211 protein-coding genes and 2 riboswitches (1 of these 213 cut by a window edge) are annotated in these 227619 nt (G+C 69.1%); of the genes, 111 read left to right on the forward strand and 100 right to left on the reverse strand.

Annotated elements, in window-relative coordinates:
- Both uvrA and IE302_RS36290 read right to left on the reverse strand, forming a co-directional pair.
- Window positions 1-1790: the 5' portion of an excinuclease ABC subunit UvrA gene (uvrA, locus tag IE302_RS36285; protein ID WP_191258981.1), read on the reverse strand. 1066 nt of this gene lie to the left of the window's left edge; the window shows 1790 of its 2856 coding nt (coding positions 1-1790); its start codon is at window positions 1788-1790; its stop codon lies beyond the left edge, outside the window.
- A gap of 77 nt (window positions 1791-1867) precedes the next feature.
- Complete coding sequence (locus IE302_RS36290; RefSeq protein ID WP_191258982.1) at window positions 1868-3091, reverse strand: acyltransferase family protein; 1224 nt, start codon at window positions 3089-3091, stop codon at window positions 1868-1870.
- Between the two features lie 107 nt (window positions 3092-3198).
- Between IE302_RS36290 and IE302_RS36295 the strand changes: the two genes are divergently transcribed.
- Both IE302_RS36295 and IE302_RS36300 read left to right on the forward strand, forming a co-directional pair.
- Window positions 3199-3876: an MBL fold metallo-hydrolase gene (locus tag IE302_RS36295; RefSeq protein WP_191258983.1), complete on the forward strand. Its 678-nt coding sequence runs from the start codon at window positions 3199-3201 to the stop codon at window positions 3874-3876.
- Window positions 3877-4303: 427 nt separating this feature from the next.
- Entirely contained in the window at window positions 4304-5149 is an 846-nt protein-coding gene (locus IE302_RS36300) for a hypothetical protein (protein ID WP_191258984.1), read from the forward strand.
- A 174-nt stretch (window positions 5150-5323) separates the two neighbouring features.
- On the opposite strand, the gene IE302_RS36305 is transcribed toward IE302_RS36300, so the two are convergent.
- Both IE302_RS36305 and IE302_RS36310 read right to left on the reverse strand, forming a co-directional pair.
- On the reverse strand, window positions 5324-5593 hold the full coding sequence (locus IE302_RS36305; RefSeq protein ID WP_229908158.1) for a PIN domain-containing protein: 270 nt from the start codon (window positions 5591-5593) through the stop codon (window positions 5324-5326).
- A gap of 127 nt (window positions 5594-5720) precedes the next feature.
- Window positions 5721-5999, reverse strand: coding sequence for a type II toxin-antitoxin system Phd/YefM family antitoxin (locus tag IE302_RS36310; RefSeq protein WP_191258986.1), 279 nt, complete (start codon window positions 5997-5999; stop codon window positions 5721-5723).
- A gap of 353 nt (window positions 6000-6352) precedes the next feature.
- Between IE302_RS36310 and IE302_RS36315 the strand changes: the two genes are divergently transcribed.
- Window positions 6353-7519 (forward strand): HAF repeat-containing protein, encoded by a 1167-nt coding sequence (locus IE302_RS36315; protein ID WP_229908159.1) that lies wholly within the window; start codon window positions 6353-6355, stop codon window positions 7517-7519.
- 236 nt (window positions 7520-7755) lie between these two features.
- On the opposite strand, the gene IE302_RS36320 is transcribed toward IE302_RS36315, so the two are convergent.
- The gene (locus tag IE302_RS36320) at window positions 7756-8937 is read right to left on the reverse strand and encodes a hypothetical protein (RefSeq protein WP_191258987.1); all 1182 of its coding nucleotides are present in this window, start codon (window positions 8935-8937) and stop codon (window positions 7756-7758) included.
- A gap of 188 nt (window positions 8938-9125) precedes the next feature.
- On the opposite strand from IE302_RS36320, the gene IE302_RS36325 reads away from it, so the two are divergent.
- The 8 genes from IE302_RS36325 to IE302_RS36360 all read left to right on the forward strand — a co-directional run bounded on the left by IE302_RS36325 (window position 9126) and on the right by IE302_RS36360 (window position 17473).
- Window positions 9126-9293 (forward strand): hypothetical protein, encoded by a 168-nt coding sequence (locus tag IE302_RS36325; protein WP_191258988.1) that lies wholly within the window; start codon window positions 9126-9128, stop codon window positions 9291-9293.
- Window positions 9294-9335: 42 nt separating this feature from the next.
- Complete coding sequence (locus IE302_RS36330; RefSeq protein WP_191258989.1) at window positions 9336-10364, forward strand: DUF6734 family protein; 1029 nt, start codon at window positions 9336-9338, stop codon at window positions 10362-10364.
- A 78-nt stretch (window positions 10365-10442) separates the two neighbouring features.
- Window positions 10443-10937, forward strand: coding sequence for an AMIN-like domain-containing (lipo)protein (locus IE302_RS36335; RefSeq protein ID WP_191258990.1), 495 nt, complete (start codon window positions 10443-10445; stop codon window positions 10935-10937).
- Window positions 10938-11124: 187 nt separating this feature from the next.
- Complete coding sequence (locus IE302_RS36340; protein WP_191258991.1) at window positions 11125-11850, forward strand: HEAT repeat domain-containing protein; 726 nt, start codon at window positions 11125-11127, stop codon at window positions 11848-11850.
- 36 nt (window positions 11851-11886) lie between these two features.
- Complete coding sequence (locus tag IE302_RS36345; protein ID WP_191258992.1) at window positions 11887-12573, forward strand: hypothetical protein; 687 nt, start codon at window positions 11887-11889, stop codon at window positions 12571-12573.
- A gap of 157 nt (window positions 12574-12730) precedes the next feature.
- Complete coding sequence (locus IE302_RS36350; protein WP_191258993.1) at window positions 12731-15631, forward strand: discoidin domain-containing protein; 2901 nt, start codon at window positions 12731-12733, stop codon at window positions 15629-15631.
- Between the two features lie 46 nt (window positions 15632-15677).
- Window positions 15678-16481: a MerR family transcriptional regulator gene (locus IE302_RS36355; protein WP_191258994.1), complete on the forward strand. Its 804-nt coding sequence runs from the start codon at window positions 15678-15680 to the stop codon at window positions 16479-16481.
- The gene (locus tag IE302_RS36360) at window positions 16478-17473 is read left to right on the forward strand and encodes a BtrH N-terminal domain-containing protein (RefSeq protein WP_191258995.1); all 996 of its coding nucleotides are present in this window, start codon (window positions 16478-16480) and stop codon (window positions 17471-17473) included. Before IE302_RS36355 ends, IE302_RS36360 begins: the two co-directional genes overlap by 4 nt.
- Here the strand turns inward: IE302_RS36360 and IE302_RS36365 are convergent.
- On the reverse strand, window positions 17455-18252 hold the full coding sequence (locus tag IE302_RS36365; RefSeq protein WP_191258996.1) for a DUF1684 domain-containing protein: 798 nt from the start codon (window positions 18250-18252) through the stop codon (window positions 17455-17457). The genes IE302_RS36360 and IE302_RS36365 overlap by 19 nt on opposite strands.
- 507 nt (window positions 18253-18759) lie before the next feature.
- Between IE302_RS36365 and IE302_RS36370 the strand changes: the two genes are divergently transcribed.
- The 9 genes from IE302_RS36370 (at window position 18760) to IE302_RS36410 (ending at window position 29013) form a co-directional block, all read left to right on the forward strand.
- Entirely contained in the window at window positions 18760-19395 is a 636-nt protein-coding gene (locus IE302_RS36370) for a hypothetical protein (protein WP_191258997.1), read from the forward strand.
- A gap of 22 nt (window positions 19396-19417) precedes the next feature.
- Window positions 19418-21379, forward strand: a complete 1962-nt coding sequence (locus IE302_RS36375; protein WP_191258998.1) for a UvrD-helicase domain-containing protein — start codon at window positions 19418-19420, stop codon at window positions 21377-21379.
- Window positions 21380-21448: 69 nt separating this feature from the next.
- Entirely contained in the window at window positions 21449-21826 is a 378-nt protein-coding gene (locus IE302_RS36380) for a DUF1801 domain-containing protein (protein ID WP_191258999.1), read from the forward strand.
- A 34-nt stretch (window positions 21827-21860) separates the two neighbouring features.
- Window positions 21861-22247 carry a YchJ family protein gene (locus IE302_RS36385; RefSeq protein ID WP_191259198.1) on the forward strand — a complete coding sequence of 129 codons (387 nt, stop codon included), beginning with the start codon at window positions 21861-21863 and terminating at the stop codon, window positions 22245-22247.
- Between the two features lie 132 nt (window positions 22248-22379).
- On the forward strand, window positions 22380-25478 hold the full coding sequence (locus IE302_RS36390) for a glycosyl hydrolase 2 galactose-binding domain-containing protein (protein WP_191259000.1): 3099 nt from the start codon (window positions 22380-22382) through the stop codon (window positions 25476-25478).
- Window positions 25479-25594: 116 nt separating this feature from the next.
- A complete protein-coding gene (locus IE302_RS36395; RefSeq protein ID WP_229908194.1) occupies window positions 25595-25999 on the forward strand; it encodes a helix-turn-helix transcriptional regulator in 405 nt (134 codons plus the stop codon).
- Between the two features lie 5 nt (window positions 26000-26004).
- Window positions 26005-26400 (forward strand): VOC family protein, encoded by a 396-nt coding sequence (locus tag IE302_RS36400; RefSeq protein ID WP_191259002.1) that lies wholly within the window; start codon window positions 26005-26007, stop codon window positions 26398-26400.
- Window positions 26401-26448: 48 nt separating this feature from the next.
- Window positions 26449-28308 (forward strand): Na+/H+ antiporter, encoded by a 1860-nt coding sequence (locus IE302_RS36405; protein ID WP_191259003.1) that lies wholly within the window; start codon window positions 26449-26451, stop codon window positions 28306-28308.
- 18 nt (window positions 28309-28326) lie between these two features.
- Window positions 28327-29013, forward strand: coding sequence for a histidine phosphatase family protein (locus IE302_RS36410; protein ID WP_191259004.1), 687 nt, complete (start codon window positions 28327-28329; stop codon window positions 29011-29013).
- Here the strand turns inward: IE302_RS36410 and IE302_RS36415 are convergent.
- Entirely contained in the window at window positions 28976-29743 is a 768-nt protein-coding gene (locus IE302_RS36415; protein ID WP_191259005.1) for an ABC transporter permease, read from the reverse strand. The genes IE302_RS36410 and IE302_RS36415 overlap by 38 nt on opposite strands.
- Window positions 29744-29762: 19 nt before the next feature.
- The gene (locus IE302_RS36420) at window positions 29763-30257 is read right to left on the reverse strand and encodes an MmpS family transport accessory protein (RefSeq protein ID WP_191259006.1); all 495 of its coding nucleotides are present in this window, start codon (window positions 30255-30257) and stop codon (window positions 29763-29765) included.
- A 227-nt stretch (window positions 30258-30484) separates the two neighbouring features.
- Here IE302_RS36420 and IE302_RS36425 point away from each other — a divergent pair, with 227 nt between their 5' ends.
- Complete coding sequence (locus IE302_RS36425) at window positions 30485-31204, forward strand: helix-turn-helix domain-containing protein (RefSeq protein WP_229908160.1); 720 nt, start codon at window positions 30485-30487, stop codon at window positions 31202-31204.
- On the opposite strand, the gene IE302_RS36430 is transcribed toward IE302_RS36425, so the two are convergent.
- On the reverse strand, window positions 31147-32634 hold the full coding sequence (locus IE302_RS36430) for an FGGY-family carbohydrate kinase (RefSeq protein ID WP_191259007.1): 1488 nt from the start codon (window positions 32632-32634) through the stop codon (window positions 31147-31149). The genes IE302_RS36425 and IE302_RS36430 overlap by 58 nt on opposite strands.
- Before the next feature lie 114 nt (window positions 32635-32748).
- On the opposite strand from IE302_RS36430, the gene IE302_RS36435 reads away from it, so the two are divergent.
- From IE302_RS36435 to IE302_RS36445, 3 genes are all read left to right on the forward strand, one after another.
- On the forward strand, window positions 32749-33729 hold the full coding sequence (locus IE302_RS36435) for a LacI family DNA-binding transcriptional regulator (protein ID WP_191259008.1): 981 nt from the start codon (window positions 32749-32751) through the stop codon (window positions 33727-33729).
- A gap of 334 nt (window positions 33730-34063) precedes the next feature.
- Complete coding sequence (locus tag IE302_RS36440; protein WP_191259009.1) at window positions 34064-34645, forward strand: DNA-binding protein; 582 nt, start codon at window positions 34064-34066, stop codon at window positions 34643-34645.
- Between the two features lie 98 nt (window positions 34646-34743).
- Complete coding sequence (locus IE302_RS36445; protein ID WP_007028108.1) at window positions 34744-35400, forward strand: RES family NAD+ phosphorylase; 657 nt, start codon at window positions 34744-34746, stop codon at window positions 35398-35400.
- A 79-nt stretch (window positions 35401-35479) separates the two neighbouring features.
- Here IE302_RS36445 and IE302_RS36450 read toward each other — a convergent pair whose 3' ends face one another.
- Together IE302_RS36450 and IE302_RS36455 are read right to left on the reverse strand one after the other, a co-directional pair.
- Window positions 35480-37441, reverse strand: a complete 1962-nt coding sequence (locus IE302_RS36450) for a S9 family peptidase (RefSeq protein WP_191259010.1) — start codon at window positions 37439-37441, stop codon at window positions 35480-35482.
- A gap of 30 nt (window positions 37442-37471) precedes the next feature.
- Entirely contained in the window at window positions 37472-38446 is a 975-nt protein-coding gene (locus IE302_RS36455) for a TerC family protein (protein WP_191259011.1), read from the reverse strand.
- A 318-nt stretch (window positions 38447-38764) separates the two neighbouring features.
- On the opposite strand from IE302_RS36455, the gene IE302_RS36460 reads away from it, so the two are divergent.
- The 5 genes from IE302_RS36460 to IE302_RS36480 all read left to right on the forward strand — a co-directional run bounded on the left by IE302_RS36460 (window position 38765) and on the right by IE302_RS36480 (window position 45632).
- Complete coding sequence (locus IE302_RS36460) at window positions 38765-41674, forward strand: alpha/beta fold hydrolase (protein ID WP_191259012.1); 2910 nt, start codon at window positions 38765-38767, stop codon at window positions 41672-41674.
- The gene (locus IE302_RS36465) at window positions 41667-42626 is read left to right on the forward strand and encodes an ABC transporter permease (protein WP_191259013.1); all 960 of its coding nucleotides are present in this window, start codon (window positions 41667-41669) and stop codon (window positions 42624-42626) included. The genes IE302_RS36460 and IE302_RS36465 overlap by 8 nt, the downstream gene beginning before the upstream one ends.
- Window positions 42627-42883: 257 nt before the next feature.
- Entirely contained in the window at window positions 42884-43306 is a 423-nt protein-coding gene (locus tag IE302_RS36470) for a hypothetical protein (protein WP_191259014.1), read from the forward strand.
- 43 nt (window positions 43307-43349) lie between these two features.
- Window positions 43350-44120, forward strand: a complete 771-nt coding sequence (locus tag IE302_RS36475; protein ID WP_191259015.1) for an enoyl-CoA hydratase/isomerase family protein — start codon at window positions 43350-43352, stop codon at window positions 44118-44120.
- Window positions 44121-44222: 102 nt separating this feature from the next.
- Window positions 44223-45632, forward strand: coding sequence for a S28 family serine protease (locus tag IE302_RS36480; protein ID WP_191259016.1), 1410 nt, complete (start codon window positions 44223-44225; stop codon window positions 45630-45632).
- Window positions 45633-45704: 72 nt separating this feature from the next.
- On the opposite strand, the gene uvrB is transcribed toward IE302_RS36480, so the two are convergent.
- The gene (gene uvrB / locus IE302_RS36485; RefSeq protein WP_308436940.1) at window positions 45705-47861 is read right to left on the reverse strand and encodes an excinuclease ABC subunit UvrB; all 2157 of its coding nucleotides are present in this window, start codon (window positions 47859-47861) and stop codon (window positions 45705-45707) included.
- A 54-nt stretch (window positions 47862-47915) separates the two neighbouring features.
- Complete coding sequence (locus IE302_RS36490; protein ID WP_191259017.1) at window positions 47916-49211, reverse strand: DUF5685 family protein; 1296 nt, start codon at window positions 49209-49211, stop codon at window positions 47916-47918.
- Between the two features lie 142 nt (window positions 49212-49353).
- Between IE302_RS36490 and IE302_RS36495 the strand changes: the two genes are divergently transcribed.
- From IE302_RS36495 to IE302_RS36515, 5 genes are all read left to right on the forward strand, one after another.
- Window positions 49354-49869 carry a ribonuclease FAU-1 family protein gene (locus tag IE302_RS36495; RefSeq protein ID WP_191259018.1) on the forward strand — a complete coding sequence of 172 codons (516 nt, stop codon included), beginning with the start codon at window positions 49354-49356 and terminating at the stop codon, window positions 49867-49869.
- Between the two features lie 134 nt (window positions 49870-50003).
- On the forward strand, window positions 50004-51536 hold the full coding sequence (locus tag IE302_RS36500; RefSeq protein ID WP_191259019.1) for an ArnT family glycosyltransferase: 1533 nt from the start codon (window positions 50004-50006) through the stop codon (window positions 51534-51536).
- An 89-nt stretch (window positions 51537-51625) separates the two neighbouring features.
- Window positions 51626-53146, forward strand: coding sequence for an ArnT family glycosyltransferase (locus IE302_RS36505; RefSeq protein ID WP_191259020.1), 1521 nt, complete (start codon window positions 51626-51628; stop codon window positions 53144-53146).
- Window positions 53143-54411 carry a sensor histidine kinase gene (locus IE302_RS36510; RefSeq protein WP_191259021.1) on the forward strand — a complete coding sequence of 423 codons (1269 nt, stop codon included), beginning with the start codon at window positions 53143-53145 and terminating at the stop codon, window positions 54409-54411. Before IE302_RS36505 ends, IE302_RS36510 begins: the two co-directional genes overlap by 4 nt.
- The gene (locus tag IE302_RS36515) at window positions 54408-55034 is read left to right on the forward strand and encodes a response regulator (RefSeq protein WP_191259022.1); all 627 of its coding nucleotides are present in this window, start codon (window positions 54408-54410) and stop codon (window positions 55032-55034) included. The genes IE302_RS36510 and IE302_RS36515 overlap by 4 nt, the downstream gene beginning before the upstream one ends.
- Before the next feature lie 3 nt (window positions 55035-55037).
- Here IE302_RS36515 and coaE read toward each other — a convergent pair whose 3' ends face one another.
- Window positions 55038-56222: a dephospho-CoA kinase gene (gene coaE / locus IE302_RS36520; protein ID WP_191259023.1), complete on the reverse strand. Its 1185-nt coding sequence runs from the start codon at window positions 56220-56222 to the stop codon at window positions 55038-55040.
- Window positions 56223-56419: 197 nt separating this feature from the next.
- Here coaE and IE302_RS36525 point away from each other — a divergent pair, with 197 nt between their 5' ends.
- Window positions 56420-56644: a hypothetical protein gene (locus tag IE302_RS36525; protein ID WP_191259024.1), complete on the forward strand. Its 225-nt coding sequence runs from the start codon at window positions 56420-56422 to the stop codon at window positions 56642-56644.
- Window positions 56645-56831: 187 nt separating this feature from the next.
- Here the strand turns inward: IE302_RS36525 and rpsA are convergent, their stop codons facing one another.
- Window positions 56832-58331 (reverse strand): 30S ribosomal protein S1, encoded by a 1500-nt coding sequence (gene rpsA, locus IE302_RS36530; RefSeq protein ID WP_005159322.1) that lies wholly within the window; start codon window positions 58329-58331, stop codon window positions 56832-56834.
- Window positions 58332-58635: 304 nt separating this feature from the next.
- On the opposite strand from rpsA, the gene IE302_RS36535 reads away from it, so the two are divergent.
- The 6 genes from IE302_RS36535 to IE302_RS36560 all read left to right on the forward strand — a co-directional run bounded on the left by IE302_RS36535 (window position 58636) and on the right by IE302_RS36560 (window position 64667).
- Window positions 58636-59487 carry a class I SAM-dependent methyltransferase gene (locus tag IE302_RS36535; RefSeq protein ID WP_191259025.1) on the forward strand — a complete coding sequence of 284 codons (852 nt, stop codon included), beginning with the start codon at window positions 58636-58638 and terminating at the stop codon, window positions 59485-59487.
- Window positions 59484-60386, forward strand: coding sequence for a GNAT family N-acetyltransferase (locus IE302_RS36540; protein WP_191259026.1), 903 nt, complete (start codon window positions 59484-59486; stop codon window positions 60384-60386). Before IE302_RS36535 ends, IE302_RS36540 begins: the two co-directional genes overlap by 4 nt.
- A gap of 32 nt (window positions 60387-60418) precedes the next feature.
- On the forward strand, window positions 60419-61348 hold the full coding sequence (locus IE302_RS36545; RefSeq protein ID WP_191259027.1) for a GNAT family N-acetyltransferase: 930 nt from the start codon (window positions 60419-60421) through the stop codon (window positions 61346-61348).
- A 144-nt stretch (window positions 61349-61492) separates the two neighbouring features.
- Entirely contained in the window at window positions 61493-62200 is a 708-nt protein-coding gene (locus tag IE302_RS36550; protein WP_191259028.1) for an ATP-binding cassette domain-containing protein, read from the forward strand.
- Complete coding sequence (locus IE302_RS36555; protein ID WP_191259029.1) at window positions 62197-64092, forward strand: YhgE/Pip domain-containing protein; 1896 nt, start codon at window positions 62197-62199, stop codon at window positions 64090-64092. Before IE302_RS36550 ends, IE302_RS36555 begins: the two co-directional genes overlap by 4 nt.
- On the forward strand, window positions 64089-64667 hold the full coding sequence (locus tag IE302_RS36560; RefSeq protein WP_191259030.1) for a TetR/AcrR family transcriptional regulator: 579 nt from the start codon (window positions 64089-64091) through the stop codon (window positions 64665-64667). The genes IE302_RS36555 and IE302_RS36560 overlap by 4 nt, the downstream gene beginning before the upstream one ends.
- A gap of 141 nt (window positions 64668-64808) precedes the next feature.
- Here IE302_RS36560 and IE302_RS36565 read toward each other — a convergent pair whose 3' ends face one another.
- From IE302_RS36565 to polA, 7 genes are all read right to left on the reverse strand, one after another.
- Window positions 64809-65135, reverse strand: a complete 327-nt coding sequence (locus tag IE302_RS36565) for a CU044_2847 family protein (protein ID WP_191259031.1) — start codon at window positions 65133-65135, stop codon at window positions 64809-64811.
- Window positions 65136-65145: 10 nt separating this feature from the next.
- Window positions 65146-66435, reverse strand: a complete 1290-nt coding sequence (locus tag IE302_RS36570; protein ID WP_191259032.1) for an ABC transporter substrate-binding protein — start codon at window positions 66433-66435, stop codon at window positions 65146-65148.
- Window positions 66432-67520 carry a GlnX family signal transduction membrane protein gene (locus IE302_RS36575; protein ID WP_191259033.1) on the reverse strand — a complete coding sequence of 363 codons (1089 nt, stop codon included), beginning with the start codon at window positions 67518-67520 and terminating at the stop codon, window positions 66432-66434. Before IE302_RS36575 ends, IE302_RS36570 begins: the two co-directional genes overlap by 4 nt.
- Complete coding sequence (locus IE302_RS36580; protein ID WP_191259034.1) at window positions 67517-68929, reverse strand: vWA domain-containing protein; 1413 nt, start codon at window positions 68927-68929, stop codon at window positions 67517-67519. The genes IE302_RS36575 and IE302_RS36580 overlap by 4 nt, the downstream gene beginning before the upstream one ends.
- Window positions 68930-68939: 10 nt before the next feature.
- Complete coding sequence (locus IE302_RS36585; protein WP_191259035.1) at window positions 68940-71162, reverse strand: serine/threonine-protein kinase; 2223 nt, start codon at window positions 71160-71162, stop codon at window positions 68940-68942.
- Window positions 71159-72763, reverse strand: coding sequence for a S1 family peptidase (locus tag IE302_RS36590; RefSeq protein ID WP_229908162.1), 1605 nt, complete (start codon window positions 72761-72763; stop codon window positions 71159-71161). The genes IE302_RS36585 and IE302_RS36590 overlap by 4 nt, the downstream gene beginning before the upstream one ends.
- 64 nt (window positions 72764-72827) lie before the next feature.
- Window positions 72828-75572: a DNA polymerase I gene (polA, locus tag IE302_RS36595; RefSeq protein WP_191259036.1), complete on the reverse strand. Its 2745-nt coding sequence runs from the start codon at window positions 75570-75572 to the stop codon at window positions 72828-72830.
- A 62-nt stretch (window positions 75573-75634) separates the two neighbouring features.
- Here polA and IE302_RS36600 point away from each other — a divergent pair, with 62 nt between their 5' ends.
- On the forward strand, window positions 75635-76063 hold the full coding sequence (locus IE302_RS36600; RefSeq protein ID WP_038511292.1) for a PaaI family thioesterase: 429 nt from the start codon (window positions 75635-75637) through the stop codon (window positions 76061-76063).
- 16 nt (window positions 76064-76079) lie between these two features.
- Window positions 76080-77048 carry a LysR family transcriptional regulator gene (locus IE302_RS36605; RefSeq protein ID WP_191259037.1) on the forward strand — a complete coding sequence of 323 codons (969 nt, stop codon included), beginning with the start codon at window positions 76080-76082 and terminating at the stop codon, window positions 77046-77048.
- Here the strand turns inward: IE302_RS36605 and IE302_RS36610 are convergent.
- The gene (locus IE302_RS36610) at window positions 77014-77835 is read right to left on the reverse strand and encodes an alpha/beta fold hydrolase (protein WP_191259038.1); all 822 of its coding nucleotides are present in this window, start codon (window positions 77833-77835) and stop codon (window positions 77014-77016) included. The genes IE302_RS36605 and IE302_RS36610 overlap by 35 nt on opposite strands.
- A 471-nt stretch (window positions 77836-78306) precedes the next feature.
- Here IE302_RS36610 and IE302_RS36615 point away from each other — a divergent pair, with 471 nt between their 5' ends.
- From IE302_RS36615 to IE302_RS36635, 5 genes are all read left to right on the forward strand, one after another.
- Complete coding sequence (locus tag IE302_RS36615; RefSeq protein WP_191259039.1) at window positions 78307-79458, forward strand: branched-chain amino acid ABC transporter substrate-binding protein; 1152 nt, start codon at window positions 78307-78309, stop codon at window positions 79456-79458.
- Between the two features lie 112 nt (window positions 79459-79570).
- Entirely contained in the window at window positions 79571-80542 is a 972-nt protein-coding gene (locus IE302_RS36620) for a branched-chain amino acid ABC transporter permease (protein WP_007028137.1), read from the forward strand.
- Window positions 80539-81669, forward strand: a complete 1131-nt coding sequence (locus tag IE302_RS36625) for a branched-chain amino acid ABC transporter permease (protein WP_191259040.1) — start codon at window positions 80539-80541, stop codon at window positions 81667-81669. Before IE302_RS36620 ends, IE302_RS36625 begins: the two co-directional genes overlap by 4 nt.
- Entirely contained in the window at window positions 81666-82439 is a 774-nt protein-coding gene (locus IE302_RS36630) for an ABC transporter ATP-binding protein (protein WP_191259041.1), read from the forward strand. The genes IE302_RS36625 and IE302_RS36630 overlap by 4 nt, the downstream gene beginning before the upstream one ends.
- Window positions 82429-83142, forward strand: a complete 714-nt coding sequence (locus IE302_RS36635) for an ABC transporter ATP-binding protein (RefSeq protein ID WP_191259042.1) — start codon at window positions 82429-82431, stop codon at window positions 83140-83142. The genes IE302_RS36630 and IE302_RS36635 overlap by 11 nt, the downstream gene beginning before the upstream one ends.
- A gap of 241 nt (window positions 83143-83383) precedes the next feature.
- Here the strand turns inward: IE302_RS36635 and IE302_RS36640 are convergent, their stop codons facing one another.
- Window positions 83384-83923: a DUF4352 domain-containing protein gene (locus tag IE302_RS36640; RefSeq protein ID WP_191259043.1), complete on the reverse strand. Its 540-nt coding sequence runs from the start codon at window positions 83921-83923 to the stop codon at window positions 83384-83386.
- A 37-nt stretch (window positions 83924-83960) separates the two neighbouring features.
- Here IE302_RS36640 and IE302_RS36645 point away from each other — a divergent pair, with 37 nt between their 5' ends.
- Window positions 83961-84839 (forward strand): LysR family transcriptional regulator, encoded by an 879-nt coding sequence (locus IE302_RS36645; protein WP_191259044.1) that lies wholly within the window; start codon window positions 83961-83963, stop codon window positions 84837-84839.
- An 88-nt stretch (window positions 84840-84927) separates the two neighbouring features.
- Window positions 84928-85230 carry a DUF6506 family protein gene (locus IE302_RS36650; protein WP_191259045.1) on the forward strand — a complete coding sequence of 101 codons (303 nt, stop codon included), beginning with the start codon at window positions 84928-84930 and terminating at the stop codon, window positions 85228-85230.
- Here IE302_RS36650 and IE302_RS36655 read toward each other — a convergent pair.
- A complete protein-coding gene (locus tag IE302_RS36655) occupies window positions 85227-85706 on the reverse strand; it encodes a MarR family winged helix-turn-helix transcriptional regulator (protein WP_191259046.1) in 480 nt (159 codons plus the stop codon). The two genes, IE302_RS36650 and IE302_RS36655, sit on opposite strands and share 4 nt — an antisense overlap.
- A gap of 83 nt (window positions 85707-85789) precedes the next feature.
- On the opposite strand from IE302_RS36655, the gene IE302_RS36660 reads away from it, so the two are divergent.
- Window positions 85790-86431 (forward strand): FMN-dependent NADH-azoreductase, encoded by a 642-nt coding sequence (locus IE302_RS36660; RefSeq protein ID WP_191259047.1) that lies wholly within the window; start codon window positions 85790-85792, stop codon window positions 86429-86431.
- Window positions 86432-86509: 78 nt separating this feature from the next.
- On the opposite strand, the gene IE302_RS36665 is transcribed toward IE302_RS36660, so the two are convergent.
- The 10 genes from IE302_RS36665 to IE302_RS36710 form a co-directional block, all read right to left on the reverse strand.
- The gene (locus IE302_RS36665; protein ID WP_191259048.1) at window positions 86510-89602 is read right to left on the reverse strand and encodes a TIM-barrel domain-containing protein; all 3093 of its coding nucleotides are present in this window, start codon (window positions 89600-89602) and stop codon (window positions 86510-86512) included.
- Between the two features lie 254 nt (window positions 89603-89856).
- Window positions 89857-90642: a DeoR/GlpR family DNA-binding transcription regulator gene (locus tag IE302_RS36670; RefSeq protein ID WP_005159412.1), complete on the reverse strand. Its 786-nt coding sequence runs from the start codon at window positions 90640-90642 to the stop codon at window positions 89857-89859.
- Between the two features lie 125 nt (window positions 90643-90767).
- A complete protein-coding gene (locus IE302_RS36675) occupies window positions 90768-92624 on the reverse strand; it encodes a DUF5107 domain-containing protein (RefSeq protein ID WP_191259049.1) in 1857 nt (618 codons plus the stop codon).
- A complete protein-coding gene (locus IE302_RS36680) occupies window positions 92621-93688 on the reverse strand; it encodes an ABC transporter ATP-binding protein (RefSeq protein ID WP_191259050.1) in 1068 nt (355 codons plus the stop codon). Before IE302_RS36680 ends, IE302_RS36675 begins: the two co-directional genes overlap by 4 nt.
- Window positions 93689-93694: 6 nt before the next feature.
- Window positions 93695-94624: a carbohydrate ABC transporter permease gene (locus IE302_RS36685; RefSeq protein ID WP_191259051.1), complete on the reverse strand. Its 930-nt coding sequence runs from the start codon at window positions 94622-94624 to the stop codon at window positions 93695-93697.
- Window positions 94625-94643: 19 nt separating this feature from the next.
- On the reverse strand, window positions 94644-95594 hold the full coding sequence (locus tag IE302_RS36690) for a carbohydrate ABC transporter permease (RefSeq protein ID WP_191259052.1): 951 nt from the start codon (window positions 95592-95594) through the stop codon (window positions 94644-94646).
- Window positions 95594-96985: an ABC transporter substrate-binding protein gene (locus tag IE302_RS36695; RefSeq protein ID WP_191259053.1), complete on the reverse strand. Its 1392-nt coding sequence runs from the start codon at window positions 96983-96985 to the stop codon at window positions 95594-95596. The genes IE302_RS36690 and IE302_RS36695 overlap by 1 nt, the downstream gene beginning before the upstream one ends.
- Window positions 96986-97066: 81 nt before the next feature.
- A complete protein-coding gene (locus tag IE302_RS36700; RefSeq protein ID WP_191259054.1) occupies window positions 97067-97948 on the reverse strand; it encodes a class II fructose-bisphosphate aldolase in 882 nt (293 codons plus the stop codon).
- A 10-nt stretch (window positions 97949-97958) separates the two neighbouring features.
- The gene (locus IE302_RS36705; protein ID WP_191259055.1) at window positions 97959-98864 is read right to left on the reverse strand and encodes a 1-phosphofructokinase family hexose kinase; all 906 of its coding nucleotides are present in this window, start codon (window positions 98862-98864) and stop codon (window positions 97959-97961) included.
- A gap of 7 nt (window positions 98865-98871) precedes the next feature.
- Complete coding sequence (locus IE302_RS36710) at window positions 98872-99753, reverse strand: SIS domain-containing protein (RefSeq protein ID WP_191259056.1); 882 nt, start codon at window positions 99751-99753, stop codon at window positions 98872-98874.
- Between the two features lie 142 nt (window positions 99754-99895).
- Between IE302_RS36710 and IE302_RS36715 the strand changes: the two genes are divergently transcribed.
- The 4 genes from IE302_RS36715 to IE302_RS42930 all read left to right on the forward strand — a co-directional run bounded on the left by IE302_RS36715 (window position 99896) and on the right by IE302_RS42930 (window position 101865).
- On the forward strand, window positions 99896-100267 hold the full coding sequence (locus tag IE302_RS36715) for a TroA family protein (RefSeq protein WP_229908165.1): 372 nt from the start codon (window positions 99896-99898) through the stop codon (window positions 100265-100267).
- 203 nt (window positions 100268-100470) lie between these two features.
- Window positions 100471-100944, forward strand: a complete 474-nt coding sequence (locus tag IE302_RS36720) for a carboxymuconolactone decarboxylase family protein (RefSeq protein ID WP_191259057.1) — start codon at window positions 100471-100473, stop codon at window positions 100942-100944.
- A 103-nt stretch (window positions 100945-101047) separates the two neighbouring features.
- Window positions 101048-101497, forward strand: coding sequence for a MoaF C-terminal domain-containing protein (locus tag IE302_RS36725; protein ID WP_191259058.1), 450 nt, complete (start codon window positions 101048-101050; stop codon window positions 101495-101497).
- Between the two features lie 104 nt (window positions 101498-101601).
- Window positions 101602-101865: a hypothetical protein gene (locus tag IE302_RS42930; RefSeq protein ID WP_229908167.1), complete on the forward strand. Its 264-nt coding sequence runs from the start codon at window positions 101602-101604 to the stop codon at window positions 101863-101865.
- Window positions 101866-101901: 36 nt separating this feature from the next.
- On the opposite strand, the gene IE302_RS36735 is transcribed toward IE302_RS42930, so the two are convergent.
- On the reverse strand, window positions 101902-103158 hold the full coding sequence (locus IE302_RS36735) for an HNH endonuclease signature motif containing protein (RefSeq protein ID WP_191259059.1): 1257 nt from the start codon (window positions 103156-103158) through the stop codon (window positions 101902-101904).
- 474 nt (window positions 103159-103632) lie between these two features.
- On the opposite strand from IE302_RS36735, the gene IE302_RS36740 reads away from it, so the two are divergent.
- Window positions 103633-105078 (forward strand): APC family permease, encoded by a 1446-nt coding sequence (locus tag IE302_RS36740; RefSeq protein WP_191259060.1) that lies wholly within the window; start codon window positions 103633-103635, stop codon window positions 105076-105078.
- On the opposite strand, the gene IE302_RS36745 is transcribed toward IE302_RS36740, so the two are convergent.
- Complete coding sequence (locus tag IE302_RS36745) at window positions 105058-105807, reverse strand: GntR family transcriptional regulator (RefSeq protein WP_191259061.1); 750 nt, start codon at window positions 105805-105807, stop codon at window positions 105058-105060. The genes IE302_RS36740 and IE302_RS36745 overlap by 21 nt on opposite strands.
- 110 nt (window positions 105808-105917) lie before the next feature.
- On the opposite strand from IE302_RS36745, the gene IE302_RS36750 reads away from it, so the two are divergent.
- Window positions 105918-106787, forward strand: coding sequence for a Cgl0159 family (beta/alpha)8-fold protein (locus tag IE302_RS36750; RefSeq protein WP_191259062.1), 870 nt, complete (start codon window positions 105918-105920; stop codon window positions 106785-106787).
- 20 nt (window positions 106788-106807) lie between these two features.
- The gene (locus IE302_RS36755) at window positions 106808-108304 is read left to right on the forward strand and encodes a CoA-acylating methylmalonate-semialdehyde dehydrogenase (RefSeq protein WP_191259063.1); all 1497 of its coding nucleotides are present in this window, start codon (window positions 106808-106810) and stop codon (window positions 108302-108304) included.
- A gap of 88 nt (window positions 108305-108392) precedes the next feature.
- On the opposite strand, the gene IE302_RS36760 is transcribed toward IE302_RS36755, so the two are convergent.
- On the reverse strand, window positions 108393-109784 hold the full coding sequence (locus IE302_RS36760; protein ID WP_191259064.1) for an amino acid permease: 1392 nt from the start codon (window positions 109782-109784) through the stop codon (window positions 108393-108395).
- A gap of 170 nt (window positions 109785-109954) precedes the next feature.
- Here IE302_RS36760 and IE302_RS36765 point away from each other — a divergent pair, with 170 nt between their 5' ends.
- The 4 genes from IE302_RS36765 (at window position 109955) to IE302_RS36780 (ending at window position 112089) form a co-directional block, all read left to right on the forward strand.
- Window positions 109955-110860, forward strand: coding sequence for a glutaminase (locus IE302_RS36765; RefSeq protein WP_191259065.1), 906 nt, complete (start codon window positions 109955-109957; stop codon window positions 110858-110860).
- A 208-nt stretch (window positions 110861-111068) separates the two neighbouring features.
- Window positions 111069-111554: an MSMEG_6728 family protein gene (locus tag IE302_RS36770; protein ID WP_191259066.1), complete on the forward strand. Its 486-nt coding sequence runs from the start codon at window positions 111069-111071 to the stop codon at window positions 111552-111554.
- A 2-nt stretch (window positions 111555-111556) separates the two neighbouring features.
- Window positions 111557-111766 (forward strand): hypervirulence associated TUDOR domain-containing protein, encoded by a 210-nt coding sequence (locus IE302_RS36775; protein WP_191259067.1) that lies wholly within the window; start codon window positions 111557-111559, stop codon window positions 111764-111766.
- Entirely contained in the window at window positions 111763-112089 is a 327-nt protein-coding gene (locus IE302_RS36780) for a DUF3140 domain-containing protein (RefSeq protein WP_191259068.1), read from the forward strand. Before IE302_RS36775 ends, IE302_RS36780 begins: the two co-directional genes overlap by 4 nt.
- A 1-nt stretch (window position 112090) precedes the next feature.
- Here IE302_RS36780 and IE302_RS36785 read toward each other — a convergent pair whose 3' ends face one another.
- Window positions 112091-112507: a hypothetical protein gene (locus tag IE302_RS36785; protein WP_191259069.1), complete on the reverse strand. Its 417-nt coding sequence runs from the start codon at window positions 112505-112507 to the stop codon at window positions 112091-112093.
- 29 nt (window positions 112508-112536) lie between these two features.
- Window positions 112537-113394, reverse strand: a complete 858-nt coding sequence (locus IE302_RS36790) for a LysR family transcriptional regulator (protein ID WP_191259070.1) — start codon at window positions 113392-113394, stop codon at window positions 112537-112539.
- A gap of 82 nt (window positions 113395-113476) precedes the next feature.
- On the opposite strand from IE302_RS36790, the gene IE302_RS36795 reads away from it, so the two are divergent.
- Window positions 113477-114418 carry an MBL fold metallo-hydrolase gene (locus IE302_RS36795; RefSeq protein ID WP_191259071.1) on the forward strand — a complete coding sequence of 314 codons (942 nt, stop codon included), beginning with the start codon at window positions 113477-113479 and terminating at the stop codon, window positions 114416-114418.
- On the opposite strand, the gene IE302_RS36800 is transcribed toward IE302_RS36795, so the two are convergent.
- From IE302_RS36800 to IE302_RS36815, 4 genes are all read right to left on the reverse strand, one after another.
- The gene (locus IE302_RS36800; RefSeq protein ID WP_191259072.1) at window positions 114365-114541 is read right to left on the reverse strand and encodes a hypothetical protein; all 177 of its coding nucleotides are present in this window, start codon (window positions 114539-114541) and stop codon (window positions 114365-114367) included. The two genes, IE302_RS36795 and IE302_RS36800, sit on opposite strands and share 54 nt — an antisense overlap.
- Before the next feature lie 157 nt (window positions 114542-114698).
- A complete protein-coding gene (locus IE302_RS36805) occupies window positions 114699-115472 on the reverse strand; it encodes a hypothetical protein (RefSeq protein WP_229908169.1) in 774 nt (257 codons plus the stop codon).
- Window positions 115459-116985 carry a substrate-binding domain-containing protein gene (locus IE302_RS36810; protein ID WP_191259073.1) on the reverse strand — a complete coding sequence of 509 codons (1527 nt, stop codon included), beginning with the start codon at window positions 116983-116985 and terminating at the stop codon, window positions 115459-115461. Before IE302_RS36810 ends, IE302_RS36805 begins: the two co-directional genes overlap by 14 nt.
- Window positions 116982-118208, reverse strand: coding sequence for a hypothetical protein (locus IE302_RS36815; protein WP_191259074.1), 1227 nt, complete (start codon window positions 118206-118208; stop codon window positions 116982-116984). Before IE302_RS36815 ends, IE302_RS36810 begins: the two co-directional genes overlap by 4 nt.
- Window positions 118209-118391: 183 nt before the next feature.
- On the opposite strand from IE302_RS36815, the gene IE302_RS36820 reads away from it, so the two are divergent.
- Window positions 118392-120047 carry a glutamate--tRNA ligase gene (locus IE302_RS36820; RefSeq protein WP_191259075.1) on the forward strand — a complete coding sequence of 552 codons (1656 nt, stop codon included), beginning with the start codon at window positions 118392-118394 and terminating at the stop codon, window positions 120045-120047.
- A 75-nt stretch (window positions 120048-120122) separates the two neighbouring features.
- Here IE302_RS36820 and IE302_RS36825 read toward each other — a convergent pair whose 3' ends face one another.
- Complete coding sequence (locus IE302_RS36825) at window positions 120123-120824, reverse strand: hypothetical protein (protein WP_191259076.1); 702 nt, start codon at window positions 120822-120824, stop codon at window positions 120123-120125.
- 86 nt (window positions 120825-120910) lie between these two features.
- Entirely contained in the window at window positions 120911-121144 is a 234-nt protein-coding gene (locus tag IE302_RS36830; protein ID WP_191259077.1) for a hypothetical protein, read from the reverse strand.
- A gap of 182 nt (window positions 121145-121326) precedes the next feature.
- Between IE302_RS36830 and IE302_RS36835 the strand changes: the two genes are divergently transcribed.
- Both IE302_RS36835 and IE302_RS36840 read left to right on the forward strand, forming a co-directional pair.
- Window positions 121327-122046 carry a sensor histidine kinase gene (locus IE302_RS36835; protein WP_191259078.1) on the forward strand — a complete coding sequence of 240 codons (720 nt, stop codon included), beginning with the start codon at window positions 121327-121329 and terminating at the stop codon, window positions 122044-122046.
- The gene (locus IE302_RS36840) at window positions 122043-122705 is read left to right on the forward strand and encodes a response regulator (protein WP_191259079.1); all 663 of its coding nucleotides are present in this window, start codon (window positions 122043-122045) and stop codon (window positions 122703-122705) included. The genes IE302_RS36835 and IE302_RS36840 overlap by 4 nt, the downstream gene beginning before the upstream one ends.
- On the opposite strand, the gene IE302_RS36845 is transcribed toward IE302_RS36840, so the two are convergent.
- The 5 genes from IE302_RS36845 to IE302_RS36865 all read right to left on the reverse strand — a co-directional run bounded on the left by IE302_RS36845 (window position 122669) and on the right by IE302_RS36865 (window position 127910).
- A complete protein-coding gene (locus IE302_RS36845; RefSeq protein WP_191259080.1) occupies window positions 122669-124225 on the reverse strand; it encodes an alpha/beta hydrolase in 1557 nt (518 codons plus the stop codon). The genes IE302_RS36840 and IE302_RS36845 overlap by 37 nt on opposite strands.
- Before the next feature lie 41 nt (window positions 124226-124266).
- Window positions 124267-125499 carry a calcium:cation antiporter family protein gene (locus IE302_RS36850; RefSeq protein WP_191259081.1) on the reverse strand — a complete coding sequence of 411 codons (1233 nt, stop codon included), beginning with the start codon at window positions 125497-125499 and terminating at the stop codon, window positions 124267-124269.
- Window positions 125500-125795: 296 nt separating this feature from the next.
- Window positions 125796-126092 carry a hypothetical protein gene (locus tag IE302_RS36855; protein ID WP_191259082.1) on the reverse strand — a complete coding sequence of 99 codons (297 nt, stop codon included), beginning with the start codon at window positions 126090-126092 and terminating at the stop codon, window positions 125796-125798.
- A gap of 115 nt (window positions 126093-126207) precedes the next feature.
- Window positions 126208-126789 carry a hypothetical protein gene (locus IE302_RS36860; RefSeq protein WP_191259083.1) on the reverse strand — a complete coding sequence of 194 codons (582 nt, stop codon included), beginning with the start codon at window positions 126787-126789 and terminating at the stop codon, window positions 126208-126210.
- A gap of 458 nt (window positions 126790-127247) precedes the next feature.
- Complete coding sequence (locus IE302_RS36865; RefSeq protein ID WP_191259084.1) at window positions 127248-127910, reverse strand: TetR/AcrR family transcriptional regulator; 663 nt, start codon at window positions 127908-127910, stop codon at window positions 127248-127250.
- A 113-nt stretch (window positions 127911-128023) separates the two neighbouring features.
- On the opposite strand from IE302_RS36865, the gene IE302_RS36870 reads away from it, so the two are divergent.
- Window positions 128024-128659: an SRPBCC family protein gene (locus IE302_RS36870; protein WP_191259085.1), complete on the forward strand. Its 636-nt coding sequence runs from the start codon at window positions 128024-128026 to the stop codon at window positions 128657-128659.
- Window positions 128660-128764: 105 nt separating this feature from the next.
- On the opposite strand, the gene IE302_RS36875 is transcribed toward IE302_RS36870, so the two are convergent.
- The 6 genes from IE302_RS36875 to IE302_RS36900 are packed head-to-tail and all read right to left on the reverse strand — an operon-like array spanning window position 128765 to window position 136544.
- Window positions 128765-129598 (reverse strand): ECF transporter S component family protein, encoded by an 834-nt coding sequence (locus IE302_RS36875; RefSeq protein WP_191259086.1) that lies wholly within the window; start codon window positions 129596-129598, stop codon window positions 128765-128767.
- Window positions 129595-131190: an ABC transporter ATP-binding protein gene (locus IE302_RS36880; RefSeq protein ID WP_191259087.1), complete on the reverse strand. Its 1596-nt coding sequence runs from the start codon at window positions 131188-131190 to the stop codon at window positions 129595-129597. Before IE302_RS36880 ends, IE302_RS36875 begins: the two co-directional genes overlap by 4 nt.
- Window positions 131187-132299: an energy-coupling factor transporter transmembrane component T gene (locus IE302_RS36885; protein ID WP_191259088.1), complete on the reverse strand. Its 1113-nt coding sequence runs from the start codon at window positions 132297-132299 to the stop codon at window positions 131187-131189. Before IE302_RS36885 ends, IE302_RS36880 begins: the two co-directional genes overlap by 4 nt.
- Window positions 132299-133231 carry an ABC transporter substrate-binding protein gene (locus tag IE302_RS36890; RefSeq protein WP_191259089.1) on the reverse strand — a complete coding sequence of 311 codons (933 nt, stop codon included), beginning with the start codon at window positions 133229-133231 and terminating at the stop codon, window positions 132299-132301. The genes IE302_RS36885 and IE302_RS36890 overlap by 1 nt, the downstream gene beginning before the upstream one ends.
- Window positions 133228-133806 (reverse strand): flagellar hook-length control protein FliK, encoded by a 579-nt coding sequence (locus IE302_RS36895; RefSeq protein ID WP_191259090.1) that lies wholly within the window; start codon window positions 133804-133806, stop codon window positions 133228-133230. The genes IE302_RS36890 and IE302_RS36895 overlap by 4 nt, the downstream gene beginning before the upstream one ends.
- A complete protein-coding gene (locus IE302_RS36900) occupies window positions 133803-136544 on the reverse strand; it encodes a hypothetical protein (RefSeq protein WP_191259091.1) in 2742 nt (913 codons plus the stop codon). Before IE302_RS36900 ends, IE302_RS36895 begins: the two co-directional genes overlap by 4 nt.
- An 80-nt stretch (window positions 136545-136624) precedes the next feature.
- Window positions 136625-136740: riboswitch (cobalamin riboswitch) on the reverse strand.
- A 110-nt stretch (window positions 136741-136850) separates the two neighbouring features.
- A riboswitch (cobalamin riboswitch) is annotated at window positions 136851-136976 on the forward strand.
- A gap of 32 nt (window positions 136977-137008) precedes the next feature.
- On the opposite strand from IE302_RS36900, the gene IE302_RS36905 reads away from it, so the two are divergent.
- A complete protein-coding gene (locus tag IE302_RS36905) occupies window positions 137009-138016 on the forward strand; it encodes a prenyltransferase/squalene oxidase repeat-containing protein (RefSeq protein ID WP_229908172.1) in 1008 nt (335 codons plus the stop codon).
- A gap of 198 nt (window positions 138017-138214) precedes the next feature.
- Here IE302_RS36905 and IE302_RS36910 read toward each other — a convergent pair whose 3' ends face one another.
- Window positions 138215-139045 carry an LLM class F420-dependent oxidoreductase gene (locus tag IE302_RS36910; RefSeq protein WP_191259092.1) on the reverse strand — a complete coding sequence of 277 codons (831 nt, stop codon included), beginning with the start codon at window positions 139043-139045 and terminating at the stop codon, window positions 138215-138217.
- Between the two features lie 115 nt (window positions 139046-139160).
- Window positions 139161-139286: a hypothetical protein gene (locus IE302_RS43125; RefSeq protein WP_268246795.1), complete on the reverse strand. Its 126-nt coding sequence runs from the start codon at window positions 139284-139286 to the stop codon at window positions 139161-139163.
- A 115-nt stretch (window positions 139287-139401) separates the two neighbouring features.
- Here IE302_RS43125 and IE302_RS36915 point away from each other — a divergent pair, with 115 nt between their 5' ends.
- A complete protein-coding gene (locus IE302_RS36915) occupies window positions 139402-142302 on the forward strand; it encodes an AfsR/SARP family transcriptional regulator (protein WP_191259093.1) in 2901 nt (966 codons plus the stop codon).
- A gap of 1 nt (window position 142303) precedes the next feature.
- Here the strand turns inward: IE302_RS36915 and fahA are convergent, their stop codons facing one another.
- The 3 genes from fahA to IE302_RS36930 all read right to left on the reverse strand — a co-directional run bounded on the left by fahA (window position 142304) and on the right by IE302_RS36930 (window position 144932).
- Window positions 142304-143479, reverse strand: coding sequence for a fumarylacetoacetase (gene fahA, locus IE302_RS36920; RefSeq protein WP_191259094.1), 1176 nt, complete (start codon window positions 143477-143479; stop codon window positions 142304-142306).
- A complete protein-coding gene (locus IE302_RS36925) occupies window positions 143476-144318 on the reverse strand; it encodes a hypothetical protein (RefSeq protein WP_191259095.1) in 843 nt (280 codons plus the stop codon). Before IE302_RS36925 ends, fahA begins: the two co-directional genes overlap by 4 nt.
- A gap of 80 nt (window positions 144319-144398) precedes the next feature.
- A complete protein-coding gene (locus IE302_RS36930) occupies window positions 144399-144932 on the reverse strand; it encodes a MarR family winged helix-turn-helix transcriptional regulator (protein ID WP_191259096.1) in 534 nt (177 codons plus the stop codon).
- Window positions 144933-145071: 139 nt separating this feature from the next.
- Here IE302_RS36930 and IE302_RS36935 point away from each other — a divergent pair, with 139 nt between their 5' ends.
- Genes IE302_RS36935 through IE302_RS36945 form a run of 3 tightly spaced genes read left to right on the forward strand, consistent with a single transcriptional unit; the run spans window position 145072 to window position 147676 of the window.
- Window positions 145072-145686 (forward strand): DUF1989 domain-containing protein, encoded by a 615-nt coding sequence (locus IE302_RS36935; protein ID WP_191259097.1) that lies wholly within the window; start codon window positions 145072-145074, stop codon window positions 145684-145686.
- Window positions 145683-146810 (forward strand): oxidoreductase, encoded by a 1128-nt coding sequence (locus IE302_RS36940; protein WP_191259098.1) that lies wholly within the window; start codon window positions 145683-145685, stop codon window positions 146808-146810. Before IE302_RS36935 ends, IE302_RS36940 begins: the two co-directional genes overlap by 4 nt.
- Window positions 146807-147676, forward strand: coding sequence for a polysaccharide deacetylase family protein (locus IE302_RS36945; RefSeq protein WP_191259099.1), 870 nt, complete (start codon window positions 146807-146809; stop codon window positions 147674-147676). Before IE302_RS36940 ends, IE302_RS36945 begins: the two co-directional genes overlap by 4 nt.
- Here IE302_RS36945 and IE302_RS36950 read toward each other — a convergent pair.
- Entirely contained in the window at window positions 147664-149226 is a 1563-nt protein-coding gene (locus IE302_RS36950) for a PucR family transcriptional regulator (RefSeq protein WP_191259100.1), read from the reverse strand. The two genes, IE302_RS36945 and IE302_RS36950, sit on opposite strands and share 13 nt — an antisense overlap.
- Window positions 149227-149357: 131 nt before the next feature.
- Here IE302_RS36950 and IE302_RS36955 point away from each other — a divergent pair, with 131 nt between their 5' ends.
- Both IE302_RS36955 and IE302_RS36960 read left to right on the forward strand, forming a co-directional pair.
- A complete protein-coding gene (locus IE302_RS36955) occupies window positions 149358-149984 on the forward strand; it encodes a ClpP family protease (protein WP_191259101.1) in 627 nt (208 codons plus the stop codon).
- Complete coding sequence (locus IE302_RS36960; protein WP_191259102.1) at window positions 149981-150571, forward strand: ClpP family protease; 591 nt, start codon at window positions 149981-149983, stop codon at window positions 150569-150571. Before IE302_RS36955 ends, IE302_RS36960 begins: the two co-directional genes overlap by 4 nt.
- Here the strand turns inward: IE302_RS36960 and IE302_RS36965 are convergent.
- Together IE302_RS36965 and IE302_RS36970 are read right to left on the reverse strand one after the other, a co-directional pair.
- Window positions 150568-150915 carry a helix-turn-helix domain-containing protein gene (locus tag IE302_RS36965; protein ID WP_191259103.1) on the reverse strand — a complete coding sequence of 116 codons (348 nt, stop codon included), beginning with the start codon at window positions 150913-150915 and terminating at the stop codon, window positions 150568-150570. The genes IE302_RS36960 and IE302_RS36965 overlap by 4 nt on opposite strands.
- A 67-nt stretch (window positions 150916-150982) precedes the next feature.
- On the reverse strand, window positions 150983-151918 hold the full coding sequence (locus IE302_RS36970; protein WP_191259104.1) for a helix-turn-helix domain-containing protein: 936 nt from the start codon (window positions 151916-151918) through the stop codon (window positions 150983-150985).
- A 71-nt stretch (window positions 151919-151989) separates the two neighbouring features.
- Between IE302_RS36970 and IE302_RS36975 the strand changes: the two genes are divergently transcribed.
- Window positions 151990-152325, forward strand: a complete 336-nt coding sequence (locus IE302_RS36975) for a cupin domain-containing protein (protein WP_191259105.1) — start codon at window positions 151990-151992, stop codon at window positions 152323-152325.
- Here IE302_RS36975 and IE302_RS42935 read toward each other — a convergent pair.
- The 3 genes from IE302_RS42935 to IE302_RS36990 all read right to left on the reverse strand — a co-directional run bounded on the left by IE302_RS42935 (window position 152310) and on the right by IE302_RS36990 (window position 154590).
- Complete coding sequence (locus tag IE302_RS42935; protein WP_229908174.1) at window positions 152310-152435, reverse strand: dienelactone hydrolase family protein; 126 nt, start codon at window positions 152433-152435, stop codon at window positions 152310-152312. The two genes, IE302_RS36975 and IE302_RS42935, sit on opposite strands and share 16 nt — an antisense overlap.
- A 237-nt stretch (window positions 152436-152672) precedes the next feature.
- Entirely contained in the window at window positions 152673-153347 is a 675-nt protein-coding gene (locus IE302_RS36985; protein WP_191259106.1) for a pentapeptide repeat-containing protein, read from the reverse strand.
- A gap of 319 nt (window positions 153348-153666) precedes the next feature.
- The gene (locus IE302_RS36990) at window positions 153667-154590 is read right to left on the reverse strand and encodes a GNAT family N-acetyltransferase (RefSeq protein WP_229908176.1); all 924 of its coding nucleotides are present in this window, start codon (window positions 154588-154590) and stop codon (window positions 153667-153669) included.
- Window positions 154591-154757: 167 nt separating this feature from the next.
- Between IE302_RS36990 and IE302_RS36995 the strand changes: the two genes are divergently transcribed.
- From IE302_RS36995 to IE302_RS37010, 4 genes are read left to right on the forward strand one after another with little or no spacing between them, the layout of a single operon-like run.
- Window positions 154758-155147 (forward strand): STAS domain-containing protein, encoded by a 390-nt coding sequence (locus IE302_RS36995; RefSeq protein WP_191259108.1) that lies wholly within the window; start codon window positions 154758-154760, stop codon window positions 155145-155147.
- The gene (locus IE302_RS37000) at window positions 155144-155554 is read left to right on the forward strand and encodes an ATP-binding protein (RefSeq protein ID WP_191259109.1); all 411 of its coding nucleotides are present in this window, start codon (window positions 155144-155146) and stop codon (window positions 155552-155554) included. Before IE302_RS36995 ends, IE302_RS37000 begins: the two co-directional genes overlap by 4 nt.
- On the forward strand, window positions 155547-157130 hold the full coding sequence (locus tag IE302_RS37005; protein WP_191259110.1) for a PP2C family protein-serine/threonine phosphatase: 1584 nt from the start codon (window positions 155547-155549) through the stop codon (window positions 157128-157130). Before IE302_RS37000 ends, IE302_RS37005 begins: the two co-directional genes overlap by 8 nt.
- Window positions 157127-158155, forward strand: coding sequence for a cobalamin B12-binding domain-containing protein (locus IE302_RS37010; protein ID WP_191259111.1), 1029 nt, complete (start codon window positions 157127-157129; stop codon window positions 158153-158155). The genes IE302_RS37005 and IE302_RS37010 overlap by 4 nt, the downstream gene beginning before the upstream one ends.
- Before the next feature lie 45 nt (window positions 158156-158200).
- Here IE302_RS37010 and IE302_RS37015 read toward each other — a convergent pair whose 3' ends face one another.
- From IE302_RS37015 to IE302_RS37025, 3 genes are all read right to left on the reverse strand, one after another.
- Window positions 158201-158377 (reverse strand): CsbD family protein, encoded by a 177-nt coding sequence (locus IE302_RS37015; protein ID WP_191259112.1) that lies wholly within the window; start codon window positions 158375-158377, stop codon window positions 158201-158203.
- A gap of 33 nt (window positions 158378-158410) precedes the next feature.
- Window positions 158411-158866, reverse strand: a complete 456-nt coding sequence (locus tag IE302_RS37020; RefSeq protein WP_191259113.1) for an ATP-binding protein — start codon at window positions 158864-158866, stop codon at window positions 158411-158413.
- A gap of 83 nt (window positions 158867-158949) precedes the next feature.
- Window positions 158950-159156: a hypothetical protein gene (locus IE302_RS37025; RefSeq protein WP_191259114.1), complete on the reverse strand. Its 207-nt coding sequence runs from the start codon at window positions 159154-159156 to the stop codon at window positions 158950-158952.
- A 326-nt stretch (window positions 159157-159482) separates the two neighbouring features.
- Here IE302_RS37025 and IE302_RS37030 point away from each other — a divergent pair, with 326 nt between their 5' ends.
- The 8 genes from IE302_RS37030 (at window position 159483) to IE302_RS37065 (ending at window position 169474) form a co-directional block, all read left to right on the forward strand.
- On the forward strand, window positions 159483-163181 hold the full coding sequence (locus tag IE302_RS37030; RefSeq protein ID WP_191259115.1) for a nitrate reductase subunit alpha: 3699 nt from the start codon (window positions 159483-159485) through the stop codon (window positions 163179-163181).
- Window positions 163181-164746, forward strand: a complete 1566-nt coding sequence (gene narH, locus IE302_RS37035) for a nitrate reductase subunit beta (RefSeq protein WP_191259116.1) — start codon at window positions 163181-163183, stop codon at window positions 164744-164746. The genes IE302_RS37030 and narH overlap by 1 nt, the downstream gene beginning before the upstream one ends.
- Window positions 164743-165360, forward strand: a complete 618-nt coding sequence (gene narJ, locus IE302_RS37040) for a nitrate reductase molybdenum cofactor assembly chaperone (RefSeq protein ID WP_191259117.1) — start codon at window positions 164743-164745, stop codon at window positions 165358-165360. The genes narH and narJ overlap by 4 nt, the downstream gene beginning before the upstream one ends.
- Window positions 165357-166082, forward strand: coding sequence for a respiratory nitrate reductase subunit gamma (narI, locus tag IE302_RS37045; RefSeq protein WP_191259118.1), 726 nt, complete (start codon window positions 165357-165359; stop codon window positions 166080-166082). Before narJ ends, narI begins: the two co-directional genes overlap by 4 nt.
- Window positions 166079-166633 (forward strand): HPP family protein, encoded by a 555-nt coding sequence (locus tag IE302_RS37050; RefSeq protein WP_191259119.1) that lies wholly within the window; start codon window positions 166079-166081, stop codon window positions 166631-166633. Before narI ends, IE302_RS37050 begins: the two co-directional genes overlap by 4 nt.
- 313 nt (window positions 166634-166946) lie before the next feature.
- Window positions 166947-167108 (forward strand): hypothetical protein, encoded by a 162-nt coding sequence (locus IE302_RS37055; protein WP_191259120.1) that lies wholly within the window; start codon window positions 166947-166949, stop codon window positions 167106-167108.
- 50 nt (window positions 167109-167158) lie between these two features.
- Window positions 167159-168844, forward strand: a complete 1686-nt coding sequence (locus IE302_RS37060) for an alpha/beta hydrolase (protein WP_191259121.1) — start codon at window positions 167159-167161, stop codon at window positions 168842-168844.
- A 15-nt stretch (window positions 168845-168859) separates the two neighbouring features.
- On the forward strand, window positions 168860-169474 hold the full coding sequence (locus tag IE302_RS37065; RefSeq protein ID WP_191259122.1) for an LppA family lipoprotein: 615 nt from the start codon (window positions 168860-168862) through the stop codon (window positions 169472-169474).
- Here IE302_RS37065 and IE302_RS37070 read toward each other — a convergent pair.
- Window positions 169471-169965 carry a GNAT family N-acetyltransferase gene (locus tag IE302_RS37070; protein WP_191259123.1) on the reverse strand — a complete coding sequence of 165 codons (495 nt, stop codon included), beginning with the start codon at window positions 169963-169965 and terminating at the stop codon, window positions 169471-169473. The genes IE302_RS37065 and IE302_RS37070 overlap by 4 nt on opposite strands.
- A gap of 130 nt (window positions 169966-170095) precedes the next feature.
- Here IE302_RS37070 and IE302_RS37075 point away from each other — a divergent pair, with 130 nt between their 5' ends.
- From IE302_RS37075 to IE302_RS37085, 3 genes are all read left to right on the forward strand, one after another.
- Window positions 170096-170623: an EF-hand domain-containing protein gene (locus IE302_RS37075; RefSeq protein WP_191259124.1), complete on the forward strand. Its 528-nt coding sequence runs from the start codon at window positions 170096-170098 to the stop codon at window positions 170621-170623.
- A 93-nt stretch (window positions 170624-170716) separates the two neighbouring features.
- Complete coding sequence (locus IE302_RS37080; protein WP_229908178.1) at window positions 170717-173245, forward strand: ATP-binding protein; 2529 nt, start codon at window positions 170717-170719, stop codon at window positions 173243-173245.
- The gene (locus IE302_RS37085; RefSeq protein ID WP_191259126.1) at window positions 173242-173841 is read left to right on the forward strand and encodes a helix-turn-helix transcriptional regulator; all 600 of its coding nucleotides are present in this window, start codon (window positions 173242-173244) and stop codon (window positions 173839-173841) included. Before IE302_RS37080 ends, IE302_RS37085 begins: the two co-directional genes overlap by 4 nt.
- Window positions 173842-174040: 199 nt before the next feature.
- On the opposite strand, the gene IE302_RS37090 is transcribed toward IE302_RS37085, so the two are convergent.
- Complete coding sequence (locus IE302_RS37090; protein WP_191259127.1) at window positions 174041-174676, reverse strand: helix-turn-helix transcriptional regulator; 636 nt, start codon at window positions 174674-174676, stop codon at window positions 174041-174043.
- Window positions 174677-174760: 84 nt separating this feature from the next.
- Window positions 174761-175012, reverse strand: a complete 252-nt coding sequence (locus IE302_RS37095; RefSeq protein WP_191259128.1) for a hypothetical protein — start codon at window positions 175010-175012, stop codon at window positions 174761-174763.
- A 315-nt stretch (window positions 175013-175327) separates the two neighbouring features.
- On the opposite strand from IE302_RS37095, the gene IE302_RS37100 reads away from it, so the two are divergent.
- The 4 genes from IE302_RS37100 (at window position 175328) to IE302_RS37115 (ending at window position 183927) form a co-directional block, all read left to right on the forward strand.
- Window positions 175328-177412, forward strand: coding sequence for an ATP-binding protein (locus IE302_RS37100; protein WP_191259129.1), 2085 nt, complete (start codon window positions 175328-175330; stop codon window positions 177410-177412).
- 101 nt (window positions 177413-177513) lie between these two features.
- Window positions 177514-181167 (forward strand): ATP-binding protein, encoded by a 3654-nt coding sequence (locus IE302_RS37105; protein WP_191259130.1) that lies wholly within the window; start codon window positions 177514-177516, stop codon window positions 181165-181167.
- 112 nt (window positions 181168-181279) lie between these two features.
- Window positions 181280-182551: an ABC transporter substrate-binding protein gene (locus IE302_RS37110; protein WP_191259131.1), complete on the forward strand. Its 1272-nt coding sequence runs from the start codon at window positions 181280-181282 to the stop codon at window positions 182549-182551.
- An 11-nt stretch (window positions 182552-182562) separates the two neighbouring features.
- On the forward strand, window positions 182563-183927 hold the full coding sequence (locus IE302_RS37115; protein ID WP_191259132.1) for a GH1 family beta-glucosidase: 1365 nt from the start codon (window positions 182563-182565) through the stop codon (window positions 183925-183927).
- 126 nt (window positions 183928-184053) lie between these two features.
- Here IE302_RS37115 and IE302_RS37120 read toward each other — a convergent pair whose 3' ends face one another.
- From IE302_RS37120 to IE302_RS37130, 3 genes are read right to left on the reverse strand one after another with little or no spacing between them, the layout of a single operon-like run.
- Window positions 184054-184881 carry a carbohydrate ABC transporter permease gene (locus tag IE302_RS37120; protein ID WP_191259133.1) on the reverse strand — a complete coding sequence of 276 codons (828 nt, stop codon included), beginning with the start codon at window positions 184879-184881 and terminating at the stop codon, window positions 184054-184056.
- Between the two features lie 2 nt (window positions 184882-184883).
- Window positions 184884-185777: a carbohydrate ABC transporter permease gene (locus IE302_RS37125; protein WP_229908180.1), complete on the reverse strand. Its 894-nt coding sequence runs from the start codon at window positions 185775-185777 to the stop codon at window positions 184884-184886.
- The gene (locus tag IE302_RS37130) at window positions 185774-186535 is read right to left on the reverse strand and encodes a DeoR/GlpR family DNA-binding transcription regulator (protein ID WP_191259134.1); all 762 of its coding nucleotides are present in this window, start codon (window positions 186533-186535) and stop codon (window positions 185774-185776) included. The genes IE302_RS37125 and IE302_RS37130 overlap by 4 nt, the downstream gene beginning before the upstream one ends.
- Before the next feature lie 287 nt (window positions 186536-186822).
- Between IE302_RS37130 and IE302_RS37135 the strand changes: the two genes are divergently transcribed.
- The gene (locus tag IE302_RS37135) at window positions 186823-189234 is read left to right on the forward strand and encodes a beta-L-arabinofuranosidase domain-containing protein (protein WP_191259135.1); all 2412 of its coding nucleotides are present in this window, start codon (window positions 186823-186825) and stop codon (window positions 189232-189234) included.
- Window positions 189235-189624: 390 nt separating this feature from the next.
- Here the strand turns inward: IE302_RS37135 and glmS are convergent, their stop codons facing one another.
- The 5 genes from glmS to IE302_RS37160 all read right to left on the reverse strand — a co-directional run bounded on the left by glmS (window position 189625) and on the right by IE302_RS37160 (window position 194441).
- Window positions 189625-191445 carry a glutamine--fructose-6-phosphate transaminase (isomerizing) gene (gene glmS / locus IE302_RS37140; RefSeq protein WP_191259136.1) on the reverse strand — a complete coding sequence of 607 codons (1821 nt, stop codon included), beginning with the start codon at window positions 191443-191445 and terminating at the stop codon, window positions 189625-189627.
- A 56-nt stretch (window positions 191446-191501) separates the two neighbouring features.
- Complete coding sequence (locus IE302_RS37145) at window positions 191502-191780, reverse strand: hypothetical protein (RefSeq protein ID WP_191259137.1); 279 nt, start codon at window positions 191778-191780, stop codon at window positions 191502-191504.
- Between the two features lie 91 nt (window positions 191781-191871).
- Window positions 191872-192948: a M20 family metallopeptidase gene (locus IE302_RS37150; RefSeq protein ID WP_229908181.1), complete on the reverse strand. Its 1077-nt coding sequence runs from the start codon at window positions 192946-192948 to the stop codon at window positions 191872-191874.
- 24 nt (window positions 192949-192972) lie between these two features.
- Complete coding sequence (locus IE302_RS37155; protein WP_191259138.1) at window positions 192973-194274, reverse strand: glycosyltransferase family 2 protein; 1302 nt, start codon at window positions 194272-194274, stop codon at window positions 192973-192975.
- Window positions 194275-194285: 11 nt separating this feature from the next.
- Window positions 194286-194441, reverse strand: a complete 156-nt coding sequence (locus IE302_RS37160; RefSeq protein WP_167406147.1) for a hypothetical protein — start codon at window positions 194439-194441, stop codon at window positions 194286-194288.
- Window positions 194442-194694: 253 nt separating this feature from the next.
- Here IE302_RS37160 and wecB point away from each other — a divergent pair, with 253 nt between their 5' ends.
- The 4 genes from wecB (at window position 194695) to IE302_RS37180 (ending at window position 200166) form a co-directional block, all read left to right on the forward strand.
- Window positions 194695-195909: a non-hydrolyzing UDP-N-acetylglucosamine 2-epimerase gene (gene wecB, locus IE302_RS37165; protein WP_191259139.1), complete on the forward strand. Its 1215-nt coding sequence runs from the start codon at window positions 194695-194697 to the stop codon at window positions 195907-195909.
- Window positions 195910-195913: 4 nt separating this feature from the next.
- On the forward strand, window positions 195914-197641 hold the full coding sequence (locus IE302_RS37170) for a DUF2334 domain-containing protein (protein WP_191259140.1): 1728 nt from the start codon (window positions 195914-195916) through the stop codon (window positions 197639-197641).
- Window positions 197642-197937: 296 nt separating this feature from the next.
- Window positions 197938-199125 (forward strand): cytochrome P450, encoded by a 1188-nt coding sequence (locus IE302_RS37175; RefSeq protein ID WP_191259141.1) that lies wholly within the window; start codon window positions 197938-197940, stop codon window positions 199123-199125.
- Between the two features lie 93 nt (window positions 199126-199218).
- Window positions 199219-200166 (forward strand): helix-turn-helix domain-containing protein, encoded by a 948-nt coding sequence (locus tag IE302_RS37180; protein ID WP_191259142.1) that lies wholly within the window; start codon window positions 199219-199221, stop codon window positions 200164-200166.
- Here the strand turns inward: IE302_RS37180 and IE302_RS37185 are convergent.
- The 4 genes from IE302_RS37185 to IE302_RS37200 form a co-directional block, all read right to left on the reverse strand.
- On the reverse strand, window positions 200153-200929 hold the full coding sequence (locus IE302_RS37185) for a hypothetical protein (RefSeq protein WP_191259143.1): 777 nt from the start codon (window positions 200927-200929) through the stop codon (window positions 200153-200155). The two genes, IE302_RS37180 and IE302_RS37185, sit on opposite strands and share 14 nt — an antisense overlap.
- Window positions 200930-200938: 9 nt before the next feature.
- A complete protein-coding gene (locus tag IE302_RS37190; RefSeq protein WP_191259144.1) occupies window positions 200939-201610 on the reverse strand; it encodes a papain-like cysteine protease family protein in 672 nt (223 codons plus the stop codon).
- A gap of 186 nt (window positions 201611-201796) precedes the next feature.
- The gene (locus IE302_RS37195; RefSeq protein ID WP_191259206.1) at window positions 201797-203389 is read right to left on the reverse strand and encodes an adenylate/guanylate cyclase domain-containing protein; all 1593 of its coding nucleotides are present in this window, start codon (window positions 203387-203389) and stop codon (window positions 201797-201799) included.
- 141 nt (window positions 203390-203530) lie between these two features.
- Window positions 203531-204334 (reverse strand): class I SAM-dependent methyltransferase, encoded by an 804-nt coding sequence (locus IE302_RS37200; RefSeq protein ID WP_191259145.1) that lies wholly within the window; start codon window positions 204332-204334, stop codon window positions 203531-203533.
- Between the two features lie 122 nt (window positions 204335-204456).
- Between IE302_RS37200 and IE302_RS37205 the strand changes: the two genes are divergently transcribed.
- On the forward strand, window positions 204457-204702 hold the full coding sequence (locus IE302_RS37205; RefSeq protein WP_191259146.1) for a hypothetical protein: 246 nt from the start codon (window positions 204457-204459) through the stop codon (window positions 204700-204702).
- 37 nt (window positions 204703-204739) lie between these two features.
- Window positions 204740-205219, forward strand: coding sequence for a peroxiredoxin (locus IE302_RS37210; protein WP_191259147.1), 480 nt, complete (start codon window positions 204740-204742; stop codon window positions 205217-205219).
- On the opposite strand, the gene IE302_RS37215 is transcribed toward IE302_RS37210, so the two are convergent.
- Window positions 205187-205942: a MerR family transcriptional regulator gene (locus IE302_RS37215; protein ID WP_229908183.1), complete on the reverse strand. Its 756-nt coding sequence runs from the start codon at window positions 205940-205942 to the stop codon at window positions 205187-205189. The two genes, IE302_RS37210 and IE302_RS37215, sit on opposite strands and share 33 nt — an antisense overlap.
- Before the next feature lie 61 nt (window positions 205943-206003).
- On the opposite strand from IE302_RS37215, the gene IE302_RS37220 reads away from it, so the two are divergent.
- The 3 genes from IE302_RS37220 (at window position 206004) to IE302_RS37230 (ending at window position 208602) form a co-directional block, all read left to right on the forward strand.
- Window positions 206004-206480, forward strand: a complete 477-nt coding sequence (locus IE302_RS37220) for a DUF6194 family protein (RefSeq protein WP_191259148.1) — start codon at window positions 206004-206006, stop codon at window positions 206478-206480.
- A gap of 29 nt (window positions 206481-206509) precedes the next feature.
- Entirely contained in the window at window positions 206510-207256 is a 747-nt protein-coding gene (locus IE302_RS37225) for a TioE family transcriptional regulator (protein WP_191259149.1), read from the forward strand.
- Between the two features lie 185 nt (window positions 207257-207441).
- The gene (locus IE302_RS37230; RefSeq protein ID WP_191259150.1) at window positions 207442-208602 is read left to right on the forward strand and encodes a S1 family peptidase; all 1161 of its coding nucleotides are present in this window, start codon (window positions 207442-207444) and stop codon (window positions 208600-208602) included.
- Between the two features lie 479 nt (window positions 208603-209081).
- Here the strand turns inward: IE302_RS37230 and IE302_RS37235 are convergent, their stop codons facing one another.
- The 4 genes from IE302_RS37235 to IE302_RS37250 are packed head-to-tail and all read right to left on the reverse strand — an operon-like array spanning window position 209082 to window position 211650.
- Complete coding sequence (locus IE302_RS37235; RefSeq protein ID WP_191259207.1) at window positions 209082-209561, reverse strand: DinB family protein; 480 nt, start codon at window positions 209559-209561, stop codon at window positions 209082-209084.
- Between the two features lie 52 nt (window positions 209562-209613).
- Window positions 209614-210582, reverse strand: a complete 969-nt coding sequence (locus tag IE302_RS37240) for an alpha/beta fold hydrolase (RefSeq protein ID WP_191259151.1) — start codon at window positions 210580-210582, stop codon at window positions 209614-209616.
- A gap of 13 nt (window positions 210583-210595) precedes the next feature.
- A complete protein-coding gene (locus tag IE302_RS37245) occupies window positions 210596-211060 on the reverse strand; it encodes a DinB family protein (RefSeq protein ID WP_191259152.1) in 465 nt (154 codons plus the stop codon).
- Window positions 211057-211650: a class I SAM-dependent methyltransferase gene (locus IE302_RS37250; RefSeq protein WP_191259153.1), complete on the reverse strand. Its 594-nt coding sequence runs from the start codon at window positions 211648-211650 to the stop codon at window positions 211057-211059. Before IE302_RS37250 ends, IE302_RS37245 begins: the two co-directional genes overlap by 4 nt.
- A 68-nt stretch (window positions 211651-211718) precedes the next feature.
- Here IE302_RS37250 and IE302_RS37255 point away from each other — a divergent pair, with 68 nt between their 5' ends.
- Window positions 211719-212288 carry a helix-turn-helix domain-containing protein gene (locus IE302_RS37255; protein ID WP_191259154.1) on the forward strand — a complete coding sequence of 190 codons (570 nt, stop codon included), beginning with the start codon at window positions 211719-211721 and terminating at the stop codon, window positions 212286-212288.
- On the opposite strand, the gene IE302_RS37260 is transcribed toward IE302_RS37255, so the two are convergent.
- Window positions 212285-212887 carry a response regulator transcription factor gene (locus IE302_RS37260; protein WP_191259155.1) on the reverse strand — a complete coding sequence of 201 codons (603 nt, stop codon included), beginning with the start codon at window positions 212885-212887 and terminating at the stop codon, window positions 212285-212287. The two genes, IE302_RS37255 and IE302_RS37260, sit on opposite strands and share 4 nt — an antisense overlap.
- Window positions 212884-214002: a sensor histidine kinase gene (locus tag IE302_RS37265; RefSeq protein WP_191259208.1), complete on the reverse strand. Its 1119-nt coding sequence runs from the start codon at window positions 214000-214002 to the stop codon at window positions 212884-212886. The genes IE302_RS37260 and IE302_RS37265 overlap by 4 nt, the downstream gene beginning before the upstream one ends.
- 119 nt (window positions 214003-214121) lie before the next feature.
- On the opposite strand from IE302_RS37265, the gene IE302_RS37270 reads away from it, so the two are divergent.
- Together IE302_RS37270 and IE302_RS37275 are read left to right on the forward strand one after the other, a co-directional pair.
- Window positions 214122-215006 carry an ABC transporter ATP-binding protein gene (locus IE302_RS37270; protein WP_191259156.1) on the forward strand — a complete coding sequence of 295 codons (885 nt, stop codon included), beginning with the start codon at window positions 214122-214124 and terminating at the stop codon, window positions 215004-215006.
- A gap of 31 nt (window positions 215007-215037) precedes the next feature.
- A complete protein-coding gene (locus IE302_RS37275) occupies window positions 215038-215757 on the forward strand; it encodes an ABC transporter permease (protein ID WP_191259157.1) in 720 nt (239 codons plus the stop codon).
- Between the two features lie 30 nt (window positions 215758-215787).
- Here IE302_RS37275 and IE302_RS37280 read toward each other — a convergent pair whose 3' ends face one another.
- A complete protein-coding gene (locus IE302_RS37280) occupies window positions 215788-216516 on the reverse strand; it encodes a DUF2306 domain-containing protein (protein ID WP_191259158.1) in 729 nt (242 codons plus the stop codon).
- Between the two features lie 84 nt (window positions 216517-216600).
- Here IE302_RS37280 and IE302_RS37285 point away from each other — a divergent pair, with 84 nt between their 5' ends.
- On the forward strand, window positions 216601-217365 hold the full coding sequence (locus IE302_RS37285) for a TetR/AcrR family transcriptional regulator (RefSeq protein ID WP_191259159.1): 765 nt from the start codon (window positions 216601-216603) through the stop codon (window positions 217363-217365).
- A 177-nt stretch (window positions 217366-217542) separates the two neighbouring features.
- Here IE302_RS37285 and IE302_RS37290 read toward each other — a convergent pair whose 3' ends face one another.
- Genes IE302_RS37290 through IE302_RS37305 form a run of 4 tightly spaced genes read right to left on the reverse strand, consistent with a single transcriptional unit; the run spans window position 217543 to window position 220744 of the window.
- A complete protein-coding gene (locus IE302_RS37290; protein WP_191259160.1) occupies window positions 217543-218331 on the reverse strand; it encodes an ABC transporter permease in 789 nt (262 codons plus the stop codon).
- Complete coding sequence (locus IE302_RS37295) at window positions 218328-219278, reverse strand: ATP-binding cassette domain-containing protein (RefSeq protein WP_191259162.1); 951 nt, start codon at window positions 219276-219278, stop codon at window positions 218328-218330. Before IE302_RS37295 ends, IE302_RS37290 begins: the two co-directional genes overlap by 4 nt.
- A 32-nt stretch (window positions 219279-219310) precedes the next feature.
- A complete protein-coding gene (locus IE302_RS37300; RefSeq protein ID WP_191259163.1) occupies window positions 219311-220156 on the reverse strand; it encodes a DUF4097 family beta strand repeat-containing protein in 846 nt (281 codons plus the stop codon).
- A gap of 51 nt (window positions 220157-220207) precedes the next feature.
- The gene (locus IE302_RS37305; protein ID WP_229908185.1) at window positions 220208-220744 is read right to left on the reverse strand and encodes a toxin-antitoxin system HicB family antitoxin; all 537 of its coding nucleotides are present in this window, start codon (window positions 220742-220744) and stop codon (window positions 220208-220210) included.
- A gap of 441 nt (window positions 220745-221185) precedes the next feature.
- Between IE302_RS37305 and IE302_RS37310 the strand changes: the two genes are divergently transcribed.
- The gene (locus IE302_RS37310) at window positions 221186-221755 is read left to right on the forward strand and encodes a helix-turn-helix transcriptional regulator (RefSeq protein WP_229908197.1); all 570 of its coding nucleotides are present in this window, start codon (window positions 221186-221188) and stop codon (window positions 221753-221755) included.
- A gap of 9 nt (window positions 221756-221764) precedes the next feature.
- On the opposite strand, the gene IE302_RS37315 is transcribed toward IE302_RS37310, so the two are convergent.
- A complete protein-coding gene (locus IE302_RS37315; RefSeq protein WP_191259165.1) occupies window positions 221765-222409 on the reverse strand; it encodes a helix-turn-helix transcriptional regulator in 645 nt (214 codons plus the stop codon).
- 93 nt (window positions 222410-222502) lie between these two features.
- Between IE302_RS37315 and IE302_RS37320 the strand changes: the two genes are divergently transcribed.
- Window positions 222503-224743, forward strand: coding sequence for an ATP-binding protein (locus IE302_RS37320; RefSeq protein ID WP_191259166.1), 2241 nt, complete (start codon window positions 222503-222505; stop codon window positions 224741-224743).
- A 440-nt stretch (window positions 224744-225183) separates the two neighbouring features.
- Here the strand turns inward: IE302_RS37320 and IE302_RS37325 are convergent, their stop codons facing one another.
- Complete coding sequence (locus tag IE302_RS37325) at window positions 225184-226638, reverse strand: amidase (RefSeq protein ID WP_229908188.1); 1455 nt, start codon at window positions 226636-226638, stop codon at window positions 225184-225186.
- Between the two features lie 139 nt (window positions 226639-226777).
- Here IE302_RS37325 and IE302_RS37330 point away from each other — a divergent pair, with 139 nt between their 5' ends.
- A complete protein-coding gene (locus IE302_RS37330; protein WP_191259168.1) occupies window positions 226778-227425 on the forward strand; it encodes a TetR/AcrR family transcriptional regulator in 648 nt (215 codons plus the stop codon).
- The last annotated feature ends 194 nt before the right edge of the window (window positions 227426-227619 follow it).

Raw genomic sequence — 227619 nt, forward strand, 5'->3', positions numbered from 1 at the left:
GATTCCTTGTTACGCAGGATCTTCTTGTACGGTCCACTGTGGACGATGTGGCCGCCGTGCTCACCGGCGCCGGGGCCGATGTCGACCACCCAGTCGCTGGAGCGGATGGTGTCCTCGTCGTGCTCGACGACGATCAGCGTGTTGCCGAGGTCGCGCAGCCGGACCAGCGTCTCGATCAGCCGGTGGTTGTCCCGCTGGTGCAGGCCGATCGACGGCTCGTCCAGCACGTACAGCACGCCGACCAGACCGGAACCGATCTGCGTGGCGAGCCGGATGCGCTGCGCCTCGCCGCCGGACAGCGTCCCGGAGGCACGGTCGAGCGAGAGGTAGTTGAGCCCGACATCGAGGAGGAAGCGCAGCCGCGCCTGGATCTCCTTGAGCACCGCGCCCGCGATGACCTGTTCGCGCTTGCCGAGCTCCAGCTCGTCGAGGAACTGCGACGCCTCCGCGATCGAGAGGTTGCAGACCTCGGCGATCGACCGGTCGCCCTGTGTCTTGTGCTCCAGAGTGACCGCGAGAATCTCCGGCTTGAGCCGCGTGCCCTGGCAGGCCGGGCACGGCACCTCGCGCATGTAGCCCTCGTACCGCTCGCGCATGTACTCGGACTCGGTCTGCTCCTGGCGCCGTTCGAGGAACGGGATGACGCCCTCGAAGCTCGCGTAGTACGACCGCTGGCGGCCGTAGCGGTTCTTGTAGCGGACGTGGACCTGCTCGTCGACGCCGTGCAGGACGGCTTTCTGGACCTTCGCCGGCAGCTTGCGCCACGGGGTGTCCATCCGGAAGCCGATGGTCTCCGAAAGCGATTCGAGGAGCCGGATGAAGTAGTCCGCGCTCTGGCCGCCCGCCCACGGGGCGATGGCGCCCTCGCCGAGGGACATCTCGTCGTCCGGGACCACGAGCTCCGGGTCGACCTCCTTGCGGACGCCGATACCGGTGCACTCCGGGCAGGCACCGTAGGGCGCGTTGAAGGAGAACGAGCGCGGCTCGAGGTCCTCGATCGCCAGCGGGTGGCCGTTGGGGCAGGCGAGGTTCTCGGAGAAGCCGCGCACGCGGTGCGGGTCGTTCTCCGGCAGGTCGACGAACTCCAGCTCGATCAGTCCGTCGGCCAGCCGCAGCGCCGTCTCGACCGAGTCGGTGAGGCGCTGCCGCGAGCTCGTCTTCACCGAAAGCCTGTCGATGATGACGGCGATCTGGTGCTTTTCCTGCTTCTTCAGCTTCGGCGGGTCGGTCAGTGGGTGGATCGTCCCGTCGACCACGACCCGCGCGTACCCCTGCTGCTGCAGGTTCTCGAAGAGGTCGAGGTACTCCCCCTTGCGCCCGCGCACGACCGGCGCGAGCACCTGGAAGCGGGTGCCCTCCTCCATGGCGAGAACCTGATCGACGATCTGCTGCGGGGTCTGCTTGCTGATCGCCTCGCCGCACTGCGGGCAGTGCGGCTTGCCGGCGCGGGCGTAGAGCAGGCGCAGGTAGTCGTAGACCTCGGTGATGGTGCCGACGGTCGAACGCGGGTTGCGCGAGGTGGACTTCTGGTCGATCGACACCGCGGGCGACAGGCCCTCGATGAAGTCGACGTCCGGCTTGTCCATCTGGCCGAGGAATTGGCGCGCGTACGCCGACAGCGACTCGACGTAACGACGCTGCCCTTCGGCGAAGATGGTGTCGAAGGCGAGGCTCGACTTCCCGGACCCGGACAGACCGGTGAACACGATCAGGCTGTCGCGGGGCAGGTCGAGATCCACGCCGCGGAGGTTGTGCTCGCGGGCGCCGCGAACAACGAGGCGATCAGCCACGCCAGGGTCCCTTCAGGTTTCATTCTCAGCTGCGGTCGCCGGCCCGGTCGATAGCTGCACGGGCGGCCACCTCCATGCTACGAGGGACCACCGACAGAAACTGGTTCCGAGTCTTTGAACTGCGGTTTTCCAGGCTTCTCGCGTCGATCCCGGCGAGCGGTGAGCCACCGATGGACCGGCCGCTCCACGCCCGCGGTGATCGCCCAGCCCCCGAGTACGGCGGCGGCCAGCACGATGGGGAGACGCAACCAGCCGGGGACGCCGACGTTCAGCAGGGCACGGGCCAGGATGTATCCGAGTTCCTGGTGCACCAGATAAAGACCATACGAGATGCCCGCGAGCCAGGTGACAGCCGGGGCGATCCGGGACAGCCCGGGGAACCGCCAGTCCGGTCCACGCGCGGCCAGGCACACCAGCAGCAGCATGATCGCGAACCCGATGAGCGACGGCCAGCGCTCGGGATCGTTGGGCAGGGCCTGGTGGAACGGGAAGACCTGCAGGTCCTGCGCGGCGCAGGCGGCGAGCACGAACAGCGCGAGGTGCCACTGCGCCAGCCGTCGTTTCGCCCACAGCCAGATCGCGATCCCGATGGCGAACACGTGCACGCGATGCAGGCCCAGGCCGTAATAGAAGGTCTCCACGAGCTTCGGCGTGGAAACCGGGTCGAAAACGACGAACCGGAGTAAGAGCGGGACCAGGATCAGCGCCCAGAGCAGCCCGACGGTGAGCCGGTGGGTGCGCCAGCGGCGTGGCCACAGCAGGGCCGCGGCGGTGAACGCGACGAGCTGGACCGGCAGCGTCCAGTAGGCGCCGTCGAGGTAGTAGAAGAGTTCGTACCGCCAGCCCCATTCCTGGACCATGCCCAGGTTGGCGAGCAGATCGGCGCCGGTGGGGATGTACCAGGGCGACGGGTCGGACGGCGGTCCCTGGGGGATGCCGAACAGGAATCCGGAGAGGCCCGGCGGGAACGGTAGGCCGCTGAACCGGATCGTCGCGTACCGGGCGACGACGTAGGTGACCGTGACCGCCACCAGGTACGCGGGCACCAGCCGCGCGACCCGGTTCCACAGCCACCGCCGCGGTTCACCCTTTCGAAGGCTCGCGCACACGAAGAAGGCGGAGATCACCAAAAGGATGGCCGCGCCGAACTGAGCGGTGACCCGGAAGGGGTACCCCACCAGTTCCGGGTGCAGGAGGGCACCCTGATGGGTGATGTGCCCGAGCATGACCGCGAAGACGGCGACAACGCGAAGGACGTCCCAGCTGATCTTGCGCGGGGCGCGCGGCGAGGCGTCGGGCACGGGTGTCCTGTGGTTCGTCTGGCGGGGCGACGCGAGCCTACGGCCTGTCCCTGTGCGGCGCCTGTGCGGGTGGAACCGATTGCAGGCGAACGACTACCGTGTGCGCTGTGAACATCGTCGAGACCTACACCGGGCACGTCGACCCCGGCGGCGACGCCGCCCGTCGCACCCTGGACGCGCTCACCATCACGAAGCTGTCGGTCGGCCCGATGGACAACAACGCGTATCTGCTCGTCTGCCGCGCCGAGAACGAGGCGCTGCTGATCGACGCCGCGAACGATCCGGAACGGATCTCCGATCTCGTCGGTCACGGCCCCGACCGTCCCGCGCTGAGGACCGTCGTGACCACCCACCAGCACCAGGATCACTGGCAGGCCCTCGGCGCCGTCGCCGGCGCGAACGGCTCGAACACCGCCGCCCACCCGCTGGACGCCGGGCCGCTGCCGATCCCACCGGACTTCCTCGTCGAGCACGGCGACACGGTCAAGGTCGGGCAGGTCGTCCTCGAGGTGATCCACCTGCGCGGCCACACCCCCGGCTCGATTGCGCTGCTGTACCGCGACCCGGCGGGGCACCCGCATCTGTTCACCGGCGACTCACTGTTCCCCGGCGGGGTCGGGAAGACCGGTTCACCTTCCGATTTCACGTCACTGCTGGACGATGTCTCGTCGCGGATCTTCGATCAGCTGCCGGACGAGACCTGGTTCTACCCAGGCCACGGGGACGACTCGACGCTGGGCGCCGAACGTCCGAAGCTCGAGGAGTGGCGCGAACGCGGCTGGTGACCTGACGACCTTGGACGACAGAGGGAGGACGCGAGCGCGATGACAACCTCCAGACCGTGCTCAAAGTGCGGACAGCGCCAAAGCGCGAACACCAAGGGAAAACCGGGACATTGCCACGAATGCATTGATGCCCATTTTCGCATGCTCGGAGTCGAACCCGACGGAAGACATGAGTCACCAAAGAGACCGCGAAATTTTCGCTGCCATACATGCCATCACATCGGCGCGAAGTCGTATGACGCAATAAGGGAGCATACCTATCCCATCTGCGATTGGTGCGCTTTTCGCAGTATTTACGAACGCAAAAAAAGAACAACCCCGACCGCTGGACCTTAATAAAGAGCAAGCGGTTGAGCTATTTTACGAAGCCGGGTTCGCCTTAGTAGATGAAATTGACGAACCGCACACCAGTGATAGCGCCATAGAATTGATCGAAGAAGTATGGCAGCCAGTCAGAGTACAATGCCTAACATGCGGCAGCAAAGACACCTGCGGCATCGTCCAAATCCTATCCTCTCGACAAAAGATCAAAACACACTGCTTCCAGTGCAGTGCATCCGAATTCGCTCGACAACAGCGAGACTTTTTTTCAGAACTAGGCCTCGTCAAAGAATCGCCAGGCTACACGAAAGCATCTGAACCGGTCTCCGCACTTTGCTCCACCTGTGGCGCAAAACGCAAGGTTTCCTTGTCGGATTTGAATAGCGGCGCTCCACCTTGTCTCAGCTGCCAGGACGGCATCGATCCCGCATTACCACACCTGGTCTACCTTGTTCACTTCCCTACTCTTGAAATTTTCAAAATCGGCATTACAAACACTGAAGATCGTCGTTACGACAGGCTGACGGCCCACCTCAAACGTGGCGCCATCTTGGTCGATCACCAAATTGTCTCCAATCGCGAAGCCGCATTGACGACGGAAAAATACATCCTCGACCTCATGAGCGACTATCGCCATACGGCACCGAGAAGCAGCTTCCCCCAAGGAGGCTGGACCGAAACGTGGCACGATTCCGCCCCAGAAGTGAGCCTGAGAGAAATAATTCGACACCTCGAAGAAAAACAAGAAGCCGGCTTCGATCGCATGCAAGAACTACAGAAATACTTCGACGACACACCGCCAACAATCGAAGAAATTAGACGCTTCGTAGCCATTAGGGACGTCATAGTCGACGATTCAGTAGTTCACGTCGTAGAGCTGTCGACTTCTCACGAGGACCTCCTTCGCAGGGTCCGCGCGAAGCGAGAACAGGAACCAACCGACAACGCCTAAGGCCCCGAACCGACAGTTCCCACGACGACATGGCAGTGCGCAAACTTTCAGGTTACCATTAAGACCGTCGCACCGCGCAACTTGCCGCTCCAGGCATGCAATGACGGCCACTCAGAGGCCACAGCCTGCCTTTCACACTGAAACTAAGAGAAACCAAACCCTGACGATACCCGTTCAAACAGCAACGACCTCGACCATGCTGCCCAGGCCCTTGAAGTCGTCTTCGTTCCGGGTATACAGCGGCAGCTCTCGCGAAGATGCGATGGCCGCGATCATCAGATCCATTCGCCGGGGTTTCGGGTCCCGGTTCGCCGCGAGGACCAGCGCGACCAACGTTCCATATCGAGCCGCTGCATCGCCGTCGAACGGAAGCGGAGCGAAGTCGACGATCGCGGCACCGAGCTTCTCAGTGCGCGCCGCGCGGACCGCGGGATCCTTCGCCATCGCCACCCCTTGATGGAGCTCAGCCATCGTGATCGCCGTGAGTTCCGGTATGCGAGGCAGAGCCGAGGGCTCAAGCAGACCAAGATCGATGTAAGTGCACGTGTCGAGGACCCCCGCCTCGTGACGCTCAGCCACGCCCTTGCCCCCACACGTCGTCAGAATCGACACGGTCCTCGGTGCCGAAGAACTCATCGGCTTCCTGCCGCATCTGAGCCGCCTCGACCGTGGGTAGCCCCCGGTGCCGCTGAACGAGCTCTTCAGCGGTCAGACGCCGCCTACGAGGTATCGGCCGCAGCTCAGCCACCTCGACGCCATTGCGAGTGACGTGGTAGATCTCGCCGGCCTCGACTGCGTCCATGACAGCAGCGGAGTTGTTGCGGAACTCGCGCTGGGTGATCACCTTCATGAGACAAGTGTAGCGAGGTGTAGCTCACTAAGCTACACCCACGCTTGTCTTCAACGATCAGGCACGCTTACGCAGTTTCCAATCGCCCAACACGACGCATCGAGAAGTTTCGAAGTTTGCACACCACGAACCTATCCTCACCTTTCCCGACAGCGTCCTTCACATTCACCTTTCCACCCACTGACCGAATACGCTTTCCTGCTTACAGCTCCTCTACCCGAGACGGAAACCCTTAGACAGCAAGGGAAGTACGTCGTCTGTTCGCATGGACCACCGTCGCGCGAGCGCAATTCACGAAGCGGTTGCGTTACCGTTCTCCGGACATGGATGACCATCCGACTCAGGGAGAAATCATGGTGAGAGATCGTGTGCACGGCCGCCGAAGACCGGTGTTGTCGCTGGTGGCGGCTCTCGTCGTATCCACTGGCGCGCTGACCGGGACCGCGCAGGCGGACACGGTCGGGCCGGTGGCGCTCGCTCCGCTGCCCGGCGACGACGACAGCTCGGTCACCGCGGTCAACGACGCCGGTGTGATGGTGGGGTTGTCGTCCAAGGGCCGCGATCCGCGGGTCAGTCATCCGGTGCGCTGGGACGCCGACGGCAGGATCACCGCGCTGCCGACGCAGGGCGACGGCCAAGGGATCGCGAGTCACATCAACCGGCACGGGGTTTCCGTGGGCATCGCGGCGACTCCGACCGGTTCCGCGCCTGCCCGCTGGGACGCCGAGGGCCGGGTGACCACGATGCAGCTACCGCCCGGCTATTACGGCGCCGGTCCATGGGCGATCAGCGACAACGGTGTCGTCGTCGGCACTTGGATCACGTCGGGCTACTGGATGGGCAGCTTCCGCTGGGACCCGGACGGCACGGTCACGGACCTGGGCACGCTACCCGGCGGCGACTGGACCTGGGCCAAGGCCATCTCCGATGACGGCCGCATCATCACGGGCGTGGCCGCCGGCCACGACAGGGTCCAACATGCCGTCCGCTGGGTGGACGGCCGGCCGATGACCCGGCTGGCGCCCGACTACCGGGCGAGCTCGGCGGACCGGACAAACGGGCACGGAGTCTCCGCGGGGTTTGTCAGCGAGAACCCCGGCGCCCGCGACGTGCCGGTGACCTGGGATCGCGACGGCACGATGCGCCGTCTGGAAGTGAGGGAAAGCCAGCTGCTCTGGATCAACGCCGTCGGCAGCACCGGCTATGTGATCGGGAGCAACAATCGCTATCCCCCGGCCGACCGTTGGCTGTTGCTGTGGGCCCCCGACGGCACCCTCACCGTCCTGCCGGACGACCAGCTGAGCGCCGTCGTCGAAGGGGTGGACGCGAAAGGCACCGTGGTCGGCAGCATCCAAGACGAGGCGACCGTCTGGTTCCGGAACGGCGAACGCAGGCGACTCGCCGGCATGCCCGGCGACAAGCAGAGCAAGGCCCGCTTCATCAACGACCGGGGCCGCGTCGTCGGGAGCGTCACCGACTCCCAGTGGAAGACCCGTGAGGTGTTCTGGGATCTCAAGTAGCTCTCCGGTCTGAATCCTTTCAGAATATCGCATGCCTTATCACTCAAGAGAGCCTACTGGCTACTTTATGTCATGATCACGGTGGGTAGTTTTCCCGCGACAACACCCACTGTGATCAGGGAGACTCTCGATGGTGATGCGCGGCGACGACGGCAAGGGCAGCGGCGGCGGGAACACGGGCAACTAGCCGGAGGCTGAAGCAGGCCACGTCGATCCAGGATGTGGCTTCGCTTCGATCAGGGTTGCGGCCAGCGGAAAGCGATTCCGTACCCCTCACGCGGATGGCAAGGCTCCAGAAAGGTGTGCTCGACAACGCCTCGCCGGATCTCGAGCAGATGCGGATCACCCGCGGGCGGCCGGACCAGGCGCTCGTAATCGGTCTGTTCCGCGTACCACCAGCAGGCCTCGGGCACGCAGTCGTCGAAAGTGATGCTGATACTCAGCCCTCCGGTCACCTTGCCTTCGCCGTCGACCTTGCCCGGCGCGATTCCGTGGTGGTCGACATCGACGTTGATCCAGTACCGCTCCTCGTCCGGATCGTCCTCGCACGCAAGGGAAATGAACTCGTGCCGCTCGCCTTTGCGCAGCGGCTTCGGGAAACGCAGGTCCACGACCAGCGGATCCCCGGGTTGCGCACCCGGCGAAGTCTCGACATGGCAACCGAAGATCGCTTTGACGGGAATGGGCGCCAGATCGTCGGTCCAGCCGGTCAGCGCCCACGCCCGGTAACCGTCGACGCCGTCCTCGCGGGCGACGACGTTCCTCACCGTCAGCCGGCGATGCGCCGTTCTGCGCCGCATTTCCACGGCCACCAGAAGACGTTCCAGGAAAACGGGTTGAGCTCCGTCCGAGGGTGTCCGACTCCCGGACGCACGAGGCGCCGAGAGCGAAGACCGAGCGATTTCCACAAAAGGCCGCCAAGCTTCGCCGTCGCGCGCGAGCAGCTCCAGATTCTCTGCCAGGCAAGGGGAAAGCTTGTCGCTCACGGCGCGCCGCCACGCCTTGTGCATCGGCGTCGTCGTGGTCGGCGGCGGATCCCCGAACACTCCGGGCAGCTCCCTCAGCTGGCCGAAACGGTCATCGAGGGTCGACTTCCACTCCACCGCCCCGTCCAACCGGAAAGCGGCGGCCAAAGCGTTGCGGCGCCGGGATTCGTTAGTCGAGCCGATCTTCCCGATCTCATCGAGGATCAGCCCCCAGACCGCGAGCGCCCGCACCTCCGCGGGCGCCGTGGTCATCGATTCCGCCGGCCGGACCAAGCAACCGAGGACGGCGGCCGATTCGCTCGCCGCGTCTTCGATCGCGTACCGCAGGAACCTGAGCGGCTTCCCGTCCTTGCGGACCGCGAGCCAGCGCAGAGCCGCTTCGACCGCGGCCACGGAACAGGAGACCCGCTCCCCCTCCACTTGGATTGTCACGACGCCCTCCACGATTCGTGGCGATGATCGACAACGCGCGACGCGGCGGGACAACGGTCGACCATCGGAGAGCCCGCCCTCGACGACAAGAAACTCCTCCTGACCGTGAAAGATCAGAACCGGCGAGGGTTTTCGCCGGTCGTCGCGCCCTACGGTGTACTAGTACACCACACACGAAGGGTTCGACAATGACCAAAGACGGCTCCGGCAAGGATCACGGCGGAATCGTGAAGCTGATCAAGACGACTTTGGCCGGCGTGGGAGGGCTCTATTTGCTCACCGGTTCCTTCCTGGTGACGACTCTCGGCACGGCAACCGCGGTCACTGTGCTCTATTTGAGCGGAATCCGCCGCTAGACGGCGTAACGTTCCCGCTCCGCGACTCGAAGAACCACCGCGATGCCGTATTACGGATACGCCCCTTTCACCGCGGCCGCCATCGGCGGCCGTCTCCTCGCGTCCGGGGTTCCGGCGCGCGGCGGATACGGCGAGATCGTCGAGCCTGAATGGCGTCCCCCGCGGGTTCGCGTAGTCCGTCCAGGCGATAGAGCCACGCGGCCGATCCGCCGGGCGGTCTGGTCCTTCTGGAGCGTCCCGTACCGGCGGCAGCACGGCAGACACTGGCCGAGCGATTTCTTCCACACACTTTCTTGGATCCTGTCGTTCCGTCTCGCGTCCCGCCTTTTCCCCACGACGGCACTGGTGACCGACGACTGGGGTCACGAACTGCTCGTCGAACGGCTTCGCCTGCCCTTCGACGACGTCTCACTCTCCTTGAACGAGCTCGCCGCGCAAGACCCGTCCTGGTGGGCGCTCGGGAAACTGCACGCCTACCGCGAGCAGGACGAACCGTTCCTGCACATCGACAACGACGTGTTCCTCTGGCCCGGATTCCCCGCGGAGGGACTCTCCGGGGAGGTCGTGGCGCAGAATCCGGAGCACGCGCCGCTTTCCGACGCCGGCTACTACCGGCCGTCGGCCGTCACCGCGGCGATCCGGAGCACCGGCGGGTTCCTGCCGGAGGAATTCAGCGGCTACACCGGAGAAGCCGCGTTGTGCACCGGAATCGTCGGCGGCACGGCGATTCCCCTTCTTCGCCGCTACGCCGACCTCGGTATCCGGATGGTGGAGTCGGCCGGTAATCAGGCGGCCTGGCGACGGCTCGCGCCGCTCGAGGACTACAACCTGGTCGTCGAGCAATATCTGCTCGGTGCGCTGTGCTGGGGCAGCGGGGTCACGGACGTGCAGTGCGTCTTCGGCTCACAGCACGACACCTTCCGCGAGGACGTCGCGATCGCGCAGCGCTTCACGCATCTCATCGCGTCGGCGAAAACCGATCTCCACTACATGCGGTTACTCGCACAGCGGGTGAAAAACCATTATCCCGCCGATTTCGAGATCGCTCGACGCCTGTCCGGCGATCAGTAACGATAAAGCGAAGAATACAACCTCCTCCGCATCCCGGGCGTCTTTCCGGAACCAACTTCCCGGCAGGAGGTCATCGTCATGACCCTCACCCTCCGGCGCGCGCTCGGGGCGCTCGCCGCCACCACCCTCATGCTGACCGGCGCCATCGCCGCGGCCGCGCCGGCTTCCGTCGCGGCCCAGGTGATCCCCACGATGACGGGGATCCGCACCGGCCAGAACCCCGGATTCGACCGAGTGGTGCTCGACCTGACCGTGGGGTCCGCGCCCGCCGTCCGGTACGACCTCGTCGACGAGTTGATCGCCGACGGCTCGGGCGAGATCGTATGGTTGACCGGCGAATACTTCATCGCGGTCACCGCGACCCCGGCGGCCGCGCACGACGACGCCGGGAACCCGACCTATCCCGGACCGCAGAAGTTCCGGACCCGGAATCTGCTCAACGTCATGGCCGTCGCGGTCACCGGCGACTACGAAGGCACCCTGTCCATCGGTCTCGGCGTCCGGTCCAGGACCCCGGTCACCGTGTTCACCCTGACTTCGCCGAACCGCGTCGTCATCGACGTCCGCCATTGATCACGAGCGGGAATCCGTGAAGGCTTTTCACCGGCCGCAGCGTTTCCGGTGATCAAAATCCTTTTCGGATTCCCGCGCTGAAAATCCCGATCTGCCCGATGGGGCGATTTTTCGGAAATCCAGGTATCTGCCGCCCGGTATCACGTTCCTTCCTTCAGTCAGCATCACCGCTGCGAAGGAGAACCTCATGCCGACCCCACGCAATCCCGACACCCCGTCCTTGGGCCCGGGTGGCGACAACCTCGAAGCGGGCCCGGGAAGTTCGGGCCTGGGAAGCTTCTCGAACAGCGAAATCGGCGAACTGGTGACCCAGGCCGCCGAAACCATGGCCGCGTCCGGCGAGGACGCCGAGCGCAATTACCAGCGGAGCCTCGACCGGCTTCGTGAGCGGGCGGACGACGTCGTCCCGGCACTCGGCGAACAGTACGACGCCCTGTCCGAGGAGCAGTACCTGGAGCGCTGGGGCCTGGTCCAGCTACTCACCGACCTGCGGCACACGGCCGCCGTCGCGGTGCTCGAAAACGTGCTGCGCCAGCCGATCCCACCGGAGCGTTCCGACGACCCGGCGCACGGGATCAGCACCGTCGGCGAAGAGGTGATCATCCGCACCACCGCCGTGGAAGCGTTGGCACGCCTGGCATCCGCCGGGGACGACGCGGCCAAGGAGCTGCTGCTTCGGCAGGTCCGGCACGAGGTGTTCACGGTGCGGCGCGCGGCGGTCCAGGCCGTCGCGGAGACCGGCGACACCGAGCTCACCGCCCGGGTGCGCGAGGAGCTGAGCGGCACCGAGGACGAGCGCCTGCTGAACATCCGGCGGGTCGACGTCCGCGGTGTCCCGCAGGCCGTCGGCGGCCGGTACGTGAAGGAAAAGCAGGCCGACGACGTGCCGCCGCCCGAACCCCCGCGCTCCTGAACCGAACGAATTCCTTCTACAGACAGGTGATCTCCGATGGCCACTTGCAGCTACACCGTGCCTGACAAGAATGTGACCGGGGACAATTTCTACGGCGCCTCGATCTGCAATCAGACCTACATCGACTATTTCTGGAACACCTACGGCTTCGCCGGCAACAAGGACTACTGGGACGACGGTTTCGGCTGGGAAGACGCGTGCAACACCGACAAGCCGCTCGCGCGGACGTTCAACGCGTGTTACCTGCTGACCTATTCGGCGCAGGACTACCAGAACGACGCCTATTCCGGGCCGATGCTGAACTGGGCGCGCCGCTACGTCCGCGACAACTGCGACGACCTCCGCTCGCTCTGCGGCGACGGCAGCGCGATCGCACGATCGTTCAAAGGGGCGTTCGTCGACGACCGGATCGAGTTGTACCTGGGTTTCTGGTACTCCAAGGACGTTCCCGGCCGCGCCGAGACGCTGATCCACGAATCGCGGCACCAGGGCGGGAAGCCGCACAACGCGAACTTCCCGGCCGGTTCGGTGTTCGGTGCCGGCAAGAGCGGCGCCGACTCCACGTGGGGTTACGAGGGTGCCTGGATGTACGGCGCGCTCTACCTGTGGTGGTTCTTCGCCCAGGGTGCCCGCACGACGTCGGCGCTGCGTGAACGAGCCCGCCAGCGCGGGAACCTCGTGATCGACAACGCCTTCGCGACCCACCCCGGTTTCAACATCTGAGGCACGACCGACGAAGCCCTCTCGTGCGACGACGAGAGGGCTTCGTCGCGCGATACCTCCGATGACTAGAGCCATGTCCCGCTCAATGGGGCTTGACCGTCGAGATATCTGCCGCAATCATCGGATCTCTCGGCAACCATGCCCTGGATGAGAGCGGATGGTCATGAGAGTTCACCGCACCGCCTGGCTCGCCCTGGTCCTCGCCCTGCTGGCAGGCCTGCTCACCACAACGCCGGCGAGCGCGGAGGTGCACCATCCCCGCCAGCAATGGCTGCGCGAAGCCACCGCGGGGCTCTTCCTCCACTGGGGCATGTTCACCGCGCCACGCCAGACCGACTGCGCCGCCTGGGAACGCGCCGTCACCGACGGCGGCTGGAGCGCCGACTACTGGGTGGACGAGGCCCGCAAACTCGGCGCCTCCTACATCGTGCTCGCCACCTTCCACAGCAGGCTGGGCTACGCGCGGCCATGGCCGTCGGCGATCCCGGGCAGCTGCTCCACGCGACGCGACCTCCTCGGCGAACTCGTCAAGGCAGGCAACGCCAAGGGTGTCCGGACGATCCTCTACATGACCGACGATCCCCAGTGGCACAAGGAAACCGGTGTCGATTCGCTGGACTCCGCGGCGTACTCCGCCTACAAGGGCAAGCAGGTCGACCTGACCACCCGCCCCGGTTTCGGCGAGTACAGCTACGACCTCTTCCAAGAGGTCATGGACCGCTACTCGGACCTCGCCGGGTTCTGGATCGACAACGACAACGAGTACTGGGAGAAGAACAGGCTCTACGAACAGATCCGGGAGAAACGGCCGTCCTGGTTGCTGAGCAACAACAACGAGGACACCCCGATCATGGACACCGTCAGCAACGAGCAGAAGACCGGCATCACCCCGCCGTACGACTATCCGCAGGCCGCGTTCACCCCGATGCCGCGCCTGACCGAGGCCGACTACAAACTGCCGACCAACGGTGGCTGGTGGTACGACGGCACCGACCAGGCCGTCGACTTCCGGCTGTCCACCGGCCGCTACGTCACCAACGCGGGTTCGTCGATGAAGTCGCTGATGGCCGAAACCCCGATGGTGAACGGGAAGTTCCCGCCTCAGCAGGAGGCGTACAACAACTTCATGGCGAGCTGGGTGCCGCCGATCAAATCCTCCTTGCAGGGCAAAGAGGGCGGCGGGTACCTGTACGGCGGGATGCAGCCCGGATTCTGGAACGACGGCGCGCACGGCGTCATCACCGTCGAACCGGGCGCCGGAACGCAGTACCTCCACGTAGTCACCCGCCCGAGCACCGATCTGCTCCGCCTGCGCGACAACGGTTACCAGGTGACCAGGGTGTCCGACGTGCGCACGGGGAAACCGCTGCGCTTCAGCCAGTCCGCCGGCTATCTGACCATTGTGGACATCAAGGACTGGGACACCTACGACACGGTGTTCAAGGTGGAAACGGCCGGGCAGCGGTACTTCCTCGACTCCCGCACGATCAAAGCGACCGCTTCGTCCTCACGTGAGGGGCATCCGGCATCGAATCTCGTCGACGGGAACTTCGAGAACTACTGGGACGCCGACGGCAAGCAGCCGGTCTCGCTGACCTTGGACCTCGGCAGGCGGCGGACGGCGGCCTACCTCGCGGTGAACCAGCGTGAGATGTCACCGACGCACGCGCGCGAATCGTTCGGCAGGCCGGAGGACTCGTCCCGGATCCAGGACTACCGCGTCTACGTCAGCGACGACGGCCGGAACTGGGGCAAGCCGGTGCGCACCGGCGCGATGCCGAGCGCTCGCGGCGTCCAGTTCATCGACTTCGGCGAACGGCAGACCCGCTTCGTCAAGCTGGAGGTGCTGAACACCTGGTCCGGACCGCAGGCGAAACCCTTCTACCGGCAACTGGCGATCGACGAGATCAAGGTCGCGTCCGGCTACCCGAATTCGATCCTGGGCGCGCGGGTCCCGCTGGAGGCCGAGTCCTTCCGCAACGACCACGACGGCCGCGCCCGCCTCGGCCGGTGCTCGGCCTGCTCCGGATCGTTCCAGGTCACCGGGCTCGGCGGCGGCCCGCGCAACTCGGTCACCTATCCGGGTGTGACGGTCGCGGAAGCCGGGACGTACCGGCTCCAGCTCGACACCGCGGGCGGGCCCGCGACGTCGGTCGCGGTGAGTGTCGGCGGCGGCGCTCCGGTCGAAACCACGATCGACGCCGGGACGCCGGGAACCGTTGCCTCGACGGCGATCCCGGTCGTGCTGAACGCCGGCGCCAACACCGTCAAGGTGTTCAGCAACGCGACGTCGGGGCCGGGCCTCGACCGGATCGCGATCGCTCCCCTGCCGCCGTCGTCCTACACGCCGAAGACGACCCTGACCGTCGAACCCGGCGGCGTCCAATGGCTCTCCCCGGGACGGCAGTCCTTGCAGGTGACCGCGAAGCTGCGGCTCGACGCCGATGACACGATCGGCAAGGTCACGTTGGCTCCGGTCGTCCCGGCGGGCTGGAGCGTGCAAGGCGCTCCGGCGACGGCGGCGTCCATGCGCGTCGGGAACGAGCTCGAAGCCTCCTGGACGCTGGTCTCCCCCGAAGGCGTGACCGCAGCCGACATCCCGGTCACCGCGTCGTTCGACCTCCTCGGCCGGGCGAAATCCGTGAGCAAATCGGTGCGGGTGAGCCCGCGACCGGCGGACCGGGTCTTCATGCGGGAGGCCGAGGATTCGGCGAACGACGTCGGCAGCGCGGGCGTCACGAACTGCGGGGTGTGCTCGGGCGGTCAGAAGGTCCGCAACATCGGCGGCGACCCGGACGCGTACGTGCGGTTCGACGACGTGACCGTGCCCGAGACGAGGCGCTACACCCTCTACCTCGACTTCACCGTCAACGGACCGCGCTCGTACTTCGTCACGGTCAACGGCGGCACCCCGATCGAGGTGAAGGTCGACGGCGCCGGCAACAACACCCAGCTCACGACGTCGGTACCGGTCGAGCTGAAGGCGGGGGCGAACACGATCAAGCTGTCCAACGACCACGCGTCCGCCCCGGATCTCGATCGGCTGTCACTGGGGTGAGGTACCGGCTTGACCCTCTCCCCGGGAGAGGGTTCAGGCTGGTCTCATGACGACCTTGATGCCGATCGGCGTGTTCGCGCACGCCACCAGGCTGTCGGTCCGCGCGCTGCGGAACTACGACCGGCTCGGGCTGCTGGTGCCCGCCAGGATCGACCCCGGCAGCGGATACCGCCGGTACTCGCTGGAGCAGTTCGCGCGCGCGGGCCTGATCCGGCGGCTGCGGGAATTGGAGGTGCCGCTGGCGGAGATCGCCGAGATCCTCGACGCGGGGACCCCGGACGAGGTGAAGGCCGCGATCAAACGGCATCACGACCGCGTGGCGGCGCGGGCCGCGGAACTCGCGGCGATCAGCGGCGGTCTCGACTCGGTGCTCGCGGAGCCGACGCGGTGGCTGCACGTCTACGAGCGTGTGCGCACGCCGCAGCCGATCGCCCGCCTGACGATCCGGACCCCGCTGAGCGACCTGGCCGAGCGGATCGGTCCCGCGTACGCCCGGCTGTTCGCGGCGCTCGACGCTCAAGGTGTCACACCGTCCGGGCCGCCCGGGACCCGTTACGGCACCGATGATCCCGACGAGTTGTCCGTCGAACTGTTCGTCCCGGTGGACGGGCCGGTGCGGGACGACGGCGAGATCGGCGCCGCCGAGCTTCCCGGCGGCCTGCTCGCGGCGACGATCCACGAGGGCGGCTACGAAGACGTCGAGACCGCGTACCGATCGCTGGGCCGCTGGATCGCCGAACGCGACCGCGTCCCGACCGGCCCCGCCGAGGAGCTGTACCTGGTGGCGCCCGGACCGTCGGTCGCGCCCGAGGCCTACCGCACCGAGATCGCCTGGCCGGTGACCGCGTGATCCTCGACGGCATCAAGACCGAAGGCGGGGAGCACTGCGAGACCAGCACCCTCGACGTCCTCCTGCGCCACGCCGGGATCGAGCTCTCCGAGCCGATGCTGTTCGGACTCGGCGAAGGGCTGGGCTTCATCTACTGGGACGGCAAGAACCTGCCGTTCCCGTTCCTCGGCGGACGCGCGAAACCCGCCGAGATCACTCGGAAACTGACCGACCGTATCGGACTCACCTTGCGGGTCAAGGAAACGACGTCGGCGCGCACGGCCTGGCGGAACGTGACGGAGCAGATCGACGCCGGTGTCCCCGTTGGTCTTCAGCTCGACTCGTACCACCTCGAATACTTCACCTCGAAAGTCCACTTCGGAGGGCACTTCGCGGCCTTGTACGGCTACGACGACGAGAACGCCTTCCTCGTCGACACCGCACAGCAGGGTGGTTCCGTATCGACGTCCTTGGTGAGCCTGGAGCGCGCTCGCGGCGAAAAGGGACCGATGACGGCGAAGAACCGCTCGTTCACCATCGGCGTGGACGTGGCTCCCGTCCCACTCGCCGACGCCGTCCGCACGGCCTTGCGCGCCAACGCGGCGGAGTTCCTGAACCCGCCCATCGCCAACCTCGGGTATCGCGGGATCGGCAAGGCCGCCGTCCAGGTGCGGAAATGGCTGGACCGCAGCAGCGACCCGGCCCGAGACCTTCCGCAGGCGGCCGTCCTGATGGAACGGGCGGGAACCGGCGGCGCGCTCTTCCGCCGGATCTACCGCGACTTCCTCGAAGAATGCCTGGCACTCGTCGACGACGCCGGTCTCCGCACCGCGTATGAGAAATACCGCGAGATCACTCCACTATGGACAGAGGTCGCACGCTTGTTCGAACAGGCGGGGGAAACCGGCGACGCCCGGCGGCTGGCCGACGCGTCCGCCGTCCTGTCCGAGCTGGCTCAGCGCGAACAGGAGGCGATGACGGCGCTCGCGACGGTTCAGCGTGAGCGCTCGTAGGGCAGCTTCTCCCCCGCCTCCACCGCGAACGGCAGCGCGTTGCCCGCCGGCGGCAACGGGCACGTGGCGAAGTCGGTGAACGCACACGGCAGGTTGGTGGCACGGGTGAAGTCGAGGACGACGGAGCCGTCCTCGGCGGGCGGCGGCACCGCGAGCGACCGGTTCGCCGCGTAGGTGGTGACGCCGCTCGTGGCGTCGGTGAACAGGATGAGCAGGCCGTCCTTCTTGCCGTTGAACGCGGTGAGCGTGTGTTCCACGCCGTCGTGCTCGAAACGCACGATGCCCGGGGAGACATAGACGTGGCTGAGGCCTTCGACGACCGCGCCGACCGTGGTCGGCCGAGGCTCGTCGAAGGCCTCGAAGGTGCCGGACAGCACCCAGGCCGCGTCGGGCTCATACGCCGGGACACCGCGGAAAGCGTTCAGGACCGGCGCCTTCGGGTCGTGCGTGCGGATCAGGTACCCGCCGCGGCGAGCCACCTCGATCTCGATGTCGCCGACGACGACCCGGGTGGTCGCGCCGCTGTTGACCAGCTCGAACCGGCGAACACCGGTAAGCCGCTCGCCGTCGTGCGAGAGGTCCGCGCCTTGCGGGTCGAGGTAGGCCGCGTCGGCGTCCTGCCACCACAGCCCGGGCAGGCCCTCGTACGCGCGCGGCTTGTCCTCCAGCCAGTCGAGCGAGACCAGGGCGAGCCAGCCGAGCGGATCGGCGAGATCGCGCTCGCGCTGGGTCTTCCAGCCCTGCCAGTCCTGCGTGAACGTGTCCAGGCTTGTGCTCATCGCCGATCCCTTCCGTGACCTTGCTCGTTCTCCCAGGTCAACGGTGTGCGGGCGGCGATATTTCGCGTCCCGGCATGTGGGCGGTCGCTCTGCCCTGGGCGGCCGCCTTCGCGTTTAGTCCTCTAATTGCGGCGGTTCGGTTGCGAACTATCGCAATTAGAGGACTAAATGCGGCGAGCGCGCTCCGCGTTCGCCTTGTTCAACGGTGACTGGCAAGTCCGCATGGCCGCCGACGGGTTACCGGAGTTCATCCCACCTCAGTATCTGGACCCATTACAAAGAACTCGGCGCAACACCCTCCACCGCGCCCGAACCCCCGCATGATCCGAGGAGCCCGCCAGCCAGACCGGCGACGGGCTCCTCGTCCTGCCTGGAACTGTTCAGTACCGGCGGGAACCCGAAGGTCGGCTGCGCCATTCGGGGGTATTCACACGAAAGCCCTCGTTCCTTTCTCATCCCCCGGAGCAAGATCTTCCGTTCCGGACTTGGGAGGGGACGGAACGCAGCATGGTGAATCAGCCACGTGGACCGGACGGCCGCTGGATCAAATACAAGTACGGCGCGGGCGCGCTGGCGACGGCGGGCGTCGTCGTGGCCGCCACCAGCGGAATCGGCGGTGTCGGCGGCGGCGCGGCCTCTTTGGACTCCGCCGCGAGCCAGGCCCTCAAAGGCAAGAGCTCCAGCAAGAAATCCGCACAGAAAGGCCGCCATTCCGAAGCATGGCAGCGGCTAGGCTGGCGTCAGCTCAAGAAAACCGCGAAGCGGGAACTGAAATGCGGACCGCATTCCTTCGGTGAGGTCCAGCGCTTCTTCCTGCGCCACCCCTGCGTCGACCTCGACCGCATGATCGTCACCGTCGACGACGGGGCCGGGAACACCCTCGCCGTGTCCGTCGCGTGGGTGAAGATGCCGAAGGCGAGCGAGGCGAGCGAACTGAAACGCCTCATCGACAAGGACGGCACCGGCAATGTCACCCTCTACGGCGAGGCTCGGCCCGGGAGCCGCTTCACCGGCGAGAACTACGACTCCCGCCTGGCCAAGAAGCTGGTCGTGCTCGCCGAGTCCGCTCCCGTGTCCGGCAGGCCGAGCGAAACGACGCTGGAGACCGCCGTCGAAGTCGCCGTGGAATTCCCCGCACCTTGATCACCAACGGAACGGAACACACGTGAGCAGGAGCGAACACGCCAGGAGGCGCCTCGAAACCCAAGCGAGGCAGCTGATCGAGAGCGCCTACACCGGCTTGGACTCGTTGCACCGCAACGTTCTCACCGGCCTGCTCAGCCGGACCGGCGCAGGATGGCGGCTGTTGGTCAAGGCGGCGCTGCCGTCGGACGACGGCCGGAGCGCGGACGCGTTCCTGATCGGGCACACGGGCGTCCTCGCTCTCCTGATCACCGACCAGGGCCCGGACAATGAAACCGCGAACCAGATCTTGCGTCACGCGAAGGAGCGTTTCGCCGGGATACCCGGACCGCAGGGGCGTTCCTTGGCCGAGAGCGCGATCCACCTCGTGGTGATCGGCTCGGGCGCAGGCGGCGCCCGGCAGAGCGGCGTCTACTGGTCGCTCACCGAATCGAGCCTCGACCGTATCTTCCGGCGCGACGCGCTCCACCTCGACAAGCGGCTGGTCACCGTCATCGCTGACCAGGCGGAACGACGGCTGCGCGGCTATCGTCCACTGGCCGTCCAGCAGCCGGATCGCGCCCCGGACGCGGTGGGGCTGCTGGACGCCGGCGAACTGATCGAAGACCAGCTCGGCGCGGCTCAGCGGCGGCCGTTCGATTCCTGGCTCACTTTCCTCCATCCTCAGCAGAACGCGATCGTCAAACGCGACTATTCAGGTCCCGCGCGGATCAGCGGCCCGGCGGGGACCGGCAAGACGGTCGTCGCGTTGCACCGGCTCCGGCATCTGGCCCGGCTCAGCACCGGCCCGCTGCTGTACACCACCTACGTCCGCTCGCTGCCGCCGGTGATCAAGACGTCCTTCGACCGGCTGGCCCCGGAACTGGACGGACGCGCCGAGTTCACGAACCTGCACGCGTGGGTCCGCCGATTCCTCACCGAACGGGATGTCCGGGTGAACGTGGACCGGGTCCAGATCGAAAGGGCGTTCGGCTTCGCGTGGATCGCCTTCCGTGAACGGCTCGAGGCCATCGAACCGCACCCCGACTACTGGCGCACGGAGCTGGACCGGGTGATCAAGGGCCGCGGGATCACGACGCTCGACGGCTATCTCGCGATCACCCGGCGGGGCCGGATCCTGCCGCTCAACGCGAGCCAGAAGGAACTCGTCTGGGGCCTGTACGAGCACTATCAACGAAGCCTCACGGAGAACGACGCGCACGACCACAACGATCTGATCGAACTCGGCCGCGCCGAACTCGTGAGACAGCCGCTCGAAACGCCGTATGCGGCGGTGGTCGTCGACGAGGTCCAGGACATCCCGCTGTGCGGCCTGCGGCTGTTGCGCGAGCTGGCGGGCGACGGCCCGAACAGGCTCCTGCTGGTCGGCGACGGACAGCAGCAGGTCTACCCCGGTGGCTGGCGGCTGTCCGACGCCGGTATCCCGATTCAGGGCCGCGGCGAGATCCTGAAGGTCAACTACCGCAACCGCGCCGAGGTGCTCTCCTTCGCGCGGCGCTTCGACGCGACGAACCGGGTCGACGACCTCGACGGCGCGGACGGGGTCGCCCTGCGCGCGGCCGAGTCGGCCAGCGCGGGAGGAACGACCGCCACCTGGAACGGCACCTCGCGCGATCTCCCCGGCGCGCTGGTCGACGCCGTCCGGGGGCTGCCGGTCCGCCGGGACCACTCTGCGTTGATCGTCTTCCAGCACAAGGATTTGAGCCGGTGCACCGAAATCCTGCGGGCGGCGGGGATCCCCACGCTGGCGCTGGAGAAGTACACCGGCGAAGCCGACGGCAAGCTCAAGGTCGGCACCGTGCACCGTGCCAAGGGACTCGACTTCCAGGCCGTGCTCGTGCTGGAGAACACCCACGAGAACGGGGCCGGGACGCAGGCCGATCAGGAGCGCCGCGAGCTGCGCGGCAGGCAGCACCTGGTCGCGGCGACCCGGGCCCGCGACTTCCTCTGGTGGGGCGTGCTCGACGAACCGCCCACCGAATAATTTTTTTGTCTTGACAACTTCAACCTTCGGACGGTTAGCTGAGCGCACACCGATCGAAGGGATCAAGTCATGGCCAAGTTCGCGAACGTCGACGACTACCTCGCCGCCCTGCCCGAGGGCCTGCGCGAGGTCGCAACCGCGCTGCGCCCGATCGTCAACGCCGCCCTGCCGGGCTCCATCGAGGCGATGTACCACGCCTCCCCGACCTGGAGCGTGGGCGAAGCAGTGGGCAAGAACCTCGTCTGCCTGGTGAAGGCGTATTCGTCGTACGTCACTTTCGCGCTCTGGAAGGGGCAGCTCGTCGACGACGAGTCCGGCAGGCTCGAGGCGAGCTCCCGGGAGATGGCGCACGTCAAGCTGCGCTCGGTCGACGACATCGACGCCGACCTGTTCACCGGCTGGCTCAAGCAGGCACGGGACCTCGAAACCCCCGCAGCGGCACGGTGACACGAACAGCGATGACACAATCGGCGGCGTGCCTGTGATCACCGATGAATCCCGTTGCCCGTGCGGTCTCGGCGAGCCCTATGGCGCTTGCTGCGGCCGGTTCCACCGGGGAGCCGCGACGGCGCCGACCGCCGAACTCCTGATGCGGTCGCGGTTCAGCGCGTTCGCCGTCGGCGACACCGCGTACCTCACGAAGACCTGGGATCCGAAGACCAGGCCAGCGGACCTCGAACTCGATCCGGGACAGCGCTGGACGTTCTTGGAGATCCTCGGCAAGACCGGCGGCGGCCTGCTGGAGAACGAGGGCACCGTCGAGTTCCGGGCGCATTACCGGCAGGACCGCCGGGCCGGCAGCATGCACGAGAACAGCCACTTCGTCCGCGTCGGCGGACAGTGGACCTACGTCGCCCCCGTCGGCTGACCACTGACGAACCCGATGTAAGGGTCTGTTCCGAGGGCGAAGTGGCGGCTACTATCTCCCCCAACATTGTTAGGGAACTTTCTTAACGATTTCCGCCCAGGTCCGCCGCCGTGTGCCCAAGGAGGCGCGCTCGTGAGTTTTCGGCAGAAGAGAACCCGGATCCCCTTACTCGCCATGACCTTCACCGCGCTGGCCGCGGCGGTCTGCGGGGTGACCACCGCACCCGCCGCCACCGGCGCGGAAGCGGCCGTCCCGCTGTCCGTCGGCGCCGCCGCGGGCAACGCCACCCCGATCCCCGGCTACGTGATCCAGTCCTCGGCACAGGTCAGCGACGACTCGGCGGTGTCGAAGCCGGGCTTCCCCACCACCGGCTGGTACCCGGTGTCGTCGCGCTCGACGGTCTACGCCGGTTTGCTGCAGAACGGCAAGTACGCCGACCCGTTCTACTCGACGAACATGAAGAACGTCCCGACTGCGCAGTTCACCGTCCCGTGGTGGTACCGCACCGACCTGAACGTCGAGGACACCTCGCAGCGCACGTACCTCGACTTCAGCGGCGTCCTCTCGAAGGCCGACGTCTGGGTCAACGGCACCAAGATCGCGACGAAGGACCAGGTCAACGGCGCCTACACCCGCCACGATCTGGACATCACCGCGCACGTCCGCCAGGGCGTCAACAGCATCGCGTTCAAGGTCTACCCCAACGATCCCAACAACGACCTCTCGATGGGCTGGATCGACTGGGCGCAGACCCCGCCGGACCAGAACATGGGCATCGTGCGCGACGTCCTCGTCCGGCGCAGCGGCCCGGTGGCGCTGCGCAGCGCCCACGTCGTCCAGAAGCTGAACTCGGCGCTCAGCCACGCCGACCTCACGGTCAAGGCCGACGTCCGCAACGACTCGGCGAACGCGGTGCAGACCACCGTCGCCGGCACGGTCGCGGGGAAGCCGGTCAGCCAGACGGTTTCGCTGGCCGCGAAGGAACGCAAGACCGTCACCTTCCCGGTCGTCGGCCTCGACAAGCCGAACTTGTGGTGGCCCGCCGGGATGGGCGGCCAGCACCGCTACGAACTCGACCTGACCGCGAGTGTCGGCGGCGCGGCGTCCGACGCCTCGAAGTCGAAGTTCGGCGTCCGTGACGTCAAGGCGCCGCTGAACTCCAGCGGCGGACGTCAGTACAGCGTCAACGGCAAGCCGCTGCTGATCCGCGGCGGTGGCTACACGCCGGACCTGTTCCTGCGCTGGAGCGAGACCGCGGCGGCCGACAAGCTCAAGTACGTGCTGAACCTCGGGCTCAACACGGTCCGCCTGGAAGGCCACATCGAGCCGGACGAGTTCTTCGACATCGCCGACGACCTCGGTGTGCTGACCATGCCCGGCTGGGAATGCTGTGACAAATGGGAAGGGCACGTCAACGGCGAAGAGAAGGGCGAGCCCTGGGTCGAGGCGGACTACCCGATCGCCAAGGCGTCGATGTTCTCCGAGGCCGAGCGCCTGCGTGACCACCCGAGCGTCATCTCCTTCCACATAGGCAGCGACTTCGCGCCGGACAAGCGCATCGAGCAGGGCTACCTCGACGCGATGAAGGCCGCCGACTTCCAGCTCCCGGTGATCCCGTCCGCGTCGAAGCGGCCGTCCCCGATCACGGGCGCCTCGGGGATGAAGATGAACGGCCCGTACGACTACGTGCCGCCGGTGTACTGGTACGACAAGTCGCAGAAGGACCGCGGCGGCGCGTGGAGCTTCAACTCCGAGACCAGCGCCGGCGTCGACATCCCGACGATGGACACCCTGAAGCGGATGATGTCGGCCGGTGAGCTGGAAACGATGTGGAAGGACCCGTCGGCGCCCCAGTACCACCGTTCGTCGTCGACGACCTTCGCGAACCTGAAGCTGTTCGGCAACGCCCTCACCAAGCGCTACGGCGCTCCGGCGGACCTGAACGACTTCGTGCGGAAGGCGCAGCTCGCGCAGTACGAGAACGTCCGGGCGGAATTCGAGTCCCACTCCCGGAACTACACGGATTCGACCAACCCGTCGACCGGACTGATCTACTGGATGCTCAACAGCCCGTGGACCTCGCTGCACTGGCAGCTGTTCGACGCCTACATGGACCAGAACGGCGCGTACTACGGCGCGAAGAAGGCCAACGAGCCGCTGCACATCCAGTACTCGCACGACAATCGCTCGGTCGTGGTGATCAACCAGACGTCGAACGCGGTGAGCGGGCTGACGGCGACCACGAAGCTGTACAACCTCGACGGCACCGAGAAGTACAGCAACACCAAGACCGGGCTGTCGGTCGGCGCGCTGGGCGCGAAGTCCACCGCGGTCACCGTCCCGTCGGTGAGCGGGCTGTCGACGACCTACCTGGCCAAGCTGGTGCTCACCGATGCCTCCGGCAAGGAGGTCAGCCGGAACGTGTACTGGCTCTCCACCAAGGCGGACACGCTGAACTGGGGCGGCAGCGACTGGTACTACACGCCGCAGTCGGCCTACGCCGATCTGTCCGGGCTGAAGAACCTGGGCCAGTCCGCCGTCAGCGCGACGGCGAAGTCGGTCGCCGGTTCCGACGGCACCACCACGACCACCGTGACGCTGAAGAACACCTCGGGCGGCAAGCTCCCGGCGTTCTACGTCGACTCGAAGGTCGTGGACGCCGCGGGCAAGCCGGTGCTCCCGGTGGAGTGGAACGACAACGCGGTGAGCCTGTGGCCGGGTGAAACGACCACGCTGACCGCGAAGTACCGCACGGCCGACCTCAAGGGCTCCAAGCCTTCGGTGCGGGTCTCGGGCTGGAACACCGGCACGCAGACCGTTCCAGCCGACGGCTCGGGCCCCGGCCCGGGCAACCCGGTCGACTACCAGGCCGAGGACGCCTCGGTCGTCCAGGGCGCGGTGGAGTCCAACCACGCCGGGTTCACCGGCAGCGGGTTCGTCAACTACGACAACGTGGCGGGCAGCTCGGTCGAGTGGACGGTCGACGTCCCGGCGGCGGGCACCTACGACGTCGTCGTCCGGTACGCCAACGGGACGACGGCGGACCGGCCGCTGGACTTCTCCGTCAACGGTTCGATCAGCGCGTCGGGTGTCGGCTTCGGCGCGACCGGGGCCTGGCCGAACTGGACGACGAGAACCGTCAAGCTGACCTTGGCGGCCGGGCAGAACAAGATCAAGGCGGTCGCCACCACGGCGAACGGCGGCCCCAACGTCGACAAGATCACCCTTTAGCACGGAGTCGCCCGAGGCCCCCTTCGCCGCCCGGCGAAGGGGGCCTTTCCGCGTTCAGGGTGGGTTACGCTTTCCGGGTGACCGGAAAGCCCGACCCGCGCCTGCGGGACCTCGCGATGCTGCGACGCGTCCGCGACCGGATCGACCGGGACTACGCCCAGCCGCTGGACGTCGAGGCGCTGGCCCGCGGCGTGCACGTCTCGGCCGGGCACCTGAGCCGGGAATTCCGCGCCGCGTACGGCGAATCGCCCTACAGCTACCTGATGACCCGCCGGATCGAGCGGGCCATGATGCTGCTGCGGCGCGGGGACATGTCGGTCACCGAGGTCTGCTTCGACGTCGGTTTCTCGTCGCTGGGCACCTTCAGCACGCGGTTCTCCGAACTGGTCGGCATCTCACCGAGCGCTTACCGCAAGCAGGCGGCGGAAGAGGGCCGCGGCATGCCCGGCTGCGTCGTCAAACAGGTCATGCGGCCGATCAGGAATCGAGAAGCACCGCCCCCGCGTGCCGACCTACCTTGAGTCACATGATCCTCTCGATTCACGCGTCCTACCTGCCCGCAGACGACCTCGAGGCTTCGGTTTCCTTCTATCGCGACATCCTGGGCTTCGAGGTGCGTGCCGAAGGTCCGCTCCAGGCCACGGTCGGCCCTCCCGGGCAGCCGGGGACGTCGCTCGTGCTCCGGCCTCCAGCCGCCGATCCGGAGATCACCGACGAGGAACGCGCGACGATCGCCGAACTGATGGCCAAGGGCGTCCACGGGATCGTCGTGCTGTCCACTCCGGACCTGATCGGGACCTTCGACCGGATCCAGGCGGCGGGCGCGGACGTCGTCCAGGAACCGGTCAGGCAGTCCTACGGCGCCTTCGACTGCTCTTTCCGCGACCCGGCGGGAAATCTGGTGCGGTTCGAGGAGCGCTAGCCGGGGCTCGATGCGCGCGCACCGAGGTCTCCGGGTGATGATGAGCGCGTGGAGATCGCGGTAGAACTCGTGGCACTGGTGGTGGCCGTCCTCCTGGTCACCGCCGCGGCGCGGAAACTCGACTGGTCGGCACCTCTGTGCCTGATCGCGGTCGGGGTCGTCGCCTCGTACGTCCCGGGCATCCCGGAGTACGAGCTGGATCCGGAGGTCGTCCTGCTGGGGCTGCTGCCCCCGCTGCTCTACGCGACCGCGATCCGCACGTCGCTGATCGATTTCCGCCGCAACCGCGGGCCGATCCTGCTGCTGTCGGTGGGGCTCGTCATCTTCACCACGGCCGCGGTCGGGGTCGTGGCGTGGCTGGTGATCCCCGGTCTGCCGCTCGCCGCCGGGCTCGCGATCGGCGCGGTGGTCGCCCCGCCCGACGCGGTCGCGGCCACCGCCGTCGCCCGTAAGGTCGGGATGCCGCGCAAGCTGACCAGGCTGCTGGAGGGCGAGAGCCTGTTCAACGACGCGGCCGCGCTGGTCGCGTTGCGGACCGCCATCGCGGCCATCGCGGGCTCGGTCAGCCTGCTGCAGGTCGGCGGCGACTTCCTGCTGGCCGCGGGCGGCGGGCTGGTGATCGGCTTCGCCGTCGGCGCGCTCGCCGCGCTGATCCGCACCCGCCTGGAGGATCCGGTCACCGACACCGCGCTTTCGCTGGTGGTCCCGTTCGTCGCCTACCTGGCCGCCGAAGCGATCCACGGTTCCGGCGTGATCGCCGTGGTCGTCGCGGGGCTGATCCTCGGGCACAAGGCGCCGAGCATGCTCTCGGGCCGCTCCCGGCTCGCCAGCAGGCTGAACTGGCAGACCATCCAGTTCCTGCTGGAGAACATCGTCTTCCTGCTGATCGGCCTGCAGGTCCGCCGGATCATGACCGAGGTCGGCGAAAGCGGGCTGAGCGCGCTCGAACTGATCCTGATCTGCGCCGCCACCCTGGCCGCGACCATCGTCGCGCGGATCATCTGGATGGCGGGCATCGGCCTGGCGCGGCGGACGTTCCGCCGGCACGCCTGGCCGTGGCGGTACTCGGCGGTGATCGCCTGGGCGGGGATGCGCGGGGTCGTCACGCTCGCGGCCGCTTTCGTGCTGCCCGCGGACACCCCGCAGCGGGCCGTGCTGGTGCTGGTCGCGTTCGTCGTGGTGGCGGGAACGCTGCTGCTGCACGGGACGACGCTGCCGGTCCTGGTCCGCCGCCTGAAGTTGCCGCCGCCCGACCCCGCCGAGGACGCGCTGCAGGAGGCGGCCGTGCTCAACAACATGACCCGGGCCGCACTCGACGAACTGGAGAAGATCCGGACCGTCGACGACCCGGACGACATCGTCGAACGCCTGCGCAGCCGGCTGCAGCACCGGTCGGACTCGGCTTGGGAAGAGCTCGGCAGGCAGAGCACCCTGACCGAAACGCCGAGCGACGCCTACCGGCGGCTGCGGCTGAGGCTGCTCGAAGTCGAACGGGAGAAGTTCCTGGAGGCGCGGGACTCCGGGATGGCCGATGATGATGTCCTGCGCCGGATCCTCGAGCGCCTCGACATCGAGGAATCCATGCTGGACAGGGAGGAGGAGACCGTGCCGGACTCCGATCGGGAACTGCGCACCCCCGCCGCGACGGCGGGATCCTGCAAGCATCTGACCAAGGAGTGGCCTGCTCTCGAGTCCGCTGTTCCCGACGTCTGCGCCGTCTGCGTCGAGAACGGGATGACCTGGGTCCACCTGCGGCGATGCGTCAAATGCGGGAACGTCGCCTGCTGCGACTCCTCACCGGGCAAGCACGCGACCGAGCACTTCCACGAGACCCTGCACCCGGTGATGCGCAGCCACGAGCCGGGCGAGACCTGGCGCTGGTGTTTCGTGGACAAACAGCTCGGCTGACTCGGTATCGTCCGGGGCATGAGCACGCCTGAGCAGGAAGTCGAATACCGCCAGCACCGGTTCTCTCCCCCGCCCGGCGCGACCGAGATCTTCCTTGTCCGCCACGGCGAATCGGCCCCGGCGAAGGGCACTGATCCCTTCGACCTCGTCGACGGGCAGGCCGATCCGGATCTCGCGCCGGAGGGCCGGGACCACGCCGAGCGGGTCGGTCGCCGTCTGGCGGACGAGCGGATCGCCGCGTTGTACGTGACGACGCTGCGCCGGACGTCGCAGACAGCGGCGCCGCTGGCGGCGAAGCTCGGACTCACGCCGTCGGTCGAGGCCGAACTGCGGGAGATCCACCTGGGCGACTGGGAGAACGGGCTCTTCCGGCGCTACACCCACGAAGGTCACCCGATCGTCGAACGGCTGTGGCGGGAACAGCGCTGGGACGTCATCCCCGGCGCGGAGTCGATGGAGTCGTTCGGCGGCCGGATCAAGGCGGCCATCGGCAGGCTCGCGGCGGCCAACCCGGACCGGCGGATCGCCGTGTTCACCCACGGCGGTGTCATCGGCGAGGTCTTCGCCCAGGCCAGTGCCGCCGGGAACCGGTTCGCGTTCCTCGGCGCGGACAACGGCTCGATCTCGCATCTGGTGGTGTCGGGCGACAACTGGATGGTGCGGCGGTTCAACGACACGTCGCATCTTCAGTCGCCTTTCGGCTGATCCGGCCCGCCGCGACCAGGTGCACGGCGACCAGGACCGCGACGGCCTCCGCGGCCAGGAGCCCGATGAGCACGAGCACCTGGGTCACCCCGGCCTGTACCGGCCCGGCGCCACCGAGGAGGACACCGACGTAGGCGCCGGGCAGGGTCACCAGGCCGACCGTCCGCGTCTGGTCGAGCGCGGGGATCAGCGCCTGCCCCGCCGAAGGGCGGCAGATCTCCAGCGCGGCCGGGCGGCGGAGGAACCCCAGCGCCAGCGCGGCTTCGTACTCGCCGTGCCGGGACACGAGTTCGTCCAAGGCGCGCCTCGCCGCCTGGGAGGTCGCGGACATCGCGCCGCCGATGACGATCCCGGCGATCGGCACGATCGCGATGGGCCGCCACGGGACCACCCCGGTCGCGAGCACGAGCGTCAGCACCGGCACCACGCCGGACGCGATGGCGAGCGCGACCCACGCCAGGTCCTTCGCCACGCCGATCCGGCGCGCGGAGGTGATCGCGGCGATCGCGAACATCAGCAGCACGAACCCGCCGGTCAGCCAGCCCGATTTCAGGATGCCGACGATCACCAGCGAAACGGCCGCGAGTTGCACGACGGCACGCGCGGCCGCGAACAGCACCGCTCTGCCTTGACCCAGCTGCCCGAACCGCACGACGGCCGCGCCGAAGATCGCCAGCACGGCCAGGACCACGGCGAGCACCGGGCCGAAAGCGATCGCACCATCCGTCACACGGACGATCCTGTCGCAGTCAGGACGTGCAGGTCACCGACGCACCGGGAGCGGGGGCGGCGCGGTCGCTGACGACCTCGCCGTCGACGAGGATCCGGCACCGCAACGCGCCGCTGCCCGAACCCTGCGCGGAGATACTGTAGAACTCGTCGCGGCCTTCCTGGCTCGCGCGCTCGAACGTGGTGCTCCACGGCGTCAGCACGTCGGTCTTCTGCATGAGCTCAGAGCCCTGCGCGACATACGTGACGTTCTGAGCGCCCTTCGCGCCCGAAAGTTCGTAGACGACCAGGTGCGTCACGGCACGCACGGCGGCCGCGGCCTGCTCGACCTGTTCCACCTGCGGGGCCGGCGGGTTCTGCACGGGCCGCGAGGCCTTCGGCAGCACGTAACTGGTCAGGGTGACGGCGACGGCCATCACGCCCAGCACGACCACGATGGTCCCGAGCGGCTTCAGCCTGCCCGGGGCTCCCTGTCCCGGCGCCGATGCCGGAGGGGTCGCGGTGGGAACACCCATGGAGAGGTCTTCTCTCGTCCGAGCGCACTTCCGTCGAGTGCGTCGACTACTTCTCGTTCGAAGGTGACTCCGCGTTAGCCGTTATCGGGAAGAAACCCGATATTCACCCTTTTGGGTGTCCCGATGAGCGGAGATTGCCTGGTCATCGGACGGTTGGCGTAAACACAGTGAGCCGAATAGCTCACTTTGAGTGATCCTGCTGCCTGGTTCTGTCGTAGGCCGGGGGCATGATGGCGATCGTGTATCGGGAGACGACGGCACCCGGCGAGTTACGCGGCGTGGTGCGCTGCCTGTGGGAGGACGCGGGCCTGGCGCCGAAGCGGATCGTGCCCGACGGCTGCGTCGACCTGGTGAGATGCGGCGACGACGTCTTCGTCGCCGGGCCGGACACGACGGCCTGGACCTGGGAGACGCCGCCCGGCACCGAGGCATCCGGCGTGCGGTTCGAGCCCGGCCGGGCGCGTGACGTCCTGGGGCTGGGCGCCGACGAACTGCGCGATCAGCGCGTCCCTCTCGGCGACCTCTGGGGCAAGGAAGGCGAGTCGCTGGCCGAGCGCGTGCTCGGCGGCGCCGTTTCGCTGACCGACGTCGTCTCACGACGCCGGGCGGACGGCGCCGACCCGGAAGTCTCGGAACTGATCACCCGGCTCGACGGCGGCGTCCCCCGGGTTTCCGCCGCGCTGGACCGGTTCACGACCGGGGAACGGCAGTTACGGCGCCGGTTCACCCTCGCGGTCGGCTACGGACCGGCGACCTATCTGCGGGTCACCCGGTTCCAGCGGGCCATCGGCCTCGCGCCGACGGCGCCGGATCTCGCTTCGCTGGCGTTCTCGGCGGGCTACGCCGACCAAGCCCACCTGAGCCGGGATTGCCGGGAATTCGCCGGGGTTCAGGCGAGGGAGTTCTTCCGCGCCAAGAAGTGGGATATGTCCATTGTGGACCGGTAAAGCGCGCGGTAGTGCGGATAGAACTCGTCGTAGACGTCGGCGTCCGCGCCGGGACGGACGACCTCGGCGACCGGGTTCCAGGCTTCGATATCCGGTTCCCTGCCCAGGGCCACGGACGCGAGAACGGCGTTACCGAACGCCGCGCCGACGGTTTCCGCCGGGATCTCCTGCTCGATCCGCGCGACGTCGCTGACGATCCGCGTCCACACGCCGCCCTGTGTCCCGCCCCCGACGGCGACGAATCGCCGGGTGCCGCCACCGGCTTCGCGCATGGCTTCGAGGTTGTGCCGCACCCCGTACGCAGTCCCTTCCAGCGCCGCGCGGTACAGATCGGCGCTGTCATGGGAAGTGGTGAGCCCGGCGATGACGCCCCGCGCGTCCGGATCCGGTATCGGCGTCCGTTCCCCGGCGAAGTACGGCAGCATCAGCAAGCCGCGGCTGCCCGCCGGGACCTCGCCCGCCGCCGCGGCCAGTTCCCCGAACTCGCCGCCGACGAGTTCCCGCAGCCAGTCGGTGATCGCGCCGGACGTGGCCATCCCCGCGGCGAGTGAGTAGGTACCCGGGAACGCGCCGCGGGTCGTCCACAACCCCGGTCCGGGGCGGGGATCGGAGAGCACCTGGATCAGGAACATCGTGGTGCCGTACATGAGCATCGTGTCCCCGGGCGCGGTGACCCCGGCGCTCGTCGCCTCCGCCCAGGCGTCCACCGTGCCCGCCGTCACCGGGATCCCTTGCGGGAGGCCGGTTTCCGCGGCAGCCGCGGCAGTGACCGAGCCGACCACCTCGGTCGGCCAGGCGAGCCTGGGCAGCTCGACGCCGGGAACGATCGCGGCGACCCGGTCCGGCGCCCACCGGGCCTCGCGCAGGTCGTACATCGGGTCGCATTGGCTCGCGGAATGATGATCGAGGACGTATTCGCCGGTCAGCCTCAGGACGAGGAACGAACTCGCCATCAAGAACAGCTTCGCGCGTTCGAACACCTCCGGCTCGTTCTTGGCCAGCCAGCGCCATTTCGGCCCGACGGCCTGCGAGCCGAGCGCGCTCCCGCCACGCTCCACAATGGATTCTTCGCCGAATTCCCGGTTGAGTTCACGGATTTCGTCATACGCGCGGGTGTCGACGCCGTAAAGGATCGCCGGGCGCAACGGTTTCCCGGAAGCGTCCGCGGGCAGGAGCACGGGGCCGATTCCACTGACCGACACTCCGATGATGGGATGATCCCCGGCGTCCGCCGAAAGTTCCCTTGCCAGTACGAGGAAGTCCTGCCACCACACGGTTTCGGCGTCGTGCTCGAACCAGCCCGGACGAGGCCTTGCGGTATCGTGTCGCCGGGATGCTCGCGCCACCACGGCGCCCCGGGAATCGACGAGGACGCCTTTGGAACTCGAGGTGCCGATGTCGATGCCGAGCACCAGGCCCGGTTCCCCCACGACACCCCCGAACTTTCCCACACGAGTAGCGCGATCAGCGGATGGTAACGATTGTCGGTCAAGCTATTCTTCCCGTGCGAAGGTGTCAAGACACCTGCAGAAGGGGAGGTCACGGTGGCCACCATCAACGACGTGGCGGCGAAGGCCGGGGTTTCGACGGCGACCGTGTCGAGAACGCTCAACGGTAAGTCCACTGTGGACCCGGTACTCGCGGCACGGGTACAGGCCGCCGCCGCGGAATTGGGATATCACCCGAACGGGCTGGCGCGAAATCTGCGCCGTCAGGAGACCGCGGTACTCGCGCTCATCATCTCCGACGTGGAGAACCCGTTCTTCACCGCGATCGCCCGCGGCGTGGAGGACATCGCGCAGACCGCGGGCTACTCGGTGGTGCTGTGCAACGCCGACGACAACGAAGAGAAGGAGCGGCGCTACATCGACGTCGCCCTCCAGGAGCGGGTCGCCGGCGTGGTGCTCTCCCCCACCGGCCGGGCCACCAACGTCGACCGGCTGACCGAACGCGGCACGCCCGTGGTCGCCGTCGACCGGCCACTGCTGGAGAACACCGGCGACCAGGTGCTGGTCGACACCCGGCTAGCCGCCCACGAGGCGACGCGGCACCTGCTCGACGGCGGCTACCGGCGGGTCGCCTGCGTCAGCGGTCCGCCCGGGGTCCGCACGGCCGAGGACCGGCTGGCCGGCTACACCGACGCCGTCGGCGTGGAGAACGCGCTCACGCGGCGCGCCGAGTTCCGCGCCGAGGGCGGCAGGCTCGCCGCGCTCAGCCTGCTCGACGAGACTGAACCGCCGGACGCGCTGCTGGTCGGCAACAGCACCATGGCGATCGGCGTCCTGGAGGCGCTGGCCTCGCGTGGCCTGCGGTCGGGACAGGACGTGGGGATCGTGTCGTTCGACGACGCGCCGTGGACCACGCTGATCGATCCGCCGCTGACGGTGGTCGCCCAGCCCGCGAACGAGGTGGGCCGGGTCGCCGCCGAGCTGCTGCTGGCCCGGATCGGCGACAGCACGCGCAAGGCCACGACGACCACGTTGCAGGCGAAGCTGATCGTGCGCCGCAGTTCGCGGCGCGACTGACCTCGGAGATCCCGGGTACACGACGTGCCTGGGCGACCGGTTCGCACCGGCCGCCCAGGAACGCCCCACCCCCTTGTTCCCCCAAGCCGGCCCCACACCAGCCGGGTTCTCCGAAGCGGTGGTAAGAAATCGATTACCTTTCGGAAGGTAAGTTCCCTCATACGACCTGTCAAGCCGAATTCCTGGACAAGCTCGCCCGATCCGGGCACACTATGGCGACATTGCCTACTGCGCGTGTGTGATTCCGTGCACTCTGTGTTCATCTCTGGTGAATTCCCCCACGAAACCGAGATGAGACCGCACGAACCCGCACAGACGAGTTACTCTAGGCGCTATGTCGATAGCGCTCGAGAACGTCCTCGCCAAGGCGGGCCTGAAGGTCGACGCCGACGAGTTCCTGACTCTCGTCGAGGACGCCGCGCGGAGGCTCTCCCCGCCGAACCCCGATCCGTCGCACTATTTCTCGGCGGACCAGCGGGCCGCGCTCACCGACGTAGGCCTGGACCTCTCACCCCGCAGCGAGGACGAACCGGACTTCCGTGCCCGCACGGTCGCCGCGCACGCCGTTCTCGCCGATTCGGCGCTGAGCGTGCTGGAAGCGGCGAAGACCCTCGGCGTGGACGACAGCCGCATCCGCCACCGCCTGAAGGAGGGCAGGCTCACCGGCTGGAAGGACCAGGGCTGGCGGCTGCCCGCCTGGCAGTTCACCGGTTCCGGGGTACTGCCCGGTCTGGAGATCGTGCTGCGCGCCGTGCCCGAAGACCAGCCCGCGCTCGTCGTCGCCGCGTTCATGAGCACCCCGCAGTCCGATCTGGTGATCAACGACCACCCCGCCACTCCCCGCCAATGGCTGCTCTCCGGCGGCGACCCCGAACATGTTGCAAGACTGGTGGCCACGCTCGGCCTCCCGTTCTAAGGTGTTCTGCCCGACGACGGAAAATTTCAGTCGGGGGTAGGCCGTAGGCTGACCCCATCGAGCAAGATCACCCGACAAGGACGGACGACTCCCGAGGTATGGCCCGGCTCCCCCTGCCGCCCGCGCGCTCTGTCCTGGTCAAGGAGCTGCACCGCACCAACGACGTGGTGACGGTGCACCCCGGCACCAGGCTGGTCAGGATCTTCACCGCGCACGGCAACCACCCCCAGCAGTGGAATTCGTTCCGCTACAGCGGACCGCTCCCGCACGGCCGTTTCGACCCGCAGACGCCGGGTCGTGGCGGACGCCCGGTCACCGACCCCGGGAACGGCGTCCTGTACTTCGGCCTCACCGTGCGCACCAGCATCGCGGAGGTCTTCCAGACCACGTCGACGGTCGACCGCAAATCCCGCGGCCCGCGCCTGGTCGTCGTCCGGCCGACCCGCACGCTGCGGCTGCTCGACCTCGCCGGCCTGTGGCCGACCCGCGTCGGTGCCTCGCAGGAGATCTCCAGCGGCCCGAAGAAGATCACGCAGGCCTGGGCGCGCGCCATCCGCGCCGCTTTCGGCGACCTCGACGGCGTCTGGTATCGGTCTTCCATGGACTCCGGCGGTCCCGCGCTCGCGCTGTGGGACCCGCCTGCCGGGAACTCGCTCCCGGTCGCGCCGGACGTCCTGCTCCCCCTCGACCACCCGGGGCTCGACGTCCCGCTGGGCCGGGTGTGCGAGGAGCTGAACTACACGCTCCTCAGCTGACCTCTCGTGCAATGAAGGGGCCTTTCATAGCAAATTTTGCTATGAAAGGCCCCTTCATTGCGGTCCGGTGACCCGAAGATCAGAGGTGCCGGCCCCACCACTGGAGCACGGCGTCGAACCGCTGCACCCGGTGCCGCGGCTGCCCCGAGCGCGTGAGTTCGTGCCCCTCACCGGGGAACAGCAGGAATTCCGCGGGAGCCCCGTTCTTCCGCAGCGCCACGTACATCTGCTGCGCCTGCTCCAGCGGGCAGCGCCAGTCCTGCTCGGAATGCGCGACCATGAACGGGATCTCGATCTTCCCCGCGTAGTACAGCGGGCTGCGCTTGCGAAGTTCCTCGTGGTCGTCGGCGACGTAACCGCCGGCGAAGAACCAGCCGATGTCGGAACTGCCGAGGAACGAATCCCAGGCGTTGACCGCGCGCTCGCTCCACGCGGCGCGGAACCGGCCACCGTGGTGCGCGGCGAGCCAGCTGGTCATGAAACCACCGTACGAGCCGCCCATCACGCCGACCCGGTCACCGTCCAAATCGGACAGTTTGAGCGCTTCGTCCAGCAGTGCCAGCAGATCGTCCGCGTCCACGGTGCCGAGACCGCCGACGATGCTGCGGCCGTGGCTCTCGCCGTAGCCCGCGGAACCGCGCGGGTTCCCCAGCACGACGGCGTAGCCCGCGTCGGCGAGTACTTGCGCCTCGTCGAAGACCTTCCACTCGTACGGGGCGAACGGTCCACCGTGGATCATCAGGACCACGGGATGCGGCCCCTCGCCCTCGGGCCGGACGAGCCAGCCGTGCACCGGGTAGCCGTCGGGCGCGGTCGCGTCCAGCTCCTCCAGCGGCCGGATCCCGCTGTCCCGCAACGCCTTCGCGTAATCGGTGAGCACGCGGGGTTCCTCGCCTGACAACAGGACGACGTCGCCGAAGCTCTCGGGCGTCCCGATCACCGCGGCGATCCGTTCGCCGTCGAGGGAGAACGACCGCACCACGGCGAACTCGCCCGCCAGGTACCGCAAGGATTTCAGCTCGGACAGTTCGCCGTCGAGCGGCACGGCGCGCAACTCGGCGGAGCCGCGGGTACGGACCACGACGAGCACCTCGTCGCCGAGGACGGCCGGAGGACCGGCCGAACTGTCGCAGTCCACCGTCTCGATGTCGGTCAGCCGCCGCGCGGTCGAGGGTTCGCCGCCGGAGGGCCACGGCGCGTGCCAGAGCCCGGTGTTGCGGGCGATCTCCTCCAAGCCCGGGAATTCGGTGCCGTAGAACAGGATCGACCCGTCCGAGGTTACCACCGGCTTGGCCGCGGTACCCAGGGTCCGGACCAGCAGCCGGGGTTCGCCGCCCGCGGCGGGCACGGCGTAGACGTCCGACCGGATGGTGTCCTCGGCGGCCCAGTCGCGGGGCGCGACGAACAGGACGGACTCGCCGTCGGCCGTCCACGAGGGATACTCGACGTCGACCCGGTCATCGGTCAGCGGTGCCGGATCTCCGGGCGTGGCCTCGTCCAGCGCGGCGACGGCGTCCACGACGAACAGTCGTTGTGGACGGTCGTTGAGGAAACCCGAGTCGTCGACCCGGTAGAAGAGGTTCGTGATGTGCCGCGGGGCTTCTTCGCCCGGCTCCGGGGTTTCGCCGTCCGCGTTCTCCGTGCCGTAGCGGCCCGGCTCGGGGATCCGGGCGACGAAGGCGATCCGGCGCGAATCGGGTGCCCAGACCGGGGCGCCCGCGCCGAGGGGCAGGTCGGTGATCCGCTTCGCGTCTCCCCCGGCCGCCGCGATCACGTGCACCTGCGGCCTGGCCTCGCGTCCGGAGCCCTCCCCCGCCCGGAGGAAGGCGACCCACCGGCCGTCCGGGGAGATGACGGGGGCGGAATCCCGGGTCCCGTGGGTCCAGGGTCCTTCCCCGCCACCGTCCGGGTCGACCCGGCGCAGGCCGCCGCGGTAGCTGTTCGTCTTCAGATCAGGCCTGCTCACGGCGGTGAGCAGCAGGTCTCCGCGCAGCGCGGGGAGACCGGGGACCGCCAGGGCTTCGATGTCAACGGGACGCACGGCCCCGACGGTACCCGATCCTTAGCAGTTCTAACTACTGATCGAAGACTCCTGCTCAGCGGCTTCGAGCTTCTTGGCCTTCGCGAGGCTGGCCAGCGTCGTCACGGTCAGGACCACGACGATGACACCCAGGGAGACCCAGTTGTTGATGTCCAGCCAGTCCGGCACGACGTGGTACTCGTGCAGCGCGTGCAGGAACAGCTTGGCGCCGATGAAGGCGAGGATCACCGCGAGGCCGTAGGACAGGTACACCAGCTTGGTGACCAGGCCACCGAGCAGGAAGTACAGCTGGCGCAGGCCCATCAGCGCGAACGCGTTGGCGGTGAAGACCAGGAAGGCCTCCTGCGTGATCCCGAAGATCGCCGGGATCGAGTCGACGGCGAACAGCAGGTCCGCGCTGCCGATCGCGACGATCACCAGGAACATCGGGGTGATCCAGCGCTTGCCGTCCTTCTTCACGAAGGACTTGTGCCCGTGCCACTCGTTGGTGACCGGGAAGAGCTTGCGCACCCAGCGGGTGAGCGCGTTCTCCTCGTACTCCTCTTCTTCGTCCTTGTTGCGGATCATGCTGATCGCGGTCCAGATGAGGACGGCGCCGAAGAGGAAGAAGACCCAGACGAACTGCGCGATCAGCGCGGCGCCCACGGCGATGAACACGCTGCGCATGGCGAGCGCGAGCAGGATGCCGATCAGCAGCACGCGGTGCTGGTGGATCGCGGGCACCTTGAACGACGTCATGATGATCATGAAGATGAACAGGTTGTCGACGCTCAGCGAGTACTCGGTGATGTACCCGGTGAAGAACTGGACCCCCGGGTCGTGTCCGGCGAAGACCCAGACACCGACGCCGAACGCCACGGCAACGGCGACGTAGAAGATGACCCACCGGGCGGCTTCGCCGGTGGTGACCTCATGCGGCTTGCGATCGACGATGACCAGGTCGAGTGCGATCAGCGCGAGCAGACCACCGACCGTGGCGATCCATAGCCACAGGGGAACAGACATGTAACCAACCCTCCGGATAGTGCACAGCAGCAACTAACCGGAGGTCTCTTCCGCCGGTGCGAAACCGGCCGACGGTGCCGGGGGCCTGTGAAGACCACCGTGCTGACGACACCGCCGCGAAGGAATACTCCCCTCACAGCTGGTCCAGTTTGACCTGTCTGTACGCATGACGCCAGTTAAGGTTGCCCTTGTCACCAAGATGGTCGCGTAACTCCCGTCACACTGACCTCATTTTTCCTCCTTGAGTACCCGTTCTGATGGTGTGGCAACCCTCGCTTGTGTGGTCCGCGTGAGCTGGACGAGTGACTCTCAGGTTCGGTGAAATACGGTCGTTCCGTGCCCCGAATCCCGCTCCCTCGTACGCGAGGCGCGAAGCTCACCGCGCTCGCCGCGGTCGTGGTGGTCCTGGCCGCCGCGGTCGTCGTGTGGACGAACAGCGAACCCGCGCCGTCCGCGGTCAAAACCCAGGAAGCGACCCTCGACCTGCCCGAATCCCCGGGCTCGTCCGCGGTCGTCAAGATCGACACGACCACGTACCTCCCCGAGCAGACCCCCGCTCCCGCCGTCCTGCTCGCCCACGGTTTCGGCGGCGACAAGAACAGTGTCGCCACCGAGGCCCGCGAACTCGCCGAAAAGGGCTTCGTCGTGCTCGCCTGGTCCGCGCGCGGCTTCGGCCGCAGCACCGGGAAGATCGCGCTGAACGACCCCGACCGCGAAGTCGCCGACGCCCGCGAGCTGATCGACAACCTGGCCGCACGGCCCGAAGTCCTCAGCGAGAACGGCGATCCGAAGGTAGCCGTGTCCGGCGCCTCGTACGGCGGCGCGCTTTCCCTGCTGCTCGCCGGGACGGACAAGCGGGTCGACGCGATCGCGCCGGTGATCACCTACAACGACCTCGCGCAGGGTCTCGTCCCGAACGCCGCCTCGGCCGCGCCTTCGACGGCGACCACACCCGCCGCCGGCGCGTACACCGCGAACGGTGTCTTCAAGCGGTCTTGGGCGGGCATCTTCTTCTCCGCCGGTTCCGGCGCGGCGCAGAGCGGCTCCCCCGCCAACGACGCGCCCGAAGCCGGTGACGAGACCAGCGAATCCGGCGCGGCACAGGGCACGGGCGCGGCGGCCGCGGCAGCGCAGTCCCTGCCGACCGGCGGCACGAACGGCCAGCGGCCGCCGTCCGGCCCGGCCGACCCTTGTGGACGGTTCACCGCCGACGTCTGCCAGGCCTATACCGAACTCGCCACCACCGGCAAGGCGAGCCAGAAGACCGTCGACCTGCTCCGCCGCGTCTCCCCCGCGTCCGTGACGGACAAGATCACCGCGCCGACCCTGCTGGTGCAGGGGGAAAGCGACACCTTGTTCGGGTTGGACCAGTCCGACGCGACCGCCCGGCAGATCGCCGCGGCGGGCGGGAAGGTTCGCACGGTCTGGTACACCGGCGGCCACGACGGCGGGAAGCCCGGGCAGAAGCTGCGAGCGCAGATCGCCGACTTCCTCAAGTTCTCCCTCACCGGACAGGGCACCGACCCCGGCACCGGCTTCAGCTACGACATCCAGGGCACGCTGCGAGCCAACGGCGCCCCTTCGGTCCGGACCGTCACGGCGCCGGCGTACCCGGGAGCCACCGGGGACGCCACCGAACGACGGCAGTTCACTTTGGAAGGCCCGGCCCAGCCCGTCGTCCGGCCCGCGGGCGGCAACCCCGCCGCGGTGAGCGGGATCCCCGGCTTGAACGGGGCGGTGGCGGGTTCGTCCCGGCTGTCCGGACTGTTCAGTGTGGACCCACCGGGCCAGGCGGCGCAGTTCGCGACGCGGCCGCTCGACGCGCAGACGATCGTGGCCGGTTCGTCCACGGTCCGCCTGCGGGTCTCCGCGGACCCCGCCGCCGCGGCCCCGCAGCGGGAAGCCGTCCTGTTCGCGAAGCTCTACGACGTCAACTCGGAAGGCGTCCGGACGCTTCCGGCCAACGCCGTCGCGCCCTTCCGCGTTTCCGGCCTGCCCGCCGACGGCAGCCCGGTCGAGGTCACGGTGACCCTGCCGGGCATCGTGCGGCCGCTGGAGGCCGGGCACACGCTCCGGCTGGTCGTCGGCACGACGGACCAGGCGTTCGCGACGCCGGTCGAACCCGCGGTGTTCCGAGTCGAACTGGCGGACGGCGGACAGCTCGGCGTCCCGGTCGTCCACGGCACCTCGGTCGGCGCGGGCGCGCCCATCGCGCAACTGCTCGGGATCGGCGGGACGCTGCTCGCGGGTATCGCGATCGCGGTGATCGCCGCGTTCCGCCGCCGCCGCGCGCACGACGTCGACGAAAGCCTGGCGAAGACGCCGCTGGTGATCGAAGGACTGCGCAAGGCGTACGCCGGTGGTTTCGTCGCGGTGAAGGACCTGTCTTTCCGGGTCGAACCCGGTCAGGTACTCGGCCTGCTCGGGCCGAACGGCGCGGGCAAGACGACGACCCTGCGCATGCTGATGGGGCTCATCACGCCGACGAAGGGCACCATCCGCGTGTTCGGTCACCTGATCGCGCCCGGCGCGCCGGTGCTGTCCCGGATCGGGTCCTTTGTGGAGGGTTCCGGCTTCTTGCCGCACTTGTCCGGCAAGGAGAACCTGGAACTGTACTGGGCGAGCACGGGCCGCCCGGCGGACAAGGCGCACTTCGCCGAGGCGCTGGAGATCGCCGGTCTCGGCGACGCGGTGAACCGCCGGGTCCGCACCTACAGCCAGGGCATGCGGCAGCGGCTCGCGATCGCGCAGGCGATGCTCGGCCTCCCGGAGCTCATGGTGCTCGACGAACCGACCAACGGGCTCGACCCGCCACAGATCCACCAGATGCGCGAGGTCCTCCAGCGCTACGCGGCGACCGGACGCACCGTGGTGGTCTCGAGCCACCTGCTGGCCGAGGTCGAGCAGACCTGTACGCACGTGGTCGTGATGCACCGCGGCATGCTGGTCGCCTCGGGCGAGGTCGGCGAACTGGCCGCGTCCAGCGGCGAGGCGACGTTCCGGGTCGACAAGCCCGCCGAAGCGGCCGAAGCGCTGCGGAAGGTCGGCGGTGTCTCCGGCGTCGACGTCGACGGGGAACTGGTCCACGCGGATCTCGACGGTCTCGCCCGCGCCGAAGCGGTCGCCGCTCTCGTGCGGGCCGGGGTCGCGGTCGAGCAGGCCGGGCCGCGGCGCCGTCTGGAAGACGCGTTCCTGCAGCTGGTCGGAGAGGACTCGAAGGGTGAGTAAGACCAATGGTTCCGGCCCGGCGACCCGGGCGGATCACGGCGTGCACACCGATCCGGCGGCACTGCTGGAGCTGACCGAGGTCGCGTCGCACGAACGGACCGAGGTCGGCCCGGACGGGGCGGTGGCGGGCTACCGCGCCGACCGGACGCTGCGGCTCGGCGTCGAACTGAAGCGGCAGCTCAAACGACGGCGGACCCAGCTGATGCTGGGGTTCGTCGCGCTGCTGCCGTTCGTCCTGGTGATCGCGTTCGAGATCGGGCAGGCCAACCCGAACCGCCGCAGCGGCGGGTTCGTCGACCTCGCCACCGCGAGCGCGCCGAACTTCGTGGTGCTCGCGCTGTTCGTCTCCGGCACGTTCCTGCTCCCGATGATCGTGGCGCTGTTCTACGGCGACACGATCGCGAGCGAGGCCTCGTGGTCGAGCCTGAAGTACCTGCTCGCGATGCCGGTCCCCCGGCACCGCGTGCTGCGGCAGAAGGCGATCGTCTCCGGGATCCTGTCCGCGGCCGCGCTGATCCTGTTGCCGCTGGTGTCGCTGGTGGTGGGCGTCATCTGGTACGGCGCGGGCGACGCGATCAGCCCGACCGGGGACGCGGTGTCGTTCAGCGACAGCCTCGTCGCCATGGGGCTGGCGACGATCTACATCATCCTGCAGCTGGCGTGGGTGGCCGGGCTGGCGATGCTGCTCTCGGTCGCCACCGACGCCCCGCTGGGTGCCGTCGGCGGCGCGGTCATCGTCGCCATCGTTTCGCAGATCCTCGACCAGATCACCGCACTGGAAGGGCTCCGGGACTATCTGCCGACGCATTTCGCGTTTTCGTGGATGGATCTCATCTCGACCGACATCGACTGGACCAACATGGCCAACGGGATGTTGTCGGCGGCGTTGTACGGCACGGTGTTCTTCCTGCTGGCCGGCCGCCGGTTCGCGAAGAAGGACATCACCAGCTGAGAGCGTTTCCGCGCCGGAAATCACCGGGGTCCACCGGGAAGACGAAATATTCTTCCCTGGTGGGCCCCGTTTTTCACTGGCCGTGGCGACCTTCACCCATTAGCGACGGTAATCGGTGTTTCATGCGCATGCGACCATTGATTTTTCCGATCATCGACTCATTGGGTGAAAAGTTCGCATTCATCTTCGGCACTCCCTGAGAAATCCTTATCTTCAGGGGAAAGATGCCGAAGCGAGCAGAAAGCGGGGACGTGACCATGACCCAGTCACTGGAGATCCCGGTGCAGGAGTTCTCCCTTGCTTGGACGATGACCGCGGACAAGGGCGGCAGGGTGGGATTCGCCGCCTCGGGTCAGGTGACGCTCCTCGACAACAAGCGTTTCTACAAGATCGACGGGGTCCTCTACATCTCCGAGGGCAGCGCCTACTGCCGCGACATCGGCAACCCGCATCTGTTCGTCCGCCGCAACGGCGTCGAGGAGAGCGGCAGGCAGTGGGGCTGGGAGACCATCTGCAACCGCAAGTCCTGCAGCAGGCTGTGCGCAATGGACGCGTACTTCGTCCGCACCGGGTACTGGGCGCCCGCCGACAAGGCCATCCAGCTGAGTATCGGCGCCGAGTCGGGCTGGAACCGCAAGCGGTCCTACAGCCCGACGATCACCGTGCGTCTCGACGATTAGCGGTCCACTGTAGATCTCCACCGGCTCGGGTACGGTCGGGCGCATGGCCACCTCCTCGATCCGCGTGGACGACGAAGGCGGGATCGCCGTCGTCACCCTCCAGCACGGCAAGGCGAACACCCTCGACACGGAGTTCTGCCAGGAACTGAGCGTCAAGCTCGAAGACGTGCAGCTCGGCGGCTATCGCGGCGTCGTGCTGACCGGCACCGGCGGCATCTTCTCGGCGGGCGTCGACCTGCGGCGAGTGCGCGACGGCGGCGCGGGATACATCGAGGACTTCCTGCCCGCGCTGTCGGACGCGTTCCTGTCGGTGTTCGGCTTCCCCGGACCGGTGGTCGCGGCCGTCAACGGTCACGCGATCGCGGGCGGCGCGGTGCTGGCCGCCGCCTGCGACCGCCGGATCCTGGCCGACGGCCCGAGCCGGATCGGGATCACCGAACTGCTCGTCGGCGTGCCGTTCCCGTTGGCGGCATTGGAGATCCTGCGCTCCGGGTTCGGCGCCGACGTCCTCGCCGAGCTGGCGTTCCTCGGCGAGACCCACCTGCCGCCCGACGCGCTCCGGCTCGGCCTGGTGAACGAGGTGACCGAGCCCGGAAACGTCGTGGCGCGGGCGGTGGAGGTGGCGAGGAAGCTCGCCGAGATCCCCGCCGCCGCTTACGCGCACACGAAGGCGCAGCTGCACCGGCCGTTCCACGAGCGGATCGCCGAACACCGCACCGGCGACGACGCCCACGTCCTCGAACTGTGGAGCTCACCCGAGGCCCTCGCGGCCATCAAGGCCTACGTCGACAGGGTCCTCCGCGGCGCGGGCTGAGGTGTGCCGATGATCGGGACACCGTCCGGATAGGCGATTGCCCACCGGCGGGGACTCTGTGAGTATCCGACAGCTCAACAGGTCCCGATGGGGAGGGCATGGATGCGGAAGCTCACGGCCACGTGGTCGGTTCTGGCGATCACCGTTCTCGCACTGGCCGGGCTGACCCCGGCCGCGCAGGCGGCACCCGAAGACATCAAGGAGGCGCTCGGGCGTGTCCCCGGCCTGACGGTCGTTTCCGAGAATCCGGCGCCGACCGGGTACCGGTTCTTCAAGCTCACCTACACCCAGCCCATCGATCACCGCAGGCCGGGCGCCGGCACCTTCCAGCAGCGATTCACCTTGCTGCACAAGGAGTTCCGCTCGCCGACCGTGGTGTACACGAGCGGGTACAACGTGGGTGAATCGCCCAACCGCTCGGAGCCGACGCAGATCGTCGACGGCAACCAGCTGTCGATGGAGTACCGGTTCTTCACCCCCTCACGGCCGGACCGTCCGGACTGGGGCAAGCAGCTGACGATCTGGCAGGCCGCCGCCGACCAGCACCGCGCGGTCGAGGCGTTCAAGCGGCTCTATCCGGGCAAGTGGCTCGCGACGGGCGGCAGCAAGGGCGGCATGACCGCGACCTACTTCCGTAGGTTCTTCCCGAACGACGTCGACGCGACGATCCCCTACGTCGCGCCCAACGACGTCATCAACTCGCGCGACCGCTACAACCGGTTCCTGGCGAACGTCGGCGACGACCCCGCCTGCCGCTCGGCGCTCAAGGCGATCCAGCGTGACGTGCTGACGCGACGCTCGGAGTTCGCGGCGCTCGCCGCGGCCGACGCGACGAAGAACGGCTACACGTTCACGACCGTCGGCTCGGCCGACGTGTCGCTGGAGATCTCGGTGATCGACTCCTACTTCGCCTTCTGGCAGTACCAGCGGCAGTCGGACTGCGCGACGATCCCGAAGCCCGGCGCCCCGGCGGCCCAGGTCTACGCCTGGTTCGAACGCGTCGAGAGCCTCAACACCTACTCGGACCAGAACCTCGGGGCCTATGTCCCCTACTACTTCCAGGCGGCCTACCAGCTCGGTGCCCCCGAGTCGTACGAGGACTATCTCCGGGATCTGCTGCGTTACCCGGGCCGCAACGTGTCGCGGACGTTCGTGCCGAAGTCGGTCGACATCCCGCGGTTCGACCACCTGGCGATGCCGGACATCGACTTCTGGGTGAAGTCACAGGGGAAGCGGCTGCTGTTCGTCTACGGCGGGAACGACCCGTGGGGTGCCGAGCCGTTCCAGCTCGGCTTCGGCACGAAGGACTCCTACAGCTACACCGTTCCGGGCGGGAACCACGGCGCCCGGATCTCGCAGCTTCCCGCGGGCCAGGCCGCCGAAGCGACGAACACCGTACGGCGATGGGCGGGGCTGCCTCCGGTTTCCCCCGGGGTCAGCACGCGTTCGGTGCCCGCCGGGTTCCCGGACTTCGACGCGGACCTGAGCCTGCTGCACCGCCCGCGCCTCTGACGCCTCACGCGTTTCGTCCTCTGGTTGCGGTCCTTGCGTGTGCAAGTACCGCGACCAGAGGACGAAACGCGGCTACTTGATGCCGGCCGCGTCCATGCCGCGCAGTTCCTTCTTCAGGTCCGATACCTCGTCCCGCAGGCGGGCGGCGAGCTCGAACTGGAGGTCGCGCGCGGCCTGCATCATCTGGTCGGTCATCTGCTGGATGAGGTCGGCCAGTTCGGCGCGCGGCATCCCGGCGACGTCCTTGTCCGCGAGCATCCCGGAGCTGCGCACGCGGTCGCCCTGCTCGGGCTTCTTGCCGCGGGAGGCGTTGCGGCCCGAACCGCCGACGGCGACGGACTCCGTGTCCTCGGCCTCGCTGTAGACGCGGTCCAGGATGTCGGCGATCTTCTTCCGCAGCGGCTGCGGGTCGACACCCCGCTCCTCGTTGTAGGCGACCTGCTTGGCACGACGGCGATCGGTCTCGTCGATGGCGTGCTGCATCGAGTCGGTGATCTTGTCCGCGTACATGTGCACTTCGCCCGACACGTTTCGCGCCGCGCGGCCGATCGTCTGGATCAGCGAGGTCCCGCTGCGGAGGAAGCCCTCCTTGTCCGCGTCGAGGATCGCGACCAGCGAGACCTCGGGCAGGTCGAGACCCTCACGGAGCAGGTTGATGCCGACCAGCACGTCGAAATCGCCCGCGCGCAGCTGCCGCAGCAGCTCGACCCGGCGCAGCGTGTCCACCTCGGAGTGCAGGTACCGCACCCGGATGCCCAGCTCCAGCAGGTAGTCGGTGAGGTCCTCGGCCATCTTCTTGGTGAGCGTGGTGACCAGGACGCGCTCGTCCTTCTCGGCCCTGTCCCGGATCTCGTGCACCAGGTCGTCGATCTGGCCCTCGGTGGGCTTCACGACCACCTTCGGGTCGATCAGGCCGGTTGGCCGGATGACCTGCTCGACGAACTCGCCGCCGGCCTGTCCCATCTCGTACGGCCCCGGCGTCGCCGACAGGTAGACCGTCTGCCCGATCCGGTCGCTGAACTCCTCCCAGGTCAGCGGCCGGTTGTCGACCGCGCTGGGCAGCCGGAACCCGAAGTCGACCAGGTTCCGCTTCCGCGACATGTCCCCTTCGAACATGCCGCCGATCTGCGGGACCGTCTGGTGCGACTCGTCGATGACCAGCAGGAAGTCGTCCGGGAAGTAGTCGATCAGCGTGGCGGGCGCGGATCCGGCCTCGCGGCCGTCGATATGCCGCGAGTAGTTCTCGATACCGGAGCAGAACCCGACCTGGCGCATCATCTCGATGTCGTACGCGGTGCGCATCCGCAGCCGCTGCGCTTCGAGCAGCTTGCCCTGTTTCTCCAGCTCGGCGAGCCGCTCCTCCAGCTCGGCCTCGATGCCGTGGATGGCCTTCTCCATCCGCTCCGGGCCCGCGACGTAGTGCGTGGCCGGGAAGATGCGGACCTCGTCGACCTCTTTCACGATGTCGCCGGTGAGCGGGTGCAGGTAGTACAGCTTCTCGATCTCGTCGCCGAAGAACTCGACGCGGATCGCCAGCTCCTCGTACGCCGGGATGATCTCGACCGTGTCGCCGCGGGCGCGGAAGGTGCCGCGCGCGAAGGCGATGTCGTTGCGGGTGTACTGCACGTCCACCAGTGCGCGGAGGAAGACGTCCCGGTCGAGCTGCTCGCCGACCTTCAGCTTCGTCGACCTGTCGAGGTACGACTGCGGCGTGCCCAGACCGTAGATGCACGAGACACTCGCGACCACGATGACGTCGCGCCGGGACAGCAGGTTCATCGTCGCGGAGTGCCGCAGCCGCTCGACGTCGTCGTTGATCGACGAGTCCTTCTCGATATAGGTGTCCGTCTGCGCGATGTACGCCTCGGGCTGGTAGTAGTCGTAGTAGCTGACGAAGTATTCGACCGCGTTGTGCGGGAACAGCTCCTTCAGCTCGTTCGCCAGCTGCGCGGCAAGGGTCTTGTTCGGCGCCATCACCAGCGTCGGGCGCTGGACGCGCTCGATCAGCCAGGCCGTCGTCGCCGACTTGCCGGTACCCGTGGCACCGAGCAGCACGACGTCCTTCTCGCCCGCGTTGACCCGGCGTTCGAGCTCGTCGATGGCCGCCGGCTGGTCACCGGCGGGCTTGTACTCGCTGACCACCTCGAACCGGCCACCGGTCCGGGGGATGTCCGTGACGGGGCGGAAGTCCGACTGGGCGAGCACGGGGTGTTCGGATGCGAAAGCCACGGGAACCAGAGTAGGCGCTGGGTCCGACAGTTTCCGGTTCGCCTGGTCGACGCGCTACGAACAGTCACAGCAGGAACAGCAGTCGCAACCGTCACAACCGTCACAGTTGTTGCACCAGGCCTCGTGCGGCTTCCCGCTCCACGCCCCCGGGAAGGGGTCCCGGCAGCAGAACTGGCACGAGCAGCACATGTAGGTCGCCACCGCGCAGCCGAGGAAGAACCCTCTCGGCCGGGCGGGCACCCGGAACTTCGGCGTCCAGCAGCAGCCACCCTGACCATCGACCGGCGGGCCGCCGTGCTTCCTCTTCTTCGGCGGCTCCTGGGGCGGTCCCCCGCTGCCGGGAGCGCCTTGTGGCGGAGGCGGCGGCTGGTAACCGCCCTGCGGATACTGCTGATGCGGTCGCTGAGGCTGGTGGGGATGCTGTTGCGGCCGCGGTCCGGGTCCGATCCAGCCCGGTGGCGGCTGCTGCGGACCGTGGCCGTGCCCATGCCCGATGAGCCCGTGGCCGAACGAGCGTCGCACCGCCTGCCGCAGTTCGTGCACCAGCAGCGCGTGGACGAGCTTGGGCTGGTCGAATTTCACCTCGCGAAGGGCGAGTTCGACGCCGAGCACGGCGTCGTCGCACAGCCGCCGCGCCTCGGCGAGCCCGGTGCCGGTGGCCGTCAGCGGGTTCCACGCACCGGCGGCCTCGTCCTCGGCGAGGTCCTCGACGGCGTCGAGCAGATGCGCGGCCCTGCCGAACAGGCGTCCGGCCTCGGCCAGCGGCGCGGCGTTCTCCGGGCGGCCCGCCAGCGTGGCGGTGTAGGCGAACGCGGCCGAGGTCGCCAGCTCGGCGGGCTCCGTGGCGAGCACGGCCGAATCACCGAGGCGGACGGCGCGTTCGATCTCGCCCTGCCGGTCGACGGCCTCGGTCAGCACCGCCGTGTCGAACCCGATCCGGCTGCCCGTGCGGCTTCCCTGGTCCGCCCAGCGCGTCGCGACCCGCTTCGCGGCGAGAGAGACAGAACGCCGCGCGAAGGCGCCGTCGCGGTCCTCGACGTGGTCGGAGATCTTCGCCGAAGCCAACACCAGGGAGACCGCCGCCGCGAGCTGGGCGCCGCCGCCCTTCGCGACCGAGGTTCCCTTCATCGCCCGAAGCGGGCACGGGCCGGCGTCGCGCCGTCCTTCCGCACGCGGCGACTGGGCTTCGACGAGTGCCGAGATGATCAAGCCGTCGTAGTTCGTCACCATTCGGGCGAGATGTCCGTGTTCGTCGCGCAACGCCAGGCAAAGGCCGCACAGATGGGCGAGCCAATCCGCGTGCAGACCCGCGGAAAGCCGGTGACGGCACGGCCTGATGATCCCGAACATGCGTTGACTCCCCATTCACCCCTTCGGCGGAACCAGCGCACCTTATCCGGCCGAACGTCCGCACTCCTCCGAAACCGCGAAACCGTGATCGTCCCCCGGTTGGGCGGTGGTCGCGGACGCCGGGGCCTTCCAAGATGAGCGCATGACCGCGCTGCACCCGCCCAAGGTCGAGTACTTCGACCCGGCCACGAAGACCAACACTGACCCCAAAGGCGTCGTGAGGGACGTCGAGGAATACCGCGAAGAGCCCTTCGGCCTCTACATGGCGCGGCCGGCCCCGGGGCGGAAACAGTTCCACTACCTCGAATCCTGGCTGCTGCCGGATCTCGGCCTGCGGATCACCGACTTCTGGTTCAACCCCGGCCACGAACGCGATCAGGACTTCTACCTCGACGTCGTCGACATCCACCGCGAAGGCGGTGTCTGGGTCGCCACCGACCTCTATCTCGACCTCGTGCTGCGGGACAAGAAATCCGTCCAGGTGATCGACACCGACGAACTCCTCGGCGCGGTCACCTCCGGACTGCTCTCGCTCGCCGACGGCGAACGCGCGCTCGGCGTCAGTCACGCGACCGTGGACGGCCTCGCCACCCACGGGCACGATCTGCGCGGCTGGCTGTCCACAAAGGACGTCGCGCTCGGCTGGCGACGGCACTGACCCGCCCACATCCACCGATCGGTTGATCCTGGCTCATCCCTTGGGCGAGCGGTTCCTGTCCAAGGGAGGGATTCCCGGCAGGCCGCCCTCACGGGACTCTCGATCACGAACCGATCGAGAGGGGGCGGATACCGATGGTCATCGAGACCGAGGGAGTCCGAGAACGGATCGGCGGACGACGAGACGCGGGAATCGCGCCGTTCGCCAGGACACCGGTGCTGGCGATCGCCGGCGCGATGGGCGCGGTCCTCGCGGCGACGGCGGGCCGGTACGGCTATTTCGGCGACGAACTCTATTTCCTGGCGGCCGGTCGACATCTGGACTGGGGGTATGCCGACCAGCCGCCGCTCTTGCCGCTCCTGGCACGCCTGATGGACGCGTTCGGCGCCGATTCGCCGTTCGTCCTGCGGATCCCGGCGATGCTGGCGACGGTCGCGGGGGTCGTGCTGACCGCGTTGATCGCCAGGGAACTGGGCGGCGGCCGCCGGGCGCAGGTGATCGCGGCGGGGACGTTCGCGGTGTCGATCCAGATGCTCGGCGGCGGGCACTACCTGGCGACCAGCACCCTGGACCCGTTCCTGTGGACACTGGTGCTCTGGCTGCTCGTCCGGTGGACGCGGACCCGCGCGGACGGGCTCCTGCTCTGGAGCGGCGTGGCGACCGGCTTCGCGCTGAACACGAAGTTCCTCATCGGGGCGTTCTGGGTCGTCGCGCTGGCCGCCGCGGTGGCCGTCGGACCCCGCGACCTCGTCCGCCGTCCGGCGCTCTGGATCGGCGCGCTGATCGCCGCCGCGATGATCGCGCCCACGCTCGTCTGGCAGGCGGCGAACGGCTGGCCGCAGCTGACCATGGGAGCGGCCATCTCCCAGGAGGTCTCGGAAGGCTGGGGTGGGCGGGTCACGTTCGTCCCGACGCTGGTGGTGACCGCGGGGGTTCCGGTGGGGATGGTCCTGCTCTGCTACGGCCTGTGGCGGCTGCTGCGCTCCGAACGCCTGCGGCCGTACCGGTTCCTGGGATGGACGGCGCTCGGCGTGCTCGCCGTGTTCCTGCTGGCGAACGGGCGGTACTACTACGCGGCGGGGATGTTCGCCCCGCTGTTCGCCGCCGCCGCGGTGGAGATCGAAGCGGGTCAGGCGTCGAAGTACTGGCGCTGGATCGCCACCTGGCCGGTGTACGTCGTGGCCGCGGCGATCGCGATCCCGCAGACGCTGCCGATCCTCCCGCAGTCGACGCTGACGAGCACGCCGGACTGGGCGCGGCCGCTCTTCGCCGACGAGGAGGTCGGCTGGCGGGAGATCACCGAGTCGGTGGCGCAGGCCTACCGCGCCGTCCCGGACCCGGCGGGCACCGGCATCGTCACGGCGAAGTACTGGCAGGCCGGTGCCATCGACCACTATGGACCCGAGCTGGGCCTTCCGTCGCCGTCGAGCCCCAACCGCGGTTACGTGACGTTGCCGAGGCCGCCGGAATCGGCACGGGACATCCTGTTCGTCGGGAACGACCCGTCGGTGCTTGTGCCGTACTTCACGCGAGTGCGCGAGGTGGGCGCGCTCGACAACCGGGCCGGGATCCCGAACGTGAGTCAGGGCATGAAGATCTGGCTGGCCACCGGCCGGACCGGGAGCTGGGACACGGTGTGGCCGAAACTCACGGACTGGGGCTTCTGAGCCTCGCCGGTCCTCCCACGCCCGACGCGCCACTCCGGTGGCACGTAAGGTGCGAGAGGACCGGCACCCGAGGGATCTGCGAGGACTGGATGGAAGCCGCCAGCGCGGCCGAAACACCGACCGCGTCCGGTGTGGCGTTCGCCCGGCTCCCGGTGGCGCTGCTCGCCGCCGCGGCCGCGGCGGCCCTGCTGGCGACGGCGTGGCGATACGGCTACTTCGGCGACGAACTGTACTTCCTGTCCGCCGGGAAGCGGCTGGCCTGGGGATACGCCGACCAGCCGCCGGCACTCCCGTTCCTGGCGCTGGCGATGGATTCGCTCGCGCCGGGCAACGTCTTCGTCTTCCGCCTCCCCGCCGTCCTCGCGACGGCCGCCGGCGTGGTGTTCACCGGCCTCATCGCCTACGAGATGGGCGGCGACCGCCGGGCGCAGACCCGCGCCGCCGCCGCGTACGCGATCTGCGGGCAGTTCCTCGGCAGCGGGCACTACCTGGCCACCTCGACGATCGACCCGGCGCTGTGGGCGCTCATCGCGTGGCTGCTCGTGCGGTGGATGCGGACCCGGGACGACAACCTGTTGCTGTGGCTGGGTGTCGCCACCGCCGTCGCGCTGAACGTCAAGCTCCTCATCGCGACCTTCTGGGTCGCCGCCGGCGTCGCGATCCTCGTCTTCGGTCCCCGGGATCTGTTGCGCAGGCCCAAACTCTGGATCGGCGCGGGGATCGCCGCGCTCTCGCTGGTGCCCACCCTCTGGTGGCAGGCCTCGAACGGCTGGCCGCAGCTGGAGATGGGCGACGTCATCGCGCACGAGACCACCGGTGGCTGGAGCGGCCGCGCCGGATTCCTGCCCGCCCTGCTGACCGGCGCCGGGCTGGGCATCGGTGTCATCGGTGTCCTTTATGGACTCTGGGTGCTGCTGTTCTCGGCGAAGCTGCGGGAGTTCCGGTTCCTCGGCTGGGCCACCGTCGGCGTGATCGCCCTGTTCATCCTGTCCAACGGCCGGTACTACTACGCGGCGGGGATGTTCGGGGTGCTGTGGGCGGGTGCGGCCGTCCACTTCGGACAGCTGAAGCCGTCCTTGTGGTTCCGCTGGATCCCGACCTGGCCGGTGTTCCTGCTCTCCGCGCTGTACACCCTCCCCTACGCGCTGCCGGTGTGGCCCGCCGCCTGGCTCGCCGAAGGCCGGGACGTCCCGCGCCCGGCGTACGCGCTGGAGGAGATCGGCTGGCCGGATCTCGCCCGTTCGGTCGCGGACGCCTATCACCGGCTCCCACCGGAGCAGCGGGCGCGCACCACGCTCGTCACCGCCGGGTATTGGCAGGCCGGAGCGCTGGACCGGTACGGCGCCGACTACGGGCTCCCCGCCGCGTACAGCCCGAGCCGGGGCTTCTGGTACTTCGGCCATCCGCCCGAGACCGCGGACAGCGTGCTGTTCGTCGGGCCCGATCCGGCGCGACTGCTGCGTTCCTTCACCGATGCCCGGATCGTTTCCCGCGTGGACAACGAACTCGGCGTCCGCAACGTGAGCCGCGAAATGCCGATCTGGCTCGTCACCGGCCACACCGAATCCTGGGCGTCCGCGTGGCCGGGATTGCGGGAATTCCGGGTATGACCAGTTGGATCCGGTGGCAGGACTCGCTGTGGCCGTCGCCCGACGAGGGGGATTCGCCGTGGCGGCCGTGGAGCGGCCGGATCGAGAACTTCCTCCCGTACGCGCTGCTGGCGCTGAGCACGGTGCTCAGTCTCCTGCTCTCCGGCCGGGATCCGGCGGTCACCCTGGGGCTGGTGGGGATCGCCGCGGTCTGGCTTCTGCTCACCTTCACGCTGCTGCCCGAGCGGTGGGCCGGACATCCCGTCGTGGCCGCGGTTTCGTTCGCCGGGCTCGTCGCGATCGCCGCGGTGCTCGAAGGACACGACACGGTCTTCCTCATCTTCATGATCACCGGGTTCTTCGACGCGATGCGGCTTCGGCCCGCCCCGCTGTCGCTGGCCGGGATCTTCGTGGTCTCCGCGCTGATCAACACGATGCCCGACGGCGGCCCGGTGCGGGCGTTCGCCGAGCAGCCCGCGCTGTGGACCGTGATCACGCTGGTGCAGACGGCCGCCGTCGGCGGGGGCGGACTCGCCTCGTCGGCGATGGCGCGGCAGCACGCGGAACGCAAGCGCATGCTCGACGAACTGGCCGCCGCCCAGGAGGAGAACGCGGTCCTGCAACGGCAACTGCTGAGCCAGGCGCGCGAAGCGGGCGTCCTCGACGAGCGTCAGCGGCTGAGCCAGGAAATCCACGACACGCTCGCCCAGGGTTTCACCGGCATCATCACCCAGCTGGAAGCCGCGGACGAGGCGAAGAACGAACCTGCGGAGTGGCAGCGGCACGTCGGCTCCGCGATGGCACTGGCGCGGGAAAACCTGACCGCCGCCCGGCGTTCGGTGCGCGCGCTCGGCCCGCAGCCGCTGGCCACCGCGACCCTGCCCGACGCGCTCGACGAGGTCTCCCGGCTGTGGAGCGGGAGGACCGGGATCGAAGTCCGGTTCACCACCACCGGGACCGCGCGGGCGCTGCATCCCGAGATCGAGGCGACGCTGCTGCGGATCACGCAGGAGGCACTGACCAACGTCGAGAAGCACGCCGCCGCCGCGATCGTCGGGCTCACGCTGTCCTACATGGCCGATCAGGTGACCGTCGACATCCGGGACGACGGCCGGGGGTTCGAGCCGGACACCGCGCGGCCGTCGGGTGACAGCGGCTTCGGTGTTCCCGGGATGCGCGCCCGCGTCGCCCGGCTGGCGGGAACGCTGCATCTCGAATCGGAGCCGGGCGGCGGGACCGCCGTTTCGGCCAATCTGCCCGCCATCGCGCTGGAGGCCCGGCCATGACGATCACGCTGCTGATCACCGACGACCATCCCATCGTCCGTGACGGGCTGCGCGGGATCTTCACCGCGGACCAGGGATTCGAAGTGCTCGGGGAAGCGTCCTCGGGCGATGAAGCCGTGGCACTGGCGGAGAAACTCCGCCCCGACGTCGTGCTGATGGACCTGCGGATGCCGGGCTCCGGCGGGGTGGCGGCGATCGCGAAGCTGGCGAAACTCCGTAATCCCGCGCGAATCCTCGTGCTGACGACCTACGACACGGACACCGACGTCGTCCCGGCGATCGAAGCGGGCGCGACCGGTTACCTGCTCAAGGACGCGCCTCGCGAGGAGCTCTTCCGCGCGGTCCGGGCGACGGCGCGCGGCGAAGCGGTGCTCTCCCCCGCCGTCGCCGACCTGATCCTGGGCAGGATGCGCGCACCCGCGCCGGAACCGCTGAGCCGCCGCGAGCTCGAAGTCCTCACCTTGATCTCGCGCGGTTCGACCAACAAGGAGGCCGCGAAGCTGCTGTTCATCAGCGAGGCCACGGTGAAGACGCACCTCGTGCACGCCTACGCCAAGCTCGGGGTGAAGGACCGCGCGGCCGCCGTCGCGACCGCGTTCGAACGAGGACTTCTCGGAAGCTGAGGCCTACGGGGTCCAGCCCGTCGACGCCGCCCACGCGTCGGCGCGGGTGAAGGCCGCGTCGACCCAGACCTGCTTTTCGTCGGTGTAGCGCTCGACTGTCCCGTCGCCGGCGTGCTTCGTGGCCATGGCGTTCTTGACCGCCGCATAGGCGTCGCGTTCGTCCGGGTTCTGCCGCAGCCACTCCGGGAAGAGCAGCGCGAGCCGCCAGGCAGGCGTTTCCTGGGACCGGACGTGCAGGTTGACCGGGCGGCGCGGGTCGCCGCCGAAGTGGAACCGCTTCGGCCAGGTGCCCTCTTCACCGTGCGCGTCGTCGAACCACTCGCCTTCCGCACGGGGGAACCCGGCGTCGGAGAGCGCGTCCGCCAGTTCGTCGGCCTTGTCCAAAGTGGACACCGTCAGCTGGAGGTCGAGGATGTCCTTCGCGGGCAGCCCCGGCACCGAGGTCGAACCGATGTGATCGACGCGCACGGCATTGTCGCCCACCACAACGCGGATCCGGGCGAGCGCCCGCTCGGCCTGCACGGGCCACGTCGGGTCGTACTCCGCGATCTTCGGCGACATCGGCGCCCGCGGCTTGCGGAGCCGCACGTTCGCTTCGAACGGGGTCAGCCTGTCCGCCCACAGCGCGTCGACGTCGGCTAGCACGATGTCGGGGGCGCCGCTGTTGTCGAACCAGACGTCGGCCACCGCCCGGCGCTGCTCGGTCGTGGCCTGCGCCTTGATCCTGGCGCGCGCGTCGGACTCGGCCATCCCCCGCGACTCGACCAGACGGCGGACCCGGACCTCTTCCGGCGCGTCGACCACGACGACGAGGTGGTACATCGGCGCGAGCCCGCCTTCGACGAGCAGCGGGATGTCGTGGACGACGATCGCGTCCGGTCCCGCGGCCGCCATCAACTCGGCCGTCCGGGCGCCGACCTTGGGGTGGACGATCGAGTTCAGCAGCTTGCGGGAGTCTTCGCCGGCGAACGCCTTCGCGGCGAGCGCTGCGCGATCGAGCGAACCATCGGACGCGAGGATGTCTTCCCCGAACGCCTCGACGAGCTCGGCGAGACCCGGCGTGCCCGGCTCGACGACCTCCCTGGCGATCTTGTCGGAGTCGATGAGGACGGCGCCGTGCTCGGAAAGCCGGTTCGCCACCGTCGATTTTCCGGCGCCGATCCCGCCGGTCAGGCCCACACGCAGCATGACGATCAGCCTAGTGGCGCGATCAGGGGTGACCGCGCAGGGTCACCGGATAAGCACGTCCGGCACAGAAGGAGGTAAAAGGCAAGATCATCGTGACGCGAGACTCAACCTTTACGGGTGACACGCCGGGCGGTTACGCGGCTTCGGGGGCTTGATTGCGTACCGTGCGCGGCGAAGGTAGCCCACACGGAGGAACGATGTCAGACGGCAAGCACGTCGGAAGGCACCGGCTCGGAACGCCGGGCCTGGTGCACTGTGTCCTTCATCGTCCCGTGGCCGAAGCCCTCGCCGAATACCGGCGGACTTGGCTGAGCGCGCTCCTGGTCCCCGCCAAGCACAGCTTCGCCGGGCTCCGTCGCAAGGCCCGCGCGGCCGCTCTCGAACGCATCTGGGTGCCGGCCGTCCGGCCCGCCACCTCTTGACCGCTTCCCCTCCACCCCCGCATTTAGTCCTCTGAATGCGGGGGTTGTCTCGTGCGCGTTTCGTCCTCTGGATGCGGTAGTTGCACGCGCAAGGAACGCATCCAGAGGACGAAATGCGAAAAGACAGCGGCCCCGGTCCGAGATGGACCGGGGCCGCTGTCTGTCAGCTACTGGCTGAGCGCCTGGATCACGCGCCGCCCGACAGCTTCTCGCGGAGAGCTGCGAGCTGCTCGTCGCTGGCGAGCGTGCCGCCGCTCTTGGCCTCGGCCGGAGCGGAGGTGTAGCTCTGCTCGCCCGAGTCGCCGGAGGTGACACCGGTCGCGGCGTCGGCCGCGGCTTCCGCGTCGGCCTCGGCGGCCTTGACGACCTGCTTCATGTGAGCCTCGTAGCGGGTGTGAGCCTCGGCGTACTGACGCTCCCACTCCTCACGCTGCTTGTCGAAGCCTTCCTGCCACTCCTGGGTGTCCGGGTCGAAGCCTTCGGGGTAGATGTAGTTGCCCTCGGCGTCGTACTCGGCGGCCATGCCGTACTGAGTCGGGTCGAACTCGGTCTCCGGCGTGACGCCCTCGTTCGCCTGCTTCAGCGACAGCGAGATGCGACGACGCTCGAGGTCGATGTCGATGACCTTGACCATCACGTCGCCGTTGACCTGGACGACCTGCTCCGGGATCTCCACGTGGCGCTCGGCCAGCTCGGAGATGTGCACCAGGCCCTCGATGCCCTCCTCGACGCGCACGAACGCACCGAACGGGACGAGCTTGGTGACCTTGCCCGGCACGATCTGGCCGATCGCGTGGGTGCGGGCGAACTGACGCCACGGGTCTTCCTGGGTCGCCTTCAGCGACAGCGAGACGCGCTCGCGGTCCATGTCGACGTCCAGAACCTCGACCGTGACCTCCTGGCCGACCTCGACGACCTCGGACGGGTGGTCGATGTGCTTCCAGGACAGCTCGGAGACGTGCACCAGGCCGTCGACGCCACCCAGGTCCACGAAGGCACCGAAGTTGACGATGGACGACACGACGCCCTTGCGGACCTGGCCCTTGGCGAGCGCGTTGAGGAACTCGCTGCGCACCTCGGACTGGGTCTGCTCCAGGTAGGCGCGGCGGGACAGGACCACGTTGTTGCGGTTCTTGTCCAGCTCGATGATCTTCGCCTCGAGCTCGCGGCCGACGTACGGCTGCAGGTCGCGCACGCGGCGCATCTCGACCAGCGACGCCGGCAGGAAGCCGCGCAGGCCGATGTCCAGGATGAGGCCGCCCTTGACGACCTCGATGACGGTGCCCTTGACGGGCTCGTCCTTCTCCTTGAGCTCCTCGATCGTGCCCCAGGCGCGCTCGTACTGCGCACGCTTCTTGGACAGGATCAGACGGCCTTCCTTGTCCTCCTTCTGGAGAACCAGGGCTTCGACCTCATCGCCGACGGTGACAACCTCAGCCGGGTCGACATCGTGCTTGATGGAGAGCTCACGCGAGGGGATGACACCCTCGGTCTTGTAGCCGATGTCGAGCAAGACCTCATCGCGATCGACCTTGACGATCGTTCCTTCGACGATGTCGCCATCGTTGAAGTACTTGATCGTCTTGTCGATCGCAGCGAGGAAGTCTTCCTCCGACCCGATGTCGTTGATAGCGACTTGCTGGGGCCCGGCGGGGGCGGTCGGGGCGGTGGCGGTGTCGGTCGTCATTAGGCGGGTTGCTCCGGTGGATGGGAAGTAGTGGGTTTGCAGTTAGGGCACCATGGGCTCTTCCGGCATGAGGCGACCACATTTGCAAACGTCCACAGGGAACGACCGCGAGTATCACCGCATACGGTGCGCGACCCCCTGACCCGGACGCTGAGCGAACCGGGGGAAAGAGTAGCGCGAACCCACTGCGCTAACAGATATCCTACGCGGCCCCCTGTACACGGCACAATCAGGGTGCCTACCGCGATCACGCCGGGCGGATAAGCTCTCCCCCACAGCCCTGACCTGGGGAAAGGATATCGGTTTGAGTCAGCAGTCCGTCACGGAGCCCGAACGGCACGCGCAGGCCGAGGAGCGGCTCGGCACCGCGGGGGTCGCCTATCGGGCGGTCTCCGCGCCGGAGGCGACGGCCGCGAACCTGGCGTGGTGGGACGCCGACGCCGACGACTACCAAGCGACCCACGGCGGTTTCCTCGGCGACGCGGACTTCGTCTGGTGCCCAGAGGGCGTCCGCGAGGCCGACGTCGCGCTCCTGGGTGAAGTCGGCGGCAAACGGATCCTCGAAGTCGGCTGCGGGCAGGCGGCCTGTTCGCGCTGGCTCGCCGCGCAGGGCGCCGACGCGGTGGCGACCGATCTTTCGGCGGGCATGCTCCGGCACGCGCGGGAAGGCAACGAGCGCACCGGCACCCCGGTCCCGCTCGTGCAGGCGACCGCGGAGTCGCTCCCGTTCGCCGACGCGAGCTTCGACGCGGCGTGCTCGGCCTTCGGCGCGGTCCCGTTCGTGGCCTCCGTCGACGTCGTGTTCGCCGAAGTGCACCGGGTGCTCCGGCCGGGCTCCCGCTGGGTGTTCTCGGTGACTCACCCGATGCGGTGGATCTTCCCCGACGATCCCGGCCCGCAAGGCCTCACCGTCACCCAGCCATACTTCGACCGCACGCCGTACGTCGAGGTCGACGAAGAGGGTGTCGCGACCTACGTCGAGTACCACCGCACCATCGGCGACTACGTCCGCGCGCTCGCCGACGCCGGTTTCGCGCTGACGGACCTCATCGAGCCCGCCTGGCCGGAAGGTCACTCCCGCACCTGGGGACAGTGGAGCCCCTTGCGCGGCAAGCTCTTCCCGGGCACCGCGATCTTCTGCACCCAGCGGGGATGACCTCGGCGGCGGAGTGCCAGCGGGCGCGGTTCGCCGCGCTCGACCCCCTGCTTCCGCCGCCACCTCCGCTCCCGCGCGGGGAGCCCCTCGAAGCGGGTGGCGCCGCCGGGACGATCGCGCACGTGCGGTTCCCGGCGGGTTCCTGGCAGCGGCTGTGGAGCCCGGCGCATCTGCAGATCCTTTCGGCGGTCCTCCCGCGCGACGCCGGCGCGGGGATGAGCGCGCTGCTGTCCGCCTGGCGCGAGCGGGTCGCGCTCGCCGACGCCGAACCCGATTCGTCGTGCACGGTCACCTGGCCCAGCCGGGACGCCGAGGTCGCGCGGGCCCTGCTCGACCACGGGCTCGCGCCGCAGCTGGCGCTGGCCGTCCGCGCGCCCGCCAAGGGCGAGGCGTGTTCGGTGCCGGGCGTGACCGTCCGGGAGTCCTCCGGCGGCGACCTGGAGGAGATCGCCGCCCTTCGTTTCGAAGAACTTCGCTACACCTCGTTCGTCGGTCACGGCGTCGTCCGGCCCGGGGCCGCGACCCTGCTCGCGGAAGAGGTCCGGCGCGGCCTGCAGTTCGGCGGCCGCGTCTGGGTCGCCGAAGAGGACGGCGTCACGGTCGGGATTGTGACCAGCGGAAAGCGTTCGCCGATCCCCGGTGACGCGCTCGCCGGACGGCTGCGGCCCGGCGAGTGGGGCTACCTCGGCACGCTGGCGGTCACCGCGGCCGCCCGGGGCCGCGGGATCGGGCGCGCGCTGACGGCCGTCGCGCACGACGAGCTGTTCTCGCCGTCGCTGCGCGGTACCTTCGTCTCGTACAATCCGGCCAATCCGCTTTCCCCGGTCTTCTGGCACCGGCAGGGTTATCGTCCTCTGTGGACGACGTGGGCGGCCAGCCCAGCCTCGGCCCTGCGGTAGCGGCGACGGGCGCGGCCGACCCTGGGGACAGGATGGAAATCGAGAAGACGTTGTTCGACGCGCACCGCGCACGGTTCGCGGCGATCGACAGGCAGCTGCCCGAAGCGGCCCCGCCCCCGGTCGTCGGCGAGCGCGTCGACGCCGCGACCGCGTCGGGCGTCCAGGTCACCGGTGTGGTCCAGCGCCAATTGCATGGTCCGGACGACGTCCCGCTGCTCTGGTCCGCCGCCGACGTGCGCCAGCTGTTCCCGTTCGTCGGGAACACCGGCACCGAGGGCATGGACGTCCTGCTGCGCGCCTGGCGGACGTGGATGGACGCCGAATCACCCGGCGAGGATTCGTCCTGCGTGGTGAATTGGCCAAGCCGGGACGCCGAGGCGATCCGCGCGTTCCTCGACCACGGGCTGGTGCCGATGTCCGCGCTCGCCGTGCGCACCGGATGCCACCGCGACGAGAAGGCCGACGACGGCGTGGCCGTCCGCCGGGCCAGGAAGGACGACTTCGACGACGTCCTCGCGATGGCCGTGTCGACCCACGACTACATCGGCCAGGTCGCGACCCGGCACCGCGCGAACGCCGCCGAGCTGCTCGCCCCGGCGCTGGAACGCGCCCTCGACAAGGACGCCCCGCTGCTGTGGCTGGCCGAACGGGACGCCCGCGTCGCCGCGTTCGCGCACGGCGCCTGGATCACCTCGTCGCCGGGGTCGGCCGAGGCCGAACTGCTCCCCCACGGCCGCTGGGGTTACGTCAACAACGTCGTCACCGTGCCGGGCCTGCGCGGCGGCGGCCTCGGCCAGGCCTTGATGTCCGTGGTGCACAAGGAGTTCTCCGCCGACGGCGCGGACGGCACGTACCTCTACTACAACCCGACCAACCCGCTCTCCTCGGTGTTCTGGCACCGGCAGGGTTATCGTCCACTGTGGACGTCCTGGGAGGTCCACCCGGCTTCCGCCCTGCGTTAGCCGAAATGCACAGTTTGCGGAGGTTTCGTCACTCTTGCGTGTGACGTGGGCCCCCCTCGGTTGTGCACCTCCCAGGTCAGGGCTAACTTTTGAACTGACCAGTCAGTTTAAAAGTTCCACGAGTCGCCGACCTGGGAGTTCTTCGTGCGGGTTCAAGCCGACAGGGTGTCCGTGACCGGACCCCACGGCACGTTGCTGTCGCCTACTTCGCTCACCGTCTCGGGCGGTGAGCTGGCGATCGTGCACGGCGAGCCAGGAGTCGGCGTCACCGCCTTCGGGCTGGCCTTGGCGGGCAGATTGAAGCCCGCCACCGGGACCGTGACCGTCGAGGGCGGCGACCCGCGGAAGGTCGTGGCCGTCGTCGACTCCCCCGGCGTGAGCGAACCGGACGGCGCGTTGTCGCTGCAGGTCGTCGTCGGGGAGGAACTCGAACTGGCGAAACGCCCGGCGAACAAGGCCGCCGTGGCGAGCTGGCTGGCCGAGCACGACGCCGCCGCCTTCGCCACCACCCGCTTCGAAAACCTCGAAGCGGTGACGCGCACCCGCCTGCTGACCGCGCTCGCCGCGCACCGCGAGGGCGTCGGCGTCCTCGTGCTCGACACCCCGGACAGGCACACCAGCGACGTCGACAGCTGGGCGCGGCTCGCCCGCGAGTACGCCGAGCGCGGCCTCGCCGTCATCGTCCTGACCGCCACCACCCCGGTTTCGGCCCTGCCGGAGAAGCCCGCCCTGTGCGGCGCTCTCGACCAGCCCGATCCCGTGCGCTGCGCACCCGTCGAGATCCCGGCGGAGACGACGCTGGAAGCGACCGTGGCGGACGACACCGAGAAGACTTCAGGAGACCAGGAATGAACCCCGTCCGGATCGCCGCCAACGAGCTGCGCCGGCTGAGCAGTGGCGTCCTGCCCAAGCTCGCCATGGTCGCGCTCGTCCTGGTGCCGCTGCTCTACGCGTCCTTCTACCTTTACGCGAACTACGACCCGTACTCGCGCCTCGACAAGCTGCCCGCCGCCGTCTTCACCTCCGACGCCGGCGCGAAGGACTCGGCGGGCGCGGAACGCAACGTCGGCCGCGAGGTCACCGACGAACTGGTCAAGTCCGGCACCTTCCAGTGGCACGAGGTCTCACAGGACGAGGCCCTCAAAGGCGTCCGCAACGACAACTACTCGTTCGCCATCGGCATCCCGCGCGACTTCTCCACCGCGCTGCTGTCTTCGGGCAACCTCCAGCCCCAGCAGGCGACGATCACGCTGACCACCAACGACGCCAACAACTATCTGTCCGGCACCATCGCGAAACAGGTGGCCGAACAGGTCCGCAAGACGATCGCGGAGAAGGTCGGCAGCGAGGCGGCGGACAAGTTCCTGGTCGGTTTCTCCACGATCTACGGCAAGATCCAGGAAGCCTCGACCGGCGCTTCGCAGCTCGCCGACGGCGCCGGCAAGCTCAAGACTGGCCAGCAGCAACTGGCCGACGGCGCCAATCAGCTCGCCTCCGGCAGCTCACAGCTCGCGACCGGGCTCGGCACCCTGAAAACCAGTACCGCCCAGCTCCCCGCCCAGACCCAGAAACTCGCCGACGGCGCCGGTCAGGTCGCCGACGGGAACCAGAAGGTCTCCGACGCGGCCTCGCTCGCGGCGACGGCGTCCGGCGACATCCAGGCCAAACTCGACGGCTACCGCACCCAGCTCGCGCAGGACCTGCGCGCCGCCGAGGTCCCCGAGGCCAAGGTCCAGGAGATCCTGAGCCGCCTCGACACCCTCCGCTCACCGGTCGACCAGGCGAACACGAGGATCCAAGGCGCGAACAGCCAGCTCGTCCAGCTCGCGTCCGGCGCGCGGCAAGTGTCCGACGGTGCGCACCAGCTGGCCTCGGCCACGCCGCAGCTCACCAGCGGGATCGCGCAGGCAGCCGACGCGTCGACGCAGATCCGGGACGGCGCCGCGAAGCTGAACGACGGCGAGAAGACCGCCGTCACCGGCACGAACCAGCTCGCCGACGGCGCGGTGCAACTGCGCGACGGGCTCGCCGCCGGGCTCAAGGAGATCCCGAACCCCGACGACCCCACCCGCGCGGCGACCGCCAACACCATCGCCGACCCGGTCGCGGTCAACTCCTCCGGCGTCGCCTCGGCCGGGACCTACGGCGCGGGCCTCGCCCCGTTCTTCATCTCCCTGGCCACCTGGATCGGCGCGTTCGTGCTGTTCCTGTTGCTGCGCCCGCTCTCCACCCGCGCGCTGACCGCCGGCGCGTCGCCGTTCAAGGTCGCGCTCGGCGGCTGGCTTTCCTCGGCCCTGCTGGGGATAGCGCAGGTGATCGTGCTGTTCGGCGCGGTGACCTGGCTGGTCGGCATCGACGTCGCGCATCCGCTCGGCGCGATCGGGTTCGCGATCCTGGTGTCGCTCACGTTCACCGCCGTGGTGCACGCGCTCAACTCGTTCTTCGGCGCCGTCGGGAAGTTCCTCGGCCTGGTACTGCTGGTGCTTCAGCTGGTGAGCGCGGGCGGCACGTTCCCCTGGCAGACCATCCCGGACGCGCTGTACCCGTTGCACATCGTGCTGCCGATGGGTTACGCCATCGACGGGTTCCGGCACCTGCTCTACAGTGGCGCCTCGATGGAGATCCTCGGTGACATCGGAGTCCTGGTGGCGTATCTGGTCGGCGGCATCCTCGTTTCGACGCTGGCGGCACGGAAACGGCGCACCTGGACGGTTTCCGCGCTGAAACCCGAGCTCGCGTTGTGAGTCCCCGGGCCGAGGCGACGAAGCAGAAGTTGTTCGAGGCGACGCTGCGGCTGTCCGCCAGCCGCGGCCTCGTCGGGCTGACGGTCGACGACATCGCGGCCGAGGCGAAGGTCGCCAAAGGCACCGTCTACTACAACTTCGGCAGCAAGGACGGTCTGGTCGACGCACTGCTGCGCTACGGCGTCGGCGTGCTCGCGGACCGGCTGCGCGCGGCCACCGGCGACGGCGATCCGATGGACGTCATCTCCGCGCAGGTGGACGGCGCGCTGGAGTTCATCGCCGAATACCCCGGTTTCTCGCAGATCCTGGTGAGCGAGATGTGGCGTACGCCGGGCACCTGGCACGAGACGCTGACCTTGCTGCGCGAGGAGATCATCTCGATCGTGCGCGAACAGCTGCACCGGCTGGACGCCGCCGGGCGGCTGCCCGACGGCGTCCAGATCCCGACCGCCGCGGCCGGGTTGTTCGGCACGATGCTGGTGGTCGCCCTCGATTGGCAGGTGTTCCAGCCGAAGCGGACGCGGGCCGATGTCCGGGAATCGGTGATGGTGCTGGTCCGGGGTCTCGGGCGCTAACGCGGATCTCGCGTGATCGGAGCCGGATCTCGCGTGATCAAGGCCGGAACTCACGTGCTTGGAGCCGGATCTCGCGTGACTGGAGCCGGAACACAAGGTCGGCGCGAGTTCCGGCTCTGATCACGCGTGTTCCGGCTCTGATCACGTGTCTTCGGTCTCCCGGACCCACTTCAGCTTCACCTCGAAGTTCCCCTCCAGCCCCGTTTTCGCGATGACCGCGCCCGCCTGCGCGGTCAGCTTGACACCGAACTTGAGCTCGACCTCGTCCGGTCCCTTGGTCATCGACCGGAAGGTGTCCAGCGCCGCCGCGGCCGCGTCCCGCACGTTCGCCAGTGCCGCTTCGAAGGATCCCTTGGTGTCCTCGATCAGGTCGTCGCGCCGGGAGATCCGGGAAGTGCCCCGGACAGGGTCGATCTCGACGATTACCGAACCGCCGCCTTCGAGCGGGAACCGCGCCAGGTCGTTCACCGGTGCTCCTTCACTGTCCACAGGGGATTGCCAGCCATTCGCCGGGCTGGATGCTCTTCTTGACGTCGTCGAGCTGCTTGAGCAGGATGTCCAGCCGGTCCCGGTTGCTCAGGTATTCCAGGACGGCACGGTGGAAGGCGCCGGTCATCGTCGCGGGCATCAGGTCGGAGGCGTCGAAGCACAAGGCGGACGCCGAGGTGATCGTGTCCGCGACCTTCCGGCTCACCTGGTCCGGATAGACGTCGAGGCCGAGCTTCTTGTGAGCGGAGAACGCGTTCGCGCGGGGAATCGACGGCCAGATCCGCTGTGCCTTCTCCGAGGCCAGGTATTCGATCAGTTTTCGTGCCTGGGGCGTGTTCTTGAACATGCCCGCCAGGTCGGCGGCGACCTCGGAGACGTCCCGTCCGGGGAAGGAGAGGAAGTCGAAATCGGTGCCGGGCTCGGGGAACGACCCGTCGGGCCGCTTGAAGTTCTGGTAGCGGCTCATGATGAACGACGCCTGGTGTTCGAGCGCGCAGCCCGGCGGGTCGGTGAACATCCGCTTGCCCGCGTCGCCGAAGTCGGTCAGCAGCGCGGCCGCGGTGCCACCGCGGATCGCGGCGGGTTCGAGTACGGAACCCCAGTCCAGCCAAGCCTGTTTGACCTCCGGTGAGGTCCAGTCCAGGCTGCCCGACGCCCACCGCCAGTACCGGTCGGGGCCCGCCGAATGCAGCAGGATGTCCTCGATCCAGTCCGTTCCCGGCCAGCCCGAGGTGGGCGGGGCCCCCATCCCGACACACCACGGCGTACCGCCCGCCGCCGTCAGCCCGGCGGAGAACGTGCGGAGACCTTCGAACGTCGTCGGGCGGATCCCGGTCAGCCGGGCCGGGTTGTACCAGATCAGGCTCTTGAGATCGGCCTTCACCGCGACCGCGTACAGCGTCTGGGTGCCGATCTTCTGGAGGGTCACCCACTGCGGGCTGAAGGACCGGTTCACGGCGGTGGAGAGGTCGTCGTCGAGCGGCAGCAGGTCGCCCGACTTCTGGTACTTGGCCAGCACTCCCGCGTTGGGCAGGACGGCCACGTCCGGCGGGGTACCGCGCTGGACGTCGGAGGCGAGCACCTGGTCGACGGCACGCGTTCCCTGGTAGAGGTAGTCGATCCCGGTGTCGGCCTTGAACGCGTCCAGCACCTGCCGGAAGGCCTTTTCCTCCTCCCCGCTCCAGGACGCGAGGACGACGACCGGTCCGTCCTCCACCGACGCCGAACAGCCGCCCGCCACCAGCGACAGCGCCATCACCGAAGCCAGCAGGCGTTTCACCGGCGGTACCGGTATTCGTCGATCCGGGCGTGCAGCCCGAGCAGGACCAGTCCGCCCGCGAGCAGGGTGCCCGCCGGGATCAGGAACTCCCTGCCGCCGGACTCGGCCGCGTCGGAGGCGTCGGCCGCCACCGCCTTCACGCCCGCCGTCGCCACCCGCGTGTTGTCCGTCGCCACCGTGGTGGTCTGTCGCGCCTTCGACCGGAATTCGTCCGCCGTGAACCCGCATCCCTGCTCCTCGTCGCAGTACTCGGTCAGCAGGTCGGCGAGCCGTCGCTGGCCCGCGTCGTCGGCGGCCTGGATCTGCCCGCCCCGCGCGGCGGCGACACCGTCGAGCCGCTCCCCGACCGAATCCAGCCGGTCGCGGCTGATCAGCGTGAACACCAGGGCGGCCCCGATCGCGGTGACGAGCACGGTCGCCGCGAGCAACGGGACGTTCGCCACGCGGCGGAAGCGTTTCTTCAGGTACAGCTGGGTGAGCACAAGAAGCACCAGGAGGGCCAGCACCGGCAGAAGCCACAGCGGGAGCAAGGGGAGGCTCATCCCGGTGGACGACAGCTGCCGGTCCAGCGCGTCACGTTGCCTGCCCTGCAACGCTTCCAGCTCCTCCAGGACCCCGCCGGGGGCGTGCAGCAGCCGTGAAGCGTGCCAGAGATCGACAGCGCCCAGCACGGCGGCGTCCGGCTGGCGGAAGTGGACGTCGGCCTGCCCGATGGAGCCCGAGTAGGCCGCGACCTGGCTTTCCACCACCTGCAGCGCGTTACCGCCGTCCTCCCCCGCCTGATTGAACTCCGCGACCCGCGCGAGGCTCTGGCTCGCCAGCGCCAGCTGATTCGCGTACTCCTGCCCCGGACCGGCGAGTTTCGCTTCGCCGGAGGCGAAACTCGCGACCGCGGCGGCGTCGGCGGCCACCAGTGCCGCGCGGGCGGCGGTCACTTCGAGCACCGCCTGCGAAGTGCGGTCGCGGACGGTCTCCGCGGTGTTCTGGACACTGTGGAACGCCCACAGCGAGACCACCAGGACCGCGAGGGTGAGCGCCAGCAGCGCGGTGCGGAGCCGGACCAGCCGCACCCGGGTCGGCGTCACGAAACCGCCTCGCCGAACGGTCTTCCGCAGCCGACGCAGAAGTTCGCCCCGGCGGGGGAAAGCGCGGGACAGGCGGCGCAGGCGACCGGCGAGGCATCGAGCATCGGCCGATCTTCCTGCGGAAGAGCGATTTCCGAAACCCTCGACGGGATGACGACGTGCAAAGCGTGACTGCGCGTCGCGTCCGAGCGCAGGCGCACGACCCCTTTCTCCGCGTCGACGATCTCCACGACCCCCGAGAGACGGCTGAGCGTCTCTTCGTCACCCGCGGCCGTGGCCAGGGTGACCGCCCTCCCCCAGTACTGCTCGGCCGCGGCCTGGTCCCCCGCCGCGTAGGCGTCACCGCCGGCGGTCAGCGCTTCGCCGAGATCGGCCTGGGCCGCGTATTTCGAGACCATCGGGTGAACCAGCGTCGGCGGGACAGGATCGTGCGTCCACCGCCCGGCGATGGGCAGCGCGTCCTCGCCTGCCGTCGCCCCCGGAACGGGCACGAGTTCCGTCCAAGCGAGCTGGCGGTCCTGTCCGTGGCTGGGTTCGAGGTCGGGATCGAGATCGAGGATCAGCTGATAGTCCCGCGTCTCCTCGCTCGCGAACGAACCGAGTGAGAGCTCCAGCTCGCGGACGGCGACCTCCTGACACCGGTCGGTGAGGTCGTACTCGTCCGGGAACACCTGTTTGACCGACCGCAGCCTGCTGAACGGCATGGTGCCGATGCGCAGCCGGACCTCGGGCAGCACCTTCGTCATCGCGCTCTCGACGAGCTGCCGGAAATCCTCGGCGAGCCGGTCGTCGTCGACGACGGAATCGACGTTCCCGCGCAGCACCCGGCCGATCTGGGTGAGTTCGGTGGGTTCCCAGCCGTCGCCGATTCCCCTGGCGTCGCAGACGAACCGGCCCTCGCAGCTGTTCAGCACGCTCATCAGGGCGGCCCTGGTCTGCGAATCGTTGCGGCCGTCGGTGAGGAGGATCGCGTGCCGGACGGCGTCGGGCGCCCGTTCGAAGAGTTCGCGGGCCTTGGTGAGCCAGGCGCCCATCGCGGTGCCGCCGACCGCCACGAGACGCTCGACAGCGGCACGGGCCTCCGCCCGGGTCCGCTCGGAAGCGGTCACCAGGCCGTCCTCGGCCGGGTAGATCACGTTCGCGTGCTCGGTGCCCTGGATGACGGCGAACCGCACGCCGTCGGGGAGGACGTCGATGGCCGCCGCGGCGGCCCGCCGGGCCTCGCCGATCTTGGTGCTGGGGAAACGCATCGAGCTGGAGCAGTCGATCATCAGGACCTCGGCGGCCGACCGGCCGGCGGTACCTTCACCGCCACGCGAGACGACCCGGACGATCGCGGTCATCGCCCGGTCGCCCTCCGCGAGGAACTTGTTCTGGTGCACCTCGATGCCCAGACTCGGCCGCGTCATCGATCCCCTTTCACACGAAGGTCACCGGTCTCACCGCGTTGGCGAGATCGATCAGGACGTCGTGTGCCTCCGGCGAGGGCGCGTGGTGCGCGAGCCGCCGGTACGACCGGTCCAGCACGGTGCGGGCGCCCGTCTCGGCGGACCGCAGGATCTCGCCGTCGGTGATGCCGTCCTGCCCGAGGAGCACCCCCGCGAGCCCGGTCTCGCGCACGGCCGTCACCAGCCGGTCGAGGGCGTCACCGTCGAGGTCCAGCGCGGTCAGCCGGATCACGGCGTCGTCGAGTTCGGCCGACGCCGGGAGATCCCCGGTCCCCGGCATCGGCGCGGACAGCACCCGCACCCCGGCGATCCGCGCGGCCTCGTCGTAGCGCGAGAATTCCGGGACCTGGTCGAGGATCTCGACGGCGGCGGCGCGAGCGCCGCGCAGCAACCGGACCCGCGCGAGACCGAACGCCGCGCTGACCTGGGACCGGTCGCGCACCCACAGGGCGTCGTAGTACCGCTCGGCGGCGGCCGCGCCGTTGAGGTGCTCCTCGCACAGGCCCAAGGCGAGTTTCGGCGGCTCCTCGCCGGGGATGTCCCGGTACACGGCGGTGAACTTCTCCTTGGCGGCGGCGAAATCGCCCTCGCCGAGCGCGAGCAGGCCCCGATGCCACGCCACCCGCCAGTCGTAGGGAGCGCGGTCGCCGAGGAGGCGTTCGGCCTCTGCCACCGCCAGCGCGCCTTCGACGGTCGCCCCGAGTTCCAGCCGGGCCCGGCACCGGCGGAACTCGACCTCGACCGAACCCGACACCTTGTCGAGTTTCTTCAGCAACCGCGCCGCGTCGGGAGCGCGGACGGCACGGAGGAAGCTCGCCTGCGGATCCTCGGGATCCTCCCGCGGTACCGGCAGGCCGACGGCGATCTCCGCGGCGGCCGGGCGCGCGCCGAGCGACACGGCCGTCCCCCGCGTCCAGTGCTCCAGCGGCGGCGCCTGGCCGAGTCCCGCGTCGAGCAGGACCGCCCCTTCCGTGAACAGCGTGGATCCGGAGGGCCGGGATTGCTTGTCCCGCAAGGAAAGGATCTCGCCGAGCACCCCGTCGAGCTGGACCAGCATCTCGCGTGCGCTCGCGAATCGCTGGTCGAACGAAGCGGTCGCGCGGTCGAGGACGCGGAGGAACGACTCGATGCCGAACCGGACGCCGCGCGCGTCGGTGGTGACCGACCAGCCGTCGCTGGCCTGGAAGAGTTCCCGCAGCGTCACGCCGACGGTGTGGATGTCGGACCGGACGGTGAGCCCGTGTTTCGCCCGTTCCCGCGGGGAGACCTGGTAGTGCTCGGTCCCGACGAGCGGGCTTTCGTCGTCGGCGATCTTGCGGATGGCGCCGAAATCGATGAGCTTGATCCGCTTCTCACCGTGGATCACGTTGTCCGGCTTCATGTCGCAGTACAGCAGGCCCTCGCCGTGGAGGTAGTCGAGCGCGGTCAGGATCTCGCGTCCGTACGCCACGACGTGCTCGACCAGCAGCCGTCCCTCGCTGGAGTCCAGCCCGGCCCGGCCGCGGTTCTTGATCTCCCGCAGGGAAAGCCCGTCGACGAACTCCATGACGATGTAACGGAAGTCGTCGTGCTCGACCACGTCGAAGATCCGGACGACGTTCGGATGCTCCAGCGCGATGAGCACCTGGCTTTCGGTCTCCGCGATCCGCACGGCGGCGGTGTTGTTCGTGTTGATCAGGCCCTTGAGCGCGACGTACCGGTCGCCGAGTCCGGAATCCGTCGCCAGGTAGACGAAACCGAGTCCGCCGCGCGCGACGCAGCCGAGCACGTGATAGCGGCCGTCGACCACGTCACCGGCCGCGAGCTTGGGCGTGAAGGAGAACGGCGTCCGGCAGACCGGGCAGAATCCCTCGGCGGGCGCGGGCCCGCCGCCGATCGAGCGGCCGACCGGGGTGGCGGTGCAGCCGTGCTTGCCGCAGAACCGTTCCTCCTCCGGGACATGGGGCTCGGTCAGCAAGCGGCCGGCGACGTCGGGGAGTTCGACGACCGGGAGCGGGACCCGGTCGTCCGCGGTCGCGTGCCCCGCGATCTGCTGGGAGCGGGTGACCACCGTGCCGGTGATCCGGGTCGGCGCGCCGGGGCCGGGGATCACCAGCGTCGGCTCTTCCGGCGTGCCTGGCGGCAGCCCGCAGACCTTGCAGAAGCCGGTCTTGCCGAGCGTGCCCCGGCAGCCGTCCCGTCCGCAGGCCGTCATCCGTCGATCCGTTTCCGTACGGTGTCCGCGTACCGCTCGACGGCGGCCGCCGCGGCCGCGAGGTCGCACGGTCCTTCGAAGAGCATCCGCCAGGCGGGCGCGTAGGCGGCATCCAGTTCGACGTCTTCGACGAGCCCGCTGTTACGGGCCATCTCCCCGTACGCGTCGAGCCGGGCACGGAGTTCCGCGCGCCGGGCGAGGTTCTCGTCGAGGAGACGGCGCAGGTCGCGGGCCCGCTCGACGGTTTTGGCCACGGCCCGCTCACAGACCGGGAGCTGCCGTTTCACCCAATCGGTTTCATCGTCCTGCTCCGCCGAACGCAGTTGCGTCACCGCGCCTCTCAACCGCCGCGCCTTGGGATGGACGTGTGGAATGCCGGAGAAGCGGGGTGCGTCGCTCGGATTGTCCTTCTCCAGCCGGTCCAGTTCGGCCAGCCGCGTTTCCAGCTGAGCGAGCCTGCCCTCGATGTCGTCCTCGCCGGCGGGCAGGACGTCGGTGCTCGACCGGACCACGTCCACGCCCGGCGAGGTCTCCTCGCGGAACGCCAGTGCCAGCCGCAGCCCGAGTTCGTGCGCGCGCTGGGCCAGCGGCACGAGCACCTCGCCGACGAGTTCGTCGGGTTCGGCCGACTCGTCGACCCCGTAGACGACGACCGTGCGGCCGGACCCGTGGCGCCCCGCGGGCGAGTCCGCGGCGACGTCGAGCCGGTCGGAGATGCGGCGGCGGACCGCGTCGGCGGTCTTGCCGACCGCGTCGACGGCGAGCACGACACTGCCCACCGGCGGGACCGTCGGCCCGGACGCGCTCCGGCCCGCGCCGTGTTCGCGGTCGGCGAGGACGATAGCGCGGCGCAACGAGGCCGCGACGGCGGAATCGTCGTCGCCCATGATGATCACCCGGACGTCCGACCGGCCGTGCCCGCCGAGCCATCGCGCGAATTCGCGGGCGAAGAGCACGTCGATCGTGGGCGGTTCCGGGTACTGGACGAAACTCGGGTCGATCGCCGGGCTGCCCTCGGCCCAGCGGCGCAGTTCCGGCAGATAGCCGAGCATCGTCTCGACCGGGATCATCCAGGAGACGCGGGCGGCCTCGGTCGCGTACCGGGTCGCGACCATGCCGACGACGTGACCGGTCTTGTCGGCGATCACCGCGGAACCACTGAAGCCGTGGGTGATCGGCTCGGCGTCGGGACTCCGGTGCAGCTGGACGCGCTCCAGGCCGTGCCCGCCGTCGCCGACGACGGTCGCCAGCGACCACATGCCGTCCGAACCGCACGGGAAGCCGTACGCGCGCACCTGCTGGTTGTCTTCGAGCGCCGTCCGGTGGAGCGGCGCGCCGGTGAGCTGTTCCTCGGGGTCGCGCAACCGGAGCAACGCGACGTCCCCGCCGTCGTCGCCGATGGGCGCGGCCTGCGCGACGGTTTTCGCGATTCCGGATTCGACACCGGGAAGCGCCACGAAATCCACCGTGATTTCGTCGTGGCCTTCGATCACATGAGCGCAGGTGAGGAGGTGTTCCCCGTCGAGCATGGTCCCGGCGCCCAGGATCCGCCCACGACGATCGCGCAGCCGCACCCGCCAGCGTCTGCGCTCGGAAGTCACCCGAAGGACCCTACCGATCGTGAGTGGTAATGACGGTTCTCACCGTCATTACCACTCTCGAAGCCTAATGCGCGGCGTCGTTCCACGACCGGCCGTAGCCGACCGAGACCTCCAGCGGGACGGCGAGCTCGTACGCCGAGCCCATTCCCTGACGCACCAACGCTTCCAGCTGCTCGCGCTCGCCGTCGGCGACTTCGAGGACGAGTTCGTCGTGCACCTGGAGCAGAACACGGCTCTTCAGCTTCGCCTCGGTCAGCGCCTTGTGCACGTTGAGCATGGCGACCTTGATGATGTCGGCCGCGCTGCCCTGGATGGGGGCGTTGAGCGCCATCCGTTCGGCCATCTCGCGGCGCTGGCGGTTGTCGCTGTTGAGATCCGGCAGGTACCGGCGGCGGCCGAAGATCGTTTCGGTGTAACCGACCTTCGCCGCGTCGCCCACGACCGAGTGAAGATAGTCGCGCACGCCGCCGAAGCGGGAGAAGTACGCCTCCATCTGTTCCTTGGCTTCCTCGGTCGAGATCCGCAGCTGCTGCGAAAGCCCGTACGCCGAAAGCCCGTACGCCAGGCCGTACGACATCGCCTTGACCCGGAACCGCAGTTCCGGCGTGATCTCCTCCGGCGGCAGCGAGAACGCGCGGGACGCCACGAAAGTGTGCAGGTCCTCGCCGCTGTTGAAGGCCTGGATCAGTCCTTCGTCCTGCGAGAGGTGCGCCATGATCCGCATTTCGATCTGGCTGTAGTCCGCCGTCATCAGCTCGGCGTACCCGTCGCCGACGACGAACGCGTCGCGGATGCGGCGGCCTTCCTCGGTGCGGATCGGGATGTTCTGCAGGTTCGGGTCGACCGAGGAGAGCCGTCCGGTGGCGGCGATCGTCTGCAGCAGCGTGGTGTGGATGCGGCCGTCGTCGGCGACCGCCTTGATCAGGCCTTCGACCGTGGTGCGCAGCCGGGTCGCGTCCCGGTGTTCCAGCAGATGCTGCAGGAACGGGTGCTCGGTCTTCTCGAACAGGCTCTGCAGCGCCTCGGCGTCGGTGGTGTAGCCGGTCTTGGTGCGTTTGGTCTTCGGCATGCCGAGCTCGTCGAACAGGATCACCTGGAGCTGCTTGGGCGAGCCGAGGTTGACCTGCTTGCCGATGACCGCGTACGCCTCGTCCGCGGCCTGGGTGACCCGGCCGAGGTAATGCGATTCCAGATCCGTCAGATGCTCGATGTCGACCGCGATGCCCGCCGCTTCGAGTCCGGTGATCACCTGCAGCAGCGGCAGTTCCAGTTCGACGAGCAGCTGGGCGCCGCCGAGTTCTTCGAGCTCCTTGGTCAGCGCGCCCGCCAGTTCGGCGACCGCGCGGGCCTTGACCAGCTCGGCCTGGATCTCCTTCTGCTCCAGGTCCTCGGCGCCGCCGCCGTCGAGCAGCGAGAGCTGCCCGTCCCCGGTGTCGGCCTCGGACCGCAGCTCGCGGTGCAGGTACCGCAGGGCGAGGTCGTCGAGTTCGAAGGTGCGCTGCCCCGGGCGGACCAGGTACGCCGCGAGCGCGGTGTCCATGACGAGCCCGGCGAACGTCCAGCCGCGTGCCTTGACCGCGTGCAGCGCGACCTTCAGCTCGTGACCGATCTTCTGGATCTTCTCGTCGGCGAGCCAGGCGGTGAGCGCCTTGTCGTCCTCGGCGTCCAGCGTGGTGACGTCGACGTACGCGCCTTCGCCGTCGGCGGCCGCGAAAGTGATGGCCTTCAGATCGGAGCGGACCGAGGCACCGGTGGTGCGGAACGCGAGGCCGACCGGCTGGTCCTGACCGGTGTGCGCGGACAGCCATTCCGTGAGGGCGCCCGGAGCGAGCTTCGCGCCGCTGACCTCGAAGCCCTCCTCGGCCTCGGGCTCGGCGCTCTGCAAGGTGGCGAAGAGCCGGTCACGCAGGACGCGGAACTCCAGCTCGTCGAACAGCGCGTGGACGGCCTCGCGGTCCCAGGGACGCAGCTCCAGACCTGTCGGGCCGAGCTCCAGCTCGACGTCGCGGATCAGCTCGGTGAGCTGGCGGTTCAGCATCACCGCGCCGAGGTGCTCGCGCAGCGCGTCGCCGACCTTGCCCTTGACCTCGTCGACCCGGTCGATCAGCTCGTTGAAGGACCCGAACTGCCTGATCCACTTCGCGGCCGTCTTCTCGCCGACGCCGGGGATGCTGGGCAGGTTGTCCGAGGGGTCGCCGCGCAGCGCGGCGAAGTCCGGGTACTGCGCCGGGGTGAGGCCGTACTTCTCCTCGACCGCCTCCGGGGTGAACCGGGTCATCTCCGACACGCCGCGCTTCGGGTACAGCACGGTGACCTGGTCGGTCACCAGCTGGAGCGCGTCACGGTCGCCCGTACAGATGAGGACGTCGAAGCCTTCGGCGGTCGCCTGTGTCGTGAGCGTGGCGATGATGTCGTCGGCTTCGTAGTTCTCCTTGGTCAGCGCCGGGATGCCGAGGACCTTGAGCACGTCCTCGACCAGGCCGACCTGGCCCTTGAACTCGTCCGGGGTGCTGCTGCGGTTGGCCTTGTACTCCGCGAACGTCTCCGAACGGAACGTCTTGCGGGAAAGGTCGAACGCCACCGCGAGGTGGGTCGGCGCCTCGTCGCGCAGCAGGTTGATGAGCATCGAGGTGAACCCGAACACCGCGTTCGTCGTCTGCCCGGTCTTCGTCTTGAAGTTCTCCGCGGGCAGCGCGAAGAACGCGCGATACGCCATCGAATGGCCGTCGATCAGCAGCAGTTTGGGCCGCTCGGCCTGTGCGGTGGCGGGTGTGGCATTGGCAACGGTCGTGTTCTCACTCGGGCTCACGGGAGCGAGTCTAGGGTGAGGGTCTGACAGTCCTACCTGTCGTGTCGTTTAAGGAGCTCTGCGTGACCGAACAAGCCCTCGAATCCTTCGCCGGGATCGACCCGGCCTTCGCCGGACAGCAGCTCAACGACAAGCTCGGGCTCGAGATCAGCGAATTCGGTCCCGAACGCGTCGTGGGCAGCATCCCGGTAGAGGGCAACCTCCAGCCCTACGGCCTGCTCCACGGCGGGGCGAACGCCGTCGTGGCCGAGGCGCTCGGCTCGATGGTCTGCGCGCTCAACGCCGGCACCGACAAGGCGACGATGGGCCTCGAACTCTCGTGCACCCACCACCGGGCGGTCCGCTCCGGGCGGGTCACCGGGGTCGCGACCCCGGTGCACGTCGGACGCGGAACCGTCACCGCGGAGATCGTGCTGACCGACGACCAGGGTCGGCGCTCGTGCACGGCGCGGCTGACGTGCGTGGTGCGGGAACGGCCGCCGGGCGCCTGAGCCCGCACCACCCCACATGGATCTCGACACGGCTCAGGTGCGGGCGTTCGTCGCGACCGCCGACCACGGCCATTTCGGTCGCGCGGCAGAATCCCTGTACCTGACCCAGCAAGCGCTGTCGAAGCGGATCCGGAAACTCGAGGACGCCCTGTCGGTCCAACTGTTCCGGCGCACCAACCGGTCCGTCGAGCTGACCACCGACGGCGACCGCTTCCTCCCGCACGCGCGCGAGCTGATCCGCGCGGCGGACGCGGCCGTCGCCGCGATGGGCCTTCAGGACCGGCCGCCCCGCCTGGACATCATCGATCCGCGCCTCTCCCCCATGTACATGCTGCGGCGCGTCGCGCAGCGGGACCCGGAGCTGGCCGTCGAGCGCGTCGCCGGACGCGGGCTCGCCAACGCGCTGGACCCGCTGGTCCGCGGCGAGATCGACCTCGCGTTCGGCCGCGTCGCGGATCTCGGCCGCGAGGTGCCCGCGGAACTCGAACATCGCCTTGTCCGGCTCGAACCACTGGTCGCCCTTCTCGCTCCGGAACATCCGCTGGCAGGCAACGATGTCCTGAAATTGTCCGATCTCCGGAGTGAGGGCATCTGGATTCCGCAATTGGGCGGCCCGGTCGAATGGCTTTCTTATTTGCAACGCCTATGCAAAGAATTCGGCGTCCCGATCGACGACTCCGGGGTCAGTTACGACCTCAGGCACACACTGGAACAGACCCGTTACGGGAAGCAGCGGGTCACCCTCGCCGGCGCCGACATGGACCTCGCGTCCGACATCGACCTGCGAGTGCTCCCCTTCGAACCTTCACCGCTGTTCCCGTGGTCGGTCGTGTGGCGGCGCGGCGAAGGCCCGGCCCTGCGGCGCCTGCTGGCGCTCCTGGGCCGGACCAGCCACGAAGAAGGTTGGTGCACCTACGATCCCGCTCGATCGTGGCTGCCGGACGACGACCTCAGACCGCTAGGTGCCGGGCGAACCAGCGGGTGAGCTCGGCGTCGACCAGCTTCGCGTGTTCCGTCTGCGGAGCGGGTTCGAGGCCGGGCGCCTCGGCGAATTCGTGCGCCATCCCCGGGATGGTGACGAGCTCGGATCGCCCCTGCCCCAGTGTCTTGTGCAGCGCCGCGGCCGGTTCGGTGATCGAGACGTCGTCCTCCTCGCCGATGACCAGCAGCACCGGCGCGGTCAGTTCTTCGGCCCGCCGCACGTAGTCGTACTCGTTCGCGACCGCGCGGGACCGGTCCGACCAGTGATAGGTGACGTCGTAGATCCGCTCGTTCGCCGCGATCACCGGCGCCAGCTGGGTCACCGGGTTCACCAGCGCGGCCGCCGCCACCGGGATCTCGGCGTGGGTCAGCATCTGCAGTGCGACGCCGCCGCCCTGCGAACCGCCGACCAGCCCGACCGGACCGTCCTCAATGGACAGGCGGGAGCGCAGCTCCGCCACCGCCGCCGGGAATTCGGCCTCGACCTGCTTGGTGAGCGGTTCGACGACGTTGAGCACGTTGTCCTCGCTCGCGAGGCGGAAGAAGCCCTCGAAACCGCCCTCGGGGAAGCGTTTCCCGGTCAGCGGCAACCCGAGGTGCACCCGCCACGCGTGCAGTCCCCGCATCGGCAGCGCCGCCGCCATGGCCGCTTCGCTGAACGGCGCGCCCAGCAGGTGCCAGGTGAGCACCAGCGGTGCCGGACGCGACTCGTCCGACGGCGGCAACGCCACGAACGGGACTCCCGCGGCCACGCCTTCGATCGCTCCGCTCAGTTCGACGCTCATCGTCATGTTCTCCCAGGTCCTAGTCGGTTTTTCCGGCTCTGGGAACAGCTAACCGCGAGGCCGGGGCCGGGATCCAACAGCCGTTCGGGCCCCGATGACAACCATCGGTTGTCGTGCCACGAGAGAAGGGAGGGGCACGCTTGACGCCCTTTGGGGCAACATTGCTACTACGAACGGGCGCCCTCGAAGGAGGGGAAAGCCGCAAGATACGCGGCCGAAACATGATCATTACCCACGAGCATGATCGACGTGGTAGCGGTGAATCCCCAGCGTGACCAGCGAAGACTTGTCAACCGGCAACATTCGCCTTTTCGTGCAATTCGTTCTGGTTTCGACCGTCACGATGTGGACACAGAGTGATGGGCGTCTGTCCAGATCATGGCAGAGGGGGATATCTTCCTGCCCTAACCTAGCCCCTGTGTCGGGGGCAACGCCTACCGGCGGCTGGTTGGTCATGGGAGGTAGTCGGTGTCAGGAGTGCGTTTTGGACGGGTTTTCGCCGTCGCGGCGGCTGCGTCGCTGGCGCTGGCGGGCTGCGCGGGCGGCAGCACGTCCGGTGGCGGTGACAGCAGCACGCTGAAGATCGGGTTCATGGGTGACCTCACCGGTGAGAACTCCGGGATCGTGATCCCGCCCCGCAACGGCGCGAAGCTCGCTATCGACGAGTACAACAAGACGAACCCGGCGACCAAGCTGGAGCTCAAGGAATACGACAGCCAGGGCAAGCCCGAGCAGGCGACGTCGCTGATCGCGACCGCCGTCGGCCAGGACAAGATCACCGCGCTGATCGGCCCGGCGTTCTCCGGTGAGTCGAAGGCCATCGGCGGTCAGCTGGAGCAGAACAAGATCCCGAGTGTCTCGCCGTCGGCGACGAACGCGGGCCTTTCCGCGAACGGCTGGAAGTACTGGCACCGTGTCGTCGCGAGCGACGCCAGTCAGGGCCCGGCCATCGCCAACTTCCTCATCACGGCGAAGTCGCCCAAGAAGGCTTACGTCATCTCGGACGACCAAGAGTACAGCGTCGGCCTGGCCGACAACTTCGAGAAGACCTTGAAGGAAAAGAACGTCCCGACCGAGCGCGACAAGTTCGCCAAGGACGCGTCGGACTACTCCTCGACCGTGCAGAAGGTCAAGGCCGCGAACCCGGACATCATCCTCTTCGGTGGCTACTACGCCCAGGGTGGCCGTCTGCTCAAGCAGCTGCGTGACAGCCAGGTGACCGCCGTCTTCGCCACCGGCGACGGATCGCTCGACGCCCAGCTCGTCAGTGGTGCGGGTGCCGCGGCAGCCGAGAAGGCCGTCGTCGGCTGCCCCTGCAACATCCCGGACGCCGGCTCCACCGACGAGTTCAGCACCAAGTACAAGGCCGCGTACAACGTCGACCCGGCGATCTACTCGAGCGAGGGTTACGACGCCGCGACCGCCATCATCAACGCGGTCAAGGGTGGCGCGACCACCGCCGAGAAGATCAACGAGGCTCTCAAGACGATCGACTTCAAGGGTGTCTCGAAGCAGATCAAGTTCAAGGAGAACGGCGAACCGTCGACGGACGCGATCAACGTCTACCAGGTCACCGGTGGCGTCCTCAAGAACCTCGGCGTCTCGACCGAAGCCAAGCTCAACGGCTGACGGAGCAGGTAGGAACACCTAACGGAAGCGGGGGCGCTGTGCGGGCACAGCTCCCCCGCTTCCCGTAAATGTGGCGAAATATCCTCGCCCCGTCCCGTAAGGCATCCACGTCATGCTTCAAGATCTGCAAGCCCAGTTCCTCGGTAGCACCATCGGCGGACTGGTCGCCGGAAGCATCTACGCCCTCATCGCCCTCGGCTACACAATGGTCTACGGCGTGCTCCGGCTCATCAACTTCGCCCATTCCGAGATCTTCATGATCGGGACGGTCACGTCCCTGTTCGTCCTCATCACCATCGCCGGCGGCACCGCCCCGATCACGCTCGGCGTGTTCGGCATGATCGCCGTGCTGTTGCTGATCATCATCGCCTCGGCCGCTGTGTCCGGCGGCGCCGCGGTCTTGCTGGAGCAAGTGGCCTACCGGCCGCTCCGCAAGAAGGGCGCGACCCGGCTGGCCGCGCTGATCTCCGCCATCGGCGCCTCGCTGTTCCTGCAGGAGCTGTTCGGTCTCGAGATCATCGAATGGATCACCGGGAAATCCGGCCGTGTGCAACAGAACGCGCCGCGGTTCATCCCGCACGAGGAGCTGTTCCACATCGGCAACGGCGTGGTCCGCACCGACCACGTGTTCGTCGTCGTCGGCGCCGTGATCATGATGATCGCCCTCGACCAGCTGGTCAGCCGGACCCGCATCGGCCGCGGTATCCGTGCCACGGCACAGGATCCCGAAGCCGCCGTGCTGATGGGCGTCAGCATCGACAAGATCGTGCGTCTCACCTTCCTGCTCGGTGGCGCTATGGCGGGTGTCGCCGCGGCGCTGTACGTCATGGAATACGAGAACACCGATTACCGCATCGGCTTCCTCCTCGGCATCAAGGCGTTCACCGCGGCCGTGCTGGGAGGTATCGGCAACCTGCGAGGGGCGCTGCTCGGTGGCATCGTGCTCGGCCTGGTGGAGAACTGGAGTTCCATCTTCTTCGGTTCACAATGGAAGGACGTCACCGCCTTCGTGGTTCTGGTGCTGGTCCTGATGTTCCGTCCCACCGGCATCCTCGGTGAATCGCTGCAGCGGGCACGCGCATGAAGGGCAACGAAGAAGTGTCTACAGAAAACGGAAAGGCCGCGCGCGCCGGCTTTCACCCGATCGACGGCCTTCGGGATTGGTGGGCCGACGCTCCGCATTGGCAACGTTATGGCGTGTACATCGCCCTGATCGTCGGCGCCTTGATCCTTCCCGCGCCGGCGATCGGCTCGTTCATGTCGCCGGAATCGGACTGGACCACGGTCCTGATCTTCCCGGTCGGGGTGTACATCCTGCTGGCGATCGGCCTGAACATTGTCGTCGGCCACGCGGGCATGCTCGACCTCGGGTTCGTCGCGTTCTTCGCGATCGGCGCCTACACCCTCGCCGTGATGGGCACGAAATACGGCTGGACCTTCTGGGGATGCCTTGTGCTCGGCATCTTCCTGGCGGCGATGTCCGGGGTGATCCTCGGTGCTCCGACGCTCCGGCTACGCGGTGACTATCTGGCCATCGTGACACTCGGGTTCGGTGAAATCGTCCGGATCACCGCGACGAACACCGACGGCATCGGCGGTGCCCGCGGGATCACCAACGTCCCGCACCCGGAACCCATGTTCGGAACCGAATTCCTGCTCGACCCGGCGCCGTACTATTACCTGATCCTGGCGGCGATCGTGATCGCGATCGTCTTCTCCGTCCGGCTGCACCGCAGCCGCGTCGGCCGGGCTTGGGCGGCGATCCGCGAAGACGAGGACGCCGCCGAACTGATGGGCGTCCCGACGTTCAAGTTCAAGCTGCTGGCGTTCGCCATCGGCGCCATGCTCGGCGGTATGGCCGGTGTGGTCTACGCGAGCAAGGCCGTCTTCATCGAACCGAACAACTTCCCGTTCATCCTCTCGGCGACCATTCTCGCGGCCGTCGTGCTCGGTGGCGCGGGGAACCTGCCCGGCGTCATCCTCGGCGCGTTCCTCGTCGCCTGGCTTCCGGAGCGGTTCCGGTTCCTTTCCGAGTACCGCATCCTGATCTTCGGCGGCGTGCTCGTGCTGATGATGGCGCTGCGGCCGGAGGGCCTGCTGCCGTCCCGGCAGCGCAAGGCGGAACTACGTGAAGGAACGGGCGGGATGGGCGCCATGGGCGCCGAAGTCGCGGGTCCGGATTCCGAGGCTTCGGCGGAGGTGACGAAATGAGCGCACTGCTCGAATTCGACAACGTGACCATGCGCTTCGGCGGTGTCACGGCCTTGAAGGAAGTCGACCTCACCATCGACAAGGGTGAGATCTTCGCGCTGATCGGGCCGAACGGCGCGGGCAAGACCACCGTGTTCAACGTGATCACGGGTGTCTACCAGCCGACCGAAGGCCAGGTGCGCTTCGACGGCACCAAGGTCAACGGGATGAAGCGGTTCAGGATCAACCAGACCGGGATCGCCCGCACGTTCCAGAACATCCGGCTGTTCCACAACATGTCGGCGCTCGAGAACGTGATGGTCGGTGCGGACTCGCACCACAAGACCGGTGCGATCTCGGCGACGCTGGGCCTGCCCGTGCACCGCAAGGAAGAGAAGCGGGGCCGCGAGCTGGCGAGGGACCTGCTGGACTTCGTCGGCATCGGACGGGTCGAGCACAACACCGCGAAGAACCTCTCCTACGGCGATCAGCGCCGTCTGGAGATCGCGCGTGCGCTCGCGACCGACCCGAAGCTGCTGCTGCTCGACGAGCCCGCCGCCGGCATGAACCCGGCGGAGAAGAACTCGCTGCAGCAGCTGATCCGCAAGATCCGGGACGACGGCCGGACCGTGCTGCTCATCGAGCACGACATGGGCTTGGTCATGCAGATCGCCGACCGGCTGGCCGTGCTCGACTTCGGCCAGAAGATCGCAGAAGGGCTCCCCCAAGAGGTGCAGAACAACCAGAAGGTGATCGAGGCTTACCTGGGGGTGGCGGAAGATGCTTCTTGAGGTTCAGGACATCAACGTCCACTACGGGAAGATCGCCGCGCTCAAGGGCATGACCATCGAGGTCGGCGAGGGCGAGATCGTTTCGCTCATCGGGGCCAACGGCGCCGGCAAGACCACGACGCTGAAGACGATCTCGGGCCTGCGTCCGCTGACCAGCGGCCGGATCCTCTTCGACGGCAAGGACATCTCGAAGACGCCCGGGCACAAGCGGGTCGAACTCGGGATCGGCCAGTCGCCGGAAGGCCGGGGCGTGTTCCCCGGTATGACGGTGCAGGAAAACCTCCTGATGGGTGCCTACACCCGCAAGGACGACCTGAAGGCCGACCTCGACGAGGTCTACGAGCTGTTCCCGCGGCTTAACGAGCGCAAGACCCAGTTCGGCGGCACGATGTCCGGTGGCGAGCAGCAGATGATCGCCATCGGCCGCGCGCTGATGACCAAGCCCAAGGTGTTGCTGCTCGACGAGCCGTCCATGGGCCTGGCGCCGATGCTGATCGCGCAGATCTTCGACATCATCCGCGAGATCAACAAGCGCGGGACCACGGTCCTGCTCGTGGAGCAGAACGCGCAGCAGGCGCTGAAGCTCTCCGATCGCGCGTACGTGCTGGAGACCGGTGAAGTGGTCAAGAGCGCCCGCGGTGTCGAGCTGCTGGACGACCCTCAGGTGCGGGCCGCCTACCTCGGTGGCGACCTGGGCGTCTGACGCCTTCGAAGAAAGGGCCCCGTCGCTCTCGCGGCGGGGCCCTTTTCTTTGGTCGAGAGGTAAGGCGAACGTGGCGTGTCCGGGCGAGATGGGCGATCACGCGTGATCCGACGGCGAACTCGCGTGATCAGAGACGGAACTCGCGGGATCAGACGACGATCACCGAGTTCGCCCTCTGATCACGCGAGATCCGTTCCTGATCACGCGAGTTACACCTTCACGCATCTCCTCAAGGCACAGCTCAGCCCAGCTTGATGTCGGTGCCGGTGAGGTTCTTCATGTCGGTCAAGGTCGGACCGCCGAAAGCCCGCAGCACCAACGGTTTCGCCTCCTTGGGCAGATCGAAGTAGAGGTCGAACTCGACCCGGACGCCCCGCCCGAGATCGAACTTGTCGGGCTGGCGTTTGATCGTCATCGCCTGGTTGTCGACGGCGATCACGGCGCCGGAATCGGTGACCAGCTGCTGGCGCCGGGTGTCGAACAGGATTCCGGACAGCCCCTTTCCCGTCACCACCAGCCGGAGCCGGACGAACTGTCCCTTCGCCTCGAACTCGGTGTGGCTGCCGGTGAGACTGGGCAATCCGGCGGCCAGACCGATGACGGAGAACTCTGTCTCGCCGTTGAGCGCCGACGGCAGGTGCAGCGCGGTCTCGTCCGGCCGGACCTCCCGCGCGGGCAGGTCGTACACGGGTTTGGCGGGTGGCCGCTCCGGTTCACCGGAGCAGCCGGCGACCAGGACCGAGACGGCCGCCACGAGAGCACGAACGATTCCTCTGCGCACTCGTCGATTCTGCCTGGTCTGAGGCTACTGTGCGGCTGTGGAGTTACGACGTCTTCGATATCTGTGCGCGGTGGCGGAGGAAGGGCATCTCACCCGTGCCGCGGAGCGCCTCGGCATCCGGGCGTCGTCGCTCAGCCAGCAGATCATCGCGCTGGAACGAGAACTGGACGCGCCCCTGTTCGTCCGGACCCAGGCGGGGATGACCCCCACCGCCGCCGCACTGGCGCTGCTCCCCCACGCGCGCCGGATACTGGAAGAGGCCGACCTCGGCGCGCGGGCCGTCCGTGACGCCGTGGCCCGGCCACTCCGCGTCGGCGTGACACCGGGCGCGCCACCGGCCGTGCTCCCCGTCCTGTACGCGGAGGCCGCGGAGATCGACGACCTCTCCGCCGCGCGCCAGCTCGAACTCCTGCGCCGTGGCGCGCTCGACGCCGGCCTGCTCGCGCTGCCGGAAGACGTGGAAGGTCTGCGAGCCGTCGTCGTGAGCGAGAGACCGCTGGGGGTGCTCGTCTCCGAGGCCCATCCCGTGACCCGGCTCGATCACACGGGCTGGGACGACCTCGCCGGACTGGATCTCCTCCTGTACGACCGAGAACTGGCACCGGGTTATCACGACGAGCTGCTCGCGACGGTCGGCTGGCGGCCGCCTCGGGTGCGGACCGGGCCGCCTCGGCGGTCGCTGTTCGTCGCCGAACTGCGACACGGCGGTGACGTCGTCGCCCTGCGGCCCCGGGAAGAGCCGGCCGAAGGCCTGCGCTGGATTCCGCTGCGGGAGGCGCCCGTCGTCCGGCACGCCCTCGTGTGGAACCCCGCCCACGAATCCTCGGGCCGGATCGAGGAGCTGGCGTCGCGCCTGGGTATGACAACGCCCACAACGGATTCGCGCCCCACCCGCTCGGCCTCCCCTGTTCGGTGATCCCGAACGGCCGTACGGATCCACCTCGTGGACGGCTCCTCGCGTTTCGCGATTACCTCACGGTGTTCGAGAACGAAGGAGGATTGTCATGCGACAGTGGGGTTTCGTCTACTTGGCCGACGGCTGCGATCCGGCGCGGGACGTGTCCCGTGTGGACACCGGGAAGTGCCTGACCGTGCTGGTCGGTGTCGGCGAGGTGGATCAGGTCGTGGCCGCGGCCGAACGACTTGTCGCCGAAGGCGCACAACTGATCGAACTGTGCGGCGCGTTCGGTCCCGTGTGGACGGCGCGGGTGATCGACGCGGTGGGAAGCCGGGTACCGGTCGGGAGCGTCATGTACGGCGGTGAGGCCACGAAGCAGCTTCACGACCTGTTCGGCCTCGGGGCCTAGCAGTTGTCGTCGTGGACGGCCTCGACACAGGGGCCGGCCTCGGCGTGACCCGCGGCCTGGTACAGCAGGTTGTACAGCGTCTCGCGCTGATCGTTGTCGAGTGCGCCGAGAACCTGGTCCTCGACCTCGGCGAGCGCGAACTCGGCTTTCACGAGTTGCTTGGCCCCGACGTCGGTGAGTTCGACGATATGCCGCCGCCGGTCCTGCGGCGACCGCTTGCGTTCGATCAGGTTCGCCGATTCGAGGTCGTTGAGCAGCCCCACGACGTTCGTGCCGTCCATCTCCAGCGTCTTCGCGAGGTCCTGCTGCGAGCAGCCGCCGAGATCGCGCAGCACGGTGAGCGCGACGAGATGCCGGGGGCGCAGGCCGAGCGGGGTCAGGACGGTCTCGCTGCGCAGCCGGATCCGGCGGGTGACGTGGTCGAGCAGCGCGCCGCAGCGGTGCGGGGGCTGGTTCACGACCGGGAGTTCGGACACAGGTCGAGTGTACGTTCCCAGATGATGGCCACCACAGCATCAATGGTTTGCGTTACACAAACTATCTGTGCAAGATTATGGGTATGACGCATCTGCTGCACATCGACTCGAGCATCACGGGCGAGCACTCGATCAGCCGCCACCTCACCGCACGGGCGGCCGCGGCCTGGCGCGCCGCGCATCCGGAAGGCACCGTCACCTACCGTGACCTGGGCGCCGACCCGCTGCCGCATCTGAACACGGCGACCCACCTCTCCAGGGCCGTGCCGCCGGAGCAGCACACCCCGGAGCAGGCCGAGGGCTGGCGGCTCATCAAGGAGCTGATCGACGAGGTCAAGGCGGCCGACACGGTGCTGCTGGGCCTGCCGCTGTACAACTTCGGCCCGCCGAGCACGGTCAAATCCTGGGTCGACCACCTGATCGCGCCCGGACTGTCGATCGATCCCGAGACCAACCAGGGCCTGCTGGGCGGACGCGACTTCATCGTCCTCGCCTCGCGTGGCGGCGGCTACGGCGAAGGCACTCCTCGTGCGGGCTGGGACCATGCGCAGTCATGGATCCCCCACGGCGTCTCGCTGACCGGGCTCGAACCGCGGTTCGTCACCGCCGAGCTGACCATGGCGAAGGTCAACCCGGCGATGGCGGACCTGATCCCCCTGGCCGAGGCCAGCCAGGCCGAGGCCGAACGCGCCATCGACGCCTTGTGGACGCCCGTCGCGGCTTGAGCGCGTGGTCGCCGAAATCCGTGAGGGCCTCCTTGAGGGACTCTGGGTCCCTCAAGGAGGCCCTCACGGACAGCTAGGTCAGCTGATGCCCGCCGCGAAAACGTGCATCGCGGTGTTGGACGGAAGGGTCACCGCGACGACCTCCTTCCCCGCGGTCAGCGGGACGGAGTTCGCGAACACCCGGTACGGCGTGGTCGGATAGGCCGCCCCGGTGCGGGTGTTCTTGCCCAGCACGGTCGCCACCGTCGTCGCGCCGTACTGGGCGGGATCGGCGCAGCACCAGTTGGGGAAGCCGAGTTCGGCCTGACTCGTGGTGCCGTCGGCGTAGCGGACGACGACGGTGCCCTTCGCCGTGCCCGTACCGGTTCCGGCCAGCACCAGCTTGGCGCCCGTCCCCCGCACCGCGATGCTCTGACCGGACGCGAGGACGTTGTCCTTCTGCCCGGCCCCGGTTTCCGGCCAGGTCAACCGGGCGCCGAGGGCGGTGAAGCCCGCGCCGGGTTTGAGACCGGCTTCGGCGAGACCTTCGGCCCGGAGACTGCTTCCGCCACCGTCGATGTCCCCCACCGCGACGTGGGCCGCGTCGGTGACGCCGACGTTGCCGTAGGCCGCGGCGAGCGAACCGTGCGGGACGGTGACCGTCACCGAATCGGTGACCCGGTTCTCCCCGAGCCGCGCCTTGTACGACGCCGACGCGGTGAGCTGGTAGTCGGCCGGTTTGATCCCCGCGTCCGGCGTCATCTTGACCGGCACCTGGACGGTCTTGCCGGGCATGACCAGTCGCGGGCCGGCGGGCACCTCGACACGGAAGCCGTTGGCGGGCAGGGAGAACGAGACGTCCCGGACCGGCAGCGGCGTGCCGTTGGTGAAGCTCAGCGTGCCCGTCGCGGTCTGCCCGGGCCCGGTCACCGACGGAACCGACAGGGTGACCGACCCGTTGCGGTCCTCGGGGAAGATCCCGCCGACCGCGCTCGTGCCGAACAGCCGGACGTCCTGGCGGTCACCCGCGCCGACCTTGCCGGTCTTGACCCGCGCGACCCCGCCGGTGGCCGGATCGAACCACCAGCCCGACGGCGCCGCGTCCAGTTCGGCCTTGCTGCCGTACTGCCGCAGGATCGAGGTCCCGGCGAGGACGGTCGCGGGCTTGCTTCCCGTGTGGACGGTCAGCTGGTAGTTCCGCGACGCGGGCTTTCCGGCGTAGGAACCGGAACTCGCGCCGATCCCGACCGTCACCGTGCCCAGCCCGGACGTCGGCGCGTCGACGGTGAAGGTCTGCTTCGCCTGGTCACCGTTCTTGTACGCCCTCGTCACGCCGTCGTCTTCGCTGAGCGTGAACGAGCCCTTGCCCTGCGGGTAGACGTCGAGGTCGAGCACGCCCTTGTCCCGGGTCTGCCACGACTTCGTGCCCTCGGCCCACATCGGCACCACGGCACCGGCGCGGACGAACAGCGGCAGCGTGTCGAGCGGCGCGTCGTAACCGTCCACAGTGGTCGGTCCGGTGTAGGTCTTGCCGCTCCAGTAGTCGACCCAGGTGCCCTTCGGCAGGTAGATGCCGTTGCGGACGGTGGAGTTCTCGTAGACCGGCGCGACCAGGAAGTCCTTGCCGGACAGGAACTCGTACTTCGCCTTCTCGCCCCAGACGTTCGGGTCGTCGGGGTACTCGAGCGCCAGCGGGCGCACCTGCCCGACGCCGGTCTGGTGGGCCTCCACCGAATGGCTGTAGGTGTAGGGCAGCAGCCGTTCCTTGAGCAGCAGGTACTTGCGGTTGATCGAGGTGTACGGCTCGCCGTACCGCCACGGCTGCTTGTCCGACGCGGCCCAGCCGTCCATCGTCATCGAGACCGGCAGGAACGCCTTCCACTGCAGGTCGCGGACGTAGGTCTGCGGGCTGCCGCCGAAGATGCCGTCGATGTCGCCGGTGTTGTACGCGATACCCGAGTTCGTCGCGCCGGCGTAGGTCGGGATCTGCCACTTGATGTAGTCGTAGGAACCGGCCTGGTCACCGCTCCACAGCACGCCGCAGCGCTGCGCGCCCGCCCAGCTGACCGGCGTCCAGACGAACCCGCGCGCGTCGCTGTTGTCCTCGATGCCCTTGTGCGCGGTGTCGCACGCGTCCAGCGCGAACTGGTACCCGGGGCCGACCCACGCGACGTCGAGTTTGCGGACCCGGACCCCGGCCTTGACCTCCTCGACCTGGTTCGGCACGCCGTTCTCGGTCCACAGCCCGAGTTGCATGTTGTTCTTGCGGAGGCCTTCGCCGGTCTGCTGGAGGTTCTCGTACCCGCAGCCGTAGCCGTCGTTGACGAGCATCCAGCCGTTGGGCATCCCGTGCTCGGTGTACCCCTCCGCGATCTTCACCGCGTCCAGCGTGTGCCGTTCGCCGCGGTTGGCGTTGTGCAGATAGCAGTCGGCGTCACCGTGTTCGAGCCCGTAGAGCGGTGGCAGGAAAGGCTTCCCGACCAGATCGGTATAACCGGAGATGACGTCCTTGAGCCCGTTGCCGACGACGTAGGTCGCGTCGAAGCGGCGCTCGTCGTGGGTGGTGCGCACCGGCTCGGTGAAGGCGTAGGTGCCTTGCGCGAAGGTGTTGCGCAGCACGCCGTATCCCGCCGTTGAGGCGTAGAACGGCTGCGAATTCGGGGCTCCGCCGTCGTCCCAGTTGTAGTCGGCGAAGATCCGGATGGTCTGGTCGCGGTGGCTGAACCGGCCGTTCTGCTCACCACCGCCGACGAACTGCTCGGTCGCCGTGCGCGCCAAGGTCTGCGTGGTCTTCTTGTCGGTCCAGGACAGCGGCGCCGACTCCTCCCAGAGCCGCTTGCGGTCCGCGCCGTCGTACAGCGCGAGCCGCATCGGGTGCTTGTACGCCCGCAACGTCGCCTTGGCCGTGGAAACCGCCCAGTAGTCCCCCTTGTCGGTCTTCTTCGGCGTGATCTCGCCGGTGCGCGGCAGCACGATCTTGCTCCCGGCCGGATCGGTGAACTTGCCGTCCGGCCCGAGCCAGACCCGGACGGCGCCTTCGGCCGGGAAGCTGACGCGGACCGCGTCGCTCCCCGAATTCAGGGTGACCGTGGGGCCGTCGGCGGAGATCCCGGTCAGATCGCCCAGTTCGCCCGCCGCGGCCGCGGCCGGATCGGCGTGGGCGGCGACCGGGGAAAGCCCGAGCAGGGCCACTGCGGCCAAACTACTCAGGGATTGCGTAACTCTGCTCATTCGAGACACCTTTCGCGCATGAATACGCAATAGGGTCTCTGTATAGCGCACGGTTCGCGCAAAGTCATCCGCCGAAGCGGTGCTGCCGACTTTCGTCGGGTCGGACGAAGATCCTTATGGGGCAAGGAGTGCCCGTGCCCCGGATGTCATGAAAGGGCCGTTCAGGACATCTTTTGTCCTGAACGGCCCTTTCATGACATCCGGGAGCGGAGCGGTCAGACCGCCTGGACCTCGACCCCGGCGGCCTCGAAGGCCCGCAGCGCCTTCGGATCGGCGTTGGAGTCCGTGACCAGGGCGTGCACCTGCGGCGTCGCGCAGATCCGCGCGAACGCGCGGCGGCCCAGCTTCGAACCGTCGGCGACGGCGACGACGCGTTCCGCGCGCTCGACCATCAGCCGGTTGATACTCGCTTCGCCCTCGTGGTGAGCGAAGGCGCCGGCCTCGGCGTCGAACGCGTCGACCCCGAGGAACAGCAGGTCGATCGTCAGCTCGCTGAGCACGCGCGTGGCGAGCGGACCACTGAGCTCGAACGACTGCGGACGCGCGACGCCGCCGGTGACCACGATCTTCACATGCGGCCGCACCGCGAGTTCGTGCGCGATGTTCAGCGCGTTGGTGACCACCGTCAGCCCCGGCGAATCACCCCGGCCCGCCAGATCCGACCGCGTGGCCAGCGACCGCGCGACCCCGGCCGTCGTCGTCCCGCCGTTGAGGCCGACCACCATGCCCTGCGCCACCAGCGACGCCGCGGCGACGCTGATCCGCTGTTTCTCGGGCACGTGCCGCGCGGTCTTGTACCGCAACGGCAGGTCGTAGGCGAGGTCGTTGGCCACCGCACCACCCCGGGTGCGGGTGAGCAACTGCTGCTCCGCCAGGTGATCGAGGTCGCGCCGGATCGTGGCCGCGGAGACGTTCAACTCCTCGGCCACGTCCTCGACGTCGATTTTCTCCCGCTGCCCCAGCAGGTCCAGCAGGGTGCTCAGCCGTTCGTGCCGGGCCATCCGCGCCACTCCTAGCTCGCTGCGACCTATCGCGCATGGCGTTGCGCTGTTGGCCACTGTTTCGAGCAGTATGCTGCATCGCGGTTGTCCGCCGCGAGCGGCACGCCGGTCGAGTGGCCCGGCCGTCACTTCATCCGGAAGTCGTGCTGTTCCGGCAGCGGTTCTTCCGAAACCGCCGCCCAGGTATCCGAAAGCGACGTTTCCCCTTCCCTGATGTTCGCGACCTCGAATCCTTGGTCGTAGACGGCCTTGGCCCCGACGACGTCGCCTTGAGCGAGCCTCGTGCGGGCGGTCAGCAAGGCGATCCGGCCTTCCACGGGAAGCCCGGCGAGCAGTGCGCCCGCCTCGTCCGGGAGCCCCGCGGCCAGTTGCGCCGCGATCGCCTCGACCGCCAAAGGCCGCAGCGACGGCGCGAGAGCGACCGCTCGCCGGTACAGCCAGGCCGCTTCGTGCCCGGAGGTGGCGACCGCGAGATTCCGCAGCGCCCAAGGGTTCTCGTCCGCGGAAACGGACTCGCGCCAGGCGCGGACCGCGTCCGACTGCCGTCCGGCGGCCCAATGCGCGACGCCCCGGTGGTACCAGGTCAGCCAGTTCTTCGGGGCGTACTCCATGAGATCCGCCCAGTACCGGTTCACCAGTGTCGGCGGGGGCACCGCGAGCGGATCCCCGTCCGGCGGCGTCCCGTCGAGCAACGCGAGCCACGGCTCCTGCTCCGGCCCGAGCGAATCGTCCGGGAACGGCGTACCGGGCAGGCACATCGGCGCCCGCCGGTTCTCCAGCGCTCCCCAGCCGGAACCGGTGGCCAGGAAGGATTCCGGGGTGACGTCGGCGATCTTCCGCCAGGCTTCGTGGTACTCGTCCAGCGTCTCGGCCGACGGCAGACCGGCGGCGACGGCCTCGCGCGCCGCCGTCCAGTCGTCCCCGTGCACCGCCACGGGATCCGCGGTGACCGGGCCATAGGCCTCCAGCCAGTCCCAGCCCTCCCCCGGCGGCAGGCGCAGGTGTTCCAGCTGGGTGCGGGCCAGACCGGCCTGGATCTCCAGGTAGCCGCCGGCGCCGGGCGCCAGCCAGTCCTGCCAGCGGCGTCCGCCGGTGGACTCGCCCCACAGGAACAGTTTCCGCCCGCGTAACCGGGCGGTCGACAGCTGGGCCAGCCCGGTCCCGTCGCTCTCGACGGCCGCGACCCACGGTCTCCCGGTCACTTCGAAGAAGTAGTCCGCCGCGGCTTCGGCACGGGCCGGGTAGGTCAGCTCGCCGGGGACGTCGACCAGGTCGAGCCGTCCGGAATAGCCGTAGTGCCACGCCTGTGTCGCGGGTGCCAGCACCCGGGTGCCTTCGTTCTGTGGCACCGCGATGTTCGACCACCAGTACACCGGGACGTCGTAGGGATGCGGGTTCCGCACGCGCACCGCCACGAGCAGGTGTTCCGAATCGGCGGGAAGCCAGAAGTCGACCTGGTACGGCACGTCACGGGTGCGTTCCCATTCCCACAGCCGCAGCACCGGTGTCCCGTCCGGGCCCTCGATCTCCGCCGCGAACATCGGTTCGCAGGTCAGCGTCGTATGCCCGGTGCTCCCGAGGTTCCACTCGACACCGCCCGCGAACCAGGCGTCGCGCAGGGCGAGGTTCGCGGGCTGGAACACCGGGTTGCGGTACAGCAGCTCACGGCCGGACGGCTTGTGGACCAGGGAATACAGCCGTCCGCCCAGCGACGGCAGCACCGTGGCGCGGAGCTTGTCGTTCTCCAGCACCACCGCCGGGAGCTCACGTTCCGGGCGGTCACGGGTGTAGCCGTCCTGCAGCAGGCACGGCAGCGTGGTGTCCAGGCGGCCGTACCCGATGTTCTCCGCCAGATCGGGCGGCAGTTCGTCCACATTGGACACTTTCGCCACCGCTTCGGGTTTCCGGAGCGGGGGCAACGGGTTCTCCGGGCCCAGTTCGGCGGCCGGGAGCACCAGTCCGGTGCGGTACAGGCGGGTCATGCGTCCGGGAGCCGATCGCCGGTCGCCGCGTCGAACAGGTGCACCGCGCCCGGTTGCGGCGTCAGGGAGATCGGCTCGCCACGCTGCCACGGGGCCATGCCCGGAGTACGGACCGTCAGCACGCGGTCGCCGTCCCGGCAGTAGAGGTACTGGTCGCTGCCGAGTTCCTCGACGACCTCGACGACGGCTTCGAAACCGCCGTCCCCGATCGTCCAGCCCTCGGGCCGGACGCCGACGACGATGCCGGGACCGGTCAGTGCCGAGCGCTGTGCCGGTGTCAGCGGCAGCCGCGTGCCACCGGCCACGGCACCGTCACTATCCACAGTGGTCTCCAGCAGGTTCATCGCGGGCGAGCCGATGAACCCGGCGACGAACACGTTGACCGGCTTGGCGAACAGGCCGACAGGGGTGTCGCACTGCTGCAGGATCCCGTCCTTCAGCACGGCGACCCGGTCCCCCATCGTCATCGCCTCGACCTGGTCGTGCGTGACGTAGAGCGTCGTGATGCCCAGCCGCCGTTGCAGGGAGGCGATCTGGGTCCGCGTCTGGACCCGGAGCTTGGCATCCAGATTGGACAGTGGCTCGTCCATCAGGAACACGCTGGGCTCGCGCACGATCGCGCGTCCCATCGCGACGCGCTGCCGCTGACCGCCGGACAGCTTCGCGGGCTTGCGGTCCAGGTACTCGGTCAGGTCGAGCACGGCCGCGGCCTCGGCCACCTTGCGTTCGCGTTCGGCCTTGGGCATCTTGGCCAGCTTCAGGTGGAAGCCGATGTTCTCCCCGACCGTCATATGCGGGTAGAGCGCGTAGTTCTGGAACACCATCGCGATGTCCCGGTCCTTCGGCGGCAGCTCGGTCACGTCGCGGTCGCCGATGTGGATGGAGCCGTCGTCGACGCCTTCCAGCCCGGCCAGCATCCGCAGCGTGGTCGACTTCCCACAGCCGGACGGGCCGACCAGCACGAGGAATTCGCCGTCGGCGACTTCGAGGTCGAGGCCGTCGACCGCGGGACGTTCGACCCCGGCGTAGAACCGGGTGGTGTCGGAAAAGGTCACGGTGGCCATCAGGTCCTACTTTCCGGCGCCGAGGGTCAGGCCGGTGATGATCCGGCGGGCGAGCACGAGGTAGAGCACGAGCATCGGGAGCACGACGATCGCCACACCGGCGATCAGGCCGCCGTACTCCGACTGGTAGCTCGCGGCCCCGTAGAAGGTGAAGAGCGCGCGGGAGAGCGTGAAGTGCGCCTGGTCCTTGAGGAACACGATCGCCAGCAGCGTCTCGTTCCACAGGCCGATGGCGTTCAGCGTCAGCGCGGTGATCATGCCGCCGCGCGTCAGCGGCAGCATGACCGAGAAGAACGTGCGCGTCGGCGAGGCGCCGTCGAGCGCGGCCGCCTCCTCCAGTTCGTCCGGCAGCGACCGGAAGAAGCCGGTCATCAGGAACACCGTGAACGGGATGGACAGCGCCACGTACAGCACGAACAGGCCGTACTCGTTGTCCAGGTGGATCTTGCTGAGCACCACGAACAGCGGGATGATCACGGTCTGGAACGGCACGCCCATCCCGATCGCGACGACGTTCGTCATCGGCCCGGCGCCGCGGACACCCAGCCGGGTCAGGGCGTACGCGCAAGGCGCCGAGACGGCGACCGTCACGACCGTCGCCAGCCCGACCAGGACCACCGTGGTGAGCACGGCGTCGCCGAATCCGGCGTTGTTCCAGGCGTAGATGAAGTTCCGGAACGGCTTGCCGACCTTGAACCACTGATACGGCAGGTCGAACGGCTTCGTGAAGATCTCCACCGGCGTCTTGAACGAGGCCGTGAGCAGCCAGTACAGCACCAGGATGTTCCCGGCGGTGAACAGCCACACGATCGTGGAACCCACGACGCGCAACGGACTGAACCGTTTCGAGCCGGGCGCCGGCCGCGGTTTGCGCGGCGGCTTGCGCACCGGTTTCGCCGGTCGCCGCGCGGGCGCATCGACGTCGGTGACGGACATTTCGTCTCCTATGGACAACTCAGAACTGGATCGCGTCACGGCGCATCAAACGACGGAGCAGGACGACGAGCACGGACACCAGCGCGATCATCGCCACCGCGCAGGCGCAGGCGGCACCGAAGTCCGGGGTGCCGTTCGAGCCGAAGGTCCGGTCGAACACGTAGATCCCCAGCGTCCACGCCTCGTTGGGCGGGGCGTAGGTGCCCGGCCCGGCCAGCACGAACACCAGCTCGAAGATCTTGAGCGCGTTGATCGTCCACAGCACTCCCGCGACACCGACGACGTCCCAGGTCATCGGCAGCGTGATGTTCTTGAACTTCTGCCACGGCGACGCGCCGCCCAGTTCCGCGTCCTCGTAGAGGTACGGCGGGATACGGTCGACCGCGGCCATCAGGATGGTGATGTAGAAGCCCGAACTGGCCCAGATCAACGAAGCCGTCACCACACCGGTCACGTTGGACGGTGCGAGGAACTTCGCCGCGTCCGCGCCGAGGCCTTCCAGCACGTAGTTCGCCAGCCCCTGCTTCCCCGGCTGGTACTTGAAGACGAAGCCGAGGAACATGCCGAGCGCCACCGGCGCCACGATGTTCGGGAAGAACAGGATGGCGCGGACGATCTTCCCGCCCTTCATGTCCCGCAGCACCATGGTGAACAGGAACGCGAGGGCGAACGTGCCGATCCCGCCGAGGAACACGTAGATCAGCGTGTTGCGGAAGGCGTACTGGAACGAGTCGCTCGCCCACATCTGCGTGTAGTTGGTGACGCCGTTGGGTTCCGGCGTGTCCCCCGCCCCGGCCCAGCTGGTGAAGCTCAGCACCACGGTCGCGATCGTCGGCAGCACCAGGAAGGCCAGATAAAGCACCAGTGCCGGCGCGGCGAACGGCCAGAACAGCCGTTTCTTGCGACGCAGATGCGCGCCGGCCTTCACCACCCTCGCCGACGGTGTCGCCGGCGTCGTGACCGTGGCCATCAGCCCTGATTCTTCCAGAACTCGGCGCCCTTGGTGGCGAGCTGGTCCACGAACTGCTGCGGGGTGATCTGCCCCTTCAGCAGCGCGATGTCGGCGGGGTCGAAGACGTCGGTCTGCCACTTGCCGCCGGCGATGCCGTCGATCCCGTCGTACTGCAGGACGTGCTCCTTCTTCGGGTCGTCCAGCGCGGCCTTGACCTGCTTGAGGTCGTCCGGCACGGCGAGGTCGGCGCGCGGGACGAGGTTGTCGGCCACCGCGGGGATCCCGGAAAGCAGGTCCTTGTTGAGGAAGTAGGCGATGAACGCCTTGGCCGCCTCGGCGTGCTTGGCCTTCTTGGTCACCGAGAACCCGATCGACATCTGCTCGACGGTGTCGTGCGTGGCGCCCTCGGGCATCGGGAACTGGAAGGAGCCGTAGTTGATCTTCGTCCCGGCGCCCTGCTTGTCCAGGTATTCGCGGGTCTCGCTCGGCGCCCAGCTGCCGACGTAGAGGAAGCGGGAGTCGCCGTCGGCCCAGCGCTGCTGCACCTGCGGGAACTTCGCCGCGTCCCAGCCGTCGATGAAGTACTTGGGCAGCTTCGCGGTTTCGGTGGCGGCCTTGAGGAAACCGGGGTCGGTCTTCCACGCCTGACCGGTCTTGTCGGTCGCCGCCTTGTAGATCCCGCCCGCGCCGACGTACCGCTCGGCGAGCTGGGTGTAGAAGTACATGTTGTAGAACGGGATGTCGCCGTCGAGGCTGATCGCGGCCTTGCCGTCGGACTTGGCCTTGTCGAACAGGCCGATCAGCTCGTCCATCGTCTTCGGCTGCTGGATGTCACCGGCGGTGTCCTTGTTGAACCACCAGGCGCTCGACTGGATCGTGTACGGGACCATGAAGTTGTGACCCTCGCGGTCCTTGTTCTGCGGGAAGTCGTACGAGCTGGGCGAAAGCACGTCCTTGACGGTCTTGTCACCCTCGCCGACCTTCATCGCGAACACGTCGTCGACGCTCTGCGTGCCGCCCGGCGTCATGATCGCGGCGCCGACCTTGCTGACATCCTGGTCGAACAGGTCCGGCACGGCGTCGGTGTTCAGCGCGGGCACCAGGTTCTGGGTGTAGGCCTTGCGGCCCAGCCACTGCACGTCGACCTTGACGCCGGTCTTCTCCTGGAAGCATTTGAAGGCCTTCTGCAGGACCTTGCCCTGCGGTTCGTCGGCCGTCCACATGGACCAGTACGTGAATTCCTTGTCCGTAGCGGGTTTGACTCCCGCTTCCGGACAGGGCGCGTTGAGGAACTGGTCGACGCCCGGGAGCGCGTTCTCGCCGGTGCCACCGGCGGTGTCCCCGCCGCCGCAACCCGCGAGCAGGAGCGCCGCCCCTGCCGTCAATGCCGTCAGCCTGCCTACCCGCATCCGCCACCACCTGGATCGAAGATCACACAAGTTCTGCTTGTTCTTGCGCAGTTTTGTGAGGTTTCACGCACATGTCAACACTCAATCGCGCAAAGTCTGCTCAATCGTCACCTTGACCGGTTCAACATGATCAAGCTTGAGCACTCCCAAGAGCCGCCGCACCTCGACGGCGACCGCGGCCCGCCCGGCGCCGAGGTACTTCCGCGGGTCCACGCGCTCCGGATGCGCACGCCAGTCGTCCGCGACGGCCGCCGTGAACACCTTGTTGAGCTGGGTGGCGATATTGATCTTCGTCATCCCCGCTCGCACCGCTTCGGCCAGCCCCTCGTCGGGCACGCCCGACGAGCCGTGCAGCACCAACGGCACCGGCACCCGCCCCTCCAGCTGCGCGATCAGCTCGAAGTCCAGTGCGGCGTCACGGGTGAGCATGGCGTGCGAACTGCCCACCGCCACCGCCAGCGCGTCGACGCCGGTGGACGCGACGAACTCCGCCGCTTCGTCCGGATCGGTGCGCGCGCCGGGCGCGTGGACGCCGTCCTTGCCCCCGACCTCGCCGAGTTCGGCCTCGACCCACACTCCGTGATCGTGGCAGTACGCGGCGACTTCACGGGTCGCGCGCACGTTGTCGGTGTAGTCCAGTTTGGACGCGTCGAACATGACGGATCCGAAGCCGAGCGCGACGGCCTCGCGGACGAGGTCGGCCGATTCGGCGTGGTCGAGATGCACCGCGACCGGAATGGCCGCCTCCCTGGCCGCGGCCAGTGCCGCCGTGCCGACCGGCGCCAGTGAGCCGTGGTACTTCACGGCGTTCTGGCTCAGCTGCACGATGACCGGCGCTTCCGCTTCGGTGGCGCCGTCGATGATCGCGGTGATGTGTTCGAGCTGGATCGCGTTGAACGCGCCGCAGCCGTGCCGGGCCGCCGCGGCGGCTCCGACGATCTCCCCGGTTCCTGCCAGAGGCATGACTGTTCTCCTAGGTCGTGTCCGGGAGCTCCGGGCGGGCGCGCACGGCGACCAGCCCCTGTTCGGCTCGGTAGTGCGCGAGGTCGACGTCGCCGGCGAGCGGCCCGAGCACGGCCGCCCCGGACAGCGCGACGGCCCGGCGCAGGATGTCCGGCCAGGCTTCGGCGCGGCTCAACCCCAGCGCGAGCGCCGCGACGACGGCGTCGCCCGCGCCGGTGGTGTTGCCGGTGAGCACAGTGGACGGTGCCGCGTGCCAGGTACCGGACCCGGTCACCGCCAGCAGCCCCTCCGCCCCCAGCGACACGACGACCGCGTCCGCCCCGGCCCGGCGGAGTTCGTTCGCGGCGGCCACCGGGTCACGCAGGCCGGTGACCTCGCGCAGTTCGTCGGCGTTCGGTTTGACCACGGACGGCCGCCCGGCCAGTCCGGCGAGCAGCGCTTCACCGGAAGTGTCCAAGATGGACGGTGCCGCGCCGAGCAGCCCGGCGTATCCCCCGGCTCCCGGCGGGAGGCTGCCCGAGCAGACGAGCACGTCCGCCCGGCTCGCCCGGACGGCCGCCGCAAGCGTTTGCCATTCGTGTTCCATGAGCCGTGGCCCGGGCTCGTTCAGCAGCGTGACCGAGCCGTCGTCCGCCAGGACCGTTGTGGTACGCCGGGTTTCCCCGCCGACCGGGACAACGTCGGCCGGGATGCCCGCCGCCTCGAGGTCGCTCTCGACTACGGCTCCCGTCACGCCGCCGGCCGTGAGGATCGCGTGGACGTCGGCACCGAGTGTGCGCAGTACGCGGGCGACGTTGACGCCCTTGCCGCCCGCCCGGTGCCGCACTTCTCTCGCCCGGTGCACCCCGCCGGGCTGGAGACCGTCCACTGTGTACGTGACGTCCAGCGCGGTGTTCGGCGTGACGGTGACGATCACGGCGGCCTCAGGTCAGGACGACGGAACGGGTGAGACTGCGGGGGTTGTCCGGGTCGAGGCCCTTGCGGGCGGCGATCGCCCCGGCGACGCGCTGCGCGCGGACCAGGTCGGCGAGCGGGTCCAAGCCGCTCTCGACGAACAGGCCACCGGCGCGGGCGACGTCGTCGGCCAGGCCTTCCGGCGCCTGCCCGAACATCCAGGTCACGCGGCCGGGTTCACTGATGCTGATCGGACCGTGCCGGTAGTCCCACGCCGGGTACGACTCCGTCCACAGTAGACAGGCCTCCCGGAACTTGAGCGCGGCCTCGTTCGCGATGCCCACGGACCAGCCGGTGCCGAGGAAGCTGAACTGCTCCGCGCCGACCAGTTTGTCGGGCAGCGGTTCGGCGAGCACGCGCTCGGCCTGATCGGCGACCGCCGTCAGATCCTCGCCGAGGTTCGCGCGCAGCATCGCCAGCGCCGTCGTGGCGAAGCGGGTCTGCACGACCGAACGTTCGTCCACGACGGACAGGTCGACGATCGTGTCCGCGGCGTTCTCGATCTCGCGCGGCACTCCGGTGATCGCGATGGTCGGCGTCTTGCCCCGCAGCTTCGCCAGCAGGGCGTGGACCTCGGTCGTCGTACCCGACCGGGTCAGCGCCACGACGTGGTCGTAACCACGGCCGACCGGGAATTCCGACGCGGCGAAGGCGTCTGTCTCGCCGAGCCCCGCGGACTCGCGAAGGACGGCGTACGCCTGGCCGATGAACCACGACGTGCCGCAGCCGACGATCGCGACCCGCGCGCCCGGCGGCGGCAGCAGATCACTGTTCGCCGAGGCCAGAGCCGCCGCGTCCCGCCAGCAGCAGGGCTGGCTCGCGATCTCCGCCGCCATGAAGGTCCCGCTCATGAACTCCCCATCCGTGCCAGTTGTGCGCAATAGCTGTCACGTTAGGTGCAGTTTTGTGCAACGTCAATGCTCTGTTAGCGCACTTTCACGCAATTGACTCGCTCAGATGTGCAGGATGAACCTGGTCGCCTACCGTGGACGGATGCGGATCGTCTCGCTGCTCCCGGCCGCGACGGACTTCGTCGCGACCCTCGGGCTCCTCGGGTCACTGGCCGGTCGGACCCACGAATGCGACTGGCCGCCCGGCGCCCTCGACGACGTCCCGGTGGTCACGAGCAGCGCGATCGACCACGACGTGCTGTCGAGCCGGGAGATCTCGGCGGCCGTCGGCGGCGAGCACCGCGGGTCGGGCCTGTACGCCCTCAATGACGTCTTCGCCTGCCTGACCACGCTCGGCGAGGTACTGGACGTCCCCGATCGCGCGTCGCGGCCATCGAATGGCTCGATCCGCTCTGGCCTGCCGGGCACTGGGTCCCGGAGCAGATCGAAGCCGCCGGCGGCCTCCCTCTGCTGACCGGGCTGCCCGGTTGGGACGACCTCCCGGCCGTGCGCATTCTGGATGGCCCGGCCTACTTCAACCGTCCGGGCCCCCGCGTCGTCGACGGCGCCGAACTCCTCGCGGACGTCCTTCACGAGTGACTGGCGTCACTTCGAAAGCTGTCACAACCTCTCCGTCCCAGTCGTCATGTGTGCAGAAACCGACGGAGAGGAAAGATCATGGAAGCGCGATTCAACCTGTTCGAGAACGAGGTCGCCGTCAAGTTCGTCAAGCGCCTCGGCGCCGCGAGCCGTCCGATCGAGGAGTCCTCGCTGCCGCACGCGACACAGGAACTGGTGAAGCTGCGGGCCAGCCAGATCAACGGCTGCGGCTTCTGCACCGACATGCACAGCAAGGACGCCGCGCACGCCGGTGAGACCTCGGTGCGGCTCAACCTCGTCGCCGCCTGGCGGGAAGCGAACGTGTTCACCGAGGCGGAGCGCGCGGCACTGGCGCTCACCGAGGAGGGCACCCGCATCGCCGACGCGCACGCCGGTGTCAGCGAGGAGACCTGGGCACAGGTGCGCAAGCACTACAACGACGAGGAGATCGGCGCCCTGATCTCCCTGGTGGCCACGATCAACGCCTACAACCGGCTGAACGTCATCGCGGGGACCCCGGCCGGCGACTACCGGCCCGGCATGTTCGGCTGAGCCTCGCGTTCACCGACAAGAGGGGTGCCTCGCCGGACAACGATTCGGGAGGTTCGCGGTGCTAAACCTTCGGAAACAGCGATCCTTCCGGAGGTTTCAGCCCGTGGAACTCGACGTCCGCTTCTTCCCCGTGACCGGCACCCACCAGCTCACCACCGATCTCGTCGGGCTGCGGGCGAACTTCCACTACGGCTCGGGGAACGTGCTGGAGCAGCACTACGCGGATCGGACGACGATGATCTGGACCGGCGTGTCCGGCGATTTCACCGGCGTCCGACAGAAGGAGAAGACGTTGCGCGTGTTCGCCGTCGGTCCCGCCCAGTACTTCGTGACCTGGTACGAAACCGGGACCGTCGCGACCGCCGCGCACGGCGAGGTCTTCGACGGCGGCTATCCCATCGCGGTGATGGCGGACTTCGAGCGCCTGGTCGCGACCGCGGCCTACACGAACCCGCGTGAGGACGGCGGGCAGTATTTCCTGGTCGACCAGGCGACCATCGAGATCCTGGACAAGCCGCACGGGTGGCCTTCGTTCCCTGAGCCACGGTCGTGAGAGGCCAGTACGCGAACTGACCACCGCAGCTCTAGAAGCGATAATTACCGGATGAGTGAATCCGAGGTGGCGGCCGAGGAAGCCGAGAGCAACGCCTGCGGACGATGTCCGTCGTCGCGGCGTTGAGCGAATGGCTCGTGCATACGAACCGGCGCCACAACGGCTCGTGGACCCAACGCTACGAACACGGACTCCCGGTCACCGACCTGACCCCGATCGCCGACGACGGCACGACCGGGACCATCGTCCATTTCCACCCGCAGCGAAACCTGCGAACGACGGCCCAGCCGCCGGCAAGCACGCTGAAGCGATGGACCGAGTCATGGCAGCAGCTGTCCACCGAGACGATTGACCGGAGAATCGGCTGACCTCGACTATCGCACCCCGGTTTCCCCGACGTCGGCCTATGTCCTGAGGTGCATCGTGTTGCGCCTCGGTTCTCCCGTGGGGTCGAGGTAGGCGGGGGCGATGAACTCCGGCAGGCCGTCCTGGGCGATCTGGACTTTCCACTCGCTGTGGTGGATCAGCCGGTGGTGCTTGGTGCAGAGCAGCACCAGGTTGTCGATTTTCGTTTCGCCATGGTGCCGCCAGAAAACAATGTGGTGTGCCGTACAACGCGGTACCGGCATATCGCAGCCTGGGAACGCGCAGCCACCGTCGCGGATCGTGAGTGCGTACTTCTGGGCCAGTGAAACGGTGCGTTTCGACCGGCCGATGTCGAGAGGTTCGCCCGCGGTACCGAGAACACCCGGGCGCACGCGGGCATCGCAGGCCAGGATCCGGGCGTCGGTCGCGCTGATCGGACCCACCAGGTCCAGGTGTGCTTCGCCGAGGTCGTTGATCAGGTCCTCGTAGGACATGGTGACCAGGATGTGGGTGGCTTCCCCGGCTTGGCCAGGCAAGTTCCGGCTGGTCGTCTTGAGCCGGACGTAGTCGGTGAAGGCATCCCCGTAGCGCTCATCCTGCGTGCGAGAGTCCCGGACACCGTCGATCGCCTTATGCGGCTTGGCCATCGGATCCAGATCAGACTTCAACCGCGCATACGTTTCCAGATCCAGCGTGCCCTTCAAACCCAAGGTCCCGTCGCGGTGCTTGACGAACCGCAGTTCCGGACGGACATCTTTGGGATCCTCATTGCGGGGCTCTTTCCCGTCGGGATCGAGCTTGTCCAGCAGGCGTCGCCCGGCCCGGGCGATAGCACGCGGCCCGGCGTGACGAGCCAGGCCGACCAGGATCTTCTCCCCGCCCCGAACCTTCTCCTCCGGCACCCAAGACGGGATCCGGGCGAGAGTGCGGATGATGGCGTCGATCTGCGAACCACCGATCGCACCCTCTGCAGCTGCCCCAGCAGTCAAAGGCGCTAAAGGCGGGGCAGGATCTCCACCGACGGACGGGCCGGGATACAAAGCCAACACCCGATCCGCTCGATCTTTGGCTTCCTTCTCAGTCACATGGAAGTCCTCATAGATCATCGCCGCCAACGTCGAATGACCACTGCATCCGCGAACCCCGCGAAGGTTGATTTCCGCCAGGATCGCGTTCTGCTCCGCATCCAACTGACGCTTGAGAACTTCCAGTTCCTGCTTGCGCGCATGCAACACAGCCGTGTCGACACGCCACCACTCGGTGGGCGTCGTCTGGGATGCGCTGTCATTGGCCACGGAATCGACATTACATCGATTCGAACACCTGTGCTATCACATATTCATGCGACACCTGAATACGCTATTCCAGCTGAAGGAAAGCGATAGTCGCGAGCGATAAGGACGGTTATTGAGGGGTAAGGCAAAGGTGTCTTGTCGGGTGCCAAGTCCGTGAAGGCCTGCGGTCGGCAAGGGGGCGCGCCCTCCGAGAGTGTTGTGAAAGCCACTTTCGCAACCTTCAAGGTTGCGAAAGTGGCTTTCACAACACGTTCCAGCAGAGGCCGCAGAATCGCGCACCCCGACGAGCAACATCCAGGGCCTCGCGAGTGCTGCTGACCGCTCTAACCATCCCTGCCACTCACAAGGCCCTGGACCGACCGGGCCTCGCACCGAAGACCAGGCGCGGGCGAACAAGCACCGAGCGCGCAAAGGCAAAGCCCGTGCCCCCGGCCGCTCCCATACTGGCCGTCCAGCCTGAGAAGAGGAGCGCACATGAGCCGAGACGACACGTCGCTCGCGAAGAATGTCCTGGGCGTGCCAGGCATCGTGTTCCTCGTGCTCGCCGCGGTCGCGCCCCTCACCGGGATGATCGTGATCGCGGCCATCGGCATCGCGGTGGGCAACGGCGGCGGCATGGTCGCGGCGTTCCTGCTGGCCACGGTCGTGCTGCTGCTGTTCGCGGTCGGCTACGCGCAGATGTCGCGGGTGCTCACCAGCGCAGGCGGCTTCTACGCCTTCGTGGTCAAGGGATTGGGCCGGACACCGGGACTCGTCGCCGGCTTCGTCGCGATGCTCGGCTACAACTGTTTCGTGGCGGGCGCGATCGGGACGAGCGGGTTCTTCACCTCCACCGCGATCGACGACGTCTTCGGCTTGAAGCTCGATTGGCTGTTCTGGAGCGCGCTTTCGGTCGTGCTGGCCCTCCTGCTCAGCCGCCGCGGCATCGCGGTCAGCGCGAAGGTGCTGGGCGTCTCGCTGATCCTCGAAGTGTCGATTCTGCTGATCATGGACTTCAGCGTGCTGTTCCGGCACGGCTTTTCCTTCGCCGCGTTCAGCCCGTCCGTCATGTTCCAGGGGGCAGGCGGCCTGGCGTTGTTGTTCGCCGCCAACGCTTTCATCGGATTCGAGGCGACGGCGTTGTTCGGCGAGGAGGCGAAGGACCCCAAGCGGACGATCCCGCGCGCGACCTACATCGCCATCGGGTTCATCGGGGTGTTCGCCGCGTTCACGACCTGGGCCGTGGTCAGCGCGATCGGCGCCGAGCAGGCGCAGGACGTGGCCGCCGCGCACCTGTCGAGCGGGGATCTCGTGCTCTCGGTCGCGCAGGAGTACCTCGGCGGCCCGCTGACCAAGGTGATGTTGCTGCTCCTGGTGGTCAGCCTGTTCGCGGCGCTGCTCGCGCTGCACAATTCGGCCACCCGGTATCTGTACGCGCTGGGACGGGTCGGCGTGCTGCCGCGCCTGCTGGGGAAGACCAATCCGCGCAACGGGGCACCGCGCTACGCCTCGATCGTCCAGCTGGCCTTCGGTTCGGTGGTGGCGCTGGCGTTCCGGCTCGCCGGGCTCGACCCGGTCGCCGACCTCACCGCGAGCATGACCGGCTTCGGCACCCTCGGCATCCTCACCCTGCAGCTGTTCGCGGCGGTGGCGATCCTCGTGTACTTCCGCCGGACCCGGGACCGCCGGGTGGTGAAGACGCTGATCGCTCCCGGCCTCGGCGCCGTGGGGCTCGGACTCATCGTGACGCTGGCCATCCTCAACTTCCCGACGCTCGCCGGGTCGAGCAACGGCGTCGTCCCGCTGCTGCCGTGGCTGCTCCTGATCGTCGCGCTGGCCGGGCTCGCGCTCGCCGGCTGGCTGCGCCGGTTCCGTCCCTCGGTGTACGCGGCGCTGGAGGACGACCTGGAACGCGAACCGTCAGACGTTGTTGGTCAGTGAGAGATTGAAGGAGTAGCGCGAAGCCCGGTAGACGTGCCAGCCGTGTTCCACGACCTTGCCGGAGTCGTCGTAGGTGGTGCGCCGCATGGTGAGCAGCGCCGCACCGGGCTTCTCGTCGAGCAGTTCGGCGTCCTCCTCGGTCGCCTGCCGGGCGCCGACGTTCTGCTGCGCGGCGTGCAACCGGACGCCCGCCGAGCGCAGTAGCTGGTAGAGCCCCTTGTCCCGCAGCTCGTCGTCGGCGGGGTCGATGAGGCCGTCGGGCAGGTAGTTGTTCATGATCGCCAGCGGTTGGCCGCCGGTCGACCGCACCCGCTTCAGCCGCCGGACATGGGTCAGGCCCGGTGTCTCGAGGTGCTCGATCGCCTCGTCGTCCGCGGGCTCGACCCGGTTGATCAGGACGACGGACTCCGGCCTGTCCCCGAGTTCGCTGAGGTCGTCGAAGAGGCTGCTCAGCCGCAGCGGGCGGGCGACCTTGGTGCGGACGACCTGCGTGCCGACACCGCGTTTGCGGACGAGCAATCCCTGGTTCACCAGTGACTGGATCGCCTGACGGATGGTCGGGCGCGACAGATGCAGGCACGCGGCCAGATCCAGCTCGTTGTCCAGCCTGGCACCGTTCGGCAGCCTGCCGTCTTCGATCGCGGCGCCGATCTGACGGGCGACCTGGGAGTACAGCGGCTCCGGGCCGTTCGGATCCACCACGATCTCGCCGGGCGCCCACGATTTCATGCGCGGAGCCTACCGCGACCGACCACTATGACCTTATGTCCATATGTCTTGACAAAGTCTTCGGGCTCTTGCGATGGTCGAAGGACCACGCGAGCCGGGAGGTACGGAAGGTGTCGGACACAGTGCGCCGGATAGTCGCCGCGAGGGTGCGCGATCCGGAGGCCATCGCCGCGGCCGCGGCCACCCGGGTCCGGGCGAAATCGCCGTTCAACGACAAGGGCCGCACGATGATCATCGCGGCCGACCATCCGGCGCGGGGCGCGAACGGTGTCGGCGCCGACCCGCTCGCGATGGCCGACCGCGGCGAGCTGCTGGACCGCCTCGGCCTCGCCCTGGAACGGCCCGGGGTCACCGGGGTGCTGGCGACGCCGGACGTCATCGACGACCTGCTGCTCCTCGGCGCCCTCGAAGGCAAGACCGTCATCGGCTCGATGAACCGCACCGGCCTCGCGGGATCGAGTTTCGAGATCGACGATCGGTTCGCCTGCTACGACGCCGAAACGATCGAGCGGATGCGGTTCGACGGCGGCAAGACGCTCACCAGGATCTGCCTGGCCGACCCGGCCACACCGAGCGTCCTGGAGAACACCGCGAAGGCGGTCAACGAACTCGCCGACCGGAAACTGATCGCGATGGTCGAGCCGTTCGTCGCGGACTGGGTCGACGGGCGCCTGCGCAACGACCTCTCCCCCGAGGCCGTGATCCGCTCCATCACCATCGCCTCCGCGCTCGGCCGTTCGTCGGCCCACACCTGGCTGAAACTCCCGGTGGTGAAGGACATGGAGCGGGTGCTGGCCGCCTCGACGCTGCCCGCCGTCCTGCTGGGCGGCGAGGTCAAGGATCCCGACGCCGCGTTCGCCGCCTGGCAGCGCGCGCTCGCACTGCCGACCGTGCAAGGCCTCGTGGTCGGCCGGTCCCTGCTCTACCCGCACGACGGCGACGTCGCCAAGGCCGTCGACACCGCCGTCGGCCTGCTGTGAACACCCGTGGAGGGCAACACGTGAAGACCATCGACCACTGGATCAACGGCACCGCGACCACGGCGGGCTCCACCCGCACCGCCCCGGTGTACGACCCGGCCGCGGGAAAGGCGCGTGCGGAGGTGCTCCTCGCCGAACCGTCCGATGTGGACACCGCGGTGGCCGCCGCCGGCAAGGCGTTCGAGTCGTGGGGTGATTCGTCGCTGTCGCAGCGGACCAGGGTGATGTTCGCCTTCCGCGAGTTGCTGGTGAAGCACGAGGACGAGCTCGCGCGGATCATCTCCTCCGAACACGGCAAGGTGCTCGACGACGCGCGCGGCGAGATCGTCCGCGGCCGCGAGATCGTCGAGTACGCCTGCGGCATCGCCGACGCGCTGAAAGGCGGCTTCTCCGACCAGGTCTCGCGGGACGTGGACGTGCACGACTTCCGGCAGCCGCTCGGCGTCGTCGCCGGGATCACGCCGTTCAACTTCCCGATCATGGTCCCGCTGTGGATGCACCCGATCGCCATCGCGACCGGCAACACGTTCGTACTCAAGCCCAGCGAGCGGGTCCCGTCCGCGTCCCGGCTGGTCGCCGAGCTGTACGCCGAAGCGGGTCTTCCCGACGGCGTGTTCAACGTGGTCAACGGGGACAAGGTCGCCGTCGACGCGATCCTGGAGCATCCCGGCGTCTCCGCCGTGTCGTTCGTCGGGTCGACCCCCATCGCCAAGTACGTCCACGAACGCGCGACGGCCACCGGCAAACGCGTGCAGGCGCTGGGCGGGGCCAAGAACCACGCCGTCGTCCTGCCCGACGCCGACCTCGAATACGCCGCGAACCACCTCACGGCGGCCGCGTTCGGCTCCGCCGGGCAGCGCTGCATGGCGATCTCCATCGGCGTCGCCGTCGGTTCGGCGGGCGACGGGCTCATCGAGATCCTCAAGCGCAAGGCGGCCGAGATCAAGGTCGGCCCCGGTCACGACGCCGGCAACGACATGGGCCCCGTCGTCACCGAGGCCGCACGGCAGCGGGTGATCGACTCCGTCGCCCTCGGCGCGGAGCAGGGCGCGACCGTGGTGGTCGACGGCCGGGAGCTGCGCGTCGCCGGTCACGAGGGCGGGTTCTTCGTCGGACCGTCCCTTTTGGACAACGTGACCACCGGGATGTCCGCCTACCGCGACGAGATCTTCGGTCCGGTGCTCGGGATCGTGCGGGTGGACACCTTGGACGAGGCGATCGCGCTGATCAACGCGAACCCGTACGGCAACGGGGCGGCCGTCTTCACCGGCAGTGGAGAGGCGGCGCGGCGGTTCCAGCGGGAGGTGAAGGTCGGCATGATCGGGGTGAACGTGCCCATCCCGGTGCCGATGTCGTACTACTCCTTCGGCGGCTGGAAGGACTCGCTCATCGGGGACAGCCCGATCCACGGCCCGGCGGGTGTCCGGTTCTACACGCGGGCGAAGGTCGTCACGACGCGGTGGCCGCACAGTGCGGGACCCGGGGCCTCTGGTTTCAACTTCCCGACTTCGAGCTGACCGCCGCTCCCCGGCGCGAGTGTCATGAAAGGGCCGTTCCTGACGTTTTTCGTCAGGAACGGCCCTTTCATGACATCCGGAGTGAGGGTCAGCCCACCTCGTGCCGCTGCTGCCGCTTCCCGACGATCCGCCATCCGACCGCCAGCACCACGACCAGCACCGGGATCGAGTAGAACGCGATCTTCTCCGCACCGTCGGAGAAGCCCATCAGGACCACGACCAGCGCGAGGAAGCCCAGCGTCGCCCAGCCGCTGTAGGGCGCCCACGGCATCCGGTAGGACGGCCGTTCCAGCTCTCCGCGCAGCGCCGCCTGACGCAGCCGCATCTGGCAGAAGATCAGCGTCGCCCAGGTCGTGATCACGCCGAGCGAGGCGATCGCGATCGCGATGTCGAAGGCGTCCTTCGGCACCAGGTAGTTGAGCACCACGCCCAGCACGTAGGCGCCGGAGGTGAACAGGATGCCGCCGTAGGGCACGTGACGGCTGCTCATCTTGCCGACGAACCTCGGCGCCTCGCCCTTGTCCGCCAGCGCACGCAGGATGCGGCCGGTCGAGTAGAGGCCGGAGTTGCAGCTCGACAGCGCGGCAGTGAGCACGACCGCGTTCATCACGTCGCCGATACCCGGGATTCCGAGGCGGGTGAAGACGGTGACGAACGGGCTCTCGCCGCCGTTGTAGAACGGCCACGGCAGCAGCATCGCGAGCAGCAGCACGGAGCCCACGTAGAACACGCCGATCCGCCAGACCACGCCGTTGATCGCCTTCGGCAGCACCTTGCGGGCGTCCTTGGTCTCACCGGCGGCGATGCCGACGACCTCGATCGCCGAGTAGGCGAAGATGACCGCCTGCAGGGTCATCAGGGCGATGCCGATACCCGCCGGGAAGAATCCATTGTGGGCGGTCAGGTTGTGCACGCCTGCCGTGGTGCCACCGATGTCGGCGCTGGTGAGCACCAGCCCGAGGGCGGTGACCAGGAAGACCACGATGGCCAGCACCTTGACCACCGAGAACCAGAATTCCAGCTCGCCGAACAGCTTCACCGAAAGCAGGTTCACCGCCAGCAGCACGCCGAGGGCGACCAGCGCGGTGATCCACTGTGGAACGTCGGGCAGCCATTTGTGCACGTAGATCGCCACCGCGGTGATCTCCGCGATACCGGTCATCGCCCAGTTCACCCAGTACATCCAGCCGGAGGCGAAGCCCGCCCACGGCCCGATGAACTTGCGGGCGTAGGTGACGAAACTGCCGGAAGTCGGCTCGTGCAGCACGAGCTCACCGAGGGCGCGCATCACGAAGTACGCGGCGATACCGCAGAGCGCGTACGACAGGACCAGCGACGGCCCGACCTGGTGGAGCTTGCCACCGGCACCGAGGAACAGCCCGACGCCGATCGCGCCGCCGATGGCGATCATCTGCACTTGGCGGTTGCCCAGTGCTTTTGAGTAGCTTTCACCTTTTTCGGTGAGCAGCGAGGAATCCATGGTTGCCAGACGCTAGAGCGTGTGCGGCAGGTCACCAACAGTGCTAAGGAAGACTTAAGGTGTGCGGGACGTCACTCTAGTGGTTTTACTGGAATTTCCCTTTTCGATTTGACAAATTCACGCGCGAACCCCGATCTTCGCGCGCGCGAGCCGCCTCCTACGCTACGGCCGTGGACCTCGCAGCGCTGCTGGACCGGATCGCCGACGACGTCGCGCCGGAGATCGGCCGCGGCGCCGTCGCGGACTACATCCCCGCCCTGGCCAGGGTCGAGCCGCGGCGGTTCGGCATGGCGGTGGCCGAAGTGGACGGTGGCTTGCACGGGGTCGGCGACTGGCGGGTGCCATTCTCCATCCAGAGCATGTCGAAGGTCTTCACCCTGGCGCTCGCGCTCTCCCACGGCGACGGCCTGTGGGCACGGGTGGGCCGTGAGCCGTCCGGCAACCCGTTCAACTCGCTCGTGCAGCTGGAGAACGAGGACGGGATCCCCCGCAATCCGTTCATCAACGCCGGCGCGCTCGTGGTGACCGACGAATTGGCGCACCACGGCGACGCGGCGGAAACGCTGCTGCGGTTCTTCCGCGGCGAAAGCGGCCGCGCGGACATCGGGATCGACGCCGAGGTCGCCACGTCGGAGGCGGAGAACGCCGACCGCAACCGCGCGCTCGCGTATTTCATGGCGTCCTATCGGAACATGCGCCATCCGGTGCCCGCGGTCCTCGACCAGTACGTGCGCCAGTGCTCGATCGCGATGACTTGCGCGGACGTCGCGCGCTCCGCGGTGTTCCTCGCCCGCCACGGCGTCCGCAACGACGGCACCAGGCTGCTCGGCCTGAGCGCGGCCAAGCGGATCAACGCGGTCATGCTGACCTGCGGCACCTACGACGCGGCGGGCGAATTCGCCTACCGTGTCGGGCTTCCCGGCAAAAGCGGTGTCGGCGGCGGCATCGTCGCGATCGTCCCGGGCCGCTGCGCGGTCTGCGTGTGGAGCCCCTGCCTGGACGCGCGAGGCAACTCCGTCGCGGGCGTCGCGGCACTCGACCGGTTCACCACCCTGACCGGCTGGTCGATCTTCTGAGCCTCAGGTGGGGGCTCGCGCGTCTGCGGGCTTTGGGGCGAGGGGGTCGGCCCAGCGCTGTCCGGCGTTCCAGTGTTGCGAAAGCCACTTTCACAACGTTGAAGGTTGCGAAAGTGGCTTTCGCAACGCCCTCCTGCCGGCGCCACGCCCGGTACAGCACGTTCGCCTGCCCCCTGTTTAACCCCTCGCTGAGAGGGAAGCCGCCGGTGTGCAGACGTTTCTTCCGTGCGCCGGCTTCCGAGCCTCCGCTTCCGTCCTTGACCAGCGGAGACTCGGCAAACAGCGCGTAGAGACGATCCAGGTGCTGCGGGCACTGACGGTGCCGGGTTACGGCTGGCGTCATCACCCGGCCGCGGCGATGTGGGCGGGTTACGAAGAGGCCCTCGTCCGGTACGGCTTCGACATCTGCGAGGCCTGGTGCGAAACCGGCCGCCAGGACACCTGCCACGAAACGCTGCGGCTCGACCTGCTCCGCACCACCGGGCTTGACGTGATCCGCACCCAAGCCCAGCTCGAGGACGCGAAGGAGCTTCCACCGTGGCTCGGCGACGCCGGCTTTCATCGCAGCCATCAGTCGGCCCTCGTCCGCAAGCAGCCCGAGCACTACCGCCCGAGTTTCCCCGACGTACCTGACGACCTGCCCTACGTCTGGCCCGCGTCGGACCGTCCACGCAGGACACCGAAGGAGGAGTGACGATGACGAACGAATTCCGCAAAGGTGACAAGGTCCGCTGGAACAGTCACGGCGGGCGAGGTGAAGGTGAGGTCCTGAGGAAGATCACCTCGGACACCGAGGCGGGCGGCCGCACCGTACGCGCGTCCAAAGAGGAACCGCAGTACCTGGTCCGCAGCGAGAAGAGCGGCGGCGAAGCGGTCCACAAGCCCGAGGCCCTGGAGAAGATGTGAACGACGACAAGGACGTCCACACCGAGTTCGGCGAAGCGGTCAACATGACCGCGGGCGAACTCGAGAAGTGGCTGAAGACCGACGAATCCCGGCAGGCCGGGCAGCACAAGAGCGGAGGTGAGTCGGTCGGCCACGAATCGGGCCGCCGGATCGTCTCGATCCTGCGCGCGAAGAGGGCGGACCTGTCCGAAGCGGACGAGAAGCACATGCGCAAGGTCGTCGGCTACGTGCACCGTCACCTCGCGCAGCGACCTTCGGGCGACGTCGAGGACACGACCTGGCGTCACTCCCTGATGAACTGGGGTCACGACCCGTGCAAGTAGCTCAGGTGGAGGGCTCGCCCATCTCGTGTCCCGGCCGCCCCTCGGTCCGCCGTCGCCGCTTGATGCGTTCCTCGTGCAGATGCCGCCGTCCCCCGGTCAGGTCACCGGTGACGTCCCGCGTCATCCCGCGGAAGGCCGCGTAATAACCGTCGTCGTATTCCTCGATCAGCTGGAAGGTCCACCGCTCCGGCAGCACGTTGAGCCCGATCAGCTCGGTCCGGATCCGCTCGGCCCACTCGGGATGCCCGGCTTTCGCGAGCGCCTCGGCGGCCTCGTCGAGCGCGAAGTCGGCGCTTCCCGTCAGATGGTGGAAGGCGTACAGGTGTCCTCGCGCCTGCTCGACCGTTTCGAGCGCGGCGACCAGCTTTCCGACCGCGTCGACGGTCGCGTCCTCAGGTTCCGAACGTGATTCCGGCATGCGGGGGTAATTCCCCGGAGCTGGCGCTTCTACACCCCGTCGGCGGCGATCCGGGCGAACGAGCGGATCAGCGGGTTCTCCCGTTCGGTCACCCAGGCGACGACCAGGGGGCTCGGCGGCATGTCGGTCAGGGGGACCCAGGTGAGCCCGTCGGGAAGGGCGTGCCCGAGGGGCGCGATCCCGGCCGAGCCGTTCCACAGGACGGCCTGAAGACATTCGCTGACCGTGCGGACCACCGGGCCGGCTGGCCGCTCGCCGAGGGGCGCGGCCCCGTTCCAGTACGCGCGCCACAGCGGGTCCGTCCCCTCCGGCAGCTGGAACCAGGGCCGGTCGGCGACGTCGGCCAGCCGGAGCGACTCGCGGCCGGCGAGCGGGTCTCCGGTGCGCAGGACGAGGCCGACCGGGTCGGAGCGCAGGACGCGGACGCTGATCCCGGTCTCGTCGAACGGCGACCGGGTCAGCGCGACGTCGGCGAGCCCGGCGCGCAGGCCGGTGGTGGGATCGGTGAAATCCGCCTCGCGGAACCGGATCGCGACCTCGGGATGCCGTCGCCGGAACTCCGCGGCCAGCCGGGTGCCCGCCTCCCCCGCTCCATCTGCGAGAGTGCCGACGGTGAGCGTCGCGGGCCCCGCCGCCGCCGTCACGCGAGCGCGGGCGAGGTCGGCCTGGTCCAGCAGGGTGCGGGCCTCGGCGTACAGGGTGGTTCCGGCCGCGGTGGGTTCGACGCCGGCGGCCGAGCGGAGCAGCAGGACGACACCCAGGTCGTTCTCCAGCTGCCGGATGGCGCGGCTCAGCGGCGGCTGGGTCATGTGCAGCCGCGCGGCGGCCCGGCCGAAGTGCCTCTCCTCGGCGACGGCCACGAAGTAGCGCAGCAAACGAAGCTCCATCACCAGCGATGATACCCAGCCGGTATCGGGCCGAGGAGATCGGTCTTGGACGGCGGGCCGACAGCGGCGCGACAGTGGGGTCATGCCTTTCGAACCACTGACCCACGAGCCCGCCGTCGACCCCGGTCAGGCCCGCGAGATCGCCCGCGACCTCGTGGTGATCCCGAATCGCGGTGTCGAGCTCGTCCCCAACATCGGGATCATCGGCGGCGAGCACTCGGTGCTCGTCGTCGATACCGGACTGGGCCCCGGCAACGCCGAAAAGGTGCTCGCCTTCGCGACCGAATACGCCCGCGGCCGCGAGCTGTTCCTGACCACGACGCATTTCCACCCCGAGCACGCTTTCGGCGCGCAGGTCTTCGCGGACGAGGCGACCTATCTCGTCAATCGCGCGCAGGCCGCGGACCTGGTCCACAAAGGACCCGGCTATCTCGGCATGTTCCGCGGTCTCGGGGCACCGGTCGCCCGCGCGCTCGACGGTGTCACCTTGATCGCTCCGGACAAGATCTACGACGACGCGTACGACCTCGATCTCGGCGGACGGGTCGTCTGGCTGGAGGCGACCGGACGCGCCCACAGCAAGGGAGACCAGGTGGTGACCGTGCCCGACGCGGGCGTGCTGTTCACCGGGGATCTGGTCGAGGCGGGCCAGTTCTCGATCTTCCCGTGGTTCCCGCCGTACGACACCGACGTCTCGGGACTGCGCTGGATCGAAGTCCTGCGCCGGCTGACCGCCACCGGACCGGACCTCGTCGTCCCTGGCCACGGCGACGTCTCCGGACGCCGGATCCTGACCGACGTCCGTGAGTACCTCGAACTGCTGCGCGACGAGACCTGGAAGCGACGCGACTCGGCCGTCTCCGAGGAGACCATCGCGGCGGAGGTCGAAGCGCTGATGATCGAACGCCATCCCGAATGGGAGGGCCAGGATTGGATCGCGAAGGGCGTCGGCTGCTTCTGCTCGGAACACTCAGGCCATCAGGCAGCAGGCGCCGGTGAAGCACCCGAAAGCGCCTCCGCTTGACGTGTTCTTCCAGTTGTCGAAGTGATCGATGACGACGTCGACCTCGGTCTGCCCGGCCGCGGTGACGTCGACACCGGAGTCGGCGAAGAAACGGCGGATATCGTCGGAAACGACGGTCTTCATAAGGAATCTCCCTGACGATCCTGCGGTGTTGGATACCGAAATCGTGCAGGTTCGCCCCTACCGGCCGACAGTGCGAAGCACCATGGACGACGTGTGGCTTTCGACTGCTCCACTCGCGTCAATCGTATGACGCAAGTGGAGCAGACGGCCCGGAAGGTTACTTGAAGATGGCGATGGGATGGACGACGAGTTCACCGGTTTCCGGGTCCCAGTCCTCGACTTTGCCGAGGCACCGCGCCCGGAACGCGCCGGCGGGCGCGGTGTCCCGCAGATCGCTGGTCACGCAGGTGAACCGGATCCGCCTGCTCCGCGCCGGATCGTCCGGATTTCCGTACGGTGCGAAGAAAACCGTCTCCTCCTCGGTCTGCGAGCGTTTGCGGAACAGGCCCTTCACGGAGACGAACGCCTCGACGCCACGCAGCCGGGTCTGGAGCTGGCGGGTGCTCTCGTGGCCGTCGGACCAGCCGAGTTCCTTGACCAGCGCCCGATTGTTGACCAGTTCCTGCTTCGCCAGATCGACGTAGATGATGTCGTGGTGCTTCTCCAGCACCTTCGTCACGATGCCGATCACGGTGATCGGTTCGGCCTTGCGGATGTACCGCCGGAACTCCTCGTCGGTGTCGGTGCGCTCCGATTCCCCTTTCAGCGGGCCGAATCCACCCGATCCCCAGAACCGCCAGCCCCGGCTCCGCCGTTTCTCCACCTCCTGTTCCAGCGCCTCGTTGTAGCGATGCAACTGGTAGAGACCCATCACGGATTTCGTGTGCAGGTAGAAGCCGATCCCCCGGATCATCCCCTGATCGCCGTCGGATCGCGCGCGGCGCCAGTGCCGGACGAACACGACGACCGCGACGAGGAAGGCGACGACGGTCAGCAGCCAGACCGCGAGCCACATTCCCCAGACTTCCCACCACAGATTATCGGCAGCCACGGATCTCCTTGAAGGCGTCGAGCAGGGATGTCGCGTTCGCGTCGACCATGCGGCCTCCGGTCGCCGCGGCCGCGCGGCCCAGTTCGGCGGGATTCGCCTCACCGAACCGGATCGTGTAGGTGTGCACGCCGAATTCCCTTGGCGCGCGCAGGAATTCGTCGACGCCGGGGCCGGTGTTGCTCTCGCCGTCGGTCATCAGCACGATCGAGACGGTCCGATCGGGTTCGGCCCGGCGATGGGCGCCTGCCTTCGCGTAAGCCTCGCCGAGCGCCGCCCAGACCGCCGTGTTGCCGTCGAAGTCGTCGGCCGCGATGAAGGCCCGCAGCGCGTCGAGATCCTGGGGACCGTTGACGGTGAACTCCTTGTCCCCCAGGATCTTTCCGCCGAAGCGGAGGACCGTGAGCCGCTCACCGCGGTAGAAGCGGTCGAACCCGCCGGCCGGTCCGCCGCTCAGCCCGGCGAACGTCGCCCGGAGCGCGGCGATCCGCGCTCCTTTCATCGAGCCGGAGAAGTCGAGCACGAAGATCACCCGGCCGGGTGCCCGGTCCGCGTAGTCCTCCAGCAGTTTGTCCACGACGGCCTGCCCGTCCGGGAAGTACAGCGAGTTCCCGATCGAGGCGGGCATCCTCGGGTCGAGCCCGACTCCGCCGGCGATCGGCCGCCGGAACGTCTTCTCCATCAGTTTCTGCTGTGTCGCCGGGCTTTTGACCCAGGAGACGATCCTGTCGTACACCTCTCGCTTGGCCGGATCGAGCAGCAGGAGGGGGAACTCCGCCTGAACGATCCCGTCGCGCGGGTACACCAGTTCCAGCGGCGTCTTGAGCTTTCCGCCGGCGTTCAGCGAAAGCACCGTCGACTCGTAGCCGATGATCGCGTCGGCGTCCTGCCGCTCGGCGAACCGGTCGGCCACCGCGGCCGACGTGTCCGCCGTGATCGTGTGCCCGACGCGGAAGCCCTGCAGCTTGTCGCATTTCACGTCCTCCGGCCGCAGCGCCGCCCCGGTGCCCGCGGCGGCCGTCGCGACCCCGATGAGCGAGGTGACCCCGCTGCCCGCCTTGAACGGATCCGCCATGGCGAACCGGAACGACCCGCTCGCGGCGGCGTCGGCGAGGTCCGCCCAGGACAGTTCGCCACCCGGTTTGCCACGGCGCAGTTCCGCCGCTTTGGCCGGGGTGATCCCCACGACGACCGGCGACATCATCGTCTTGGTGGAGAGTGGCCGTTCACCCTTGTCCGCGAACTCGCGGAAATCGAGCTCGAAGAACTTGTCGGTGGAAAGCCAGGCGAGATCGTGCTTGGCCCGGCCGGGGATGAGATCGGTGCTCGCGTTGACGGTTCCCTTGAAATCCATCTCCAGTTCGATTCCCGTTTCCTCGCGGAGGTCGTCGAGGATCGGCCCGAGGTCCGCCAATTCGGAGCTGGCCAGCACCCGGAGTTTCACCTTGTCCCCGCCGCTCGTGCAGGCGGCGGTGACCAGAAGCAGGCAGCAAAGGACCGCGAGGAGCCGCTTCACGGGCAGTCCCCGACGGTCCTGATCATCTCTTCCAGTACGAGGTTGTCCGGCAACGGCGTGGTGCTGTCGTTGTCCGCGATCTCCGGCGCCGTCAGACCCTGTTCGCGCAGGAAGTCGTACAGCCGCGCGCTTTTCGTGCTGCCCGCCGGCGTCGCGACGCCGAACCCGAGTTCCATCGCGCGGCGCTGCAGATCGGGATCGAAGGTGATCAGCTCACCGAGCCGTTCCGCTTCCGGTTTCAGCGCCAGGAACTGGGGTTTTGTCAGAATGTTGTCCTTCGGGTACAGCAGGACGCGGTCGAGGTCCGGCTGTCCGCTCTGCGCCTTGGCCCGCAGTTGCATGGCGAGGTACTGATGCTCGTAGATGACGACGATCGGCTTGTCGCCCTCGGCGAGGTTCGCGTAGGACTCGGACAGGTCGGCGGACGGGAAACCCTGCGCGGCCACGAGCGGTTTGATCCGGTTGGCCAGCGCTCTCGCGCCCGAAAGATCCGGTGGGCCCGCCGTCCGCGGATCGACGACCGGCACCTGACGGCCGTTCTCCAGGAACGCCAGCAGGATCAGGTACGTCGCGCCCGAATTGGAATCACAGACGTTCGACGTCTGGGCCAGCACTCGGTTCCCGTTCGGCGCGCCGAACTCCCGGACGCCCAGCGAGTCCCAGGTCTGCCCCAGCCGCATGGTTTCGATGAACTTCCCGGTGTCCAGCGTGTAGTACAGCGAATCCGGCTGTCCCGCCGGTTTCGAGGCGATCTGCTTGCGCACCAGCGTTTCCGCGTAGCGACGATAGGTGGCGAGGACGATCGGGCTGGTGAACGGCTGCCGCGCGCTGCCCGTCCACTCGTTCGCCCTCGACCGCCGGACAAGGCTCGCGGCGGGCTCTCCTGACATGAAGACGAAGTCGTACTGACTGAGGTCGTGAGTGGCCACGTCGCGGGAGCCCGCCCTGGTCACGAGAACGCGGATATGGTGGCGCATCAGGATCTCCTGGACTTTCGCGTCCTCGAAGAGATCAGATTTGGAGCCCATCTTGCCGCGCAGGACGAGCGTCTGCTGGAAGGGCACCACGATCGTCCCGGTCAGGAGCAGGACGACCAGCCCGCTCACAGCCAGGGCGAGCGCGGGCCCGAAAGAGCGGAGAAAACGACGGCGCAGGAAAAACGCCGAGGGCTTGGGTCTGATGGTGAGCTGGGGTTCTTCACGAAGCGAACTATCGGTGGTCACCGATTTCCTCCCCGAATATCCGGCAAGACCCATTTTACCGGCACCCACCGACGGAAACGCACGTCTCGATTCGGCTTCCCGCCGCTTCAGGACCCACCCTCACCAGCCCGGGAAGCCGGACGGGTTAGTCTCTTCGGTGGCGAAAAACGCCATGCACCACGACGCCGGGAGATCTGAACCGCCATGCTGGACCGAGCAGTCATCGACGCCCTCTTCCCCGCCGACCTGCCCGAGCCCGAGCACTGGGAACAGCGTTACCCCGCCCGCGAGCTGCCCGAGGGCGCCAAGGTCACCCGTTTCGGCCCCTCGCCGACCGGGTTCGTCCACATCGGCGGCGTCTACGTCGCCACGATCGACCAGGACGTCGCCCGCCGCAGCGGCGGCCGCTACCTCGTCCGGGTCGAGGACACCGACCGGTCCCGCGAGGTCGAAGGCGCCATCGACCAGTTCGAGCGCGGCTTCGCCTACTTCGGCCTCGCCGCCGACGAGGACATCCACCGCGGCGGCGACTACGGCCCGTACCAGCAGTCCGAGCGCGAGCAGATCTACCTGACCTACGTCCGCCACCTGCTCCGCCTCGGCCGCGCGTACCTCGACTTCGCCACCAAGGACGAACTGGCGGCGATCACCGCCCGTCAGCAGGCGACGAAGCTGCCGACCGGCTACTACGGCTCGTGGGCCATCTGGCGCGACGCCGACCCGGCGGACGTCCAGGCCAAGCTCGACGCCGATGCCCCCTACGTCGTGCGGTTCCGCGCCCCGGACGACACCGGCGCCCGCGCCCGGTTCACCGACGCCATCCGTGGCCCGCTGGAGGCCGAAGCCAACCGCAACGACGTCGTCATCCTCAAGAGCTCCGACCAGAGCCCGCGGCTGCCGACCTACCACTTCGCGCACGCCGTCGACGATCACCTCATGCGCGTCAACCTGGTGATCCGCGGCGACGAGTGGATCTCTTCGGTGCCGGTGCACCAGCAGCTGTTCGAGGCGCTCGCCTTCGACCCGATCACCTACGCGCACATCGCGCCGCTGATGAAGCAGGAGGGCGGCAGCAAGCGCAAGCTGTCGAAGCGCAAGGACCCGGAAGCGAGCGTCGACTTCTACATCGAGTCCGGCTACCCGACCAAGGCCGTCCTCTACTACCTGCGCGGCCTCGCCAACGGGCGGCTCGCGGAGCTGCCGCTCGACCAGGCCCTCGCCGAGCCGATCAACCTGGACGAATGCGGGGTCGCCGGCCCGCTGGTCGACCTCGTCAAACTCGACGACATCTCGGCCGACCACATCGCCACGCTGTCCGGCGCCGAGATCCTCGCCGAGGTTCGCACCTGGGCGGAGCGTTTCGACCCCGCGCTGCTCGCCGTCCTCGACGCCGAGCCGGACCTCGCGCTGCGTGCGCTCGCCGTCGAACGCGACGGTGCCGAGAACCCGCGCAAGGACCTGAAGAAGTGGAGCGAGTTCCGCGCCGTCTACGGCTTCTTCTTCCCGCAGCTGCACGCCGCCGTCGCCGGCCCCGACGACGAGCGGATCGCCGCACTCGGTGTCGACCGCGAGGTCGTCCAGGCCGTCGCGCGCGACTTCGTCGGGAACTACCAGCAGCTCGACGACGGCCAGGAGTGGTTCCAGCAGATCCGCGAAGTCGCCGCGAAGCACGGTTTCGCGAAGAACGCCAAGGAGTTCAAGAAGAACCCCGAGGGCTTCCCGGGGTCCATCCGCGAGGCCTCGCAGATCATCCGGATCGCGATCACGGGCTCGACCCGGAGCCCGGACCTGCACTCGATCACCCAGGCGCTGGGACGCGAGGAGACGCTGGGCCGGTTCTCCGGCCTCGTCGGCGAGTGACCGTCGTGAGTGGTAAGTGTCGTTCTAACGTCACTTACCACTCACGACCACCCCGACCCACTCGGTACCGGCGCCCTAGAACTGGTCGTAGAAAGCCGACTTCACCGCGACCACGGCCTTCTCGGTCTCACGGAACCGGTCCCGCGCCTCGTCCGAGTCGATCAGCTGCACGAGACGCAGCCCGAGCTGGTCGGAATGCGTGAGCGACAGCGGGGACGCGGCGGCCAGCGGCCGCGACTTCGCGTCGTGCACGTGGTGCGGGTAGTAGAAGACGGACTTGTCGCCGAGCACCGGGCCGATCCGGCGCCACAGCTCGCCGTACTCCACGGAGACCAGTACCTCGCCCCAGAACCGCAGGATCGTCAGCAGTTCGACGTCGGCGTGCTTCGAGTCGCCCGCCGAGGAGATCAGCTCCATCGTGGTGTCGAGGCAGGCCGTCGTGGCCAGCGACCGCCGGGACCGCACCAGCGTTTCGCGCGGGACGCCGAGGGCGAGGATGTCCGCCATCAGGTCCTCTCGGTGCGAAGGCGTGCCGCCGGGCGACGAGTTGTCCGGGTACTCCTCCCGGACGATGACACGGGCGATCCTGACGGACTGTTCGTCGGTGAGCAGGTCGATCGCCAGGTCGTACGCCATGGTGAAGGCCAGCGACAGGAAGCGGCGCTGCAGCAGGACGTCCCACAGGCCCTCCGGCGAGAGCTCGGTGACGCCGCGCAGCGCCGGGTGGTTCCGGAACCGTTCGATCAAACCGTCTTCGAACTCGTCAAGGTCTCGCATCACTGCACCTCTTGCTCAGAAACGGATCATGTCGATGCTTCGGTTCCAGTCGCCGAGGTCGACGTCGCGGCCGATGTCCCGAGAGGTCAGTCGTCGCCAGACTTGTACCTGCGCTGGAGTTCTTCGTCCTGCTCACGCGGCGACTTCTCCACCCAGCGCCCGTGCACGAGATCGTTCTCGGTGTAATCGGCACGCCGGGAAGACCAGCCCGGCAGCATGAACTTGCGGGTCCCGCCTCGCCCCCGGTCGCGCAGGTCGGTGAGCACGGCGATGCCGATCACCAGCAGCAGGACCCCGAGCGCTATCCAGATTCCGACCATGTCCGCTCCCCCGCAGATGAAGTCGTTTCCGCCAGATTAGCGTGACAAGAGTTGCCGGGACACGGGATTTCCGACGCCACGCCTTCGCCTTTCTTGCTCCATTCGGGCTAGCCCGGCGGGTGTAGCCGGTTTCAGCCCATATGGCGAGGTGACGACGGTGCCCGCCGCCCTAGGGTGACGGCGTGCTCGGTGAAAGACTCGATTCCTGGCTGCGCGGACACGGGTCGCTCGTCGACGCCCTGATCGCGCTGCTGCTCGCGGCCTCCTGTGTCCTTTTCGGACTCTTCGTCCTGGCGGAAGCGGCTTATTTCCTGTTCTCCCTGCTCCTTTCGCTCCCGTTGGCCTTGCGGCGAAGTCACCCCGCGGTGTGCGCGGCCTTGGTGCTGGGGGCCGCGGGCGTCCAGTGGCTCGCGATCCGGGACGACGTGGGAGCGCTGCCCGCCGACCTCGCCGTACCGCTGGCGGTGCACGCCGCGGCGGCCTACGGACCGCGACCGGCGGGCGGCGCCGCGCTCGGGGCCGGCCTCGCCGGTTCCGTGCTGGGCGGGCTCAGCTGGCCGATGCTGCCGTCGTCCGCGACCGCGCATCTGCTCGTCGGTGCCTTCCTGGCGAGCACGGTGGTGGCCGCCTGGGCCACCGGGACGTTGCGCCGGGTCCGGCTCTCCCATCGCGCACAGGAGGCGAGGCTCGCCGTCCTCGCGGAACGGGCCCGCATCGCCCACGAGATGCACGACATCGTCGCCCATTCCCTCGCGGTGGTGATCGCGCAGGCCGACGGTGGCCGGTACGCGACCTCGCCCGAGGCCGGACGGTCGGCGCTGGTCACGATCGCGGAATGCGCCCGGCAGGCACTGAGCGACCTCCGGCGGGTGCTCGGCGTCCTGCGGGACGGACCGGCATGACCGCGCCGGTCCGTGTCCTGCTGGCCGACGACCAGGCGCTGGTCCGGGCGGGCTTCCGGATGGTCATCGAGTCGCAGGACGACCTGACCGTGGTCGGCGAGGCGGGCGACGGTCTCGCCGCGCTGGAGCACACCCGGCGCCTGAACCCCGACCTGGTGCTGATGGACGTCCGGATGCCGGTACTCGACGGTATCGAGGCCACGCGACGGGTGCTCGCCCTGCCCGGCGCGCCGAAGGTCCTCATGCTCACGACGTACGACCTCGACGAGCACGCGCTGGCCGCGATCCGGGCCGGGGCGAGCGGTTTCCTGCTCAAGGACGCCACCCCGGAGGAACTGCTGGCCGGGATCAGGACGGTGCACGCCGGGGACTCGGTCATCGCCCCCACCACCACCCGCCGGCTGCTGGACCGGCTGGCGCCGCCGCTCGACCCCGGCGCGGCCCGGTCGGCGGCGACGCTGACCGGGCGCGAGCGGGAGGTGCTGGCCGGGATGGCCCGCGGCTGGTCCAACGCCGAGATCGCCGAGCGGCTGGTGGTCGCGCCGGGAACGGTGAAGACCCACGTGGGCAACATCCTGGCCAAACTGCGGGTGCGAGACCGCGTGCAGGCCGTGGTCCTGGCCTACGAAGCGGGAGTGGTCCGGCCCGGCGAGCGGTGACGGGAGCAGGTGACGTCGGTTCGGGGCAGGGCACCGCCGAGCAAGTACGACTCGACGGCTCCGGTCACGCAAGACGTCGTGTCGAAGAGATAGACCCCGTGCCGGAAGGCTCCCTCCAGCGTGACCATGCGCGATCCCGTCAAGGCACGGCGCAGCGCCAGTTGCCCGGCGTACGGCGTGACCGGATCCCCCGAGGCGCCCACGAGCAACGCGGGACGGTCGTCGCCGATCGGTACGGGCGCTTCCGCGGGCTCGACCGGCCAGAACGCGCAAGGCGTGATGTCCCGCGCCAGCGGGCCGAACAGCGGCTCGGCGGCCCGGTGCGCCTGGATGTCCCGGTAGTAGCTTTCGGGATCGCGGGACGCGGCGCGGTCCGCGCACTGGTTCGCGACCGTGGCGCTGAACCCGAACGACGGCTCCACGTCCGGATCGGTGTACAGGGCGAGTTTCCACTCCTGCGTGGGTGTCGGCGTGACGGCGAGGCCGCGGGCGGCGTCGCGCAGCACGACGACCTGGGAGCTGAACTCCGCGTAGAACGCGTCGCTGTCGTCGACGGTGAGCAGCAACCCGGGGATCATCGCCGCGTCGATCCGGTGAGCGCCGACGCGCAAGGGTTCGCGGCCGGCGGCGCGGGCGATCCGGTCCACCGTGGCCAGAACGTCGTCGGCGGTGGCGCCGAGGCGATAGCGCCCGTCCCGGCGGGCGGCCCACCGTGCCCAGTCGCGTAAGGCCGCGGCGTCCGCCGGCGCGGTTTCCCGGGTGAGCGCGGGACCGGCGGCCCCGGGGGCGGCGGCGCTGTCGAGCACCATCCGTTCGACGCGCTGGGGGAAGAGCCGCCGGTAGACCGCGCCGAGATGGCTGCCGAAAGACCAGCCCAGGTAAGAGATCTTCGCTTCCCGAAGGGCGGCTCGGACCAGGTCGAGATCACGCGCGATGTCGCGGGTGGACGCGTGCGTGAGGAGGTCGCCACGGTCGGCACACTTCGCGGCGAGCTCCCGCGCGACCGCCACTCCGCGTTCGAAAGAGGCCCGGTCCGGGCTCGCCAGCTGGGCGCTCCGCAGGTACTGCCCGGTCGGCCAGCCGCATTCCAGGGGCGCGCTGAGCCCGAAGAACCGCGGATCGATCCCGACCAGGTCGTACCGCGCGGCGAGCGACGGCGCTCCGGACGGGACTTCCGGTGGCAGTCCTTGCGTCAAGAGGGCCACGCCGTCACGGGACGGGCCGGGACCGCCGGTGTTGACCACCAAAGTGCCCAGGCGTCGCGCGGGGTCGGTCGCGGCACGGCGCGCGACCGCCACCGAGAGGGTCCTGCCACCCGGATCGGCGTGGTCCAGCGGAACGGTGACCTCACCACAGGTCGCCCCGGCCGCCGCGAGCCGTTGCCCCGTCTCGTCGTCCGGCGCGGTCCGGCAGTCGTGCCAGTCGATCCGTTGTGCCGGAGAAGCCGCGACCGGTTGTCCGGCGCCGGTCAGGAGCGCGATCGCGATGCTCGCGGCGAGTGCTTTCCTTCGCTTGGTCATCCCTGGACGCTAAGCGCGGAGACTCGCGGAAACCTCTGTCCTCAGGCCGAAATCCGCTCCTGCCGACTACTCCCGGAGGCATACGGTGCCCGGCGGAACGGGGCGGCCAGGGTCGGCAGGATATGCCGTCGATTGTGGATCAGGGCGGCGAACGCGATGACCGCGTAGACGCCGCACAGGACGTAGCGCGCGGTCTGGCCGGGTAGCGCGAACTGCACCGCGAACAGGCCGAGCAGGGTCCACGACGCCCAGCGCGGGAACCGCAACGCGAGCAGGGCGGCGACACCGAGCACCGTCTGGGTCGCGGTGAGGAGGAATTCCTCGATCTGCCGGGCGTCCAGCCGCAGCGCCGTTCCCCCGCCGCCGAGCAGGTAGGCGATCGGCAGGCTGCCGACGAGCAGCGTCCATTGATTGACCTTGCTGGAAAGCAGGGTGCCGATCGCCGCGTCTCCCTTGCCCCGGAGCGCGAACAGGATCGCCACGATGAACTCGGGTGCCTCCGACGCCAGCGGCGCGAGCCATTGCACAAGCAGGAACCGGTCGATGCCCAGTTCCGTCCCGACGGCGATCAGGTTGTGCGCGAACGGTTCCGCACTGGCGAGGATCACCACCGCCGCGAAGCCGAATAGCGTGGTCACCAGGATCCGGCGCGGCCGCTTGGCCAACGCGCCGAGGGTGGCGGCCGGGCCGACCAGCTCGGGTTCACCGGGCTCGGCACGGGAGACCTTCCAGAGGTAGAACACGAAGAACCCGAGCAGCGCGAAGCCAAGGACCAGCGAGATCTGCCCGGTCCCGGGGATGACGAACGCGACGATCGAGGCGATCGCGAGGAATCCGAGTTCGATCCGGTACGGCGCATCGAGGACCAGCTCCCGGACCGTGGCACCGCTGCGTTTCTTCGCGACGGCGAGGCCGATCAGCACGACGGTCGACCAGCCGAGGCCGAGCAGCAACCGGTTGGAGCCGGTCATGTTCGCCGCGGCATAGGCGACGTACTCGGGATTCGAGCCCGCCGTGTAGGCGAAATACAGGTCCACCGCGTACTCGGGAAGCACCGCGATGACGGCGAGCACGGCGATCGCGAGCCCGCCGGAGATGTCGACCTGCGCGGCTTCCGCGGCCCAGGCGAGCAGGAACGACGCCGCGACGACGGCCAGGCCGAACAGCAGCAGTCCGGCCACCGCGCCCGGCTCGGCACCGGAGAGCCGCAGGACGAGCGCGGGCAGGGTGAGCGCGGCGCACAGGCCGATCGGCCTCAGTCGTTTGACGATCACGGACCGAGATTCCCGGCGGCGACCGGGTTACCACAACCGTTGACCTCTTCCCCTGTCCGGCGAGGATCCCCTTGCGGGACAAGGAAAAAGGAAGATCGTCATGCCGAAATCCGGACGTCGTCCCACCGGAGTATCCGGGCCGGCCTGCTCCGACACCGCTCGTCCGCGGCCGGAATGGCACCGCGCCCGGCGGACCGGCATCCCAGCGGCCTGGAGCGCGAGGTGCCGCGGATCACATCAGCCGGAAATGACGGAATCCCCCGGTATCCGCGGATACCGGGGGATTCCGGGGGCGGTCAGCCCCGGGCGTTCGGGTCGATCACACCGCCGGCCAGCCCGGTGGCGGCGTCACCGAAGGCACCGGCCGAGTCGACGGCGCCCTGACCGGCCGCGGTGGCCGAGTCGACGGCACCCTGGCCCGCGGCGGTGGCGTTTTCGGCGAGACCCTGTCCGGTCTCGGCAAGGTCGCCCGCCGACTGGGTGACCTGGTCGGCGGCGCCGGAAAGGTCGACACCGGTCAGTTCGCTGACCTTGTCGCCCGCACCGCCCAGCAGTTCGGCGGCCTTTTCCTTCAGCGAGTCGAACAGGCTCATCAGGGGTACTCCTTGGATCGGTCGTACGGAGGCGGCTGAAAGTTCACCGTACAGGACAAATCGGGCACGGTGTGCGATCACGGTCGCTCCGGACAGGTGAAATACCGAGAAGTGTTCAGAGACAGGGCGGCCGGTAGCCCTCGATCGCGAGGCCGCGGAAGTCGATCTTGTTGGGGGTCTTGCCGACGAAGACGAGGCCTCGCGCTTCGGTCAGCGCCGAGGCGAAGGAGTAGTTCGGCTTGCCCAGCTCGGGCAGCGTCGTCCACGCGCCGGGGGCGAAGCTGAAGAACTTCTTGACCATTTTCCCGTCTGTCGACGGCACCTTGGTCAGCCACTTGTCGCCGCCGCTCCAGTGCGATGCCGGGCGAAGCTGGACGTAGAGGTCGTCGGTCGCGCTGTAGGTCATCCAGAAACCGGCGGATTTCGAGAGATCGGCCTGCGCCTCGAACTGATTCCCCAGCCAGACGACGACCACGTGCCATTCCGCGTTGAGGAAGGTCACCTTGGCCGCGTAGCCGCCGCGCTCGCGGACGAGCAGGCTGCCGGTCGCCGGGACCGTGGTGCCCTCACCGGAGGCGAGCCACTGCTGCAGTCGGTCGATCGACGGGGTGGCGCATTCGCAGCCATGCCTCGACGGGGCCGCGTTCGCGACGGCGCCGGGGCCGATCAGCGAGGCCAAGAGCAGCGACGCGATCACGGCGAGCGTACGACTGAAGGGGACTCTGCATCCTCCGCGCATTCCCGGAAGCTAGCACAGCGATCACCGGAAAACCTTCGTACAGCGGGAAAGTACAACACTATGCCCCACTCAGCGGGAACCGTCCTTTGTGGAGTAATACCAGCGCTGCGAGTGGTCCAGGTGGTCGCGAGTGGCGATTCGGGTTCCATCCGGGCGGAAAGGCAAAGGGGTCTTGTTCGCTCGCCGGCATACCCTGCTTGGAATGTTGTGAAAGTGGCTTTCACAACCTTCAACGTTGCGGAAGAAGCGTTCGCAACGCAGCCGAAGGCCGTGAAGGCCTCCTTCACTACCTTCAAAGCAGGAAAGGAGGCCTTCACAGCCCCGACGATCGCCACGCTCGCCTCGAACGCACCAGCAGTCACACCGGATGCGCGTGAAGGCCCCCTTCCCTCGGCTCAGCCGCGTGAAGGGGGCCTTCACGGACTTGCGACCGACGGACGCGCGCCGGCCGGCAGGGCGCCCAGTTCGGCGGCGAACAGCACGGCGGGATCGAACCCCATGCCGGCGAAGTGCCCGGCCAGTTCAAGGGACAGGACGCCGTGGAGCCGCGTCCAGAACGTCACGGCCCGGCTCAGGACCGCGGAAGAGACCGGCAGCCCGCCCGCCCAGTCCCGATGATCGTCGAGATGCGCCTCGAACGGCGTGGCGGGCCCGCTGTCCGGAAGAGCGGCGTGGACCTCCAAGAGCACCGCCATGATCTCGTTCGAGATCCGGGTCGTGTCGTCCGGCGCGCGGTAGCCGGGGATGGGCGTGCCGTAGAGGAACAGGTAGCGCTGCGGATCCGCCAGCGCCCAGTCCCTGATGGCGTGACCGACCGCGGCCACGCCATCCGCCCTGGCGGCGCACACGACATCCGCGAGGCTCCGGTAGGCGTCGCGGATGAGGTCCGTGATCAGGTCGTCCCGACTGGGGAAGTACCGGTACAGCGCGGGGCCGCTCATGCCCACATGCTTGGCGATCGCATTGAGGGACAACGCGGACACCCCCGTCGTGGCCAGCTGTTCCCACGCGTACCGCTTGATCTCCCCGCACACCTGAGCCCGGTAACGCTCACGCGAGGTCTTCCTGTCCGTGTCCATCGACAACTCCTTCCGGACTCTGGTTAGAGGTTATCACTTTCCCTATTGACACTCACTCGATCGCGGTTATAGCTTCTAACTATCGCAAGCAGCGCTAACCAAGGAGCAAGATCATGACGGACACCAAGCCCCGCCGCCGCACCGCCGCCCGAGCCGCCGCGCTCGCCCTCCCGCTGGCCCTCGGCCTGCTGGGTGGCGCCGTGACGCCCGCCCAGGCCGCCACCGCCACGTCCGCGCCGGCACCGCTGTCCTGCCAGGGCAAGACCATCGACGCGAAGGCCCCGATCCACTACCGGACCGAGACCCTGATCAACGCTCCCCTGAGCAAGATCTGGCGCCTGCAGACCGACGTCGAAAGCTGGCCGTCCTGGCAGGAGCCGGTGCAGAGCAGCAAACGCCTGGACCGGGGCCCACTCCGGAAGAACTCGCGGTTCCGCTGGACCACCCCGGTGCCCGCCACGGCCACGACCCCCGCCACCACGCTGTCGATCACCTCGACGGTCCACCAGATCCAGCGCGGCGAGTGCCTCCGCTGGAGCGGGCCCGCGATCGGCGAGGGCCTCCGCATCGACAACGGGATCCACGTCTGGAACTTCACCGAGGTCAAGGGTGGCGTGCTCGTCCGCACCGAGGAGAACTGGTCCGGCGCCCAGGTCGAAGCCGACGTGCCCACCTCGACGCAGTTCCTCGGCATGGGCCTCGAAGCCTGGCTGAAGGACCTCAAAACCACCGCCGAAGCCCACTGCTGACCGAAAAACCCAGAAAACCAGGAGGAAGCGATGTCCGCTCAGACGCTCGCCCGCCTTTGGCGCTCTGGGCGATCGGACCCGAACGCGCGCCCCGCATCCAGAGGACTAAACGCGGGGCGTGCCGTCGGTGAACGAGGGGATCACGCCGTAGGAGGCCTTCCGCGAAGCGCGGCGCAACGTCGCGAGCACGGCCGGTCCCAGCACCAGGATCGCCACCGCGTTCGTGATCGCGCGCCCCGTGTCCCACCCCGCCGTCGAGGTGAGCAGCGTGAAGACGGCGAACCGGTGCAGGTTCTCCAGCAGCGGCGCGCCGGGGACGTAGGAGATGTGCCCGTCGTGGTACGGGACTTCGGCGTCGGTGATGAACGGCCAGAACCACAGGTTCATCAGGAACCCGAAGACGTACGCGACGAAGACCCCGTAGCCCACCAGCATCGCGATCTCGGCCTTGCCGGTGACACGGCGCGGCAGCAGTCCCGCGCCCATCCCGATCCACGCCGAGCACATCATCTGGAACGGCAGCCACGGTCCCACCCCGGCGGTCAGCAGCGCCGAAGCGAACAGCGACGTACAGCCCAGCACGAAACCGAAGCCGGGCCCGAGCACGCGGCCCGCCAGCACCAGCAGGAAGAACACGGTCTCGATCCCCGCGGTCCCCGCGCCGAGCGGGCGCAGCGCGGCGTTCACCGCCGAGAGCACGCCGAGCATCGCGAGGGCCTTGGAATCCATGCCCCCTTCGGACATCTCGGCCAGCACGATGACGATCAGGATCGGCAGGATCCCGATGAACACGAACGGCGCGTCCGGGCCGTGCTGCATCGACTGCGGTTCGACCCGGACCAGGAGCGGCCAGACGAACATCATCAGTCCCGCGAGCGACGCGAGACCGAGCACCGTCGCCGAACGCGGGCCCAGCCGGACCGCGGGGGCCGTGCTCACGGGACCTCCTGCGGCAGCGCCGAGCGGACCTCGTCGACGGTGAGCCACGGCTCCCCGAGGATCTTCGCGACCTGGGTGGCGAACGCCGGGGAGCCGCCGAGCACCTCGCCGGTCGGGCCGTCCGAAACGACCTCCCCCTCCGCCATCACGAGGACGCGGTGCGCGATCGTCGCGACGAATTCGACGTCGTGGGTGGCCACGACGACCGCCCTGCCCTCTGCGGTCAGCGACGCGATCATCTGCGCCAGCGCGGTCTTCGCGGTGTAGTCGAGGCCGCGGGTCGGTTCGTCCAGCAGCATGATCCGCGGAGCGGCCGACAACTGCACCGCGAGCACGAGCGCGAGCCGCTGGCCCTCCGACAGATCGCGCGGATGCGACTCGGGATCGATACCCGGGGCGAGCCTGTCGAGCAGGCCGCGGCTGTGGCCCGGCTCCGCGCCCGATTCCGCGTCGGCCGCCTCGCATTCGGCGGCGACGGTCTGCAGGTACAGCAGGTCGCTCGCGGTCTGCGGCACCATGCCGACGAGTTTCCGCGCCGCGGCGCTGCTCAGCGCCTTCGGATCCCTGCCCTCGACGGTGACCTTGCCGCCGTGGCGGGGGCCGGACCCCTGCACCGCCCACAGCAGCGACGACTTGCCGGAACCGTTGCGCCCCATCATCGCCAGCACCTCGCCGGCGCGCAGGGTCAGATCGACCTCCCGCACCGCGACCTTCGGCCCGTACCGCACGACGACGCCGGACGCGGTCAGCAGTTCCTCGCCCGCGGTCGTGTCCCGCGCGGGCGGGGTTCCCAGAGTCAGCGAAGAGGAGCGGCGCCGGGCGTCGCGGACGGTCATCGGCAGCGGATCCCAGCCTGCCAACCGTCCCAAGTGGACGATCGGCGGCGCGATGGGCATGTCCTTCAAGACTTCCGGCGGGGTTCCGTCGACCACTCCCCCGGTGCCCGGGACGTGGATCATGCGGTCCGCGAACGGGATCACCCGTTCCATCCGGTGCTCGGCCATCAGGACGGTCGTGCCGAGGTCCTCCACCAGCCGGGCCAGCGTCGCCAGCACTTCCTCGGCGGCGGTCGGGTCCAGCGCCGACGTCGGCTCGTCCAGCACCAGCACCTTGGGATGCGTCGTCAGCACCGAGCCGATCGCCACCCGTTGCTGCTGCCCGCCGGACAGCGTCCGCAACGCGCGCCTGCGCAGTTCCGCGATACCGAGGAGGTCCAGGGTCTCTTCCACCCGGCGGCGCATCACCTGCGGACTCAGGCCGAGTTGCTCCATGCCGTACGCGAGTTCGTCCTCGACGGTGTCGGTGACGAAACCCGCGAGCGGGTCCTGGCCGACGACGCCGACCAGGTGCGCGAACTCGCGCGGCGGCCGGGAGCGCGTCGTGACGCCGTCGACGGAGACCGTCCCTTCGAGGTGGCCGCCGGTGAAATGCGGGACGAGACCGTTGATCGTGCCGAGCAGCGTCGACTTGCCCGCACCGGTCTGGCCCGCGAACAACACCAGCTCGCCTTCGCCGATCGACAGCGTCACGTCGGACAAGACGGGCTCGGAGCGGCCGTGGTAGGTGAAGGAAACGTGGTCGAGTTCGATCATGCGTGTGCTTCTTCTTCGAGTGCGGCGTACGGGGGCTCGGGCACCGGGGTCAGGAAAGCGGGCAGCACGCCGATCAGCACCCCGAGCAACGGACCCCACGAGAGCGACGGCCAGGACAGGGTGATCAGCGACGGGTTCATGTTCATCGGGTTCACCTCCGACGTCACGAACAGGATGGCCGCGACGGCGATCCCGCTCACGGCGACGACGAGCTCCGGCAGATGCCAGCGATCGGGCCGGTACCGGGTGCGCTGGACCCGTTTGCCCGCCGACCAGAACCCGACCAGTCCGATCACCAGCCCCACGGAAAGCACCGGTGCGGCGAGATAGCGCGGCGTCGAACCGTCCAAAGTGGCGTAAACACCGACGCACACCCCGATCAGGCCGACGATCATCAGCGTTCCCGTGATCAGCCGGGTCCGCGCTTCGACCAGCCCCGCGCGACCGTAACCCCGTGAGTCCATCGACGCGGCCAGCTGCAGCGAGCGGGAAAGCGCGTCCTCCAGCACCGGGATGAGCACGGTGTGGAGTGCTTTCACCTTCTTCTTGCCCGAGCCGCCGCGCAGCTTGCGGGCGCGCCGGACCCGCAGCACGCTCTCGGCCAGCTGCGGGAACACCGACAGCGCGACGATCACCGCGGTCCCCACCTCGTACAACGCCGGCGGCATCGCCTTGAGCAGCCGTTTCGGGTTCGCCAGCGCGTTGGCCGCGCCGAGGCAGATCACCATCGTCGCCAGCCGCATCCCATCGTAAAGCCCGCCCAGCAACGACTCGGCGGACACGTCGCCGAACAGCCGGATGCCCGCAGCCCATTCCGGCAGCGGGATCTCGGGCAGCCGCAAGATGATCGTCGAGCCCTCGGCGCCGCCGAACACGACTCGGAAGAACACGCGGATCACGACGATGAACGCGCCGAGGTACAGGTAGAGCCGGAACGCCAGCGCCCAGGGCGCCTCGCTGCGCCGGGCCACGACGACGTAACCCGCGACCGCCACGATGGTCAGCAGCAGCCACGGGTTCGTCGTGCGGGTCGCCGCGACGGCGAGCCCCAGCGCCCACACCCACCAGGCGGCCGGATGCAGGTCGCGCGGCAGGAAGTAGGACGTCATCAAGCTCCTTGTGCGCGTTTGCGTCTGCGTGCCACGAAGAATCCTGCCACGCACAACGCCAGTACCGCGGCACCGGCGGCCCAGGGCGCCCAGTCACTGGCACCGGACTCGCGGTCGATCACCGCGTTGACGTCCTCGGCGTTCTCGCCACCGGTGAACGCGACGTTCAGAGACGGGTCCTGCGCCTTCGGCCTCGCGGACGCGCTCGGACGCGGCTTGGGCGGCGGCAGCGCTCCGGAACTCGGGCCCGCGACCGGCGCTTCGCCGGGGGCGGCCTCTTCCGTCGCCTGAGGACCGTCGCCGCTCTGCTGTCCGCTGCCCGCCTGCGGCCTCTGCTGCTGCTCACCGGGATCGTTGGTAACGGGCTTGGCTTCCTCGCGCGGCACGCACGGGACGTTCTCGGTGCCCGGCCGCACCGCGGAGACCCGCGGCACCGGGTTGGTCTGGGCGGTCGCGTTCAGGGAGAACGACCAGCCCTCGAATCCGCCGGGGATGAAGTCGCGGTTCTTGACGCCCCACTGGCTGTAGTCCCACGCGCAGTTGTTCGAGGCGTGCCAATAGGACCAATAGGCCTGCGCCGGAGGCGTGTCGACACACAGCTCTCGGTACTTCTCGCGACCGGCGATCGGGATGTTCTCGGCCGCCGATGGGCGGTTCTCGACCCGGCAGATGAAGCCTTCGCCCCAGCGCTGCGCACCGGCGATCTGGAAACCGGCGCCTTTGAGCGCGTCCAGCCCGGTGCCGCGCGTGGACTGGGGGTTGCAGCGCACGATGGTCGTGCCGCCGAGCTGCTGGAAGTCGACGACGACGGTGACCCCGGTGGCGTCCTTGCAGAACCCGGGATAGCCCTTGCTCTGGTCGACCGCGTGCGCGGACGGCGCCGTGGCGGCGATCAGGAAGATCGCCGCCACCACTCCGAAGAGCCTTTTCACGGGATGGCCGGGTTCCTCGGCGTGACACCGGGAACCGGGTTGGTCGTCGCCGACTTGTTCAGCGAGAACGACCAGCCTTCGAAACCGCCGGGAACGACGTTGCGGTTGAGCGCGCCGTAGTTGCTGTAGGTCCAGGTGGTCCCGGAACCGTCGGCGTGCCAGTAACCCCAGTACGCGCCGGCGGGCGGCGTGTTGACGCACGGCTCCTTGTAGCTCGGGTTGCTGGACAGCGGGATGGTCTCCGTCGCGGCCGGGCGGCCTTCCAGGCGGCAGACGAAACCGAGGCCCCAGCGGGCGGTTCCGGCGACCGCGATCCCCGCGTCCTGCAACGCCTTGATACCCGTGCGGGCGGTGCCCGGGCTCGCGTTGGGCGAGCAGCGGGTGATCCTCGGCGCGGCGGTCCCGCCGTTGCCGTCCAGCTCCTGGAAGTCGACGACGACGGTGGTGCCGGTGAGCGCGTCGCTCCCGGTGCAGATCCCGTCGTAGCCCTTGGTGGGATCGACCGCGTTCGCGGGTGCGGCGGAAAGCCCGATCAGTCCGATGAGGACGGTCGTGACGGTGAGCAGTTTTCTCATGGTGTAGCCCCCTTTGTCTTGATGAACCGGCGAAGCAGGAAAACGAGCACGAGCGCGGCGGCCAGCAGGAGCCCGGCAAGGCCGGCGAGTCCCCAGACCAGCCACGGGGGCTGGGCCGACTGGGCGGCGGCCGCTTGCAGCTGTGTCCCGGAGAAGGCGTCGGCGACGTTCGTCTCCGAGAGCGGCAGCCGGATCGCGGGCGACAGCGGCGAATCCGCGGCGGTGAGCCAAGACCGGCCGGCGACCCCTTGCGCGGCGGCCAGGCTCGTCGCGAAGTCGGTCTTCCCATCGCTGGCCGCGATCGACCCCTTGGCGAAACCGCCGTCGGCCTGGAGCAGTTTGCCCAGCGACCGCGCGGTTCCGCTCGCGTCGAGGCCGGCGATCTGCCGCGCGGCGGCGACGGCGGCGCTGAGCGTGACGTCCGGCTCGCCCGCCTCACCGGTCACCATGCCCTCGCCGGTCGGCCGGACGCCGAGCGCGCCCACCGCCGAGACGAACGCCGACACGCGCCGCTCGGTCCAGCCGTCGGGCCGTTTGGTCGACGGCGCGGCGCCGGTGTGCGGACGGGCGGCCAGCGCGGTGACCGCGGCCGCCGTCGCGCCGAGGTCGCCGGAGCCGCACTGCGCGGTGTCGAGATGCTTCGGGAAGGTCCCGTCGGCGCATTGGCGCGAAAGGAGCAGTTCGACCGCGGGGCCGGGATCGGCGGCGGTGGCGAGCACCGCCCACGCGTGCCGCTCGACGGTCTCGTCGGCGTCGGCGAAGGACCCGACGTCGGTGAACTTGCCGTCCGCGCCACGCAGCTTCACCAGATCGGCGCGCAACTGCCCGGCGACGTCCGACTTGGCGAACTCGGCGACGAGCACGAGTTTCGCGAGCGGTTCGGCGTAAGAGGCCCCGCCCTGCTCGTACGGCGCGCCGTGGGCGTAGGCCTGAACGGCTTCCGGTGTCAGGAGGAACTTCGACGCGCGGACGACCGTGTCCGGCTGTTCGTCCAGCGCCCGCAGGGCCAGCACCAGATCGGCGGTGGCGTCGTAGTCGACGTAGGTCTTGCCGTCCTCGGTGACCTCGACGTGGTCGCCGCCGACGAGCCGGTTCGTCAGGTACGCGCCCAGCCTGGAGGCCGCGGGGGCAGTGCCTTCGATCGCGACCGGTGTGGCGATCGCGGTCGGCGGCGGGACCCGGGCACCGGTCGACGCCCTCGGGGTGACGGTCTTCTTGGGCTTCGGCGTGACGGTCTTCGGTGCGGGGGCCTTCGGCGCGGGCTTGTCCGGCTCCGGCTTGGCCGCGGGCGGGGTGCTCGTGACGGTGACCGTGCTCGGCGCGGGCGGGCTGGTCGACTGCGACGAGGACGGTGCCGGCGTAACCGAGGTCGTCGTGGTCGTGGTCGTGGTGGTCGTCGTCGTTGTGGTGGTCGTGGTGGTGGTGCTCGGCACCGGTTCGCTCGAAGTCGAGGTCGGCGTGCTGGTGGGCGAACCCGTTTCGGACGAGGACGAAGTCGTCGTGGGAGTCGTCGGCGTTTCCGAGACGCTGCTGGTCGGCGGCTGCCCACCGCCCTTCGCGAGCGAAGAGAAGCCGATCTGCGACAACCCGAGCGAAGCCTGGGCGCTCGCGCGGATCCAGGTGTCGAGGCCACTGATCCCCGAGGCGCGCGCGGCTTCGTAGGAGGCGGGGTTGTAGGCGATCGCGCCGAGATCTCCCGCGAGCTTGTTCCCGGAGTCCGCCGCGGCGTTGGCCTGCGCGGATTTGAGGTACCGCACGCCCTTGTCCACCGCCGCTTCCGCGCCACCCGCCTCGGCGAGCCCCTGGACGATCAGGCCGGTGCTGTTGGTGTTCGGCGCTTCGGTGCCGACGCCACCGCCCCAGCCGCCGCCCGCGGTCTGGTTCGCCTTGATCCACGCGACGGCCTTGGCGATCGGGGTGTCGAGCCCGGCCGCGCCCGCCTTCTTGGCGGCCAGCATCGCCGAGAGCGCGATGCCGGTGGCGTCGCCGTCGGTCGGCGAGAGGTCGAGCGGTTTGCCCTCGTCGCAGGTCGAGACCTTGTGCCCGTCCGGGGTGACGTGGTCGCCGGTCTCCTTCGTCGGGATGTAGGCGAACATGACGCGGAAGTAGCCCTCGGAACACTGCTGGGTCAGCAGCTTGTCGATGGCGAGCTGGTCGTTCTCGCCCGCCGCGGCGAGCCCGATCACGCCGAGCGCCTGGCCGAACATGTTGGCGTTGTTGATCACGTCGCCGGTGACGTCGGGCTTCTTCGTGTAGTCGCTGATCCGGCCCTTGTCGGGACCGCCGCGCATGATCGCGTTCTTGGTCTCGGCGACCAGGTCGTAACCGTCGAAGTTCCGCGGATTCCGGCCGGAGACCTCGGCGGCGACGAGGGTCTTGGCCATGGCCCCGCCGACGATGACGTTGTCGAACCCGGCGCCGGGTATGAACCCGTCCCAGGTGAAGTAGTCGGTGGCGTGGCCCTGGTCGTCGAGGAACTTGACGATCGGCTCGGCCTTCGCGCCGTCGCCCGACGCGTACATCGAGAACAGGACGTCGATCATCAGGCCGTGGTCCGGCAGCGAGCCGCCGTTGGGATTCTCGAGGGTGCCGTCCGGCTGCAGCTTCGTCGCGAGCCAGCGGGAGTTCGACTTCGCCGCGTCAGGATCGTTCGCTGCCGTCGCCGTTCCGGTGAGCAGCGCGGCGACCACGCCGACGCTGACGGCGAACGCCGTTGCGGCCAGGTACCCGCGGCGCATGACTCCTCCTTGCGGCATGGCGGAGGACAGGCGCGGGACGCCGCAGTCACCCCTGTTTATCGCGACAGTGGTTTGGACTTCTGGTGGTTCATCCGCCCGTTCGGTATCCCGGCTCGCCCCTGGTGAAGGGCCCACGGTTGCGCGACAGCGCCGGATTTCGACCGGCTTCCCCGTCACGGGCGGCGGTATTCGATTGTCGAGCCCGCCGAGGTTAACACCCGATTACCTCCGGCAGGCACCGCTGAGCAGGTCGGTTGCCAGGATCACAGCGTTCCTCGCGCCCGGCGGTACCCCGGCGCTTGACCGGGATGAGAGTCTTCGGGTCGTCCGATTCAGCGCGGCGCGGGGGAAGTCCGGTGAGAGTCCGGCGCTGTCCCGCAACGGTATGCCCTCCAGGCGAGCCCGGTCACCCACGTCGCGCGGTGTCACCGACTCCTGTCGAGGAAATGCGGGAAAGGGTTCTCATGAGACGTTTGGTCCTCGCTGTCGCCGTGCTGTGCGGCATCGGTCTGGTCGCCGCCCCGGCGGCGAACGCCGCCACCCCGAACAAGGCGGACGCCGCCGCGGGCTGGCTCGCCAGGCAGATGACCGACGGGGAAAGGTTCGAGGCCGACTTCGGCGGCCAGAAGTTCCCTGACCAGGGCTTGACGATCGACGCGATCTTCGCGTTCGCCGCCGCCGGGGTGTCGGACACGAACGCGGGCAAGGCGATCGCCTGGCTGGCGAAGCCGGAGATCACCACCGGCTACGTCGGCAGCGGTACCGAGGCTTACGCGGGCGCGCACGCCAAACTGCTGCTCGCCGCGCAGATCCGGGGCAAGAACCCGGCGTCGTTCGGCGGCGTCGACCTGAAGGCGGGGCTGCTCTCGCTGCTCACGCCGTCCGGCCGGTTCTCCGACCGCTCCGAATACGGCGACTACTCCAACGCCTTCTCGCAGTCGCTCGCGCTGCTGGCGCTGGACCGCACTCCGGCGGGCGCGCCCGCGTCGGCCGTGACGTTCCTGGCGGGCACCCAGTGCGCGGACGGCGGTTTCCCGCTGAACTTCGGCGAAGCCACCTGCACCAGCGACGTCGACTCGACCGCGATGGTCGTGCAGGCCCTGCGCGCCACCGGTGACGCGGTGAACGCCAAGGAAGGCACCTCCTGGCTGGTCACCAAGCAGCACGCGAACGGCGGCTTCGGCGTCGGCGCGAACGCGCCGAACTCCAACAGCACCGGACTCGCCGCCGAAGCGCTGGCCGGTCACCGTCCCGCCGCCGCGGTCAAGGCGCGGGACTTCCTGCGGTCGCTGCAGACCGGCTGCACCGGCGCCGAGGCGGACCGCGGCGCGATCGCCTACGACGCCACCGGCCTGAACCCGGCGACCGCCCCGCGCGCGACCGCGCAGGCGATCCTCGGCCTGGCCAGGGTTCCGCTGAGCGACCTGCACGGCGGCGGCCGTCCGGCGGCCCCGGTGCTCGCCTGCCCGTGACGTGACCTCGTGAGTGGTAAGTGCCGTTCTAACGGCACTTACCACTCACGACCCACCCGACCCACTGGCTACCGGCGCTTGCCCGGCTGCTGTACATGAAGGCCCCCTTGCTTGCGCCTGGCTCCGTGAAGGACCCCTTCATGTACTTGGGCCTAGCGTGAAGGGCCCCTTCACGGACAGCCGGTGAGCGTGACGGCTTCAGGCGCGGAGCGGCTCGACGGTCTTCGCCAGGACGTCCAGCTGCGCCAAGGTCTCCGCCTCGGGCAGCGTCGGCAGGATGAGGGAGACCTCGTCGACCCCGGCGCCGGCGAGACCGCGCAGCAGGTCCGGATCGGCCGGAGCACCGAACACGCTGATCCGGACGTCCTCGCGGCCCTGGTCGGCGAGCCAGGACCGGACGCGGCGCAATTCCTCCGGCGGCGTCACGGAATGCGGCAGCCAGCCGTCGGCGTGCTCGGCGAGCCGTTTGAGCCCGGCCGGGCCCTGACCGGCGACGTAGATCGGCGGATGCGGTTTCCGCACCGGCTTCGGCCACGAGTAGACCGGGTCGAAGTCGACGTGCTTGCCGTGGAACTCCGCCTCGTCCTGGGTCCAGATCGCCTTGAGCGCCTGGAGTTGCTCGGTCAGCAGCGCGCCCCGCGTCCGCGGGTCGACGCCGTGGTTGCGCATCTCCTCGATGTTCCAGCCCGCCCCGACGCCGAAGATCACCCGCCCGTCGGAGAGCAGGTCGAGGCTGGCGATCTCCTTGGCCGTGTAGAACAGATCGCGCTGGATCATCAGGGCGACCGCGGTGCCGAGCCGGAGGTTCGAGGTGACCGTCGCGGCGGCGGCCAGCGCCACGAACGGGTCGAGATTGCGGAGAGCGCCTCGCGGCAGCTCACCACCGGGGTACGGGCTCTCCCGGCTGACCGGGATATGGGAGTGTTCGGGGAGGTAGAGGGAGTCGAAGCCCTTCTCCTCCAAGGCGGCGGCCAGCACGTGCGGCCGGATTCCCTCGTCGGTCACTGCGGTCGCGATACCGAAGTCCATGTTCAGCACGACTCCTGCAGGCGACCGGGTATTCCCGTTGTCGGTGATTCACCGCCGCGCGGATCCGGTCGGCCGCGGAACAGCCGACCGGATCACCCCCAGTCCAGGCCCTCGGCTAGCTTCCCCTGTCGCCGATCTCGCGTCTGATCTCCTGCTCCGCCCTTCGATCCGTGTCCACGGCCAGCCGTTGCGCCCGTAACGACGCTTCACGGCGGACGGCTTCGACATCCAGCAGCCCCATGCGTTCGCTCCTCCCTTTCCGCCGTGAATCGTGGGGCCCGGCGCTGTGTGGAACTCTGGTAAGAAACCTTGAAGCCGCAGGGCCGGGTCGTCGAGCGAGGACGGGGAGGGTCGCGATGACGGTGGAGTTCCGCCTGTCGCAGGGGCTGGAAGTGCTCGTCGGCGGGCAGGCGGTACCGACCGGATTCGCCCGCCAGCGGGCGGTGCTGGTGGCGTTGCTGGCCGACCTCGGCACCCCGGTGCCGGTCGACGAACTCGTCGAGCGAGTGTGGGGCGAGCACCTTCCGAAACAGCCCCGGGAGGCGCTCTACGGCTACGTGTCCCGCTTGCGCGGTGTGCTCGCGCCCTGTCCGGAGGCGACCATCGGCAAGCACGCCGCCGGGTACGTGCTGAACGCGGATCCGATGACGGTGGACCTGTACCGGTTCGAGCACACCGTCGAGGCGGCGCGGAACTGCGACGAGGACGCTCGTGCCCTGGAGCTGTACACGACCGCGCTGCGGGCGTGGCGTGGCGAACCGGTTCCGGTCGTGGACACGCCCTGGATGGGCGCCCTCCGAGACCGTCTGCGGCAACAGTTCAAGACGGCGGAGCTGGACAGCCAGGAGATCGCCCTGCGGCTGGGCAGGCACACGGAACTGCTGCCCGCGCTGATCAGACAGGCGAGAGAGTTCCCGTTGGACGAACGAGTGGCCGGGCAGTACATGCTCGCCCTCTACCGCAGCGGCAGGCAGGCCGACGCCCTGGAGCACTACCGGCAGGTCCGGCTCCGGCTGGCCGACGAGCTGGGCGCCGATCCCGGTTCGTCCTTGCAGGAACTGCATCTCCGGATCCTGTCCGCCGCGCCCGAACTCGACACGTCCGGGCAGCCGGCCTCGGTGTCCGCCCAGGTGGTTCCGCGTCAGCTGCCCGCGGAGCCCCGGGGTTTCCTCGGCCGGGCGCACGAACTCGCCGCGCTGAGCGGGATGCCGGATCACCTCGCGGAGGACGGTCCGGAGGGGGCGGTCCGCGTGCTGTCGGGCGGCGGGGGCGTCGGGAAGACTTGGCTGGCCCTGCGGTGGGCGCACGACCACCTCGCCGAGTTCCCGGACGGCCAGCTCTTCGTGAACCTCCGCGGGTTCGACCCGGCCGCGGAGCCCGTGTCCCCGGATTCGGCACTCCACGGATTCCTGACGGCGCTCGGTGTCGCGCCCGCCGCCATCCCCCAAGACGCCGACGCCCGGGCTGCGCTCTACCGGAGCCTGAGCGCCGACCGGCGCCTTCTCGTCGTACTCGACAACGCGCGCGAAACCGCGCAGGTGCTCCCGCTGCTGCCCGGCGGTCGATCCAGCACCGTGCTGATCACCAGCCGCCATCGGCTGAACGGCCTGCTGGCCACCCACACCGCGCAGCCGCTGCCGCTGGGCGTTCTCGGCACCTCCGAGGCGCGCGGGATTCTCGCCCGGCATCTCGGCGCGTCCTCGCTGGACGCCGACCCGCGAGCCACCGAGGCGCTGCTGCGCCACTGCGCCGGCCTCCCCTTGGCGCTGGCCATCGTCGCCAGCCGGGCCGCGGCTCATCCCGGGTTCCCGCTCGCCGGGTTCGCCGACGAACTCCGCGCCGACGCCGAGTCGCTGGACACTCTCGACACCGGCGAGCTGTCCTGGAACCTGCGCGCGGTGTTCTCGGCCTCGTACGGGGTGCTCGACGTCCAGGCCGCGACGATGTTCCGGTGGCTCAGCCTCGCGCCCGGCGCCGACATCACGCTCCCCGCCGCCGCGGCGCTCTGCCGATCGACGCGCTCGGCCGCCCGGACGGTGCTCACCGCTCTCGAAATGGCGAGCCTGATCGAGCAACACCGTCCCGGCCGCTACCGCATGCACGACCTCACCCGTGCCTACGCGGCCGAACTCACCAAGGCCCACGACACCGAAGCCGACCGGCGGGACGCGCTGGCCCGCCTGTTCGGCCACTACTGCCATGTGGCGTCGGTCGCCGCGGACCTGTTCACGCCGGAGGAACGTGAACGACGTCCGCCGATCCCACCCGTCTCCGGGCCCCCGGTGACGTTGCCGGACGGGGACGCCGCGCGCGCTTGGCTGGAGGCCGAACGCGACAATCTCCTCGCGTCCGCGCGTCACGCCGCCGCCTTCGGCCCCGCGACCGTCGTCACCCATTTGTCCGCCACGCTGTTCCGGTACCTGGACAACTGCGGCCATTACCAGGACGCGCTGACGTTGCACACGGCCGCGCGCGACGCGGTCGACCCGGCCGTCGTCGCCCACGCCCACGCGCTCTGCTCGCTCGGATACGCCCTCGTCCGGCTCGGCCGCTATGACGAAGCGCTCCACGAACTTCGTCAGGCCCTCGGCCATCCCCGGGCCGATCCGCTCGTGGACTACGCGGCGAACACCAACATCGCGTTCGTTCACGACGACCGCGGCGACCGGGAAACGGCGCTCACCTATTACGCACGCGCGCTCGACGCCAGCCGCACCCCGGGATATCGGTCCACGTATGGAATCGCGCTCAACAACCTGGGCGACTGCTACCGCAAACTCGGCCGCCACGAAGAGGCCATCGACCATCTACGGCGCAGCATCACGATCGCGGAGGAATTCGACTCCGCGGGGCTCGGCGGCGTGGCCCTGGGCAGCCTCGGCGACCTGCAACGGGCACAGGACGACCACTCCGGGGCGCGTGCCAGCTACCGCCGCGCGCTGGAACTGGCACGCATCTGCGGAAACCCCGGCCTCGAAGTCGAGCTGCTCAACAGACTGGCTTCCGCGACCGTGACCCCGAGGGAGGGCCTCGAACAGTTCCAGCGGGCGCTGAGCCTCGCCCGTGAAATCGGCTTCACCGTGGAAGAGGCTCACGCCCACCACGGCCTGGCCCGGCTGCATCACACCCTCGGCGACCTCACCGCCAGCCGGAACCACGCCCACGAGGCGCTCCGCCTCTACACCGCGCTGAAAAGCTCCGGCACGGACGCCGTCGGCGCGCTCATCCGCGATCACCTGTCCGCGGCCGAAGACTAGGTCACCACGCAGGCAGCACGCGGCCCCGCACCTCACCGAACCCGATCCGGGCACCGTCCGCGCCGGGCGCGGTCCCGGTGATCACGACCTCGTCGCCGTCCAGCAGGAAGGTGCGCTCCTCGCCCTTGACCGTGAGCGGTTCCTTTCCGCCCCAGGACAATTCGAGGAACGCGCCGCGCTGGTTCTTCTCCGGTCCGGAGATCGTGCCGGAGCCGTACAGGTCTCCCGTGCGCGAAGACGCGCCGTTGACCGTCAGATGCGCCAGCATCTGGGCGGGCGACCAGTACATCTCGCGGAACGGCGGGCGGCTGACCTCCTCGCCGTTCCATTCGACGACCAGATCGATGTCGAGGCCCCACGGCGAGCTTTCCCGCAGGTACGGCAGCGGCTGCGGATCGAGCTGGCCGGGCAGCGGGATCCGCGCGGCCTCCAGCGCCAGGATCGGGACCACCCAAGGGGAGATCGAGGTCGCGAAGCTCTTGCCGAGGTGCGGGCCCAGCGGCACGTATTCCCACGCCTGGATGTCGCGGGCCGACCAGTCGTTGAGCAGGACCGCGCCGAAAACGTGGCGGGGGAAGGCGTCCGGGGTGATCGGCGTGTTCAGCGGGGTCCCGGTGCCGACGACGAACCCCAGCTCCGCTTCGATGTCCAGCCGCACGCTCGGCCCGAACGCCGGCGCCGCGTCGGCCGGGGACTTGCGCTGACCACTCGGGCGCACGATGTCCGTACCGGAGACCAGGACCGTGCCCGACCGTCCGTGGTAGCCGACCGGGAGGTGCTTCCAGTTGGGCAGCAACGGTTCCGCGTCCGGGCGGAACAGCCTGCCGACGTTCGAGGCGTGGTGTTCGGAGGCGTAGAAGTCGACGTAGTCCGCGACCTCGATCGGCAGGTGCGTGGTCACCCTCGCGACGGGATGGACCGCGCCGTCGGGGACCTCACCGGTGACCAGGTCACGGATCCGCGCCCGGACCTCCACCCAGCGGTCGTATCCCTGCGCCATGAACGGATTCAGCGACGGCGCGGCGAAGACGTCGTCACCGAGCGCCGCGGCCAGGTCGAGGACGGAGTCCCCGACCCGCACGCCGACACGCGGGGAATCCCCGTCGACGGAGAACACGCCGTACGGCAGGTTTTCGATCCCGAACAGCGAGCCTGCGGGGATGTCGATCGTGGTCATGCCTCTCCTCGGGGCGCCTCGAGCAGGCCGAGTCCGGCCAGTTCGGTCAGGGGGTCGGTGATGCTGCAGGTGCCGAACGACGTGAAGCCCGCGCGGACCGCGGCGGCGCGCTCCGGTCCCAGCGCCCGCAGCCGTCCGGCGAGGACGGCGCCGTCCCGTTCGGCGAGAACGGCTTCGGCGTCGCCACCGGTCAAGACTGCGTCGGTGGCGAGCATCAGGTTCAGGAAGCCGTGCTGTTCGAAGCCGGTGTCAGGGTCGGTGTTGCGGAGCGCGTGGTGCAGCCCGGCGGTGGCCTTGAACGGGACACCGGCCTCGACGGCGGCCCGGACCGCGGCCGCGAGCTCGGCCTCGTCCGGGTACAGGTCGGCCCGGACGCCACCGGTGCGGAACTTCGCGCGGTGCCCGGTGCCGGACAGGGCGGTCAGCAGCGGGACACGCCGTTCGTCCCGCGGGATCTCGACGAAAACCGGTGCGGTGACACCGGAAAGCGCGGCGAGCAGCTCGTCCGGTCCCATCCCGTCGGGTACGGCGATCTCGAGCGCGTCGAGTTTCACCGGCAGCTCGGCGACGGCTTCGAGCACGCCGTCGAGCTGAGCGGGTCCGCCGGGCAGGGTCACCGCGACCGGCAGCGGGACTTCCCGGTCGCCCAGGACCTCGGCGAGCTCGCCGAGCGCGGTGGCGGCGACCACCAGCGGTCCGACGAGGCCGGCGTACCAGGCGGAGACGTGCTCGTCGTGCGCCGTGACGGCGGCAGGCAGCGGGGCCAGACCCGGCGGGAACACCGCGGCGTCGTCGCACAGCCCGGCGAAGAGCGCGGGAATCCGTCCAACGTCCACCATGGTCTCCTCCTCGCCGATTTAGTTCATACTTTGACTATCCATCGGGCAGCGTAGTCCGGTCTTCCGGGGGACGGGAAGACCTACTTGCGGCTCCGGGTGCCGAACTCGGCGCGGCTCGTGATGAGCTTGCCCAGAAGCATCACGAGGATGCGCTGTTCGGTCTCGGTCAGCGCGTTCGTCCAGCCGAATTCGCGTTCGTTGTGCTCGCGGAAGACCGAGACCATCTCCTCGTGCCCCGCCTCGGTCAGCGACAGCTGCACCGAACGGCCGTCCCGCTCGTCCGGCACCCGGTGGAGCATTCCCTCCGCGACCTGCGTCTTGACCAGGTTGGACACCGCCGCCCGGCTCATCCCGGTCAGCCGGGCCGCGCTCGTCGGTTCGAGCGGTCCGGCGAGCCAGACCACGAACAGCAGCCGGAACGCCGACCACGACCGGCCACGCGGCCGGTGCACCGCGGCTTCGAGGTCGTAGGTCACCAGGTCCGAGGCGCGGTTGAGGGTCAGCAGCACCTCGGTCGCCAGCTGGTGCCGGAAGCCGTACTCCTGCGCGAGCCGCCGGTTCGCCAGCGCCACGAACGACCAGAAGTCCCGTCCGGCCGCGTCCACGTCTTCCATCGCCGAACACTAACCCGGCGTCTCGAAAATGGTCAAAGTCGAAACTAGTTTGTGCTCTTGGAGATTCATCTATCAGAACAGTGAAACCTTGGAGGTTCCTCCATGGCGAGCACGGCGCCGGCACCGGTTTGCTGAAGGCATGAGCAGAACGGAAGTATCACCGGGGACCGCGAAAGCCGTCCGGGTGGCGGCAGGCGACCTGGTCCGGGTGATCGACGTCGAAGGCGGCCAGGTCGGCGACGTGTTCGCGTTCGCCGACAGCGGGACCGATCTGGCCGAGCACCACAGCGCGGCGCACACCCGCGCCGCGAACGACCGGCTGTTCCCCGCCGTCGGCGAGTCCTTCGTGACCGATCGGCGCCGCCCGATCCTGACCCTGGTCGCGGACACCTCCCCCGGCGAGCACGACATGCTCATCCCGGCCTGCGACCCGGCCCGGTACGCCGCGCTGGGCGCGCCGGGGCACCGGTCCTGCGCCGCGAACCTGAGCGAAGCGCTGGACGAGGCCGGGCTGAGCTTCACCGGACCGGCCCCGCAGCCGATCAACGTCTTCATGCGCATCCCGGTCGGAGAGGACGGGCGGCTGAGCTGGCTGACCGCGACCTCCCGCCCCGGCGACGCGGTCACCCTGCGGGCCGAACTGGACTGTGTCGTCGTGGTCTCCGCCTGCCCGCAGGATCTCGTGTCCATCAGCGACGCCGGACTCTCCCCGCTCGCCATCGAAACCATCCACAATGGAGGATCACGATCATGACCACCACCGTCGGCCACGCCCACCCCGCGCTGGCCCCGACCACCCTCGGCGGCCTCGCGCTGCGCAACCGCTACGCCGTCGCCCCCATGACCCGGGTCTCGGCCGCGCCCGACGGCACGCCGACCGGCGAAATGGCCGACTACTACGCCGAATTCGCCCGCGGCGGGTTCGGCCTCGTGTTCAGCGAGGGCATCTACCCCGACACGGCGGCCAGCCAGGGGTACCTCAACCAGCCGGGCCTCGCGCGGGACGAACACGTCGCGGGCTGGCGCGTGGTCACCGCCGGAGTGCGCGCGGCGGGCGGCCGGATGATCGCGCAGCTGATGCACGCCGGGGCGATCTCCCAGGGGAATCCGCACCAGGACCACACCGTCGGCCCGTCGGCCGTCCAGCCGCGCGGGGAGATGATGCCCGCGTACGGCGGTTCCGGGCCGTGGGGCGCGCCCCGGGAACTGACCACCGCCGAGATCGACGACGTCGTCGACGGGTTCGCCGCCGCGGCCCGACGCGCCCGTGAGGCCGGGTTCGACGGCGTCGAAGTGCACGCGGCCAACGGCTATCTGCTCGACCAGTTCCTCACCGACTACACCAACCGGCGCACCGACTCCTACGGCGGACCGGTCGCCGGCCGGATCCGGCTGACCGCCCGCGTCGTGACCGCCGTCGCCGAGGCCGTGCCCGAGCTGGTGACCGGCGTGCGGCTGTCGCAGACGAAGGTCAACGACTTCACCTACCGCTGGCCCGGCGGCCGTGACGACGCCGAGGTGATCTTCGCCGCGGTCGCCGAGGCGGGCGCGGACTACCTCCACATCGCCAGCGAGGGCCGGAACTGGCTCGAAACGGCGAAGCTGGCAGGCGGCGGCACCATCACCGCCCTCGCCCGGGAGGTCACCGGCCTCCCGGTGGTCGCCAACGGCGGGATGCACGACCTCACCCAGGCGCGGGAGGTGCTCGACGGCGGGCACGCCGACCTGCTTTCGCTCGGGCACGGCGCGCTGGCCAACCCGGATCTACCCGCCCGCGTCGCGGCGGCAGAACCCCTGGCCGGGTTCGACCGGGCGATGGTCTCCCCGACGGTCACGGTGGCGAACGCGCGCCGCTGGCGGGAGAGCCGGCAGGCATGACGGAATCGAGCTGGCACGGCGGCGCGGCCGCGGTGGCGACCCTGACCTTCGACGTGGACGCGGAATCCCCGATCCTCGCGCACGGACGGGGTTACGCCGAGCACCTGTCGACCATGTCCCATCAGGCGTACGGGCCGAAGGTCGGGGTGCCGCGCATCCTCGGCCTGCTCGACGAACTGGCCGTGCCCGCGACCTTCTTCGTACCGGGCTGGGTCGCCGAACAGCGGCCCGGCCTGGCCGCCTCGATCGTGGAACGCGGACACGAGGTGGCGCACCACTCCTACAGCCACCGGCCGCCGACCACGATGACCGCCGCCGAGCAGCGAGCGGATTTCGAGCGGGGCATGGCGGTCTTCACGAGTCAGGGCATCGAGATCAGCGGGCATCGCGCGGCGGGCTGGGAGTCCACTTGGGACACTCCGGCGCTGGTGGCGGAACACGGGTTGAGCTACGACTCGTCGCTGATGGCCGACGACCGGCCCTATCTGATCGAGACCGGGGCGGGCCGGATCGCCGAGTTGCCGGTGCACTGGTCGCTCGACGACTGGGAGCAGTACGCGTTCCTTCCCTCGCCACAGATCGGATCGGTGATCGCCTCGCCGGTCCGGGTGCTGGAGATGTGGCGCGCCGAGCTGGACGCGATGCGCCGCCATCGGTGCCTGTTCAACCTGTGCCTGCACCCGTTCCTGTCCGGGAGGCCGGGACGGCTGGAGGCGGTACGCGCGCTCATCGAGTTCGGGCTCGGCCTCGGCGACGTCCGGTTCGCCCGGTGCCGGGACGTGGCGGCCGCGGCGCTGGCCGACCCCGCCTTGCCCGCGGAACCCTTGCGGCGCCTCGAAGTCGACCCGGCGGTCTATCCGGACTGAGCGGCTTCCAGTGCCAGGAAGAGGTCGACCCGGTCCGCGGTCCGGCCGACGTCGCGGCCGGTCAGCTCGGTGACCTTGGCCAGCCGGTTGCGCAACGTGTTGACGTGCACGAACAGGGCCGCGGCGGTGGCCGCCCACTGGCCGTCGTGGTCGAGGAAGGCCCGCAAGGTCGTCTCCAGCTCGCCGTCGCGAACACGGTCGTGCTCGCGCAGCGGGCCGAGCAGGGCGTCGGAGAACGTGTGCCGCCATTGCTCGTCGTGCGACTCCAGCAGCAGCCGATAGCTGCCCAGCTCGGCGAAACTCGCCGCCACCGGGCCGCCGCGCCTGCCGCGGAGCACGCGGCAGGCCTCGCGGCTGCGCGACAACGGCTCGCGCAGTCCGGCGGCACCGGGGACGGGATCGGCCAGCCCCACGACCACGCGCCCGCCGGAGAACCGGTGCGACACCGCCGCCGCCAGCCGGGGCGCGAACGCGACGGGCGACTGCCTACCCGAACGGAAGGGCAGCACCGCCACGACGTCCCGGCTGCCCGCCGCCACGACCGCGGGCAGGCCGTCCGCCAGCAGGAAATCCGTGACGGCTTCTGCCATTCCCGGCAGGGTCGCGGTGGCGTCGTCGCCCGCGAACGCCAGCGCGATCACGGCCAGCGGCCCGTCCGGGTCGACCCCGAACGCGCGCAGCCTGCCCGGCACCTCGGCGACGCGCTGCGCGCCGGAGAGCACCATGTCCAGCAGCTCGACGGCGAACCGCATCTCGATGGCCTGCACCGCCTGGTGGCGGGCCACTTCCAGGCTGAGGTAGCGGGCGGTCTGCTCCAGCGCGTCCCGCTCGTCCCGCGTCAGATCGGCCACGGGACGCAGGCACAGCAGCGCGGCGTCCGCGTCGCCGATCGCGCCGACCGGGAACAGCGCCGCCCGTGTCCCCGCGCCGAGATCCGCCTCCAGCGGCGGCGGACGCCGGGTCAACGCCTCCGCCGCGGCGCGCGCCTGTCCGGCGTCCAGTCCGGCCCCGGCGGACGCCAGCTCCCGGCCCATCCGGTCCACGACCGCGAGCGGCAGCTCGTGCTCACGGCGCAGGACGTCCAGCACACCGGACGCGCCCGCGCCCCTCGACAGCGCCGAGGTCAGCTCGTCTCCCCTGCGCACCAGCGACATCAGCGCGTTCTGCCGGTCCGCGGCCTGGATCGCCGCCGCCGCGCGGGTGACCGCCGTGAACGGCACCGCCACCGAGATCTCGAGCAGCGGCAACCCGGTTTCGCGGCACGCCTCGATGAGGGCCGGAGGCGTGTCACGTTGTTCCACGCGCAGCCCGAAGATGATCCCGGCGGCTCCCGCGCGGACCACTCGCGCGACGAAATCCGCGGGATCGGTGCGGTCCAGCCACAGGCCGTTGGTCAGCACGACCTCGTGCTCACGCACGTACGGCCCGGGGTCGGGCAACTCGGTGTTGTGCACCCACAGCACCTGCCCGTCCAGCGCCCCGTCACGGCCGGGGACGACCACCCGCAGTTCGAGATCCGGGTCCGCGACCAGCGCCGCCAAGGTCAGCATGACTGTGAATATATCCAGCCATCGGCGACCTTCATGGACGATCGGCCATCAGGGTCGCGCCCTGCTGTGGGCTGATCCGCTCACAGCAGAGAAACCGGCGGACGGCCGGGTCCCGGCGGCATCGTCGGGGCATGACCGACAACGAGAAGCAGCCACTCTTCGACCAACGGCTCCGGGAACGGTTCTTCAGCCAGCGTGTGCTGGTCCTCGACGGCGCGCTCGACGACGACAACGGGACGGTGCTCACCACCCAGCTGCTGTCACTGGCGAGCGAGGACCCGCGCAAGGACATCGCGTTGTGGATCCACTCGCCGGGCGGTTCGGTCCCTTCGATGCTCGCCATCCGCGACGTGATGCGGCTCGTGCCGTGCGACGTCGCCACCCTCGCGCTGGGGCTGGCGTGCAGTGCCGGGCAGTTCCTGCTTTCCGCCGGCACGCCGGGCAAACGGTTCGCCCTGCCGCATGCGCGGATCCTGATGCACCAGGGTTCGGCGGGCATCGGCGGCTCGGCCGTCGAGGTGGAGGTGCAGGCGGACGATCTGCGCTACACCCGGGACACGGTGCTCGGCCTGATCTCCGACGACACCGGGCAGCCCATCGACCGGATCTTCGCCGATTCCCTCCACGATCGCTGGTTCACCACCGAACAGGCGCGGGAATACGGCTTCATCGACCACATCGTCGAAAGCCTCGACCAGGTCGTCCCCGTCCGCACCCACAGACTCGGCCTCGGCTCGGAAAGGGGTGCCGGCGCATGAGCACCTACACCATCCCCAACGTCATCTCCCGCAGTCCCGCGGGCGAGCGGATCATGGACGTCTACTCGCATCTGCTGTCGGAGCGGATCATCTACCTCGGCACCGCGATCGACTCCGGCGTGGCGAACGCGCTGATCACGCAGCTGCTGTACCTGGAGGCGGACAACCCGGAGCAGGAGATCAACCTCTACATCAACACCGAGGGCGGCGACCCGTCGGCGATGCTCGCGCTGTACGACACCATGCGGTTCATCAAGGCGCCGGTGGCCACGACCTGCGTCGGACAGGCCGTCGCGGCGGGCGCGATCCTGCTGGCCGCGGGCGAGGCCGGGCACCGGTTCGTGCTGCCCCACACCCGCGTCGTGCTGCACCAGCCCGCGGCGCAGGGCCGCGGCACCATCCCGGACCTCATCCTCCAGGCCGACGAGGTCGTGCGCGTGCGGACGCAGCTGGAGGAGATCCTTTCCTCCCACACCGGCCGTGCCGTCACGGATCTGCGGCACGACACCGACCGGGACCGCGTGTTCGACGCGGCGGGCGCCGTCGCCTACGGACTCGCGGACCGCGTCCTCGACGCCCGGGCCTAAGCGGCCATCAGCAGCGGCCCGGATGGGCGGCGGCCGACCGCGAGGCCCGTGCTGCCGCCCCGCCGGACCGTGTTCGCGATACCGAAGAGGAGGTCCGCCAGGTCGATCCCGAGCGCGCCGGTGACCGCGGCGATCATCTCGCTGGACGGCTCTTTGCGGCCGCGCTCGATCTCCGAGAGGTATTGCGGCGAGATCCCGGCGCGTTCCGCGACGTCGACGAGACGGCCGCCCTGTTCCTCCCGGGCGGCACGCAGGCTCTGGCCCAGCACTTCACGCCACAGCGGTTCGGGTTCGCTGTCCGCTGTGGAGGCTCGCTTCTGGTGGAAAGGGAGGATGTCCGCCATAGGCTCATCGTGACATCGGGCCGGGACCCGCGTGCTCCGTTCCGCTCAAGGCGAAACCGAGGCTGTGTCACGAACCCCGGAACGCGCGCCGGTACGCGCCCGGCGTCGTCCCGACCTGATCGCGGAAACGGCGCCGGAGGTTGACGACCGACGTGAGACCGACGCGGGCCGCGATCACCTCCACCGGCAGGCCGGTCTCTTCCAGGAGGGTGCGCGCCTCGGTCACCCGGCGCGTCAGCAGCCACGCCCCCGGCGTGGTGCCGAGCCGCTCGGCGAAACGCCGGGCCAGCGTGCGTTGCGAGACGTTGAGGCGCGCGGCCAAGTCGCCCACCGACAACGGTGTCCCGAGTCGTCCACCCGCCCATTCGAGGAGGCCGTCCAGTTCGTCCTCGGGCGGCGGGGCCGGGACGAACTGGGCCTGACCGCCGTCGCGATGCGGTGGCATCACCATGTGCCGGGCGACGAGGGCGGCGTGCGCGGCCCCGTGATCGCGCCGGACGAGGTGCAGGCAGAGATCGATCCCCGCACCCGCCCCGGCGCTGGTGGCGACGTCGCCGTGGTCGACGTAGAGCACGTCCGGTTCCACAGCTATCCGGGGGAATTCCTCTCGCAGCTGGGCAGCGCGTGCCCAGTGCGTGGTCGCCGTCCTGCCGTCGAGCAGCCCGGTGCGGGCCAGCGCGAAAACGCCGGAACAGATGGTGACGAGCCGCGCTCCCCTGGCGTGCGCGCGGAGGAGCGCGCGGCGTACGGCAGGCGACAGCGGCGCGTCCACCGGGGACCAGCCCGGGATCAGCACGGTGTCCGCGTCCGCCAGCGCGGAAAGGCCCCGTGTCACGGACATCGCGTACCCGGCGGTAGTCGGCACCGGACCGGGTTTCTCCGTGCAGACGTCGAATTCGTAGTACCGCGGCACCCCGGCCCGCTCCGTGCCGAAGACCTCGGCGGCGATGCCGAGCTCGAACGTCGACTGCACCGGCCGCACCAGGGCCATCACGCGATGCATGGCAAGAAAGTACCCCATGATGTCTTCCTGGACACTGTCCGGCGGCCCGATGAGCACGGCAGCATGAGGTCATGCACCCCGAGATCCTCGCCCAAGAGGGCTACACGTCCGTCTCTGTCAAGGAATCCCCCGTCCGCGAGCTCTTCCCCGGAATCCGCCTTCGTCCACTGTGGACAGGTCCGGACGGCGCGCACGCGAACGTGCTGGAGATGGATCCCGGCACCTCATGGCCTCGCCGCGACGTCCACGAACCGGGACCCGAGGAGGTGTTCGTCGTCTCCGGCACGTTCAACGACGGCGCGCGCGACTATCCGGCGGGGACCTTCCTGCACGCCCCGGCCGGTTCGTGGCACGTGCCCGCGTCGGCGACCGGATGCACGCTCTTCCTCTTCTATCCGGAGGGCTGATCCGGCAGGAAGTCCAGAATCCGTTGCCAGGTAAGGGCCGCCGCGTCCGCGTCGTGGTCGGGCAAACTGCTGTCGGTGTAGAAGTGGCCCGCTCCCGGATAGGTGAACACCCGCGCGTCGGCGCCGGACCGCGTCCGGCAGTTCCCGGGCCGCGGCCTCGGCCCGCCCGGCGAGGGTGGCCCACCCGATCCGGTCCTTCACCGCGAAACCGGCTTCGAGGGTGGACGCGGTCTCGCCGCGGTAGAGGTCCGGCGTGGTGACCTCGTGCCCGGCGGCACGCAGGCGCTCCGCCCAGGCCAGCTCCACCGGCCGCAACCCCAGAACCGAGTGGAACAACACGACGTGGGTCATCCGACGACCGACAATCCGCTCTCGGCGGCGAGGATCCCCGCGATCGAAACGGCCTGTTCGACGGTGATCTTCGCGCCGCGCAGGGTGAGCAGCCCACGGACGCCGGACAACCGGGAGCCGCGCAGATCGCAGTCCACCGCGCCGGTCGCCGCGAACTCCGTTTCGGTGAAGTCACAGTCCACAAAGGTCAGTCGCGACAGATCGCCGGAGAACACCGTCTCCCGGAACGAACATCCGGAGAACACGGCCGGCCCCTTCACCCGCTCGATCGCCAGCGACGCGTAGTCGAACCGTGCGTTCTCGACATACAGATCGGAGGCGGACGCGATCGACACCCCCAGCCCGATCGCGCGGCAGCGAAGGATTTCGACGCGTCGGGCCGCGAGTTCGCGGATGGCCGCGTTGGAAAGGTCGACGCCTTCGAGGACCACGTCGGAGAGCGTCAACCTGTCGAGCCTGGCGTTGGCAAGGCTCACTTCCGAGACCAGGGAACGCGCGATCTCACCGCCGCCGCGGACCCCGTCCTGATCGCCACCGTTCTGATCGTCACCGCCGAGATGGACGGAGTCGAAATCGAAGTCGCCGTCGAACACGGCCGGTTCGGCGGCGAGGTCTTCCCGCTCGACCGAAGGGCGGCGCACCTTGATGCCGTCGAAATCCCGGAACTCCATGATCCGGACGGTACCGCAGAGAACGGATCGGTCCAGGTGGTCGTGAGTGGTAAGTGTCGTTCTAACGGCACTTACCACTCACGACCACCTCGCGCGCGGTCGCTCACCGCCGCCCTGAGGCTCGCGGGTTCCCGCGTGAAGGCCCCCATCCCTTCGCTGAGCCGAGGGAAGGGGGCCTTCACGCGCCACCGATGTGGCCGCTGGTGCTGCTGAGACGAACGTGGCATCCCCTAATTCCATGAAGGCCTCCTTGCGGGACTCTGGGTCCCGCAAGGAGGCCTTCACGGAACGGAACACCGCACGACCACCTCGCGCGCGGTCACGGCCAGGTCATCGTGATGGCGCGCTCGAAGTTCACGTAACCCAGACGCCCGAAGGCCTTCGCCATCGGCACGTTCCCGACGTCGGTGGCCGCCCGGATCCGCGGGACGTCCTGCGCGGCGAGGATCCGGGTCCCTTCGGCGAGGATGTCGTCGATGTGACCGTTGCCCCGGTGCTCGGGCAGCACGGCGAGATAGCCGATGACGGCGTTGTAGTCGTTGCGCGCCGGGGTGACGAACCCGGCGGGCTCGCCGTCCGGCAGCGTCGCGACACGCCACCAGTCCCGCGGGCTGCGGTAGTGCGCGAGTTCGTCCTCGTAATGCCTGATCGCGGCGTCGCGGGCGGGCATGCGGGTGAGGTCGTCGCGGCTGTGCGCGTCCAGCGTCCCGTCCATGACCCGCGTCATCAGGTCCAGGACCTCGTCGGTGTCGTGGAAAGGCCGGAACGCCAGGCGTCCCGACGGTTCGGGGATCGGTGTCCCCGGCCGCCATTCCAGGCGCAGCCGTTCGACGAACAGCGCGGCGCCGGTCCGTTCCGTCGCGGTCATGCGGTCCTCGACGACGCGCCGGGACGCGTCGTCCTCGCGCCAGCCGGGCGGGATGAAGCGGCCGTACTCCGGCGGGCGGGTGCCCGCCGGGACCACTTCGGCCAGGGCCTTCCGCAGCAGTTGTTCGCCGACGTCGACGCTTTCGAGGTCGAAGACGTCCATGAGGAAAGGAGCGTCGTCGCCGACCCGGCACCACCAGGCGACCCTGGCCAGCAGCTCGTCGCCGCGAAGAGCGACCCACAGCCATTCCGGACGTCGCCGTCCGGCGGCGAGATCGTCTTCCAGCTCCTCGTTGAGGACGTAAGGGAACCGGTTGAAGAGGGCGAGTTCGTCGCGTCCGGTGATCGGGCGCAGGGTCACATCGGTTCGGGTCAAGTCATCGCTTCCGTCCGGGGGAAATCCGGCGGACAGGTCTATCCGATCGCCGCAGCGGCCCGCAAACCCTTTCGGCCGTCCGGTCCGCCCGGGACCACGCTGGTAGATTCCCGGTATCGGGTTGAGCCGCCAGCCCTTTGTCGGCAGCACCCTGAGCAGGAGCATTGATGACGACCGATGTCGCCCGGCCCCTCCACCGTTCTTCCGGAGACGGGTGGACGCTGGAGACTTACGACTCCGACGGGGTCACCGTGTACGCGATGACCGGCGAGTTCGATTTCGCCGTGTCCGCCAAGCTCCGTCAGGTTCTCGCGGAGTATCCGCCTTCGTCCGGCCTGGCCGTCGCGGACATGACCGAGGTCCGGTTCTGCGATTCGAGCTGTCTGCAGGTCCTCCTCCGCCTCGCTCAGCTGCTGCGCGAGAGTGACGGCCGGTTCACGATCGCCACCTCGGTCCGCGCCGTCGTCCGGCCGGTCTCCCTGCTTCGCCTCGAAGAACTCATGCCGGTCCATCCGACCGTCGAAGCCGCACGCACCGCACTGGCCGCCCGCTCATGACCTCGTCCGACGCCACCGTCCGGCAGGACACCCAGGTCAGCGAATTCACCATGGCCGAAGACCTCCACGGCCTCGCCGAGGTGCGCGCCTGGACGCGGACCGCGCTGAGCGGGCTGCCCGCCGACACGATCGTGGACGTCGTGATGGTCGTGGACGAACTCAGCTCGAACGCGCTCCGGCACGCACAGGCCCCGTTCCTGGTCCGGCTGCGGCGCTCCGGTGACCGCCTCCGCGTCGAGGTCGAGGACGGCGCGTCCGGGACACCGGCCCGGCCCGGTCCGCCGACCGGCACCGGCGGTCACGGGCTCACGCTGGTCGCGCTGTCCACGGCGGCTTGGGGCCAGGCGGCCCGCCCGGACGGCAAGACGGTGTGGGCGGAGTTCGAGATCGGGGCCCCCGATGACTGAGCCCGTGCTCACCGATCCGGCCACGACCGGACGGAGCTGGGAGACCGCGCCGTCGCCCGCGCTGGTCGTCGACGGCGACGGGGTCGTGCGGGACCTCAACGACGCCGCCCGCGCGTTGTTCCCCGAAGCCCGACCCGGCCGCCCGCTCCGGCTCGGGACACCCGCTTGGCTGGCGGACGCCCACCCGGACGAGACCGTCCACGGCGTCGCCGGCGACCGTGCCTGGGCCGCGTCCCCGGTACCGCACGACGGCGTCGTCACCTGGTGGCTGGCCGACGAGACCGGCGCCGAAGCCGCGCACGAGCTGCTGCGGCAGGAACGGCGGCGCGTCGCGTTCCTCACCGACGCCTCGGCGGCCCTGCTGAGCTCCCTCAACGTCGAACGCTGCATCGAAGTGGCCGCGCGGCTGGCGGCCGAGCACCTGGCCGGGGCGGCGGTGGTGCTGGCCCCGCCGGTCCAGGGCCGTCATCCGGCGGCGTCGTGCGTCCGCGGCGAGGCCGTGACCTTGTCCAGGCTGACCATCGACCCCGCCGACCTGCCGGGGCTGGACGAGGCGCTGCGCGGTTTCCCGCCGGTCCCCTCGCGCTGGCTCGACCCGGGGGCCGCGCCGTCCTGGATCCTGCCCGCCGGTTTCGGCCCGGCGACGTCGATCGTCGTGACGCCCTTGCCGGGGCACGGGGTGCCCGCCGGGGCGCTGATCCTCTTGCGCACCGGCGACCAGTCCGCGTTCACCGAGCAGGAGGAGATCTTCGCGCGGCTGTTCGCGGCCCGCGCGGGCGCCGCTATCTCGGCGGCGCGGATGTTCGCCCACCAGGCGTCGACGACCGAGACGCTCATGCGCGAGCTGCTCCCGCCTCGGCTGGAGCAGCTCGGCGGCGTCGAGTTCGCCGGGCGCTACCGGCCCGCGCAGGACGAGGACAGGATCGGTGGCGACTTCTACGACGTCCACTCCGCCGTCGACACCGCCGGTGGCGAGTCCCTGGCCGTCCTCGGCGACGTCTGCGGGAAAGGGCTCGACGCCGCCGTCCTGACCGGGAAGATCCGGACGACGCTGCGCGCGCTGCTGCCGATGGCCGAAGACCACCATCGGCTGCTCAGCCTGCTGAACACGTCACTGGCGAGCCTGGAGGACGGCCGGTTCGTCACGCTCGCGCTGGCCTCCGCCCGCCGGGAGGGCGACTCGGTGCGGCTGCGCGTCACCTGCGCCGGGCATCCGCCGCCGCTGGTCGTGCGTTCCGACGGCATCGTCGAAGAGGTGGACACCGGCGGCAACCTGATCGGCGTGCTCCCCGAGATCCGGACGACGACGGAGGAAGTCCTCCTCGCGCCCGGCGAGAGCCTCCTGATGTACACGGACGGCATCGTGGAGGCCAAGGGCGGTCCGCTCGGCGACGAGATGTTCGGCGAAGAACGGCTGCACACGGCGCTGTCCGAATGCGCGGACCTGGCGGCGGACGCGGTCGCCGAGCGCGTGCAGATGCTGGCCGCGCAGTGGGTCGGCCCGCGGCCGCACGACGACATGGCGGTGCTGGTGATCACCGCGCCGCGCACCCCTAGGCGGCCGGAGGGCCCGTGACGTCCGAATACTTCGAACGGCTGTGGCAGGCGGTGACCGCCGGGGACGAGTACGCCGCCGGGGACGTCGCGGTCTCGGCGCTCGGCGCGGGTGTCGACGCGGAGAGTGTGCTGCTGGACGTGATCGGCGGCGTGCAGCACAAGGTCGGTCTGGAGTGGGCGGCGAACCGGATCACCGTGGCGCAGGAACACGCCGCGACCGCGATCAACGACCGGGTGCTCGCCAGTTTCGGCTACATGCTCCCCCGGCCGCGAGCGAACCGAAGCCGCGTCGCGGTGGCGTGCGTCGACGGCGAATGGCACGCCATGCCCGCCCGGCTGCTGGCCGAAGTGCTGAGGTTGCGCGGCTTCCGTGTCGACTACCTCGGTGCCCAGGTGCCCGCGCCGCATCTGGTCGCGCATCTGCACCGCACCGGGCCCGACGCGGTGGCGCTGTCGGCCTCGCTGGCCACTCGCCTGCCCGCGGCGCACGCGACGATCACGGCCTGCCAGGCGGCCGCGACCCCGGTCATCGCGGGCGGGGCGGCGTTCGGGCCGGACGGCCGGTACGCGCGGCTGCTCGGGGCGGACGCCTGGGCACCGGATGCGCGGGCGGCGGCGGATCTCCTGGCCGCTCCCCTGCCTCGTCCGAGGACCGGGCATCAGCCCCTCGACGACCTCCCGCATCTGGCCGACCAGGAGTACACCCTCGTTTCCCGGACCTCGGGCCGGCTGGTGAAGAACGTCATGGCGGGGTTGGAAACCCGCGTCCCGGCGATGCGCGAATACACCCTCCGCCAGCGTCAGCACGCCGCGGAGGACATCGCCCACATCGTCGAATACCTGGCGGTTTCGCTGTACGTGGGGGACGAAGAACTGTTCACCGGCTTCCTGACGTGGACGGCGGAGATCCTGGAGGCCCGTCAGGTCCCGGCCGTTTCACTGCTGCCGGCGCTGGAATTGCTGCGCGGGCAGCTGCACGACTTCCCGCGTTCGCAGGCGTTGCTCGACGCCGCGCACACCCGGTTGCGCGACACCCTCACCTGACAGAAAAGGGGCCCGCCCGAAGGCGAGCCCCTTTTGTTCGCGAGGTCAGTCCCGGACGCCCTTCACCGCGTCCTTGATCTTCTCGCCCGCCTGCTTGACGTTGGCCTTGCCCTGCTCGGCCTTGCCTTCGGCCTGCCACTGCTCGTTGTCCGTGGCGTTCCCGGCGGCTTCCTTGGCCTTGCCCTTGAGTTCGTCGAGCTTGTTCTCGGCTTTGTCGTTCATCAGGGCCTCCATTCCTTGTCCGCTGCCCTCCGGTTACCCGGCACGGCGCACCGGAAACGACGGATCCGCTGTGTCACCCGACACGTTTGAACCGGCCAGGTCGAGTTCGGCCCACACGGTCTTGCCGTCCTCGCGGAACTCCTGGCCCCACGCCGTGGTGCAGGCGTCGATCAGGGCGAGGCCACGGCCACCGGTCTCCGAAGCCGGACGCGGGGCGGCGGGTGTCTTGCCGGAGTCGTCGACCTCGATGCGCAGCCGGCCCGCCCACCGCAGCAGGCGCACCTGCCAGGGCCTCTCGCCGTGCCGCAAGGCGTTGGACACCAGTTCGTCCAGCACCAGGATCGTGTCCGTGAGGCCCGCTTCGGCGACGTCGCCCAGTTCCGCCCGCGCCCAGGAGCGGACCCGGGAGAGTTCACCCAGGTCACCGTCCACGTCCAAGGCCAGGACTTCGGCCTCATGACCGGCGGGCGCGGCCTGATGGGTGGGCACGGGGACCTCCCTGTTCTCGACGGCCCGTCAGGGCTCGCGTGGACTTAGTACCCCGAATGCCGCGAACCTTAACGAGCAACCTGTCACCGCCCGCCACCCGTATGGCCACAGGGGTAGACCGTTTCCGCGACGACGGCCTCGCAGGCCGGGCAGTTGTTCACCGGCCGCTCACGACGGCCCCAGAAGGGATGGGTGGCCCCGCAGAGCGCGGTGACCGGCTCACCGAGGACGGGAGCCGGAGTGCAGACAGGACAGTAGGCGTGCGCGGCCCGCTCGATTTCGGCGGTCATCCTTCGCCTCCGCGTGTAGGTCGTTATACATACTTTCGGCCCTGTCCAGGGTACGGCGCACCGGGGAGCCGATTAAAGCAATTCACATCGACGCATATTTCGATCGCCCGACAGAATGGATTAATCGAATTTCTCATGACAATTACCTCGCCATTACCACCACATTTACTTGCTGCTCTTTTCGAGTGATCAAAACCCATGATCACCTTCGAAGAAAGACAGCTGGCACTCGGTGCCGCTAGCATTGCGAACGTTCCCGGACAGACTCGGCAGGTCCTGTTCGTGCCGTCTGCCTCATTCACGACTTAAGTCGGGAGGTCGCGAGCGTGCGCTCGCCACGAAAAGCCAACGGAAACGGCATCGAAAACCACCACGATGAAGGCGCCGCGACCACCGCTCTGCTACGCCTCGGCCGTTATCTGACCCGCGCGGAGAGTTCGGCGGATCTGCATTCGGTGCATCTGACCGGAGGCCGGGAAGGCGACGCCTTCTACCGGGATCGCTGGAGTCACGACAAGGTCGTCCCGTCGACGCACGGCGTGAACTGCACAGGTTCCTGCCGCTGGAACGTTTACGTCTCCGACGGGATCATCACCTGGGAGAGCCAAGACCCGGATTATCCCTCCGTCGGCCCCGACAAGCCGGAGTACGAACCGCGCGGATGCCCGCGCGGTGCCTCTTTTTCGTGGTATTCCTATTCGCCGACCCGGGTACGGTTTCCGTACGCACGAGGCGTACTGGTCGAAATGTACCGGGAGGCACTGAAACAGCATGGCGATCCGGTCGTCGCCTGGGCTTCGGTGATGGACGACCCGATGAAGAGGCTGGCCTATCAGCGCGCCCGCGGAAAGGGCGGATTGGTCAGGGTCGGCTGGGACGAGGCGGCGGAAATCGCCGCGGCCGCGCATGTCCACGCCATTTCCCGATACGGCCCGGACCGGGTCGCCGGCTTTTCGCCGATCCCGGCGATGTCGATGGTCTCGCACGCGATCGGGTCCCGGTTCATGGCGCTGATCGGCGCCCCGATGCTCTCCTTCTACGACTGGTACGCCGATTTGCCGGTGGCCTCGCCGCAGGTGTTCGGCGACCAGACCGACGTCCCGGAATCCGCGGACTGGTGGGACGCCGCGTACCTGATGATGTGGGGCTCGAACGTCCCCGTGACCAGGACGCCCGACGCGCACTGGATGGCCGAGGCGCGATACCGGGGCCAGAAGGTCGTCGTGGTCTCCCCCGACTACGCCGACAACACCAAGTTCGCCGACGAGTGGCTCGCCCCGCATCCCGGCACCGACGCCGCACTGGCGATGGCCATGGGGCACGTCATCCTTCGCGAGTTCTTCGCCGAACGGCAGGTGCCGTACTTCATCGACTACGTCCGCCGCTTCACCGATCTCCCGTTCCTGGTCACGCTGACCGAACGGGACGGCGCGTACGTCCCGTCGAAGTTCCTCACCGCCGCCGACCTCGGCGACGCCGGGACCGAGACGGCCGAGCCACAGTGGAAGACCGTCCTGGTCGACGACCGCACCGGGGAACCGGTCGTGCCCAACGGTTCCGCCGGCTTCCGCTGGAACGAACACGATCAGGGCCGCTGGAACCTCGAACTCGGCGACGTCGTGCCGCGGCTGAGCCTGCTCGCCGATCCCGGGCACGAAGGCGTCGAGGTGCTCCTGCCACGTTTCGACGCCGACGGTGTCCTGCGGCGCGGGGTGCCCGCCGTCGAGCAGGACGGGCAGCTGGTCACCACCGTGTTCGATCTGCTGATGGCGCAGTACGGCGTGCGCCGCGGCGACCTGCCCGGCCGGTGGCCGTCCGGCTACGACGATCCGGCGGAACCGTGCACCCCGGCGTGGCAGCAGGAGATCACCTCGGTCCCGGCCGACCGGGTCACCCGGATCGCCAGGGAGTTCGCCGAGACCGCGGAGGCCTCCCGCGGCCGCTGCATGATCCTGATGGGCGCGGGCACCAACCACTGGTTCCACTCCGACACCATCTACCGGTCCTTCCTCGCCCTGCTGACGATGACCGGCTGCCAGGGTCGCAACGGCGGCGGCTGGGCGCACTACGTCGGGCAGGAGAAGGTGCGGCCGCTGACCGGGCACCAGACCCTGGCGGGCGCGATGGACTGGACGCGGCCCGCCCGGCAGATGATCGGGACCGCCTACTGGTACCTGCACACCGGACAGTGGCGCTACGACGCGCTGCGCAACGACGAACTGGCCTCCCCGCTGGCGCCCGGCAAACTCGCCGGGACCAGTGCCGCGGACACGCTCGCGCAGTCGGCGCGGCTGGGCTGGATGCCCTCGTTCCCCACGTTCGACCGCAATCCGCTCGACCTGGTGGACGAGGCCGAGGAAGCCGGGGCCGACCCCGCCCGCCACGTCACCGCGCAACTCCGCGAAGGCAAGCTGGGGTTCGCGGCCGAGGATCCGGACGCGCCCGAGAACTGGCCGCGGGTGCTCACGGTGTGGCGCTCCAACCTGCTCGGCTCGTCGGCCAAGGGGCACGAATACTTCCTGCGCCATCTGCTCGGCACCGACGCGAACCTGCGCGGCGAAGAGGCGCCGCCGGAAGCGCGGCCGAAAACCGTGAAATGGCACGACACCGCCCCGGTCGGCAAGTTGGATCTTATGCTGGCAATCGATTACCGCATGACCAGCACGACGTTGTTCGCGGATCTCGTGCTGCCCGCCGCGACGTGGTACGAAAAGCACGATCTCTCCTCGACGGACATGCATCCCTTCGTGCATTCGTTCAACGCCGCCGTCGATCCGCCGTGGCAGACCCGGACCGATTTCGAGGCCTTCCACACGATCGCGAAGCGGTTCAGCGAACTCGCCGAACGGCATCTCGGGGTGCGCAAGGATGTCGTCGCCACCCCGATGACGCACGACACTCCCGGCGAGACCGCGCAGCCGGGTGGGATCGTCCGGGACTGGCGCGACGGCGACGTCGAGCCGATCCCGGGTGTCACCATGCCGCGGCTGACCGTCGTCGAGCGTGATTACCCGGCGGTGGCGGCGAAACTGGCCACGCTCGGCCCGCTGCTGGAGAAGCTGGGCGCCACCAGCAAGGGCCTGACCTACGACGTCGGCGAGGAAGTGAACTGGCTGCGCGCGAAGAACGGCGTCGCGACGACCGGGGCCGCCCGGGGCCAGGCGCTGATCGACACCGACATCAAGGCCGCGGACGCCGTGCTCGCGCTGTCCGGCACCACGAACGGGCGGCTGGCCACGCAGGGCTTCCGCGAACTCGAGAAGCGGGTCGGCACCGAGCTGGCGCATCTCTCCGCCGAGCACGAAGGCAAGAAGATCACCTTCGCCGACACCCGGTCGCGGCCGGCGCCGGTGATCACCAGCCCGGAGTGGTCCGGCAGCGAGAGCGGCGGCCGCCGGTACTCGGCGTTCGTGATCAACGTCGAACACGCCAAACCGTGGCACACCCTCACCGGCCGCCAGCACTTCTTCCTCGACCACGACTGGATGCACGAACTCGGCGAGGCGCTGCCGGTCTACCGGCCGCCGCTCGGATCGCAGCATCTCGCCGGCGGGCAGGGAGACGCGGCCGAGGTCACCGTGCGCTATCTGACCCCGCACAGCAAATGGTCGATCCATTCGACCTACCAGGACAACCTGCACATGCTCACGTTGTCCCGGGGCGGGCAGGGGATCTGGATGAGCCCGGCCGACGCCGAGGCCATCGGCGCGAAGGACAACGACTGGATCGAGGCGGTCAACCGCAACGGTGTCGTGGTGGCCCGCGCGATCGTCTCCCACCGGATGCCTGCGGGCACCGTTTTCCTTTACCACGCCCAGGATCGCGCGGTGAACGTGCCGCGCAGCGAAGCCACCGGGAAACGCGGCGGCACGCACAACTCGCTGACCAGGCTGCTGCTCAAACCCACCCATCTCATCGGTGGCTACGCCCAGCTCTCCTTCGGGTTCAACTATCTGGGCCCCACCGGCAACCAGCGCGACGAGGTCACCGTGATCCGCCGCCGTTCCCAGGAGGTGCGTTACTGATGCGGGTCATGGCACAGCTGGCCATGGTGATGAACCTCGACAAGTGCATCGGCTGCCACACCTGTTCGGTGACCTGCAAGCAGGCCTGGACCAACCGGACGGGTACCGAATACGCCTGGTTCAACAACGTGGAAACCCGGCCGGGGCAAGGATATCCGCGCCGCTACGAGGACCAGGAACGCTGGAAGGGCGGCTGGGAGCGGACGGCGAAAGGCAGGCTCCGGCTGCGTGCGGGCGGGCGGCTGACCAAGCTCGCGAAACTGTTCGCCAACCCGGAACTGCCGGAGATCGCCGACTACTACGAGCCGTGGACCTACGACTACGCCACCCTCATCGAGGCCCCGCTCGGCGACGACGTGCCCACCGCCGCGCCGCGGTCGGCCCTCACCGGCGAAGCCACCCAGCCGTCCTGGGGACCGAACTGGGACGACGACCTCGGCGGATCCACCGAGCACGGCGTCAAGGACCCGATCGCCGAGAAGCTGCGCGACGAACTCGGGGTCAAGATCAAATTCGAGTTCGAGCAGAGCTTCATGTTCTACCTGCCGCGGATCTGCGAGCACTGCCTCAATCCGTCCTGTGTGGCCAGTTGCCCGTCCGGCGCGATGTACAAACGCGAGGAGGACGGCATCGTGCTGGTCGACCAGGACCAGTGCCGCGGCTGGCGGATGTGCGTCACCGGCTGCCCGTACAAGAAGGTCTACTTCAACCACAAGACCGGCAAGGCCGAGAAATGCACCTTCTGCTACCCGCGGGTGGAAGCCGGGCAGCCGACGGTGTGCGCGGAGACCTGCGTCGGGCGGCTGCGCTACATCGGCGTCCTGCTCTACGACGCCGACAAGGTCACCGCGGCCGCGTCCGTCGCCGACGAGCACGACCTCTACCCCGCGCAACTCGACCTGCTGCTCGATCCGCACGACCGCGCCGTGATCCGCGCGGCCGAGGCGGCCGGTGTCCCGCACGACTGGCTCACCGCGGCGCGGCGTTCGCCGGTGTACCAGCTGATCCACGACTACCGCCTGGCGCTGCCGCTGCATCCGGAATACCGCACGATGCCGATGGTCTGGTACATCCCGCCGTTGTCGCCGGTGGTCGACGCGGTCAGCGGCAGCGGTCACGACGGCGAGCACCGCGACAACCTGTTCGGTGCCATCGACGCCCTGCGGATCCCGGTCGAGTACCTGGCCGAGCTGTTCACCGCCGGGGACACCGTGCCGGTGCGGCGATCCCTGCGGCGGCTGGCCGCGATGCGGTCCTATATGCGGGCGGTGAACCTCGGGCAGGAGACCGACGAGGACATCCCCGCCTCCGTCGGGCTGACCGGCGAACAGATCTTCGCCATGCACCGGCTGCTCGCGCTGGCCAAATACGACGAGCGCTATGTCATCCCCACCGCGGGCGTCGGGCAGGCCCACGATCTGGAGGGCATCGCCACCCGGTGCAGCCTCGACGTCGACGGCGGGCCAGGAATGGGCGGCGGAGAGTCCACAGTGGACCTGGTCAGCTGGGACGACGGTGCCCGCCCGGACGCGCTGTTCCCGACCCTGCGCGGGCAAGGCCGGTGAAACTCTTCCGCCCCCGGGCGATCACGTCCCCAGATCACACGGCGCTGCGCCAGATCGCCGGATGGTGCCTGCAATATCCCGACGAAGCTGTCCTCGGCAAAGTCGGTCTGCTGCGCGCCTGCCTCGACGAGACCACCGGTCCCGGTCACGACGAGCTCTCCCGCACCGTGGCCTACCTCGAAAACGGCGATCCCGGCGAGCTGGCCTCGCACTACATCGAGGTCTTCGACCGGAAACCCCGCCGGACGCTGCACCTGAGCTGGTTCCTCGACGGCGACACCCGACGGCGTGGCGAGACCCTGGCCGCGCTGCGCCGGTTCTACCGGACGCACGGATTCGCCCCCGCCGAGAACGAATTGCCGGACTTCCTGCCGGTGATCCTGGAGTTCGCCGCCGCGGCCGGTTCCGGCGCGGCCGGACAGGTACTCGCCCGGTTCCATCCGGCGCTGGATCTCCTGCACCACAATCTGTCCACTATGGACACTCCGTATCGTGACGCCGTCACCGCGGTGCTGGCGACCCTGCCCGCCGCTCCCGCGCCGCCGCCCGCCGAACCCCCGGCCGAACTGGTCGGCCTCGACCCCTTCCCCACCGGCGCCGGAGGTGGCCGATGAGTTCCGGACCGGATCTGCTGCTGTGGGGCGCCGCGCCCTACGCGTCGATCGCACTGCTGGTCTTCGGCACGATCTGGCGGTATCGCCACGACAAGTTCGGCTGGACGACCAGATCGAGCCAGCTCCACGAATCCCGGCTCCTGCGGGTGGCCAGTCCCGTGTTCCACATCGGACTGCTGATGGTGATCGGCGGCCACGTGCTCGGCCTGCTCGTGCCGAAGGGCGTCACCGAGTTCGCCGGGCTCGACGAGCACGGCTATCACCTCATCTCGCTCGGGATGGGCAGTGTCGCCGGGCTGGTCGCGATCGGCGGGCTCGGTCTCCTGCTGTGGCGGCGGATCCGGGTGCCGGCGGTGCGCGGCGCGACTTCGGTCAGCGACAAGTACATGTACGTGGTGCTCGTGCTGGTGATGCTCGCCGGACTGGCGAACACCCTGGTCGACAACGGACTCCGCGGCGGATACGACTACCGCGAGACGGTCGCGCCCTGGTTCCGCGGCATCCTGCTCCTCGATCCCCGGCCGGAGCTGATGGCGTCGGCGCCGCTGGACTACCGGCTGCACACCGCGCTGGGCATGCTGTTGTTCGCGCTGTGGCCGTTTTCCCGCCTGGTGCACGCTTTCAGCGCGCCGGTGCGGTACCTGCTCCGCCCGTACGTGGTCTACCGGCGCCGCGCCCCCGGCAGCGTCGGCACCCGGGACCCGCGCCGCGGCTGGGAATGACCCGCGCCCGCCGCGCCGCCTACGTCGCGCTGAGCTCGTTCGGCTGCATCGTGTTCATCGGGCTCTGCGCGATCCTTTCCGGCGCTCCCCTGCTGTTCCCTTCGCTCGGGCCCACCGTGTTCCTGATCTTCGCGACCCCGCAGGCACCCGGCGCGAGCCCGCGGAACACGGTGTTCGGCCATCTGGCCGGTGTCCTCGCGGGGCTCACCGGCCTCGCCGCCACCGGGCTGCTCACCGCCGCCCCGGACCTGACGCACCCTTCCTGGCCCAGGATCGGGGCCGCCGCGATCGCGCTGGGCCTCACCTGCGCCGCGATGGCCGCACTGGAGATCCCTCACCCGCCTGCCGGGGCCACCACGTTGATCATCGCGCTCGGTCTCCTGCACACCGTTCCGCAGATCGTCGCGGTCCTGGTGGGCGTGGCCCTCATCGCCGGGCTGGCCGTGCTGATCAACAAGCTGTTCGGCGTGCCTTACCCCTGGTGGCGTTCACCCGCTCCGATCACCGCATCACCTAGTCCTCGGCAACCCGAATCGTCCGCAAAGGGCTGACGAAAACCAGTCCCGGTGAGCCTCCTCGTATGGGTGGATCTACTCACCCGATCTTGAGTAACCCTCCCTGACCTGGGCGGATGTGGTTCACAGGTGACCGTCCGTTGTCGTAGTGTCACGGGGACAGCACACGCGTCACCTTGGGAGGGGTGTGGCAGATGGCTGGGTATGAAGCTGTACTTGGAGAGATCGACGAAGCAAGCAAGGCCGCGGGGAGACTGGTCGACGACGCCCGAGGGCTCGACGCTGCCGGTGTTGTTCCAGAGGGTGACGCGGGCTTCCCGGTACCAGATCGGCGGGCAAACTGGCGGCCTTGAAAGGCGCTTGGTCGAACAAGGGCCAGCGTTGGGCCGGCGCCTGGGAGGCGTACTCCGGCGACTTGGCCAAGGCCGTGGCGAACTACCGCGCCAACGAGGCGGCCGCCCGGCAAGATCTGCATGTCACGGTCTCTCACGGCGGGCCGAGGGCAAGCTGATGGTCTCTTGGGGCGATCTTCGACGCTGGAACCCCAACGTCCTTTCAACCATGTCGGCAGCGCTCAACGGCAAGTACTTGCAGCTGCTCACCTGCTCCGAAGACTTCGAGGACGCCGCGATGCCGAGTGGCTGGTCGGGCACGGCGGCTACCGCGGCAGCCGGAGCATCGCAGCGCTTGATCGAAGAGGGCAAAGAATGGGCGGCCGAGATCGCCGCCATCCGCCGAGCCAGTGGCGACGTCGCGGATGCCGCCGCCGGGGTGCTAGCCGGCTTCAAAGAAGCCGAGGGCCTGGCCAAGGCGCATAACTTCTCGATCGGGGACGACGGCTCCATTACCGACCATGGCCTGCCGCCGGACATCCCGGAAGAGCAACGCGAGGACGTCGAGCGGGAACGGAAGACCGTTGCTTCGGAGTTGGGCGAGCGCGTAAAGCAGACGCTGCTCTCCGCCGAGGACGTCGACAACGACTTCTGTGCCGTGCTCGATCCGGCGATCAACGGGCACACCATCGACGCCAGCGGCGAGGGCACCAGTCTGGCCGCGGCCGGAAACGCCGGCGAAGCCCTTGGCTCTTTGTCGATCCCTGCCCCGCCACCTGTCGACGCGGGCCCGGCGGCCAACGCCGCGTGGTGGGATTCCCTGTCGAAGCAGCAGCAAGAGCGCCTGATCAAAGATCTCCCGGGGCTGGTCGGCAACCGGGACGGTGTGGCGGCGTGGGCCAGGAGCAAAGCGAACATCGCGCTCCTGGCGGACGAGAAGCAGAAGCTGCTCGACGAGCGCACCGAGCTCATGCGCCACGCCCCCGATGATCTCGGCCGCGACCGGCCACTCGTCCGCGACTATCAGGAGAAGCTCGGCAAACTCGATGAACGGCTCGCCGCACTGGGCAAGATCGAAGGCATCACGGTGGGCCCGGACGGTGAGCCGCTGCCGAACAGGCAGCTCATGTCGCTCGATGTGACCGGCGACAAGGTGAAGGCCGCAGTGGCCAACGGCGACGTCGACAACGCCAAACACGTCGCTGTCTTCACCCCGGGCATGAACTCCGCGGTCGAGACCAATTTCGACGGCTATGTGAACGACATGCAGAGCGTGCGCGAGAGTGCCAACCGCATGGTCGGTGACCTCAGCGGCAAGTCGGTCGCGACGGTGACCTGGCTCGGCTACGAGCCGCCCGCTACCGACAAACTCGGCGACTACGTCGACGTCCTCAGCGGCGGCGCCGCGCAGGAAGGCGCCGAGAAGCTCGCCCGTTTCGACCAAGGGATCAACATGTCCCGGCCGGATGACCCGCACCTCACCGCCCTCGGTCACTCGTACGGCTCGCTGACCACCGGCATTGCACTGCAGAGTGACACCGGTGTCGACGACGCCATGTTCTTCGGCTCGCCCGGCATCTCCGACCAACCGTACGGAGACGGCATCGGTGGCCGTTCGATCGACCGGCTGCATGTTCCCGAGGGCCACGCCTACACACTCGAAGCGAATGGCGACGCGGTAGCCGACGTCGGCAATATCACGCACGGGCGGTTCGGCGAAGACCCCGGCAGCATGGAGGGCATGAAGCAGCTGTCGACTCACGGAGCGACATCGCTGCTCGACGGCCGGCCGCTCGCGGCTTCTTCGGGACACAGCGAATACACCTTGACCACGCCGGACGGCACCGACAGCACCAGCAAGTACAACATGGCGGCGGTCGTCGCCGGCCGCCCTGACCTGACCATCTCGAAGTAAGCCCAGGTGAAACACATGAAGCACGCTGCCGGAACCACCAGCTGGATTGCCGGGACGGCGGTTGCCCTCCTGCTCACCAGCACGGCGTGCGACAGCAGCCCGGACTACCTCGACAACGACCACGGCAAGGACGGCATGTCGACCCAACAGCAGTTCGCCGAACTTCTCCAGCGGCCGGACGCCAAGCAAGCCCAAGCGACGTACGACCAGACGCTCACCGATTTGCGCGCCAAGATCACGGAGGCCACCGGCTTCTCCGCGTGGCAGCAGGGCACCGTGGCCGAAGTGGCACCCGGCTGCAACGCCTTCCGCGCGGTCGATGTCCACGACGTCTACACCGCCTATACCACTTGGGGCCTGCCAGACGTCATTCCGGAAGCCGGCTGGGCGAAGACAACGCAGGCGCTCACCGAAACCGCGGGCAAGTACGGCTTCACGAAGAAGGGCTTCGAGGTGAACCAGCCCCAGTTCCGAGAGTTCCACCTCCTCGACGCCTTCGGCGCCGACCTGACACTCTCAAGCGCAACCGGCACGACAACCGGCACCAGCACCATGCTCACGCTGAAGACCGGCTGCCACCTGTCGGCCGAGGCACATACGCGGGGAACGCCGCGGCCTAGCGGAACCTAGCGATTGCTTCGAAATTCGCCCGGCCGTACTGAAGATTCGAGATCTCCCGTGGCTTCGGGCCGATAGGTATAGACGACAAGCCCTTCACTGATCTTGGCCACCTTGTCGTACAACGCGCGAGCCGGGGAATCGGCCGGCGTGTTCCAGTAAAGCCGGGGAAAGCCGTTCCGCTCGGCGTCTCGCGCCACCCATTCGATCATCGCGGTCGCGACGCCTCGCCGCCTGACCTCCGCGTCCACGAACAGGTCCGCCAGATAGCACCTCGCGTTTCCCCAGATTCCCGCGTGGAAAACGTAATGCGCGATCCCGACCAGCCTCCCGTCCAGCCGTGCGCCGATCCCGATCGCCTGCTCCCCGCCGCCGAGCAGTCGCTGCCAGGTCCGCTCGTAGGCTTCGTCGCCGCGCTCGACGCCGCCATGGGCGTCGTGGCCGCGGGCCAGGACTTCCCAACGGGTGCGGTCGGATCCGGTCAGGAAGCTGATCTCCACCATGGGGACATCCTGCCCGAGAGCCCCGGATCCTTCACGCATCCAGAGTGACCGGCCGTCCCCCGATCGTGGAGCGCCACCGCCCTGAATGGCCGCTATCCCGCCTCCGCGCCCGGTTCTATCGTTCGGACGCATGGCAAGCGACTTGCAGCGGCGCAAGATCTCGGGGGTTTTCGCCGCGATGGACGTCGACGGCGACGGTTTCCTTCAGGAGCAAGACTTCCAGGCGCTGGCCGCGCGCTGGGCACGACGCCGCGCCCCGGGTGACGCCCAGTCGCTGACCGGCATCATGCTGAGCTGGTGGACGACGTTGCTGGCGGCGTCGGACCTCGACCGCGACGACAAGGTCACCCTCGACGAGGTCCTGCTGGTGGTGGACAAGCTGCCCGGCATGCCCGAAGCCGTGACCGCGACCGCCGACGCGATGTTCGAAGCCATCGACGAGAACCGGGACGGCATGATCTCCGCGGCGGAGTACCGCCGGCTGATCGAGGTCTGGAACGGCCGCCCCACCGACACCGACGCCACCTTCCCCCTGCTGGACTCCGACGGCGACGGAATGCTGTCGCGGGACGAGTTCGCCGCGCTGTGGCTGGAGTTCTGGGCGGGTGACGACGCGGAGGCGCCGGGCACCCTCGTCTTCGGGCCCCTCGCCGCCTGACACGCGTCCGGTTCGCGGCTTTCGGGCCGACCCGGCGGCCATACGGGCCATACCGCCCCAGGTATGCCCTAGCGGTCGGTCTGTCGGCTCAGGATGGCAGGCGTGGACGAGGTGACCGAGCGGATCCTGGAGCGTGTCACCGGCGTGGGCGTGCCCTGTGTCTGGGTGACCGGGCCGGCGGGTGTCGGCCGGACCACGTTGCTCTCCCGGCTGTCCGAACGCCTTTCCGCTTCAGGGCGGCAGGTTTCTATCGTGCGCTTCACCCAGGACGGTGATCTCGCCCCCGGAGGCGATCCGTGGCCCGCCCTGGCGGCCGACGACGGGCACGTCCTGATGATCGACGACACCCAGTGGATGGGTTCCGACTCCCTCGCCGTCCTGGACGCGTTGATCCGCCGTCTCGGCGATACGTCCACCCGGGTGATCTGCACGACTCGCACCCCGGTCCGTGACGCGGCCGAAAGAGTCGCCACCGTACGGCGGCTGCGGGCCGACGGTCTGGTGGAGCCGATGCGGCTGCTGCCGTTGAAGGCGGACGAGATCACGCGGGCGCTCGTCGAGGCACTCGGCGCCGTTCCGAGTTCCCTGCTGCGAGACCGGCTGCACGAACTGAGCCGTGGAGTTCCGGCGGCGCTGCGCCAGGCACTGGACTTGCTGCGCGCGCAGGGCGCGATCCGGATCGTCGACCGGCGCGCGTATCTCGTCCCCGGCACCACGGTGCCGCTGCGGTCCGTGCACCTGGACCCCGAACGGCTCGCCGTCGCGAAGGCGGCCGCCGTCCTGCATCCGCTCGGCGAGGCGATGCCGTCGCTGATCAGCGAGCTGCTGGCGCAGGATCTCGCGGAAACCCTTGCGACACTGGAGAATCTGCGCGCCGACGGGGTGCTGCACCGCGGCCGCGGCTGGCGGTTCACCGTGCCGGTGGTCGCCTACGCGCTGATCGCCGAACTCGGGCCCTTCGAGCGCAGGCGGTTCTCCGCGGCCGCCGTCACCGCGTTGTGGAACGGGACCGCGCACACCTCCGCCCCGTACTACCTCCCCGACCGGATCGCCGAGGCAGGCAAGCTGATCGACCCGCGGCGCGCCCTCGCCGAGCTGCTCGACGACGCGGCGTTCCTGCCCGACGACCAGACCACCCGCGGCGCGCGGTGGCTGCGCGCCGCCGTCGAGCTGACCGAAGACCGGCCGCAGCGGGCGAGGGTGACCTTGCTCCACACGATGTGGTGCCATCTGAACGGCGACCACGAACAGAGTCTCGCGGGGACACGGCGGCTGCTGGAGGAGTTCCCCGACCGGCTTTCCGCCGACGCCGCGCAGGAAGCGCAGTCGATCGCCGTCTGCGCGCTGCACAACTCCGGCAACACGGCCGAACTGGCGAGGATCGCGATGAACCCGCCGGAATGGTCGGTGGCGTCGAGCGCGATCGCCTTGAGCCTGCTGGACCGGTGGGCGGAAGCGGCCGAATTGCTGGCGGAGAACGAATCCTGGCGCACCGAGTCGACGGTTTCCGCGATGCTGGGCGAACTCTTCGGCGGCCTCGCGGAACTCTGGGCGGGCCGTTCCGCGCGGTTCGGCGCGAATCTCACCCAACGCGAGCGGTGGCCCTTGAGAACGGCGAGGCGGCACCGGAACGATCAGATCACCTCGTACGTCACGGCGTTGCTGGTGCTGGGAGAACGGGGACGCGCGGAAAAGCTGCTCTCCGACGAGGCCTTCCCCGAGACCGGCCTGCGCGACAGCGAACGATCGATGCTCGCGGCCATGCGCGGCGAACCCTCGCGCGCCGTGGACTTCGCCCACCGCAGCGTCGCCGACCGGTCCCGGCGCGGCTACGACACCGGCTCGGCCGCGATGCATCTGTCGACCGTGTCGGTCCTGCTGTCCCAGGGACGGTTCAGCGCGGCGAGGGAACTGCTGACCGCGGCCCGCGCCACGGCGCCGATGCTGGCGCATCTGCTCGACATCGCCGAGGCCCGGGTCGACATGGCCCTCGGCGAGACCGACCGCGCCGCCCGTCGCCTGCACGCGGCCACCTGCGGACTCGCCGTCGGCACGGACATCGCCTGGGCCGACCTCGCCGAACTGGCGTTGCGGCGGAACGATCGGGCAGCGGCGAGGAAGGCGCTCGACGCGCTGGAAGACCTCGCTTCCGCGATGCCGACCGGGCGGGTGCTGCTGCATCGTCATCTGGTCCGGGCCTGTCTCGGCCAGGAGCCCGCCGAAGAATGCCTCTGGCTGGCCCGCGGGCGCGACCAGCCGCACGAACTGGCGGTCGCGGCCGAACGCCTGGTCCGGCACGGCGCGACGGATCCCAAGGTGCTCACCGAGGTGTACGAGACGCTCGGCTCGCTCGACGCGCTGCTGCACCGCGCCCGGCTGCGGGGCCTGATGCGGAAGAACGGGATCGAGATCCCCGGCGGTCAGGAGGAGACGGTCGCCGAGAACGAGCACCTGCTGGCGCTGCTGGCGGGCGAAGGACTGACGGACGAACAGCTGGCGCGGGCGTTGCAGACGAGCCGGAAGAGCGTGGAGGGGCGGTTGAGCGTGCTGTTCACGCGGACCGGCTACCGCTCCCGGATCGAACTGGCCACAGCGCTGCTGAACGGCCGCTACGCCTCATGAACACCCCGGACCTCCGGGTGGCCGTCTACACCGCCGACCCGCTGACCCGGGCCGGGCTGGTCGGCATGCTGACGCAGACCGCGGTGCTCGAAGTGGTCCCGTCCGGCGAACGCGGCGCGGACGTGCTGGTGGCCGCCGAAGACCCGGTCGACCACGAACTCCCGGTGCTGCGGCAGGCGGTGTCCGAACAGGGTGCCGTTCCCGGCGTCCTGATCGCCGGCCCGCTCCCGCCGTCCGGCCACCGCTCGGCCGCGACCGCCGGGGTCCGCAGCCTGCTGCCGCACCGGGCGGTCCGGGCGGAACGGCTGATCGCGGAGGTCATGTCCGCGCGGTCGGCGGTCGAGACCTCCGCCGGACGGCTGGCCGCCGGCTACGCCGAACTGGCGGACGGCCCGGACCGCGCCTCGCGGTTCCACGAACGCGAGATCCGCGTGCTGCGGCTGATCGCGGAGGGCAAGGACACCGCGGAGATCGGCGCGGCGATGGGCTACTCCCAGCGCACCATCAAGAACATCCTGCACCACGCGCAGCGGCGGCTGGCGTTGCGGAACCGGGCCCAGGCGGTCGCCGAAGCCATCCGCTCGGGCCTGATCTGAGCGCCCGGTGAAACTCGCCCTTCACCGCGACCCAAGTACATGAAGGGGTCCTTCACGGAGCCAGGCGCAAGCAAGGGGGCCTTCATGTACAGGCAAGCAGGCAAGCGCCCCGAAACCCGCCCCGTCTCAACGCGCGTGAAGGCCCCCTTCCCGCGGCTCAGCCGAGGGAAGGGGGCCTTCACGCGCGCCCGGAAGAGAGCTAGATGACCCCGGCCCGCACCGCGTAGGCGACGGCGTGCGGCCGGTTCTTCAGCTTCAGCCGTCCGGTGATGCCCTGGATGATGTGCTTGACGCTGCGTTCCGAGTAGCTGAGCTCACCGGCGATCTCGACGGTGTCCTTGCCTTCGGCCATCAGCCGCAGCACGTCGATCTCCCGCGTGGAGAGCCCGGCGGTGTTGACTCCCATCGGGTCGAGCACCTCGCGCTGCAGCCGTTCGACGTGTTTGAGCAGCTCGCCGAGCAGGCTCGGCGGGAGCACGCCGCCACCGGTGGCCGCCGCGCGGACGGCGTGCGCCAGGCGTTCACCGGTCGTGGCCGAGCGCGGCAGGACCGCCACCACCCGGCATTCGATCGCGGGCACGAGTTCCGCCTCGCTGATCTGGCTCACCACGAGCACCACGGGCTTGCCGTGCTCGGCGGCCAGCCGCCGCAGCCAGAGCACCGTCTCGGGCGTCAGCCATTCGGCGGCGAACACCAGTACGTCGGTCTCGGCGCGCTGATCCCAGTCCCGGATGTCGATCCCCTGCTGCGTACCCAGCTGACTGGCCAGGCCTGCCGTGGTGATCGGGTCGGGCGCGTGTACCGCCACGGTGATCTGTCGGGTTTCCGTTTCCACCTCTGTCCCCTCCGCTTGATCCGCGGCCCCAGTCGGATGGGTCACAGTCTGCGAAGGAGCTCTTCACGAACTCTCCACGAGTTCTCAACGAGGCGTGAAGGACTTCGTGGCCTGCTGAAACGCCTCCACGTACTTGGGAAGCTCGTCCAGGATGTCCCGGAGCCTGTCCTCGGGTCCGGTGTAGTCCGGGTCGGCGAGCAGGGCGTAGCCGTAGGCCAGAGTGCGCCGAAGCTCGGCGATGCGCGCTTCGGCCTCGTCGGCGTCCAGCACCAGCCTGCCGTCGTGGGCGAGACTGAGCAGGACGTCCCCGGCGAACTGTTCATGATCCTGGCTCACTGTCACAGCATGCAGAGCCACGCATGCCACGACCAGCGTCAGCCGACACTTTGCCCCTGCGAACGTACGGCTTTGCCCGGTCGCCCCTCATCTGACCAGACCCTGAAAACCACATGAACGGGCACCGAACGTCGGATCTGTTCACGGACGTGAATCCTCCGAACCGAACTACCCTGGCGAAACCCGAGAATGTCTCATGACAGCTGGACAAAACCCACACGACGGCTGCCCGATTGATTGCGAAACCCACATCGGCGCCACTAGGATTCCGCCGGGCAGGACGCCCTTCGAAGTCGGACGCACAGGCGGCAGGTCATGGACGAGGTTCCCTCGCTGACGGTGCGGCTCCTGGGCGGTTCCCCCGCCAGGCACGGCGACAGCGAGCTCGCCCTGGGTCCCGCTCAGCGGCAAGCGGTCTTCGCCGCGCTCGCGCTCCACGCCGGTCAGTTCGTCTCCCGCGAGGAGATCATCGACGCCGTCTGGGGCGAACGCCCCCCGGACAGCGCCACCGGCATCGTCTACACCTACGTCTCCGCGCTGCGCCGCGCGCTGGAGCCGGCGGGCGAACCGCTCGTCGCCACCCGCGCCGGGTACAGCCTCGACCTGCCGAGGCAGCAGGTCGACGTCCACGTCTTCGAGGCCGAGCTGGAACGGGCCCGCGCGCATCGGCTCGCCGGCGAACACCGGCGGGAACTGGAGTCGCTCCGCTCCGCGCTCGGGCAGTGGCGGGGTTCCGCGCTGAACGGGATCCCCGGCCCGTTCGCCGAGACCCAGCGCGCCCGGCTGAACGAACTGCGCATGAGCGCGCTCGAACGCCAGGCCGAGGTCGCGCTGCAGCTGGGCGGGTACCGCGAACTCGTGGGCGAGCTGGCCGTGCTGGTCGAGCGCCATCCGTTGCGCGAAGGCCTGCACCGCATGCTGGTCACCGCGTTGTTCCGGTCCGGCAGGCAGGCCGAGGCACTGGCCGCGTTCGACCGTGCCCGCGAGACGATCATCGAGCAGTCCGGTCTCGAACCCGGCCCGGAGCTGCTGGCCCTGCGGCAGCGGGTCCTGGACGACGATCCGACGCTGCACCACCAGGAGCAGCCGGAGCGCCACCGGCCGACGCAGGCCCAGCCCGGGCGGCCGTCCGCTTTCGTCGGGCGCGAGTTCGAACTGGGCCGGGTGCGAAGGCACCTGACAGCCCTGCTGGACGAAGGCCGCGGCGGGACGGTGTGGCTGGACGGCGAGGCGGGCAGCGGCAAGACCGCGCTCCTGGCGGAGGCCCTGGCCACGGCGAGAAGCCACACCCGCTGGGTCGAGGCCGACGAGCTGGCCGGCGCGGTCCCGCTGAGCATCATCGCCGACAGCCTCGGCGGCGAAGCACTGGACGATCTCGGCAAAACGGTCACCGCGCTGTGCGAGGACGGGCCCCGGGTGCTCGTCTTCGAGGACCTGCACTGGGCCGACGAGGAAAGCCTGCTCGCCTGGCAGCGGCTTCACCGGTTCACCGCGCATCTGCCGCTGCTGCTGATCGGCTCGGCGCGCCCCCTCCCCCGGCGCCGCACGCTCGACGTCCTCCGCTCGCGGCTCGACGGCGAGATCGTCCCGCTGCCACCGTTCGACGGCCCGGCCGTGGCCGCGCTCGCCGAGGAGACCCTGGCCAGGGATCCCGGTGACGACTTCCTCGGGTTCGCCGCCGAGTACACCGCCGGGAACGCCGCCTACCTGTCCGAAATGTTCGCCGAGTTCGCCGACGGCCGCGAGCCGGGTACCGCGCCGCACAGCAGGCTGGCCACTGTGGTGGAAGACCATCTCGCCACGCTTTCCTTGGCGTGCAAGCGAACGCTGACTTCAGCCGCGCTGCTGGGCTCGTCGTTCACGGTCGCCGACCTGGCGGGGGTCACCGGGCGCGAGCTGCGGACGCTCATCGAGGCCGTCGAGGAGGCGCTCGCCGCGCGCGTCCTGGAGACCGAGGGGGAACGCCTGCGGTTCCGCGTTCCCTTGGTGCGTTCGGTGTTCGCCGAGCACACGCCGCCCGCCATCCGCGCCGTGCTGCACCAGGAGATCGCCGCGACCATGGTGGGCTCCGGCGCGCCCGCGGACCGGGTCGCCGAGCAGCTGCTCCAGGTCGGCGACGAGCTGACCGCGCGCTGGATCCCGCAGTGGCTGCTCGACAACGTCCGCGTGCTGTCCACCGGGCCCGCCGTCGAACTGCTCCATCTGCTTTCACACCAACGGAATCTCACCGAGGAGCAGCATCAGGGCCTGGCCGGCGAACTCGCGTCGCTCCTGCTTCCCGAAGCAGGGACGACGGCCGCCTGGCCCGCCAACCGTGCCCTGGGGGCAGCCCAGCCGTGGTGCGCGCCGCTGCACGCTTTCACCCGTCCCGCCGTGCCGCCTCAACGCGGCGCGGTCTGAGCTACGCCCGGGTACGCAACCGAACTGTTCCGGGCACGTCCTAAACTGCGGGGCACGGTAGTGATCCGGCCACTTTCGGTGAGGACAGAAATGGAGCCGGTGTGACCAACGGGCTGCGCGTCGAGCTGCTCGGGCCGCCTCGTGCCTGGCTCGAAGACGTCGAGCTGAAGCTCGGGCCCGCCCGCCAGCGCGCGGTCTTCGCCGCCCTGGCCGCGCGCTGCGGCCAGTCCGTCTCGCTCGGCGAACTGATCTCCGACGTCTGGGGCGGATCGGCGCCCGCCAGCGCCACCGGCAGTGTCCACACCTACGTCTCCGGCCTGCGCGGGGCGATCCGCAAGGCGGGCGGTGACGCGCACGAGGTGCTGCATTCGTCCGGTTCGAGCTACGTGCTGCGGCTCGACCGCGAAGCGCTCGACGTCCGCCGGTTCGAACAGGAAGCCGTCACCGCCCGACGCCTCCTCGCCCACGCGGATCAGCGTGGCGCGGCCGCCCGGCTCACCACCGCCCTCGGTCTTTGGCGCGGCGAGGCGTACTCAGGCGTTCCCGGCCCGTTCGCCGAGGCCGAACGCGTCCGGCTCGCCGAACTCCAGCTGACCGCCACCGAACTGCGGGCCACCGCGCTGCTCGGCCTCGGCGACCCTCGCGAACTGGTGGCCGAGCTGACCGCGCTGGTGCAGCAGCACCCGTTGCGCGAGTCGCTGCACGAGACGCTCATGCGCGCCCTGCACGCCAGCGGGCGCCAGACCGAGGCACTGACCGCCTACCGCGAAGCCCGGCGGGTGCTCCGGGACGAGCTCGGGGTCGAACCCGGTGCCCCGCTGCGCGACCTGCACCAGCGAATCCTTGACGGCAGCGAGACACCTGTCACCGGATCGAAACCGGCTCCGGTGCGGATCGTGCCGCCGCCGGTGGCCAAGGCGATCGAACGCGGCGGCCAGGGCAGCCTGCCCGGCCGGGCACGGCAGGTCGAACGGCTGCACGGGTTCGTCACCGACGTGCTCGCCGGCCGCGGCCGTCCCGTCTGGCTCGAAGGCGAACCCGGCATCGGCAAGTCGGAGCTGCTGATCGCCGGGCTGGCGAGCGCCGCGGGACGCGGCTGCCAGCTCGCCTGGACCGCGGCCGACGAACTCCAGCAACGCTTCCCGCTGCAGGTGATCATGGAGTGCCTCGGGGTGCACCACGGCGCGGCGGATCCGGCCAAGGCCAAACTGGCCGGGGAGCTGCACGCCGAGCCCGCGCCCGGGAACTGGGGCCCCGCCGACCCGATCCTGTCCACTGTGGACAAACTACTGGCGCTGGTCGACGAGACCTGCGCGGCGGGCCCGCTGGTGCTGGTGATCGACGACCTCCACTGGGCCGACGAGGCCAGTGTGCTGCTGTGGCAGCGCCTCGCCGCCGCCACCCGCCAGCTGCCGCTGCTGCTGGTCGCCGCCACCCGCACCGGGCACGGCCGCCGGGACCTGGCCCAGCTGCGGCGCGGGATCGAGGCGAGGGACGGCGAGATCATGCCGGTCGAGGTGCTGACAGACGACGAGATCGCCGCCGTGTTCGAGGTGATCCTCGCGGCGAAGCTCGGCCCGAGCCTGCGCCCGCTGGTCCGTCGCGCGGCCGGGAATCCGCTCTACGCCAGGGAAATCGCGCACGACCTGGTCCGGACCGGTTCGCTGCGGATCAAGGCGGGCGTGGCCGAGGTGACGCTGGACGGCACCGAGAACGCGCCCCGGTCGCTGCTCGCGGCGGTGGGCCGCACCCTGGAAACCCTCGACCCGGCCACGACCGAGATCCTGCGCACCGCGTCCTTGCTCGGCGCCGAATTCGCCGTCGAGGATCTCGCCGTGCTGGCGGGCAGAAGCCCGCTTGAAGTCCTCCAGGGGCTGGAACCGGCGACCACCGCGGGGGTGATCGAGTACGCCGGCGACAAGCTCGCCTTCCACCATCCGTTCCAGCGGCAGGCGCTCTACGGCGGCATCGCCGAGCCGGTCCGCGCCGCGCTGCACCGGCGTGCCGCCGAATCGCTCGCGCGGACGGGCGCGCCGATCAAACGGGTCGCCGAGCAACTGGCGGCCGGGCCGGTGCCGTACGACCCCTGGCTGGTCGAATGGCTCACCGCCAACCACATCGCGGTGTCCAACCGGGCCCCGCATATCGCGGCCGACCTCCTGCGCGGCGCGCTCGAGGGCACCGTGCCCACCCGCGAGCAGCGGGAGACCCTGATCACCGCCCTGGTGCGCGTGCTGTTCCGGCTCGAAAAGGATCCCGAGGCCGAAGCCGAGCAGGCGGTGAAAACGGTCGTCGGCAAGGCGGACCTGGCGCAGATGCGGCATGTCCTCGCCGCGCTGCGCTACCGCCGCGGTGACACGCCGGGCGCGATCGAGGCGCTCGCCGACACCGCGGACGATCCGTCGATGCCGGAGCTGTGGCGCACCAGCACCCGGACGCTGCTCGCCAACTTCCGGCGCGGCACCCTCGACGATCTCGGCGAGACCGAACGGATCGCGCGGGGCCTGCACGCCGAGGCCGTCGAGGCGGGCGAACGGTATCCCGCCGCGCACGCGCAGCAGACGCTGTGGCTCGTGCATTCGATCCGCCGCGAGCACGACCGGGCGCTGACCGCGGTCGACGCCGCGCTCGAAACCACCGGCGACGAGGCCGAGCTCGCGACGCTGCGCTTCGACCTGCTCGACAACCGTCTCTTCACCCTGCAGAACCTCGACCGTCTCGACGAGGCCGACGCCACGCTGCACGCCGGGTACGAGACGGCTGCGCGGCACGGCCTGCCGACCGGTCCGCAGGTCTCGGCGGCCGTGCACTACTACTGGACCGGCCGCTGGGACGAGGCGCTGGCCGAACTGGACTCGGTCACCGAGGACGGTCCGGCGATCACCTTCTACGGGGTCCGCGAGCCCGGCGCAGCCGCCCTGCTGCTGCACGGGGTCGCCGCGCTCATCGCGGGCCACCGGGACGAACGCGTCTCCGTCCGCGCGCATCTGGAGGCGGCCGAGGCACATTCGCCGTCGAACTCGTCCGAACGCGAGAGCTGCGACTTCTACCTCGCCGCCCTGGCGATGGCCGCGGAACAGCGCGGCGAGCTCGACGACGCGCTGCGGCTGGTCGCGCCGGTGCTGCGCCCCGACTACGCCCGGATGATGCTGCGTCACCAATGGCTTCCCGACGTCGTCCGCGTCGCGCTCGCGGCCGGGAACGACGCCGTCGCGCGGGAAGCGCTCGCCGTCTGTGACGAAGAGGCGAGTCTGGAGACCGTGCCCGCCAGGGCCACCGCGGCCGCCGCCCGGTGCCGGGCGCTGATCGACGGCGATCCCGAAGGCGTGCTGGCCGCGGCCGACCACTACCGCGAGGTCCGCCGCCCGATCGAACTCGCGGCCGCCCTGGAGGACGCCGCCGAACTCCTCGGCCGGGCGGGCTATCTCGAAGCGGCCACCCGGTCGCTCACCGAGGCTTGCGAAGTGCTCGGGCCGGTCGGCGCCACGTGGAGCATCCGCCGGGCGGAGAGCAGGCTGCGCCGCTACGGCGTGCTGAGCCGGGCCGAGCGGGGCCCCCGGCACGCCGGGGCGCTGTCGCCGCTGGAACTGCGGGTCGCGCGGCTGGTGGCGGCGAAACTGTCCAATCCGGAGATCGCCGCCGAACTGAGCCTGCCACGCAGGACGGTGCAGTCGCTGGTGTCCCGGGTGCTGACCAAACTGCACGCCGATTCCCGGCTGACCGTCGGCGATCAGCTGCCGAGACGGCTCGCGTGAGCGTCCCTTCGGGCAACGCCGTCGTCCCAACGGACGGCACGCGCTGCCACCGTCCGATCACCACGAGATGATGCATCCGCAGTCCGCGAATCGCGTACGACCGAGGAGAACGATGACCCGCCCGCGTGGATCCCGCCTGGTGGCCGGACTGACTGCCTTCGCACTGCTGCTCACCGGCTGTTCGAGCAAGCCCGAAGCCGGCGGGCCGATCAAGCTCACCGTCGCCACCTTCGGCGAGTTCGGCTACGAGAAACTCTTCGACGACTACGAGAAGGCGCACCCCGGGATCACCGTCGAGAGCCGGGTCGCCGACTTCGAGACGCACCACCGGCAGCTGGCCACCGGCCTCGGCGCCGGCCGCGGCGGCGCGGACGTGGTCGCGATCGAGGAGCAGTACCTCCCCAAGTTCCGCCAATCCACGGACAAGTTCACCGACCTGTCCGAGTTCGGCGCGCAAAGCCTCCGGGAGAACTGGCCGGGCTGGAAATGGGACCAGGGCACCGCGGACGACGGCAAGTTCGTGATGGGCCTCGGGACCGACATGGGCAGCCTCGCCCTCTGCTACCGCCGCGACCTGTTCGCGAACGCGGGCCTGCCGACCGACCGCGAGCAGGTCGCCGCGCTCTGGCCGACCTGGGACAAGTTCGCCGAGACCGGGGAGAAGTTCAGCTCGCGGTCGCCGGAGGTCAAATTCGCCGATTCGGCGGGCACCGTCTACACGGCGATGCTCAACCAGGCGCAGGAGAACTACTTCGCCAAGGACGACACGTTCATCGGCGACACGAACCCGAACGTGCGCAAGGCCTTCGACCTCGCGGGCGGGATGGCGCTGAAGAAGGAGACCGCGGCGGTCACCACCTTCACGCAGCCGTGGACGGTGGCGATCAAGCAGAGCCGGTTCGCCGCGATCACGTGCCCCGCCTGGATGCTGACCCAGATCCAGGAGGCGGGCGGCCCGGAGCTGGCGGGCAAATGGGACGTCACCTCGGTCCCGGGCGGCGCGGGCAACTGGGGCGGTTCGTTCCTGACCGTCCCGAAGCAGGGCGCGCACCGCAAGGAGGCCTACGACCTCGCCGTCTGGCTGACCGCGCCCGAACAGCAGAAACGGATCTTCCTGGAAAGCGGGCTGCTGCCGAGCGCGCTGGGCGCCTACCAGGACCCCGCCGTGCTGTCTCACACCAGCGACTACTTCAGCGGCGCGCCGATCGGCAAGATCTTCGCCGCGTCCGCCGAAGCCCTGCGGCCGAACTACCGCGGGCTGCGTGACGGCGAGGTGCGGCCCGTCTACGGGCACGCGCTCGGCCGTGTCGAAGAGGGAAGGCAATCGCTCGACCAGGCCTGGAGCCAGGCTTCGACCGAAGGCCGCGCCGCGGCCGCCAACTGAGTGGGGACGGCGTGACACGCAGTTTTCCGGCCGGGTTCCGCTGGGGCACGGCCACAGCGGCGTACCAGATCGAGGGTTCGACGACAGCGGACGGACGCGGACCGTCCATTTGGGACACTTTCACCGCGCGAACGGGCCGGGTGCTCGACGACGCCACCGGCGACCCGGCCTGCGATCACTACCGGCGGTATCGCGAGGACGTCGCACTGCTGAGCGAACTCGGTGTGCCGTACTACCGCTTCTCCGTCGCGTGGTCGCGGGTCATGCCGGACGGCCGCACGATCGAACCCCGCGGGCTCGCCTTCTACGATCGCCTTGTCGACACGTTGCTGGAGCACGGGGTCACCCCGATGGTCACGCTCTACCACTGGGATCTGCCCGAGGCGCTGCAGGCCGAAGGCGGCTGGCCCAACCGCGATCTCGCGGGCCTGTTCGCCGACTACGCCGCGACCGTCCACAAAGCACTCGGCGACCGTGTCCGCCAGTGGACCACGATCAACGAGCCGTTCTGCGCCGCCTTCATCGGCTACGGCAACGGAGACCACGCGCCTGGCCTCCGGGACGAGGGCGCGGCGCTGGTCGCCGGGCACAACCTCATGCTCGCGCACGGGCAGGCCGCGCAGGTGCTGCGCGCGAACGGCGGTGAGCAGGAAGTGTCCATCGTGCTCAACTTCGCCCCGGTGCTGACCGATGTGGACGACGCCGCGCACCGCGAGGCCGCGCGCAAATTCGACTTCCTGCACAACAGGTTCTTCCTCGACCCGCTGCTCGGCCGCGGCTACCCGCCCGAACTGCTGGCGGATCTGGCGCATCTCGGCACGCTCGAAGCGGCGATCGCCGACGGCGACCTGGAGATCATCGCGCAGCCGCTGGACGTGCTGGGTGTCAACTATTACGCGCCCGCCCGCGCGGTCCCGCTGGACGATCCCGAGGCCGACAGCAACTGCCCGCTGCCCGGCCTGCGCGGTATGGACGTCACGCCGCCGCGCGGCGACCTCACCTCGCTCGGCTGGGAACAGCGGCCGGAGTCGTTCACCGATCTGCTGCTGTGGCTGCACGGGCACTGCCCCGGTCTCCCGCTCGTCATCGCCGAGAACGGCGCCGCCTTCGTGGATGAAGTCGTCGATGGGCGGGTGCGCGACACGGACCGCGTGCGGTACTTCGCCGAGCACCTCGCCGCCGTGCACACCGCGATCGAACGCGGCGCCGACATCCGCGGCTACATGGCCTGGTCGCTGCTGGACAATTTCGAATGGGCCATGGGGTACACGCAGCGGTTCGGCATCGTGCACGTCGACTTCGAAACCCAGGAGCGGGTGCTCAAGGACAGCGCCCTGTTCTACGCGGACGTGGTGGCGCGCAACGGGCTCCCGTAGCCGTCAGGACGGCACACCGACGTTGTGAAAGCCACGTTCACAACGTTCAAGGTCGCGAACGTGGCTTTCACAACATGCACCTTTGCTTGTCCGCTCGAGAACAAGGCCTCACCGTGACCACGGCCGTCAAGTCCGCGGCGCGCCCCGCATCACGCCGTCGACCACCTTCCTGGCCAGCAGGATGAACAGCACGATGACCGGCAGCACGCCGATCGTGGCCGCGGTGAGCATCAGCGAGTAGTCGGTGAAGTAGCCGCTGGCCAGCCTCGACAACGCCACCTGGACGGTCGGGTGCGCGTTGGGGTCGAGCACGATCAACGGCCAGAAGAAGTCGTTCCACGCGGTCATGAACGTCAGCATCGCGAGCACGGCGGCCTGCGGGCGGATGGCGGGCAGGGCGACGTTCCAGAACAGCCGCGCCGCCGAACAGCCGTCGACGCGGCCGGCGTCGAGCAGTTCACCGGGGATCGCCTCCTCGCACGCCTGCCGCATCCAGAACACGCTGAACGCGCCGACCAGGCCCGGCACGATCACCGCCTCCAGCCGCCCGTACCAGCCGAGTTCGCCGACCACCAGGTACAGCGGGATGACCCCGAGCTGGGCGGGCACCATCGCGGTGCCGATGACGACCAGGAAGAGCGAGTCGCGGCCGGGGAACCGCAGCCGCGCGAAGGCGAAGCCGGCCATGCTGGAGAGCAGCACGTTCGACACGGTCACCGTGCCGGCGACGATCAGCGAGTTCTGCATCGCCAGCCAGAAGTCGACGGTGTCGAAGACCCGGCCCACGTTCTCGGCCAGATTGCCGCCGGGCAGCAGCGGCGGGGTGGTCTCGCCGAGCGCGGAATTGTCCTTGGAGGACACCACGAACGACCAGTACAACGGGAAGATCGACGCGACGCCGACGGCGAGCAGCAGCCCGTAGACGACGAATCCGGCCCGTTCCCTCGCGGCCACGGTCACTCACCGCCCCGGATCCGGCGCACGAGCGAGAAGTTGACCAGCGCGAACCCGGCCGAGAACAGGAAGAGCAGCCACGCGATGGCCGCCGCGTATCCGGCGTCGAACTCGCCGAATCCCTTCTCGTACAAATACATCGCCAGCGTCTGGAACTGCCGGTCGGCGCCGCCGGTCCCGGCGGTGCCCGAATCGTCGAACAACTGCGGCTCGGCGAACAGCTGCAGCCCGCCGATGGTCGAGACGACGACGGTGAAGGCGATCGTCGGCCGGATCGCGGGCACGGTGATCGACCAGAAGGTCCGCCAGCGGGAGGCGCCGTCGAGCATGGCGGCGTCGTAGCGCTCCTGCGGCACGGACTGCATGGCCGCGAGGTAGAGCAGCGCGTTGTAGCCGGTCCAGCGCCACATCACCATCACGCTCACCGCGACGTGCGAGGCGAACCGGTCCGATCGCCAGTCCACCGGGTCGAGACCGACCAGGCCCAACGCCCAGTTGACGACACCGTAGTCCTCGGCGAAGAGCTGGCTGAACACGAGCGCCACCGCGACCACCGACACGACGTTCGGCAGCAGCACGCTGGCCCGCCACAGCGTCCGCGCGCGCAACGGGCGGTCGAGCAGCGCGGCGAGCCCGAGCGCGGCCAGCAGCTGGGGGACGGTCGACAGGATGAAGATGCTGACCGTGTTGAAGAGCGCGTTGTAGAAATTCGCGTCCTGGAGCAGGACGGCGAAGTTCCCGAGCCCGGCGAACCCGGTGTCGCCATTGACCAGATGCCAATGGTGCAGCGCCACCCACGCGGTGTAGAGCAGCGGGAAGAGACCGAAGACGCCGAACAGGATGTAGAACGGCGCTGTCATCAGGTATCCGGCGAGCCGCTCGCCCGTCCGCCTCAAACGGCTATCACCTTGACGCCGGTCCTGGTGATCTCGTCGGCCATCCGGTGATCGATGCCGGTGTCGGTGATCAGGGTGTCGACGTCCTCGAGTTCGCCGAACCGGGCGAAGTGGTCGTTGCCGACCTTGGTGTGGTCGGCCAGCAGCACCGTCCGCCGCGCGGACGCGATGGCCGCGCGCTTCACCATCGCCTCGGCGGTGTCCGGTGTGGTGAGTCCCCGCTCGACGGAGAGACCGTTGGCGCCGATGAAAGCGAGGTCGACGTACGTGTCCTTGAGGGCGTTGAGCGCCCAGCCGTCGACCGAGGCCACGGTCGGCCCGCGGACCCTCCCGCCGACCAGCATCAGCGTGATGCCGGGCCGGTTGGCGAGCGCGAGCGCGTTGGGCAGCGAGGGGGTGACCACGGTCAGTTCGCGGTCGGCGGGGATCAGGTGCGCGAGCCTGCCGACGGTGGTGCCCGCGTCCAGCAGGATCGCGCCCTCGGCGGGGACCTGCTCCAGCGCGGCCAGGGCGATCCGGTCCTTTTCCGCGCTCATCACCGCGTCGCGGGCGTCGAGCCCCGGCTCGATACCCAGCCGTTCCACCGGGATCGCGCCGCCGTGCACCCTCCGCACCACGCCGCTGCGCTCCAGCGCCGTCAGGTCGCGGCGGACGGTCTCGCTGGTGATCTCGAAGGCGGCCGCGAGCGTCGCCACGTCGACACGGCCGTTCTGCCGGGCCTGCTTGAGAATGGCGCGCTGCCGCTCCTCGGCGTACAACGCCTCACCTCCTGCCCTGGCGGATGAGCGGTCATGGCGACAATAGTTGCTTTCTCGCCGGTCCGACAACGGAACTCGCGGGAATCCGGATCCGCTTGAGCGCGCTCTGTCCATTGAGGACACAGCGCCGGGTGGACTTTCGCCTGGCATTGCCCGAACCGACGGCGAGGCTGCCCGTTGACGCAGTATTCGCACCCCGCGGACCCGGCATCCGGCGAACGGCGGATTTACAACGTTGTATCAACGATGTAAATCTGGGCGGACCGGGTCAGGAAAGGGGAAATCCCATGTCAGTCCCCCGCCGCAACTTCCTCAAAGCCACCGTCGCGACCGGCCTGGCCGCCGGCGTCGGCACCCAGGCCACACGGGCCACGGCCGAAGCCGCGACCTCCGCCGTCTCGCCGTACGTCGCCAACCGCGCACCGCTGCTGCCCGCTCCCCTGCTGCGGCTCCCACCCGGCTCCGCGAGGGCAGACGGCTGGCTGGCCACCCAGCTCCGCAAACAGCTTGACGGGCTCAACGGCCGCTACCAGGAGGTCTCGCACTACCTCGCGTTCGGCGACACCGGCTGGACACGCCCCGAACTGAAAGGCTGGGAGGAGGTGCCGTACTGGCTGCGCGGATACGGCGACCTCGGCTATGTCACCGGGGACGCCCGCGTCCTGGCCGACACCCGCCGCTGGATGGACGCCGTCCTCGCCACCCAGGCGCCGGACGGCTTCTTCGGACCGTCCGAACTGCGCACCCGGCAATCGGGCCACGCGGACCTGTGGCCGCACATGCCGATGCTGCACGCGCTGCGCTCGTACGAGGAGTACACAAAGGACACCCGGGTCGTCCCTTTCCTCGGCAAGTACTTCCGGTTCATGGCGGCGCAGCCGACGTCCGTGTACACCGACGGCTGGGGCCACACCCGCTGGGCCGACACGATCGACGTCGTCTACTGGCTCTACAACCGCACCGGCGAGGCGTTCCTGCTCGACCTGGTCCGCACCGTCCACCGGCACTCGGCGAACTGGGTGGACAACCTGCCGACCGGGCACAACGTCAACATCACCCAGGGCTTCCGCGAACCGGGCCAGTTCTGGGTCCTTTCCGGCGATCCCGCGCATCGCGCGAGCGCGTACGCGAACTACGACCGGATCCAGGGCCGTTATGGTCAGTTCCCGGGCGGCGGCTTCGCCGGCGACGAGAACGTCCGGCCCGGCTACGACGATCCGAGGCAGGGCTTCGAAACCTGCGGGATCGTCGAGTACATGATGAGCCACGAGATCCTCGCCAGGACGACCGGCGATCCCGTCTGGGCCGACCGCGTCGAGGAACTCGCCTTCAATCTGCTTCCGGCCGCGCTGGACCCGGCCGGGCGGAGCATCCACTACGTGACGTCGGCGAACGGGATCCAGCTCGACAGGCAGCCGAAGTCGTTGAGCCAGTACGACAACGACTTCGCCATGCAGGCCTACGAGCCGGGCATCGACAACTACCGCTGCTGCCCGCACAACTACGGGATGGGCTGGCCGTACTACGTCGAAGAGATGTGGCAGGCCACGGCGGGCGGCGGTCTCTGCGCGATGCTGTACGGCGCGTCCACGGTGACCGCGAAGGTCGCGGGCGGCACCTCGGTGACCGTCACCCAAGCGACCGCCTACCCGTTCTCGGACACCATCACGTTCACCTTCTCACTGCCGAAGCCGACGGAATTCCCTTTCCAGGTCCGGATTCCCGGCTGGTGCCCGGCGCCGGCCCTGTCCGTCAACGGCGGATCGGTCGCGGTGAGCAGCGGCCCTCGTTACGAAACCGTCGGCCGGGTCTGGCGCACCGGCGACCGCGTCACCCTGCGGCTGCCGATGACTACCCGCACCCGGACCTGGGCACGGAACCACAACTCTGTCTCGGTCGACCGCGGGCCACTGACGTACTCCCTGGCGATTCAAGAGAACTGGAGCCGGGTCGCGGGCGACGAGCAGTGGCCGGTCCACGAGGTCCGGCCCGGATCGGCGTGGAACTACGGCCTGGTGCCGCAGGCCGCGTTCACCGTCGTCACGACGGGCGGGAACCCGCTCGACCCGTTCACCCCGGCGAACAGCCCGGTCCGGCTCACCACCGACGCCCAGCGCATCGACGGCTGGCAGGCGAGCGAACAGAACGTGATCGACGAACTGGCCGACAGCCCGGTCGCGGTGAACACCCCGGTCCAGCGCGTCACCCTGATCCCCATGGGCGCGGCGCGGCTGCGGGTGACATCGTTCCCGCGGACCGGCGGTTCCCGGCCCTGGCGGTCCGGCTGGACCAGGATCGAAAACCGCAACTCCGGCAAGCTCCTCGCCGTCGACCGGATGTCCACCGCGGACTCCGCGCAGGTCGTCCAGTTCCACGACAACGGCACCGCGGACCACCTGTGGCGGCTGCTGGACAACGGGGACGGCTGGTTCCGCGTCAAGAACCGCAACTCCGGCAAGGTCCTCGGCGTCGATCTGATGTCCACGGCGAACTCGGCGCGCGTCGTGCAGTTCGACGACAACGGCACAGCGGATCACCTGTGGCGGTTCCTCGACAACGGGGACGGCTGGTCCCGGCTGCAGAACCTCAATTCCGGCAAGGTTCTCGGTGTGGACCTGATGTCCACGGCGGACTCGGCGATCGTCGTCCAGTTCGACGACAACGGCACCGCCGACCACCTGTGGCGGCTGCTGGACTAGCGCGCAAAAAGTGGCGGTGCCGAGTGGGTCGGGTGGGTCGTGAGTGGTAAGTGCCGTTCTAACGACACTTACCACTCACGACCCCCTTGCCCCACTCGGTACCGGCGCTTGCACGCTTGCCTGTACATGAAGGCCCCCTTGCTTGCGCCTGGCTCCGTGAAGGACCCCTTCATGTACTTAGGTCGCCCGTGAAGGTCGAGTTTCCTCGGCTGAGCCGCGTGAAGGGGGCCTTCACGCGCACCCGTCGTGACGTCTGGGGTTACTGGGGTTCATAAGGTTCTTGAGGCGATTCGCCTGTCCGTGGCGACAATCACTCGCTTCATGTCACACATGATGTCCACGCGGGACGTCGTGGACATCGGGGAAACCCCTGGTATCAGAAGATCAGGGTCACTCGACGGTGACGGACTTCGCGAGGTTCCGGGGCTTGTCGATGTCGTGGCCGAGGATCAGCGCGGCGTGGTAGGCCAGCAACTGCAGCGGGATCGTGAGCAGGATCGGGTCGAGTTCCGGCTCCGAGCGCGGGACGACGAACCGCGGCACGTCGAGATCGCCGAAGTCCACGGTGTCATGGGTGATCGCCAGTACCTGCCCCTTGCGCGCCTTGATCTGCTGCATCGCGGCGAGGTTGCGGTCGGCGAGGTCGTCGGACGGCACGATCGCGACCGTCGGCAGCGCCTCGTCGATCAGCGCGAGCGGGCCGTGCTTGAGTTCCGAGGTCTGGTACGCCTCCGCGTGACGGTACGAGATCTCCTTGAACTTCTGCGCACCCTCGCGCGCCACCGGGAAACCCCGGACGCGGCCGATGAAGAACAGGCTCCGCGCGTCCGCGCAGATCTTCGCGTGCTCGGCGATCTGGGACTCCGCCTCGACGATGGCGGCGACCTGCGCGGGCAGGGCCCGGAGCGCCGCGACGATCCGCTGTCCGTCCGCATTGGACAGATCACGGACCCGGCCCAGCGCCAGCGCGATCATCGCGAAACCGACCGCCATGTTGGTCAGCGCCTTGGTCGAGGCGACGGCGATCTCCGGACCGGCGTGCAGATACAGGCCGCCGTCGCAGGCCCGCGCGATCGTCGAGCCGACGACGTTGACGAGGCCGACCACCCGGCCGCCCTTGCGCTTGACCTCTTCGACGGCGAACGCGGTGTCCGCGGTCTCACCGGACTGACTGACCGCGATGTAGAGCGTGTCCGCCTCGATGATGGGGTTGCGGTAGCGGAACTCGGACGCGGCCTCCGCGTCGGCCGGGACCCGCGCCAGGTCCTCGATCATAGTCGCGCCGATCTGCCCCGCGTAGTACGCCGAGCCGCAGCCGAGGATCTTCACCCTCGCGAAACCGCGCAGGTCACGAGGAGTCAGGTTCAGACCGTCCAAACGGGACACTCCGAACCGGTCGTCGAGGCGGCCCCGGATCATGCGCTCCAGGCATTCCGGCTGCTCCTGGATCTCCTTGTACATGTAGTGCTGGTGACCGCCGAGGTCGAGGTCGTCGGCCTGGATGTCGATCGCGGTCGCGGCCTTGCCGGTGTCGCTCTCGTCGACGGTGAAGGTGCGGTAGCCCGTGGCTGAGACGCTGGCGAACTCGCCGTCGTCGAGGTGCACCACCTGCGAGGTGTGCCGGACCAGCGCGGACAGGTCGCTGGCCACGAACATCTCCCGGTCGCCGACGCCGATGATCAGCGGCGAACCGTTCCGCGCGACCACGACGCGGTCGGGGCGTTCGGTGTCGGTGACCGCGATCGCGTAGGTCCCGGTGACGCGGGAAACGGCCTCGACGACGGCGTCTTCGAGGGTCTTCGCGCCCGACCTCGCGATGAGGTGGGCGAGCACCTCGGTGTCGGTCTCGGAGGTCAGCGTCACCCCGGCCTGGCCGAGCTGCTCGCGCAGGGCGTCCGCGTTGTCGATGATCCCGTTGTGCACCACGGAGATCCGGCCGTCCTCGGAGACGTGCGGATGCGCGTTCGCCTCGGTCGCCGGACCATGCGTCGCCCACCTCGTGTGCCCGATGCCGACCTTGCCCGCGAGCCGCTTGGGCAGGGCCGCGGTCAGGTTCCGCACCCGCCCGACGATCCGGTGCACCTGGGCGCCTTTACCGCCCAGGACGGAGATCCCGGCCGAGTCGTAGCCGCGGTACTCCAGCCGCGTCAGCCCCTCGATCAGGATCGGGGCGGCGTTCTGGCCGCCGATGTAGCCGACGATTCCGCACATGACGAGTCAACCTCACAAAGAAAAACGGACGGGATACGCGAAGACCGGGCGTTCCGTCAGCCGTAGACGATGCGGCGCAGCTGCCGCTCGGACAGGTCGGGAGGAGCGACGAGACGACGGCTCAGTTCTCCGGCGACGAGCGGGAAGATCTCGGGGTTCTTCCTGCCCTCGGCCTGCAACCGGGCGTGCCGCGACCGGACGTACTGCTCGACCGGCTGCCGGTAGAACGCCAGGACGTCCGCGACGACACGGGCGGCGATGGCCGTCGACAAACCCGTCGACAAGGCCACCTGCTCGACGATGTCCGCGTCCTCCACTGGACCCATCTTGCACATCGAGACCCCGAAACGCCAGTTCTTGCCCGAAATCGGGCAAGAACTAGCGCCTGCCTCCTCGCATTTAGTCCTCTGAATGCGTGCGGGCCGGTCAGCGAGCCCGAATCGCGGTCACCAGCCCGGTGACCAGATCCGCCCGCTCGGCCATCGACCCCACCAGCAGGTACTCGTGATCCGCGTGGGCTCCGCCGCCGACGGCACCCAGCCCGTCGAGGGTCGGGGCCCCGATCGCGGCCGTGAGATTTCCGTCGCTCCCGCCCCCGACGGCCACGCCGTCGACTCCGGGCAGGAGCCGTTCCGCGACGGCGAAGAGGTCCGCGGCGGCCGATTCGGGCATCGGAGGCCGGTGGATCCCGCCTCGCACCTCGATTTCCGCCCCGTCGAGACGCGGGGTCAGCGCGGCGAACCCCGCCTCGACGCGCTCCTTCTCCTCAGTGGACTCGACCCGGACGTCGACCACGACCGACGCGGAGGCGGGCACGACGTTGCTCGCGGTTCCCGCCGAAGCGACGGTCGGCGTGACGCTCGTCCCGGCCTCGGGCCGGTCGAGCGCGGCGATGGCCAGCACCTGATGCGCGGCTTCGGTCAGCGCGTTGATCCCGGCCTCGGGTTCGAGGCCGGCGTGCGACGCCCTGCCGGTGATGACGACCTCGAACGTGCCGCATCCCTTGCGGCCGATCTTCAGACCGCCGCCGTCGGCCGCTCCCTCGAACACGAGCACCGCGCCGCACGCGCGGGCACGCTCCTCGATGAGGGCCCGGGACGCGTGCGAGCCCGTCTCCTCGTCGGCGGTCACCAGGATCTCGACGCCGGTCAGGTCGTCGAGCGCCGCGAGGCCGTGGATCGCCTGCACCAGTCCGCCGAGCATGTCGAACACGCCGGGCCCGGTCACCCGGCCGCCGGTCACCACGAACGGACGGCGGGCCAGCGTGCCGATCGGGAACACGGTGTCGTGGTGCCCCAGGATCAGCACGCGGGGCTCACCACCGCCGGACCAGCGGACATGCGGCCCCGCCTCGCTCTCCACGAGGGTCGCCGTCCCGCCGAGGCGGGTTTCGAGGATGACGGCCAACGCCCGGGCCGACGCCGTCAAAGCCTCGATGTCACCCGAAGGCGACTCGATGTCGACGAGCGTCCTGAGGTCTTCGATCATCGCGTCGACAGTCACCCGGACACCTTCGCGCAAGCCCGCTCACGCGACTTCGGCGGGGACGGTCTCTTCCTCGCTCAGCCGCTCGGTCTTGGTCCAGCTGTTGCGCCGGGCCAGCACGCGGAACAAGGCCCGCCAGGTCGCGATCACGCCGAGCAGCAGGAATCCCGGATAGAGCAGGCCCGCGAGCAGGCAACGGTGAAGCGGTTCCTCACCGAGCCGCAGCCGGTGCACGACGGCCCACACCAGACCGGGCACCAGCAGCACGACCACGCCGATCAGGGCCGCGCCCGGCAAGGCCGACGGCGGCGCGATCAGCCCGCCCAGCGTGACACCCGACCAGGACGCGACGAGTGTGCCCGCGAACAGCAGCGAAACCACCAACGACAACGGCACCGTCAGCCAGGGCGTCACGAGATAGGCGAGGAAGTCCAAAAGACCGATACTGCCCACATGCCGCGATGCCAGCAATTTTCGCAAATGCCTTGCGCATTGCAGATTTCCCTGCGCCCATCGGGTGCGTTGCCGCAACAACCTGGGCAGGTCGACGAGGCCCTGTTGCGTCACCCAGGCCGATTTCACATAACGCATCCGGATACCGGCGACATGCAGCCTCAGTCCGAGTTCGAGATCCTCGACGAGACAGTCGGACCAGGGGGCCGGATCGAACCGGCGCAGCACGCCGAGCCGCGAGAATTGCCCGTTTCCGCCCATTCCGACACTGCCCGCGAGATCGCGCAGGCTTTGCGACGCGTCGGCGACCGCGCCGAACTCCAAATCCTGCAACAAAGCGAGCACACTGCGTCGATTGTGAATACGCACCCGGCATTGCACGGCGCCGACCCCGCGGTCACCGAACACGTCGGCCACCTCGCGCAGCATGCCCGGACTGCCGCGGCCGTCCCCGTCGATGATGCCGACGATCGTCTTCGGCACGCTTCCCTCGGCCTCGCACAACCGGAGGATGTAGCGGTAGCCGGCGTTCAACGCCTCGCCCTTGCCCTGCCGGGCCTGCGGGAGCTCACGGCGCAGCACGTGCAGGCGCGGGTCGGTCACCTCGCGGAGGACGTCCGGCGTGCCGTCGTCCGAGCCGTCGTCGATGACCAGTACGCGCACCGGATTTCGTTCCGTACCCAGTGAAAGCGCGTTGCGGACGGTGTTGCCGACCACCCGTTCCTCGTTGAGCGCCGGGATGACGATCCAGAACTCCAGCCCCTCCCCGCGCGCGGCCACCGACCGGCGCGAACGCCCGGTGCGCCACGCGAACGCCGCGAGCAGGATGTTGTGCGCCGGCCACCACAGGAGCAACAGCATCATGGTCGCGGCGAAGGCGGGATTCGTCATGGGCGGGTGGTTCAGTCCTTCAGGCGAAGGTGCAGCGAACGCGCCATGAGCAGCAGGGCGACCGCCCCGATGACCATCGCGAGCACGGTGCTCACCGTCGCTCCGGCCATCGTCGCGCCGATTCCGAGCGCGGAAACCTTGACCGGGCCCACCGGCACCATCGACATGTCTTTCCTTCGGTCAGCCGGGCGCCGCGAAACATCTACCCACAGTTTTCATACCGTGAGTATGGGGTCACCCAGGGAAGCGATATTCAGCCTTTCGGGTGGGTACAGTACCCCGTCTGTGTTAACGTTCGCGGGCGACGATCCCCCGTAAAGGTGACCATCAACCAGTGATCCTCGCCTCACCTACCACTCTTTCGTGACTTCAACGACGAATTCACGCCGTACCTCAGCGCGAACCCGGAAGAAGGACCAGGTGCGTAACGCACAGAACGAGACCGACGTCATGCCCGAAATCTGGCTGGTCGCGGGAACCCGCCCGGAAGCCGTGAAACTGGCTCCGGTGGCCAAGGCATTGGCTACCGAAGGCCGGATGCGGCCCGTGGTGATCGCCACGGGACAGCATCCGGAAATGGTCGGCCAGGCCTTGGCGACCTTCGGCTTGACGGCGGATGAAAACCTGACGCTGATCAGGCGAACGGGTTCCCAGCCGGAACTCCTTTCCGGCCTTCTCACGGGTCTCGAAGAAGTGGCCGACCGGCGGCCGCCCGCCGCCGTGGTCGTCCAGGGCGACACGACGACCACCCTGGCCGGGGCGCTCGCCGCGTTCTGGCGCCGCGTGCCCGTCGTGCATCTCGAAGCGGGCCTCCGCTCGTTCGACCTGGGCGCGCCGTTTCCCGAGGAACTCAACCGGAAACTGGTGAGCCAGGCGGCCGCGCTCCACCTCGCCCCGACCCCCGACGCCGCCGCGAACCTGCGCGCCGAAGGGGTACCCGAGGAGAACGTGCTCGTCGCGGGGAACACCGTCGTCGACGCGATCCTCACGGTGACGGACAAATCCACCACGGTGCACGATCCGGAATTGGCGACACTGCTCGAAAACGCGACCCGCGGCGCGGTCAAACTGATGCTGGTCACCCTCCACCGCCGCGAATCCTGGGGCGAGCCGATGCGCCGGGTCCTGCGCGCGGTGACCGAACTGATGGCCGCGGATCCGGAACTGCGGGTGGTACTTCCCGCGCATCCGAACCCGGAGGTGCGGAGCCTGGTCCGCGAGGAACTGGCGGACACACCGGGCGCGCTGATCACCGGTCCGCTGCCCTATCCCGAACTGGCCGCGACGCTGGCCGCCAGCACGCTCGTGCTCTCCGATTCCGGTGGCATCCAGGAAGAAGCCCCGACGTTCGGCGTCCCGGTCCTGGTGCTCCGCGACGTCACCGAACGCATGGAGGCCGTGAACGCCGGCTGCGCGCTGCTCGTCGGCACCGATCACGGCAAGATCGTCTCGACGGCGAAGGAACTGCTGAACGACCCGGCGGCGCGCACGCGGATGATGAGCAGCGGCAACCCGTTCGGCGACGGCGCCGCCGCCGGACGGACCGAGCAGGCCCTCGCGCATCTGCTGGGCCTGGCCCCGGACCTGCCCGCCCCATTCCGGCCCGCCTCCGCGAACGAACTGGCCGAGGTCTGACCCGATGACGAAGGACAAGGGCGGACAGCGCTTCCGTTTGCCCGCTTGGTTCCGGCTCGCCGTGGTCGCGGTCGTCGCCGTCACGGTCGCCGCGGTCGTGCTCGTCCAGGTCACCGGGACGGATCCGGTCACGGCTTCGCCGCCCGCCACGCCGGTTTCGCTCGCCGGGCGTCTTCCCGAAGCGGCCAAGGCGGGAATGCCGGGTCCCGGCGGCGATCCGAACCGCAAGACCCTCGTGCTCTACGACGACGGGCGCAAGAAGGACGGGACCACGTCCTCGCCCGAAGAGGTCCGGACGGCCGAGGCGTACGCGATGTTCACCGCGAACCTCGTCTCCCGCGGCACCGCCTGGACCATGCAGCCGGCCGCCGACTACCGGGCCCGGCAGGCGAACGGCTTCCAGGCCATCGTGTACCTCGGCTCGGTCTCCGACGCGGCGTTGCCGAAGGCGTTCCTCGACGACGTCACGGCGGCGCGGATCCCCGTGGTGTGGATCGGGGCCAACATCTGGCAATTGCACGCCAGTGCGGGCAAAGCGGCGGGCGGACCAGGCTGGCGCGCGGAACGCTACCGCGACGACAACCCCACCACCGTCACCTACAAGGGCACTCCCCTGCGCCGCGATCCCCGGTCGGGCACCGGGGTCGTCGCGATCGACGTCCGCGATCCGGCGAAGGTCCAGGTCCTGGCCGAGGCGAGCGCTCCCGGCGGCACGCCGACACCCTGGGCCGTCCATTCAGGACAGTTGACGTACGTGGCCGAAGTTCCTTACGCGTACGCCGAAGCACAGGACCGCTACCTCGCCGCGGCCGACATCCTGCTGGGTGTCCTGTCGCCGCAGGCGCCGAACCGGCACCGCGCGCTGATCCGGCTCGAAGACGTCGGCCCGCGGACCAAACCGGAGGAACTCCGCCGGGTCACGGACTTCCTCATCCGCGAGAAGATCCCGTTCTCCCTCGCGGTCTACCCGTACTACTCGGATCCGCAGGGCCGGGCCAACAACGGCGCTCCGACCTCCGCGCGGCTGGTGGACTCGCCGGAACTGGTCGACGTGCTCAAGGAAGCCGTCCAGGCGGGCGCCACGCTGGTCATGCACGGCTACAGCCACCAGAGCGACAGCGGCCCGAACCCGTACGACGGGGTGAGCGCGAGCGATTTCGAGTTCTACAAGTCGAGTGTCGACGGCGACGGCGTCGTGCACATGGACGGGCCGATGCCCGAGGACTCGGCGCGATGGTTCGACGACCGCATCGCGACCGGGCTCGGGGAATTCCGGCGGGTGGCCCTCCCGGAGCCGACGATGTTCGAATTCCCGCACTACGGCGGTTCCGCCGTGGACTACCAGCGGACCACCGAACTCTTCCAGGCCCGCTACGACCGCGGCAGCTACTACGCGGGCTTCTGCCCCGGCGGCCGCTGCGGGTCGACGGCGACCGCGACGGCGGAACAGGTGTACGGCCAGTTCTTCCCGTACCCGGTGCGTGACGTCTACGGCGCGAACGTCGTCCCCGAGAACATCGGCAACGTGGCGCCCGTCGCGTTCAACCAGCACGCGTCCCGCACCGCCGTCGACATGCTCGCCGACGCCCAGAGCGCGCTCGTCGTCCGTGACAACGTCGCCGGCTTCTTCTACCACCCGTTCCTCGGCGAGGGTGGCCTGCGGGACCTGGTGAACTCGTTGCGGGCGCTGGGGTATCGCTTCGCCACACCGGCGGAAATCCTCGGCGGCTGAGCCTGTGGTCCGGCGGTGAGGCGCCGGTCGGGGTGGTCGTGAGCGGCAAATGGGGTTAGAACCCGAATCGCCACTCACGACCCCCTCGGCCCGCGGCAGACCGGTAACTCGGTGCGTTGTGAAAGCCACTTTCGCAACGTTGGAGGTTGCGAAAGTGGCTTTCACAACATCCGAAGCCGACACACCAGCGAGCGAGCATGACACCTTCGCCTTACCCAATAATCCTCATTGCCACTCACGATCACTCGGACCGAATACGCCACGGAAGACCGAGGACACGGCCTAGGATCGGGGTCATGCTCGAGAACCTGCTCACGCCGGAGACCAGGACCGATCCGTACCCGTTCTACCGTCAGGTCTTCGACCGCGGCCCGGTGTTCGAGGCCGCCGACCGGTTTTTCGTGGTGAGCGGGTTCGAGGAGGCGTCCGCGCTGCTGAAGAACCCGGCGTTCGGGCATTCGGAGCCGGAGGTGCTGCCGGATCCGCACGAGAACGAGCCGGTGGACGACCAGGGCAGGGTGGTCCGGTCGTTCCTGGGGCTCGACCCGCCCGATCACACGCGGCTGCGGCGGCTGGTGTCCAAGGCGTTCACGCCGAGGATGGTCGAACAGCTCGCCCCGAGGGTCGAGGAGCTGGCGAAGGAACTCGTCTTCAAAGCGGTCGAAAGGGGCGAATTCGACCTGATGACCGAGGTCGCGAAGCCGCTGCCGGTCGTCGTGATCAGCGAGCTGCTCGGGGTGCCCCTGGCCGACCGCGACCGCTTCGAGCGGTGGTCGGACGCCATGGGGCGCGCGCTCGACCCGGCCTTCCTGATCGCGCCGGAGACCGTCGAGGCGGCCGTCGCCGCCCGGCGCGAGTTCGTCGGCTACTTCCGTGAACTGGCGGCGGAACGGCGGAAGCGGCCGACCGGCGACCTGTTCTCCGATCTGGTGTCGGTGTCCGACGAGGGCGACAGGCTCAGCGAGGGCGAACTGGTGGCCACCGCGATGCTCCTGCTGGTCGCCGGGCACGAGACGACGACCAACCTGATCGGCAACGGGGTCCTCGCGCTGCTGGACAACCCGGAGCAGCACCGGAAACTGGCCGAGGACCGGTCGAAGATCCCGAACGCGGTCGAGGAGATGCTCCGGTTCGACTCCCCCGTCCAGCTGACCATGCGGATCGCCTTGCGGGACACGACCATCGGCGGTCTGCCCGTCGGCGAGGGCGCTCAGGCGGTCCTGCTGCTGGGAGCGGCCAACCGCGACCCGCGCGCGTACGAGCGGCCGGACCGTTTCGACGTCGACCGTCCCTCACCGAGGCATCTCGCGCTGGGACAGGGCATCCACTTCTGTCTCGGCGCCCCGCTGGCGCGACTGGAAGGGCGGACCCTGTTCGACACGCTGCTCGGTACCGGCCGCGCCTTCCGGCGGACGGCCGATCCGGTCTGGGTGAAGCAGGTGACGCTGCGCGGGATGGAGAGCCTGCGGCTCGAATTCGCCTGACGGGGCGGAAAGTCCGGTTCTCGACCTTCGACGGTTGCCGACCGGCGCCGGACTGCGCATGCTTTGCGCCAACCCGGCGTCGGTGGGGGTGCCATGTACCAGGAACGCGAGGAATCCAGCGAGCGGCGAACGGTGCCGGACGCGGTCAGGTCCGGACCATTCCATCGCGCGCTCTCCGAAGCGGTGGAGCATCGCGGGCTTTCCCTGTCCCGCATCCGCGCGCATCTGGCGGCGCGCGGCGTTTCCGTGGCCGAATCGACCTTGAGTTACTGGCAGCGCGGGCTCCGGCATCCGTCCACGCCGCGCTCGCTCGACATCGTCCGTGCGCTCGAAGCGGTGCTGGGGCTGCCGCCGGACAGTCTGGTCGTCCTGGTCGGACCGCAGCGGCGAGCACCCGACGACGACCGCAGGCCCTCGGTGGTGGAACTGCGGCAGAGCTGGGCCGAAACCTGCTCGTTGATGGACGAACTGAGCGAATCACCCGGTGCGGTGGGAAACGCGAAACTCGACGTGGTGACCGTCGTCGACGTGCTGACCATGACCGGGCAGGGACGGGCCTCGGAGATCACGTCGACCATGGTGGTGCGCGCGCGGGAACCCGGCGCGGACGGTTTCGTGGTGACTCATCAGGACGAAGACGGCACCGACATGGAAGCCACGACGGTCTCCGCCACCGATGGCTGCCGAAGAGGCAGAGTCCGCCGGAGCACCACGTCACCGGGAATGGTGTTCGAGCTCCTCTTCGACCGCAGCCTGGCCGAAGGGGAAACGCACACCTTCGCGTTCACGTTGCGGCTGGCCGCGTCGGTCCGGGCCACCTGTTTCCACCGGACGGTGCGGGCCCGCATGTCGGCGTACCTGCTCCGGATGCGGTTCGACCCCGCCGCGATCCCGGCCCGCTGCGTCAAAACCGTGCGGGAGCGCGAAGAACTGGCTCCCGTGGTCAGCGAACCGCTGCATCCCGGTCCGGGTGCGACGGTCAGCGCCTACTTCGAGGATCTCGGCGTCGGGATCGCGGGGATCGACCTCATCTGGGAGTGAGGGCGCGCCGCCGCCGCACCGCGAACAGCACGACCGCCACCCCGGCGACACCCGCGGCGATCAAACCGGCCACGATCGACGCGGGCAGGCCGGTGTCGGCGGCCGGGGGCGCGGCGGCCTGCGCGAAGCCGATCCCGCCGTCGCGCTGGTAGTCCGATCCCGGCATCTTGTCGGCGTAGCGGCCGTGGACGTTCCGCTGGTATTCGGCGAGCGGGAGGAGCTTCCCCACCGGCGACTGCGGCAGGCTCGCCTGCAACAGCACCACGCCGTCGGGACGCAGTTCGTACCAGCCGTTGATCTGAGGTTCGTTGAGCAGCACCGAACCGGGCCGCAGCCGCCCGCTCAACGTCTCCTCGTCGTTCCCGGAGAACACGCTCGCGGCGACCCACTTCCCCGGACCTTCCGGCATCGCCTGCAAGGTCGCCTTCTGACCGGAGTCGGCGGTGGCCGTCACGGCGACGGACCGCAGCACGCCCGCCGGCGCCCCGGCGATTCCCGTGACGAAGTCGGGATTGAGGGTGTAGACCGGGAAACCCTTCTCCCCCATCGTGATCCGTTGGGGTTCGATGTGGTCGACCTGCCGGAAGTTCGATCTCGCGAGGCCGATCGCGTCCGGCTGCGCGGCGACGCTCACGGCGGCCGCGAGATCGCCGTCCGAGGGCGGGACGACCTTCTCGCTCGCCGAGGCGGGCACCGTGGCGGGGAGCAGCGTCGCGACGGCCACCGCGAGACAACCGCAGAACTTCCGGCAGATCGTGTTCATGACCGCGTCTCAGCCCTTCCGGATGTTGACGATGGTGTCGTTCCAGCGGAACTGGCCGTTGCTGCGGTACTGGTTGTAGTTCCAGGTCTGGTAGCGCTGGTAGGTCGGCCACGGGTCACCGACCATGATCGACTGGTTCGCCGAGTCGTAGCCGTAGATCACCTCGGCGTGGCCACCGCCGGAGGTCCAGTAGATCCCCGTCAGGTTCAGGATCCCGGCGTCGACCTGGCTGACGACCGAGTTGAAGCTGATCGGCCCGCCCGCGTCCTGCGCGGAGAAACCGGTGCCGCGGAAGCCGCGGACGATCTCGGGGATCTGGGCAGCCTGGTTCGGACAGTACCCGGCCGAGGTGCCCTTGCCCGCGGCGCAGAACTGGGCCTGGGTGGCGGTGCCGCCCTGCGCCCGCTCGATGCTCGAACCGTCCGCGGCCCAGCACCACTGGTTCTGCTGCTGTACCTGCTGGGTGTAGTTCAGCTGCTTGGACGCGAGCGTCGAAGCGACCGTGAGCGCGTTCCCCGCGACCGGCGCGACCTCGCGGACCTGGGTGTGGGTCTGGGTCTTGATCAGGCCGGTGGGCCGGTCCCCGGCGTCGCCGGGCTGCGCGAGGGCGGTGGCGGGCAGCATGCTCAGCGCGAAGACGGCGGCTCCGGTGGCCAGTACGGCCCTCGAAAGGCTCTTCACAGATGTCTCCTTTGACACGGGGATGGGGAGATCACCGTGCGCCGCAACGGCTCCGGGGACAACGCCCTCGCCGGGCGCCAAGGAACCCCTGTGATCGTTCACAGATCAGGGTCGCGCTCGCGGGCCAGGAAACGCCGGGATCCACGGACGGCGGGACGCGGCCGTCGCGCAAGATTCACGATCCCTTCACAAAGACTGTGAATCCGACACCCGTTCGATCCTCGGGGTCGCGAGTGTGGTGGGCCGGGACCGGCCTCGCAAGGTGACGTCCTCCGTCGCTTTCCAGTGTCCGGCTTCGGTCTCGTCCGCCGACTCGATCGCCGTCCACGAAGCGAGCAACCGGGCTTCGACGTTCTTCGCCAGTTCGGTCAGCCGGGCGGCTTCGTTGACCGGGTCGCCGATGACCGTGTACTCGAACCGCCGCGGGTCGCCGACGTTCCCGGCGACCACCTCGCCCGTCGCCACCCCGATCCCGGCCGGGCATTCCGGCACCTCCGCCGCCAGCCTGCGCGCGATCGCCCGGCCCGCGGACAGCGCGAGGGTCGCGTGATCCTCCAGCCGCACCGGTGCGCCGAAGATCGCGAGCGCGGCGTCACCGACGAACTTGTTGACCAGCCCGTGGTTGCGGTCGACCTCGTCGACCACCACCGCGAAGAACCGGTTGAGCAGCCCGACGACCTCCTCCGGCGGACGGCTCGCGGCCAGCGCCGTCGAGCCGATCAGGTCGACGAACAGCACCGACACCGTCCGCACGGTGCCGCCGAGTTCGGCGGTGGTGGCGCGCATCGCCTCGGTGGCGACGTCCTCGCCGACGTGCCTCCCGAACAGGTCTCGCAAACGTTCGCGTTCGGCGAGGCCGACGGCCATCCCGTTGAAACCCGCCTGCAGGAGGCCGAGTTCGGTGCCGTCGTAGACCGGGATCTCCACGGTGAAGTCACCGGCCCGCACCCGGCCCAGCGCGTGCTGCACCGATCGGATCGGGTTCACCACGGCGCGGGCGGTGAACACGGTCACCAGCAGTCCGAAGCACAGCACGACCAGGCCGAGCACGATCACGGAGATGGCGAGTTTCGTGGTCGACACGTCGCCGCGCACCCATGCCAGGATCGCCGTGACCACCAGCCCGGCCACCGGAACCCCGGTGCCGAGGCACCAGAACAGCAGCATGCGCAGGTTGACCCCGCCGCTGAGCGGCCGCGCCGGTGAAGTGCCCGCCAAGGCCAAGGCCGCGTACGGCCGCAGGATGAACTCGCCCGCGAGATAGGCGATCGCGCAGACGACCACTCCCGCGAACGCGACGACGAGCAGTTCGGTCAGCACGACCCGCGGCTGCACCAGCGCGGCCAGCGCGCCGAACACCAAGGTCGCGACGCCCCAGAGCACCGCTTGGACCAGCGTCAGGCGCAACGGCACCCGCAGGCCGGCAGCGCGTTCGTCGTCGGTCGGCTTCCGGCCTTCGGCGGCCCAGCGCAACGTCCGCAGCGCGCCGCGAGTGCCCCACAGCGCGCCCACGACGACGGCGGAGACCACGTAGACGGGGACCGCGATCGCGGTGACGCGCACGAGGTCGCCGGACATCCCGGGAGCGGGCATGAGCAGGGCCGCCAGCCCGACCACGACCAGCGCGCCGATGACGTTGGTCGCGATCAGGGTGCCGGTGAGCAGCCCCTGGACGCGACGGCGCAGCACGGCCGCGTCCTGATCGAGCGGACCGAGCAGCCAGGAGCCGAACGGCCCTTGCCCGCGGCCCCGGACAGAGGAGTCGTTGTCTGGTCGCACCCGTTCCCGCCGTTCACCCGGTTTGAGTGAACGACTGTACACCGAACTCCTCGCGTTTCGTCCTCTGGATGCGGTCGTTGCGTGTGCAAGGACCGCATCCAGAGGACGAAACGCGGGCCGTCAGCCGAGGCCGTCGGGGGATCAGCGGACGGTGCCCGAGCCCACCAGCGTGGTGGCGTCGAGTTCGGTGACGCCGTCTGCGCTCAACGACTCGAGGTAGCGCTCGCGCACCCGCTCGACGACGTCGGGTTCGAGACCGTCGACGATGCCCCGGAAGCCGGAACCGATGATGACCAGCCACGCCACTTCGGGCGTCATGGGCAGCCGCAGTTCGTTGACCGTGACGTCCACTTCGGACAGACCGCGGCCGGAAAGCCACTCGGCGTAGGTGCCGGCCTGGTTGATCCGGTCGATCAGGCTCGGCTCCCGCTCCGGCGGCGGCGCGGAATCGGTCACCTCGGCCATCGCCCGTCCGGCATGACGGCCGGCCGTCACCATGGCCCCGTCCCGCCAGATGGTGAACACGGCCCGGCCACCGGGACGGACCCGGCTGATCAGCCGCTCGGTACCGGCCGTCATGTCGGGGAAGAAGAAAATGCCGAGCGCGGACAACACGGCGTCGTAACCCTCGGTTTCCCAGGCCGTCGCGTCGGCTTCGTGCGCGTGCAACTGCGGCAAGTCCGCCGAGAGCCGGCGCAGCTCGCCGATCATCGGACCGGAGAGGTCGATCGCGTCCACCGAGCCACCGGCCCCGACCGCCCGCGCCGCCGGGAGCGCCGACGCCCCGGTGCCGCAGCAGGCGTCGAGGACCCGGGATCCTTCACCGAGCCCGGCGGCCGCCACCGTGGCCGCGCCGATCGGCTCCCACAGATGACGCCCCAGTGCGGCGAAATCGGCGGCCGCGGCGTCGAAAGCACGCTGAGTGCCCACCTTGCGAGAAGACATGCCCGCGACGATATCCGTTTCCCGCCTCGCGCGTCGTGAGAAAGCACCTACGCCGGTCGGAGGCCGCGGGGGCACCCGACCGGCGGGCGAATCGCGGACCGTTCCGCCCTAGCGTTGTCTTCATGAGGAAAATCCTGCTCGGCGCAGTCATCGTCCTGGGCATGATCGCCGCCCCGGCTTCCGCGAGCGCGCTGGAGACCAAGGAGTTCGTGGGCCACGGGTCGAGCAGCTTCGGCTTCGCTCTCCTCTACGCCCGCCAGGACGCCCGGACCCAGGCGGACAGGGCCGGGTTCAAGGACTGCGAGGAGTACGACAAGCTCGTCCTCTCTCCGTATGACGCGACGGTCTTCTGGCGCTGCACGCGCTGAGACCAATCCGGGCCGCGCCGGGCTCCGAATGCCGGACATGGATCAAGGAGACCTCGCCCCGGACTTCACCCTGCCCGACGACACCGGCAAGGACCGCACGCTGTCGGACTTCCTGTCCACCGGGCCGGTCGTGCTGTTCTTCTATCCCGCCGCGATGACCGGCGGCTGCACCGCCGAAAGCTGCCACTTCCGCGACCTGGCGGCGGAATTCGGCGAGGTCGGCGCGCACCGCGTCGGGATCAGCCCGGACGGCGTCACCAAACAGCGCGAATTCTCCGCCCTGCACGGTTTCGACTATCCGTTGCTGTCCGATGTGGACGGTACCGTCGCGAAACAGTTCGGTGTGTGGCGCCGGTTCAGCCCGCTGCACGCCAAACGGCACACCTTCGTGATCGACACCGACCGCAAGGTCCTCGCGGTGATCAAGAGCGAGTTGAAGTTCGACGTGCACGCCGACAAGGCGCTCGCGGCCCTGCGGGAACGCTCAGCCGCGGGAGGTCCCGAGCGCCACGCTTGAGACGTCGAGCGTCCCGGGCGTGGCGCTCGGGGCATCCGCGGAGCAGAGATAGAGGTGGTGCGTCCCTTCGAAAAGCGCCCGCGAGCGGGCCGTGATGCCCTCGTCCCGGGCCGCGAGCGCCGACGCGACGTCGTCCAGCCGCCGCGATCGCCGCAGCTCCGGCATCAGCGCGCGCAGAGGCTCGACGCGGTATCCGGCCAGCCGCAGCTGGTGCACGATCCGCGCGTCCCGCACCTGGGACGGCGTGTACCGCCGTGTCCCCCGCTGATCGCGGTCGGGGACGACGAGCCGTTCCGCGTCCCAGTGCCGCAGCGTCGACGGGCGTACGCCGAGCGCCGACGCGAGTTCGGAAACGCTCATCGAGTCCGAGCCGCGCACGTCTTCGATCGGTTCACGGGAGATCACCCGGACGGCTTCCCTGGCCTCCCTGAGATCCGCGCGCTCGGCGTCGAGCCCGGCGTGGGCCGCGTCGAGCAGCGCGAGCACCTCGGGGAGTGGGTCCCGGTGCAGCGCCCGGACGATCTTCTTGGCCTCGACCGGCCCCACGCCGGCGGCGAGCGCGCGGTAGGCCAGCGCGGACCTTAGGTGGATCTCCCCGTAGTTCCGGTAGCCCGACGCCGTCCGCGCCGCCGCCGGGAGCACGCCGTCGCGTTCGAGGTTGCGCACCTGCTGGACGGAGTAGCCCGACCGACGCGCGATCTCCGCGGTTTTGAGACTTGACACCGTCACCCCCACGAAAACGTCCTCGAACCCTCCATAAGCACTTTAATGTGACGCTTGAGCCATGACCATCGAAGAGATCATCGGCCTCGTATCGGGCCTCGACGGCGTCCTGGCCCTCACCCCTTCGGCGGGCGACGGCTGGCCGGAGCTCAGCTGGGGCGACGCCTTCTTCTACTACTCCCCCGACGGCGTCGTCCCGACGAACGTCCAGCCCTTCGCGACGATCGTGACCAAGAACTATCCCGGCGACGAGACCTCGCGCCTGGACCGGCCGGACACGTTCCGCGTGAACATCCACGCCGGGAAGGAGGAGTTCACCGAGCGCCTCGGCCGGACGCCCCGGGAGGCGGCCGGAATCGACGTCGATCCCGGCACCGAGGACACCGTGCTCGCCCATCCCGTCTACGGGACCGCGGGCTGGCTGGCGGTCGTGAACCCGGCGTCGAAGACCGAAGCGGTCACCCGCGAACTGCTCGACACCGCGTACCGGCGGGCTCGCGCGCGTTACGAACGACGGGCGGAATCCTCGCGCGATTAGTGGACCCCAAGACTTGTATCGTGGGGCGAGTGGGCCGAAACCTTCGAACCGGCGAACGGCTGAGGCCGGTCGATCTGGCGCGTGAGCACGGTCTGTCCACACAGGCCGTCCGCAACTACGAGGCGGACGGCATCCTCCCCGCCGCCGAACGCGGCCCGCAGGGCTATCGCACGTACACGTCATCGCACGCACGAGCCCTCCGCGCGTTCCTGGCGCTGGTACCCGGACACGGCCACGCGACGGCGGCGTCGATCATGGGGGCGGTCAACCAGGGCGCGGTCGAGGAGGCGCTGCGGCTCGTCGACGAGAGTCACGCGCAACTGCTCGAAGACCGCCGCACCCTCCAGGCCGTCACGGCCGCGCTCCGCGACCTCGAGCCCGTGCCGCAGGAACGGGGCGAGATGTTCGTCGGCCCGCTGTCCCGGAAACTCGGCGTCCGGCCCGCCACCCTGCGCAAATGGGAGCACGCCGGCCTGCTCCGGCCCGAACGCGACCCGCGGACGGGTTATCGCGTCTACAGCGCGGCCGACGTCCGCGACGCCAAGCTGGCCCATCAGCTCCGGCGCGGCGGCTATCTCCTGGAGCGGATCGCGCCGCTGATCGAGCAGGTCCGTTCCGCCGGAGGGGTCGTTCCGCTCGAATCGACGCTGCGGGACTGGCACTCCCGGCTTTCGGCAAGGGGCCGCGCGATGCTCTCCGGCGCAGCAGCGCTCGACGCTTATCTCGGCAGTGCGACCGATGACACTTTTGGGACAATGACACTTCCGCGCAATTGATTGCGCAGGCTATTCACGTTTTCCGCATACGAAAGTAGGACCGTGATCACGGATCCTACTTTCGGCGCTACGACGGGATCGACGCGCGCTCGTACTGTGCGTCACGTCGAGATGAACCGCCCGGTCCCTGCCTTTTAGAACATATTCCGGCGGTTCGTCATTCCCTCCTCACCGAAGGAATTCGCATGCGTATTCGCGGACCCGTCATGCTCACTTTGCTGAGTGTCTGTGCCGGAATAGGCGCGCTGGCCGCCCCGGCGACCGCCGCACCGGCCAACGCCTACGACCAGACGATGCTGGAGACCCTCGCCGCCCAGCTCCGGGTCAGCCCGCTCCAGGCCGCGCAGAAGCTCGACCACGAGAAGAACCTGATCTCGTCGTTGGAGAACATCAGAACACGCGGCCTGCACACCGACGGCGCGTACTTCGACGACGCCGGCGCCCTCGTGGTGAACGCCGCCGACGCCGGGTCCGCCCAGGCACTCCGGTCGGCCGGGCTGACGCCGCGCGTCGGTGCCCGCGGCGAGAACGCGCTGAACGCCCTGGCCGCCACCGTCGGCACCGTGATCGGCGGCGATGTCGGCCAGGTGCAGTCGTGGGGTCCGGAACTCGCGGCCGACCAGGTCGTCGTCACCGTGCAGCCGGGTGCCGACGACGCCCTCGTCCGGCGGCTTTCGGCGCTGCCCGGCGTCGCCGTCCGGACCGGGGTCGCCAACGGCAACACCACGCAGGCCGACGTCATCCCCGGCCAGATCATGGACCTCGACCCCGGCACCAACTGCTCGCTCGGCTTCCCCGGCACCACCAGCGACGGCGACAACGTGCTGCTCACCGCCGGGCACTGCGTCGAGGGCAACCCGGACATCCTGAACCGCAACGGCGTCCACATCGGACGCGGTGTCGCCACCGAGTTCCCGTCGGTCGACATGGGCCTGATGGACATCGACGACGAGGACACCGGCCGCGGCTACGTGGACACCCGCAAGGGCACCACGGTGCGGATCACCGGCAGCTCGAAGGCCCCGGTCGGCACCACGCTGTGCAAGGCGGGCAACACCACCGGTTGGACCTGCGGCAAGATCACCGCCTACAACCAGACCGTGCGCTACAGCGGGGAAAGCGTCGCCACCACGGGGCTGGCCAAGTCGACCGTCTGCACCGAAGGCGGGGACAGCGGCGGCGCCTACATCGCGGGCAACACCGCGCAGGGCATGACCTCCGGCGGTCCCAACGACGGGCACGACTGCGGCTGGAACCAGGGCTCCAACGCGACCGGTTCGTACTCCTACTACCAGCCCGTCGTGGACGCGGCGAGCAACTACGGGGTCACGCTGACCCGCTCCTGACGCGATAACTCGCCGAAGTACATGAAGGCCCCCTTCCTTGCGCCTGGCGCAAGGAAGGGGGCCTTCATGTACATGGGAAGGTGTGAAGGTCGAGTTTCCTCGGCTGAGCCGCGTGAAGGGGGCCTTCACGGACATACGGCCTGGGACCAACCGCAGCCGGAATCCAGCAGGCACCAAAGCCACGGTTGGTTCTCTTGAGGGGTAAGGCAGGGGTGGCGTGTTCGTGGGCGGGTCAGTGGCTCTGCGCGATGCCGGACCTGGGGCACCCACTGTGTGGATTTTGGTGCGTTGGATGCACCGAAATCCACACAGTCCGCGTGACCGGACCGGTCGCGAAGGGGTGTGTGGAAATAGGGACGTTCAACGTCCCTATTTCCACACACCCCTCACCCTGAGCGACACTCCGCGCCCTCATCGGCCACGTCAACCGGACACCTTTGCCTGACCCCTCAATAACCCGAATCGCCGCTCATGACCGGCTAAGCGCTCAGGATCTGCTCGCGCAGGATGTCCGCGTGACCGCCGTGCTGGGCGAGTTCGCGCAGCATGTGCAGGTACACCCAGCGCAGCGGAAGCGGGCCGCGCCGGTTCCCGTGGACCAGGTCGTCCAGGTCGAGGGCCGACGCCGCCTTCCGTGACGCCTCGCAGGCTTCGCGGTACGCCTGCCGCACGGAGGCGATCGTGTCCTCGTCGTCCAGGACGAACGATTCGTCCGGCGTGTCGGGGATTCCGATCTCGGCCCGCGAGCGGCAGGTGACGGCCTCGTCGAACCACACCTTCTCCACGAAGGTCGCGTGCTTCACGAGGCCGAGCAGCGTGGTGCGGGAAGGAACGAGCGACCGGCGCGCCTGCTCCTCGGTCAGCCCCTCCAAACAGGCTTCGAGGCCCCGGCGATGTTCGTCGAGGAACACGTCGAACTGTTCGCGGAAAGGACGATCGAGGACGTCCATTGTGGGCATGGGAAGTGAGGACACGCGCGAAGCATCGCAAAGGTCGTCGATCCCGGGCAACCTACTTCAGGAAGACGATCAGCTCCGCGCTCACGAAGTCCGGATTCTCTTCGGCGAGCCAATGTCCGGCCCGGGGCACGTCGACGGCACGGGCGAGGTTGGCGACGCGGGGTGCCAGCGTGGCCTTCTGCGGTTCGAGGAGCCCTTCGGCGGTCATCAGCAGAGTGGGCGTGGTGATGGGCTTCGCGCCGACGTTCGCGGCCGCGTCCTGGCCGAGCGTGCGGTAGAGCTCGAAGCCGCCGTGCAGGACTTCCGGCCTGGTGTAGGTGCGGGCGTACTCGTCGATCTCGGCGTCGTCGAAGGGCGACGGCGCCCCGGGCCCGCCGAAGGCCGTTCCCGAGTGGGCGACCTGGGGATAGAACAGGGAAAGGTACTCGCGGACGTCGTCGCCGACGACGGCCTCGGGAACCGTCTTCTGCGAGTGGAAGGCGATGTGCCAGCTCAGGTTCCGGTAAGCCGTCGCGTCCAGCGCGGGCCCGGGCAACGGCAGGTCGAGATAGGCGAGCTTGGTGAGATCACCGGGGAACTGCGCGGCGTACTGGAAGGCGACGGCGGCGCCGAGATCGTGCCCGGCGATCCGGGCGTCGCGCAGGCCCAGCTTTCCGGCGACGAGCCCGTGCACGTAGCGGGCGAGAGTCGCCTTGTCGTAGCTCGGCGGCGATCCGGTGCTGTCGCCGAGGCCGGGAAGGTCGAGCGCGTACACCGTGAAGTGCTCGGCCAGCGCGGGCATCACGCGATGCCAGCCGTACCAGGTCTGCGGCCAGCCGTGCAGCAGGACGAGCGGGGCACCCTTCCCGCCGGTCACGTAGTGCATCTTCACCCCGTCGACGTCGGCGAACTCGTGCCGGAACGTCTGCGCGAAAGCCGTGTCGCCGCGGGTGACGTTCTCGTAGGCCGGGGCGGACGGCGGGGCGGCGCAGGCCGTCAGCAGGGCGAGGGCCGCGACGAACGCGGCGGCTCGGTGGAACATGGGAATCTCCGTTTCAGCGCCCGGTGGCGCCGTCGATCAGTTCGCGCAGGATGTCGGCGTGTCCCGCGTGGCGTGCGGTCTCTTCGATCAGGTGGGTCAGCGTCCAGCGCCGTGATCCGCGGCGGGGTGCCTTCGCGGCGAGGTCGTCCCAGGACGCGATCTCGGCGTTCGCCTCGGCGATGGTTTCCCGGTAGGCGGCGAGAATCGACGCCGTCGTCTCGTCCGGTGCCAGGTGGAACGTGGCCTTCCAGTCGGTGACGTGGTGACCGAGCAGCCAGTGCCGTTCCACCTGCGTCAGGTGCTTGACCAGGCCCAGCAGGTTCGTGCCGGAAGGCACTCCCGGTGTCCGGGCCAGGTCTTCCGGCACCCCTTCGGCCTTGGCCACGACGCCGGCGCGCAGGTAGTCGAGGAAACCGGCGAGCACGTCCTTCTCATCGGCTCCCGTGGACGGGGGCCCGGCGTCGCGTTTGCGGCTCATCGCCCTGCCCGCCGGAGCACCAGGACGTGGTCGACGACGGTCGCGGTCTGCCCGGCCGGGCCGGTGGCCTGCCGTTCGGCGGCCTCCGCGCGGTCGATGGACCATTCCACCGGATCGAGCGCCAGCTCCGCGGCCACTTCGAGCGGAGTGGCGTACTCGGCGTCCTGGTCCCACGACCACGGCGCGGCGGAGCCGTGATCGACGACGACCAGCCGTCCGCCCGGCTTCACCGTGTTCGCGGCGGTCCGCAGCACGCGGGCCCGGTCCAGGGCGAACGGCGTGTGGAAGTACAGCGCGGACACCAGGTCGAAGGCGCCGTCGGGGAAATCTTCGGCCAGGTCGACGCGGAGCGCTGTGATCGGCTCGCCGCGGTCCTGGAGCGAGCGCACGGCCGCGCCGGAGATGTCGGCAGCGGTCACCCGCCAGCCTCGGGCGGCCAGCCACAGCGCGTCTCCTCCGCCGCCGCAGCCGAGGTCGAGCGCGGTGCCCGGGGTCAGCGGGCCGGCGATCTCGGCCAGTCTCGTGTTCACCTTCGGCGTCCCGGCGGAGCGCCGTTCGTAGAGTCCGTCCCAGAATTCCGTCGCGTTCATGGTCACCACCTTCGCCGCGGGCACCGCGAATTGGCACGAAAACTTGCCGACCTGGCAAGATCGACGGCATGGACGAGACGGACGAGGTGCTGGACGCGGTCGGCCCCCGGTTGCGCGCCCTGCGCAAACACCGCGGCCTGACCCTGGCCGAGCTGTCGGCGGCGACCGGGATCTCGGAAAGCACCTTGTCGCGACTGGAAAGCGGCGGGCGGCGGCCCACACTGGAACTGCTGCTGCCGCTGGCCCGCGTACACGGCGTGCCCCTCGACGACCTCGTCGGCGCGCCCCGCACCGGCGACCCGCGGATCCATCTGCAGCCGATTCACCGCCACGGCATGACGTTCTTGCCGCTCACCCGGCGCGCGGGCGGCGTGCAGGCGTTCAAGATGCTGATCCCCGGCCGCGACGAACCGGCGGAACCCACGCCACAGACCCATGGCGGCTACGAGTGGGTGTATGTCCTCAATGGACGATTACGGCTGGTGGTCGGCGACCGGGACCTGGTCCTGCCGCCCGGTGAGGCCGCCGAATTCGACACCGCGCTGCCGCACTGGCTCGGCTCGGCCGACGGGCACGCCGTCGAGACCCTGGTCCTTTTCGGACCGCAGGGCGAACGCGCTCATATCCGGGCGCGCTAGAGCCAATCGTGCTCGCGGGCGTACCGGGCCGCCTCGTGCCGGGTCTGGGTCTGCGTCTTCTGCATGGCGTTCGAGAGGTAGTTCCGCACCGTGCCCTGCGCGAGGTGCAGCTGAGCGGCGATCTCGGCGACGGAATAACCTTCGCCGGTCACCCGCAGCACCTCCAGCTCCCGCTCGGTGAGGGGGCAGTCGTCGACGACGGCGAGCGCGGAGACGTCCGGGTCGATCCAGCGTTTGCCCTGGTGCAGGGCGGCGATGACGGACGTGATGTGCGAGGGTTCGGCCGCTTTGCTGACGAAGCCCTGGACGCCGAGTTTGAGCGCCTTGCGCAGCACCCCGGGTTTCGCGTGCCGTGTCAGCATGAGGATGACCTGGTTCGGCCGGGTGCGGCGGATCTCCGCGACCGCGCCGAGCCCGTCCACACCGGGCATTTCGAGGTCGATGACGAGGACGTCGGGCTCGTGCCGCAAGGTCGCCTCGACGGCTTCTTCGCCGTTCTCCGCTTCCGCCAGGACGGTGATCTCACCCTCCAGCGGGAGCAGCGCGGCCATCGCCTTGCGGAGCAGGGCTTCGTCGTCGGCGAGCACCACCGTGGTCATCGCTTCTCCAGTACTTCGGAACGCTTGCCGGGAAAGGATGCGGCCGTCACGAACTGTCCGTCCTCTTGTTCCACCGTCAGTTCGCCGCCGTCGGCGACGACGCGTTGTTCGAGCGCGGCCAGCCCGCGCAGTTCCGGCAGCGGTGCGCGCTGAGCGCCGTCGTTGACGATGCTGATGCTCCATTCCGACAGGGTGATCCGCACCCGGGTCGCCTGCGCGTGGCGCAGGATGTTGGTCGTGGTCTCGCGCAGGACCTGGCCGAGCAGCCTGCCCGCGTCCGGGTCGACGTCCGCCTCCCGGTTGACGCGCACGCGGATCCCCGCGGCCTCGAACAGGTTCCTCGCGTTCTCCAGTTCGGCGGAGAGGTTGAGCTCGCGCTGAGCATAGGCGAGTTCCTTCGTCTGCGTGATCGTGTCGCTGACGAGCGCGTGGATCTCCCCCAGTTCCTGTTTGGCCCGCTCGGCGTCGATGTCCACCAGCTTCCTGGCGAGCGCGGTCTTCAGCTTCACCACGTGCAGCGTATGGCCCTGGATGTCGTGCAGATCGCTGGCAAACCGGACGCGTTCGCGGATCACGGCGAGTTCCGCTTCCCGTTCACGCGACTCTTCGAGTTCCTGCACGACGTCGTAGAACCGCTTGTTGGGGAACATGAGGCCGAGCACGATGGCGGTGATCGCGACGGGGACGAAGACGAACTGGATCAGCTCCCCGGAGACGTCGTCGTGGGCGACCAGCAGCCTCAGGGCACCCACTCCCGCGATGTACGCGGTGAGCGCGAAAGCGGCCGCGACCCGATGGCGGGGCAGCTGGGGGACGACGAGAGCGCCCACGAAGAAGACCCCGAAGAACGCCGAACCACCCCCGACCACCAGTACGGAGAACGGCCATACCGCGGCTGTGACGATCAGGCACGGGATCGCGACCCGCAGGACTTCGCCCGCCGCCCAGCGCACGAAGGCGACCATCGCGGCCACCGTGCCCGCCCCGAGGACGACCGCGTGCCACCAGGTCCGCGCGTCCATCACCACCACGGCCACCCCGGCGACGGCGAGCACCGGGAAGAACATGGTGAGGTTGAGCCTGCGCAGCTGGCCCTTCGCCGGCTCGGTGTCCACATCAGACATGGTCCCAGTATCGGCGCCGGGTGACGGCGGGCAACAGTGACACCGCGTCATGGGTTCATCATGACGTGGCCGCACTGGCCGGACCGGGCCGGAGCGGTTGAGATCAAGGCATGACTTCGACACCAGTGATCGACGTAGACCGGCTGAACCTGAAGTACGGCGACTTCCACGCCGTGAAGGATCTGTCCTTCCAGGTCGGGCGGGGCGAGTTCTACGCCCTGCTGGGCACGAACGGGGCCGGGAAGACCTCGACCTTGGAAACCCTTGAAGGACACCGAAACCCGACGTCGGGAACGGTGCGGGTGCTCGGGAAGAGCCCGCGGGACCGCGCCGCGGTCCGGCCCAAGATGGGCATCATGCTGCAGGAGAGCGGCTTCTCACCGGATCTGACGGTGAAGGAGACGATCCACCTGATCGGGGCGCTGACCCGGCGCACCGACCGGCTCGAACGAGTGCTCGGCGTCGTGGATCTGACCCGCAAAGCCACCACGAAAGTGTCACAACTTTCCGGTGGCGAGAAGCGGCGGCTCGACTTCGCGACCGCGGTGTACGGCTCGCCGGAGCTGGTGTTCCTCGACGAGCCGACGACCGGCCTGGACATCCAGTCGCGGGACGCGTTGTGGGACGCCGTCGACAAGTTGCGCGAGGACGGTTCCACGATCGTGCTCACCACGCACTACCTGGAGGAGGCGCAGCAGCGCGCCGACCGCATCGGCCTGATGCACCGGGGAACCTTCCACCAGGAGGGCACGGTCTCCGAACTGACGCGGACGCTGCCCGCGGTGATCCGGTTCACCCTTCCGCCGTCGACTCCGGCGCTGCCGTTGCAGGGCAGGCGCGAACACGACGGCAAGTTCGTCATCGAGACCTTCGGCCTGCAGAAAGACCTGCACACCCTGCTGCGGTGGGCGCAGGACAACGCGATCGAGCTGGCGGACCTCGAAGCGGGCCCGACCCGGCTCGACGACGTCTTCCGCGCCATCGACAACGACTAGCCGACCACTCACTCCACAAAGGACTCAAGCCATGCTTTCCATCGCCCGCAGCGAGCTGATCCAGATCTTCCGGAACCGCTCGGTCCTGATCACCAGTTTCGTGATGCCCCTCGCGATCTGCGCGTTCTTCGTCTACCAGCACGAACTCTTCGAAAAGATCGGCAGCCTCGGCTACGTCGCGGCGATCCTGATGTTCACCGTCTGCGCGTTCGGTCTCTACACCAGCTCGGTGACCACCCTGGCCTCGCGGCGGCAGAACCTGTTCCTCAAGCGGTTGCGCTCGACCGCGGCCGGGGACTCCTCCATCCTGGTCGGGCTGGTACTGCCGGTCACCGTCATCGCGCTCGTCCAGGTGGCCGTGATCCTGACCGTGCTGGGCGTGATCGCCGAAACGCCGGACAACGTCGGCCTGCTGGTGGTGGCCGTGCTCGCCACCGTCGCCATGATGATCGGCCTCGGCCTGGCCACCGCCGGCCTGACCAACTCCCCCGAGCACGCCCAGGTCACCACCCTGCCGGTCAGCCTCGGCGTCATCGCCGTGGCCAGCTGGGTCGGCATCTCCGGCACCGACGACCTGACCCTGCTCAAGCGGCTGCTGCCCGGGGGCTCGGCCACCGAACTCGCCGTCAACGCCTGGAACGGCGGGGTCGCCGTCGGCGATTCGCTACTCCTGCTCGCCCCGACGCTGGCCTGGGTCTTCGTCGCCGTCGTCCTGGCTTCCCGGATGTTCCGCTGGGAACCGCGCCGCTGACCGTCCGCGGTGGAAGCGGCCGAGGCCGAGTCAGCGAGCCGGCTGGGCAGGCGTCCGTCCCGGACCGGAAACCTTCCTCTCGGCCACGGGCTTCTTCGGGGCCTTGCGGCGGTCCAGCACGAAGTCCGCGAACACCAGCAGGAGCAGCGGGCCGAGCCAGGGCCCGATGCTCAGGGCGCTGTACTTCATGAGCACTTCGTTGCCGCCGAAGGTGGTGTCGAGCTGCGGCGTCAGCGCGATCGTGGCCACGACGTTGATCACCCGGCTCAGCACGATCGACATCGCGAGCGCGAAGCTGCGGGACATCCACCGGCGGTGGTCGGCGAACCGGCGCTGACGTGCCATCCGCAGTCCGATGATCGTGACCGCGATCCACAGCACCGAGCCCACCAGGTTGGCCACCCGCACGGACGGGCCCACGGCGGTGTGCCAGCCGATGTACAGCCCCACGAACCCGGCGGGGAGAGCTCCGGCGAAGACGTAGATCCGCCCGGTGATCCGGTGCCCGCGCCGGTACTTGGCCCGGAACGCGGGCCAGACCTGGAAGCAGGCGGTCACCATGGCGACCGTCCCGAAGAGGACGTGCGCGACGAGCAGCGGGTAGTAGAGGCCGTCGCCCGGCGGCGGTTCGAGCCGCGACCGTGCCGGGTCGAAGGTCAGGTACGGCGGGACGGAGAAGGCCAGGAAAACACCCGCCACCAGCATCAACGGGACGATCCAGGGGCGCCGCCACCAGCGGGGCTCGTTCGACGAGGTCATGGTGATCCGTTCGGGAGAAGACGATCAGAAACTATGTACACCATACACATGAACGTACGTCATACAGAGTTTTAGGATGAACGGATGGCGACACGTGACGGCAAGGGCCCGGATCTCCAGCGCAGCCTCGCGCTGCTGTGGGCCGGGCGCACCCCTGGCAGGCGCGGGCCGCGGGCCCAGCTCTCCGTCGAGCGCATCGCGCGGGCCGCGATCCAGGTCGCGGACGCCGAGGGCCTGGACGCGCTCTCCATGCAGCGGGTCGCCACCGAGCTCGGCTACTCGACGATGTCGCTCTACAACCACATCGCGAGCAAGGACCTGCTCCTGGAGGTGATGGCCGACGTCGCGGCCGCGGAACCACCCGGCCTTGACGACGCGGCGGACTTCCGTGACGCCGTCCATCAGTGGGTGGAGGCGCTCTGGGCCGGCTTCCGGACACGTCCCTGGCTGCTGCGCGTCCCGCTCGACCACTCCCCGATCGGTCCCAACCATCTCGCCTGGATGGACCGCCTGCTGCGCCCCCTGCTCAAGGCCGGGCTCGCCCCCGGCGAGGCGAGGGCCGCCGCCCTGCACCTGACCGCCGTCGTCCGCGGCACGGCGCAGCTCAGCCTGGACATGGACAGCGCACACAAGACCGCGGGCGGGCTCCCGCACACCGAAACCGAAGTGTCACAGGCGCTGACCGAACTCATCACCCCCGAGGACTACCCCGCGCTGGCCGCCGTCCACGCGGCGGAAGCCACCGTCCATTCAGGACACGAGGAGACCGGGAAGCTGCCCGCGGAACTCGGCTTCGGGGTGGACCGGTTCCTGGACGGCATCGACGCCTGGGTTTCGAAGCGGACCTGACTCACGAGGGCGCGTCGGGGTCAGGCCGACATGACCGCCCCGGTATCGCGCGGGGTCAAGTGGGTCGTGAGTGGTAAGTGACGTTAGAACGACACTTACCACTCACGACAGCACTGCGCCCCGGACCGGAACCGCCTTCACGGTTCCAGCCCGGGGCGACCCCCAGTTCACTCAAGCTCAGCGGTCACGTTCCTTGGCGAACAAGGACTTCGACCACAGGTACCCGACGGCCGAGAGCACGACGCACCAGCCGAGCGCGAGCCAGGCGCTGTTCCCGATCGGGGTGCCGAGCAGCAGTCCCCGGATGGTCTCGATGACCGGCGTGAACGGCTGGTAGTCGGCGAACCAGCGCAGCCAGGCGGGCATGGAGTCGGTGGGCACGAACCCGCTGCCGAGGAAGGGCAGCAGCATGAAGATCATGGGCGTGTTGCTCGCCGTCTCCACGCTCTTGGCCGCGAGACCCAGCGCCACCGAAAGCCAGGTGAGCGCGATGGTCAGCAGCAACAGCACACCGACCACGGCGAACCAGTCGCCGACGCCCGCCGTCGGCGAGAAGCCGACGAGCAGCGTGACCCCGAAGACCACGGCGAGGGCGAACGCCGTCTGGATGAACGCGCCGATCACGTGCCCGGTCAGGACGGAGGCCTTGCTGATCGCCATCGTGCGGAACCGCGCGATGATGCCCTCGGTCATGTCCGTCGCCACCGAGATCGCGGTGCCGAGGGCGGCGCTGCACACGGTCACGAGCAGGATGGCGGGCGTGACGTAGCCGACGTACTCGGCTCTGCCGCCCCCGCCGCCGAGGCCGTTCCCGAGTGTCCCGCCGAAGACGTAGACGAACAGCAGCAGGAACACGATCGGCTGGCCGATCAGCATGATGGTGAGCGACGGATACCGCTGCATGTGCCGAAGGTTGCGGCGCAGCATGGTCGCCGAGTCACGCATCGAGAGGGACAGGGTGGTCATCGGGCCATCTCCTTGGTCGCTTCGGTCCGGTGGCCGGTGAGGCTGAGGAACACGTCGTCGAGATCCGGGGTGTGCACGGTGAGGCTGTCGATGGCGACGGCTTCGGCGTCGAGCCGGTCCAGCACCGCGCGGAGGGCGGTGACGGTGCCGTCGGTCGGCACGCGGAGCACCAGCGCCTCTTCGTCCGAAGTGGACACCTGGAGCGCACGGGTCGCGTCGCGCAGCGCGACCGTGTCGGGGAACTTCAGCTGCATGTGCCCGCCGGGCACGCGCCGCTTCAGTTCGTCGGGCGTGCCCAGCGCGACGATCCGGCCGCCGTCGAGCACCGCGACGCGGTCGGCGAGCTGATCGGCCTCCTCCAGGTACTGCGTGGTGAGGAAGATCGTCACGCCACCCTCGACGAGATCCCGGATGATCTCCCACATCGTGCGGCGGCTGCGCGGGTCGAGCCCCGTGGTCGGTTCGTCGAGGAAGATGACCTGGGGGTCGCCGATCAGCGTCATCGCCAGATCGAGCTTGCGGCGCATGCCGCCCGAGAAGGTGGACGGCGTCTTCTTCGCGGCGTCGGCCAGTTCGAACCGTTCCAGGAGTTCGGCGGCACGCTCGCGCCCCGCGCGGCGCGGCAGATGGTGCAGATCCGCCATGAGGAACAGGTTCTCCTCACCGGTGAGGAGGTTGTCGACCGCGGAGAACTGGCCGGTGACACCGATGGCGGCGCGGACGCCGTCCGGATCGGTGGCCAGGTCGGCTCCGGCGATGGTCGCGCCACCGGCGTCCGGGCCGACCAACGTGGACAGGATGTTGACCGTGGTGGTCTTGCCCGCGCCGTTCGGGCCGAGCAACGAGAAGACGGTGCCGGTCGGGACGTGCAGATCGATGCCGTCCAAGACGACCTTGTCGCCGTAGGACTTGCGCAGTCCGGTCGCGGAGATGGCCGGGTGTCTCATGTGGATTCCCCTGATGTGTAAGGACTCGCGGGTCAGGAACGGTGGACGATGATGTCGCCGACGGCGGTCCCGGCGTGGACTTCGAGCTTGTCGGTCGTGTCACCGGGCGTGCCGGAGGCGGTCATGTCGTTGATGACGCGGCCGAAGCGGGTGTTCACGTCGAGCCAGGCCGCGCTGCCCTCGCGGATGCCGATCTCGATGTCCCCCATCGACGTGTCGAGGTTGAGCGTGCCCCTGGCCGCGTCGAGCACGCGGACGGAACCGTTGGCGGTCTTGGCTTCGACACCGCTCTCGGCCTTGTCGACGGCGATGTCGCCGTTGGCCGAGCGGAGGCGGATCGAGTCACCGGCCGTCCCGACCGTGGTGGATCCGTTGGAGTTCTTGACCACCGCGGTGCCCGTGATCGCGCCGATCTCCACCCGGCCGGAACTCGTGCTGACGTCGGCGTTGCCGTCGACGTGGCCGACGACGATGCTCCCGGACGCGGAGCGCAGTTTCACCTCGCCGGTGTGGTCGAGCCGGATGTGCCCGGTCCCGGACTTGTAGTGGCACGAACCGATCCGCCCGGTCACCGTCAGGTCGCCGAGGCCGGTGCTCCCCTGCACCCGGGAGCCGGCGGGCAGCTCGATGGTCACGTCGATCGACCTGGTGCGGTGGGAGAAGTCGAGCAGGCGCATCTTCGGCGCGCGGACCGTCAGCGTGCCGCCGGAGAATTCGACGACTGTCCGCTTCGCGGCGGCGACGTCGGAGTCGTTGTTCGCGTCCATCGGAGCGACTTCGACGACCGTGTCGGTGCGGTCCCCGGCGACGATGCGGACGGTACCGACGACCGGTTCGAGGTCGGCGACGATGGGTTCCGGAGTGGCGAAAGAAGGCATGGTTGTCCCCTGAAAGGTGATGTGTTGGGTGTTTGTGCTGGTCTGCGGGGTCTAGCTGACCCAGCCGGTGTAACGCTGCGTGCCGGGCAGGCCGCCGCCTGAAGAGCTCCGCGGAGCGGCCGGTTCCGACGGTCGCAACGCGGCGGACGCGGCCCGGACGAGCCACGCGTTGACCGAACGGCCTTGCGCGGCCGCGGCCTCTTCGACGCGCGCCTTGAGCTGTTCCGGCAACCGGAAGTTGATGCGGGCCGTGGCCCCCTCCTCGTCCGGGACCGGCGGCAGTGGCGGCATCGGCGGCGCCGGAGGCTCCGGCACCGATGCCGCGACGGGACCGGCTTGTCCGGCCGCGGGAAGCGTGACGGCGAAGCTGGCTTCCCCGGCACGAAGCCGGACCTCGACCGAGCCGGGTGCGAGGTCACGCGTGATCTCGTCCGACGCGGCGGACAACGCGTCCAGCAGCGCGAGACGGATGGCCGACGCGAGCGGCGCGGTCAGTCGTTCGGCGAGAGCGCTCGCCTCGGCTCCCCCCGCCTCGGCGGCGACGGCGAGCTCCCGGCGAACGTTGTCCACAAAGGGCGTCAAATCCATGATGCCATCATGGCACCATGGTGGCGCCATCGCAAGGGCAAAGTGGTGTCAAGTGGTGCCAAAGTGGCGTTTCCGCAGGTCGAAGCCACTTTATTCGGTCATGCGACCTGAGGATGCCCCTTCGGCCAGTCTCGGCTGGCGGGGGAAGCAGGACACGGCCGAACGCGTTGCCGGGGCCGTTCACGGCGGGCGAGAATCGCCACGAGCCGCAGGGAAAAGGGAGCGACCCACCGTCAGGTGTGGGGGTCACCCAGGCGGGCCGCTACCCGAACTCCACCGTACAAGAGGTCCGGCCGCTCGCGCGGGCAACGCTTTTTGTCCTTGCGGCTCTTGACAAACCGAAGATCCACAGTGGACTGAACGGCGTCCGCGGCAGAAGAGGAACACATGCGAGCAGTTCGGGTGAGCGTCTGCGCCCTGGACCCCATCACGAAGGCCGGGATGGCCGACCTCCTCGACACCCGGGCGACCGTGCGCGTGGTCGACGGCCGGACCCGGGATGAAACCGACGTGGTCGTCGCCGCCTTCGATCGGCTTTCGACCGACGCGGTCACCGCGTTGCGCACGGTCACCGCCGAACTCGGCAAGCCGATCGTGCTGGTGACCGACCGGATCGAGGAAGGCGGGCTCGCGGCCGCGGTGGCGTGCCGGGTGGTCGCCATCCTGCCGAGGTCGGCGGCGACCGACGCTCGCGTGGCCGAAAGCGTCCGCGTCGCCGCGTCGGGAAGCGTGAGCAGGCCGTCCGATCTGCTCGACCGGCTGGCCGAACACGCCGAACGGCTCCACCGGGAGATGCTCGCGCCGAACGGGCCCGCCGGGGCCGCCCTCTCCTCGCGGGAGATCGACGTCCTGCGCCTGATGGCCGACGGGCTCGACACGGGTGAGATCGCCGCCGAACTCTCCTACTCGGAACGCACGGTGAAGAACATCATCTACGCCCTCACCGACCGGCTGCGGCTGCGGAACCGGTCGCACGCGGTGGCTTACGCGATCCGTGAAGGAGTCATCTGAAGGCGCTCGTCAGATGAGGCCTTCGCGGAGCGCGTAGGCCACGACGTGCGTGCGGTTGCGCAGGCCGAACCGGCTGAGCAGACCGTGCAGGATGTTCTTCACCGTCCGGTCGGAGTACGCCACCCGCCGGGCGATCTCACCGGTGTCGAAGCCTTCCGCCAGCAGCCGGAGCACCTCGGTCTCCCGCGGCGACAAACCGCTGAGCGTGAGCTCGCGCGGCTCGAGAACTTCCTTGTGCAGCCGCGAAATCCCGCGGAGCAGGCTGCCGAGCTGGTCGGCGGGCAGATCACCCCGGCCGGCGTGGGCGTCGGCGACGGCGCGCCGCAGCCGCGCGGGCGTCGCCTCGGCGCGGGCGACGACGACGGCGAGCCCGCGCTCCACCGCGGCCCACAGTTCCGCCTGATTGGGCTGATCGGCGACCAGCACCAGCCGGGCCGGACCGGCCGGGATCCGGTGCGGCTCGTTTCCCGCGACCGCGACCAGGACGTCGGCCTGCTCCGGGTCGTCCCGCAGGGTGATGCCGGGGCCGTCGCCGAGCGCGCTGCGCAGGCCCGCCCGGACGAGCGGATCCCCGGCGTGCACGGCGACCCGGATCTCCCCGCGTTCCTGGGTCCGGAGCATCGGCCGGACGGGTGTCGTCATGGTCGTCGACATGCATTCCAGGTAACCGGCCCCGGCGAAGGCGGGACAAGCGGAACCAGGGGGCAGCTTTTCCTCACCGGAAGCCTGCCGGTTGAATGGACCGCGGTGGAACCGGTGGAGGCGAGTGAGAAACGGTCGGTGTTCGGCAAACTCCTGCTCGAACACCGCCGCGCCGCGGGCTGGACACAGGAGCGGCTGGCCGAGGCTTCGGGGATCAGCGTCCGTGCCCTGCGCGAACTGGAACGCGGCCGCGCACGCGCCGCCCAGCAGCGCTCCGCCGAAGTCCTGGCGGACGCGCTCGGCCTGACCGGCGGTGAGCGGGAGTTCTTCCTGACCGTCGCCAAACAGGGACGACGCCGGAACCCGGCGCTGGCCGCCCAGGTCGCGGCGACCTGCGCGCTGCCCGCGCCGCTGGCGGATCTGTCCGGCCGGGAAAGCGAACTGGAGCAGTTGTCCGCGAAGGTCGCCGAAGGTGGCGGCGTGGTCGCGATCGTCGGGCAGGCCGGGGTCGGGAAGACCGCGCTCGCGGTGACCGCGGCGGACCGGTGGCGGCCGGATTTCCCGGACGGCGGCTACGCGGTGGACCTGCGCGGGATGGACGACGAACCGCTGAGCGCCGGGACCGCGCTCGACCGGCTGCTGCGCGCGCTCGACGTCGCGCCGGGGCAGGTCCCCGCCTCCGAAAGCGAACGGTCGGCGTTGCTGCGGATGCTGCTCGAAGACCGGAAAGTGCTGCTGCTGCTCGACAACGCCGCCGACGAGGCGCAGGTCCGGCCGCTGCTGGTCGCCGGGCCGGACAGTCTCACCCTGATCACCTGCCGCCGCACGCTCGCCGGCCTCGAGGGCGCCCGCTGGCTGGCGCTCGAACCGCTTTCGGACCGCGGCGCGACCGGACTGCTCGCCAGGATCATCGGCGAGGACCGGGTGCGCGCGGAACCCGCCGCCGCGCGGGAACTCGTCGAGCTGTGCGGGTACCTGCCGCTCGCGGTCCGGATCGCGGGCAACCGGCTCGCCACCCGGCCGCAGTGGTCCGTCGCCCACCTGGCCGACCGGCTGCGCGACGAAAGCACCCGGCTGCGCGCGCTCGCGGCGGGCGATCTCCAGCTGCGGTCGGCGTTCGACCTCTCCTATCGCGCGGTTTCGGCCGGGGCGCGCCGGCTGTTCCGGCGGCTGGCGACCGTGCCGGGCGCCGACTTCGGCCTCGAACTCGCGGGCGTGGTTTCGGGCGCGGCACCCGCCGACGTCCGTGAGCACCTCGACGAACTCGTCGACGCCAGCCTCCTGCAGACCACGGCCGAACCGGAACGTCACCAATTCCACGACCTGATCCGTCTCTTCGCCGAGGAACGGTTCGAGGCGGAGGAAGACCCGGCAGCGCGGGACATCGTGCTCGCCCACCTGCTCGACAAGGCGGCCGGAGCGGCCGAGTTGTTCTACCCCAAGGCACCGGAGACCGGCCGGTTCGGCTCGCGGGACGAGCTCGCCCGCTGGCTGGACGTCGAAGGCGAGAACTGGGTCGCCGCGCACCGGCTGGCGGCGCGGAAGGGCTGGCACCGTGAGGTCAGCGCGCTCGCCGTCGCGCTGCACTGGTACTCCGACGGGCGCAGCGCCCAGAAGCCGTGGCTGGAGATCTTCTCACTCGGCGCGGCCGCGGCGAGCACGCTCGGCAACGCCGGTGACGAGGCGAAACTGCTCAACTTCGTCGGCTGGGCCGGCAGTGTCTGCGCCGGTGACGACAAAGGCGCCGTCCTGACGCACCGCCGCGCGCTGGACATCGCCGTCCGGATCGGCGACCGCGTCGAGGAGACCTGGGCGTCCATCTACCTCGGCCAGGTACTGCGGCTGATCGGCGAGAACGACGAAGCGTTCGAGTTCGCGAAGCGCGGGTACGAACTGGCGGACGAACTGCCGTTCTGGGACGGGCAGACCACGGCGCGGAACATGTACGGGCGCGCGCTGCTCAACGCCGGACGGCACACCGAGGCGCTCGCCGTGCACCGGGCCGTGCTCTCCGACGCCGAACGGCTGGCGAGCGACACCTATCCCGGTTTCCACCAGCTGCTGAAGACCCTGACCCTGCGCGCCATCGGTGACGTGCTCGGCGGTCTCGCCGAATGGCGGGAAGCGGCGGGCCACTACCGCACCAGCCGGTGGCTCGCGTGGGAAGGCGGTTTCGACGGGCTCGAGGTGATCAGCGCGATCCGCGAGGGGCGTGCCTGGCGGGAGGCCGGTGCCTTCGAGGAGGCCAGGGAATGCCTCACCCTCGCCGTGGATCTCTGCACCGCCCCGTCGTTCAACGCTTGGCGGGAACAGGCATCGGCCGAGTTGGCACTCCTGCGCAAGTGAGGCGCCGGTCCAGGTGGTCGTGAGTGGTAAGTGTCGTTAGAACGTCACTTACCACTCACGACCACCCCGACCCACTCGCTACCGGCGCTTGCCCGCTTGCCTGTACATGAAGGCCCCTTCCTTGCGCCTGGCTCCGTGAAGGACCCCTTCATGTACTTAGGTCGCCCGTGAAGGCCGAGTTCCCTCGGCTGAGCCGCGTAAAGGGGGCCTTCACGCGCACCCGCTGTGGTGTGTGGGGTTTCTGTGACGGCTGAGGGTTTCTGGGGTGGTGCGGCTGTCCGTGAAGGCCCCCTTGAGGGACCCAGAGTCCGTGAAGGCCTCCTTCACTACCTTCAAAGTAGGCGAGGAGGCCTTCACGGACAGCAGGTGAGCAAGAAGCCGGTACCGAGTCGGGCAAGGGGGTCGTGAGTGGTAAGTGACGTTAGAACGGCACTTACCACTCACGACCCGTACGAGACCGGCACGGGACGCCTCTCCGCCCAGGGCGCCGCCTCCTCCAGCTGGGCGGCGAGCCGGATGAGGACGTCCTCGCGGTCCTGGGCGGCGACGAACTGGACGCCGATCGGCAGCCCCTCGGCGTTCCAGTGCAGCGGCAACGAGATCGCGGGCTGGCCGGTGATGTTGAACGGCGCCGTGAACGCCGCGCCGACGGCGATCCCGGCGGCCAGTTCCTCGGGCGACTTCGCGTCCGGGGCGAGGTGTCCGAGTTCGGCGGGCGGCGCGGGCGACGTGGGGGTGAGCAGGACGTCCAGTTCGTCCTCCCAGAGTGCCGCGACGCCTCGGGCCCACCGCTGCGACGAGAGCGATCCGGCGAGCCACTGCACGGCGGTGACCGAGCGGCCCGCTTCGGCGAGCATCGCGTTCATGGGCTCCAGCACGGAAGACGGCAGCCGTTCGCCGAGCCGCTCGGACCAGGCGTCGAGTTCCCAGGTGACGACGGCCGCGAGCAGCGCGGGCATGGTGTCGAACATCCCCGGCGCGTCGAGGGCGGCGGCCGCGGTGGGAGTGACGTGGTGACCGAGGGATTCGAGCAGACGGGCGGTCCGCTCGACGGCGGCGACGCTGTCGGCGTGCGCGGTTTCGCAGGTGCCCGGGGCGGTGATCCGGAACCCGATGCGCAGGGAACCGGGATCCGCGCCGACCTCTGTCCGATATGGACGGTCCGGCGACGGCGCGCTGTAGGGATCCCCCGGTGCGGCGCCCGCGGTGACGTCGAGGACCGCCGCCGTGTCCCGGACCGACCGGGTCAGGACGTGTTCGTGGGTGACCTGGCCCCAGTACTCGCCGAATTCCGGTCCGAGGCTGGTCCGCGCGCGGCTCGGCTTCAGCCCGACCAGCCCGCAGGCGGCCGCCGGGATCCGGATCGAGCCCGCCATGTCGTTGCCGTGCGCGACCGGGACCATGCCCGAAGCCACCGCGGCGGCGGATCCGCCGCTCGATCCGCCCGGCGACCGCGCCGGGTTCCAGGGATTCCGGGTCGGGCCGTGCAGGAGCGGTTCGGTGGTGATGCTGGTCGCCAGTTCCGGCGTGTTCGTCCGGCCGCAGAACAGGAAGCCCGCGGCCCGCAGGCGCGCGGCCAGGTACGAGTCCGACGGGGCGCGCCAATCACGGTCGCGGAGAACGCGCATGCCGCCGTGCACCGGATCGCCCGCGGTGTGGCAGAGGAAGTCCTTCAGCAGCATCGGCACGCCGTGGAACGGTCCCTCTCCGCGCGCCGTCACCGCCTCCCGCCGGGCCTGGTCGAACCGGGTGCTGACCACGGCGTTGAGCTCGACGTCGAGCTTCCCGATCCGCGCGATCGCCGCGTCCAGCAGTTCCAGCGGTGACACCTGTCGCGTGCGGACCAGTTCCGCCTGCGCCGTCGCGTCCAGCCAGGTGAAATCATCGCCAGTCATGAGTCCATTGTCGATCAGTCGCGACGGGACTTCCGGTGATCGCCGTCGATCAGGGCGGTTCGTGCAACGGATCATGCCCCTTCGGTTCCTCGTCGACCGGAGCGCCAACTAAGCTTCGGCCGATGGAGCGGGAGGGCCGATGACGGACGCGGACGGGCAGAGCCCGCGAGAACGCTACCGCGACCAGGTGCGCGCGGAGATCAAGCAGCACGCGTGGGAGCAGATCGCCACCGCCGGGGTCCCCGCGCTGTCGCTCAACGCGATCGCCAAGCAGGTCGGGATGAGCGGTCCGGCGCTGTACCGGTACTTCGCCAGCCGCGACGACCTCATCACCGCGCTCATCCGCGACGCCTACCGCAGCCTCGCCGACACCGTCCGGGCGGCGTACGAAGCGGGCGCCGACCTGACCGGGCTCGCTGTCACCATCCGGGACTGGGCCCGGAGCGACCCGCAGCGCTACTTCCTCATCTACGGCACGCCCGTCCCCGGCTACCACGCGCCCGACGACACCACCGCCATCTCGCGCGAAGTCATGGCGGTGCTGCTCGACGCGTGCCGCGCGATCACCGTCGACAAGCAGGCGACCCCGTTCGACCAGCACCTGGACGGCCACCGCGACTGGGCGGGCGACGATCCGGCCCCGTCCGCGACCCTGCACCGCGCGCTCGCCTTCTGGACGCGTCTGCACGGCGTGCTCTCGCTCGAACTCGCCGGCCACTTCACCGGGATGAAGTTCGACCCCGATCTGCTGATCGCGGACGAACTGGACGATCTCACGACGCGCTGAGCAGCGTCGGCCGATCTCGATCACCTCCGCACTGAACCTTTCCCGTGCTTCGGGCGTCTTGCCCTGTGTGGTGCCGCCATCCGTGGGAGACGAGGCTTCCTCGGTTGACATGCAACGTTGTAACGTTATAGGTTCTAAGTAGTGCGATAGCTATTCACGCCACCCGTTTCCGGGTTTCCGAGCGCTTCGGATAG

Origin of the sequence: Amycolatopsis oliviviridis, assembly GCF_014654365.1 — a bacterium.
Classification (GTDB): Bacteria; Actinomycetota; Actinomycetes; order Mycobacteriales; family Pseudonocardiaceae; genus Amycolatopsis; species Amycolatopsis oliviviridis.

What these genes read in the sequence shown, in the direction of transcription:
- IE302_RS37015 (WP_191259112.1), bottom strand. Translation starts at nt 158,377, where the DNA reads ATGAACGACAAAGCCGAGAACAAGCTCGACGAACTCAAGGGCAAGGCC.
- IE302_RS37315 (WP_191259165.1), bottom strand. Translation starts at nt 222,409, where the DNA reads ATGTCGACGACCATGACGACACCCGTCCGGCCGATGCTCCGGACCCAG.
- IE302_RS36650 (WP_191259045.1), top strand. Translation starts at nt 84,928, where the DNA reads ATGCGACAGTGGGGTTTCGTCTACTTGGCCGACGGCTGCGATCCGGCG.
- IE302_RS36545 (WP_191259027.1), top strand. Translation starts at nt 60,419, where the DNA reads ATGGAAATCGAGAAGACGTTGTTCGACGCGCACCGCGCACGGTTCGCG.
- IE302_RS37060 (WP_191259121.1), top strand. Translation starts at nt 167,159, where the DNA reads ATGTCGGCAGCGCTCAACGGCAAGTACTTGCAGCTGCTCACCTGCTCC.
- IE302_RS37185 (WP_191259143.1), bottom strand. Translation starts at nt 200,929, where the DNA reads ATGAACACGATCTGCCGGAAGTTCTGCGGTTGTCTCGCGGTGGCCGTC.
- IE302_RS37075 (WP_191259124.1), top strand. Translation starts at nt 170,096, where the DNA reads ATGGCAAGCGACTTGCAGCGGCGCAAGATCTCGGGGGTTTTCGCCGCG.
- IE302_RS36960 (WP_191259102.1), top strand. Translation starts at nt 149,981, where the DNA reads ATGAGCACCTACACCATCCCCAACGTCATCTCCCGCAGTCCCGCGGGC.
- IE302_RS37280 (WP_191259158.1), bottom strand. Translation starts at nt 216,516, where the DNA reads ATGACCTCGTCGAACGAGCCCCGCTGGTGGCGGCGCCCCTGGATCGTC.
- IE302_RS37100 (WP_191259129.1), top strand. Translation starts at nt 175,328, where the DNA reads ATGGACGAGGTTCCCTCGCTGACGGTGCGGCTCCTGGGCGGTTCCCCC.
- IE302_RS37005 (WP_191259110.1), top strand. Translation starts at nt 155,547, where the DNA reads ATGACTGAGCCCGTGCTCACCGATCCGGCCACGACCGGACGGAGCTGG.
- IE302_RS37200 (WP_191259145.1), bottom strand. Translation starts at nt 204,334, where the DNA reads ATGTCTTCTCGCAAGGTGGGCACTCAGCGTGCTTTCGACGCCGCGGCC.
- IE302_RS36315 (WP_229908159.1), top strand. Translation starts at nt 6,353, where the DNA reads ATGGTGAGAGATCGTGTGCACGGCCGCCGAAGACCGGTGTTGTCGCTG.
- IE302_RS36695 (WP_191259053.1), bottom strand. Translation starts at nt 96,985, where the DNA reads ATGCGGGTAGGCAGGCTGACGGCATTGACGGCAGGGGCGGCGCTCCTG.
- IE302_RS37145 (WP_191259137.1), bottom strand. Translation starts at nt 191,780, where the DNA reads ATGTGCAAGATGGGTCCAGTGGAGGACGCGGACATCGTCGAGCAGGTG.
- IE302_RS37240 (WP_191259151.1), bottom strand. Translation starts at nt 210,582, where the DNA reads ATGTTCCACCGAGCCGCCGCGTTCGTCGCGGCCCTCGCCCTGCTGACG.
- IE302_RS43125 (WP_268246795.1), bottom strand. Translation starts at nt 139,286, where the DNA reads ATGGGGCTGCTGGATGTCGAAGCCGTCCGCCGTGAAGCGTCGTTACGG.
- IE302_RS36885 (WP_191259088.1), bottom strand. Translation starts at nt 132,299, where the DNA reads ATGACGTCCTACTTCCTGCCGCGCGACCTGCATCCGGCCGCCTGGTGG.
- IE302_RS36880 (WP_191259087.1), bottom strand. Translation starts at nt 131,190, where the DNA reads ATGATCGAACTCGACCACGTTTCCTTCACCTACCACGGCCGCTCCGAG.
- IE302_RS36925 (WP_191259095.1), bottom strand. Translation starts at nt 144,318, where the DNA reads ATGGTGGACGTTGGACGGATTCCCGCGCTCTTCGCCGGGCTGTGCGAC.
- IE302_RS37080 (WP_229908178.1), top strand. Translation starts at nt 170,717, where the DNA reads ATGGCAGGCGTGGACGAGGTGACCGAGCGGATCCTGGAGCGTGTCACC.
- IE302_RS36965 (WP_191259103.1), bottom strand. Translation starts at nt 150,915, where the DNA reads ATGGCGGACATCCTCCCTTTCCACCAGAAGCGAGCCTCCACAGCGGAC.
- IE302_RS36775 (WP_191259067.1), top strand. Translation starts at nt 111,557, where the DNA reads ATGACGAACGAATTCCGCAAAGGTGACAAGGTCCGCTGGAACAGTCAC.
- IE302_RS36510 (WP_191259021.1), top strand. Translation starts at nt 53,143, where the DNA reads ATGACCAGTTGGATCCGGTGGCAGGACTCGCTGTGGCCGTCGCCCGAC.
- IE302_RS36825 (WP_191259076.1), bottom strand. Translation starts at nt 120,824, where the DNA reads ATGCGAGACCTTGACGAGTTCGAAGACGGTTTGATCGAACGGTTCCGG.
- IE302_RS36870 (WP_191259085.1), top strand. Translation starts at nt 128,024, where the DNA reads ATGACGGACACCAAGCCCCGCCGCCGCACCGCCGCCCGAGCCGCCGCG.
- IE302_RS37290 (WP_191259160.1), bottom strand. Translation starts at nt 218,331, where the DNA reads ATGACCACCCTGTCCCTCTCGATGCGTGACTCGGCGACCATGCTGCGC.
- glmS (WP_191259136.1), bottom strand. Translation starts at nt 191,445, where the DNA reads ATGTGCGGAATCGTCGGCTACATCGGCGGCCAGAACGCCGCCCCGATC.
- IE302_RS36475 (WP_191259015.1), top strand. Translation starts at nt 43,350, where the DNA reads ATGGCCACCTCCTCGATCCGCGTGGACGACGAAGGCGGGATCGCCGTC.
- IE302_RS37175 (WP_191259141.1), top strand. Translation starts at nt 197,938, where the DNA reads ATGCTCGAGAACCTGCTCACGCCGGAGACCAGGACCGATCCGTACCCG.
- IE302_RS37260 (WP_191259155.1), bottom strand. Translation starts at nt 212,887, where the DNA reads ATGACCACGGTGGTGCTCGCCGACGACGAAGCCCTGCTCCGCAAGGCG.
- IE302_RS36500 (WP_191259019.1), top strand. Translation starts at nt 50,004, where the DNA reads ATGGTCATCGAGACCGAGGGAGTCCGAGAACGGATCGGCGGACGACGA.
- IE302_RS37250 (WP_191259153.1), bottom strand. Translation starts at nt 211,650, where the DNA reads ATGAACGCGACGGAATTCTGGGACGGACTCTACGAACGGCGCTCCGCC.
- IE302_RS37025 (WP_191259114.1), bottom strand. Translation starts at nt 159,156, where the DNA reads ATGACCGCCGAAATCGAGCGGGCCGCGCACGCCTACTGTCCTGTCTGC.
- IE302_RS36540 (WP_191259026.1), top strand. Translation starts at nt 59,484, where the DNA reads ATGACCTCGGCGGCGGAGTGCCAGCGGGCGCGGTTCGCCGCGCTCGAC.
- IE302_RS36975 (WP_191259105.1), top strand. Translation starts at nt 151,990, where the DNA reads ATGCACCCCGAGATCCTCGCCCAAGAGGGCTACACGTCCGTCTCTGTC.
- IE302_RS37110 (WP_191259131.1), top strand. Translation starts at nt 181,280, where the DNA reads ATGACCCGCCCGCGTGGATCCCGCCTGGTGGCCGGACTGACTGCCTTC.
- IE302_RS36820 (WP_191259075.1), top strand. Translation starts at nt 118,392, where the DNA reads ATGCTGGACCGAGCAGTCATCGACGCCCTCTTCCCCGCCGACCTGCCC.
- IE302_RS36745 (WP_191259061.1), bottom strand. Translation starts at nt 105,807, where the DNA reads ATGAAATCGTGGGCGCCCGGCGAGATCGTGGTGGATCCGAACGGCCCG.
- IE302_RS36625 (WP_191259040.1), top strand. Translation starts at nt 80,539, where the DNA reads ATGAAGGGCAACGAAGAAGTGTCTACAGAAAACGGAAAGGCCGCGCGC.
- IE302_RS36950 (WP_191259100.1), bottom strand. Translation starts at nt 149,226, where the DNA reads ATGCTGACCTTGGCGGCGCTGGTCGCGGACCCGGATCTCGAACTGCGG.
- IE302_RS36480 (WP_191259016.1), top strand. Translation starts at nt 44,223, where the DNA reads ATGCGGAAGCTCACGGCCACGTGGTCGGTTCTGGCGATCACCGTTCTC.
- IE302_RS36915 (WP_191259093.1), top strand. Translation starts at nt 139,402, where the DNA reads ATGACGGTGGAGTTCCGCCTGTCGCAGGGGCTGGAAGTGCTCGTCGGC.
- IE302_RS36995 (WP_191259108.1), top strand. Translation starts at nt 154,758, where the DNA reads ATGACGACCGATGTCGCCCGGCCCCTCCACCGTTCTTCCGGAGACGGG.
- IE302_RS37255 (WP_191259154.1), top strand. Translation starts at nt 211,719, where the DNA reads ATGGACGAGACGGACGAGGTGCTGGACGCGGTCGGCCCCCGGTTGCGC.
- IE302_RS36700 (WP_191259054.1), bottom strand. Translation starts at nt 97,948, where the DNA reads ATGCCTCTGGCAGGAACCGGGGAGATCGTCGGAGCCGCCGCGGCGGCC.
- IE302_RS36350 (WP_191258993.1), top strand. Translation starts at nt 12,731, where the DNA reads ATGGTCATGAGAGTTCACCGCACCGCCTGGCTCGCCCTGGTCCTCGCC.
- IE302_RS36370 (WP_191258997.1), top strand. Translation starts at nt 18,760, where the DNA reads ATGGTGAATCAGCCACGTGGACCGGACGGCCGCTGGATCAAATACAAG.
- IE302_RS37235 (WP_191259207.1), bottom strand. Translation starts at nt 209,561, where the DNA reads ATGCCCACAATGGACGTCCTCGATCGTCCTTTCCGCGAACAGTTCGAC.
- IE302_RS36580 (WP_191259034.1), bottom strand. Translation starts at nt 68,929, where the DNA reads ATGACGCGGCCGAGTCTGGGCATCGAGGTGCACCAGAACAAGTTCCTC.
- IE302_RS36895 (WP_191259090.1), bottom strand. Translation starts at nt 133,806, where the DNA reads ATGAGAAAACTGCTCACCGTCACGACCGTCCTCATCGGACTGATCGGG.
- IE302_RS36790 (WP_191259070.1), bottom strand. Translation starts at nt 113,394, where the DNA reads ATGGAGCTTCGTTTGCTGCGCTACTTCGTGGCCGTCGCCGAGGAGAGG.
- IE302_RS36505 (WP_191259020.1), top strand. Translation starts at nt 51,626, where the DNA reads ATGGAAGCCGCCAGCGCGGCCGAAACACCGACCGCGTCCGGTGTGGCG.
- IE302_RS37295 (WP_191259162.1), bottom strand. Translation starts at nt 219,278, where the DNA reads ATGAGACACCCGGCCATCTCCGCGACCGGACTGCGCAAGTCCTACGGC.
- IE302_RS37285 (WP_191259159.1), top strand. Translation starts at nt 216,601, where the DNA reads ATGGCGACACGTGACGGCAAGGGCCCGGATCTCCAGCGCAGCCTCGCG.
- IE302_RS36710 (WP_191259056.1), bottom strand. Translation starts at nt 99,753, where the DNA reads ATGAGCGGGACCTTCATGGCGGCGGAGATCGCGAGCCAGCCCTGCTGC.
- IE302_RS36330 (WP_191258989.1), top strand. Translation starts at nt 9,336, where the DNA reads ATGCCGTATTACGGATACGCCCCTTTCACCGCGGCCGCCATCGGCGGC.
- IE302_RS36945 (WP_191259099.1), top strand. Translation starts at nt 146,807, where the DNA reads ATGACGGAATCGAGCTGGCACGGCGGCGCGGCCGCGGTGGCGACCCTG.
- IE302_RS36490 (WP_191259017.1), bottom strand. Translation starts at nt 49,211, where the DNA reads ATGTTCGGGATCATCAGGCCGTGCCGTCACCGGCTTTCCGCGGGTCTG.
- IE302_RS36740 (WP_191259060.1), top strand. Translation starts at nt 103,633, where the DNA reads ATGAGCCGAGACGACACGTCGCTCGCGAAGAATGTCCTGGGCGTGCCA.
- IE302_RS36365 (WP_191258996.1), bottom strand. Translation starts at nt 18,252, where the DNA reads ATGAGCACAAGCCTGGACACGTTCACGCAGGACTGGCAGGGCTGGAAG.
- IE302_RS36985 (WP_191259106.1), bottom strand. Translation starts at nt 153,347, where the DNA reads ATGGAGTTCCGGGATTTCGACGGCATCAAGGTGCGCCGCCCTTCGGTC.
- IE302_RS36425 (WP_229908160.1), top strand. Translation starts at nt 30,485, where the DNA reads ATGATGGCGATCGTGTATCGGGAGACGACGGCACCCGGCGAGTTACGC.
- IE302_RS37180 (WP_191259142.1), top strand. Translation starts at nt 199,219, where the DNA reads ATGTACCAGGAACGCGAGGAATCCAGCGAGCGGCGAACGGTGCCGGAC.
- narI (WP_191259118.1), top strand. Translation starts at nt 165,357, where the DNA reads ATGAGTTCCGGACCGGATCTGCTGCTGTGGGGCGCCGCGCCCTACGCG.
- rpsA (WP_005159322.1), bottom strand. Translation starts at nt 58,331, where the DNA reads ATGACGACCGACACCGCCACCGCCCCGACCGCCCCCGCCGGGCCCCAG.
- IE302_RS37305 (WP_229908185.1), bottom strand. Translation starts at nt 220,744, where the DNA reads ATGGATTTGACGCCCTTTGTGGACAACGTTCGCCGGGAGCTCGCCGTC.
- IE302_RS36400 (WP_191259002.1), top strand. Translation starts at nt 26,005, where the DNA reads ATGATCCTCTCGATTCACGCGTCCTACCTGCCCGCAGACGACCTCGAG.
- IE302_RS36930 (WP_191259096.1), bottom strand. Translation starts at nt 144,932, where the DNA reads ATGGAAGACGTGGACGCGGCCGGACGGGACTTCTGGTCGTTCGTGGCG.
- IE302_RS36525 (WP_191259024.1), top strand. Translation starts at nt 56,420, where the DNA reads ATGTCAGACGGCAAGCACGTCGGAAGGCACCGGCTCGGAACGCCGGGC.
- IE302_RS36325 (WP_191258988.1), top strand. Translation starts at nt 9,126, where the DNA reads ATGACCAAAGACGGCTCCGGCAAGGATCACGGCGGAATCGTGAAGCTG.
- IE302_RS36445 (WP_007028108.1), top strand. Translation starts at nt 34,744, where the DNA reads ATGGCCCGGCTCCCCCTGCCGCCCGCGCGCTCTGTCCTGGTCAAGGAG.
- IE302_RS37300 (WP_191259163.1), bottom strand. Translation starts at nt 220,156, where the DNA reads ATGCCTTCTTTCGCCACTCCGGAACCCATCGTCGCCGACCTCGAACCG.
- IE302_RS36900 (WP_191259091.1), bottom strand. Translation starts at nt 136,544, where the DNA reads ATGCGCCGCGGGTACCTGGCCGCAACGGCGTTCGCCGTCAGCGTCGGC.
- IE302_RS36515 (WP_191259022.1), top strand. Translation starts at nt 54,408, where the DNA reads ATGACGATCACGCTGCTGATCACCGACGACCATCCCATCGTCCGTGAC.
- IE302_RS36355 (WP_191258994.1), top strand. Translation starts at nt 15,678, where the DNA reads ATGACGACCTTGATGCCGATCGGCGTGTTCGCGCACGCCACCAGGCTG.
- IE302_RS37135 (WP_191259135.1), top strand. Translation starts at nt 186,823, where the DNA reads ATGTCAGTCCCCCGCCGCAACTTCCTCAAAGCCACCGTCGCGACCGGC.
- IE302_RS36305 (WP_229908158.1), bottom strand. Translation starts at nt 5,593, where the DNA reads ATGGCGAAGGATCCCGCGGTCCGCGCGGCGCGCACTGAGAAGCTCGGT.
- IE302_RS37155 (WP_191259138.1), bottom strand. Translation starts at nt 194,274, where the DNA reads ATGACGAATCCCGCCTTCGCCGCGACCATGATGCTGTTGCTCCTGTGG.
- IE302_RS36470 (WP_191259014.1), top strand. Translation starts at nt 42,884, where the DNA reads ATGACCCAGTCACTGGAGATCCCGGTGCAGGAGTTCTCCCTTGCTTGG.
- IE302_RS37065 (WP_191259122.1), top strand. Translation starts at nt 168,860, where the DNA reads ATGAAGCACGCTGCCGGAACCACCAGCTGGATTGCCGGGACGGCGGTT.
- IE302_RS36635 (WP_191259042.1), top strand. Translation starts at nt 82,429, where the DNA reads ATGCTTCTTGAGGTTCAGGACATCAACGTCCACTACGGGAAGATCGCC.
- IE302_RS37205 (WP_191259146.1), top strand. Translation starts at nt 204,457, where the DNA reads ATGAGGAAAATCCTGCTCGGCGCAGTCATCGTCCTGGGCATGATCGCC.
- IE302_RS36605 (WP_191259037.1), top strand. Translation starts at nt 76,080, where the DNA reads ATGGATCTCGACACGGCTCAGGTGCGGGCGTTCGTCGCGACCGCCGAC.
- IE302_RS37070 (WP_191259123.1), bottom strand. Translation starts at nt 169,965, where the DNA reads ATGGTGGAGATCAGCTTCCTGACCGGATCCGACCGCACCCGTTGGGAA.
- IE302_RS37160 (WP_167406147.1), bottom strand. Translation starts at nt 194,441, where the DNA reads ATGTCGATGGTGCCGGTGGGCCCGGTCAAGGTTTCCGCGCTCGGAATC.
- IE302_RS36380 (WP_191258999.1), top strand. Translation starts at nt 21,449, where the DNA reads ATGGCCAAGTTCGCGAACGTCGACGACTACCTCGCCGCCCTGCCCGAG.
- IE302_RS37270 (WP_191259156.1), top strand. Translation starts at nt 214,122, where the DNA reads ATGACTTCGACACCAGTGATCGACGTAGACCGGCTGAACCTGAAGTAC.
- IE302_RS36495 (WP_191259018.1), top strand. Translation starts at nt 49,354, where the DNA reads ATGACCGCGCTGCACCCGCCCAAGGTCGAGTACTTCGACCCGGCCACG.
- IE302_RS37310 (WP_229908197.1), top strand. Translation starts at nt 221,186, where the DNA reads ATGGCCGACCTCCTCGACACCCGGGCGACCGTGCGCGTGGTCGACGGC.
- IE302_RS37325 (WP_229908188.1), bottom strand. Translation starts at nt 226,638, where the DNA reads ATGACTGGCGATGATTTCACCTGGCTGGACGCGACGGCGCAGGCGGAA.
- fahA (WP_191259094.1), bottom strand. Translation starts at nt 143,479, where the DNA reads ATGACCACGATCGACATCCCCGCAGGCTCGCTGTTCGGGATCGAAAAC.
- IE302_RS36935 (WP_191259097.1), top strand. Translation starts at nt 145,072, where the DNA reads ATGAGCAGAACGGAAGTATCACCGGGGACCGCGAAAGCCGTCCGGGTG.
- IE302_RS36680 (WP_191259050.1), bottom strand. Translation starts at nt 93,688, where the DNA reads ATGGCCACCGTGACCTTTTCCGACACCACCCGGTTCTACGCCGGGGTC.
- IE302_RS36345 (WP_191258992.1), top strand. Translation starts at nt 11,887, where the DNA reads ATGGCCACTTGCAGCTACACCGTGCCTGACAAGAATGTGACCGGGGAC.
- IE302_RS37170 (WP_191259140.1), top strand. Translation starts at nt 195,914, where the DNA reads ATGACGAAGGACAAGGGCGGACAGCGCTTCCGTTTGCCCGCTTGGTTC.
- IE302_RS36830 (WP_191259077.1), bottom strand. Translation starts at nt 121,144, where the DNA reads ATGGTCGGAATCTGGATAGCGCTCGGGGTCCTGCTGCTGGTGATCGGC.
- IE302_RS36955 (WP_191259101.1), top strand. Translation starts at nt 149,358, where the DNA reads ATGACCGACAACGAGAAGCAGCCACTCTTCGACCAACGGCTCCGGGAA.
- IE302_RS36970 (WP_191259104.1), bottom strand. Translation starts at nt 151,918, where the DNA reads ATGCATCGCGTGATGGCCCTGGTGCGGCCGGTGCAGTCGACGTTCGAG.
- IE302_RS36585 (WP_191259035.1), bottom strand. Translation starts at nt 71,162, where the DNA reads ATGACGGCCTGCGGACGGGACGGCTGCCGGGGCACGCTCGGCAAGACC.
- IE302_RS36865 (WP_191259084.1), bottom strand. Translation starts at nt 127,910, where the DNA reads ATGGACACGGACAGGAAGACCTCGCGTGAGCGTTACCGGGCTCAGGTG.
- IE302_RS36670 (WP_005159412.1), bottom strand. Translation starts at nt 90,642, where the DNA reads ATGGCCCGGCACGAACGGCTGAGCACCCTGCTGGACCTGCTGGGGCAG.
- IE302_RS37245 (WP_191259152.1), bottom strand. Translation starts at nt 211,060, where the DNA reads ATGAGCCGCAAACGCGACGCCGGGCCCCCGTCCACGGGAGCCGATGAG.
- IE302_RS37275 (WP_191259157.1), top strand. Translation starts at nt 215,038, where the DNA reads ATGCTTTCCATCGCCCGCAGCGAGCTGATCCAGATCTTCCGGAACCGC.
- IE302_RS37220 (WP_191259148.1), top strand. Translation starts at nt 206,004, where the DNA reads ATGACCATCGAAGAGATCATCGGCCTCGTATCGGGCCTCGACGGCGTC.
- IE302_RS37085 (WP_191259126.1), top strand. Translation starts at nt 173,242, where the DNA reads ATGAACACCCCGGACCTCCGGGTGGCCGTCTACACCGCCGACCCGCTG.
- IE302_RS36760 (WP_191259064.1), bottom strand. Translation starts at nt 109,784, where the DNA reads ATGGATTCCTCGCTGCTCACCGAAAAAGGTGAAAGCTACTCAAAAGCA.
- IE302_RS36630 (WP_191259041.1), top strand. Translation starts at nt 81,666, where the DNA reads ATGAGCGCACTGCTCGAATTCGACAACGTGACCATGCGCTTCGGCGGT.
- coaE (WP_191259023.1), bottom strand. Translation starts at nt 56,222, where the DNA reads ATGCTGCGTGTGGGCCTGACCGGCGGGATCGGCGCCGGAAAATCGACG.
- IE302_RS36720 (WP_191259057.1), top strand. Translation starts at nt 100,471, where the DNA reads ATGGAAGCGCGATTCAACCTGTTCGAGAACGAGGTCGCCGTCAAGTTC.
- IE302_RS36795 (WP_191259071.1), top strand. Translation starts at nt 113,477, where the DNA reads ATGCCTTTCGAACCACTGACCCACGAGCCCGCCGTCGACCCCGGTCAG.
- IE302_RS36335 (WP_191258990.1), top strand. Translation starts at nt 10,443, where the DNA reads ATGACCCTCACCCTCCGGCGCGCGCTCGGGGCGCTCGCCGCCACCACC.
- IE302_RS36910 (WP_191259092.1), bottom strand. Translation starts at nt 139,045, where the DNA reads ATGGACTTCGGTATCGCGACCGCAGTGACCGACGAGGGAATCCGGCCG.
- IE302_RS36855 (WP_191259082.1), bottom strand. Translation starts at nt 126,092, where the DNA reads ATGAGCCTGTTCGACTCGCTGAAGGAAAAGGCCGCCGAACTGCTGGGC.
- IE302_RS37230 (WP_191259150.1), top strand. Translation starts at nt 207,442, where the DNA reads ATGCGTATTCGCGGACCCGTCATGCTCACTTTGCTGAGTGTCTGTGCC.
- IE302_RS36940 (WP_191259098.1), top strand. Translation starts at nt 145,683, where the DNA reads ATGACCACCACCGTCGGCCACGCCCACCCCGCGCTGGCCCCGACCACC.
- IE302_RS36620 (WP_007028137.1), top strand. Translation starts at nt 79,571, where the DNA reads ATGCTTCAAGATCTGCAAGCCCAGTTCCTCGGTAGCACCATCGGCGGA.
- IE302_RS37330 (WP_191259168.1), top strand. Translation starts at nt 226,778, where the DNA reads ATGACGGACGCGGACGGGCAGAGCCCGCGAGAACGCTACCGCGACCAG.
- IE302_RS36690 (WP_191259052.1), bottom strand. Translation starts at nt 95,594, where the DNA reads ATGGCCACGGTCACGACGCCGGCGACACCGTCGGCGAGGGTGGTGAAG.
- IE302_RS36440 (WP_191259009.1), top strand. Translation starts at nt 34,064, where the DNA reads ATGTCGATAGCGCTCGAGAACGTCCTCGCCAAGGCGGGCCTGAAGGTC.
- IE302_RS36310 (WP_191258986.1), bottom strand. Translation starts at nt 5,999, where the DNA reads ATGAAGGTGATCACCCAGCGCGAGTTCCGCAACAACTCCGCTGCTGTC.
- IE302_RS36715 (WP_229908165.1), top strand. Translation starts at nt 99,896, where the DNA reads ATGCGGATCGTCTCGCTGCTCCCGGCCGCGACGGACTTCGTCGCGACC.
- IE302_RS36410 (WP_191259004.1), top strand. Translation starts at nt 28,327, where the DNA reads ATGAGCACGCCTGAGCAGGAAGTCGAATACCGCCAGCACCGGTTCTCT.
- IE302_RS36555 (WP_191259029.1), top strand. Translation starts at nt 62,197, where the DNA reads ATGAACCCCGTCCGGATCGCCGCCAACGAGCTGCGCCGGCTGAGCAGT.
- IE302_RS36610 (WP_191259038.1), bottom strand. Translation starts at nt 77,835, where the DNA reads ATGACGATGAGCGTCGAACTGAGCGGAGCGATCGAAGGCGTGGCCGCG.
- IE302_RS36845 (WP_191259080.1), bottom strand. Translation starts at nt 124,225, where the DNA reads ATGACCAAGCGAAGGAAAGCACTCGCCGCGAGCATCGCGATCGCGCTC.
- IE302_RS36840 (WP_191259079.1), top strand. Translation starts at nt 122,043, where the DNA reads ATGACCGCGCCGGTCCGTGTCCTGCTGGCCGACGACCAGGCGCTGGTC.
- IE302_RS36395 (WP_229908194.1), top strand. Translation starts at nt 25,595, where the DNA reads ATGCTGCGACGCGTCCGCGACCGGATCGACCGGGACTACGCCCAGCCG.
- narH (WP_191259116.1), top strand. Translation starts at nt 163,181, where the DNA reads ATGCGGGTCATGGCACAGCTGGCCATGGTGATGAACCTCGACAAGTGC.
- IE302_RS37210 (WP_191259147.1), top strand. Translation starts at nt 204,740, where the DNA reads ATGGATCAAGGAGACCTCGCCCCGGACTTCACCCTGCCCGACGACACC.
- IE302_RS36685 (WP_191259051.1), bottom strand. Translation starts at nt 94,624, where the DNA reads ATGTCCGTCACCGACGTCGATGCGCCCGCGCGGCGACCGGCGAAACCG.
- IE302_RS37000 (WP_191259109.1), top strand. Translation starts at nt 155,144, where the DNA reads ATGACCTCGTCCGACGCCACCGTCCGGCAGGACACCCAGGTCAGCGAA.
- IE302_RS36455 (WP_191259011.1), bottom strand. Translation starts at nt 38,446, where the DNA reads ATGTCTGTTCCCCTGTGGCTATGGATCGCCACGGTCGGTGGTCTGCTC.
- IE302_RS36785 (WP_191259069.1), bottom strand. Translation starts at nt 112,507, where the DNA reads ATGCCGGAATCACGTTCGGAACCTGAGGACGCGACCGTCGACGCGGTC.
- IE302_RS36800 (WP_191259072.1), bottom strand. Translation starts at nt 114,541, where the DNA reads ATGAAGACCGTCGTTTCCGACGATATCCGCCGTTTCTTCGCCGACTCC.
- IE302_RS36660 (WP_191259047.1), top strand. Translation starts at nt 85,790, where the DNA reads ATGACGCATCTGCTGCACATCGACTCGAGCATCACGGGCGAGCACTCG.
- IE302_RS42930 (WP_229908167.1), top strand. Translation starts at nt 101,602, where the DNA reads ATGTCCGTCGTCGCGGCGTTGAGCGAATGGCTCGTGCATACGAACCGG.
- IE302_RS36420 (WP_191259006.1), bottom strand. Translation starts at nt 30,257, where the DNA reads ATGGGTGTTCCCACCGCGACCCCTCCGGCATCGGCGCCGGGACAGGGA.
- IE302_RS36340 (WP_191258991.1), top strand. Translation starts at nt 11,125, where the DNA reads ATGCCGACCCCACGCAATCCCGACACCCCGTCCTTGGGCCCGGGTGGC.
- IE302_RS37050 (WP_191259119.1), top strand. Translation starts at nt 166,079, where the DNA reads ATGACCCGCGCCCGCCGCGCCGCCTACGTCGCGCTGAGCTCGTTCGGC.
- IE302_RS36675 (WP_191259049.1), bottom strand. Translation starts at nt 92,624, where the DNA reads ATGACCCGCCTGTACCGCACCGGACTGGTGCTCCCGGCCGCCGAACTG.
- IE302_RS36905 (WP_229908172.1), top strand. Translation starts at nt 137,009, where the DNA reads ATGAGACGTTTGGTCCTCGCTGTCGCCGTGCTGTGCGGCATCGGTCTG.